Annotated in this window: 217 protein-coding genes, 3 tRNA genes, 3 pseudogenes and 1 riboswitch; of the genes and pseudogenes, 95 read left to right on the forward strand and 128 right to left on the reverse strand. The window is 68.9% G+C overall.

Going from position 1 to position 227,134, the window contains the following annotated elements:
* The 5 genes from ACFXKA_RS19495 to ACFXKA_RS19515 form a co-directional block, all read left to right on the forward strand.
* Positions 1-402, forward strand: a 402-nt coding sequence (locus ACFXKA_RS19495; RefSeq protein ID WP_379428285.1) for a phosphoenolpyruvate carboxykinase domain-containing protein, incomplete at its 5' end; no start/stop codon positions are given.
* Positions 399-2,060, forward strand: a complete 1,662-nt coding sequence (locus ACFXKA_RS19500) for a SulP family inorganic anion transporter (protein WP_379428438.1) — start codon at positions 399-401, stop codon at positions 2,058-2,060. The genes ACFXKA_RS19495 and ACFXKA_RS19500, both read left to right, overlap by 4 nt.
* Positions 2,057-2,437, forward strand: a complete 381-nt coding sequence (locus ACFXKA_RS19505; protein ID WP_379428286.1) for a DUF5313 family protein — start codon at positions 2,057-2,059, stop codon at positions 2,435-2,437. The genes ACFXKA_RS19500 and ACFXKA_RS19505 overlap by 4 nt, the downstream gene beginning before the upstream one ends.
* Before the next feature lie 169 nt (positions 2,438-2,606).
* Entirely contained in the window at positions 2,607-3,413 is an 807-nt protein-coding gene (locus ACFXKA_RS19510; protein ID WP_379428287.1) for a hypothetical protein, read from the forward strand.
* Positions 3,414-3,551: 138 nt separating this feature from the next.
* Positions 3,552-3,788 carry a hypothetical protein gene (locus ACFXKA_RS19515; RefSeq protein ID WP_379428288.1) on the forward strand — a complete coding sequence of 79 codons (237 nt, stop codon included), beginning with the start codon at positions 3,552-3,554 and terminating at the stop codon, positions 3,786-3,788.
* A gap of 183 nt (positions 3,789-3,971) precedes the next feature.
* Here the strand turns inward: ACFXKA_RS19515 and ACFXKA_RS19520 are convergent, their stop codons facing one another.
* From ACFXKA_RS19520 to ACFXKA_RS19545, 6 genes are all read right to left on the reverse strand, one after another.
* Positions 3,972-5,117, reverse strand: coding sequence for an acyl-CoA dehydrogenase family protein (locus tag ACFXKA_RS19520; protein ID WP_354839688.1), 1,146 nt, complete (start codon positions 5,115-5,117; stop codon positions 3,972-3,974).
* 179 nt (positions 5,118-5,296) lie between these two features.
* Positions 5,297-6,175 carry a lysophospholipid acyltransferase family protein gene (locus ACFXKA_RS19525; protein ID WP_379428289.1) on the reverse strand — a complete coding sequence of 293 codons (879 nt, stop codon included), beginning with the start codon at positions 6,173-6,175 and terminating at the stop codon, positions 5,297-5,299.
* Between the two features lie 72 nt (positions 6,176-6,247).
* Positions 6,248-7,870 carry an AMP-binding protein gene (locus tag ACFXKA_RS19530; protein WP_379428439.1) on the reverse strand — a complete coding sequence of 541 codons (1,623 nt, stop codon included), beginning with the start codon at positions 7,868-7,870 and terminating at the stop codon, positions 6,248-6,250.
* A gap of 130 nt (positions 7,871-8,000) precedes the next feature.
* A complete protein-coding gene (locus ACFXKA_RS19535; RefSeq protein ID WP_379428290.1) occupies positions 8,001-8,552 on the reverse strand; it encodes a nuclear transport factor 2 family protein in 552 nt (183 codons plus the stop codon).
* A 97-nt stretch (positions 8,553-8,649) separates the two neighbouring features.
* A complete protein-coding gene (locus tag ACFXKA_RS19540) occupies positions 8,650-10,053 on the reverse strand; it encodes a PucR family transcriptional regulator (protein ID WP_379428291.1) in 1,404 nt (467 codons plus the stop codon).
* 179 nt (positions 10,054-10,232) lie between these two features.
* Positions 10,233-10,859 (reverse strand): TetR/AcrR family transcriptional regulator, encoded by a 627-nt coding sequence (locus ACFXKA_RS19545; RefSeq protein ID WP_379428292.1) that lies wholly within the window; start codon positions 10,857-10,859, stop codon positions 10,233-10,235.
* A 95-nt stretch (positions 10,860-10,954) separates the two neighbouring features.
* Between ACFXKA_RS19545 and ACFXKA_RS19550 the strand changes: the two genes are divergently transcribed.
* Positions 10,955-11,749 (forward strand): thioesterase family protein, encoded by a 795-nt coding sequence (locus ACFXKA_RS19550; RefSeq protein WP_379428293.1) that lies wholly within the window; start codon positions 10,955-10,957, stop codon positions 11,747-11,749.
* Positions 11,750-11,775: 26 nt separating this feature from the next.
* On the forward strand, positions 11,776-12,633 hold the full coding sequence (locus ACFXKA_RS19555; protein WP_379428294.1) for an aldo/keto reductase: 858 nt from the start codon (positions 11,776-11,778) through the stop codon (positions 12,631-12,633).
* 9 nt (positions 12,634-12,642) lie between these two features.
* Here the strand turns inward: ACFXKA_RS19555 and ACFXKA_RS19560 are convergent, their stop codons facing one another.
* Positions 12,643-13,419 carry an AraC family transcriptional regulator gene (locus ACFXKA_RS19560; RefSeq protein WP_379428295.1) on the reverse strand — a complete coding sequence of 259 codons (777 nt, stop codon included), beginning with the start codon at positions 13,417-13,419 and terminating at the stop codon, positions 12,643-12,645.
* Positions 13,420-13,473: 54 nt separating this feature from the next.
* On the opposite strand from ACFXKA_RS19560, the gene ACFXKA_RS19565 reads away from it, so the two are divergent.
* On the forward strand, positions 13,474-14,481 hold the full coding sequence (locus tag ACFXKA_RS19565) for a zinc-binding dehydrogenase (protein ID WP_379428296.1): 1,008 nt from the start codon (positions 13,474-13,476) through the stop codon (positions 14,479-14,481).
* 18 nt (positions 14,482-14,499) lie between these two features.
* Here the strand turns inward: ACFXKA_RS19565 and ACFXKA_RS19570 are convergent, their stop codons facing one another.
* The gene (locus ACFXKA_RS19570; protein ID WP_379428297.1) at positions 14,500-14,853 is read right to left on the reverse strand and encodes a VOC family protein; all 354 of its coding nucleotides are present in this window, start codon (positions 14,851-14,853) and stop codon (positions 14,500-14,502) included.
* A 123-nt stretch (positions 14,854-14,976) separates the two neighbouring features.
* Between ACFXKA_RS19570 and ACFXKA_RS19575 the strand changes: the two genes are divergently transcribed.
* Entirely contained in the window at positions 14,977-15,642 is a 666-nt protein-coding gene (locus tag ACFXKA_RS19575) for an NAD-dependent epimerase/dehydratase family protein (protein WP_379428298.1), read from the forward strand.
* Positions 15,643-15,847: 205 nt separating this feature from the next.
* Here the strand turns inward: ACFXKA_RS19575 and ACFXKA_RS19580 are convergent, their stop codons facing one another.
* The 5 genes from ACFXKA_RS19580 to ACFXKA_RS19600 form a co-directional block, all read right to left on the reverse strand.
* On the reverse strand, positions 15,848-16,231 hold the full coding sequence (locus ACFXKA_RS19580) for a VOC family protein (RefSeq protein WP_379428299.1): 384 nt from the start codon (positions 16,229-16,231) through the stop codon (positions 15,848-15,850).
* Between the two features lie 172 nt (positions 16,232-16,403).
* Complete coding sequence (locus tag ACFXKA_RS19585; protein WP_354839653.1) at positions 16,404-16,592, reverse strand: DUF397 domain-containing protein; 189 nt, start codon at positions 16,590-16,592, stop codon at positions 16,404-16,406.
* Positions 16,589-17,488 (reverse strand): DUF5753 domain-containing protein, encoded by a 900-nt coding sequence (locus tag ACFXKA_RS19590; protein ID WP_379428300.1) that lies wholly within the window; start codon positions 17,486-17,488, stop codon positions 16,589-16,591. Before ACFXKA_RS19590 ends, ACFXKA_RS19585 begins: the two co-directional genes overlap by 4 nt.
* Before the next feature lie 401 nt (positions 17,489-17,889).
* Complete coding sequence (gene hflX / locus ACFXKA_RS19595; RefSeq protein ID WP_379428301.1) at positions 17,890-19,398, reverse strand: GTPase HflX; 1,509 nt, start codon at positions 19,396-19,398, stop codon at positions 17,890-17,892.
* A gap of 42 nt (positions 19,399-19,440) precedes the next feature.
* Complete coding sequence (locus ACFXKA_RS19600; protein WP_354839645.1) at positions 19,441-19,812, reverse strand: MerR family transcriptional regulator; 372 nt, start codon at positions 19,810-19,812, stop codon at positions 19,441-19,443.
* Between the two features lie 60 nt (positions 19,813-19,872).
* On the opposite strand from ACFXKA_RS19600, the gene ACFXKA_RS19605 reads away from it, so the two are divergent.
* Entirely contained in the window at positions 19,873-20,994 is a 1,122-nt protein-coding gene (locus ACFXKA_RS19605; protein ID WP_379428302.1) for an alkene reductase, read from the forward strand.
* Positions 20,995-21,002: 8 nt separating this feature from the next.
* Here the strand turns inward: ACFXKA_RS19605 and dapF are convergent, their stop codons facing one another.
* From dapF to ACFXKA_RS19625, 4 genes are read right to left on the reverse strand one after another with little or no spacing between them, the layout of a single operon-like run.
* Positions 21,003-21,923, reverse strand: coding sequence for a diaminopimelate epimerase (gene dapF, locus ACFXKA_RS19610; RefSeq protein ID WP_354839639.1), 921 nt, complete (start codon positions 21,921-21,923; stop codon positions 21,003-21,005).
* Between the two features lie 5 nt (positions 21,924-21,928).
* Entirely contained in the window at positions 21,929-22,741 is an 813-nt protein-coding gene (locus tag ACFXKA_RS19615) for a TrmH family RNA methyltransferase (protein WP_379428303.1), read from the reverse strand.
* Positions 22,738-23,670, reverse strand: a complete 933-nt coding sequence (gene miaA / locus ACFXKA_RS19620) for a tRNA (adenosine(37)-N6)-dimethylallyltransferase MiaA (protein ID WP_379428304.1) — start codon at positions 23,668-23,670, stop codon at positions 22,738-22,740. The genes ACFXKA_RS19615 and miaA overlap by 4 nt, the downstream gene beginning before the upstream one ends.
* Positions 23,667-24,455, reverse strand: coding sequence for a hypothetical protein (locus ACFXKA_RS19625; protein ID WP_379428305.1), 789 nt, complete (start codon positions 24,453-24,455; stop codon positions 23,667-23,669). Before ACFXKA_RS19625 ends, miaA begins: the two co-directional genes overlap by 4 nt.
* A gap of 174 nt (positions 24,456-24,629) precedes the next feature.
* Here ACFXKA_RS19625 and ACFXKA_RS19630 point away from each other — a divergent pair, with 174 nt between their 5' ends.
* Positions 24,630-26,075 carry a DUF349 domain-containing protein gene (locus ACFXKA_RS19630; RefSeq protein ID WP_379428306.1) on the forward strand — a complete coding sequence of 482 codons (1,446 nt, stop codon included), beginning with the start codon at positions 24,630-24,632 and terminating at the stop codon, positions 26,073-26,075.
* 74 nt (positions 26,076-26,149) lie between these two features.
* Positions 26,150-26,308 carry a hypothetical protein gene (locus ACFXKA_RS19635; RefSeq protein WP_379428307.1) on the forward strand — a complete coding sequence of 53 codons (159 nt, stop codon included), beginning with the start codon at positions 26,150-26,152 and terminating at the stop codon, positions 26,306-26,308.
* On the opposite strand, the gene ACFXKA_RS19640 is transcribed toward ACFXKA_RS19635, so the two are convergent.
* Complete coding sequence (locus ACFXKA_RS19640; protein WP_379428308.1) at positions 26,301-27,314, reverse strand: GlxA family transcriptional regulator; 1,014 nt, start codon at positions 27,312-27,314, stop codon at positions 26,301-26,303. The two genes, ACFXKA_RS19635 and ACFXKA_RS19640, sit on opposite strands and share 8 nt — an antisense overlap.
* A gap of 95 nt (positions 27,315-27,409) precedes the next feature.
* Here ACFXKA_RS19640 and ACFXKA_RS19645 point away from each other — a divergent pair, with 95 nt between their 5' ends.
* Positions 27,410-28,840, forward strand: a complete 1,431-nt coding sequence (locus tag ACFXKA_RS19645) for an MFS transporter (RefSeq protein WP_379428309.1) — start codon at positions 27,410-27,412, stop codon at positions 28,838-28,840.
* Between the two features lie 69 nt (positions 28,841-28,909).
* On the opposite strand, the gene ACFXKA_RS19650 is transcribed toward ACFXKA_RS19645, so the two are convergent.
* A complete protein-coding gene (locus tag ACFXKA_RS19650) occupies positions 28,910-29,491 on the reverse strand; it encodes a hypothetical protein (RefSeq protein WP_354839743.1) in 582 nt (193 codons plus the stop codon).
* Between the two features lie 314 nt (positions 29,492-29,805).
* A complete protein-coding gene (gene miaB, locus ACFXKA_RS19655) occupies positions 29,806-31,332 on the reverse strand; it encodes a tRNA (N6-isopentenyl adenosine(37)-C2)-methylthiotransferase MiaB (protein ID WP_379428310.1) in 1,527 nt (508 codons plus the stop codon).
* A gap of 289 nt (positions 31,333-31,621) precedes the next feature.
* Here miaB and ACFXKA_RS19660 point away from each other — a divergent pair, with 289 nt between their 5' ends.
* The 6 genes from ACFXKA_RS19660 to ACFXKA_RS19685 all read left to right on the forward strand — a co-directional run bounded on the left by ACFXKA_RS19660 (position 31,622) and on the right by ACFXKA_RS19685 (position 36,111).
* Positions 31,622-32,350 carry an amino acid ABC transporter ATP-binding protein gene (locus ACFXKA_RS19660; protein ID WP_354839740.1) on the forward strand — a complete coding sequence of 243 codons (729 nt, stop codon included), beginning with the start codon at positions 31,622-31,624 and terminating at the stop codon, positions 32,348-32,350.
* Between the two features lie 51 nt (positions 32,351-32,401).
* Positions 32,402-33,235 carry a glutamate ABC transporter substrate-binding protein gene (locus ACFXKA_RS19665; protein ID WP_354839620.1) on the forward strand — a complete coding sequence of 278 codons (834 nt, stop codon included), beginning with the start codon at positions 32,402-32,404 and terminating at the stop codon, positions 33,233-33,235.
* A gap of 81 nt (positions 33,236-33,316) precedes the next feature.
* Complete coding sequence (locus tag ACFXKA_RS19670; protein ID WP_379428311.1) at positions 33,317-33,997, forward strand: amino acid ABC transporter permease; 681 nt, start codon at positions 33,317-33,319, stop codon at positions 33,995-33,997.
* Complete coding sequence (locus ACFXKA_RS19675) at positions 33,994-34,920, forward strand: amino acid ABC transporter permease (RefSeq protein WP_379428312.1); 927 nt, start codon at positions 33,994-33,996, stop codon at positions 34,918-34,920. Before ACFXKA_RS19670 ends, ACFXKA_RS19675 begins: the two co-directional genes overlap by 4 nt.
* Before the next feature lie 109 nt (positions 34,921-35,029).
* Positions 35,030-35,305, forward strand: coding sequence for a hypothetical protein (locus tag ACFXKA_RS19680; RefSeq protein ID WP_354839613.1), 276 nt, complete (start codon positions 35,030-35,032; stop codon positions 35,303-35,305).
* 272 nt (positions 35,306-35,577) lie between these two features.
* The gene (locus ACFXKA_RS19685; protein ID WP_354839610.1) at positions 35,578-36,111 is read left to right on the forward strand and encodes a DoxX family protein; all 534 of its coding nucleotides are present in this window, start codon (positions 35,578-35,580) and stop codon (positions 36,109-36,111) included.
* A gap of 43 nt (positions 36,112-36,154) precedes the next feature.
* On the opposite strand, the gene ACFXKA_RS19690 is transcribed toward ACFXKA_RS19685, so the two are convergent.
* The 4 genes and pseudogenes from ACFXKA_RS19690 to ACFXKA_RS19705 form a co-directional block, all read right to left on the reverse strand.
* Entirely contained in the window at positions 36,155-36,823 is a 669-nt protein-coding gene (locus ACFXKA_RS19690) for a hypothetical protein (RefSeq protein WP_379428440.1), read from the reverse strand.
* Positions 36,815-37,279, reverse strand: a pseudogene (gene recX, locus ACFXKA_RS19695) (recombination regulator RecX); the annotation flags it as partial. The gene ACFXKA_RS19690 and the pseudogene recX, both read right to left, overlap by 9 nt.
* A 1,428-nt stretch (positions 37,280-38,707) precedes the next feature.
* Positions 38,708-39,742: a recombinase RecA gene (gene recA, locus ACFXKA_RS19700; RefSeq protein WP_354839607.1), complete on the reverse strand. Its 1,035-nt coding sequence runs from the start codon at positions 39,740-39,742 to the stop codon at positions 38,708-38,710.
* Between the two features lie 161 nt (positions 39,743-39,903).
* Entirely contained in the window at positions 39,904-40,926 is a 1,023-nt protein-coding gene (locus ACFXKA_RS19705) for an Lrp/AsnC family transcriptional regulator (protein WP_379428313.1), read from the reverse strand.
* A 94-nt stretch (positions 40,927-41,020) separates the two neighbouring features.
* Here ACFXKA_RS19705 and ACFXKA_RS19710 point away from each other — a divergent pair, with 94 nt between their 5' ends.
* Positions 41,021-42,433, forward strand: coding sequence for an MFS transporter (locus ACFXKA_RS19710; RefSeq protein WP_379428314.1), 1,413 nt, complete (start codon positions 41,021-41,023; stop codon positions 42,431-42,433).
* A gap of 78 nt (positions 42,434-42,511) precedes the next feature.
* Here the strand turns inward: ACFXKA_RS19710 and ACFXKA_RS19715 are convergent, their stop codons facing one another.
* The 3 genes from ACFXKA_RS19715 to ACFXKA_RS19725 form a co-directional block, all read right to left on the reverse strand.
* Positions 42,512-42,964, reverse strand: a complete 453-nt coding sequence (locus ACFXKA_RS19715) for a nuclear transport factor 2 family protein (RefSeq protein ID WP_354839598.1) — start codon at positions 42,962-42,964, stop codon at positions 42,512-42,514.
* 157 nt (positions 42,965-43,121) lie between these two features.
* Positions 43,122-44,003, reverse strand: a complete 882-nt coding sequence (locus ACFXKA_RS19720; RefSeq protein WP_379428441.1) for a pyridoxamine 5'-phosphate oxidase family protein — start codon at positions 44,001-44,003, stop codon at positions 43,122-43,124.
* Positions 44,004-44,232: 229 nt separating this feature from the next.
* Positions 44,233-44,685 (reverse strand): VOC family protein, encoded by a 453-nt coding sequence (locus ACFXKA_RS19725; protein ID WP_379428315.1) that lies wholly within the window; start codon positions 44,683-44,685, stop codon positions 44,233-44,235.
* A gap of 154 nt (positions 44,686-44,839) precedes the next feature.
* Between ACFXKA_RS19725 and ACFXKA_RS19730 the strand changes: the two genes are divergently transcribed.
* Positions 44,840-45,361 (forward strand): CGNR zinc finger domain-containing protein, encoded by a 522-nt coding sequence (locus ACFXKA_RS19730; RefSeq protein ID WP_379428316.1) that lies wholly within the window; start codon positions 44,840-44,842, stop codon positions 45,359-45,361.
* A 299-nt stretch (positions 45,362-45,660) separates the two neighbouring features.
* On the opposite strand, the gene ACFXKA_RS19735 is transcribed toward ACFXKA_RS19730, so the two are convergent.
* From ACFXKA_RS19735 to pgsA, 14 genes are all read right to left on the reverse strand, one after another.
* On the reverse strand, positions 45,661-45,852 hold the full coding sequence (locus tag ACFXKA_RS19735) for a DUF3046 domain-containing protein (RefSeq protein WP_040859434.1): 192 nt from the start codon (positions 45,850-45,852) through the stop codon (positions 45,661-45,663).
* A gap of 311 nt (positions 45,853-46,163) precedes the next feature.
* On the reverse strand, positions 46,164-47,324 hold the full coding sequence (locus ACFXKA_RS19740) for a glycosyltransferase (protein WP_379428317.1): 1,161 nt from the start codon (positions 47,322-47,324) through the stop codon (positions 46,164-46,166).
* A 242-nt stretch (positions 47,325-47,566) separates the two neighbouring features.
* Positions 47,567-48,280 carry a PIG-L deacetylase family protein gene (locus ACFXKA_RS19745; protein WP_354839584.1) on the reverse strand — a complete coding sequence of 238 codons (714 nt, stop codon included), beginning with the start codon at positions 48,278-48,280 and terminating at the stop codon, positions 47,567-47,569.
* 77 nt (positions 48,281-48,357) lie between these two features.
* Positions 48,358-49,509 (reverse strand): ROK family protein, encoded by a 1,152-nt coding sequence (locus ACFXKA_RS19750; RefSeq protein ID WP_379428318.1) that lies wholly within the window; start codon positions 49,507-49,509, stop codon positions 48,358-48,360.
* A gap of 25 nt (positions 49,510-49,534) precedes the next feature.
* Positions 49,535-50,962, reverse strand: coding sequence for a sugar ABC transporter permease (locus ACFXKA_RS19755; RefSeq protein WP_379428319.1), 1,428 nt, complete (start codon positions 50,960-50,962; stop codon positions 49,535-49,537).
* A 13-nt stretch (positions 50,963-50,975) separates the two neighbouring features.
* A complete protein-coding gene (locus tag ACFXKA_RS19760; protein ID WP_040859440.1) occupies positions 50,976-51,749 on the reverse strand; it encodes an ATP-binding cassette domain-containing protein in 774 nt (257 codons plus the stop codon).
* 12 nt (positions 51,750-51,761) lie between these two features.
* Positions 51,762-52,916 (reverse strand): sugar ABC transporter substrate-binding protein, encoded by a 1,155-nt coding sequence (locus tag ACFXKA_RS19765; protein WP_379428320.1) that lies wholly within the window; start codon positions 52,914-52,916, stop codon positions 51,762-51,764.
* 123 nt (positions 52,917-53,039) lie between these two features.
* Positions 53,040-53,984: a zinc-binding alcohol dehydrogenase family protein gene (locus tag ACFXKA_RS19770; protein WP_379428321.1), complete on the reverse strand. Its 945-nt coding sequence runs from the start codon at positions 53,982-53,984 to the stop codon at positions 53,040-53,042.
* Between the two features lie 72 nt (positions 53,985-54,056).
* The gene (locus tag ACFXKA_RS19775; RefSeq protein WP_354839568.1) at positions 54,057-54,233 is read right to left on the reverse strand and encodes a hypothetical protein; all 177 of its coding nucleotides are present in this window, start codon (positions 54,231-54,233) and stop codon (positions 54,057-54,059) included.
* A 226-nt stretch (positions 54,234-54,459) separates the two neighbouring features.
* The gene (locus ACFXKA_RS19780) at positions 54,460-55,404 is read right to left on the reverse strand and encodes a hypothetical protein (RefSeq protein WP_379428322.1); all 945 of its coding nucleotides are present in this window, start codon (positions 55,402-55,404) and stop codon (positions 54,460-54,462) included.
* A gap of 243 nt (positions 55,405-55,647) precedes the next feature.
* Positions 55,648-56,475, reverse strand: coding sequence for a phage shock protein PspA (gene pspA / locus ACFXKA_RS19785; protein ID WP_354839563.1), 828 nt, complete (start codon positions 56,473-56,475; stop codon positions 55,648-55,650).
* A gap of 186 nt (positions 56,476-56,661) precedes the next feature.
* Positions 56,662-57,105 (reverse strand): helix-turn-helix transcriptional regulator, encoded by a 444-nt coding sequence (locus tag ACFXKA_RS19790; RefSeq protein WP_354839560.1) that lies wholly within the window; start codon positions 57,103-57,105, stop codon positions 56,662-56,664.
* A gap of 81 nt (positions 57,106-57,186) precedes the next feature.
* Positions 57,187-57,681, reverse strand: coding sequence for a CinA family protein (locus ACFXKA_RS19795; RefSeq protein WP_354839737.1), 495 nt, complete (start codon positions 57,679-57,681; stop codon positions 57,187-57,189).
* Between the two features lie 52 nt (positions 57,682-57,733).
* The gene (gene pgsA, locus ACFXKA_RS19800) at positions 57,734-58,411 is read right to left on the reverse strand and encodes a CDP-diacylglycerol--glycerol-3-phosphate 3-phosphatidyltransferase (protein ID WP_379428323.1); all 678 of its coding nucleotides are present in this window, start codon (positions 58,409-58,411) and stop codon (positions 57,734-57,736) included.
* 120 nt (positions 58,412-58,531) lie between these two features.
* Between pgsA and ACFXKA_RS19805 the strand changes: the two genes are divergently transcribed.
* Both ACFXKA_RS19805 and ACFXKA_RS19810 read left to right on the forward strand, forming a co-directional pair.
* Positions 58,532-59,074, forward strand: coding sequence for an amino-acid N-acetyltransferase (locus ACFXKA_RS19805; RefSeq protein ID WP_354839557.1), 543 nt, complete (start codon positions 58,532-58,534; stop codon positions 59,072-59,074).
* Between the two features lie 43 nt (positions 59,075-59,117).
* Complete coding sequence (locus tag ACFXKA_RS19810) at positions 59,118-59,402, forward strand: YciI family protein (RefSeq protein ID WP_354839554.1); 285 nt, start codon at positions 59,118-59,120, stop codon at positions 59,400-59,402.
* Here the strand turns inward: ACFXKA_RS19810 and ACFXKA_RS19815 are convergent, their stop codons facing one another.
* Positions 59,403-60,518, reverse strand: a complete 1,116-nt coding sequence (locus ACFXKA_RS19815; protein WP_379428324.1) for a Gfo/Idh/MocA family protein — start codon at positions 60,516-60,518, stop codon at positions 59,403-59,405.
* A gap of 90 nt (positions 60,519-60,608) precedes the next feature.
* On the opposite strand from ACFXKA_RS19815, the gene ACFXKA_RS19820 reads away from it, so the two are divergent.
* Together ACFXKA_RS19820 and ACFXKA_RS19825 are read left to right on the forward strand one after the other, a co-directional pair.
* Complete coding sequence (locus ACFXKA_RS19820; RefSeq protein WP_379428325.1) at positions 60,609-61,202, forward strand: TetR/AcrR family transcriptional regulator; 594 nt, start codon at positions 60,609-60,611, stop codon at positions 61,200-61,202.
* A gap of 50 nt (positions 61,203-61,252) precedes the next feature.
* A complete protein-coding gene (locus ACFXKA_RS19825; RefSeq protein ID WP_379428326.1) occupies positions 61,253-61,684 on the forward strand; it encodes a TIGR03668 family PPOX class F420-dependent oxidoreductase in 432 nt (143 codons plus the stop codon).
* A gap of 9 nt (positions 61,685-61,693) precedes the next feature.
* Here the strand turns inward: ACFXKA_RS19825 and ACFXKA_RS19830 are convergent, their stop codons facing one another.
* Positions 61,694-62,083 (reverse strand): nuclear transport factor 2 family protein, encoded by a 390-nt coding sequence (locus tag ACFXKA_RS19830; RefSeq protein WP_379428327.1) that lies wholly within the window; start codon positions 62,081-62,083, stop codon positions 61,694-61,696.
* An 86-nt stretch (positions 62,084-62,169) separates the two neighbouring features.
* Here ACFXKA_RS19830 and ACFXKA_RS19835 point away from each other — a divergent pair, with 86 nt between their 5' ends.
* The 3 genes from ACFXKA_RS19835 (at position 62,170) to ACFXKA_RS19845 (ending at position 65,040) form a co-directional block, all read left to right on the forward strand.
* Entirely contained in the window at positions 62,170-62,979 is an 810-nt protein-coding gene (locus ACFXKA_RS19835; protein WP_379428328.1) for a helix-turn-helix domain-containing protein, read from the forward strand.
* 98 nt (positions 62,980-63,077) lie between these two features.
* Positions 63,078-63,488: a Gfo/Idh/MocA family oxidoreductase gene (locus ACFXKA_RS19840; RefSeq protein WP_379428329.1), complete on the forward strand. Its 411-nt coding sequence runs from the start codon at positions 63,078-63,080 to the stop codon at positions 63,486-63,488.
* 67 nt (positions 63,489-63,555) lie between these two features.
* A complete protein-coding gene (locus ACFXKA_RS19845) occupies positions 63,556-65,040 on the forward strand; it encodes a dihydrolipoyl dehydrogenase family protein (RefSeq protein ID WP_379428330.1) in 1,485 nt (494 codons plus the stop codon).
* 75 nt (positions 65,041-65,115) lie between these two features.
* Here ACFXKA_RS19845 and ACFXKA_RS19850 read toward each other — a convergent pair whose 3' ends face one another.
* The gene (locus ACFXKA_RS19850) at positions 65,116-66,711 is read right to left on the reverse strand and encodes an ABC-F family ATP-binding cassette domain-containing protein (protein ID WP_379428331.1); all 1,596 of its coding nucleotides are present in this window, start codon (positions 66,709-66,711) and stop codon (positions 65,116-65,118) included.
* Between the two features lie 198 nt (positions 66,712-66,909).
* Entirely contained in the window at positions 66,910-67,416 is a 507-nt protein-coding gene (locus tag ACFXKA_RS19855) for an NUDIX domain-containing protein (protein ID WP_379428332.1), read from the reverse strand.
* A gap of 274 nt (positions 67,417-67,690) precedes the next feature.
* On the opposite strand from ACFXKA_RS19855, the gene ACFXKA_RS19860 reads away from it, so the two are divergent.
* From ACFXKA_RS19860 to ACFXKA_RS19880, 5 genes are all read left to right on the forward strand, one after another.
* On the forward strand, positions 67,691-68,062 hold the full coding sequence (locus tag ACFXKA_RS19860; RefSeq protein ID WP_379428333.1) for an acyl transferase: 372 nt from the start codon (positions 67,691-67,693) through the stop codon (positions 68,060-68,062).
* Between the two features lie 194 nt (positions 68,063-68,256).
* Positions 68,257-68,607 (forward strand): hypothetical protein, encoded by a 351-nt coding sequence (locus ACFXKA_RS19865; protein WP_379428334.1) that lies wholly within the window; start codon positions 68,257-68,259, stop codon positions 68,605-68,607.
* A 180-nt stretch (positions 68,608-68,787) separates the two neighbouring features.
* Positions 68,788-69,633 carry a 3-hydroxybutyryl-CoA dehydrogenase gene (locus ACFXKA_RS19870; protein ID WP_354839518.1) on the forward strand — a complete coding sequence of 282 codons (846 nt, stop codon included), beginning with the start codon at positions 68,788-68,790 and terminating at the stop codon, positions 69,631-69,633.
* 55 nt (positions 69,634-69,688) lie between these two features.
* Positions 69,689-70,507, forward strand: coding sequence for a helix-turn-helix transcriptional regulator (locus ACFXKA_RS19875; RefSeq protein ID WP_379428335.1), 819 nt, complete (start codon positions 69,689-69,691; stop codon positions 70,505-70,507).
* A gap of 45 nt (positions 70,508-70,552) precedes the next feature.
* Positions 70,553-71,479 (forward strand): SMP-30/gluconolactonase/LRE family protein, encoded by a 927-nt coding sequence (locus tag ACFXKA_RS19880; protein WP_379428336.1) that lies wholly within the window; start codon positions 70,553-70,555, stop codon positions 71,477-71,479.
* A gap of 57 nt (positions 71,480-71,536) precedes the next feature.
* Here ACFXKA_RS19880 and ACFXKA_RS19885 read toward each other — a convergent pair whose 3' ends face one another.
* From ACFXKA_RS19885 to ACFXKA_RS19895, 3 genes are all read right to left on the reverse strand, one after another.
* Positions 71,537-72,085, reverse strand: a complete 549-nt coding sequence (locus ACFXKA_RS19885) for a hypothetical protein (protein WP_379428337.1) — start codon at positions 72,083-72,085, stop codon at positions 71,537-71,539.
* A 233-nt stretch (positions 72,086-72,318) separates the two neighbouring features.
* Entirely contained in the window at positions 72,319-73,065 is a 747-nt protein-coding gene (locus ACFXKA_RS19890) for a pirin family protein (RefSeq protein WP_379428338.1), read from the reverse strand.
* A 176-nt stretch (positions 73,066-73,241) separates the two neighbouring features.
* A complete protein-coding gene (locus ACFXKA_RS19895; RefSeq protein WP_379428339.1) occupies positions 73,242-73,454 on the reverse strand; it encodes a hypothetical protein in 213 nt (70 codons plus the stop codon).
* A 305-nt stretch (positions 73,455-73,759) separates the two neighbouring features.
* Here ACFXKA_RS19895 and ACFXKA_RS19900 point away from each other — a divergent pair.
* From ACFXKA_RS19900 to ACFXKA_RS19920, 5 genes are all read left to right on the forward strand, one after another.
* A tRNA-Leu gene (locus ACFXKA_RS19900) sits at positions 73,760-73,835 on the forward strand.
* Positions 73,836-73,900: 65 nt separating this feature from the next.
* A tRNA-Arg gene (locus ACFXKA_RS19905) sits at positions 73,901-73,973 on the forward strand.
* An 11-nt stretch (positions 73,974-73,984) separates the two neighbouring features.
* A tRNA-Gln gene (locus ACFXKA_RS19910) sits at positions 73,985-74,056 on the forward strand.
* A 74-nt stretch (positions 74,057-74,130) separates the two neighbouring features.
* The gene (locus ACFXKA_RS19915; RefSeq protein WP_379428340.1) at positions 74,131-74,499 is read left to right on the forward strand and encodes a type II toxin-antitoxin system RelE/ParE family toxin; all 369 of its coding nucleotides are present in this window, start codon (positions 74,131-74,133) and stop codon (positions 74,497-74,499) included.
* Positions 74,496-74,816, forward strand: a complete 321-nt coding sequence (locus ACFXKA_RS19920) for a helix-turn-helix transcriptional regulator (RefSeq protein ID WP_379428341.1) — start codon at positions 74,496-74,498, stop codon at positions 74,814-74,816. The genes ACFXKA_RS19915 and ACFXKA_RS19920 overlap by 4 nt, the downstream gene beginning before the upstream one ends.
* A gap of 24 nt (positions 74,817-74,840) precedes the next feature.
* Here ACFXKA_RS19920 and ACFXKA_RS19925 read toward each other — a convergent pair.
* A pseudogene (locus tag ACFXKA_RS19925) lies at positions 74,841-75,176 on the reverse strand (Scr1 family TA system antitoxin-like transcriptional regulator); the annotation flags it as partial.
* Positions 75,177-75,367: 191 nt separating this feature from the next.
* On the opposite strand from ACFXKA_RS19925, the gene ACFXKA_RS19930 reads away from it, so the two are divergent.
* The gene (locus ACFXKA_RS19930; RefSeq protein ID WP_379428342.1) at positions 75,368-76,174 is read left to right on the forward strand and encodes an LLM class flavin-dependent oxidoreductase; all 807 of its coding nucleotides are present in this window, start codon (positions 75,368-75,370) and stop codon (positions 76,172-76,174) included.
* A gap of 17 nt (positions 76,175-76,191) precedes the next feature.
* On the opposite strand, the gene ACFXKA_RS19935 is transcribed toward ACFXKA_RS19930, so the two are convergent.
* From ACFXKA_RS19935 to ACFXKA_RS19945, 3 genes are all read right to left on the reverse strand, one after another.
* Complete coding sequence (locus ACFXKA_RS19935) at positions 76,192-77,112, reverse strand: SGNH/GDSL hydrolase family protein (protein ID WP_379428343.1); 921 nt, start codon at positions 77,110-77,112, stop codon at positions 76,192-76,194.
* Positions 77,113-77,473: 361 nt separating this feature from the next.
* Positions 77,474-78,316 carry an SDR family NAD(P)-dependent oxidoreductase gene (locus tag ACFXKA_RS19940; RefSeq protein WP_379428344.1) on the reverse strand — a complete coding sequence of 281 codons (843 nt, stop codon included), beginning with the start codon at positions 78,314-78,316 and terminating at the stop codon, positions 77,474-77,476.
* Between the two features lie 45 nt (positions 78,317-78,361).
* A complete protein-coding gene (locus tag ACFXKA_RS19945) occupies positions 78,362-78,895 on the reverse strand; it encodes a YbhB/YbcL family Raf kinase inhibitor-like protein (protein WP_379428345.1) in 534 nt (177 codons plus the stop codon).
* An 88-nt stretch (positions 78,896-78,983) separates the two neighbouring features.
* On the opposite strand from ACFXKA_RS19945, the gene ACFXKA_RS19950 reads away from it, so the two are divergent.
* A complete protein-coding gene (locus ACFXKA_RS19950) occupies positions 78,984-79,667 on the forward strand; it encodes a GntR family transcriptional regulator (RefSeq protein ID WP_379428346.1) in 684 nt (227 codons plus the stop codon).
* A 339-nt stretch (positions 79,668-80,006) separates the two neighbouring features.
* On the opposite strand, the gene ACFXKA_RS19955 is transcribed toward ACFXKA_RS19950, so the two are convergent.
* Positions 80,007-80,189 carry a hypothetical protein gene (locus ACFXKA_RS19955; RefSeq protein WP_354839483.1) on the reverse strand — a complete coding sequence of 61 codons (183 nt, stop codon included), beginning with the start codon at positions 80,187-80,189 and terminating at the stop codon, positions 80,007-80,009.
* A gap of 18 nt (positions 80,190-80,207) precedes the next feature.
* Here ACFXKA_RS19955 and ACFXKA_RS19960 point away from each other — a divergent pair, with 18 nt between their 5' ends.
* Positions 80,208-80,861, forward strand: coding sequence for a hypothetical protein (locus ACFXKA_RS19960; RefSeq protein ID WP_379428347.1), 654 nt, complete (start codon positions 80,208-80,210; stop codon positions 80,859-80,861).
* 309 nt (positions 80,862-81,170) lie between these two features.
* Here the strand turns inward: ACFXKA_RS19960 and ACFXKA_RS19965 are convergent, their stop codons facing one another.
* On the reverse strand, positions 81,171-81,533 hold the full coding sequence (locus tag ACFXKA_RS19965) for a hypothetical protein (RefSeq protein WP_379428348.1): 363 nt from the start codon (positions 81,531-81,533) through the stop codon (positions 81,171-81,173).
* Between the two features lie 165 nt (positions 81,534-81,698).
* Here ACFXKA_RS19965 and ACFXKA_RS19970 point away from each other — a divergent pair, with 165 nt between their 5' ends.
* Positions 81,699-83,045 (forward strand): DUF2786 domain-containing protein, encoded by a 1,347-nt coding sequence (locus tag ACFXKA_RS19970; protein WP_379428349.1) that lies wholly within the window; start codon positions 81,699-81,701, stop codon positions 83,043-83,045.
* On the opposite strand, the gene ACFXKA_RS19975 is transcribed toward ACFXKA_RS19970, so the two are convergent.
* The 7 genes from ACFXKA_RS19975 to ACFXKA_RS20005 form a co-directional block, all read right to left on the reverse strand.
* The gene (locus tag ACFXKA_RS19975; protein WP_379428350.1) at positions 83,020-84,306 is read right to left on the reverse strand and encodes a nitrate/sulfonate/bicarbonate ABC transporter ATP-binding protein; all 1,287 of its coding nucleotides are present in this window, start codon (positions 84,304-84,306) and stop codon (positions 83,020-83,022) included. The two genes, ACFXKA_RS19970 and ACFXKA_RS19975, sit on opposite strands and share 26 nt — an antisense overlap.
* 26 nt (positions 84,307-84,332) lie before the next feature.
* The gene (locus ACFXKA_RS19980; RefSeq protein WP_379428351.1) at positions 84,333-86,090 is read right to left on the reverse strand and encodes an ABC transporter permease; all 1,758 of its coding nucleotides are present in this window, start codon (positions 86,088-86,090) and stop codon (positions 84,333-84,335) included.
* 36 nt (positions 86,091-86,126) lie between these two features.
* Positions 86,127-86,912, reverse strand: coding sequence for a hypothetical protein (locus ACFXKA_RS19985; protein ID WP_379428352.1), 786 nt, complete (start codon positions 86,910-86,912; stop codon positions 86,127-86,129).
* Between the two features lie 356 nt (positions 86,913-87,268).
* A riboswitch (M-box (ykoK) riboswitch) is annotated at positions 87,269-87,453 on the reverse strand.
* 161 nt (positions 87,454-87,614) lie between these two features.
* Positions 87,615-88,202, reverse strand: coding sequence for a DUF308 domain-containing protein (locus ACFXKA_RS19990; RefSeq protein WP_379428353.1), 588 nt, complete (start codon positions 88,200-88,202; stop codon positions 87,615-87,617).
* A gap of 49 nt (positions 88,203-88,251) precedes the next feature.
* Positions 88,252-88,392 carry a hypothetical protein gene (locus tag ACFXKA_RS19995; protein WP_379428354.1) on the reverse strand — a complete coding sequence of 47 codons (141 nt, stop codon included), beginning with the start codon at positions 88,390-88,392 and terminating at the stop codon, positions 88,252-88,254.
* A gap of 5 nt (positions 88,393-88,397) precedes the next feature.
* Positions 88,398-89,306: an alpha/beta fold hydrolase gene (locus ACFXKA_RS20000; RefSeq protein ID WP_379428355.1), complete on the reverse strand. Its 909-nt coding sequence runs from the start codon at positions 89,304-89,306 to the stop codon at positions 88,398-88,400.
* Entirely contained in the window at positions 89,306-89,734 is a 429-nt protein-coding gene (locus ACFXKA_RS20005; protein ID WP_354839456.1) for a hypothetical protein, read from the reverse strand. The genes ACFXKA_RS20000 and ACFXKA_RS20005 overlap by 1 nt, the downstream gene beginning before the upstream one ends.
* A 129-nt stretch (positions 89,735-89,863) precedes the next feature.
* Here ACFXKA_RS20005 and ACFXKA_RS20010 point away from each other — a divergent pair, with 129 nt between their 5' ends.
* A complete protein-coding gene (locus tag ACFXKA_RS20010; RefSeq protein WP_379428356.1) occupies positions 89,864-92,578 on the forward strand; it encodes an ATP-binding protein in 2,715 nt (904 codons plus the stop codon).
* 69 nt (positions 92,579-92,647) lie between these two features.
* The gene (locus ACFXKA_RS20015; protein WP_379428357.1) at positions 92,648-93,697 is read left to right on the forward strand and encodes an alpha/beta fold hydrolase; all 1,050 of its coding nucleotides are present in this window, start codon (positions 92,648-92,650) and stop codon (positions 93,695-93,697) included.
* 98 nt (positions 93,698-93,795) lie between these two features.
* On the opposite strand, the gene ACFXKA_RS20020 is transcribed toward ACFXKA_RS20015, so the two are convergent.
* The 5 genes from ACFXKA_RS20020 to ACFXKA_RS20040 form a co-directional block, all read right to left on the reverse strand.
* The gene (locus tag ACFXKA_RS20020) at positions 93,796-95,238 is read right to left on the reverse strand and encodes an aldehyde dehydrogenase (RefSeq protein WP_379428358.1); all 1,443 of its coding nucleotides are present in this window, start codon (positions 95,236-95,238) and stop codon (positions 93,796-93,798) included.
* Positions 95,235-96,710: an NAD(P)/FAD-dependent oxidoreductase gene (locus ACFXKA_RS20025; protein WP_354839446.1), complete on the reverse strand. Its 1,476-nt coding sequence runs from the start codon at positions 96,708-96,710 to the stop codon at positions 95,235-95,237. The genes ACFXKA_RS20020 and ACFXKA_RS20025 overlap by 4 nt, the downstream gene beginning before the upstream one ends.
* 21 nt (positions 96,711-96,731) lie before the next feature.
* Entirely contained in the window at positions 96,732-97,178 is a 447-nt protein-coding gene (locus ACFXKA_RS20030; protein ID WP_379428359.1) for a VOC family protein, read from the reverse strand.
* Between the two features lie 34 nt (positions 97,179-97,212).
* Positions 97,213-98,064 carry an alpha/beta fold hydrolase gene (locus ACFXKA_RS20035; RefSeq protein ID WP_379428360.1) on the reverse strand — a complete coding sequence of 284 codons (852 nt, stop codon included), beginning with the start codon at positions 98,062-98,064 and terminating at the stop codon, positions 97,213-97,215.
* Positions 98,065-98,436: 372 nt separating this feature from the next.
* Positions 98,437-99,276, reverse strand: a complete 840-nt coding sequence (locus ACFXKA_RS20040) for a helix-turn-helix transcriptional regulator (protein WP_379428361.1) — start codon at positions 99,274-99,276, stop codon at positions 98,437-98,439.
* A gap of 136 nt (positions 99,277-99,412) precedes the next feature.
* Here ACFXKA_RS20040 and ACFXKA_RS20045 point away from each other — a divergent pair, with 136 nt between their 5' ends.
* Entirely contained in the window at positions 99,413-100,114 is a 702-nt protein-coding gene (locus ACFXKA_RS20045; protein ID WP_379428362.1) for an SDR family NAD(P)-dependent oxidoreductase, read from the forward strand.
* A gap of 196 nt (positions 100,115-100,310) precedes the next feature.
* On the opposite strand, the gene ACFXKA_RS20050 is transcribed toward ACFXKA_RS20045, so the two are convergent.
* Positions 100,311-100,463 (reverse strand): C2H2-type zinc finger protein, encoded by a 153-nt coding sequence (locus ACFXKA_RS20050; protein WP_379428442.1) that lies wholly within the window; start codon positions 100,461-100,463, stop codon positions 100,311-100,313.
* Between the two features lie 37 nt (positions 100,464-100,500).
* A complete protein-coding gene (locus ACFXKA_RS20055; protein ID WP_379428363.1) occupies positions 100,501-102,099 on the reverse strand; it encodes a GMC family oxidoreductase in 1,599 nt (532 codons plus the stop codon).
* Between the two features lie 626 nt (positions 102,100-102,725).
* On the opposite strand from ACFXKA_RS20055, the gene ACFXKA_RS20060 reads away from it, so the two are divergent.
* From ACFXKA_RS20060 to ACFXKA_RS20070, 3 genes are all read left to right on the forward strand, one after another.
* Positions 102,726-103,025 carry a hypothetical protein gene (locus ACFXKA_RS20060; protein WP_354839427.1) on the forward strand — a complete coding sequence of 100 codons (300 nt, stop codon included), beginning with the start codon at positions 102,726-102,728 and terminating at the stop codon, positions 103,023-103,025.
* Positions 103,026-103,233: 208 nt separating this feature from the next.
* Positions 103,234-103,824, forward strand: a complete 591-nt coding sequence (locus tag ACFXKA_RS20065) for a DUF4291 domain-containing protein (RefSeq protein ID WP_379428364.1) — start codon at positions 103,234-103,236, stop codon at positions 103,822-103,824.
* Positions 103,825-104,011: 187 nt separating this feature from the next.
* Complete coding sequence (locus tag ACFXKA_RS20070; protein WP_379428365.1) at positions 104,012-105,361, forward strand: carboxylesterase/lipase family protein; 1,350 nt, start codon at positions 104,012-104,014, stop codon at positions 105,359-105,361.
* A 48-nt stretch (positions 105,362-105,409) separates the two neighbouring features.
* Here the strand turns inward: ACFXKA_RS20070 and ACFXKA_RS20075 are convergent, their stop codons facing one another.
* Positions 105,410-106,630, reverse strand: coding sequence for a helix-turn-helix domain-containing protein (locus ACFXKA_RS20075; RefSeq protein ID WP_379428366.1), 1,221 nt, complete (start codon positions 106,628-106,630; stop codon positions 105,410-105,412).
* Between the two features lie 160 nt (positions 106,631-106,790).
* Here ACFXKA_RS20075 and ACFXKA_RS20080 point away from each other — a divergent pair, with 160 nt between their 5' ends.
* From ACFXKA_RS20080 to ACFXKA_RS20095, 4 genes are all read left to right on the forward strand, one after another.
* Positions 106,791-108,230 carry a class I adenylate-forming enzyme family protein gene (locus tag ACFXKA_RS20080; RefSeq protein ID WP_379428367.1) on the forward strand — a complete coding sequence of 480 codons (1,440 nt, stop codon included), beginning with the start codon at positions 106,791-106,793 and terminating at the stop codon, positions 108,228-108,230.
* Between the two features lie 89 nt (positions 108,231-108,319).
* Positions 108,320-110,104: a DUF3556 domain-containing protein gene (locus tag ACFXKA_RS20085; RefSeq protein ID WP_379428368.1), complete on the forward strand. Its 1,785-nt coding sequence runs from the start codon at positions 108,320-108,322 to the stop codon at positions 110,102-110,104.
* Entirely contained in the window at positions 110,101-111,564 is a 1,464-nt protein-coding gene (locus ACFXKA_RS20090) for a phytoene desaturase family protein (protein ID WP_379428369.1), read from the forward strand. The genes ACFXKA_RS20085 and ACFXKA_RS20090 overlap by 4 nt, the downstream gene beginning before the upstream one ends.
* Positions 111,565-112,030: 466 nt before the next feature.
* Positions 112,031-113,098 (forward strand): fatty acid desaturase family protein, encoded by a 1,068-nt coding sequence (locus ACFXKA_RS20095; RefSeq protein ID WP_379428370.1) that lies wholly within the window; start codon positions 112,031-112,033, stop codon positions 113,096-113,098.
* Positions 113,099-113,206: 108 nt separating this feature from the next.
* On the opposite strand, the gene ACFXKA_RS20100 is transcribed toward ACFXKA_RS20095, so the two are convergent.
* Positions 113,207-113,692, reverse strand: coding sequence for a peptidylprolyl isomerase (locus ACFXKA_RS20100; RefSeq protein ID WP_354839406.1), 486 nt, complete (start codon positions 113,690-113,692; stop codon positions 113,207-113,209).
* 117 nt (positions 113,693-113,809) lie between these two features.
* On the opposite strand from ACFXKA_RS20100, the gene ACFXKA_RS20105 reads away from it, so the two are divergent.
* Positions 113,810-114,700, forward strand: coding sequence for a DUF5995 family protein (locus ACFXKA_RS20105; protein WP_379428371.1), 891 nt, complete (start codon positions 113,810-113,812; stop codon positions 114,698-114,700).
* Positions 114,701-114,763: 63 nt separating this feature from the next.
* Here ACFXKA_RS20105 and ACFXKA_RS20110 read toward each other — a convergent pair whose 3' ends face one another.
* Positions 114,764-115,186, reverse strand: a complete 423-nt coding sequence (locus tag ACFXKA_RS20110; protein WP_379428372.1) for a hypothetical protein — start codon at positions 115,184-115,186, stop codon at positions 114,764-114,766.
* Between the two features lie 141 nt (positions 115,187-115,327).
* On the opposite strand from ACFXKA_RS20110, the gene ACFXKA_RS20115 reads away from it, so the two are divergent.
* Both ACFXKA_RS20115 and ACFXKA_RS20120 read left to right on the forward strand, forming a co-directional pair.
* Positions 115,328-116,125: an IclR family transcriptional regulator gene (locus ACFXKA_RS20115; RefSeq protein WP_354839397.1), complete on the forward strand. Its 798-nt coding sequence runs from the start codon at positions 115,328-115,330 to the stop codon at positions 116,123-116,125.
* Positions 116,126-116,208: 83 nt separating this feature from the next.
* A pseudogene (locus ACFXKA_RS20120) lies at positions 116,209-119,553 on the forward strand (NAD-glutamate dehydrogenase); the annotation flags it as partial.
* Positions 119,554-119,557: 4 nt separating this feature from the next.
* On the opposite strand, the gene hutC reads toward ACFXKA_RS20120, so the two are convergent.
* Positions 119,558-120,313: a histidine utilization repressor gene (gene hutC, locus ACFXKA_RS20125; RefSeq protein WP_379428443.1), complete on the reverse strand. Its 756-nt coding sequence runs from the start codon at positions 120,311-120,313 to the stop codon at positions 119,558-119,560.
* Between the two features lie 197 nt (positions 120,314-120,510).
* Between hutC and hutU the strand changes: the two genes are divergently transcribed.
* From hutU to hutH, 5 genes are all read left to right on the forward strand, one after another.
* Positions 120,511-122,181 (forward strand): urocanate hydratase, encoded by a 1,671-nt coding sequence (hutU, locus tag ACFXKA_RS20130; protein ID WP_364614861.1) that lies wholly within the window; start codon positions 120,511-120,513, stop codon positions 122,179-122,181.
* Between the two features lie 6 nt (positions 122,182-122,187).
* Positions 122,188-123,375, forward strand: coding sequence for an imidazolonepropionase (hutI, locus tag ACFXKA_RS20135; protein WP_379428373.1), 1,188 nt, complete (start codon positions 122,188-122,190; stop codon positions 123,373-123,375).
* Positions 123,372-124,331, forward strand: coding sequence for a formimidoylglutamase (gene hutG / locus ACFXKA_RS20140; RefSeq protein ID WP_379428374.1), 960 nt, complete (start codon positions 123,372-123,374; stop codon positions 124,329-124,331). The genes hutI and hutG overlap by 4 nt, the downstream gene beginning before the upstream one ends.
* Positions 124,332-124,448: 117 nt before the next feature.
* Positions 124,449-125,858 carry an amino acid permease gene (locus ACFXKA_RS20145; RefSeq protein WP_354839383.1) on the forward strand — a complete coding sequence of 470 codons (1,410 nt, stop codon included), beginning with the start codon at positions 124,449-124,451 and terminating at the stop codon, positions 125,856-125,858.
* Between the two features lie 64 nt (positions 125,859-125,922).
* Complete coding sequence (gene hutH / locus ACFXKA_RS20150; RefSeq protein WP_354839381.1) at positions 125,923-127,512, forward strand: histidine ammonia-lyase; 1,590 nt, start codon at positions 125,923-125,925, stop codon at positions 127,510-127,512.
* An 8-nt stretch (positions 127,513-127,520) separates the two neighbouring features.
* On the opposite strand, the gene ACFXKA_RS20155 is transcribed toward hutH, so the two are convergent.
* The 5 genes from ACFXKA_RS20155 to ACFXKA_RS20175 form a co-directional block, all read right to left on the reverse strand.
* The gene (locus ACFXKA_RS20155; RefSeq protein WP_379383748.1) at positions 127,521-128,750 is read right to left on the reverse strand and encodes an acyl-CoA dehydrogenase family protein; all 1,230 of its coding nucleotides are present in this window, start codon (positions 128,748-128,750) and stop codon (positions 127,521-127,523) included.
* A 93-nt stretch (positions 128,751-128,843) separates the two neighbouring features.
* Entirely contained in the window at positions 128,844-129,650 is an 807-nt protein-coding gene (locus ACFXKA_RS20160) for a class I SAM-dependent methyltransferase (protein ID WP_379428375.1), read from the reverse strand.
* 226 nt (positions 129,651-129,876) lie between these two features.
* On the reverse strand, positions 129,877-132,477 hold the full coding sequence (locus ACFXKA_RS20165) for a DNA translocase FtsK (protein WP_379428376.1): 2,601 nt from the start codon (positions 132,475-132,477) through the stop codon (positions 129,877-129,879).
* 218 nt (positions 132,478-132,695) lie between these two features.
* Positions 132,696-135,548, reverse strand: a complete 2,853-nt coding sequence (locus ACFXKA_RS20170; RefSeq protein ID WP_379428377.1) for a BTAD domain-containing putative transcriptional regulator — start codon at positions 135,546-135,548, stop codon at positions 132,696-132,698.
* Positions 135,549-135,674: 126 nt separating this feature from the next.
* Positions 135,675-136,292, reverse strand: a complete 618-nt coding sequence (locus ACFXKA_RS20175; protein WP_354839366.1) for a TIGR03085 family metal-binding protein — start codon at positions 136,290-136,292, stop codon at positions 135,675-135,677.
* A 247-nt stretch (positions 136,293-136,539) separates the two neighbouring features.
* On the opposite strand from ACFXKA_RS20175, the gene ACFXKA_RS20180 reads away from it, so the two are divergent.
* Positions 136,540-136,932: a DUF4189 domain-containing protein gene (locus tag ACFXKA_RS20180; protein WP_379428378.1), complete on the forward strand. Its 393-nt coding sequence runs from the start codon at positions 136,540-136,542 to the stop codon at positions 136,930-136,932.
* A 38-nt stretch (positions 136,933-136,970) separates the two neighbouring features.
* Positions 136,971-137,531, forward strand: coding sequence for a hypothetical protein (locus ACFXKA_RS20185; RefSeq protein WP_354839361.1), 561 nt, complete (start codon positions 136,971-136,973; stop codon positions 137,529-137,531).
* A 189-nt stretch (positions 137,532-137,720) separates the two neighbouring features.
* Here the strand turns inward: ACFXKA_RS20185 and ACFXKA_RS20190 are convergent, their stop codons facing one another.
* Both ACFXKA_RS20190 and dapA read right to left on the reverse strand, forming a co-directional pair.
* Positions 137,721-139,706 (reverse strand): ribonuclease J, encoded by a 1,986-nt coding sequence (locus ACFXKA_RS20190; RefSeq protein WP_379428379.1) that lies wholly within the window; start codon positions 139,704-139,706, stop codon positions 137,721-137,723.
* A complete protein-coding gene (dapA, locus tag ACFXKA_RS20195; RefSeq protein ID WP_354839356.1) occupies positions 139,703-140,611 on the reverse strand; it encodes a 4-hydroxy-tetrahydrodipicolinate synthase in 909 nt (302 codons plus the stop codon). The genes ACFXKA_RS20190 and dapA overlap by 4 nt, the downstream gene beginning before the upstream one ends.
* Positions 140,612-140,757: 146 nt before the next feature.
* Here dapA and ACFXKA_RS20200 point away from each other — a divergent pair, with 146 nt between their 5' ends.
* Positions 140,758-141,207, forward strand: coding sequence for a hypothetical protein (locus ACFXKA_RS20200; RefSeq protein ID WP_354839353.1), 450 nt, complete (start codon positions 140,758-140,760; stop codon positions 141,205-141,207).
* 30 nt (positions 141,208-141,237) lie between these two features.
* Here the strand turns inward: ACFXKA_RS20200 and ACFXKA_RS20205 are convergent, their stop codons facing one another.
* The 4 genes from ACFXKA_RS20205 to ACFXKA_RS20220 all read right to left on the reverse strand — a co-directional run bounded on the left by ACFXKA_RS20205 (position 141,238) and on the right by ACFXKA_RS20220 (position 144,784).
* Positions 141,238-142,284 (reverse strand): hypothetical protein, encoded by a 1,047-nt coding sequence (locus ACFXKA_RS20205; protein ID WP_354839350.1) that lies wholly within the window; start codon positions 142,282-142,284, stop codon positions 141,238-141,240.
* A complete protein-coding gene (locus ACFXKA_RS20210) occupies positions 142,271-143,593 on the reverse strand; it encodes an ATP-binding protein (protein WP_354839348.1) in 1,323 nt (440 codons plus the stop codon). The genes ACFXKA_RS20205 and ACFXKA_RS20210 overlap by 14 nt, the downstream gene beginning before the upstream one ends.
* Entirely contained in the window at positions 143,557-144,255 is a 699-nt protein-coding gene (locus ACFXKA_RS20215) for a response regulator transcription factor (protein ID WP_354839345.1), read from the reverse strand. Before ACFXKA_RS20215 ends, ACFXKA_RS20210 begins: the two co-directional genes overlap by 37 nt.
* 76 nt (positions 144,256-144,331) lie before the next feature.
* Positions 144,332-144,784, reverse strand: coding sequence for a flavodoxin family protein (locus ACFXKA_RS20220; RefSeq protein ID WP_354839343.1), 453 nt, complete (start codon positions 144,782-144,784; stop codon positions 144,332-144,334).
* 568 nt (positions 144,785-145,352) lie between these two features.
* Between ACFXKA_RS20220 and ACFXKA_RS20225 the strand changes: the two genes are divergently transcribed.
* Positions 145,353-146,540 (forward strand): cytochrome P450, encoded by a 1,188-nt coding sequence (locus tag ACFXKA_RS20225; protein WP_379428380.1) that lies wholly within the window; start codon positions 145,353-145,355, stop codon positions 146,538-146,540.
* Between the two features lie 169 nt (positions 146,541-146,709).
* Here the strand turns inward: ACFXKA_RS20225 and ACFXKA_RS20230 are convergent, their stop codons facing one another.
* Positions 146,710-147,552, reverse strand: a complete 843-nt coding sequence (locus ACFXKA_RS20230; RefSeq protein ID WP_379428381.1) for an NAD(P)H-binding protein — start codon at positions 147,550-147,552, stop codon at positions 146,710-146,712.
* A 178-nt stretch (positions 147,553-147,730) separates the two neighbouring features.
* Here ACFXKA_RS20230 and ACFXKA_RS20235 point away from each other — a divergent pair, with 178 nt between their 5' ends.
* Complete coding sequence (locus ACFXKA_RS20235) at positions 147,731-148,207, forward strand: MarR family transcriptional regulator (protein WP_379428382.1); 477 nt, start codon at positions 147,731-147,733, stop codon at positions 148,205-148,207.
* 160 nt (positions 148,208-148,367) lie between these two features.
* Here ACFXKA_RS20235 and ACFXKA_RS20240 read toward each other — a convergent pair whose 3' ends face one another.
* The 3 genes from ACFXKA_RS20240 to ACFXKA_RS20250 all read right to left on the reverse strand — a co-directional run bounded on the left by ACFXKA_RS20240 (position 148,368) and on the right by ACFXKA_RS20250 (position 150,098).
* Positions 148,368-148,895 carry an AAA family ATPase gene (locus tag ACFXKA_RS20240; protein ID WP_379428383.1) on the reverse strand — a complete coding sequence of 176 codons (528 nt, stop codon included), beginning with the start codon at positions 148,893-148,895 and terminating at the stop codon, positions 148,368-148,370.
* Positions 148,896-148,901: 6 nt separating this feature from the next.
* Positions 148,902-149,381, reverse strand: a complete 480-nt coding sequence (locus ACFXKA_RS20245) for a DUF1992 domain-containing protein (protein WP_379428384.1) — start codon at positions 149,379-149,381, stop codon at positions 148,902-148,904.
* A gap of 69 nt (positions 149,382-149,450) precedes the next feature.
* A complete protein-coding gene (locus ACFXKA_RS20250; RefSeq protein WP_379428385.1) occupies positions 149,451-150,098 on the reverse strand; it encodes a TetR/AcrR family transcriptional regulator in 648 nt (215 codons plus the stop codon).
* Between the two features lie 99 nt (positions 150,099-150,197).
* Here ACFXKA_RS20250 and ACFXKA_RS20255 point away from each other — a divergent pair, with 99 nt between their 5' ends.
* The gene (locus ACFXKA_RS20255; RefSeq protein WP_379428386.1) at positions 150,198-151,610 is read left to right on the forward strand and encodes a flavin-containing monooxygenase; all 1,413 of its coding nucleotides are present in this window, start codon (positions 150,198-150,200) and stop codon (positions 151,608-151,610) included.
* Complete coding sequence (locus tag ACFXKA_RS20260) at positions 151,610-152,551, forward strand: alpha/beta hydrolase (RefSeq protein WP_379428387.1); 942 nt, start codon at positions 151,610-151,612, stop codon at positions 152,549-152,551. Before ACFXKA_RS20255 ends, ACFXKA_RS20260 begins: the two co-directional genes overlap by 1 nt.
* A gap of 10 nt (positions 152,552-152,561) precedes the next feature.
* Here ACFXKA_RS20260 and ACFXKA_RS20265 read toward each other — a convergent pair whose 3' ends face one another.
* Entirely contained in the window at positions 152,562-153,032 is a 471-nt protein-coding gene (locus ACFXKA_RS20265) for a VOC family protein (RefSeq protein WP_379428388.1), read from the reverse strand.
* Positions 153,033-153,102: 70 nt separating this feature from the next.
* On the opposite strand from ACFXKA_RS20265, the gene ACFXKA_RS20270 reads away from it, so the two are divergent.
* The 3 genes from ACFXKA_RS20270 to ACFXKA_RS20280 are packed head-to-tail and all read left to right on the forward strand — an operon-like array spanning position 153,103 to position 155,134.
* The gene (locus ACFXKA_RS20270) at positions 153,103-153,759 is read left to right on the forward strand and encodes a TetR/AcrR family transcriptional regulator (protein WP_379428389.1); all 657 of its coding nucleotides are present in this window, start codon (positions 153,103-153,105) and stop codon (positions 153,757-153,759) included.
* 42 nt (positions 153,760-153,801) lie between these two features.
* A complete protein-coding gene (locus ACFXKA_RS20275; protein ID WP_354839309.1) occupies positions 153,802-154,089 on the forward strand; it encodes a hypothetical protein in 288 nt (95 codons plus the stop codon).
* A 40-nt stretch (positions 154,090-154,129) separates the two neighbouring features.
* Positions 154,130-155,134 (forward strand): PHP domain-containing protein, encoded by a 1,005-nt coding sequence (locus tag ACFXKA_RS20280; RefSeq protein ID WP_379428390.1) that lies wholly within the window; start codon positions 154,130-154,132, stop codon positions 155,132-155,134.
* Positions 155,135-155,169: 35 nt separating this feature from the next.
* Here ACFXKA_RS20280 and ACFXKA_RS20285 read toward each other — a convergent pair whose 3' ends face one another.
* The 3 genes from ACFXKA_RS20285 to ACFXKA_RS20295 are packed head-to-tail and all read right to left on the reverse strand — an operon-like array spanning position 155,170 to position 158,452.
* On the reverse strand, positions 155,170-156,327 hold the full coding sequence (locus ACFXKA_RS20285) for a lipase family protein (protein WP_379428391.1): 1,158 nt from the start codon (positions 156,325-156,327) through the stop codon (positions 155,170-155,172).
* A gap of 51 nt (positions 156,328-156,378) precedes the next feature.
* A complete protein-coding gene (locus ACFXKA_RS20290) occupies positions 156,379-156,963 on the reverse strand; it encodes a DUF6817 domain-containing protein (RefSeq protein ID WP_379428392.1) in 585 nt (194 codons plus the stop codon).
* Positions 156,964-156,967: 4 nt separating this feature from the next.
* A complete protein-coding gene (locus tag ACFXKA_RS20295) occupies positions 156,968-158,452 on the reverse strand; it encodes a DHA2 family efflux MFS transporter permease subunit (protein ID WP_379428393.1) in 1,485 nt (494 codons plus the stop codon).
* A gap of 86 nt (positions 158,453-158,538) precedes the next feature.
* Here ACFXKA_RS20295 and ACFXKA_RS20300 point away from each other — a divergent pair, with 86 nt between their 5' ends.
* The 6 genes from ACFXKA_RS20300 to puuE all read left to right on the forward strand — a co-directional run bounded on the left by ACFXKA_RS20300 (position 158,539) and on the right by puuE (position 163,860).
* Positions 158,539-158,985, forward strand: a complete 447-nt coding sequence (locus ACFXKA_RS20300) for a MarR family winged helix-turn-helix transcriptional regulator (RefSeq protein ID WP_379428394.1) — start codon at positions 158,539-158,541, stop codon at positions 158,983-158,985.
* 88 nt (positions 158,986-159,073) lie between these two features.
* A complete protein-coding gene (locus ACFXKA_RS20305) occupies positions 159,074-159,808 on the forward strand; it encodes a GntR family transcriptional regulator (RefSeq protein WP_379428395.1) in 735 nt (244 codons plus the stop codon).
* 75 nt (positions 159,809-159,883) lie between these two features.
* The gene (locus ACFXKA_RS20310; RefSeq protein ID WP_379428396.1) at positions 159,884-160,630 is read left to right on the forward strand and encodes an aspartate/glutamate racemase family protein; all 747 of its coding nucleotides are present in this window, start codon (positions 159,884-159,886) and stop codon (positions 160,628-160,630) included.
* Entirely contained in the window at positions 160,627-161,841 is a 1,215-nt protein-coding gene (locus ACFXKA_RS20315; RefSeq protein ID WP_379428397.1) for a DUF6986 family protein, read from the forward strand. Before ACFXKA_RS20310 ends, ACFXKA_RS20315 begins: the two co-directional genes overlap by 4 nt.
* The gene (gene alc, locus ACFXKA_RS20320) at positions 161,838-162,869 is read left to right on the forward strand and encodes an allantoicase (RefSeq protein ID WP_379428398.1); all 1,032 of its coding nucleotides are present in this window, start codon (positions 161,838-161,840) and stop codon (positions 162,867-162,869) included. Before ACFXKA_RS20315 ends, alc begins: the two co-directional genes overlap by 4 nt.
* Positions 162,870-162,942: 73 nt before the next feature.
* Positions 162,943-163,860 (forward strand): allantoinase PuuE, encoded by a 918-nt coding sequence (gene puuE, locus ACFXKA_RS20325; RefSeq protein ID WP_354839286.1) that lies wholly within the window; start codon positions 162,943-162,945, stop codon positions 163,858-163,860.
* Positions 163,861-164,120: 260 nt separating this feature from the next.
* On the opposite strand, the gene ACFXKA_RS20330 is transcribed toward puuE, so the two are convergent.
* From ACFXKA_RS20330 to ACFXKA_RS20350, 5 genes are all read right to left on the reverse strand, one after another.
* The gene (locus ACFXKA_RS20330) at positions 164,121-164,768 is read right to left on the reverse strand and encodes a hypothetical protein (RefSeq protein WP_379428399.1); all 648 of its coding nucleotides are present in this window, start codon (positions 164,766-164,768) and stop codon (positions 164,121-164,123) included.
* Positions 164,769-164,823: 55 nt separating this feature from the next.
* Positions 164,824-165,330: a hypothetical protein gene (locus ACFXKA_RS20335; RefSeq protein ID WP_379428400.1), complete on the reverse strand. Its 507-nt coding sequence runs from the start codon at positions 165,328-165,330 to the stop codon at positions 164,824-164,826.
* Complete coding sequence (gene dapB, locus ACFXKA_RS20340) at positions 165,327-166,082, reverse strand: 4-hydroxy-tetrahydrodipicolinate reductase (protein ID WP_379428401.1); 756 nt, start codon at positions 166,080-166,082, stop codon at positions 165,327-165,329. The genes ACFXKA_RS20335 and dapB overlap by 4 nt, the downstream gene beginning before the upstream one ends.
* 309 nt (positions 166,083-166,391) lie before the next feature.
* Positions 166,392-166,784 (reverse strand): hypothetical protein, encoded by a 393-nt coding sequence (locus tag ACFXKA_RS20345; RefSeq protein WP_379428402.1) that lies wholly within the window; start codon positions 166,782-166,784, stop codon positions 166,392-166,394.
* Between the two features lie 288 nt (positions 166,785-167,072).
* Complete coding sequence (locus tag ACFXKA_RS20350; RefSeq protein ID WP_379428403.1) at positions 167,073-168,539, reverse strand: ArnT family glycosyltransferase; 1,467 nt, start codon at positions 168,537-168,539, stop codon at positions 167,073-167,075.
* A gap of 154 nt (positions 168,540-168,693) precedes the next feature.
* On the opposite strand from ACFXKA_RS20350, the gene ACFXKA_RS20355 reads away from it, so the two are divergent.
* Complete coding sequence (locus ACFXKA_RS20355) at positions 168,694-171,933, forward strand: protein kinase (RefSeq protein ID WP_379428404.1); 3,240 nt, start codon at positions 168,694-168,696, stop codon at positions 171,931-171,933.
* Between the two features lie 23 nt (positions 171,934-171,956).
* Here the strand turns inward: ACFXKA_RS20355 and ACFXKA_RS20360 are convergent, their stop codons facing one another.
* Positions 171,957-173,072 (reverse strand): alcohol dehydrogenase catalytic domain-containing protein, encoded by a 1,116-nt coding sequence (locus ACFXKA_RS20360; protein WP_379428405.1) that lies wholly within the window; start codon positions 173,070-173,072, stop codon positions 171,957-171,959.
* Between the two features lie 75 nt (positions 173,073-173,147).
* On the opposite strand from ACFXKA_RS20360, the gene ACFXKA_RS20365 reads away from it, so the two are divergent.
* Positions 173,148-173,804: a class I SAM-dependent methyltransferase gene (locus ACFXKA_RS20365; protein ID WP_379428406.1), complete on the forward strand. Its 657-nt coding sequence runs from the start codon at positions 173,148-173,150 to the stop codon at positions 173,802-173,804.
* A gap of 6 nt (positions 173,805-173,810) precedes the next feature.
* On the opposite strand, the gene ACFXKA_RS20370 is transcribed toward ACFXKA_RS20365, so the two are convergent.
* The 3 genes from ACFXKA_RS20370 to ACFXKA_RS20380 form a co-directional block, all read right to left on the reverse strand.
* A complete protein-coding gene (locus tag ACFXKA_RS20370) occupies positions 173,811-174,560 on the reverse strand; it encodes a hypothetical protein (RefSeq protein WP_379428407.1) in 750 nt (249 codons plus the stop codon).
* 88 nt (positions 174,561-174,648) lie between these two features.
* On the reverse strand, positions 174,649-176,085 hold the full coding sequence (locus ACFXKA_RS20375) for a pentapeptide repeat-containing protein (RefSeq protein WP_379428408.1): 1,437 nt from the start codon (positions 176,083-176,085) through the stop codon (positions 174,649-174,651).
* Positions 176,086-176,342: 257 nt separating this feature from the next.
* Positions 176,343-177,587, reverse strand: a complete 1,245-nt coding sequence (locus ACFXKA_RS20380; RefSeq protein ID WP_379428409.1) for an MFS transporter — start codon at positions 177,585-177,587, stop codon at positions 176,343-176,345.
* 93 nt (positions 177,588-177,680) lie between these two features.
* On the opposite strand from ACFXKA_RS20380, the gene ACFXKA_RS20385 reads away from it, so the two are divergent.
* Positions 177,681-178,043 carry an ArsR/SmtB family transcription factor gene (locus ACFXKA_RS20385; protein WP_379428410.1) on the forward strand — a complete coding sequence of 121 codons (363 nt, stop codon included), beginning with the start codon at positions 177,681-177,683 and terminating at the stop codon, positions 178,041-178,043.
* Between the two features lie 138 nt (positions 178,044-178,181).
* Here ACFXKA_RS20385 and ACFXKA_RS20390 read toward each other — a convergent pair whose 3' ends face one another.
* From ACFXKA_RS20390 to ACFXKA_RS20420, 7 genes are all read right to left on the reverse strand, one after another.
* On the reverse strand, positions 178,182-178,865 hold the full coding sequence (locus tag ACFXKA_RS20390; RefSeq protein WP_379428411.1) for a pyridoxamine 5'-phosphate oxidase family protein: 684 nt from the start codon (positions 178,863-178,865) through the stop codon (positions 178,182-178,184).
* 89 nt (positions 178,866-178,954) lie between these two features.
* The gene (locus tag ACFXKA_RS20395; protein ID WP_379428412.1) at positions 178,955-180,703 is read right to left on the reverse strand and encodes a protein kinase; all 1,749 of its coding nucleotides are present in this window, start codon (positions 180,701-180,703) and stop codon (positions 178,955-178,957) included.
* An 84-nt stretch (positions 180,704-180,787) separates the two neighbouring features.
* Positions 180,788-182,128, reverse strand: coding sequence for a M16 family metallopeptidase (locus ACFXKA_RS20400; protein WP_379428444.1), 1,341 nt, complete (start codon positions 182,126-182,128; stop codon positions 180,788-180,790).
* Between the two features lie 85 nt (positions 182,129-182,213).
* Positions 182,214-184,475 carry a polyribonucleotide nucleotidyltransferase gene (locus ACFXKA_RS20405; RefSeq protein WP_354839254.1) on the reverse strand — a complete coding sequence of 754 codons (2,262 nt, stop codon included), beginning with the start codon at positions 184,473-184,475 and terminating at the stop codon, positions 182,214-182,216.
* A 419-nt stretch (positions 184,476-184,894) separates the two neighbouring features.
* The gene (gene rpsO / locus ACFXKA_RS20410; protein ID WP_040859570.1) at positions 184,895-185,164 is read right to left on the reverse strand and encodes a 30S ribosomal protein S15; all 270 of its coding nucleotides are present in this window, start codon (positions 185,162-185,164) and stop codon (positions 184,895-184,897) included.
* Positions 185,165-185,294: 130 nt separating this feature from the next.
* Complete coding sequence (locus ACFXKA_RS20415; RefSeq protein ID WP_379428413.1) at positions 185,295-186,254, reverse strand: bifunctional riboflavin kinase/FAD synthetase; 960 nt, start codon at positions 186,252-186,254, stop codon at positions 185,295-185,297.
* 84 nt (positions 186,255-186,338) lie between these two features.
* Entirely contained in the window at positions 186,339-186,932 is a 594-nt protein-coding gene (locus tag ACFXKA_RS20420; RefSeq protein WP_379428414.1) for a hypothetical protein, read from the reverse strand.
* Between the two features lie 210 nt (positions 186,933-187,142).
* Between ACFXKA_RS20420 and ACFXKA_RS20425 the strand changes: the two genes are divergently transcribed.
* From ACFXKA_RS20425 to ACFXKA_RS20440, 4 genes are all read left to right on the forward strand, one after another.
* Positions 187,143-188,687, forward strand: coding sequence for an HD domain-containing phosphohydrolase (locus tag ACFXKA_RS20425; protein ID WP_379428415.1), 1,545 nt, complete (start codon positions 187,143-187,145; stop codon positions 188,685-188,687).
* A gap of 59 nt (positions 188,688-188,746) precedes the next feature.
* Positions 188,747-189,484 (forward strand): hypothetical protein, encoded by a 738-nt coding sequence (locus tag ACFXKA_RS20430; RefSeq protein ID WP_379428416.1) that lies wholly within the window; start codon positions 188,747-188,749, stop codon positions 189,482-189,484.
* 116 nt (positions 189,485-189,600) lie between these two features.
* Positions 189,601-190,707: a sulfite oxidase gene (locus tag ACFXKA_RS20435; RefSeq protein WP_379428417.1), complete on the forward strand. Its 1,107-nt coding sequence runs from the start codon at positions 189,601-189,603 to the stop codon at positions 190,705-190,707.
* Positions 190,708-190,790: 83 nt separating this feature from the next.
* Positions 190,791-191,543, forward strand: a complete 753-nt coding sequence (locus tag ACFXKA_RS20440) for a metal-dependent transcriptional regulator (protein WP_379428418.1) — start codon at positions 190,791-190,793, stop codon at positions 191,541-191,543.
* Between the two features lie 26 nt (positions 191,544-191,569).
* Here ACFXKA_RS20440 and ACFXKA_RS20445 read toward each other — a convergent pair whose 3' ends face one another.
* From ACFXKA_RS20445 to npt, 8 genes are all read right to left on the reverse strand, one after another.
* The gene (locus tag ACFXKA_RS20445; RefSeq protein WP_354839235.1) at positions 191,570-191,869 is read right to left on the reverse strand and encodes a protealysin inhibitor emfourin; all 300 of its coding nucleotides are present in this window, start codon (positions 191,867-191,869) and stop codon (positions 191,570-191,572) included.
* Between the two features lie 25 nt (positions 191,870-191,894).
* Positions 191,895-192,941, reverse strand: coding sequence for a M4 family metallopeptidase (locus ACFXKA_RS20450; protein WP_354839232.1), 1,047 nt, complete (start codon positions 192,939-192,941; stop codon positions 191,895-191,897).
* Between the two features lie 213 nt (positions 192,942-193,154).
* Entirely contained in the window at positions 193,155-193,889 is a 735-nt protein-coding gene (locus tag ACFXKA_RS20455; protein ID WP_354839226.1) for an SDR family oxidoreductase, read from the reverse strand.
* Positions 193,890-193,958: 69 nt separating this feature from the next.
* Positions 193,959-194,204, reverse strand: coding sequence for a hypothetical protein (locus ACFXKA_RS20460; protein WP_379428419.1), 246 nt, complete (start codon positions 194,202-194,204; stop codon positions 193,959-193,961).
* Positions 194,205-194,207: 3 nt separating this feature from the next.
* Entirely contained in the window at positions 194,208-195,101 is an 894-nt protein-coding gene (locus ACFXKA_RS20465) for a LysR substrate-binding domain-containing protein (protein WP_354839220.1), read from the reverse strand.
* A 75-nt stretch (positions 195,102-195,176) separates the two neighbouring features.
* The gene (locus ACFXKA_RS20470; protein WP_379428420.1) at positions 195,177-195,572 is read right to left on the reverse strand and encodes an ester cyclase; all 396 of its coding nucleotides are present in this window, start codon (positions 195,570-195,572) and stop codon (positions 195,177-195,179) included.
* A 148-nt stretch (positions 195,573-195,720) separates the two neighbouring features.
* Positions 195,721-196,674, reverse strand: a complete 954-nt coding sequence (truB, locus tag ACFXKA_RS20475; RefSeq protein ID WP_379428421.1) for a tRNA pseudouridine(55) synthase TruB — start codon at positions 196,672-196,674, stop codon at positions 195,721-195,723.
* A complete protein-coding gene (gene npt / locus ACFXKA_RS20480; RefSeq protein ID WP_354839713.1) occupies positions 196,674-197,348 on the reverse strand; it encodes a 4'-phosphopantetheinyl transferase Npt in 675 nt (224 codons plus the stop codon). Before npt ends, truB begins: the two co-directional genes overlap by 1 nt.
* A 237-nt stretch (positions 197,349-197,585) precedes the next feature.
* On the opposite strand from npt, the gene ACFXKA_RS20485 reads away from it, so the two are divergent.
* From ACFXKA_RS20485 to ACFXKA_RS20495, 3 genes are read left to right on the forward strand one after another with little or no spacing between them, the layout of a single operon-like run.
* Positions 197,586-198,131: a (2Fe-2S)-binding protein gene (locus ACFXKA_RS20485; RefSeq protein ID WP_379428422.1), complete on the forward strand. Its 546-nt coding sequence runs from the start codon at positions 197,586-197,588 to the stop codon at positions 198,129-198,131.
* Positions 198,128-199,135: a xanthine dehydrogenase family protein subunit M gene (locus ACFXKA_RS20490; RefSeq protein ID WP_354839211.1), complete on the forward strand. Its 1,008-nt coding sequence runs from the start codon at positions 198,128-198,130 to the stop codon at positions 199,133-199,135. Before ACFXKA_RS20485 ends, ACFXKA_RS20490 begins: the two co-directional genes overlap by 4 nt.
* A complete protein-coding gene (locus tag ACFXKA_RS20495) occupies positions 199,132-201,378 on the forward strand; it encodes a xanthine dehydrogenase family protein molybdopterin-binding subunit (RefSeq protein ID WP_379428423.1) in 2,247 nt (748 codons plus the stop codon). The genes ACFXKA_RS20490 and ACFXKA_RS20495 overlap by 4 nt, the downstream gene beginning before the upstream one ends.
* Before the next feature lie 67 nt (positions 201,379-201,445).
* Here the strand turns inward: ACFXKA_RS20495 and ACFXKA_RS20500 are convergent, their stop codons facing one another.
* The 3 genes from ACFXKA_RS20500 to ACFXKA_RS20510 form a co-directional block, all read right to left on the reverse strand.
* A complete protein-coding gene (locus tag ACFXKA_RS20500) occupies positions 201,446-202,402 on the reverse strand; it encodes a metallophosphoesterase (RefSeq protein WP_354839205.1) in 957 nt (318 codons plus the stop codon).
* A gap of 85 nt (positions 202,403-202,487) precedes the next feature.
* Positions 202,488-204,929 carry an Ig-like domain repeat protein gene (locus ACFXKA_RS20505; RefSeq protein WP_379428424.1) on the reverse strand — a complete coding sequence of 814 codons (2,442 nt, stop codon included), beginning with the start codon at positions 204,927-204,929 and terminating at the stop codon, positions 202,488-202,490.
* A 26-nt stretch (positions 204,930-204,955) separates the two neighbouring features.
* Positions 204,956-206,638, reverse strand: coding sequence for an Hsp70 family protein (locus tag ACFXKA_RS20510; RefSeq protein ID WP_379428425.1), 1,683 nt, complete (start codon positions 206,636-206,638; stop codon positions 204,956-204,958).
* A gap of 49 nt (positions 206,639-206,687) precedes the next feature.
* On the opposite strand from ACFXKA_RS20510, the gene ACFXKA_RS20515 reads away from it, so the two are divergent.
* The 3 genes from ACFXKA_RS20515 (at position 206,688) to ACFXKA_RS20525 (ending at position 209,206) form a co-directional block, all read left to right on the forward strand.
* The gene (locus tag ACFXKA_RS20515) at positions 206,688-207,212 is read left to right on the forward strand and encodes a nucleotide exchange factor GrpE (RefSeq protein ID WP_354839196.1); all 525 of its coding nucleotides are present in this window, start codon (positions 206,688-206,690) and stop codon (positions 207,210-207,212) included.
* A gap of 63 nt (positions 207,213-207,275) precedes the next feature.
* On the forward strand, positions 207,276-208,064 hold the full coding sequence (locus ACFXKA_RS20520; protein ID WP_379428426.1) for an SDR family NAD(P)-dependent oxidoreductase: 789 nt from the start codon (positions 207,276-207,278) through the stop codon (positions 208,062-208,064).
* On the forward strand, positions 208,061-209,206 hold the full coding sequence (locus ACFXKA_RS20525; protein WP_354839190.1) for a Rieske 2Fe-2S domain-containing protein: 1,146 nt from the start codon (positions 208,061-208,063) through the stop codon (positions 209,204-209,206). The genes ACFXKA_RS20520 and ACFXKA_RS20525 overlap by 4 nt, the downstream gene beginning before the upstream one ends.
* A 67-nt stretch (positions 209,207-209,273) precedes the next feature.
* Here ACFXKA_RS20525 and ACFXKA_RS20530 read toward each other — a convergent pair whose 3' ends face one another.
* Positions 209,274-210,692: an MATE family efflux transporter gene (locus ACFXKA_RS20530; protein ID WP_379428427.1), complete on the reverse strand. Its 1,419-nt coding sequence runs from the start codon at positions 210,690-210,692 to the stop codon at positions 209,274-209,276.
* Between the two features lie 404 nt (positions 210,693-211,096).
* Between ACFXKA_RS20530 and ACFXKA_RS20535 the strand changes: the two genes are divergently transcribed.
* Positions 211,097-212,665 (forward strand): DUF4139 domain-containing protein, encoded by a 1,569-nt coding sequence (locus ACFXKA_RS20535; protein WP_379428428.1) that lies wholly within the window; start codon positions 211,097-211,099, stop codon positions 212,663-212,665.
* 9 nt (positions 212,666-212,674) lie between these two features.
* On the opposite strand, the gene ACFXKA_RS20540 is transcribed toward ACFXKA_RS20535, so the two are convergent.
* The 8 genes from ACFXKA_RS20540 to rimP all read right to left on the reverse strand — a co-directional run bounded on the left by ACFXKA_RS20540 (position 212,675) and on the right by rimP (position 220,363).
* Positions 212,675-212,914 carry a cupin domain-containing protein gene (locus tag ACFXKA_RS20540; protein WP_379428429.1) on the reverse strand — a complete coding sequence of 80 codons (240 nt, stop codon included), beginning with the start codon at positions 212,912-212,914 and terminating at the stop codon, positions 212,675-212,677.
* 252 nt (positions 212,915-213,166) lie between these two features.
* On the reverse strand, positions 213,167-214,153 hold the full coding sequence (locus tag ACFXKA_RS20545; RefSeq protein ID WP_379428430.1) for a bifunctional oligoribonuclease/PAP phosphatase NrnA: 987 nt from the start codon (positions 214,151-214,153) through the stop codon (positions 213,167-213,169).
* Positions 214,154-214,160: 7 nt separating this feature from the next.
* Positions 214,161-214,613, reverse strand: a complete 453-nt coding sequence (gene rbfA, locus ACFXKA_RS20550; RefSeq protein ID WP_354839175.1) for a 30S ribosome-binding factor RbfA — start codon at positions 214,611-214,613, stop codon at positions 214,161-214,163.
* A gap of 20 nt (positions 214,614-214,633) precedes the next feature.
* Positions 214,634-214,924: a DUF503 domain-containing protein gene (locus ACFXKA_RS20555; protein ID WP_040859602.1), complete on the reverse strand. Its 291-nt coding sequence runs from the start codon at positions 214,922-214,924 to the stop codon at positions 214,634-214,636.
* 110 nt (positions 214,925-215,034) lie between these two features.
* Positions 215,035-218,130 carry a translation initiation factor IF-2 gene (gene infB / locus ACFXKA_RS20560; protein ID WP_379428431.1) on the reverse strand — a complete coding sequence of 1,032 codons (3,096 nt, stop codon included), beginning with the start codon at positions 218,128-218,130 and terminating at the stop codon, positions 215,035-215,037.
* 108 nt (positions 218,131-218,238) lie between these two features.
* A complete protein-coding gene (locus ACFXKA_RS20565; RefSeq protein WP_354839708.1) occupies positions 218,239-218,544 on the reverse strand; it encodes a YlxR family protein in 306 nt (101 codons plus the stop codon).
* Positions 218,545-218,696: 152 nt separating this feature from the next.
* Positions 218,697-219,746: a transcription termination factor NusA gene (gene nusA / locus ACFXKA_RS20570; protein ID WP_364614646.1), complete on the reverse strand. Its 1,050-nt coding sequence runs from the start codon at positions 219,744-219,746 to the stop codon at positions 218,697-218,699.
* A complete protein-coding gene (gene rimP / locus ACFXKA_RS20575; protein ID WP_379428432.1) occupies positions 219,743-220,363 on the reverse strand; it encodes a ribosome maturation factor RimP in 621 nt (206 codons plus the stop codon). The genes nusA and rimP overlap by 4 nt, the downstream gene beginning before the upstream one ends.
* A gap of 312 nt (positions 220,364-220,675) precedes the next feature.
* Between rimP and ACFXKA_RS20580 the strand changes: the two genes are divergently transcribed.
* From ACFXKA_RS20580 to ACFXKA_RS20590, 3 genes are all read left to right on the forward strand, one after another.
* Complete coding sequence (locus tag ACFXKA_RS20580) at positions 220,676-221,260, forward strand: hypothetical protein (RefSeq protein ID WP_379428433.1); 585 nt, start codon at positions 220,676-220,678, stop codon at positions 221,258-221,260.
* The gene (locus ACFXKA_RS20585) at positions 221,257-221,691 is read left to right on the forward strand and encodes a ferritin-like domain-containing protein (protein WP_379428434.1); all 435 of its coding nucleotides are present in this window, start codon (positions 221,257-221,259) and stop codon (positions 221,689-221,691) included. The genes ACFXKA_RS20580 and ACFXKA_RS20585 overlap by 4 nt, the downstream gene beginning before the upstream one ends.
* Positions 221,692-222,202: 511 nt before the next feature.
* Positions 222,203-223,633, forward strand: coding sequence for a three-helix bundle dimerization domain-containing protein (locus tag ACFXKA_RS20590; protein WP_379428435.1), 1,431 nt, complete (start codon positions 222,203-222,205; stop codon positions 223,631-223,633).
* Positions 223,634-223,760: 127 nt separating this feature from the next.
* Here the strand turns inward: ACFXKA_RS20590 and ACFXKA_RS20595 are convergent, their stop codons facing one another.
* Positions 223,761-224,417 carry a TetR/AcrR family transcriptional regulator gene (locus tag ACFXKA_RS20595; RefSeq protein ID WP_354839151.1) on the reverse strand — a complete coding sequence of 219 codons (657 nt, stop codon included), beginning with the start codon at positions 224,415-224,417 and terminating at the stop codon, positions 223,761-223,763.
* 90 nt (positions 224,418-224,507) lie between these two features.
* Here ACFXKA_RS20595 and ACFXKA_RS20600 point away from each other — a divergent pair, with 90 nt between their 5' ends.
* Both ACFXKA_RS20600 and ACFXKA_RS20605 read left to right on the forward strand, forming a co-directional pair.
* Positions 224,508-226,010 (forward strand): MFS transporter, encoded by a 1,503-nt coding sequence (locus ACFXKA_RS20600; RefSeq protein ID WP_379428436.1) that lies wholly within the window; start codon positions 224,508-224,510, stop codon positions 226,008-226,010.
* 197 nt (positions 226,011-226,207) lie between these two features.
* A complete protein-coding gene (locus tag ACFXKA_RS20605; RefSeq protein WP_379428445.1) occupies positions 226,208-226,861 on the forward strand; it encodes a class I SAM-dependent DNA methyltransferase in 654 nt (217 codons plus the stop codon).
* The last annotated feature ends 273 nt before the right edge of the window (positions 226,862-227,134 follow it).

A 227,134-nucleotide genomic window follows, 5' to 3' on the forward strand; every position in this document is an offset into this window, starting at 1 on the left:
GAGCGCGCGGGCGCGCAGCTGCCGAAGATCTTCCAGGTCAACTGGTTCCGGCGCAGCGCCGACGGGAAGTTCCTGTGGCCCGGCTTCGGCGACAATGTGCGCGTGCTGAAGTGGGCCCTGGAGCGCCTGGACGGTGCGGCCGAGGCCGTCGAAACCCCGATCGGGTATGTGCCGGCCCCGGACGCGCTGGATCTGAACGGTCTGACCGACGCGCAGCGTGACCTCACCGCCGCCGCGCTCGCGGTGAACGTCGACGAGTGGGTGAACGAAATCGGTTCGATTGACGAGTGGTACGCCACCATCGGCGGCAACCGACTGCCTGAACAGCTACGCGAACAACTCGCCGCGCTGAAAACCCGCCTCGCCGAAGAACGTTCGACGGACGCCGCCGGGGCGCGCTGATCGTGAGGGCTCTGCTGCCGACCTGGTCGGATTGGAGACCGGCGGTCCGCTCCCCCGGTGCCGACCTGTTGTCCGGATTGATCGTCGCGCTGGTGGCATTGCCGCTGGCGCTGGGCTTCGGCATCAGCTCCGGCCTCGGCGCGGCGGCCGGTATCGCGACGGCGATCGTTGCGGGCGTGGTGGCCGCGGTGTTCGGTGGCTCCCGCTTCCAGGTGTCCGGGCCGACCGGGGCCATGACGGTGGTTCTGGTACCGATCTTCCACCAGCACGGCGCGAGTGGGGTGCTGGCCGTGGGGCTGCTGGCCGGCATCGTGCTGGTGGTGCTCGCGGTCGCCGGGGTCGGGCGCGCGGTGCGCTACATGCCCGCCCCGGTGATCGAGGGCTTCACCGCCGGAATCGCGGTCGTCATCGCCCTGCAGCAGTTCCCCTCCGCCCTCGGCATCGCCCACGCGCACGGCGAGAAGGTGTGGCAGTCCGCGTTCGACGCGGTACGCCACTATGCCGCACAGCCGCACCACGCGACGCTCGCGACCGCGCTGATCGTGGCGGCGATCGTACTGATCGGCGGCCGGTACCTGCCCAAACTGCCGTTCGCGCTGATCGCGGTGGTGATCGCCACCGTCGCCGCCAAAATGTTCGATCTCGATCTCACCCCCATCGGATCGGTCCCGGCCGGATTGCAGGCTCCCACACTCGGATTCGTGCATCTGGACCAACTGGGCACGCTGATCGCGCCCGCGCTGGCGGTGGCCGCCCTCGCGGCGCTGGAGTCGTTGCTCTCGGCGACCGCCGCCGACGGCATGGCCGTCGGCACCCGCCATGACCCGAACCGCGAACTGTTCGGACAAGGGCTGGCAAATATCGCCGCACCCCTGTTCGGCGGCGTCCCGGCCACCGGCGCCATCGCCCGCACCGCGGTCAACGTGCGCTCCGGCGCACGCACCCGGCTCGCGGCGCTCACCCACGCGGTCGTGCTGGCCGCGATCATCTACCTCGCCGCTCCACTGGTCGCCGATATCCCCTTGGCCGCGCTCGCGGGCGTCCTGCTCGCGACCACCGTGCGCATGGTGGAGACCGCGTCGCTGGCGGCCATCGCCCGCGCCTCGAAAGGCGATGCCGCCATCATGGCGGTAACCTTCCTGGTCACGGTCGCGCTGGACCTGGTGACCGCGGTCGCCGTCGGCGTCGGCATCGCGGTGCTGCTGGCACTGCGCTCGGTCGCGAAAGAGGCCCGGCTGCAACGGCTTCCGCTGGACATCCCGGCCGACGACACCGATCATCTGGCCGCGGAACACGACCTGCTCCACGACCACATCGTGGCCTATCGCATCGACGGTCCGCTGTTCTTCGCAGCCGCCCACCGGTTCCTGCTCGAACTCGCCGAGGTATCCGACGTGCACGTGGTCATCCTGCGCATGTCCCACGTCACCGCCCTCGACACCACCGGCGCACTGGTACTCAAGGACGCCATCGGAAAACTCGAGCACCACGGCATCGCGGTCCTCATGTCCGGCCTGCGCGACGACCACCGCCGCTGCCTCGGCGCGATCGGCGCCCTGCCGGTCGGCGGTGACAGCAGCATCTTCGCGCACACGCCGGACGCCATCGCCCGTGCTCGCTGCTACCTGCCCGACCCCGTGAAAGCACCCTGCCCATGACCGAACGTACGACACCGACACTCGCACAGCGCATCCGGTACATCAGCGGCGGCACTCTACCACCGTCCATGTCCGACTGGGTGATCAACGACCTCACCGGCCCTGGCGCGGCCCGCCGCTACCTGCTGCGCATCCTGATCCCGATCATTCCTCCCTTGTGCCTGTTCCTGCTCATCCCCGGACCACTCTGGATGGGCCTGGCCATGATGGCACTGCTCTACCTGCCACTGATCTACTTCACCGCCGCCCTCATGTACGTCTACCGCCGCGCCCGCCTCGCCAAACACGGCCTCGATCCGACACTGGCCGATCAACGTGAACGCCAGCGTGCCGCTTCCGACCGCGAGGCCTACGAGCGACGTCACGGCCGGGCCTGAGCCCTGTCGTGAGCCGATCACGTCGGTATTGCCACTGATTGCGAATTTTCCAAGATCAAACATTACGTCCGCTCGAGCCCGTGAGAGTGAGGCACTGCGAGTGACCAGCCATATCGATTCCGGCCAAGGGAACACCGCGGCCAATCGTGGGAGACCCGACTCGAGAGACATGGGTGCCGCGGTGGTCGCGGTCTGGGGCAGCCGCGCCAATCGAACCAACAACTCATGTTGGACGGCCATGGAGGACTACGCCGCGCTGCTCACCGATCGCACGGTGCTGCGCGGCTCGGCCGTCCCGTGCACGACGGGCCGGCCGCATTCGGTCGCCGCGCGGATCGCGAAACTCCCTCGACACATCACAGCGGTCTTCCTGATCGGACTAGACGCGCAGAAATCCGCTGCCGTGCAGTCGATCACCACTGCCGCCCGTGGGCGCTTGGTGATCTCCGAAACCGACGCGCTCACCGCGACAGCGGCCGCCGCGGCCGTAACAGCGCTGCGCGCGAAGCGAATCCCGCCGCGGCACGGCAGGCTGGCGGTGGTCGGCGCGGACCGGACACTGCACCTGGCAGCGGCACTGCTCGAATGCGGGGCGGCCGACGTCACCGCGTTGCGCGGCAACGACTTCCATGGGCCCGCAATCCGGAAGCTGATGGTCGACCATGACATCACAGTCGACCTGACCGGACAAGACTCGATATGGGCGGTACCCGCCCGCACGGTCCAGGTTCCCACCGACCCCTTCCGCTTCGCCGCACTGGCTCTACCCGGGCTCCTCGGCGCACTGTCCGGACACGGCACAAACCACGTCACTGTCGACGCGCTGGCCGCCGCCGCACGGGCACTCACACTCATCACCCCCGTCGACCGCGCCCTGCCCGATATTCGCGATCACCGGCTGGTCCCTACGGTCGCGCGGCATGTGAGCAGAATTCTCGGCACACCCACCGACGGCAGCCCCCATACGCACCCGTAAGGCATCGAGCCGCCGTACCCGCTCGTCAGCAGGGAGGATTTCGTGATCACCCCCAACCGATTCCGGTCATGCCACCCCCGGTCCGGTGTTCCGAAAGCCACGTCCACCCCACTCGGCAAATCGGACAGAGACAGGCGCATGAAGGTGATCTCCGACCTCGAGCGGAATATCAACGTACTCGAAATCCCCGAACTGGGGTACTCGACGATCTCTGATCATGCCGCGGTGCACGTGCTGAACTCGACCAGCTTGGCCGTCGTCATCCTGTGCGGACACAATGCCCACATCATCGAGCGCACCATCCGCGCCCAGGACTACGGAGCCATCGACATCCACATCCACATCCACCAGGACATCATCACTGTCACCATCTGACCGACCTCCGGCCGTTGCACTGTGACCGACCAGGACGTCACGCGGGCCGCTATCGAGTCCGTTTTCACCCGAACCGAAGGGGATACCCCGGAGGAGTACCCCTTGGAAACGAACGAGTTTCAGAGCTGGGACGGGACGCAGACGGGACAGCGGCCATCCCGCGATCCAAGAAATCGCCTCTGATCAGGCGAGCTTCAGGCTGCGGCCGATGATCTCCTTCATGATCTCGGTGGTGCCGCCGTAGATGGTCTGGACGCGGGCGTCCATGTACGCCTTGGCAATCGGGTATTCGCGCATGTACCCGTAGCCGCCGTGCAGCTGCAGGCACTTGGTGATGAGGTCGACCTGCTCCTCGCTGGACCACCACTTGGCCATGGCGGCCTCCTCGACGGTCAGCTTCCGGTCGTTGAGCAGCTCGATGCAGCGGTCCACGAACACGCGCACGGCGGTGGTCTTGGTGGCCAGCTCGGCGAGCACGAAGCGGGTGTTCTGCTGAGCGCCGATCGGCTTGCCGAACGCTTTGCGGTCGCGCACGTACTGGCAGGTCAGGTCCAGGCAGGCCTCCATGGCGGCGGCGGCCATGACGGCGATGGACAGGCGCTCCTGCGGCAGGTTCTGCATCAGGTGGACGAAGCCCTGCCCCTCGGTGCCCAGCAGGTTCTTGCCGGGGACCCGAACGTCGGTGAAGGACAGCTCGGCGGTGTCCTGCGCCTTGAGGCCGATCTTGTCCAGATTGCGGCCGCGCTCGAAGCCGGGCATGCCGCGCTCGACCACGAGCAGCGAGAAACCCATCGCGCCCTTCGACGGGTCGGTCTGGGCGACCACGATCACGATGTCGGCATTGATGCCGTTGGTGATGAAGGTCTTGGCGCCGTTGAGAATCCAGTCGTCGCCGTCCTTGACCGCGCGGGTCTTGATGCCCTGCAGGTCCGAGCCGGTGCCGGGCTCGGTCATGGCGATGGCGGTGATGATCTCACCGGAGCAGAAGCCCGGCAGCCAGCGCCGCTTCTGCTCCTCGTTGGCCAGCTCCAGCAGGTAGGGCGCGATCACATCGTTGTGCAGACCGAAACCCAGGCCGGAGTAGAAGCCCTTGGTGACCTCCTCGGTCACGATGGCGTTGTAGCGGAAGTCCAGCACGCCCCCGCCGCCGTACTCCTCCGGCACGGCCATGCCGAGGAACCCCTGCTTGCCGGCCTCCAGCCAGACCGAGCGATCGACGATGCCGTCGTGCTCCCACTGCTCATGCTGGGAAGCCACATGCTGATCGAGAAACTTACGGAACGACTCCCGGAACAGCTCGTGTTCGGGTTCGAAAAGAGTGCGCTCCACGCCAACCTCCTACAGTGACCACATCGGCACCATCGCCTGTGCTCTTTACCGTACTCGAAAGTCGAACGGAGGTTAACTTCACGGGAGAAGAAAGTGGTCCGAACTGCGACAGTCGCCCTTGACGTCGCGGAACGGAGCTGCTGAACCCCGGTAAACCTACCGGGAAATCAGGGTGGTGCTCAGAGGCCGAAGCGGCCCAGGGTGCGGCCCAGCAGGCTGCGACCGCGGTCGCGGTCGCGCTCGGCCAGCAGGAAGTCCAGTTCACCTTCCAGGGCCTTCTTCACCACGGTCTGCAACTCGGTGGCGGCGGCCTCGTGATCCTCGGCGTCACGCCACGGACTGGTGTCGATCGGGGTGCCGAGGGCGTAGTAGAAGCGCTCGGGCTTGGGCACCAGTGTCGGACCGAGACCGCGGATCAGCGGCGGCGTCAGATTCGAGCGCAGGCCCAGGCCCTCGACGGCCTTGCGCAGCGGCAGCATGACCGGGTGATCGCCGTCGAAGACGATGTCGTAGATGTCGTCACCGCCGACCATGGCGATCGGGACGATGGGCGCGCCGGTCGCGATGGCCATCTTGGCGAAGCCGGTGCGGCCCTCCCACAGCAGCTGATACTTCTGCCCCTTGCCGCGCATGGCCTCGCGGCCGCCGCCCGGGAACACCGCCACGGCCTCGCCCTGCTCCAGCAGCGTGGTGCAGTTGTGGCGGTTGCCGCGCACGATTCCCCAGCGGTGCAACACATCTCGCAACCCCGGCACATCGATGAGCACATTCTCGGCGAGCCCCCGCACCAGCCGATCGTGCTGCACCAGAATCTCGTGCGCGAGCAGCGGGGCGTCCGTGCCGCCCGCCAGGCTGTGATTGCCGACGAGCAGCACCGGGCCCTGCTCCGGGAAGTTCTCCATCCCGTAGAAGCGCGGGCTGAACCAGGCCCGCGAGGGGGCGACGAGCAGATCGATGATGCGGCGATCGGCATCGGTGAGATCGACGTGCAGTGGCGCGCCGTCGGTCAGCCCCCTGGGCGATTCGGTGTCGAACCATTGATCGTCATGACGAGACAAGACAAACCCTCCCTGCAAGAACCTTCGATAACGGCATCGTAACGAAAGTCCGCGCAGGTCACCGAATCAGGGTTAGAACAGGTTCGAGCGCCCGAATGAGACAAACTCGGCTTCGAGTGCCGATTTGCCGGAATCGGTGAAGAGGTCATACTCCGGTTTGCCGCGACCCGCCCAGCGATAGATCGGCTCGGCGGTGTGCCAACGCTGTTCCTGGAGTTCGCGTTTGAGCACCTTGTTGGAACCGGTGACGGGCAGATTTCCCGACACCCGCAGCAGCCGGGGCGCACCCTTGCTGCCGAGATCGTCCTGGGCGCTGAGGAATTCGGCGAACTCGGCGGCATTGAACGAGGCCGGGTCGGCCACCTCGATGGCGGCCATCACCTGGTCGCCCGAGCGGGCGTCGGGGACGCCGTAGACCGCGGCGGCAATGACCGCCGGATGCCGTCGGATCACCTGTTCGATCAGCAGCGTCGAGGTGTTTTCGCCGTCGACGCGAAGCCAGTCGCCTTTGCGTCCGGCGAAATAGAGGAATCCGTCCGCGTCGATATATCCGAGATCGCCGGTCCAATACCAGCCGTTCCGCAAACGTTCGGCATCCGCGACATCATTTTTGTAATAGCCCTCGAAGACGAGCGCACCCGCTTTGTCGATCATCTCGCCGACCGATTCGTCCGGATTCAATACACGACCGTATTCATCCAATTCCGCTCGCGCGCAATCGGCGAGGGTCTCCGGATTCACCACCGCCACCCCCGGATGGGCCGGACGGCCCAGCGCCGCGGCTGGCGCCGCCGGGTCGATGGCGGCCAGGGCCGGGCCCTCGCTGGAGCCGTAGCCCTCGAAGAGCTCGGCCCCGAAGCGGCGGCGGAACTCGGCCTGGTCGGCCACCGACGCCTCCGTGCCGAAACCACGGTCCAGGGTGTTGTCGGCGTCCTGCGGACTCGCCGGCGTGGCCAGCAGGTAGCCGAGCGCCTTGCCCACATAGGTGAAGAACGTCGCGCCGAAATATCGCACGTCCGAGAGGAATCCGGAGGCCGAGAACTTCGGGGTGAGGCAGACGGTAGCGCCGTTGGCCAGGGCGGGAGCCCACAGCGCCATGATGGCATTGCCGTGGAACAGCGGCATGCAGCAGTAGTCGACATCCTCGCGCACGTGACCGAACTTGTCGGTGGCCGCGTACGCGATCACCGCCAGGCGGCGCTGCGTGCACTTGACCGCCTTGGAGGTGCCGGTGGTGCCGGAGGTGAACAGCAACAGCAGCAAGGCTTCCGGGCCCGCGTGGGCGGCGGGCTCGACCCGGTGCGCGTCGATCCGCTCGGCGTAGGCCGGATCGTCGACCAGCAGGAACCGCTCGGGTTCCAGGCCGAGATCCAGCCCGCGCAGGCGGGCCATCCCGGCCGCGTCGGTCACGATCAGCTGGCAGTCGACGTAGCGAATGTCGGCCTCCAGCTGGCCGTTTCCGCGCGTCGGGTTGATGCCCACCAGGGTCGCGCCCGCCAGCGCGGCGGCACCCAGCCAGAAGACGAAGTCGGGCACATTGTCCAGCAGCACCCCGATGTGGAAGGGCCCGTCGCGCCGCAGTTCCCGGGCCAGTTCGGCGCGCGCCGCCGACTCCCGCACCACCGCGTCCCAGGTCCAATCCCGGTCGCGGGTCCGCACTCCGAGCCGCTCGTCGCCGAGGCGGTCGAGCAGCATGGTCGCGATGTCCGCGCGACGCCGGGCTTGCTCCGGCGACGCCGCCGGGATCTCCGCCGACACGGCCGAGGGTGCTACTGATAGGTCCGTCATGTCCGATTCGCCTTCCATATGCCGAGTCTCGCCGCTGTCAGGCCGCCGGGTGCACGAGTTCGACGTATTCCCTGGGCAGCTCGTCGAAGGACAGCTTGCGGATCTCCACCGGGCCCGAGTGGTAGGAGTCCTCGCCGACGATCAGGCCGTTCGCGTCGACCGGCCACAGCAGCAGCTGGCGGAAGGTGATCAGGTAGTCGGCGGCGGGATCGTCGACGGGGATGCCGATCTGGGCGGCGTAGGCGCCCGGGTAGATCTGCTTGAGGAAGCCCTCGGTGACCACACATTCGTCGTCCACCAGCAGGCGGTCCAGCTCGAACTCCAGGATGTTGGACTTGCTCTCGACGAAGGCCGAGTAGTAGGCGTGCACGGTGTCCCACCCCTTCGGGCCGACATCCTGGCCCGCGTTCCAGAAGTGGTAGTCCGGTTCCGCGACCAGGGTGCGCATCAGACCGTCCAGGTCGGGGGCGGCCTCGGCCTTCATGTGCTCGATGACGATGCCGAGCACCTGGCGGTGGCGCTCGTTGGTGGTGACGGCCAGCCGCTGCTCGAGCAGCTCCCAGGTCTTGGCCGAATCGACAATCGCCATGGTGTGAATCTCCTTCTCCCGCACCGGTTGTGCCCACCGATCGTCACCGACCGGCGTGACCCGGATCACCCGCCGCCCGTCGCGGGTATCACCGCCTTCACCCGACACCCGTCGGTTCGGCCGGCATGCGGCCCGCCAACTGCGCGGACGAGAGCGTCATGCGCCGGACCGTCAGCACCAGGGTGGCGGTGAACCGGTCCAGCGCCTCGTCCACATCCCAGCCCATCACCGCCTCGACCTGCGCTATCCGCGCGGCCACCGTGCTGTGATGCAGGTGCAGTTCGGTCGCGGTGCGTCGCAGGGTGCCGAAGACGCAGAACGCCTCGAGGGTGTCGACCGCCAGCGCGCCCGCCTCGGTGGCGGCGAACTCGTTGATCCGCATGACATCCGCCGTCCCCAGCAGCCGCTGCACCGGCAGATCCGCGAGCAGCTCCAGCGCCCCCAGCCGCTCGAACGCGATCACCCGCCGCCCGTGCCAGGTCGACGACGCGAATCGCATCGCGCGGCGCGCCTGCTCCCACGAGGTGGCCGCCGCGAACGCCGGCAACCGCTCCCCCACCCCGATCCACGGCCCGCCGGTGCCCGCCTGCGATGCCGGGAACGACTGCGCGACAGCAGCATTCAAGACATCCGACAATCCACGGTCGACCATCGACGGACGCCCCGGCCCGGTCGTGATCGGCACCGCCGAACTCCCGGCCGCGGGCACGAACCGGTCCGAAGCGGCAGCCGGGCGGCGCGTGGTCTCCCCGGCACCACCGGGCGGCGCGAAATCCTGGACCAGCACCGCGGTCGTCGCCCCGATCACGGCCTGCCGCAGGATCGGCACGTGCTCGCCGATGATCCGCACCGCGTCCGCCGCGCCCGGCCCGGCCACCGCCAGCACCCGCGTCGCCCGCGCCGGATCCAGCCCGAGCAACCGCATGGCCCGCACGCGATCCTCACGCCGTTCCTTCTCCGAGAGCACCACTTCCAGCAATGCCGGATCATCCATCCGCAGCGGATTGGCCGCCTGCCGCACCGACACCACGCGCAGGCAGTGCCGTAGCCGATCCAGCACCACGCCGTCCAGCGGATGCGCCGCGGCCGACGGTTGCCCGTGCGGACCCGATGGCACGGCGATCATGCTGTCCCGCTGTCGATTTCGTGGTCCGGCCGACGTCGCACCATTGCGCCGCGGCCGGTCGGATTCCCGCGCGGCGGCCGCGTCCGGCATCACCCGCCGCTCCAGCCAGACGGCGGGATCGGTCCCGACCGCGTCGGCGGGCGTGCCCGCGGCGGGCAGCAGGCGGCCCGCGGCGTCGTAGCGGATCACGGTCCCGGACGGCCAGCTCGCCCCGACCGGGCACTCGGCCAGCAGTGCGGCGGCTCGCACGACCGTGTCGGCATTGGCGGCGGACTCGTCGAAATCGTCGAAGTGCGCGATGACCCGCAATACCGCCGTCGAATCAGCACCGAGCTCGGAGAGCCGCAGCGGGTTCGGGGTCGGCGCAGGCTCCATCCCGCTGCTCCCTCCACTCTGATGGGATATCCCCTCAGACTCGCAACCGCTCGGCCGAATTCGAAGAGAATCGGGCAAAACGTCCAACTGAGTGGGACTCGGGCTCCCCCGCATGGAACCCTTGTCGAACCCTCCCCGCGCACCGGCACCGTCGGCCGGGCACAGCGACCGCCGGCGGCTCAGGCCCGGACGAACAGTCTGAGCGATTCGCCGACCACCGCATCGCGGGTGCGGTGGTCCGGATCGGCCTCGGGGCGCAGCCAGATGGAGGCGTGGTTGAGGATGCCGTGCAGGCAGTGCAGGGCCACCGCGGGGTCGGGGCAGTCGAAGGCGCCGGAATCGATTCCGCGGTCGATGACCTCGCGGAAGAGGCGGTCGTGGCGGCGGCGCATGGCCTTGATGGCGTCGGAGTGTTCGCTCGGCCAGGGGGCGGGGAACGAGAAGAGCTTGCCGACCTCGGGATACAGCACGGTCAGCACATGCAGCTGGGCCGCGATCAGGACCCGCAGCTGCTCGGCGGGCGGCGCGTCGGCGGCGGTGTCCAGGGCCGCGCGGAGGCTGGTCAGGACATCGGCGGTGAGTTTCTCCAGGGCCGCGGACACCAGCGCGTCCTTGCTCGGAAAGTAGTGGTAGAGCGTGGCTTTGGCGATGTCGGTGCGCTCGGCGACATCCTCGAACCGCATGCCCTGATAGCCGCTGCTGGACAGGATCTGCAGCGCGGTCGCGATCATCTCCGCCTTGCGGCGGTCACGCCGGCGTGCCGCGCGCCCGGCGGGGGCGGCATCCTCGTCCACGGTCGAAGTCATCGCTCGATCATAGGCGGCGCTCGGGTCGGTTGTTCCGACCACAAAGACGGTTTCTCGACTAGCCAGATCAAAATTCGACCCGTAGGTTGAGAAATGTGACGGAGACGAGCGCACCCGAGTCCAGCTACTTCCGGCGAGTCGGCGAACACCGATTCGTCCCCACCCGCCATGCGGGCGGCGCATGGGCCGACGACGAACAGCACTTCAGCCCGGTCGGCGGCCTGATCGTGCATGAGATCCTGCGCGCTCGCGCCGATCGCCCGGGTCTGATGCTGAGCCGCATCAGCTTCGACATCCTCGGCCGGATCGGGTTCGAGGAGTTCGAGATCCGCGTCGAGACCGTCCGGCCCGGCCGCACCATCGAGCTGGTGCAGGCCACGGTCACCATCGGCGGTCGCAGCGTGGTGAGCGCCCGGGCCTGGTTCCTGGGCGTCCAGGACACCGACAGCGTCGCGGGCGGCGAACCGGAGCGGCTGCCCGCACCCGATGAGCTGGACTCCTGGGAGCTCGGTTCGCTCTGGTCGGGCGGCTACATCGCCTCCATCGACACCCGGCCGGTCGGTATCCCGCAACCCGGCCGCACCACGGCCTGGATCACCACCTCCCTCGACCTGGTCGCGGGCGAGCAGTCCGAGGCTCTCGCCTCCTACATCGCACTGGTCGACACCGCCAACGGCATCGCGGTCCGGCAGGAGCCCACCAAGTGGATGTTCCCGAACGTGGACCTGACCATCCACCTCTACCGGCAGCCGGAGGGCGAGTGGACCGGCCTCGATACGACGGTCACCTTCGGCCACACCGGGCAAGGGCTGACCAGCACCGTTCTCCACGACGTCCGCGGCGCGGTCGGTTACGCCCAGCAGATCCTGACCGTGCGCCCGCAGCCCTGACCGATCGGGCCCTATAGTCGATGGGCATGACCTTCCACAGCGACAGCGGCACAGTGCCGCCGATCGTCCTGAGCGACGGAAACGCGATTCCGGCACTCGGTTTCGGAGTGTTCCAGGTCGCCGACGCGGAGGCGTTCGACGCCGTCACCGCGGCTCTCCAAACCGGTTACCGCAGTATCGACACCGCCGCGATCTACGGCAACGAGGTCGAGGTGGGGCGCGCCATTCGCGAGTACGAGCTGCCGCGCGAGCAGGTCTACCTCACCACCAAACTGTGGAACTCCGAACAGGGCTACGACTCCACCCTGCGCGCCTTCGACGCCAGCATGGCGCGGCTCGGAATGGACTATCTGGACCTGTATCTCATTCACTGGCCGGTGGCGCAGGCCGGTCGGTTCGTCGATACGTTCCGGGCCTTCCAGACCCTGAAATCCGAGGGCCGGATCCGGTCGATCGGCGTCTCGAACTTCAACCGCGATCACCTCGAGCGCGTCATCGACGAGACCGGCGAAACCCCGGCGGTGAATCAGATCGAACTGCACCCGCACCTGGCGCAGCCCGAGTTGCGGGCCTTCCACGCCGAGCACCACATCGTGACCGAGGCCTGGAGTCCGCTCGGTCGGGGCGCGGATCTGAGCGATCCGGCCATCGTCGAGATCGCCGAGGAAACCGGCCGGACCCCGGCGCAGGTGATCATCCGCTGGCATCTGCAGCTCGGCAATGTGGTGATCCCGAAATCGGTGACCCCGTCCCGCATCCGGGAGAACTTCGATGTCTTCTCCTTCGAGCTGACGCCCGGTCAGCTGGCCCGCATCGACGGGGTCGACAGGGGCAATCGGATCGGTCCCGACCCGGCCACCCTCACCGCCGGCCTGGACGTCTGAGCCCGCCGGCTATCGAGCGTCCTTCTGCTGGTGGGCGATTCGATAGCGGCCGGGGGTGGCGCCGACGAGGGCCGTGAAAGCGGTGATGAAGCCGCTGGGATTCGACCACCCGCACGCGTGCGCGACCCGCGTCGTGTCATGGCCGTCGGCGAGGAGGACGAGGGCGTGATAGACCCGCACCTGGGTGCGCCACTCGTAGAAGGTCATGCCGAGTTCGTCGCGGAACAGCCGGCTCAGGGTGCGGGAGCCGGCTCCGACCGCGCGGCCGAGATCCGCCAATGAGCTGTTGTCCCCGGGGTTTTCGTACAGCGTCCGCGCAAGGGCCTGCAGCCGATCATCGCGGGGCTCCGGCAGTTGCAGTGGCTGCTCGCGCGCTTCGCGCAGTTCGTCGACGAGGACACGATGCAGGCGGGCACGCGCCGCGCGGTCGTACTCGCGGGTGCCGGTGAGCGCGAGCACGACTTCGCGGGCCAGATCGGAGGCCAGGAACACGGCGGGACGGTCCGGTATCAGCCCGGCGAGCGCGGCCGGCAGGAAGACGATCCGCATGTCGGTGTGGCCGTGCGCGCGGTGGTAGTGCGTGAATCCCGCTGGTGTCCAGGCGATTCGATTGGCCGGGACGATCGAAGTGCCGCGTTCGGTGTGCACCGACAGCACGCCGCGCGCCGCGTACACCAGGTGCCCACGCGAATGGGAATCGGCCGAACTCGACGCGCCCGGCGACCAGAGGTGGGCTCCGCCGGACGGCCACAGCCGCGACTCGAGAGGTTGGCGGCTATCGGGCATAGCTTGGCATTCTATCGGTAGCCCGCCAGCCTGCCGGTCGTCGACAGTGGATGCATGAAAACGATGACCCGAGTGAATACGACTATGCGAGCGGCGATCTGCGGCCGGGCCGGTGACCCCGAGGTTCTGGAAATCCGCGAGCTGCCGATCCCCGAGGTCCGGGAGGGCTGGAGCCTGGTGCAGGTGAAGGGCGCAGGCCTGAACCGGTCGGAACTGCGGACCCGCCAGGGACACTCCCCCAGCGTGCGCTTCCCGCGGGTACTCGGCATCGAATGCGTCGGAATCATCGCCGCCTCCACCGATCCCGCGCTCCCGGAGGGCACGACCGTCGCCGCGGTCATGGGCGAGATGGGCCGCGATTTCGACGGCGGCTACGCCGAGTACGCCCTCCTGCCGAACTCCCTCCTGATGCCGATCACCACCACCCTGCCGTGGGAGATCCTGGCCGCCCTCCCCGAGTCCTACCTGACCGCCCAGGGTTCGCTCGACACGCTGGGAATCGAGCCGGATACCAAGGGCCGGTTGCTGATTCGCGGTGGCACCTCCTCGGTGGGCATGGCCGCCGCGTCGATCGCCGTCGGTCACGGCATCGAGACCGCGACAACCACGCGGCAGCCCGGCAGGATCGACGCCCTGCGTGCGACCGGCGTCGACCATGTCCTCGTCGACGACGGTGAATCACTGGCCGCGAGCGTGCACGCGATCTGGCCCGACGGCCCGGACTACATCCTGGACCTGGTCGGCGCCCGCACCGCGGTGGACTCGCTCCACCTGGTCCGGCGCGGCGGCACGGTTTGTGTGTCGGGCTCGCTCAGCGGCTGGCTCATCTCCGATTTCGAACCGATCGCGATGATCCCCTCCGGCACCAGACTCACGGCCTTCCACAGCAAGAACCGCGAGGGCGGCGCGGGAACGCCTGTGCTGCAACGAATCATCCACGATATCGAATCAGGCGCTTACCGCCCCACCATCGACCGTATCTTCCGGCTCGACGAGATCGCCGCCGCCCATCGATACATGGAAAACAACCAGGCCACCGGCAAAGTCGTGATGCTGCCCTGAGCCACCGCGCACCGATGTTCAGGCAGGCTGCCAGAGCTCGATCCGGTTCCCCTCCGGATCGGTCACCCAGCCGAATCGCCCGACCCCCGCCATATCCTGCGTTTCCTCGGCCACCTCCGCCCCCTTCTCCCGCAATTGCGCGAGCATCGCATCCAGATCACGAACCCGGAAATTCAGCATCGTCCGCTGCCCGCGATCCCCGAAATACTCTGTCCCCGACTCGAAGGTCGCGAACACGGTCACCCCGGCCTCCTGCCTCCACACCCCATTCTCATCGGTGTCCAGCCCGAGGCAATCCCGATACCAAGCACCCAGACCCGCCGGGTCGGCAGCCCGCAAAAAGTATCCGCCAATCCCAACCACCCGTTCCATGCCGCCATCCTGCCAGGCCAGACCACCGGCCACCCCCTGCAACGCGCCCTACACGTCCCCGCCTCATCAACCGTTGGTGGCAGGTCCACACGATCGAGTCGCCGCTGGGGCAAGATGCCTGGCATGAAGGTGATCCTCTTCGGCGCGACCGGCATGATCGGGCACGGGGTTCTCAACGAGTGCCTGCGGGACGATCGAGTCGAGCAGGTCCTCGCCGTCGGGCGCAGCTCGGTCGGTATCGAGAACCCCAAGCTGCGCGAGCTGGTCCAGCCCGACCCGACCGATCTCTCCGCGATCGCCGGCGAGCTGCCGGAGTTCGACGCCTGCTTCTTCTGCCTCGGTGTTTCCTCCGTCGGCATGAAAGAGGAGGACTATCGCCGGATCACCTACGACCTGACCCTGAAGGTCGGTCGCACGCTGGCGGCCGCGAATCCGAAGCTGACGTTCGTCTACGTCTCCGGCCAGGGCACCGACAGCAGCGAGCAGGGCCGCTCGATGTGGGCGCGAGTGAAGGGAAAGACCGAGAACGACCTCCTCGCACTTCCCTTCCAGGCGTACATGTTCCGCCCCGGATTCGTCCAGCCCATGGACGGCGTGGTCTCCCAGACCCCGCTGTACCGCGCTGCGTACGCACTCACAGGCCCACTGATCCCGCTGCTGAAGCGGCTGGCCCCGAACGCATTCAACGACAATCGCGAAATCGGTCGCGCCATGATCACCATCGCAGCCTCCGGAGCGGACAGCCACATCCTCACGCCCCGGCAGATCTCCGCGCACGCCAGGCCGTAGCGGAGAGCGTCAGCCCTGACCAGTTGCCCCGCGAGGCCACGACTTCGGCGGGCAACGACGCCCTCGATCTGACCACCGCCATGTCACCGGCGGCGGTCTGCCAGCTCCTCCGTGGTCACGATGCGCCATTCGTCGTCCGTACCGGCCGCACCGACGGGCGGTAGGCCTGAGGGCCCGGTCGGGCAGCGACACACATGACCGGTCGTCAGCGGAAGCCGCCGTAGGGCACCGTGATGATCTCCAATCCGTGGCCGTCGGGGTCGTTCCAATAGAGGCCGCGCCCACCGTCATTGGTGTTGATCTCGCCCTCGAGGGTGTGGTGGGGGTCTGCCCACCAGGTGAGGCCGCGGTCCTTGATGCGGGCGTGGATGGCGTCGAACTCGGGCTCGGAGACCAGGAAGGCGTAGTGCTGGGGGTGCGGAGTGCCACCGCCGTCGGCGAAGTCGAGGGAGACGTCGTTGTCGAGGACGACCATGAGGAACGGTCCGGCGACGACGGGGGCGGGGAGGCCGAGGATCTCGGCGTAGAAGTGGGACGACACCTGCTTGTCCGAGCAGTGGACGATGGTGTGGTTGAGGTGAACACTCACAGTGCTTCTCCTGATCGTGTTGTGCCGGGCGCCGCTACCGCCGCCTCCGCCGGGCGGGAGCCTTGCGCAGCTTCGGCATGGTCAACCCGATGGCGGCCGCACATCAATTCTGGCAGGACACCCGAACCAAGAAGCGGCCGAGTACGGACCGCGGACCGTTCAGCACGGGTAATCAGCGATCCCACACCCGGCTGTCGATGAAGGACCGCCAAGCCTCCTCCGGGAACCAGAGTTCCGGGCCTACCGCCTTCGAGTCGCGGACGCCCACCTTTCCATCGCCGAGAAAGACCTCGACGCACTGCTTGGCGGCATCCGACCTACTCGACTTGTACCACGTGCCGGTCGGCGGGAGCTTCGTCACAGCGCGTACTCCTTCGCGAGTCCGAGCACCAGCTCTCTGGTGTCCGTCTCCGTCAACGCTACCGCCCGCATGGACGCCACCGCGCGCCGATATCGGTCGATCTCCGTGGCACGTTCGTGGTAGAGACTGCCGATCGCGCCCTCGACGAAAACGACTGTGGGCAAGGCTGTTCCGCTCGAACCGTGCGGGAATTCGAGCAGGGTGAAGGGCTGGATCGTGAGGCCGCGGTGAGGACCGGCCGACCAGGGGATGACGCGAATGCTGATGTTCTCCCGTTCGCCGATCTCGGCGAGCCAGCGCAGCTGTGCCGCCATTGCCGCCGGAATGGCCGGGCAGTGACGCAGAACGGCCTCGGAGATCAGTGCGTCGAGACGAAAGCCGGGCTCGCTCAGGCGAACTTGCCGGCGCGCGGTGAGTTCCAGCAGGCGTTCGATATTCACTGCCGACAGATCCGGTTCGTCGATCCGGATGATCGCGCGCCGGTAGTCGGGAGTTTGCAGCAGTCCGGGCACGATCACCGGCTGATGGACGAGGACTCGATTCGCCGCGCCCTCCAGGCGGAGAAATCGTGGAAAAGCCGGGGCGACCTGATCGGTGTAGGCCTTCCAGAAGCCCTTCGAATTCCCTTGCGCTTTGGCCATTTTGTCCTGTTCGGTGAGCTCGGACCACAGCCGGAGCGCCTCGTCACGAATCTCTGCCGATGCCCCGTAGTTGGCGAGCAGGAGTTTGATCAGCGGCCCGGTGAGCTTGGTGGGACTCCCCTCCTCCATTCGCATGATGACCTGGCGGGACACCTCGAGGCCCGCCGCGGCGGCGAGCAGCGTCTGATGTGCGTCTTCACGTACTCCGCGCATGAAGTTCCCGAAATCCATGCGAGAGACCGTCAATTCAGTCATTTCTCAGCCTCGCTATCAGGGAAATGTCCGCCGCGGACACCGCCGAGACGGACTTTCATCGTATTTCGTGAAATGTCCGCGAGGGACTCACTCCGGCAACGCGTTTGGATGTCTACTTATCACAGAGCGTCAGCAAATCAGATTCGACCGCAGGTTCATTCGCAATCCGAAGAAACAGTGGGAGTCGTAATGCCTTGGGATGCTTGGGTTTTGTCGCTGATGACCGTTTTGGGCGGAATATTGCTCGCCGCTTGCCTCGTCGAAGACATCAGGAGTTCCACCGCTCGCCGCGCACGGGCGGGGCGGCACCGTGCGGAGCGGCGACAGGCGAGGAACTGAGCCCGGCGATGACGCCGGACACGCCGCAGCCGGAGGTGGTCAGATACCTCCGGCCGGGCGCGTCAGGAGGGTTGCGAGCCGTTGGGTGAGCCGCCCGCGTGGGCGAACTCGGTCAACTGGCCGGCGAGAGCATCCGGGACGCGGGCGTGGACCCGGGTGCCGGACTCCTCGTGCTCGGAGCTGAGGATCTTGCCGTCGGCGTGGATACGGGCGAGCAGGTCGCCGCGGGTGTACGGCAGCAGGACGCTGACCTCGACATCCAGGCCGCCGAGGATCTGGCCCAGGAGGTCACGGAGCTGGTCGAGACCCTCGCCGGTGCGGGCCGAGACGAAGGCCGCGTCCGGCAGCCAGCCGCGCAGCTGGGTCAGCTCCAGCGGATCGAGCGCGTCGATCTTGTTGACCACCAGGAACTCCGGCGGCGCGGGCAGCTTGGACTCGCGCAGCACGTCGGTGATGACCTCGCGGACCGCCTTGATCTGCTGATCGGGCAGCGGGTCGGAGCCGTCGACCACATGCAGCAGCAGGTCGGCGCCCGTTACCTCCTCCAGGGTGGACCGGAACGCCTCGACCAGCTGGGTGGGCAGGTGGCGGACGAAACCGACGGTGTCGGTGAACACCACTTCACGGCCGTCCTCCAGGGCGGCGCGGCGGGTGGTCGGATCCAGGGTGGCGAACAGCGCGTCCTGCACCAGGATTCCGGCATCGGTCAGCGCGTTCATCAGCGACGACTTGCCCGCGTTGGTGTAGCCGACAATGGCCACCTGCGGGATACCGCTCTCCGAACGCTTGGCGCGCTTGGTGTCGCGGGCGGTCTTCATCTCGCGAATCTCGCGGCGCAGCTTGGCCATTCGCTCACGAATGCGGCGACGGTCGGTCTCGATCTTGGTCTCACCGGGACCACGCAGACCCACACCGCCATTGCTGCCGGCGCGACCACCGGCCTGCCGGGACATGGACTCACCCCAGCCGCGCAGCCGCGGCAGCATGTACTCCATCTGCGCGAGCGAGACCTGCGCCTTGCCTTCGCGCGAGGTGGCGTGCTGGGCGAAGATGTCCAGGATCAGCGCGGTGCGGTCGATGACCTTCACCTTCACGACCTTCTCCAGCGCGGTCAGCTGCGCGGGGGTCAGTTCACCGTCGCAGATGACGGTGTCGGCGCCGGACTCGAGAACGATGGCGCGCAGCTCCTCGGCCTTGCCGGAGCCGATGTAGGTGGACTTGTCGGGGCGGTCACGACGCTGGATCATCGCGTCGAGCACCTCCGAACCCGCGGTCTCGGCCAGCGCGGCCAGCTCGGCCATGCTCGCCTCGGCCTGCGTGGCCGTACCCTCGGTCCAGACGCCGACCAGCACCACGCGCTCCAGGCGCAGCTGCCGGTACTCGACCTCGGTGACGTCGGTGAGTTCGGTGGACAGACCCGCGACACGGCGCAGGGCGCTGCGGTCCTCGAGCTGCAGTTCACCTACCGTCGGCGCGGTCGACCAGCCGTTGCGGCCGGTCTCGGGGGCGTCGTTGATCTCCTCGTCGAGGTCTTCGGCGGGAGTGAACTCATACGTTTCTGGCTTACTCATACACCTCCATGTTCCCACGTCCCAACGAACGACCGCATTCGGTTATTTCGCGGCGAAGCGTTCCCCGGCTCGCGAGATGACATCGTCGAGGACTTCGCGGGAGCGCAGAAGGTCGGCGATCGTGCGGTCGATGCGGTCACGTTCGGCACGCAACTCGTCAACGAGCTCGGGCGTGGCGCGCTCGTTGGCGCCGCCGTCGGTGTCGCGCATGCAGGGCAGGATCTCGAAGATCTTCTTGCTGTTGAGGCCGGCGGCGAAGAGCTCCTGAATGTGGATCACACGGTCGACGGCCAGCTCCGGATAGTCGCGCTGGCCGCCGGGGGTGCGGGCGGCGACGAGCAGGCCCTGCTCCTCGTAGTAGCGGAGCGACCGTTCGCTCACGCCGGTGCGTCTGGCCAGCTCACCGATTCGCATGCGGCACTCCGGATTCCGAGGCTTGCACCTCACATCAATGTCAGGTTCTACCTTACGGGAATGACGAACACGGACCTCTTCAGCACCGGCCGGATCGGCCACCTGGAACTCCCGAACCGGCTGGTCATGGCCCCGATGACCCGCAATCGCGCCGCCGACGACGGGACCCCCACCGAGCTGATGGCGACCTACTACACACAGCGCGCGGGAGCGGGACTGATCATCGCCGAGGCGGCCACCCCCAACCCGGCCGGGCTGACCTACCCGAACATCCCGGCCCTCTACACCGATTCGCACCTCGCCGGCTGGCGGCGCGTCACCGACTCGGTGCGGGCCGCGGGCGGGCGGATGTTCCTGCAACTCCAGCACGGCGGGCGGGTCGGGCACCCGGACAACAGCGGACTGACCCCGGTCGCACCCTCGCCGATCCCACTGCCGGAGACCATCCACACACCGTCCGGCCAGCAGGAGGCGGTGACTCCGCACGAGCTGACCGATGACGAAATCCAGGACACCATCGCCGATTTCGCGAAGGCCGCCCGCACGGCGGTGGCCGCCGGATTCGAGGGCGTCGAGATCCACAGCGCCAACGGCTATCTGCTGCACCAGTTCCTGTCGGGCAATACCAATCACCGCACCGACGCGTACGGCGGCTCGATCGAGAACCGGATCCGGTTCACCCTCGAGGTGGTGGACGCGGTGATCGCGGCCATCGGCGCGGAGCGGGTCGGGGTGCGGATCGCACCCGGCGTCACCGTCAACGGCATCGCCGAAACCGATACCGGCGAGCTGTACCCGGCACTGGTCGCGGCACTGGCGCAGCGCCATCCGGCCTACCTGCACGTGGTGTTCGCGGACCCGGAAAGCGCGCTCTTCCAGCAGATCCGGAGCCTGTGGCCGACCACGCTGATCGCCAATCCGGACCTCGGCTGGGGCGTCCCGCTGCCCGCCGACGGCGGCGCCGCCGCGGCCCGCGCGCTGCTCGCCGCGGGCGCGGACCTGGTGTCACTGGGCCGGTCGTTCCTGGCCAACCCTGATCTGGTGGACCGCCTGCGGATCGGTGCGCCGCTGAACCCGGTGCGCGACGCACACCTGATGTATGTCGGCGGCGCGGAGGGGTATACCGACTATCCGGCACTCGAATCCGCCGCCGACGCGGCGCTCAGCACCACTGCGGCGTGATCAGCGGGTCAGGCGTCCTGCCACCACTTGGCCGCAAGGCGGCCCGTCGCCACCAGCTCCGACGGGCCGCGCAGCCAGGCCGCCCCGTTCTCGATGCCGACGGTCACCACGCCGCCGGGAATGCGGACCTTCACATGCCCGACATCGGAGGCCAGGTCGAAGCCGTCGCGGGCCAGGGCGGCGGCCGCCGCGGCCACGGTTCCCGTTCCACAGGATCGGGTTTCGCCGACGCCGCGCTCGTAGACGCGCATGTCGACGCCCCGCTCACCGTCCGAGCCGACGGCCAGCGCGGTGAGGATCTCGACGTTCACGCCGTTCGGGAACAGGGTGTGGTCGAAGCCCGGCAGCTGGTCGAGGTTCAGTTCGGCGAGCGAAGCCGTGGTCAGCTCCGGGTCCACGCAGGCCAGGTGCGGATTGCCGACATCGATGCCGAGGCCGGTGAATTCGCGTCCGCTCACGGTCGCGGTCGAGACGCCGAGCGTCTTCACCCGGCCCATGGCCACGGTCACCTCGCCGTGCACGGGATCGGCGTGGTGCACCACCACCGGCCGTGCGCCCGCGCGCGAACCGACCACGAACTCCTCGCTCTTCTCCATCCCGGTCGCGACCAGGTAATGCGCGAACACGCGCACCCCGTTGCCGCACATCTCGGCGATGGATCCGTCCGCATTGCGGTAGTCCATGAACCAGTCCCCGGCGCTGACGCCCTCCGGCAGCGCGGCCAGCACACCGGTTTCGATCAGCGCGCCCGCCCGCGCGACCCGCAGCACCCCGTCCGCGCCGAGCCCGCGCTGCCGGTCGCACAGCGCGGCGACCCGGGACGGCGTGAGCTCCAGCCACGCGTCCGGGTCGGGCAGCACCACGAAATCGTTCTGGGTGCCGTGGCCCTTGCTGAATTCGATGTCAGCGGCGCTGTTCTCGCTCGTCATAGTCCTCACCGTAGCGCCCGGCGCTGCCGGGATATTTCGTAGAGGGCCACCGCGGCCGCCGAGGGCGCGCCGAGGGTGCCGTCGGTCGGGATGCAGATCAGCTCGTCGCACACCTGCTGCCAGGCGGGGGCGAGCGATTCGCTCTCGTCACCGAGGACCAGGACGGTGCCGCCGTCGAACTCGGCGTCGTCGAGGGCCAGGCCGCCGCCGTCGCTGCCGACGATACGGGTGGCGACGCCGCGGGCCCGCTGCCGGTCCCGGAACGCGCCCACCTGCGCCGGACCCGAGGCGCGCAGCACCGGGACGGCGAACAGCGCACCGTCGGAGGCGCGCACGCTCTGCGGGTCGTAGTGGTCGACGCCGGAACCGGTCACGATCACCCCGCCCACCCCGAACGCCGCCGCCGAACGGATGAGCGCCCCCAGCCGGATCGCCGACGCGGGCCGGTCGATGACCACCACGGTGGCCGGATCCTCCGGCGTGCCCGGCGCGAAATCCTCCAGCTCGGGCCGCTGGGTCACCGCCACCGCCACTAGTTCCGGCACCGGCTCACCGGGTTCGGCCAGCCCGGCCATCACCTCCGGCACCAGCCCGACACTGGGCACGCCACTGGAATCGAGCACCTGCCGCGCCCACGGCGACGGCTCGGGTAGCCGGTACACGAGAGTCTCCAGCGGCCAACGGCATTCGAGGGCGCGGCTGATGGGCCGCATGCCCTGCACCAGGAATCGATTGTCCCGGATCCGGGCGGCACGGGTGGTCAGGTAGGCCTGCCACACCTGAACCGCCGCGGTGCGAGTGTTCGCGCGACGCGTCACTGGGGTTCCTGTTCATCCCTCATCGGTGAGGAGTTGACGAGGGCCAGCGCGGTGTCCGCCAAGGCGGGATCCGCGCCGTCCACCCATCGCACCCGCTGATCTCGACGGAACCACGAACGTTGTCGCCGGACATAGCGCCGGGTGCCGATGAAGGTGCGCTCCTGAGCTTCAGTCAGCTCGTATTCGTTGTCCAGGAAATCGAGGACTTGCGCGTAACCGATGGCGCGCCGGGCGGTTTGGCCGTGGCGCAGGCCCAGCGCGACGAGGCCCTCGACCTCCTCGACGAGACCGGACTCGAACATGGTCGCGGTGCGCACCTCGATGCGGGCATCCAATTCGGCCGTGTCGCGATCGACGCCGATAATGACCGTCCCCCACCGTGGTTCACCGATCTGGGGCGCCGAGGCGGCGAACGGCTCACCGGTCAGCTCCACCACCTCCAGCGCGCGCACCATGCGGCGGCCGTCGGTGGGCAGGATGGTCTGCGCGGCCACGGGATCGGCCCGCTTCAATGCCTCGTGCACGGCGACGGTGCCGCGATCGGCCAGTACCGCCTCCCATTTGGCGCGGATCTCCGGGTCGGTGGCCGGGAAATCCCAATCATCCAGCAGCGCTTGGACATACATCATGGAGCCGCCGACGATGACCGGGGTGCGCCCGCGCGCCATGATGGCCTCCACATCGGCGCGGGCCGCCGTCTGATACGCGGCGACGGTGGCGGTTTCGGTGATGTCGAGGACGTCGAGCTGGTGGTGCGGGATGCCGCGGCGTTCGGACACCGGCAGTTTGGCGGTGCCGATGTCCATGCCGCGGTAGAGCTGCATGGCGTCGATATTGACGATCTCGCCGTCGAGCCGCTGCGCCAGATCCAGGGCCAGATCGGATTTCCCGGTGGCGGTGGGGCCGACCACGGCGATGGGCCGGGTCATGTGACGGCTCCGCCGCGCGCACGCGGACGCCACACGCTGACGTGGTAGGCGACGCCGAATGGGTGTGCGGCGTAGAGGGTTTCGACGTCGGGGTCGGCGGGATCGGTGGCGAACAGCCCGGCCAGCACCTGGTAGGCGGGACGGCCCGCCACCTCGATCTCGGCGCACAGGCGCGTGTCCAGGGCGGCCAGGGCCTGCCGGTCCCCCGCGTTCAGCGCCCGGTCGATGGCCTCCTGCACGCCCGCGGCGCGCTCGTCCAGATACCGGGGGGCCTTGAGCGACAGGGTTGCCGCGCCGTCGCCGACGACCAGCACGGCGATCGATTCCGGCTCGGCGTCGAGGTCGGCCCGCAGCTGCCGGCCGAAGGTCAGGCTCTCGTCCACGGAGGCATCGGCCGAGATCAGACGGCATTCGGCGGTGACCTCCGGCGCGACCTGCTCGCGCAGCCAGCCCGCGATCAGAGCCGGCAGCGGCAGCATCGGGTCCGCGACACGCTCGGCAACCACCCCAGACAAACCGACACGCAGGTCCACCCCGTATCCCCGGAATGTGCCCACCGCATCGGAACCGATCACGCGGCCGGAATCGCCGCCGCCGGAACCCTCCTCCGGCTCCGCCACGCCGACCACGATCCACCGCGACGCGCGGGCCGCCAACTCCCCCGCGGCCCGCAACACCGCAGCTCGCAGCTCCGCGACCGTTCCTTCGGCCGACGCACCGGCCGCGCCCCCGAGTTCGGGCACCAGCACGGGCGGCGAAGGGACCAGTGACGCAACACAGAACACGCCGACAACCGTAGCGCTAACGCACCTCACCAGCCCCACCCCCACCGATCGCCGCGCCGCCGAAGCGGGCTCAAAGACAGCATTTCCCATCTCAGCCTGGTTGAATGGGATGAGCTAGACCGATGAGCTAGGGCGTAACCAGGCAGCCGTGACGCGCGGCAGGGACGAGGAGCAATGACCGACAACAACGGAAACGAGAAGGCTACCCACCCGGAGTCGACCCCGACGCCCAAGCCCGGCGCGCCGATGCCCACCCCGAGCGAGGGCGCCAAGCCATCACCGGCGGCCGCCACCGCACCCCGCCCTGGGGGCCCGCGCCGCAAACCCGAATCCCCCAAACCCCATGCCGTCAAGCCCACGCCCGGCGCGGCGGCACACCATCCGCATCCGGTCGTCGTACCGAGCGTGAGCGACCCCAGCCAGTGGGGACGGGTCGACGACGACGGCACCGCCTGGGTCAAGACCGCCGACGGCGAACGTGTCATCGGCTCCTGGCAGGCCGGTGACGCCGCCGAGGGTCTGGCCCACTTCGGCCGCCGCTACGACGATCTGGCCACCGAGGTCGCCTTGCTCGAGGCTCGGCTCGCCGCCGGTACCGATGCCCGCAAGACCAAGGCCGCCGCCACCGCGATTGCCGAAACGTTGCCGACGGCCGCGGTCATCGGCGATATCGATGGGTTGACGGCCCGGCTGCAGGCCATCATCGAACACTCCGACGAGGCGGCCGCGCACGCCAAGGAGGAGAAGGAACGCACCCGGCACGAGCAAACCGAGCGCAAAGAAGCCCTGGCCGCCGAGGCCGAGCAGATCGCCAACGACTCCACCCAGTGGAAGGTCGCCGGCGACCGCCTGCGGGAGATCCTGGACGAGTGGAAGACCATTCGCGGCGTGGACCGCAAGGTCGACGACGCGCTGTGGCGGCGCTTCTCCAAAGCCCGCGAGGCCTTCAACCGCCGCCGCGGCGCTCACTTCGCCGAACTCGACCGGGAGCGTGCCGCCGCCAAGGGCCGCAAGGAAGAGCTCTGTGTCCGCGCCGAGGAGCTGTCGGGTTCGACCGACTGGTCCGGCACCGCGGCCGTCTTCCGCGACCTGCTGACCGAGTGGAAGGCCGCCGGCCGCGCCCCGCGCGAGGCCGACGAGCAGCTGTGGCGCCGGTTCAAGGCCGCGCAGGACGTCTTCTTCGCCGCCCGCAATGCCGCCGCCAGCGAACGCGACCACGAGTTCGAGGAGAACGCGTCCGCCAAGGAAGCACTGCTGCACGCCTACGAGCACATCAACCCCGATGCCGACCTGGACGCCGCCCGCAGCGCCCTGCGCGAGCTGCAGGAGAAGTGGGACGCCATCGGCAAGGTCCCGCGCGAGCGCATGCACGATCTGGAATCGCGCCTGCGCGCCATCGAGAAGAAAGTCCGCGAGGCCGTCGACGCCCAGTGGCGCCGCACCGACCCCGAGGCCATGGCCCGCGCCGCCCAATTCCGCGAGCGCGTCGCCCAGTTCGAGGAACAGGCTGCCAAGGCCCAGGCCGCGGGCAAGACCCGCGACGCCGAGAAAGCCCTGGAGCAGGCCAAGCAGTGGCGTGAATGGGCCGAGGCCGCCGAGGGCGCGGTCAGCCAGCGCTGAGCTGATCGCCCGGGTTCCCTTGTGGCCCAGGCGATCAGCTACCCCGGGTCCGCGGTCGTGATCAGGCTCGGTGCATGGCACCGAGTCGCGAAGAGCTGCACCCGGTGACCACCGGCCTGGCCGGTCGCGTCGACCGGCCCTCAACACCCTCCGGCGAGCCGATGCCGGATCTGGTTGTGGCCGACCATGATTGGTGCGCCGGCACGGCCGTCCTCGACCGGGGCTTCAGTTGAGCTGGGCCGGCGCGGGTTCGGTGATGATCTCGTGGCGGGTGGGGCGGTGGGAGCGGCGGTATTCGCTCGGAGGGAGGCCTACTTCGCGGTTGAAGTGGGTGCGGAGGTTGGCGGCGGTGCCGAGGCCGCAGCGGGCGGCTACCACGTCGACGGGGAGGTCGGTGAGTTCGAGGAGTTCGCGGGCTCGGATCAGGCGTTGGGTGAGCAGCCACTGGAGCGGGGTGCCGCCGAGTTCGGCGTGGAAACGGCGGGCCAGGGTGCGCTCGCTGAGGTTGGCATGGCCGGCGAGGTCCGCGACGGTCAAGGGGTGTTCGAGGTTGGTGAGGGCCCATTCGAGGGTGCTGGCGAGACCGGTGTCGGCGGGCTGGGCGGGGACCGGGGACTGCAGGTATTGGGCCTGGCCGCCGGCGCGGTGCGGGGACACGACCAGGTAGCGGGCGGCGGCATTGGCGGCCCGGGAGCCGAGGTCCTTGCGGATCAGGTGGATGCACAGGTCCATGCCGGCCATGGTGCCGGCGCTGGTGAGGATGCGGCCGTCGTCGATGTAGAGCACGCCGGGGTCGATGTCGAGGTGGGGGTGGCGCTCGCGCAGGGCGGCGATGTGCCGCCAGTGGGTGGTCATGCGGCGGCCGTCGAGCAGGCCCGCGGCGGCCAGCACGAAGGCGCCGGTGCACAGGGAGGCGATGCGGGCGCCGCGCTGGTAGGCGGCCCGGACCGCCTCGACCAGGTCGGCGGGCGGGTCCTCGCGGACGTTCGGGGTGGACGGGACGATCACGGTGTCGGCGCGGATCAGGTCGTCGTAGTCGTGATCGGTCAAGGCCACGAAGGGATCTCGCAGCGTGGCGTGCTGGGTGTCGCGCGGGCCGCAGAGCTGGAAGTCGTACCAGGCGGCGGGGTCGACGCCGAGGGGCGGCTCGTAGAAGACCTGGTAAGGAATGGCCACCTCGAAGATCGGCATGCCGGGTGCGACGGCGACTGCCAGGATTCCGGGACCGGTCGATTCCATGGCTCGAATCTAACGCCGCAGCGTGTCAGAAATCTAGCGCAGTGTGGCATTCCTGCCACTCGTGGATGGTGCCGCCGCTTCGCATAGTCGAAGGCATGACCACGACGACCGACGCCACAACCGCACTCCCCCAACCGGATACGGCTCCCGACCCGCGCCCGGATACGGCTCCCGACCCGCGCCGATGGCGGGTGCTGGCGATTGCCGCGATCGCCCAGTACCTGGCCATCCTGGATCTGTTCGCGGTCATCGTCGCCTTCCCGGCGCTGCAGCAGTCCTTCGGCCACGCGTCGACCGGCGCGGTGTCCTGGACGTTGAACGCGTACACCATCGTCATGGCCGCCCTGCTGGTTCCGGCCGGGCGATTCGCCGACGACACCGGCCGCAAACGCGGATTCCTGCTCGGCATAGCGCTTTTCGGGCTGGCGTCCATCGCCTGCGGACTCGCCCCGAACCTGGCCGTCCTGATCGCGGCCCGCGTGCTGCAGGCCGCTGCCGCCGCCCTGCTCATCCCGACCGGGCTCGGCCTGGTGCTGCCGGTGTTCCCGAAACGCGAGCACGCCACGGTCATGGGCATCTGGACCGCGATCGCCGCGGCGGGCGGCGCGAGCGGCCCGGTCATCGGCGGATTGCTGCTGCAGGCCGGCTGGCGCTGGATCTTCCTGCTGAACGTGCCGTTCACGGTGGTGGCCTTCGCCTTCGGGCTGCGCGTGCTGCCCGATATCCAGCAGCGCGCCAACCGGCGGCTGGACCTGCTGGGCGCGGCGCTGATCCTCGGGGCCACCGCCGCCTTCACCACGGTGTTCGTACAGGCCACCGACTGGGGCTACACCGCCCCGGGCACCCTGGGCTGCCTGGTCGCCGCCCTCGCCCTGACAGCCCTGTTCGTCCGCCACGTCCGCCGCCACCCGGACCCGGTGGTGAGCCCGATCGTGTTGCGGCACCGCCTGTTCCGCACCGCCACCCTCGGCGTCTTCTGCTACTACCTGGCCTTCGCCGCCATGGTCCTGGAGGCCATGCTGTTCATGACCGAGGAGTGGCGGTATTCGACCCTGCGCGCCAGCCTGGGCGTGGCGGCCATGCCGATCAGCTGCCTGCTGCTGTCGCCGCTGTCCGGTCGCTTCGTCGCGCTGGTCGGGGCGCGCGCCTCGGCGGCGCTGGGCGGGGCGGCCATCGCACTGGGCTGCGCCTGGTGGGTGCTGGCCAGCGGCTTCTCGAATTCCTATGCGGTGGTGATGGTTCCGGGCGCGATCCTGGCCGGGGCCAGCACCGCGCTGCTGCAACCGCCGTTGTTCGGCGCCTCGACCCTGCTGCCCGCCGACCAGATCTCGCTCGGCTCCGGCACCCTGATGATGGCCCGCCAGACCAGTTCCGCCCTCGGCGTCGCCATCCTGACCGCCATCCTCGGCGACGCCGCCCACCGCACCATGACCGAGTTCCGCGCGGGCTGGCTCTACATGGTGGCGGCGGGCCTGGCCGCCATGGTCGCCGGCCTCGCCTACCGCCCCGACCGCGCCGCCGTCTGACCTCGCCCGCGGTACGAAAAAGGCCCGGTGGCAACCGCATTCGGTTGCCACCGGGCCTGGATCGGTTGCTCAGTCCTCGCCGAAGAGCCGGCGGCGCTGCTGTTCCTCGGCCTTGGCCTCGGCCAGGCGGCGCTGTTCCTCGGCGGCCAGCTGCACGGAGGTGCGCGCCCACACCACCCGGACCCAGTGGAAGGTCAGCACGACGATGGCGATGGTGGCCACGATCAGGCCGATGCCCGGGCCCGCACCGTGGTAGTTGCCGAGGCCCGGGGTCTGGCGGTGCCAGATGGACAGCACGCCGAACACGCTGCCGATGGCCGACCCCGCGACCGCGATCCAGGCCAGCAGCCAGCGGCGGGTGATGAGCGCCAGCACCGAGAACCCGATGCCGAACACGACGACGAACCAGACGAAGACCCGCGAGGGCAGGCCGATGTGGTCGGCCTGGGCGACCGTGTCGTACAGCAGCACGTCGAAGCCGCGGGTCTTGCCCGCGTGCGGCAGCACCAGCGAGGCGAGCAGCACGAACACCGAACCGGCCACGACCATGGCGCGCACGCCCGGGTCGATCTCGCCGGCGATCTTGCGTTCGACGGCCTCGAGGTCCGCGCGGAACTGCTCGAAGTCCTGACTGTTCTCGGCGGCCTGCATGCTCTCCTCGTTCGCCTCGGGCGTCGGTTCCGACGCCGGTTCCGATTGTGCTGCTTCGTCTTCCGGATGCTCCGGCCGGTCACGAGGCTCGTCCGGGCCGGTGGGCTGCTGCTCGGTCATACCACTCGAGATCCTTGCTGACGGCTAGCGCTCCCGCGCCGGGGATGTGGTCAGGCGGTGTGCCAGGAGTACCCGTGACGGGTCGATCCCTCGCACGTACCCCAGCGATCCTGCCCTATGACGCTGTGTAGTTGACAGCGACCCCACCATTCGCCGCGCGAGGTGGCGCCGACCGGCCCGTGCCGCGGGCCGGACTACTCGCCGCAGGCCGGGCCGCAGCCCGCGGCCGCGGTCTCCACCACGACCGGCGCGCCGATGCGCGGCAGGCCCAGGCCGACGCCGATCGGCGCGGTCTTGGGGGTGACGCCACGCTCGTGCGCGTCCCCGGCACGGGTGCGGCGGTGGGTGAGCACCTCGCCGTCGGCGATCAGGTAGTGCGGCGCCGCACCGGTGACATCGACGGTGATCACATCGCCGGGCCGAATCTCGTTGCCGGGAGCCGGATCCACCGGCGGGCGGAAGTGCACGAGCCGGCCGTCGCGGGCGCGACCGGACATGCGCGCGGTCTTGTCGTTCTTCTTGCCCGCGCCCTCGGCGACCAGCAGCTCGACGGTCGAGCCGATCAGCGCCTGATTGCCCTCCAGCGAAATCTGCTCCTGCAGCGCGATGAGCCGGTCGTAGCGTTCCTGCACGACCTCCTTCGGCAGCTGATCGGGCATGGTCGCCGCGGGCGTGCCGGGCCGGATGGAGTACTGGAAGGTGAAGGCGCTGGTGAAACGCGCCTGCCGCACCACATCCAGGGTGGCCTGGAAGTCCTCCTCGGTCTCGCCCGGGAAGCCGACGATGATGTCGGTGGTGATGGCGGCGTGCGGCATGGCCGCGCGCACCTTCTCGATGATGCCGAGGAACTTGGCGCTGCGGTACGAGCGGCGCATGGCCTTGAGCACGCGGTCCGAACCGGACTGCAGCGGCATGTGCAGCTGCGGGCAGACATTCGGCGTCTCGGCCATCGCCTCGATGACGTCGTCGGTGAACTCGGCCGGGTGCGGGGAGGTGAAGCGCACCCGCTCGAGGCCCTCGATGTTTCCGGCGGCGCGCAGCAGTTTCGCGAAGGCGCCACGGTCGCGGGGCTCCTCCGGATCGGCGAAGGAGACGCCGTAGGAGTTGACGTTCTGACCCAGCAGCGTCACCTCGAGCACGCCCTGCTCGACCAGTGCCTGCACCTCGGCGAGCACGTCGCCCGGACGCCGGTCGACCTCCTTGCCGCGCAACGCCGGGACGATGCAGAACGTGCAGGTGTTGTTGCAGCCCACCGAGATCGACACCCAGCCCGCGTACGCGGACTCGCGCTTGGCGGGCAGCGTCGACGGGAACGCCTCCAGCGATTCGATGATCTCGACCTGGGCCTGCTCGTTGTGGCGGGCCCGCTCCAGCAGCACCGGCAGCGAGCCGATGTTGTGGGTGCCGAACACCACATCCACCCAGGGCGCCTTCTTGACCACGGTGTCGCGGTCCTTCTGCGCCAGGCAGCCGCCGACGGCGATCTGCATGCCCGGGCGGCCGGCCTTGATGGGCGCGAGGTGTCCGAGGGTGCCGTACAGCTTGTTGTCGGCGTTCTCGCGCACCGCGCAGGTATTGAAGACGACCAGGTCAGCGGTATCACCGGCCACGGCCTTGACGTAACCGGCGTCCTCGAGCAGACCCGAGAGCCGCTCGGAGTCGTGCACGTTCATCTGGCAGCCGTAAGTGCGTACCTCGTAGGTCCGGGCCGGGGAATTCACCCAACCAGGGTAATAGGTGCCCGGCGCAGGCCGTAAACCCCGTCCGCGCCGGGTGACCCGGGTCTCGCGGCGGACGGGTGAGGGACCGGCGGATGGTCGTGGAATTGTCGGCGAATCATCGTCCGACCGGGCGATGGTGGTCTCAGCAGCATCAATCGCTGGTTACGCGGGGGTGTCGAGTCCTGCCACAGTTCGAGCCGCCCCGGCAAAGACGAGCATTTCGGGCAGGACATGATTAGGGTCACTGGTCATGACCGACGTGGCCGATTCCATCAGCACTCCCGCGCCGATGATCTCGATGCGGAATGTGGACAAGCACTTCGGCTCGCTGCACGTGTTGCGTGACATCAATCTCGAAGTGCCCAAAGGGCAGGTCGTGATCGTGGTGGGGCCCTCCGGCTCCGGCAAGTCGACCCTGTGCCGAACCATCAACCGGCTCGAGACCATCGACTCCGGTGAGATCGCCGTCGACGGCGTGAAACTGCCCGACGAGGGCAAGGCCCTCGCGAAGCTGCGCGCCGATGTGGGGATGGTGTTCCAGCAGTTCAACCTGTTCGCGCACAAGACAATTCTCGAGAACGTGATGCTGGCGCCGGTGAAGGTGCGGCGCGTCGACAAGACTCAGGCGCGCGCCCGGGCACTGGAACTACTCGACCGGGTGGGCATCGCCAATCAGGCCGACAAGTATCCGGCGCAGCTGTCGGGCGGTCAGCAGCAGCGTGTGGCCATCGCGCGGGCGCTGGCCATGAACCCCAAGGTGATGCTGTTCGACGAGCCGACCTCCGCGCTCGACCCGGAGATGGTGTCCGAGGTGCTCGAGGTCATGGTCGGGCTGGCCAAGGAGGGCATGACCATGCTCGTCGTCACCCACGAGATGGGCTTCGCGCGGCGCGCGGGCAATCGGGTGCTGTTCATGGCCGACGGCCAGATCGTCGAGGACACCGAGCCCGAATCCTTCTTCACCGCACCGAAATCGGATCGCGCCAGGGACTTCCTGGGCAAGATCCTCTCCCACTGACTCCACCCCCTAGGGAACACTCCCGCACTCCACGAGAGAACAGGACGTTCGATGAGGATCAACCACGCAATCCGGATCGCCGCCGGAGTGGCTGCCCTGGCGCTCGCCGTCACCGCCTGCGGCGGCGGCAGCAACAAGACCGCCAGCCAGCACGCGGCCGACGGCAAACTCACCATCGGCATCAAGTTCGACCAGCCGGGCCTGGGACTGCTCAACAAGGACGGCAGCTACAGCGGTTTCGACGTCGACGTCGCCAAGTACGTGGCCGACAAGATGGGCGTGAAGCCGGAGAACATCACCTTCAAGGAATCGCCGTCGGCGCAGCGCGAGACGCTGATCCAGAACGGGCAGGTCGACTTCATCGTCGCCACCTACTCCATCACCGACGCCCGCAAGCAGAAGGTCGACTTCGCGGGCCCGTACTTCGTGACCGGGCAGTCGCTGCTGGTGCGGTCGGACAACACCGACGTCACCGGGCCGGAATCGCTGACCGGCAACAAGAAACTGTGCTCGGTCAAGGGCTCCACCCCGGCACAGAACGTGAAGGACAAGTACGCCAAGGAAGTTCAGCTGCAGGAGTACGACACCTACTCGCTGTGCGTGGAGGCGCTGAAGTCGGGCGCGGTGGACGCGGTCACCACCGATGACATCATCCTGCGCGGTTACGCGGCGCAGTCGCCGGGCGCGCTGAAGGTGGTCGGCAAGACCTTCTCCGTCGAGAACTACGGCATCGGCGTGAAGAAGGGCGATACCGAATCGCGCGGCAAGATCAACGACGCCATCGACGCCATGATCACCTCCGGCGCGTGGAAGGCGGCGCTGGAGAAGGAATTCGGCAGCACCGGCTTCCAGATCCCGGAACCGCCCAAGGTCGACCGGTACTGATTCGCGGGCACGCCAGGTGATTTCACGTCTCGCGAAATCACCCGGCGTGCTTCGTCTTCCGATCGGAGGAATGGGGCAGTCGTGTTCGACTTGATCTCCAACTATCACACCAAACTGCTCGACGCGTTCTGGGTGACGATCAAACTGACGCTGTATTCGGCGTTCTTCGCGCTGATTCTCGGCACCATCGTGGCGGCCATGCGGGTGTCGCCGATTCCGATCGCACGCTGGATCGGCGCGTTGTACGTCAACATCATTCGCAATACGCCGCTCACGCTGATCATCGTGTTCTGCTCGCTGGGCCTGTACCAGACCCTCGGGTGGCGACTGGCGGCCGAGGGGCCGAACAGCATCGCGGAGAACAGTTTTCGCTTCGCCATTGTCGGATTGAGCGTCTACACAGCGGCTTTCGTGTGCGAGTCGCTGCGGGCGGGCATCAATACGGTGCCGTTCGGGCAGTCGGAGGCGGGGCGTTCGCTGGGGCTCACCTTCGTGCAGAATTTGCGGCTCGTGGTGCTGCCGCAGGCGTTCCGGGCGGTCATCGCACCGCTGGGCAGTGTGTTCATCGCCCTGACCAAGAACTCGACCATCGCCTCGGCCATCGGCGTCGGTGAGGCCGCGCTGCTCATGTCGGAGATGAACGAGAACGAGGCGGCGCCGCTGAGTGTCGGCGCCATCTTCGCGCTCGGGTTCGTGATCCTGACATTGCCGACCGGTCTGTTCTTCGGTTGGCTGGCCAAGCGATTCGAGGTAGCGCGATGACCGCGTCCGTGCTCTACGACGCGCCGGGACCCCGCGCGCGCCTGCGCTACCGCGTCTACTCGGTCGTCGTCATCGCGGCCGCGGTGGCGGCGGTCTGGTTCGTCTATCACGGGCTGGCCGACAAGGGTCAGTTCACCGCCGACAAGTGGAAGCCCTTCACCGAGGGTGATACCTGGCGCACCTACCTCCTGCCGGGTCTGCGCGGCACCCTCGAGGCGGCGGCGCTGTCGATCGTGCTGGCGCTGGTCCTCGGAATGGTGTTCGGCATTCTGCGACTGTCGGACCATCGCGCGGTGCGCTGGTTCGCCGGTGTGGTGGTGGAGATCTCGCGGGCCATACCCGTGCTGATCCTGATGCTGTTCCTGTTCACCCTGTTCGCCCAGCAGAACGTCTTCCCCTCCGACCAGCTGGCGCTCGCGGCCGCGGTGGCGGCGCTGACCATCTACAACGGATCGGTCATCGCCGAGATCGTGCGCTCGGGCATCCGGGCGCTGCCCCGGGGACAGACCGAGGCCGCCGTCGCCCTGGGCATGCGCAAAACCCAGGTGATGGTGACGATTCTGCTGCCGCAGGCCGTCACCGCCATGCTGCCGGCGCTCATCTCGCAGATGGTGGTGGCGCTGAAGGACTCCGCGCTGGCCTACCAGATCACCTATCTGGAAATCGTGCGCAGAGGCACGCAGCTCGGTGCGGCGGAAAAGAATCCGATCCCGTCGCTGATCGTGGTGGCCATCATCATGATCGTCATCAACTACGCGCTGACCGTGGTCGCCACCCGGGTCGAGAAGTGGCTGCGCACCCGCAAGCGCGGCTCCCGGGCCGTGCTCGCGGCCGGCACCGTCACCGCTCCCCCGGGCATGGATGTCCTCATCGCGGACCAGTCCGCGCCCGGCGTGATCGGCGACGCCAGGTCGGGGAACTGACCTCGGACCCCGGTTCGGGAGCCGTGCCTCCCGAACCGGGACCGGGCATTCCGGGAATGCTCAGCCGACCCGGGGACAATTGCTCCGTCCAGCTCGCATACTGGTCTTCATGAACGAAGACGACAGCGCTCGAAGAGAATTCGTCTTCGGGCTGTTCCTGACCACCATCGTCACCCCCCTCCTCGCCGGCCTCACCGCCTTCGCCGCCGTCATCGGCGCGCTCGCCGTCCACGAGGCCGCGGGCCGCCTCCTGGCCTCCCGCCGCGACAAACCACCCCACCCCTCCGCACCCCACATGGCCACCCCCCGCACCCTCCGCCACACCAACCACCGCCACACCCGCCGCGCCCTCTCCACCCGCCGCCCAGGCGGCGTCCTGCACTGAAGGCTGTCCGTACGGCATCCTCGAGCGCGACGCGATCCCGAATCCAGTTGTTCTCGCCCTCGTATGACTCTCATGTCCGTAGCCGTGCTTCGTGGTGGTTTCAGGTCACAGTGACCACATGTGTGAGGACGTGAGTACGGGGCTGTCGATTCGGCTCGGATACTCGGTCGTGGGGGGCCGATTGAACCGGTTCTGGGGCCGGCGCGTATTCCTCGGTGGGACGGGAAGACAGTTGTTTCATCAACCGGCTTCATCACACGAAGTGGGACGTCATGACCACCAACGTCACCGATAGCAACGTCAAGGATCCGGGCAAGAATATCGATTCCATTGGGGTCGATGTGGGGCTGCTGGTGTTACGGGTGTTCTTCGGGGGGTTGTTGTTCGTGCACGGCAGCCAGAAACTGTTCGGGTGGTTCAATGGCGCGGGCTGGCACCAGACCACCGCTGGGTTCGAGAAGATGGGGTATCACCCTGGCAAGGTGTTCGGCACGCTGGCGGGACTGTGTGAATTCACCGGCGGCGCGCTGCTGTTCCTCGGGCTGTTCACGCCGCTCGCCGCGGCGATCGCTATCGGCACCATGATCAACGCGATGAATGTGACCTGGCCTCACGGGCTGATGGGCTACGAGAGTGCCCTGCTGTTCGCCGTGGCCGCGCTGACGCTGGCGATCGCCGGACCGGGCCGATTCTCCCTCGACCACAACCGGCCATGGGCGCGCCACGGCGTCCTATGGGGCGCCGCCGCCCTCGCCCTCGCCGTGGTGGCCGCGGTGATCACCTTGGTCATCAAGTGGTCGGGATAGGCGCCGAGTTCTCAGATCGAGTCGAGACCGGCCGAGAGCACAGTCAGGCATCGAATTCATTGGCGGCCAGTTCGGATTTCACCACCGAGTAGGCGGTGGATTGGCTGAAACCGCGGCGGGCCAGGAGACCGACCAGACGGCGGATGGCCTTGTCGCGGTCCAGGTCCCGTGGCAGGGTGCGGAGTTTGGCGCGCACCAGTTCGGCGGCACGATTCTGCTCGTCTGCTGGCGAGTCGGCCTCTGAGGTCGTCTCTCCGGAGTCGCTTTCGCTGAGGGTGCGACCGCCCAGCACGGCGCTGCCACGCGGCCCGGCCTTGGCGCGACGCAGCGGCGATGAGGCCACGCCTTCGGAGTTCTCGTCCTGGCCGTCGGAATTCTGCTCGCGATGAGCGTCGGTCCGCGCGTTCACGTGGAGTGCACCCACCGCTGCGAACTCCGCCGTCACCACCTGATATGCGGTGCCGGGACTGTAGCCGCGCCGCGCCAGCATGCCGACCAACCGGCGGGTGGCCGTGTCGCGGTCGAGTCCGGGCGACAGGGTTCGGAGCTTGGCGCGGACCAGTTCGGCCGCGGAATCGGTGTCGTCGGAGGCGAATTCGCGGCGGGATGAGGTCGGCTTCGCACGCGCTGCAGGGGCGGACGGAGCGGGGGCGGACGAGGACCGGGTATCGGGTGGCTGTTCCTGGGCACGTCGCGTCACGAGCGCGGCCATTTCGCCCGTCACCACCGCATAGGCGGTGCCCGGGGTGTAGCCGCGGCGTGCCAGCATGGCGACCAGACGACTGATCGCCTTGTCGCGGTCCAGGTCGGGGGACAGCGTGGTCAGCTTCCGGCGCACCAGCTCCCCGGCGCGGGCATTCTCGTCCTCGGTGGTCACCGACTCGAGCGCCGGTTCGGCGTCCTCCGGCGCAATGCCCTTGCGTCGCAATTCCTCGGCGAGAACCTTCTTGCCCTTACCCGAGTAGGTGTGCCGCGACCGCACCCACTGCTGCGCGAAGGCCGCATCGTCGATCAGCCCGACCTCGGTCAGCCGATCCAGCACCCGCTTCGCCACGGCAGCAGTGAAACCCCGATCCGCCAACCGATCCGCCAACTCGGCCCGGCTCCGAGCCCGATCGGTCAGCAACCGCAGGCACACGTCCTTCGCCTGCGCCTCGGTCCCGCCGCCCCCGGCACCGACCGATCCCCCCGGCTCCCCTCCGGATTCCGGACGCCCACGACCACGTCCACGCCGCCGCCCACCCCGACCGAACTCATCCCCCCGATCAACCGAGACTTCCGAGCCGGCATCGGCCGAATTACCATGACCGCCGTCGTCGTCACCCCTCGACTCGCTTCCACGCCTCGACTCATCCCCACGTCTCGGCTCGTCCCCGCCGGTCGACTCATCCCCGCCACGTCGCCGTCTGTCCCGACGACCTCGCCGATCCGATTGCGCGCCACTTCGTTCCGAGAAATCCGCTCCACGCCCCCCGCCGCCTCCCAGATTCCCCCGCGCCGAGAACTCACCCGGCTCACCCGACATGTCATAGGAGTCCGCAGACACCCGATCGACCGAGGTCGAGCCGGTTCCGCGAGTGTTTCGACGACCGCGCTTCTCTGCACTCGACCCACTCCGCGCCGCTTTCGCGGCCACGACCGCATTCGCCTCGGCCAACGCTGCCCGCGCCGCCGCCAGCCTGTCCCCCGGAGCACCGCCGACCGAGTTCTGGGCCGTACCACCGGCAACCCCATCCACAGTCGCCGGCGCGCAGTCACCGAGCCGGCGCTGGCCGGAGTCCGGCCCGGCGTCGAGCTCGTTCGGTCGAGCCTCACCATGCGCCGCCCGACCGAGACGTGCGGCATCAGCGGCATTCGCCTCGGCCCTGCGGCCACGGACCGGCCAGGCCGATTCGCCCCGCAGCGTGTCCTCCCGGCTATCGGTGGCCGAGATCGGTTCCGCGGCTGGGTGGGTCGAAGCGGGTGGGACCGAGTCTTCGTGGATATATGCGGCAGAGCGGATTCCGCCATCACCGGGGGCAGTGGGCGCTTCCTCTGGCCACTGCCCCGGCGCGCGGCGGCGTCCGGTGGGCGAAAGGTAGTGAGGGCGGGAAGAATTCGAGGCGGCAGACTCGGGGCCGATGACCGAGGCAGCAGGCGTGGGACCGATGGCGGACGCGGCGGGGCCAGAGGGGTTGCCGGGCGGATGGTCCGGCGGCTCATGGTCTCGGCTCGGGTCGGAGGGTTGTGGCCGCGATGGCTCGGAGAGCTCCGGTCGGTGCGACGGGTGCGGCTCGGGTGTGGTGGTCGCGTCGTCTGTGGTACGCCAGGTGGAGTGATCGGTGTCCGGCGAATTGTCTTCGGGGACAGGGTGATAGGACGCGGCGGGAGTGGATGGGCCGTAGTTCCAGGTGCCGACGCCGGTGGTGTAGGGGTCGGTGGAGCCGAAGAGGTCGTGGCCGGGCTCGGGGGTTCGGGGCCTGGGAGCGATGGGGCGGCGGCCGGCCTTGCGGGCGGCGGAGGACTCCAGTTGGCGGCGGAGGCGTTCCACCGCGTCCAGGCGAGCGGGCCCCGGCGAATCAGGCCGGGGCCCTTCGGGTTCCCGAGAGGTCATGGGTCAGAAGTCGGCGGGGGCCTCTTCGGCGGTGACGTCCGCGCCGATGCCGAGCTTCTCCTTGATCTTCTTCTCGATCTCGTCCCGGACATCGGTGTTCTCGAGGAGGAACTTGCGGGCGTTCTCCTTGCCCTGGCCGAGCTGGTCGCCCTCGTAGGTGTACCAGGAGCCGGACTTGCGGATGAAGCCCTGATCGACACCCATATCGATGATCGAGCCCTCCTTGGAGATGCCGATGCCGTAGAGGATGTCGAACTCGGCCTGCTTGAACGGCGGGCTCACCTTGTTCTTGACGACCTTCACGCGGGTGCGGTTACCGACCGCGTCCGAACCGTCCTTGAGGGTCTCGATGCGGCGGACGTCCAGGCGGACCGAGGCGTAGAACTTCAGCGCCTTACCACCGGTGGTGGTCTCGGGGGAGCCGAACATGACGCCGATCTTCTCGCGCAGCTGGTTGATGAAGATGGCGGTGGTGCCGGAGTTGTTGAGCGCGCTGGTCATCTTGCGCAGCGCCTGGCTCATCAGGCGGGCCTGCAGACCGACGTGGCTGTCACCCATCTCGCCCTCGATCTCGGCGCGCGGCACCAGGGCGGCGACAGAGTCGATGACGATGATGTCGATGGCGCCGGAACGCACCAGCATGTCGGCGATTTCGAGGGCCTGCTCACCGGTGTCCGGCTGGGAGACCAGCAGCGCGTCGGTGTCGACACCCAGCTTGCGCGCGTAGTCGGGATCCAGCGCGTGCTCGGCGTCGATGAAGGCGGCGACACCGCCGGCGGCCTGCGCGTTGGCGACCGCGTGCAGGGCGACGGTGGTCTTACCCGAGGATTCCGGACCGTAGATCTCGACGATGCGGCCGCGCGGCAGGCCACCCAGGCCCAGCGCCACATCCAGCGCGATGGAGCCGGTCGGAATCACCGAGATGGGCTGACGCGCCTCTTCGCCCAGACGCATGACCGCGCCCTTGCCGAAGCTCTTCTCCACCTGCGCGAGCGCGAGCTCGAGCGCCTTGTCACGATCGAAAGCCTGTGGTGCCATCGTCTGATCCCCTTCTCAACGGGTGTGTCTCATGCTGTGGTTGGCGCCCACGTTAGAGGGCGGCACCGACAAGTTCCGACGACGAGCTTAGACGAACAGGTGTTCGATGCAAGCGACGCGCTGGACGACACGCGAAACACCTGGTGGCAAGCATTCGGCAATCAGGGCAGCACCGCGAGCTTCTGCGCGTCGACCAGCGTCTGCGACTGCTTGAACACCCGCAACGCCGTCGTCACCTCGATATCCCGGATACCGGGCAACGCACCGAGCCGCTCGGTCACGTAGCGGTACAGATGGGCATTGTCCCGGCAGACCAGCGACGCGGTCAGATTGGCCGGCCCGGTGATCGCCGCCAGATAGGCGACCTCCGAATGCTCCGAGATGGCCTTGCCCACCTCCTCCAGCCGCGCCGGATCCACCCGCATCCACAGCACCGCGCGACACGTGTAACCCATGAGCTGCAAAGCGAAGTCGAGGTCGAAGTAGAGCACGCCGGACTCGATGAGCTCGCTCATCCGCCGGGCCACCCGGGTCGCGCTCCAGCCGGTGGCGGCCGCCAGCCGCGCGTAGGGCGCGCGCCCGTCCCGAGCCAGGATGGCCATCATCGCCTCGTCCTCACGCGACAGCGTGACCTGGGTTTCCGGACCCACGGGCTCCCACATCGGCGGCCGCGGGCCGAGTTCGCGCAGCTGCTCCGCGGTGAAGAACCGGTCATAGCGCGGCCACTCCTCGGGGAACGGAAACTGCCGCATCACCTCGTGCACCGTCAGCCCGACCACCGAACTGGCGCGCGGAATCACGCGCAGCAGCAACTCGTCCCGCCGCTCGATCGATCGCGTGCGGCCCGCGCACATGATCTCGAAACCACTGGTCAGCAGCGACACCCAGCTCAATTCCGGTACTCGCGCGAGAGATTCGGCCAGGGCGACGGCCTTGGCGGGCGTCGAGGTGATGCGCATGACCCAGCGCGGCTGCCCCAGCGGCACCGTATTCACCTGGCCCGCCACATGAATCATGCCGCGCGTGCGCAGTGACCGATACCTCCGCGCCACCGTCTGCTCGGAGACGCCGAGGATCGCCCCCAGCCGCGCGAACGGGATGCGCGCATCGGTGACCAGACCGTGCACGATCTGTTTGTCGAGCACGTCCAGAACGGAGGAATCATCCAGCTCTTCCTCGAACATAGGAGGAATCTACCGCATCGAACTGGATAGCTAGGTGGATCCAAGCGCCTATCCCATGCTTGGAGACGAAATCGTTCGTTCTCTGGAGGTTCTCATGCGGAAGTGGTTGCCCCTCTTCGCCGCGTGCCTGGGCTCACTGATGCTGCTCATCGACGTCACCATCGTGAATGTGGCACTGCCGGACATCGCCGCCGACCTGGGCACCGGCCTGTCCGGGCTGCAATGGGTCATCGACGGTTACGCGCTGGCGCTGGCCGCACTGCTGCTCATGCTCGGCTCGCTCGCCGACCGATTCGGCGCGAAACCCACCTATCTGATCGGCCTGGCCCTGTTCGCGGCCGCCAGCCTGGCCTGCGGTGTCGCCGGGTCGGCGGGCGTGCTGGTGGCGGCACGCGCGGCGCAGGGCATCGGCGGCGCGGCCATGCTGGCCACTACGTTGTCGCTGCTGCACGCCACGTATACCGGTCGTGATCGCGGCGTCGCCTTCAGCGCGTGGGGCGCGGTCTCGGGTGCGGCGGCCGGTATCGGCGTGGTGCTGGGCGGCGTGCTGACCGATCTGCTGTCGTGGCGGTGGATCTTCTTCGTCAACCTGCCGATCGCCGCGATCGCGATCGTGTTGTCCGCCTTGGCGTTCGGACCGTCGCCGCGGCACGCGGACCGGCGCATCGACGTCGGCGGGATGCTGAGTTTCACCGTCGCGGCGACGGCCGTCACCTACGGCATCATCCGGGGCGGCGAGCACGGCTGGGGTGATCGCGGGGCGGCGGTGGCACTGATCGCCGGCGCGTTCTCGCTGATCGCGTTCATCGTGCTCGAATCCCGCAGTGCGGCAACGATGTTGCCGCTGCCCCTGCTGCGCAGCGCGGGCTTCACCGCGACGCTGATCGCCGCGGTCGGCATGAGCTTCGCCGCCTTCGCGTCCAGCCCGCTGGTGTCGCTGTGGCTGCAGCAGTACCTGCACCTGACCCCGCTGCGGGCCGGGCTGTCGATGCTGCCGATGTCGGTGTGCGCCTTCCTGACCTCGGGCATCTTCGGCCGGTTCCTGCACGAGGTGGCGCCGAGGTGGACGATCGGCGGCGGCCTGCTGACGATCGGCGCGGGCAGCTCCCTGCTGACCCTCATCGACTCCGGATCCTCCTGGACCGCCGCGATTCCCGGCTTCCTGGTGATCGGTGTCGGCGTGGGCGTGATGGCTCCGCCGCTGATGGCGGTGGGCATGGCCGCCGTCCCGCCGCGCCAGAGCGGCACCGCCGCCGGTGCGATCAACACCGCGCGGCAGCTGGGCCTGGCGCTGGGAGTCGCGGTGCTGGGCACCGTCTTCCGCAACACGAGCGATGCGCATCCGACGACTCACGGCTTCGTGGACGGCCTGAACTCTGCGACGCTCACTGCGGGCGTCTTCGGAATCGTCTCAGCCGCAGTGGTTTTCGCCCTCTACACCCGCGCCTCCCGCCCCACCTCCGAGACCCCCGTCCTCGGCCCGCCCGAGCCCGCGGCGGTCGCCTGACGGGGAAATCGAGATCAGGGAGCTCTCACGGTGGAATTCGCCCGAATTCCCCGCAGTGAGAGCTCCCTGATCCTGTCGTCACCGGAGGGGGAAGCCCAGGGCGTCCTCGTCGGGGGTGCGGGGGCCGAAGATGCGGCGGTCGGACTCGGCGATGGGGACATCGTTGATGCTGGCCTCGCGGCGGGACATGCGGCCGTCGGGGGCGAATTCCCAGAGCTCGTTGCCGTAGCTGCGGTGCCACTGGCCCTCGTCGTCGTGCCATTCGTATTGAAAGCGGACGGCGATACGGTTCTCGGTGAAGGACCACAGGTCCTTGCGCAGGGCGTAGCCGTTCTCCTTGGCCCATTTGCGCTTCAGGAAATCGACGATTTCGGCGCGGCCGGTGAGGAATTCGTCGCGGTTACGCCAGACGGAGTCCTCGGTGTAGGCCTGGGCGACCGTCTCGGGATCGCGCGTGTTCCAGGCGTTTTCGGCAGCGCGGACTTTGAGCTCGGCGGATTCCAGGTCGAAGGGAGGCAGCGGAGGACGCATGAGGGAGACCTTTCGAATGGATGCGGGTGGGTGGGCGCCTTGCCGGTGCGCGACACGGCGTGTGGGTGGTGGACGGGTGCAGGACCGCTGGATGCGGGCGGAGTCGATGACCGGGGACGGAGTTGCGAGGCAGCACGGCGGACGCGCACGGTATCGGCTAGGGGTTGGCCGGGGACAGCTCGGGTTCGCTCCAGCGCAAGGGTGTGGCGTTCGTGATTTCGACGACTTCGGTGAGGGTGAAGTCGATGGCGCATTGCGCACCGGCCGTGAAAGCGGCTGCCGCCCAGGTGATCTCGGCAGTACCGGTGAGTTGCAGGGTGGTGCCGGTACGCCAGTCGGGAATCAGGAGGCCGCAGCGCGGGTCGGCGGCGATATTGCCGAGGGTCATGAACATGGAGTTGCCACGGTAGTCGGGCCAGCGCAGGCGAGTCGGGGAAAGCACCTGCAGGAAGCCGGGATTGCCGCCACGATGGGACGCGTCGGCATTGCCGTCGACATCGGCGGACGCGATGAAGAACGCGTCGGCGCGGGCGATGAGCTGCCGCTGAGACTCGTCCAGCGCGCTGGTCCGGCGCACCGTGGGAGCCCCGCCCGTCGCCCACTCCTCGATGCCGCGGCGGGAGATGTACTTCGGGCAGTTCGAATACACCTGCTCGGTATCGATGTGCAGCCCGGTCGCGGTGGGTGCGATCACGCCATTGACGCGCATCCGCCGCCGCAATTGCGGCTGTAACGCGATCATGCCGACATGCCGTGCGCCGCAGAGCGATTCGGCGAGCGGGTCACCGGCCACCGGCCGCGCGTCGACCTCGATCGCCCGCTCCCCGGAGGCGTACACGAACCCGGGCGGCCCAGCCAACTGCCCCGCCCACATCCGACCACGGTCATCGGCAGCGGCCACCACGATCATCGGCTGCTCCGCCAGGAATGCCGCAGCCGCGGCCGGAATATCAGCGCGAATCATCCGCCCGACCCGCTGAGCAATATCCTCCTGCCCCATGCGCCGCTGCACGGCCAATTCCCCAGGGTGATAGCCGATCCCGCTCGCCGGCACGGCACCGCCCTTCGGCATGGCGCGACCGGCGGTCACCGTGTCGGTGGTCGATCCGGGCTCGGAGGCCTGCGCACCGGGCTCAACCGTGGTCGATGCCTTGCCGCCGTGGTGCGCATCGCGTGTCGAGACGGCGTTCATGTGAGCTCCCATCGGGCCGCCTGCGGAGGTGACCGTCTTCTCGGGTGAATTCTGGTGCTGGTGGCGGTATTTCGGATCAGAAGAAGCCGCAGGTGGGGGCGGCGCCGGAGGGGGCCGGGGCGTGGTCGGCGCCGGCGGGGGCGTAGATCTCGAGGCGGATGCCGTCGGGGTCGATGAAGAAGATGCCGCCGGAGGAGGCGCCCTCACCATGGGCGACCACGCCGTCGTGGGCGAAGACGACATTCAGGGCCTTCAGGGCGGATTCCACCTCCCGGACCTGGTCGATGGTGTCGACCTGGAACGAGAGATGGTGCAGGCCGGGGGTTTCGGCGGAGAACTCGCCGTCACTCTGCTGCCAGAGGGTGACCTGGAGTTTGCCGTCGCGGCCGAGGAAGGCGAAGCGCTGGGCGCCCTCGCCGCCGGCGCCGAGCTGTTCGAAACCGAGGGCGCGGCGGTAGAAGTCCACCGAGCGGTCGAGGTCGGTGACATTGAGGCCGATGTGCCCGGTCGCGAGAACGGGTGCGGTCATGGGAACCCCTTAGGAAATTTTTAACCATCATAGTTAGTTTGACAGGTTAGAAACTAGCGACGGCGGACGCCTGTCGTCAACCCCTATAGTTGGTTTTGCCGGTTAGAAAGGAGTCGTCAGGCCGATGCGCGCACGACGGCGGTTACCCTCAGGCGTGCCAGAACCACGCCCCCACCTCGGTGAACCGCTCGCCCTGGACCTGCTCAACACCCGCTGGATCGCGGCGACGGGACCCCAGGACCTGCTCACCGACGTGTCCGGGCTGCGCGAGTGGCTGGCCGACAACGACCTCGGCCTGCCCGCGGACGAGGCGACGCTGCACGCGCTCGTGACGACCCGGGAAGCGATCCTGCGCGCGGTCCGAGGTGAGACCGCCGACGACCTCAATACCGTCCTGGCGCACGGCCGCATCCGCCGCGCCCTCACTCCGGACGGCCCGGCCGCGCTCCCCGAGGTCGCCCAGCCGGCCTGGCTACCCGGCTGGCTCGCCGCCGACAATCTGCTCCACCTGCTGGCGAGCACCCCGGACCGCATCAAGCAGTGCGCGCACCCGCAGTGCATCCTGTACTTCCTGGACACCTCGAAGAACGGCACCCGCCGCTGGCACTCCATGGCGGCCTGCGGCAACCGCGCCAAGGCCACCCGGCACTATGCGAAGAAGACGCAGGCGGAGTAGGCGAACCCGCTGCGGCTCAGAACAATTCGTCGAGCAGGCGGTAGTAGGCCAGCCGCGGCATCGACGAGCACCAGCATGTCGTCCTCGAAGACCGCGATCTCCGGCACCGCCATCGACCGCCCCCCAGCCACCGATGCCGCGGAAACTCCGCCACCGCGACCACGCCACGCTTGACCCAAAACGTTCCATTGGCCCGCACGACCCCGCCACTGCGCCCCTCGTGATCGTCCGACCACGCTGGATTCGGCCCGAGCAGCTCCGCCACGCGCGGCGGCAGCCGCAGCCTCACGCGGATCTGCTCACCATCGCGACTTCGGCACGTCGAATTCCGCGCACAGCGCCCGCCATACGTCGCGGGGATCCACCCCCGCCTCGATGGCCTGAGCCCCCGTCCGCCCCATGGACGGCAGTACATGATCGGTCAGCAGCACGTCTCCCCGCGCCGTTCCGAACTCGGTATGCAACAGCTCCTGGAACTCCGTCAACCGCACGGCCGCGAGCCTACGCCACCGTCCCGCACCCGGGCCAAACCCAGCCGTGCCCGGTCACCGCCTCCGACCACTGCCGTGCGGTGCCTGCGGGGCAAGGACGAACCCCTGTAACAACTGTTGCGGCGACGAGCCAAATCTCGACGTTGTCAGGCACCACCGCTGCACCGTGGCGATCGAGTGAGCCACGGCAGTCGTCACCGCCGAAAGCCAGACGACGGGTAGAGAGTTCGACTACCGCGCGTCCAAAGCAGGTCTGACGGAGTGGGCCGACAGGGGACGCCGGTACTACCAACCGGCGTCGCGAGCGAAGGTCAGGCGGGTGGGGATTCGACGGCGGCGTGGCAGATTTCGACGGGGTCGGTGACCACGGTGATGCCGGTGGCGGCGGAGTGGGCGGCGGTGGTGTAGGCGGGGTCGTCGAGGATGCGTTTGACGGCGTCCCGGACAGCTTCGGGGGTGACCGGGCGGACCAGGATCGAACTGCCCTGGCGGGCGGCGCGATTGGCGAGTTCCCACTGGTCGCCGCCGCCGGGGACGGTGACGATGGGGACGCCGGCCAGCAGGGATTTGGCGAGCAGGCCGTGACCGCCGCCGCCGATCACGACCGAGGTGTGGCGCAGGATCTCGTCCTGGCGGCCCAAACCGGCTGTGGCCCAGGGCGGGAGGTCGGCGGGCGGGGTGTCGAGCATGGAGACGGCGACCCGGACGCCTGCGCCCTCGAGCGCCTCGAGGGCGATCTCGGCCAGGCCCGCGGTGCCGGTCTGGGCGGTCGAGGGGGCGACCATGACCAGGGGGGCGTCACCGGGCGGCAGGTCCAGGATGTGGTCTGTGGGCTCCCAGAGCAGCGGGCCGACGAGGTGCGCATTGTCCGGCCAGTCGGGGCGCGGCACCTCGAGAGCGGGCAGGGTGGCGACCAGGCGGGCGGTCGGGCCCGGGTCCTCCGGTGGCAGGCCGATACTGGCGCGGGCCTGCTCGCGTTGCAGTTCCCCGCGCCGGATGGCCCGCGACGTCAGCCCGCGCAGGACCGAGTCCCGGGCGCGCCCGCGCATACCCTCCCCCGCGGCGAGCCCACTCCCGATGGGCGGCAAGCCCTTCGACGGCAGGTACAGCGGGTGCGGCGACAGCTCCACCCAGGGCAGCCGCAGCCGCTCCGCCGCCATCCCGCCCCCGACGGTGAGCACGTCCGCCACCACCAGTTCCGGCAGCATGGCGCTCAGATCGGGCAGGATCTCGGTCGAAATGTGCGCGGCCCTTTGATGAATCCTGGCGCCCGCGTCACTGTCGTCGTCCTCGGCCCGGGGTGCGAGGCCCTTCAGCCGCCGCACCCCGATCCCGGCCTCCCGGGCCGCGTCGAACCATCGCGGGCTGGTGAACAGCACCGGCTCATCGCCCGCGGCCAGCAACCGCTGACACAACGCCATCGCCGGAAACGCATGCCCCGGATCAGGCCCGGCCACCACCGCTACTCGCACGGCCCCAGGGTGCCACACCCGACCGACGCCCCCGGCACCTTCACCCTCTGTGGTGGTCCGTGTCACTCGACCGCACCAGGTCACCCGGTATCACCGCATGACTCGACGACACCGAGGCGACTCACCACCCGCCGCACCCAGCGACGCCGGGCCACGCCACCAACCCCGCCACGCCCAGGCGGCACCGGGCGCTCCGCTACATCGCCACGCCCGGCGATGGACCGGCCGTGGCGCCCGGTCGCTCAGCCTGCGAAGTGGTAGAGCTCGAAAGTCAGGGCGTGGGCACCGGGGACGCCTTCCTTGGGGCCGGCGGTCATTTCCAGGACGGCGCGGGCCTGGGTTTCGGCCGGGTCGGGGCTGAGGGCCTCGAGGTAGCGGCGGTGGGCGGTGAGTGATTCGACGGCGGTCTCGAAGGTGTCGGTGACGTCGAGCCCGTGGCTGCCGTCCGGGACGCCGTAGACGGCGGCCCAGCGTGGCGACCAGGCGGGCAGCTCGGCGAGCTCGGGGTGGATCCATTCGTTGCCCGCGTCGGACACGGCGTCCAGGGCGGCGCGGCCGACGGCGCGGTGGTCGGCGGAGTTGGCGTAGCCGCGGACCCAGGTGTCGCCGAAGTTGAACAGCACCACCATGTCCGGGCGATGGCGGCGGATGGCAGCGGCCAGATCCCGGCGCAGGGCCAGGGATTCCTCGATCCGCCCGTCCGGGTGCCCGAGGAATTCCACCTCGCTGACGCCGACGATCTTGGCCGAGGCCCGCTCCTCGTCCTCCCGCAGCGGCCCGCACTCGGCCGGCGGCAGCCCCGCGATCCCCGCCTCGCCGCTACTCACCAGCACGTAGCGAATGTCCTTGCCCTGCCTGGTCCAGCGCGCGACCGCGGCGGCCGCACCGTATTCGATGTCATCGGGATGCGCGGCAATGACGATCCCGCGCTGCCAGTCCTCGGGAAGCTGCTCCATATCCTGCATTCAACACCAGCCGCCACCGCCCATACCTGGCCGACGCGAACTTCGCACCCACCCGCCACGCCGGGGCGTCACAGCATGGCGAGTACGCCCTCGAAGGCCGCTTCCGCCGCCCCGAGCAGCTTCAGATCCGGGCCCAGACGCGACTTTTCGATGCGAACCCCGCCGAAGGCACGGCTCACCATGCTGCGGCGGTGGACCTGATCGCGGACCCGGTTGATGGCCGGTTCGGGGAGCGCGGTGAAGAGGTCGCCGAGCACCACCAGTTCGGGCCCGAGGATATTGACGACATTGACCAGGCCCAGGGTCATCCAGTCGAGGTAATCGGCGAGCCTGGTTTCCCACTCACTGTGCAGCTCACGGAGTTCGGCGACGATCGCCCCGCGCGGGCCGTGCTCGGGCATGCCGAGGGCGCGGCACAGCGCGGCCTCGCCCACCTCGGTCTCCCAGCAGCCTTCGTTGCCGCAGTAGCACTTTCGCCCGCCCGGCCGCACCGTCATGTGGCCGATCTCGCCGAGGTACCCCGCTGATCCGCGCAGCAGCTCGCGCTGGGCGATGAGCCCGCCGCCGACCCCGACATCGGCGGAGACGAAGACAGCATCGGCGGCCGCGCGTCCGACACCCCTGACATGCTCTGCGAGCGCACCGAATTCGGCGTCGTTGCCGACGATGACGGGCAGGTCCAGCACCGCGTGCAGCCGCTGGCCCAGCGCCACCTCACCCCAGCGCAGGTTGGCGGCATTGTGCACCAGGCCGTCCGCGCGCCGCACCACACCGGGAACGCACACGCCCGCCGCCACCGGCCGCAGGCCCAGATCCTCGGCGAGCATGGCCGCCGATTCCGCGACGTGGGTGATCACCTCGTCCGGTTCCCGTTGCCGCCCACGCAGATTCCAGCTGTTGCGTCCCATGACCTGCCCGCCGAAGCCGACCAGCGCGATCCCCACGTGCTCGACCTGCACATCCACCGCCAGCACCACCGCCGCCTGCGGTTGCGGCAGCACCAGCAGCGAGGGCCGCCCGGCGCCGCGCGCCAGCCGCGGCACCTTCTCCTCCACCACCCCGTCCTCGGCGAGCCCGTCGACGAGCATCTTGATGGTGGACCGATTGAGCCCGAGCTCGACCGCCAGCGCCGCCCGGGTGGCGGGGCCTCCGATGTGTAGCAGCCGCAGGAGACTCGACCGGTTGAACCGGCGCACCTCGTCCGGTCGGGCGACGGTCATGGACTCGGTAATACCATTGCGCGGCTCAACGGCCCGTTATCGCCACGCGGCGTCTCGAGAGCGCGTCGACGGTGGCGGCGAGCAGCAGCACCAGCCCGGTCACGATGGACACCACGGCCGCGGGCTGCCGCAGCAGGCCCAGCCCGTTCGACACCACGGCCAGCACCGCGCCGCCGATCACCGCGTCGGCCACCCGGCCCCGGCCGCCGAACAGGGAGGTGCCGCCGATCACGGCCGCGCCGACCGCGAACAGCAGGGTGTTGAGCCCGCCCGCCTGCGGATCGACCGAGCCGACCTTCGAGGAGTAGACGATGGCGCCGACCGCCGCGCAGGCCGAGCAGATGACGAAAACGCTTGCCCGCAACTGGGTTACGTTGATGCCCGCGCGCCGGGCCGCCTCCAGGTTCCCGCCGACGGCATAGATGTGACGGCCGTAGGTGGTGCGGGTCAGCACGTAGGTCCCCGCGACCAGCAGCACCAGCACGATCGGAACCACATACGGCACACCGGAGATCACGATCAGCTTGCTGGGTGAACGATTCACGGTGAGCAGCGCCGTCACCACGATCGCGAATCCGCTGAGCACCACCACTTTCGCGACCACCAGCGGCGTCGGCGACGTGACCAGCCCGCGACGCCGGCGCCGCAGATGCCCGCCCAGCGTGACCGCCGCATAGCCACCGGCCGCCACCACGCACAGCATCCAGCTCCCGGCCGTGGACAGATTCCCGTTCGCGACCGCATTGAGCACGTGCGAGGAACTGATCCCCAGCACCCCGCCCTCGCCGATGAGCTGCAGGATCACCCCCTGCCACGCCAGGAACAGCGCCAGCGTCACCACGAACGACGGCATCCCGATCTTCGCGATCAGGAACCCGGTGATGCACCCGATGGCCGCGCCCACACACACCGCGAGCAGCATCTCGATCCACGGATTCGCCTGAAACCCGATGACCGTCAGCACGATCCCCAGCACCGAGAACGCCACCCCCGGCCAGATCCGCAGCAGCCCCGCCAGGATCGCGGCCAGCACCAGCATGGCGTTGAACACGAAGAACACCGTGGATCCCATGCCGGTCAACAGGTTCCCGTTGTCGACGTAGTGCATGGCCAGCACCGCCCCCGCCACCCCGGACGCCGTGCCCGCCGACAGATCGATCTCCCCGATCAGCAGCACGAACACGATCCCGATGGCGATGATGGTCTGCCCCGCCCCCTGCGCCAGCAGGTTCGCAATATTGTTGAGCGAGAAGAACACATCCGACATCAGCGAGAACAGCACCACCAGCGCGATCAGGCCCAGGATCGCGGGCAGGGACCCGATATCCCCGGCGCGCAGCCGGGCGGCGTAGTCGCGCACGGCTTCTCGCGTCGACCGCGTCGTGGTGTCGATCCCGAAGTCGGTGATGGCGGTACCCGGTTCGGCCGCTGCCGATTCCGAAACATTGGTCATAGCAGTGGCTTCCTCACAGCACCGCGGCTTCGGGCCGCGCCAAGCCCAGATCGCCGGAACGCCCGGCGGTGATCAACTCCACCACCTGGCCGGTGGTGACATCGGCGGTCCGCACCTGCGCGGCCATCCGGCCCAGGTACAGCACCGCGATCCGATCGGCGACCTCGAACACGTCGGCCAGGTTGTGGCTGATCAGCACCACCCCAAGCCCCTGCTCGGCCAGCCGCCGCACCAGATCCAGCACCTGCCGGGTCTGCGCCACCCCGAGCGCCGCGGTGGGTTCGTCCAGCAGCACCAGATTGCTGTTCCACAGCACGGCTTTCGCGATGGCCACGGTCTGGCGTTGCCCGCCGGACAGGGCTGCGACCGGGGTGCGCACCGATTTCACGGTGCGCACCCCCAACGAGGCCAGGGTGCGCCGCGCCGCCTCCTCCATGCTCGCCTCGTCCAGCAGCCACGGCTTGCCGCGCTCCCGGCCGAGGAACATATTGGCCACGATGTCGAGGTTGTCGGCCAGGGCCAGGTCCTGGTAGACGACCTCGATGCCGAGCGCCGCCGCATCCTTGGCGCCACGCAGGTGTACGGGTTCGCCGCGAAATCGCACTTCGCCGGAGTCGGCGGCGTGGATTCCGGCAACACATTTCACCAGCGTGGATTTGCCCGCGCCATTGTCGCCGACGAGTGCGGTGACCTCGCCCGCCGGCACGGTGAGGTCCACGTCGTGCAGCACGTGCACCGGTCCGAAACTCTTGTTCAGGCCGGTGATCTGGAGCAGCGGCTCACTCATGTCTCTCGATCCTCAGGCGATGCCGAGTTCGGTGCAGGCGGACTTCACGTCGCCCGAGCAGACGTCGGAGGCCTTCACGAAGCCCGAGTCCACCACCTGCTTGACCTCTGCCCTGGTGATCAACTGCGGTTGCAGCAGCACCGATTTCACGTCCCGCTTGCCCTTGGGATCCTGACTCACGCCCTGCGCCAGGGCATCCGCGGCGGCCTTGTCGCCCTTGGCCAGGGCCACGGCGAGTTTCGCGGCGTTCTCGGCCTCCTCCTTGATGGGCTTGAACACGGTCATGTACTGGTCCCCGCGCAGCACCGCCTTGAGACCGTCCACGGTGGCGTCCTGACCGGTCACCGGCACCTTGCCGTTGAGACCGTTCTTCTTCAGCACGGTGATCACCGCACCGGCCAGGCCGTCATTGGCGGCGACCACGCCATCGACCTTGCCGTTGGCGCCGGTGAGGATCTGCTCGAAGGTGGTGCCGCCCTTCTGGTTGTTCCAGTCGTCGATGGCCTGGCTGCGCACCAGCTTCAGCGCGCCCGAGTCGTAGAGGGGCTGGAGCACCTGCTCCTGGCCCTGGTGGAACAGGGTGGCGTTGTTGTCGGTCGGCGCGCCCTCGATCTCGACGACCTGCGCACCCGGCTTGTCCTTCAGCGCGGTGGCCAGCCCCTGGCCCTGCAGAGCGCCGACCTTCACATTGTCGAAAGACACGTAGTAGTCGGAGGATCCGCCGAGGTTGAGGCGGTCGTAGTCGATGGTCGGAATGCCGGCCTGCTTGGCCTTGGCCGCGACCGCGCTGCCCACCTCGCTGTTGATGGAGGCGATCAGCAGCACCTTCACACCCTTGGCGATCATGCCGTCGGCGAGGGTGGAGAACTTCTGGACATCGCCCTGCGCGTTCTGCACGTCGGCGTCGAATCCGGCCTCGTTCAAGGCTTTCTGCAGTAGCGGCTTGTCGAAGGATTCCCAGCGGGCCGAGGTGGCGGTCTCGGGGAGGATGACCCCGACCGTCCCATTGGCGCCGCCGCCCGATGGCGCACTCGACGAGGAGGTCGTGCTGCTGGAGTTGGATCCGCAGGCGGTGAGGGTGAGCAGGCCGGACAGTGCGAGCGCGGCGGCGGCGTAACCCCGTCGGCGTCCGGACTTCGTCGGCGGGAGCGCGCTTTTCGTCCTCATCAGGGTGACCTTTCACGCGGCGGTCACTGGTTTGCGACCGCGCACACGGCATATGTTGTGGGCAACAACATATGCCGTGTGAGTCACTCATATGGGACGTTTGGCCAAATCGATGCGGCCGGTTCAGGGCAGCAGGATGACCTTTCCACCCGCGTGCCCCTCGATGACGAGCTCGTGCGCCGCGGCCGCCTCCGACAGCGGGAACGTCTTGGCGATCGCAAGATCCAGCTTGCCCGCGGACAATAGCGGCAACAACTCACGCCAGGCATTGCCGCGGATCTCGGTGCCCGGATCGGCCCCGGGCCCCATACCGAGGGCTTTGAACCCCTCCGCGGCCGCCCGATCGAACGCCACGATGGTCGCGATCCGGCTCCGGTCGGCCACCAGTTCCACAGAGACGTCGATCGCCTCCTCGGTGCCCACGGTGTCGAGGGCAACATCGATTCCGTTGGGAGCCAACGCCTTGACGCGATCCGCCAGTCCCGGGCCGTACGCGACCGGCTCGACACCGTAGGCGCGCAAGCGTTCATGCCGGCTCGGCGAGGCCGTGCCGATCACCCGCGCGCCCCGCGCCACCGCCAATTGCGCGGCCAGCGCGCCGACACTGCCCGCGGCACCGTGGATCAGCACGGTGTCCCCCGGCCCGACGCCGGTCGCGGCGAGCAGATGCACCGCGGTGCCGCCGACACTGAGCACACCGGCCGCATGCTTCCAGTCCACATCGGCGGGTTTGGGCACGACCCGGGCGGCCGGCACGGTGACGGCGGTGGCGTAGCCGCCACCCACCGTCGCGATCACCTCGTCGCCGACCGAGATCGGACCGGCCGGCCCCTCGGCGTCGGGACCCACCGCGGTGACCACTCCGGCCACCTCCAGGCCCAGCCGGATGGGCAATTTGCTGGGATCGGTGCCGAACGCACCGCTGTAGAGCTTGTAGTCGAAGGGATTCACGCCGGCGGCCCGCACCGCGATGCTGACCTCACCCGGCCCCGGCTCGGGCACCTCGACCTCGACCAGCGACAAGACTTCCGGTCCACCGTAAGCGGTGGCAACGACAGCAGTAGCCATCCCGCGATCATACGAAAAAAGGACCGCCCGTCCCCGCTACCCGGGGCTGGACGGTCCGAAAGTTTCGACCGATCAGAACTTGCTCAGCGGCGACTTGTCCTTCGAGCCCGACACCGCCTTGTACAGCATGTACAGACCGAAGACGATGGCGCTCACCAGCAGAATCGGGAACAGTGCCTTGATCAGCCACCCGAGCACCGCGAAGGCGATCCACACGAGGACGACGACGCCGAGAATCTTCCAGAACATTACTGACCTCCCTAGTCTCCGAACCGCCGTCCGCGCGATCCGACACCATCCATACTGCGTCGCCCGCCTGAGAAAATCACCAGGTCAGCAGCGAAATCCGGGACAGATCAGGGTTCTCCCCGAGTCCCCCGGCCGAGGCAGCAGGCCGCGTTCGCCGGGGCCGCAGCCCGCCGACCTGCAACAGCCCTGGCCACGCCCCGGGCAAGCCCGGTTCACAGCGCACAGGTCAGGGATTGGCGCGGAAGCGCTGGTCGGCGAGATCGGTGAGGGCCTGGGCCCAGCCGTCGAGGCGGTCGGCGGCGTCGCGCAGGCCGACCATGGCCCAGCCGAGATCGTCGGCGATGGCCGCGCTCTCGGGGACCGCCAGCACCCGGGCCGCGGCCGCGACCATGCCCTCGTATTCGACGACTCCGCCGTCGAGGCGGATGGAAACGGCCCGAACGTGCTCGCCCAGTGGCGAATTCGCGCCGAGCGCACCGGCGGCCCGCTCCATGGCGACCACATCCTGTGCCAGCGCGTGCAGTGCGGCAGCCCCGGACGCGGCTGTTTCCAGGGTGTCGTTGAGATCGTCCTCGGGAAGCCGGCCTGTCCGTGCGATCTGCGAGTGCAGCCCGTGCAGCGCCCGCTCGGCCCGGACCAATCGGGCGATCGACGCTCGCGCCGCGGACCGGATCGGCGGCAGCTTCCGAGGCACGAAAGCGGCCTGCGGCAGCGGCTCCCGGCGCATCTCCAGATACCGCCGGGCCGTCACCGCGGTCCCGGTGACCAGCGCGACCGCACCACCACCGACCACGACCACCGCCCAGGCCGGCGCCGAAATCAGCACCAGTCCAACGGTTCCGGCCGTCGTCAACCCCGAAGCCGTTCCCAGCCGGAAACTCCGGCGCCGTGCCCGGCGCCGCTTCCGCAGCTCACGCTCCCGCGGATCCGCCCACTTCCGCACGGCCACCAGCGCCTGCTCCCCCACACCCCGCAACGTATCCGGCAGCCGCTGCGCCAACTCCTCGGGCTCGAACCCGCTGGGCGCCAACACTTCCCGCACCGCCTCGGTGGCCCGCTCGCGCCGCGCCGGCTTCCGCCGGCCGCTTCCGGCCGGACCAGGCCCGGCCCCCATCATGCCCGCCGCGAAGGCAGGCTGCGCGCGGGCGGGGTGGCCATGGAAACCGGTCAAGTGGGGTGGATTGTGCTCCGGCGCTGGGACAGTGCCCGCGGGCGGCACGGAAGCCGTTCCGGGCCCGGCGGTTTCGGAGTGCGCGGGAGGCTGAGGGTTTGCGGGCGGCGGGAACGGGGAGGGGAAACCCGGGATGGGATCGGCGGTTTTCGTGCGGGCGCGGCGCAGAAAACGGGCAGGGGAGGTCGCGGGACTGTTGTCGGCCCGCGATCTCCCCATCGTGCACTACCTTTCGCGCAGCAGTTACTGCTGGGCGGCCTGGCCCTTGTTGAAGTTGGGCTGGGCGGCCGGCTGCGCGGGCTGGCCCTGCGGGATCTGCTGCTGGGTGCCACCGGCGGGCAGCGAGTCGCCGCGCATGGAGGCGCGGATCTGCTCGAGGCGGTTGTGGCCCGCCATCTGGACGCTGGCCTGCTGGACCTCGAGCATGCGGCCCTGGACCGAGTTGCCCGCCAGCTCGGCGGCACCGAGCGCGTTGGCGTAGCGGCGTTCGATCTTCTCGCGCACCGCATCCAGGCTCGGGACGGCGCCGGGGGCCGACAGGGTGGAGTCCATCTGCTGCAGCGAGGCCGAGACCTGCTCCTGCATCTTGGCCTGCTCCAGCTGCGAGAGCAGCTTGGTGCGCTCGGCGACCTTCTGCTGCAGCAGCATGGCGTTCTGCTCGACCGCCTTCTTGGCCTGCGCGGCGGCCTGCAGCGACTGGTCGTGCAGCACCTTCAGGTCCTCGACGGACTGTTCGGCGGTCACCAGCTGGGCGGCGAAAGCCTCAGCGGCATTGGTGTATTGGATGGCCTTCTCGGTGTCACCGGCACCGCTGGCCTGGTCGGCCAGCATAACCGCCTGGCGCGCATTGGCATTGAGCTTCTCGACCTCGTCCAGCTGGCGGTTGAGCTTCATCTCCAGCTGGCGCTGGTTGCCGATCACCGACGCGGCCTGCTGCGACAGGGCCTGATGCTGGCGCTGGGCCTCCTCGATGGCCTGCTGGATCTGAACCTTCGGATCCGCATGCTCCTCGATCTTCGAATCGAAGAGGGCCATCATGTACTTCCAGGCCTTCACGAACGGATTAGCCATCGATTGATCCCGCCTCCATATGACGTGCCGCGCCCCGTAGCGCGACAGTAGTGCGCGACCGTCGCGCACCCCTGTTGTCCCTATCTCCACTGTGCAACGGCCGTTCCGGAGATTTCGGCAACAGCGCGACGCCTCCGGCACGAAGCCTACAGAGAATTTATCCCTTTCGGCTCCACAGCACAGTGATCACTTGGCAGCCACCAGCACCAGCCGATCCGACTTCGGGGCCGGAATCACAATGCGGGGGCCGAAAGTTCCATCCGCGGCCAGGGCAACGTCGCCGTCGCCACCCCGCGGGGTAACCTTCGCGGCCACCTTGGCGAGCCCGGCTTTGGCGGGCACTTTGCCGGCTCCCACACCCGCGGTGGCCTTGTCGGCGGCCAGCGCGGTGGCCTTGTCGGCGTCTGCCATGGTGGAACTCACGTCGAAGAGCACCTGCGCCAGTGGCACGTCCAGCGCCTGGCAGATGGCGGCCAGCAGTTCACTGGACGCCTCCTTGCGGCCGCGCTCGACCTCCGACAGGTACCCCAGACTCACGCGCGCGGAGGTGGAGACCTCACGCAGCGTCCGGCTCTGGGCAACCCGAGCGCGCCGCAGGCTTTCCCCGATGGCTTCTCGCAGCAGCGTCATCTCGTTCTCCTCACACTCGTCTCGCCGGACCCAGCGTTTGACTGGACAACGTCCGGCGTCGGCCGCGCGTTCCCGGCCTCGTCACTCGTCCCTGACGATGCGGACGAGCTCGGTGACCGCGGCGCGAACCGCGCCCACCCTGATCGTCCACCGGTCCCCCGACAACTTCAACCGAAGTACCTCGGTGGACTCCGGACCCGCTATACCAAGGAATACCGTGCCGACCGGTCGCCCGTCCTGTGGTTCGGGTCCGGCGACTCCGGTGAGCCCGATTCCCCAGTCCGCTTCGCAGCGGTGACGGGCCCCGACGGCGAGCTGTTCGGCGGTGGTCGCGGCTACCGGTCCGTCGGCGGCCAGGGTGTCGGCACTCACACCGGCGAGCGACTGCTTGAGGTCGGTGGCGTAGACGATCAGTCCACCCCGCAACACCGTGCTGGCGCCCGGAATTCCCGCGATGGTGGCGCTGAGCAGTCCCGCGGTCAGCGATTCCGCGGTGGCCACCGTCTGGCCGGCGGCGGCGAGCGCGGCCACCAACTCGGCGGCGGGCGCCGAGGTGACGAGCGGGTCGGGCGGAATGGGCGGAGTGGTGGCTACGCGGGACAGCGCGGTCTCGACGTCGGGCCGCACGTCACGCCGCACGGCTGCCGCCCGGCGACCCGAACCAGAGGCGGGCCGCTTGCACGACGTAGTCGAGACCGGTGACCATCGTCAGCACGACGGCCGCATACATCAAGTCCATTCCGGCCGAAGCGAATCCGCCGGAGAGCGGCAGCAACAGCACGGCAATCGCGACGGACTGCACCAGCGTCTTGAGCTTGCCGCCCCGGCCCGCGGGAATCACCCCGCGCCGGACCACAGCCAGCCGCAGCAGGGTCACGCCCAGCTCACGGGCCACGATGACGATCGTGATCCACCAGGGCAGATCGTGCAGCATCGACAATCCGACGAGCGCGGCCCCGATGAGCGCCTTGTCGGCGATCGGGTCGGCCAGCTTGCCGAAGTCGGTGACCAGGCCGTATTTGCGAGCGAGTTGCCCGTCGATGCGGTCGGTGATGGCGGCGACGCCGAACAACCCGGCCGCGATCCAGCGCCACTCGGTGTCATGCCCGCCGTGGGCGAACAGCGCCAGCAGGAACAGCGGCACGATCAGGATGCGCAGCACCGTCAGCACATTGGCGATGTTCAGCAGTGGCACGGCCGGCGGTTCCGCCGCCGCCTCCGGACGGGGCACGGGGGCGAAGCCCGGACGCGCCGCGGGACCGGCATCGGTCCAGCGACCCTCCAACTCGTCACGTTGCACAGTCACCAGCGCCCCCACCGGCCGAGACACCGGCCATGGTTTCCGGACCATGCCGGTATGTGGGAGGGCTGGATGTGCGACACACCGATAAGCCTATCGGTACGCGGGCCGACTACTGTGCACCCCATGACAACACGGGCACCTGACAGTGGTTCGATCGGCGGGCACGCGGCGATGGCGCCGGTCGTCCGCCGAGCGCGAACCTCTGACGTGCCCGAGATCAAGAGCCTCATCGACATCTACGCCGGCCGGATCCTGCTCGAGAAGAACCTGGTGACGCTGTACGAGGCGGTCCAGGAATTCTGGGTGGCCGAGCGCGACGGCCAGATCCTCGGCTGCGGCGCGCTGCACGTGCTGTGGGCCGACCTCGGCGAGGTGCGCACGGTCGCGGTGCATCCGGACATCAAGGGCACGGGCGCGGGGCGGCTGATCGTGGAGCAGCTCATCGCGGTCGCACGCGAACTGGAGCTGAAGCGAGTGTTCGTGCTGACCTTCGAGGTGGATTTCTTCGCCCGGCACGGGTTCGCGGAGATCGAGGGCACGCCGGTGACCGCCGAGGTGTACGCCGAGATGTGCCGGTCCTACGACACCGGTGTCGCCGAATTCCTGGATCTGTCCTACGTCAAGCCGAACACGCTCGGGAATACCCGAATGCTGTTGACGCTCTGACCTTCTCCGTATCCGTACCGACTTCGATCAGGAGCGAGAACCCATGGCCGTCTTCGCCGTCCACTACGTCTACTCCGAGGCCACCGTCCCCGGCCGCGACATCCACCGGCCCGACCACCGGGCCTGGCTGAACAGCCTGGTCGATGCGGGCACCGTGCTCACCAGCGGTCCGTACCCGGACGGGTCGGGCGCGCTGATCCTGGTCCAGGCAGACGACCTGGAGGCGGTGACCACGCTGTTCGAGAACGACCCGTTCAACCGCGAGGGTCTGCTGACCGACAAGCGCATCGTCGAATGGCAGCCGACCATGGGCGCGTTCGTGTCCTGATCAGGCTTCGACCGTCTCGCGCCTGCCGGAGTCGGCGCTGCGGCGGATCGCGTCCAGGACGCGATGCACGTGCAGGCCGGTCCCGAAGGACGGGACCAGCTGGAGGTTGCAGCGGAGGTCGCCCGCCAGACGGTCGTAAAGCCTTGCCACATTGCGGGATTCGATCGGCAGCGTCGCGCAGGGTCCGGCCTCCTCGGGGGTCAGGTCCTGCCACGCGCCACCCGGGCCGTTGGATCCCAGCAGGCGCAGATCGCTCATCTGGATGCCGCCCGCCCCCGAGGGGCCGTCGCTGACAATCACCAGATCACCGTCGGTGCCGGAGATTTCGATGCGGGTGCGGCCGTCGGTGACCTTGCCGTCGTGGACGTGGGCCGATACCGGTAAGCCGGTGTCGGTGCGGCCGGTCAGCAGCAGGTGGTCCGGGCTGGTGACCGATACCCGCTCGCCGGTCTCGTCGATGACGGCGAGCGGGTGGCAGATCGCGAGCTCGGCCGAGACCTCGGCGAGCGGGCCGACCAGAGATTCGACTGTCGCGAGGGTGTGGCCGCCCGCGACCTCCAGCATTCCCGCGCCGTTGTCGCGGTCCAGGGTGTAGGCCGCCCACTGCGGGATGCGGCCGCCGGCGCCCTTGCCGCGGGCCGCGTAGACCGTGACCGACACCACCTTGCCCACATAGCGGCTGTCGACCATCAAGGTTCGCGCACGCTGGACGGCGGGGGCGAGCCCGGCCTGCAGTCCGACGACGTGTAGTCCCGGAACGTCCGCGGCCGCGGCCACGATGCCCTCGGCTTCGGCGGTGGTCCGGGTGAGCGGCCATTCGGAGTAGACGTGCTTGCCCGCGGCCAGCGCGGCGCGGATCAGTTCGGCGTGCGCGGGGACCTTCACGGTAATGACGACCAGGTCGACATCGGGATGCTCGGCGAGCTCGCGCGCGTCGGTGAAGACGTGGTCCGCGCCGAACAGGTGGGCGGCGCGTTCGGCGCTCTCGCGGCGGCTGGTACCGACCGCGGTCAGCTCATAGTCCGGCAGGGCGCGCAGGGCCGGGACGTGGGCGCGGGTGGCCCAGCCCCGGTCCGGGTTCGCGCCGATGATTCCCACTCGGATGCGGTCCGACATCACTCACTCCTTCATCAAACGGACTCGATGCGTCCGTTTTGGACGCTAGCCAAACGGACTCGGAAAGTCCACTTTTGCTAGAGTGCGGCCATGACCGCCGTCGATCGCCTGCTGGCCCGGGATGCCGCGCCGACTCCCCGCGCCGATGCCCGCCGCAATCTCGAACGGCTGGTCACCGCGGCGCGGGCGGCGGTGGCGGAGGTCGGCGTGGCGGTCACCGCGCAGGAGATCGCGCAGCGGGCCGGGGTGGGTAAGGGGACCTTCTATCGGCGGGTGCCCTCGCTCGACGCACTGCTGACGGCGGTGCTGGAGGAGGTCCTCGACGAAGGCATCGCGGCCGCCGACCGCGCCCTTGCCCAGCCGGACCCGTGGCAGGGATTCACCGAATTCGCCGCCGCGTACGTGGGTTTGCGGGCGGAGAGCTGCGGGGTCAACGATGCACTGGGCGGCGCGGCCAGCGGCGAGGTGGACCGCTGCATCGGCGACCTGCGCGACCGGCTGCGCGAATTGGTCGGCAGGGCACAGCAGAACGGCTCGATGCGGGCCGATATCGCCTGGGAGGACGTGGCTTTCGCGCTGGCCGGGGTCGGCACCACCGATCACACCGTCGGCCTGCGGGCGGCCCCGGATCAATGGCGGCGCACGCTGCGCATCGTGCTGGACGGGCTGTCCGCACGCCGGTGACCACCGGTCCGGTGGTGGCACAACACGACCGGCGGACTACCGTCGATCTCGTGCGATCGGATGATGCCACGGCTCTGTCCAGGTTCCGCGCCGCCCGGGTGGCTCGGCTGGCCACCGCCGATGCCACCGGGCAACCGCACCTGGTCCCCATCACCTTCGCCGTCTCCCCCGTCGATTCGCCGCTTCTCGTGGTCACAGCCATCGACCACAAACCCAAGTCGACGACGAATCTGCGACGGCTCCGCAATATCGCGTCGAATCCCCGGGTGTGTCTGCTCGCCGATCACTACGAGGAGGACTGGACTCGGCTGTGGTGGACCCGGCTGGACGGCAACGCTGAAATACTCACCGCCCCTGCCGATCTCACCACTCCCCTGACCTGGCTGGCCGCCAAGTATCCCCAGTACCGGTCCGTTCCGCCCACCGGGCCGGTGATCCGGGTCGACGTCGAGTCGGTGCGAGGCTGGTCCTACTCGGTGTGAGCGCCGTGCTCAGAACATCCCATTCGGCGTGCGTTCCGGATCGGGGACGGGTTGCACCACGTCCCAGTGCTCGGTGATGCGGCCGTCGTCGAGACGCCAGATGTCGGCGACCGCGTCGCCGCCGGTTCGGTCGCCCGTGTCCATGCGGTAGTGCACGACCACGTATCGGTGATCGGCGATCACCCGGGCGATCTCCAGGTGCGCCCGTGCGACCGGTGCATTCGTGATGTGGGCGATGAACGCCTCGCGGCCGGAGGGATTATCGGGACTGTGCTCGATGAAGTCCTCGGCCAGCACGTCGGCCAGGACGGCGTGATCGCCGGCCGCGAATCTGGCCATGGCCTCGGTGACGAGCCGCCGGTTGGCGGCGGCGGTATCGGTGATGTGCGTATCGGTCATGCTTCGACCACACCGTGCCGAAGCAGCGAAGTCGATTACATCGCAGGTAATGGCACCCGCTCCGGAGACGCGGTTATCGTGACGGCATGAACGCGGGCGAACCGAACACCGTCGGGTACCTGCTCCGCCAGTGGCGGCACCGGCGCGGGCTGAGCCAGCTGGAATTCGCCTGTCTGGCAGATGTTTCCGCCAGACATATCAGCTTCGTCGAAACAGGTCGCACGATTCCCAGCCAAGCCATGCTGCTGAGGTTGGCCGACCACCTCGAAGTCCCGCTGGCCCAGCGTAATCGCCTGCTCGTCGCGGCCGGGTACGCCCCGATCTTCCAGCACCGCGATTGGCACACCGCGCCGGAGCTGGCCGTCGCACGCGCGGCGGTGGAGCAGATTCTGGCCGGGCACGAACCGTTCCCGGCGCTGGTACTGGACAGCCGGTGGAATCTGTTGTCCGCCAACGCCGGCGCCGCCGTGTTCTTCGACGGCGTCGATCCGGACCTACTGAGCCCTCCGGCCAATATGATGCGGCTCGGTCTGCATCCGCGGGGATTCGCCTCGCGGGTGGGCAATGTGGCGCAGGTGCGCGGCCGGCTGCTCACGCGATTGGCGCGACAGGTCGCCCACACCGGCGACCCGGTGCTCGCGGCATTGCACGACGAGGTCCGGGGCTACGGCGGGGACGACGACCCGGCTTTCTCCGCCGAGGGCATCGACGACATCGCCCTCCCGATCCGGCTGCGTCACCGCGACCATGACCTGACGTTCATCAATACCGTCACCACCTTCGGCACCGCGACCGACCTCACCCTGGCCGACGTGGTGGTCGAGTCCTATTACCCGGCCGACGCGATCACCCGCGACGCCCTCCGAAACCTGGCCGCAGGACGCCTATCCGCGTAGGTGGGTACGGTCACGCACACGAACCAGACCGAAATGTCGGCGCGCGGCATCATGAACAGGCCGATTCCAGTCGGGTCGACCTTCCAGCCGCCGTCCATGTGCACCGCCGCGCCATGACGGTTGAGCAGCAACGGAATTCGCGGATCGACCGCGCCATGACCGCGGAGCTGCGCTTCCCCTCGGGGCACACCGGCCGGATCCGCTGCTCCATGTGGTCGTCGGATCTGGTCCGGATCAGCGCCACGGTGATCGGCGATCGCGGCCGGATGCGGCTGCTCAATCCGGTAGCACCGCAGCTGGGGCACGCGCTGTGGCTGAGCACCGAGAATGGCCGCAGCCTGCGGCAATTCGGGCGGCGCGCGTCGTACGACTATCAGCTCGACGCCTTCGCCGGGGCAGTGCTGCGGGGCGAGCCGATCCTCACCACACCCGCCGAGGCCGTCGCGAACATGCGCGTCATCGATGCCGCCTACCAGGCGGCCGGTCTGCCGCTGCGCCGGCCGAGCTGACATCACGACCGCCTCTCCGGGACCGGGCGGGACCCCGGCTGCCGAGCGCGGAGCGCGAGGGCCCACCATGTCCGGTGTGAACACCCAGACTTGCGACGTCATTGTCATCGGGGCCGGACCGACCGGCGAGAATGTCGCCGACCGCACCGCCGCGGCCGGGCTCGACACGATCATCGTCGAGTCGGAGCTGGTCGGCGGCGAATGCTCCTACTGGGCTTGCCAGCCCAGTAAGGCGCTGCTGCGCCCGGCGCTGCTGTACGGCGAGGCAGTGCGCTTCCCGGGGGTCGGCGCCGCGGTCACCGGGCCGCTCGACACCCGCGCGGTGCTGGAACACCGCGACCGCATGGCCTCCGACTGGAACGACCACGGCCAGGTCGAATGGGTCGACAAGGCCGGTATCTCACTCCTGCGCGGCCACGGCCGGCTCGACGGGGTGCGGCAGGTGACGGTGCAGACCCCCGAGGGCGACACGGTGCGATTGCGGGCCCGGCACGCCGTCGCGATCTGCACCGGCAGCCGCGCGGCACTGCCGCCGCTGCCGGGACTGGATGCGCTGCGGCCGTGGACGAGCCGGGAGGCCACCAGCGCGTCCGAGGTTCCGGGGCGGCTGGCCATCGTGGGCGCCGGGGTGGTGGCGACCGAAATGGCCACGGCCTGGCGGGCACTCGGCTCGCAGGTCACGCTGATCGCGCGGGGTGCCCGCCTGCTGGACCGGATGGAACCCTTCGCCGCCGACCTGGTCGCCGACCGGCTCCGGGCGGCGGGCGTGGACCTGCGGTTCGGGCGGACCATCGCGACGGCCGAGCGGGCGGGTGGGCCCGAGGACAGCATCCATCTCACTCTCGACGACGGCGCGCGGATCGTCGCGGATGAACTGCTGTTCGCGACCGGTCGCGCGCCGCGCACCGCGGACATCGGCCTCGACACCGTCGGACTGGACGCGGGCACGTGGCTGGCCACCGACGACACCTACACGGTGACCGCCGTCGACGGCGAATGGCTGTACGCCGCAGGCGATGTCAATCATCGGGCGCTGCTCACCCATCAGGGCAAGTATCAGGCGCGCATCGCGGGCGCGGTGATCGCCGACCGGGCCCGTGGCCACACGCTCGAGACGGGTCCGTTCGGACGGCATTCGGGCACCGCCGATCTGGTGGCCGTTCCGCAGGTGGTGTTCACCGAGCCGGAGGTAGCGGCGGTCGGGCTCACCGCCGCGGAGGCCGCGCGCCAGGGCCGAGCCGTCGATATCGTCGACTACGACCTCGGCCGCGTTGCCGGTGCGGTGCAATACGATCCGGACTATCGCGGCCGGGCGCGGGTTCTCGTCGATCCCGAGCGCGGTGTGCTCGTCGGGGCGACGTTCGCCGGGGGCGGGGTGGCCGAGCTCCTGCATTCGGCGACCATCGCCATTACCGGCGAGGTCCCCCTCGACCGGCTCTGGCACGCGGTCCCCGCGTACCCCACGATCAGTGAGATCTGGCTGCGGCTGCTGGAAACCTATCGCGATCAACAACATTCGCAGGTGCAGGCCGCCGGGGACTCGGCGTCCTGAGCGAGGGTCGCGGAATCCAGAGTTGCACAGCCGGTTCCAGCGCCGGGCCGCGGTGAGACCCGGCGCCGGAGGCGGTTACAGGGAGCCGCGTTGCCGCAGGCTCCCCGCACGGTCGAGCTCGACGACGGTGTCGACGCCGATCCGGTGCAGGAACGGATAGTCGTGGCTGACCACCAGGATCGCGCCGCGATAGTCGGCCAGCGCCTCGACCAGTTGATCGACGCTGGCGATATCGAGGTTGTTGGTCGGCTCGTCGAGGATCAGCAGCTGGGCCGGTGGATCGGCCAGGAGCAGGCGCGCCAGCGACACCCGGAAGCGTTCACCGCCCGACAGTGTCGAGACCGGGCGTTCGACACTGTTGCCGCGAAGCAGCAAGCGGGCCAGCTGATTACGGATCGTGGCCGGTGCGGTGGTGGTGGCCACCGCATGCACGTTGTCGAGCGCACCGGCCTGCTCGTCGAGATTGTCCAGGCGTTGCGGCAGGTAGCCCACCCGGTCGGTGAGCAGGGTGCCGCGTTCCGGGTGGCGGCCACTGAGCAGGTGCTCGATCAGCGTCGACTTGCCCGCGCCATTGGGTCCGATCAGGGCCACCCGTTCCGGACCCTGGATGACGATGGTGCGGTCGCCGTCACCGAGTTCCGCGATGCGCCGGCTGCGTGGCACGTCGGGGTCCGGCAGGTCGAGATGAATGTGCTCGTCGCGGCGGACCCGCGCGGCCGCGGCGTCCAGGACATCCTGGGCGGCACGGACTTTCGCGTCGAGCGTGGTGCGCATGGCCCCGGCCGAGCCCTGCGCCCGGCTGGCCCGGTTGCCCGCGAGGATGCGTGGAATGCCACCGTCCCGCTGCGTCGCGCGCGCGGTGCGCTCGCGCCGGGCCAGTTTGGTCTCGGCCTCGATACGCTGCCGCTTCTCGACCTTCAATGCCTGCTCGGCGGTTCGCGCCGCCTGCTGGGCCGCGGCCTGTTCCTGCTCGACGTGCTCCTGCCACGCGCTGTAGGGACCGCCGTACACCTCGAGGGTCGCGCCGTGCAGTTCCGCGGTGGCGTCCATGCGCTCCAGCAGTTCCAGATCGTGACTCACCACGACGAGCGTGCCCGGCCACGAATCCACGAATTCCGCCAGCTTGGCTCGGGTTTCGCGATCGAGGTTGTTGGTGGGCTCGTCGAGCAGCGTGATCGGGGTGCGCCTGATCCGCAGCCCGGTGACGGCGATGAGAACGGCCTCACCGCCGGAGATCTCGCCGACCCTGCGGTCGAGATCGGCTGCGCTGAAGCCGATTTCGTGCAGCATTTCGTCGGCACGGGCTTCGATGTCCCAGTCGTCGCCGATCGTCTCGAAGTGCTTCTCCTCGGTGTCGCCGGCTTCGATCGCCCGCAGGGCGGCGAGTGTGCCTGCGATACCGAGCAATTGCGCGATGGTGTCGTTCTGGGCGAGCGTGAGGTGCTGCGGGAGATACCCCACGTCGCCGCTGGTTTCCACCCGCCCCGAGGTCGGGGTCAGGATGCCGGCGATCAGGCGCAGCAGCGTGGACTTCCCCGCACCGTTACGCCCCACCAAACCGGTACGCCCGCTGGTGAACACACCATCGACCCCCGCGAGAGCGACGGTCCCGTCGGGCCATTCGAATGACAGATTCTGCAGCGTGATCGCCGCTTGCATGGATGAAGACATGTGTCGACAGACTCTTCCTGCTCATGGGTTTACCGACGCCGCCGACACACACCAGAAATCAACGGCCCATTCCCGATTCGGAACGCCGTGCAGCAGGTGTGATCGCAACGCCGCCTTCGAGTAGGCGGCTAGAGTCTGTCGACCTCGATGAGCATCCGGCCACCCTACCAGGCCCCGCACAACCCGGGTCGGCGGCAATCAAGCCGTCGTGACCGCAGCACCCCGCTGACAGTCGTCGAGCTTCAGAATGAATCGGGGCAGGTGGGGATCGGTGGCGGGCAGGTTGTCCGGGTCGAGGTCCCACCATTGGCCGCCGTCGAACTCGGCCGGGTCGAGCGGATAGTCGCGGGTGCGGTCACCGCGAATCACGTACCAGAGCGACACATCGACATGGCCCGCCGCCTGCCCCACCGTCGTTGTCCGCGTGAGGAACAGCGGATGCTCCCCGACCAGGTCGAAGACCGGGTCGATGCCGAGTTCCTCCCCCGCCTCGCGCCGGGCGGTATCCCGTGGATGCTCGCCGGCCTCGACGTGGCCGCCCATCGGCAGGTGCAGACCCGCCATCCGATGCCGGCCGAGGAAGATCCCGCGCTCGCGGGGATCGACCAGCACCACATAGGCGACAAGATGCGGTGACGGCGTGGCGGGTTTGACGCGCCGGAAGATGGTTTTGGCGGTTAACGATCGGGTTCGGTGGGACGACATCAGGGCAGCGGATCCATTGTGGATCGTGGTCGGGGTGATTCGGGTTCAAGGTCAGGGGAGACCTATGCGCAGCACACATGTCAGCCGTCGGTCGATCGCGTTCGCGCTGGTGGGGCAGCGAGCGGGGGTGACCGTTCTCGGCGTCCTCGCTTGCGCGGCGGCGATTGCGGGCTGCACGACAACGTCGACGGATTCGCCCACCAGCCAGCCATCGGCGACAGCTACCGCCGCGGCGACGGCTACTGTCCCGGGCTCGCCACCTGGAACAACCGCCGTGCCGACAACGTCCTTGGTGGCCGAGCCCCCGGTCGTGCCGACTCGGGCACCGTCGAAGGTGCCGGAGTCGAGCACCGAACCGCGAGCCGGAAAGACGTTTCCCGGTGAGGGCCTCACCGCTCAGCAAGCCCGTGACCTGCAGCAGGGCGTGGACAGCGGGCACCAGCCGTGGCGCCTGGATCGCGTCCAGGTCGCAAAGGCCTTCGTGCAGCAGCGATTCGGATGGGCCACTGTTCAGGCCGCCGCGGACGGTCCGACCAGCGTCGTGGTCACCAATCAGGACGGCAGCAAACTCACGTTGCAGGTCGGTCAGCCGGTGACACAGGGCAGCGGCGGCATCTGGGTCGTCGACAGCGGCGCCTGGGACTGACTCCGGCGGGAAGGCACTCGGCACCGGCGCGTTCACAAATCGTCGGGCGCACACGGATTCGCTGATTCCTGTTCGTACACAACATATTTCGGGCCGTGCACGGTGGGGCACGGCCGACAGCAACCTGTTTCGGGAGCGCGTAATCGGGAACCCGATGGACAGGGCAGTGTACGAACCGGAAGGAGCGCGCTCCTATGCCACCACGCAATCTCCACCCCGAAATGGTCCGTGAGCCACCCGCGGGCCCCACGGTGCCGACTCTCCTGGACGGTGTGTCGTGGCCCGGCTTCGCCCTGCTGCTGGCCGGTGTCATCGCGCTGGCCATGACGCCCGGTAGCGGCTGGACCGATCTATGGGCCGCCGCGGCCGCGATCGCACTGATCGCGGGGATCGGCTGGATCACCGTCGAACATCGGCGGTACCTGGCTCGGCACGAGCGGCCGACGGCTGGAATGGGCACGAGGGGCCGGACGCCCAATGTGACCGATCGAGCCCCGGACCGGTCTGCGTCGGCTCGGGGCTCGCTCGGGGGTAATCGCCCATGATGATCGCTCAGCATGTTTGACGGCTCTGGACAGTACCGGGCCGGAGCGCCGCCGATCCGGAGCTGTGGCCTGAGACACGCACACTGTCCAGTGGCTGTTGCCGCTGCCGCCCGGCGCAAGGCGGTCACGGGTGGTCGAGCAAGATAGGTGGCGATTTCCCCGAGGTACAAGGAGAAGTAAGTGCAACGCATCGGCGTGATCGGCGGCGGCACCATGGGTGCCGGCATCGCCGAGGTGGCCGCCCGCGCAGGCGGGTCGGTCCTGGTTCTCGAGCGCGACACCGCGGCGGCCGACGCCGCCGTCTCACGCATCGAGAAGTCCCTGGCCCGCGCGGTCAAGTCCGGCCGCCTCGAGCAGGCCGCGGCCGACGAGGCCCGCGCCCGCATCACCCTCACCACCTCGATCGACGACTTCGCCGACCGCGAGCTGGTCATCGAGGCGGCGCCCGAGATCGAGACGCTGAAGACCGAGTTCTTCGCCAAGCTGGACGCCATCGTCTCCCCCGAGACCATCCTGGCCACCAACACCTCGTCCATCCCGGTCATCCGGCTGGCCAATGCCACCGCCAACCCGGGCCGCGTCGTCGGTGTGCACTTCTTCAACCCGGTCCCGGTGCTGCCGCTGGTCGAGATCGTGGTGACCCTCAAGACCGACCGCGAGGTCGTCGACAAGGTCACCGCCTACGCCCGCGACATCCTCGGCAAGCGCACCATCGAGTCCAAGGATCAGGCCGGCTTCATCGTCAACGCCCTGCTGATCCCGTACCTCTGCAGCGCGATCCGCATGTTCGAGACCGGGTTCGCCAGCGCCGAGGACATCGACGAGGGCATGGTCAGCGGCTGCGCCCACCCGATGGGCCCGCTCCGCCTCACCGACACCGTGGGCCTCGACGTCACCCTCGCGGTCGCCGAATCCCTCTACGCCGAATTCGGCGAACCGCAGTACGCGCCCCCGGTGCTGCTGCGCCGCATGGTCGACGCGGGCTACCTCGGCCGCAAGACCGGCCGCGGCTTCTACACCTACTGACGCCGGAGGGCCGCCGCCGGGCAACCGGCGGCGGCGAGCACCTAGCGTGGTCGGCATGACCGGCAACGAACTCGGCGACTTTCTGCGCGCCCGCCGCGCGGCACTGCGTCCCGAGGACATCGGGCTGATCTCGCACGGCCGCCGCCGAGTGGCGGGGCTGCGCCGCGAGGAGGTCGCCGAGCTCGCCGGAATGAACAGCGACTACTACACCCGCCTGGAACAGGGGCGGGAGCGCCACCCGTCGGCGCAGATGCTGGAGGCGCTGAGCGGTGCGCTGCGACTGAACGAGGCTGTGCGCGAACACCTCTACCGCCTCGCGGGGGTGGCCCCGCCGGTGCGACAACCGAGCCCGGACGAGACGGTCAGCCCCACGCTGCGCCGCATCGTCGACGGCTATCCGGCCGCACCGGCCCTGGTGCTGAACCCGGCCATGGACATCCTCGCCGCCAATGTCATCGCCGGCGCGTTCTTCTCCGGATTCCCCCGCGTCGACAATCTGGCCCGCATGACCTTCCTCGAACCGGCCGCTCGCCGGTTCTGCGTCGACTGGACGTGGACCTGCCAGGCCATGGTCGCGGGCTTCCGGCAGGCGGGGGCGTTGTATCCGGACGATCCACGCCTGCGTCACGTGGTCGCCGAACTCACCACGGCCAGTACCGAATTCGCCGAACTGTGGCATTCCTACACGCTGTGCACCGCGACGACCGAGCCCCGGGAGTTCTGCCATCCCGAGGCCGGTCAGCTGTTCCTGACCTACGAGTCCTTCGATGTGCGCGGCGCCGCGGGCCAACGGCTGATGGTCTATCAGGCCGAGCCCGGCAGCCCGACCGCCGCCCGCCTGGCGCGCCTGGCTGCTGCGCGAGCCTGGGTATAACGCACCCAGGCAACCGATCGGTTCTGGTACCTACCATCACCGACCGTGAAGCCATTCCCCCACACGCACACTCGGCCGCATCGGATCGCCGCGGCGGGCGCGACCTTGCTCGCGGTGGCGGCCGCCGGTCTGGCCGCGCCGGGAACCGCGCGGTCCCAACCGGTTTCATGCCCTGCTGTCACCGTATCGACCGTTGCCACCGCGGTGATCCCGTTCGTCGACTGGGCCGAGAACCTCGGATTCGACGCGCAAGGCAACCTGTGGGTCGCGCGGCTGTACCGGAATGAAGTGCAGCGCTACGACAGTGCGGGCCGGGTCACCGCGACCGTCCCGGTCAGCTCGCCCGGCGCGATCCGCCTCGGCCCCGATCAGCTGCTGTATGTCGTCTACGGCGACAACTCGGTGAACCTGCTGCCCGGTCGTCACGACAGCGGTGTCGTCCGTTTCGACCCGACCGCCGCCGCACCGGTTCCCGAGACCTTCGTCGGCGGCCTGAGCATGGCCAATGGTGCGGCCTTCGACACCGAGGGCAGCCTGTACGTCGCCGATACCGGGTCCGGGGTGGTCCGGGTCCGCCGCGATGGCACCGTCGACACCGAGTGGTCGGCACAGGCGAAGATATTCGGCGTCAACGGCATTGCCGTCCATGATGATTCGATCTACACGACGGTTTACCTCACCCCGCAGGGCAGGCTCGTCCAGATCCCGATCGCCGACCCGACCCGCCAGAGCACCACTACGGATACCCCACTCGCCGACGACCTGGCGGTCGGCCCCGGCGGAGTCCTCTACACCGCCACGACCTCCGGCACCCTGCTCCGCGTCGACCCCGGCACCCACACCAGCTGCTCGCTCTTGACCAGGGACCCGTTGGCCGCGGTGGCGACGGTCCCCGGCTCGGACCGGGATCTCATGGTTGCCACCGGCCGCGGTGACGTGCTGCGCGTACGCCTCGACGACCGAGTCGGGTGACTCCTGCCCGCGGGAGCTGGCTCCGCAGGCGGTCTGTGCGGGCGCGTCGTGGAAGGTTCAGGGCCGCCGAGCGGGTCCGTCCGGCGGTGGAAGATCGGGGTCGCTGCCGCTGTCCGGTGCGGATCCCTCACCCGCGGCGGGTCCGATTCTGCGCGGTCGAGCCACAGGCCGGATACCGGTGGCCGGGGCATCGTCACCGGCTCGCTTGCGCCGCATGGCGCCGAGGTCGATGACACTCCCCTCCTGCTCGGCACTGCCCGAATCGCTGACCGGAGCGGGGTACGGCCCCGGGCCCGGGTCGACCGGCCACCACCCGGTCTCGCGCTGCAGCTCGGATCGCAGCACCGGCCTGGTCGGCGCCGGATCGTAGACCGTGCCGCCTTCCGGACGCCACGGCTGGTGCGGACGCTCGACGGCTTCTTCGTTCTTGCGCCGCGGGCGACGCGGCAGCCTGGTGATCTTCGACGAGGCATCCCCCGCGTCGGTGTTGCCGCGCTCGGCAGCCTTCAATGCCTCGAGCTGCCTGCGTAGCCGCTCGACCGCATCGAACCTGTTCCCGCCGGGTCCCGGCAGGGATCCACGTCCTGGTACTTCCCGATCCGACATCGACCTAGCCGCCGACGGGCGCCGCGGCACCCGCTCCCGCCACGACCGCCCGGACGCCGAGCCGATCTCCGAACTTCTTCTTCATTGCGTCGCCCACGCCCCCATTCTCCCTCAGTCCCGCCGCGGCCGGTTCGCCCGCTCGGTTCCGGGCAATCAAGAGCACACTTCCCGATACACAATCCGCGGCCCGAGGTCAAGATCCGAGGGGCCGACTCCGTCGGATATGGGCGCGATCAGGCGAAGGTCGTGTACATCTCCCAGATCAGCAGTTCGCTCGGCTCGACAGCGGTGACCCGATGGCCGCCGGTGGCGGTCAATCGCACGGCGTCACCCTGGGCCAGCACGCCGGAGCCCTCGAATTCGACACTCCCCCGCGCCACGAAGACGTGGCCGTAGGGCGCGTCCGGAATCTGCACCGTATGGCCCGGCTCCAGGCGCGCCGCGTGCAAGGCCGCATACCGGTTTCCGATGACGATCGCTGTACGGTCGCGGTCGCGCGGGATGCCCGATGCGACGGTGATCAGCGAGTTCCCCGCCAACTCCGCGGTGATGTCCCGCTCCTGGTATCCGGGAGCGGCTCCGGGCTCGTGCGGCGGCACCCACATCTGGACGACGTGCAGGCGCTGCCGCTCCAGCAGGCCGGCGCCGTTGCGCTCCGAATGCAGAATCCCGGTGCCCGCGCTCATCCGCTGCGCCATACCGGGATGAATCAGACCCGAATGCCCCGCCGAATCCTGGTGGACCACCGTCCCTTCCAGCACCCAGGTCACGATCTCCATGTCACGATGCTGATGGGTGTCGAACCCCTCACCGGGATCGACGATGTCCTCGTTGTGGATCATCAGCAGCCCGTGGGCATTCGCCGCCAGATCGAAATTGCCGGTGGCCGGAAACGACTGCCGGGAATCGAGCCACTCGTTCCGCCAGCGCCCGCGATCCGCGCCCGGCACAACCCGAACACCCGCTTCACTCACCGCCACCGCTCACCTCCGCAACCGATCCCTCCCGCCTCTGTAACCCAACGGGCGAGCCGACATTCCCGACCGTGACGCCGAGGCGGGCCTGCCGCGCCGGTTGCGATCCCGCCGACCGCCGTCCGGAGCCGACCGATCTCCAGCGGCAGCCGGTCCGGAGGGACAGCCTCGCGACGACCGGTTCACCGTGGCAGCGGCAGCAATTCGACCAGGGTGCCGTGGCCGGTTCCCGGCGGGAGGAGTGCCAGGGCGTGGGCGTTCAGGAGGTTGGCCAGGTGTGGGGTGCCGACGGCGCCGATGGCCCGCCACACTCCGCCTTCGACCCGCCGGACGGGGACGATGCGGGTGCGGTCATGGTCCGGGGTCGCCGCATCGGCGATACGGCCCCAGGACACCCGCCTCGGCCAACTCCCCCGCACCGGAAGCTAACCACCGAACCTCCACCCCAACCCCGAAAATCGTTTTACCGCTTCGGATCCCGTTGCTACCGTGGTTCCAGCACCTCCACCCGACGACACCGGAAAGGCGGCCCCCATGACCGAGCTGATTCAGCCCGCAACCACGTTCCTCGCCCGCCTGCTCCGCATCCGACTCGGCATCCGGAGCGTCTCCTAGCGGCCTCGGCATCACCGCCCCGCCAGGGCCGCTTCCGGGCAAAACGCCACGGAGAGCGGCCCTTTCCACATCCCCTCACCCCCATTCCCTCGTAGCCCAAGGGTAGAGGCAACGGTCTCAGGTGCCGTCGAGTGCGAGTTCGAATCTCACCGAGGGAACCAACCCACCCAACGCCGCGCACTTCAGCGCCGAGTAGATGTCAACGCCGACATCCGCGCGGGGTCAAGTGCCCGTAGCTCAGCGGAAAGAGCACCTGTCTACGAAGCAGGGGGCCGGAGGTTCGAATCCTCCCGGGCACACTCACTTTCGATGAAGCGTGGTGTAATCGGCAGCACGGCAGACTCTGATTCTGCCAGTCCAGGTTCGAGTCCTGGCGCTTCAGCAGCGGTCGAACGCTCCGGAAAGAAGACCGATGGAATCAAGGCGTTCAACTATAGCAATTGCTATAGTTCACTGGTGGAGTGGGACATCTACCAGACCGACGAGGTCGCTGCGTGGATGGTTGAGCTGCGACATAGCGATCCCGAGGCAGCAGACCACGTCGAGGCAGCGGTGGACGTACTGTCCGAGAGGGGGCCGACCCTGGGGAGGCCGCTTGTCGACACACTGAACGGGTCGAAGCTAGCCAACCTCAAAGAGCTACGACCACGGCAGACAATGATCCGGATCCTGTTCGTCTTCGATCCGTGGCGCTCGGCAATCCTCTTGATCGGCGGCGACAAGACGGGCCAGTGGAATGCTTGGTATCAGCACGCGATTCCACGATCCGAAGAACTTTACGAGATTTATTTGAAGGAAAGAGCCGAGGAGGAGAGCGGAGCATGAGCAGCTTCAGCAAGTGGGACAAGGACGCCTACCGCAAGCGCGTCGGCGAAGACGAGGCAGCCCGGCGCCGCGGCGCCATCATGGCCGAGCAGTGGGGGCATCAGCTAGCCGAGGAGCGCAAGCGGCTCGAGTTCACACAGGCAGGACTCGCGGAAATTATGGGTGTCAGCCCCGGACGAGTCTCGCAGATCGAACGCGGCGAGGTCGCCACCGTGGAAGCCATCGCCGCATACGTTTCCGCACTTGGCGGCACCCTCGAGCTGATCGCCGACATCGGCGGCCACCTCGTGCGGATGCCCGCGAATCCGGCCGCCTGAGCCGGTGGTCGTGGACCGCGGCAACACCACGTCGAGTCGTACCGGCTCGGACTTTCGAGTGACGATCTTCTGCCGCCGCAGCCTCAGCGCCACTCGGCGCTCGAATTCACGGTCGGACACATCGGCCTGGTAGTTACGGGTCATGGTGCGCGCACAGTCCGGCTTCTGCAACAACCCCGGCACCCGCCTCCTGATACGAGACCAACTGCCGCGCAGCAGCTTCCAGCCCAACACAGTGGCCGAAGCCCCCGGCAGCAGATCTCCATATTTCCTGGTCCCACGTCTTGACCGCAGCCTGCTCGGTAAGCCTCTTCTGTCTACGAAGCGGGAGATCGAAGGTTCGAATGCTTCCGGGCACATCAACTTTCGATGAAGCGCGGTAAGCCGACTTCCACCGCTCACGGTCTTTGGGGGCCCGTCGAATCCCTTCGCATCATGTGAGGTTGTCCGGCGGAGTTGGATGGGTGGTAGGCGATCTCGGCTGCACCGATGAATTTCGGGTGGATTCGTCGTCGACTCCTCTGGATAGGCCGAGAGACAGGAGTCCAGCTATGACGAGACCGTTTCGATTCGGGGTCGTTGCCCCGCTCAGATCCGACCTGCCGACGTGGCGAGATCGTGTGCGCCGCATCGCCGACAGCGGCTACTCGACGCTGCTGGTGCCCGACTTCCCGCTGATGCAGCCGGCGCCCGCCCCCATGCTGGCCACCGCCGCGGCCCTGACCGACCTGCGCGTGGGCACCTGGGTGTACGCCTCTCCGCTCCGCCCGGCCTGGCTGACGGCATGGGATGCGCACTCGCTGTCGCTGTTGACCGAGGGGCGCTTCGAGATGGGCATCGGCACCGGCAGACCGGGAATCGAGGACGAGCTCCGCGACAAGGGAATGCCCTCCGTACCGCCGCCCTACGAGCGGCTGGCCCAGGTCCGTGAGACCGTCCAGCGGCTGCGAGATCTCGACGGCCCCGACCGTCACACGCCCGTGGCGATGGCCGTACTCGGTCCGAAGGCCCGGGCGTTGGCGGCCGAGGTCGCGGACACGGTCACCTTCGTGCTCGGGGATCAGCCCCGGGGCGAGGTCGAGCGGCTGGCACGCGACTTCCGCGCCACCAGCGACGCCGAACTCGCGCTCGCCGTACCGGTTATCGGCGGTACTGTCGCACCGCACATGGCGCCCCCCGACACCGACACTGCCGCGCTTCACGCGGCGGACGCGATGACCGTCCTTCCGGATGACCCGGCCGCCGCCGTCGAGGAAATCCAACGGCGACGGGAGGAGATCGGCTTCTCCTATTTCGTCTTCGGCGCCGACGTCGCCGACAGGTTCGCTCCGGTCGTCGCCGAGCTCGCCGGACGTTAGTTGCCCGAACAGCTATTTCAGCTTCGAGCGATCCACTGTTGCATGGCGGCTGCGACCATCGAGTCGCCGTGCGCGCTGGGGTGCCAGGGGAACCCGAGCGGTTCGGTGTGTGGGTCGAACGCTCCGTCCACCCAGGGATCCGCAGTGCAGGCGCCGTGCCCGGCGGTGACCGCTCGGGTGTCGAGGAAGTTCACGTTCAGAATGCCGGCGGCCTCGCGCTGGGCCGTGTCGATCCGGTCCAGGAACCCGGTGACCGCGCCGGCTCGGGGCTGGACCACATCGATGCCGAGAATGTTCGCGCAGGCGGAATCCTGGCCGGGAGTGTGTATTTCCGGGTATCCCACGAAAACGATCCGCGCGTTCGGAGCGTAGTAGCGGATGTACTCCACCGCTTGGCGGACTCGATCGGCATAGGCCTGACCGGTGACGGTGTCGAGGTCGGGGGCGCGGCCCTGCGCTGCGGCTTCCGGACCGCAACCATCGATCAGGTCGGTCAGGCACGTGAAGGCACGAGACAGGGCGACCGGGTTGTCGGTTCCCCAGGCATCGTTCATGCCGAGCTGAATCGTCACGGTCCGGGTGCGTGGCCCGAACGCGCTATCGGACACGGCCCGTTTCACCTGGTGCACCAGGGTCCAGCCCGAGGTGTCGATCGTGCCGCCCTGACACGAGGTGTCCTCGACGTCGTCCGGCGACAAGCCGATGCGCTGCGTCAGCTGCGTCGGCCATGATGTAGGCACGTGCTTGCAGCCGGGGTCCCCGCCCGCGTTCAGCAGGTCGAGGATTTCCCCGTTGGCGGAGAAGGAATCGCCGATCACCACAAGGGTTTTGCCGTCGGCGGTCTCCGCCGTGGTCGGCGGCGCCATCGCGGTGAGCACCGCTGCGGTGCCGCAGACCGTGGACGTTGCAAGCAACCGCAACCGAGCCGAACTCTTCAAGCTGTGTACCTCTTATCGATCCGTTGCGAAACATGCGAAGCGCGACCGCTTCAGATTCGAACGCCTACTGTAGCGGCGCGCCGGTAGCGCCGCCGATCGATCGCGAATTCGGCAGAGATCCGAAGTTCATCGCGCTCCGGATTTTGTTGTGAATGCTGAACGTGCCATCCCAAGGGACCAGACGGCACCGGCATGCAGGCCGCTCGGACGGCACGTTCGACGCGGATTCGGGGGTGGTGGGCCGGTTGGTCCCGCATCGCGCGTGCAGTGAACTGCTGCCTGGCACCTTCGCCCGCGACGACTGGGGATTCCTGCTGACCCGCAATCATCGCGACCCAGCGCGACCTACCGGCCCACCACCTCAGCCCAGCGCCGAAACGACTGCGGCGTCGCTGATTTCGAGCAGCCGGCGGCGCGCCTTCGGGTCGAGGGCTTGTGGGTGCGGATGGGCCTGCCTGGTGCGGTTGAAATAGCAGCCTGTCGTCTGTGACAGGTCCGGATCGCAGATCAGGCGGAGGGTCGCGGCCGCGCCTTCGGCGACGGTGCTGATCGGCGTGGTGCCGGATTCCAGCACCATGGTGGTCGCCATGAGGGTGGCCGGGTGCAGGGCGTTCACGGTGACACCGGTTCCGTCGAGTTCCTCGGCGTACTCGATGGTCGCCATGATCATCGCCAGCTTGGCGCGGCAGTAGGCGGTGTACACGTCGTAGTCGTTCTCGGGGGTCGGATCGTCGAGGTTGATCTCCTGCTGCCCGGCGGAGGCTACGTTCACCACCCGCGCCGGTGCCGAGGCCCGCAGTAGCGGAAGCAACCGCCGCGTGAGCCGATACGGGGCCAGATGGTTGACCGCCCACAGTAATTCGTTGCCGTCGGCGCTGAGTGCGCGTCTCCCGTCCGGCCGGCCTCCGGTGCCGGCATTGTTCACCAGTACATCCAATCGTGAAGTGCGGGCGATGATCTCGTCGGCCAGCCGGTCCACCTCCGCGAGTCGCGACACGTCGGCCAGGATGACCCGCGGAGCGTGTCCACTCGCGGCCGTTATCTCGGCCGCGACCGCGGCGGCCCGATCGGGGTCGCGGCCGTGCAGGATCAGCCGGGCGCCCGCCGCGCCGAGACGCACCGCGAGTTCGCGGCCGAGTCCGTCCGTCGCACCCGTGATCAGCACCGTGCGATCAGCCATGCGGTCGATACCTTTGTCGCTCATAACCTTTCCTTGCCGTACCGACCTCGCCAGGATGCTCGAGCGGAATCACGGCAGTGTCTCCGCCGTGGCGACGAGCGTCGCTCGGCCCAGGATGTGGCCTGCGATGGTGAATCCGAGCAGAGCAGGAGTGGAGTCGGAGGCGATGCCGATGTCGTCGACATCCAGAGCGTGCACGGTGACGAAATAGCGGTGCTCACCGTGCCCCGCCGGTGGCGCCGCACCGATGTATCGCGGCAGGCGCGCGTCGTTCGGCAATTGGAAGCAGCCGGTCGGCAACCCGCTGCCCGCGTCGTCTCCGGCGCCCTCGGGAAGGCTCGTGGTCGTGGCCGGGATGTTGGCGACAGCCCAGTGCCAGAAGCCGGAGCCGGTGGGAGCGTCGGGGTCGTACACGGTCACGGCGTAACTCTTGGTGCCCGCCGGGGCGCCACTCCAACTCAGTTGCGGGGAAACGTCTTTGCCGCCGGGGGCGCCGGAGGACCACTGTGCGGGTCGCCAGGCGGCGCCGTCGCTCACCGTGGTGCTGGTGACCGTGAACGAGGCTGCCTCGGGGAGCCGGGCGAAGGGGTTGTTTGCACTCATGTGTCGTGCCTTTCGAGTCATGTCGGACAGGCAAGATCGACGATATCAGAAATAATCGATTATTTTGAGGATCGTCTATCATCGGACCATGACCAGGGCAGCCCACACCCCGACCTCACCGGAGAAGCAGATGCTGTCCGAGCAGATCTACGCACACCTGCGGCACGCGATCATGCGCGGCGAGTACGCGCCCGGTGACGCGCTCAAGCCGCAGGATCTGGCCAAGCAACACGGTGTGAGCCTGGCCGTGGTGCGTGAGGCGCTGGTGCGGCTGGTCGGTGAGGGCCTGGCCGAACGCCTGACCAATCGCGGCTTCGCGGTCCCGGCCTTCTCCGATCGCCGCTGGCAGCAGATCGGCGAGGCCCGCCGGACCATCGAGCCGGTCCTGCTACGCATGTCGATCGAACGTGGTGACGTCGGCTGGGAGGGCGATGTCCGAGCCGCCCACCACCGCTTGGCGCGCACACCGGCATTCCCCCCGGAGGACGGCGAGTACTACAGCGATGCCTGGGCCGAGGCCCATCGGGTGTTCCATCGCACCCTCTTGGCGGGGTGCGGCAACCCGGTGTTGCTGGAGACCTTCGACCGGATGTGGGTCGCGAGCGAGCTGGCTCGCCGCTGGTCGGCACACCGCGCCCCCGACCGCGACGCCATCGACGAGCATCGCCGATTGGAGGAGGCGGCCCTGGCCCGTGACCCCGACACCGCCGCCGGCCTACTGACCCGGCACCTCACCCTGACGACGGCCGCACTGGCGGAACAAGAAGGCTGACACTGCGGCAGAATGTTCCAGTCCCAGAACGCTGTCCGAGTTCTACCGGCCGATATCCAGGCCGGACAAGCACCCGGCATTCGGCAGCGAACGGCGTACCGAGGACATGAGCATGCCGAGATCCGTTGTAGCGAAATGGATCCCGCGTGTCGCGCGGAACTGGCGGCCCCGCCGGTGCCATGCCCGAACTCTGCGAACCCTCGGCCAGACAACGACTGCGGGACAACGACCTCGATACGCCGTTGCGCATCGCGTGAATTCCGCTCGTGCCGGGGGCTGTCGCATCGAGCCCACCACGACGGTCGAAGCCAGTGTGGGTGAACGCTTTCGCGGTCCGGCTCAGCGTTTGCCGTCGCCGACGGGCTCGATGGGTCCGGGTTGATCGCCGAGGCGGGCGTGTAGCCGATCTCGGATCTGATCCGGGGTGTAGGCGCGGCGTTTGCGTTCGGACCGCACGATGACCACACCGGTCGCCGCGACACCCGCGGCCCCTGCCAAGCCGAGCACCTTCCACCAGCGCATGCGCCTAGGCTAGTCGCTGTGCAACGTGAAGCGCTCTCGAGTATCGGTTTGGATGGCGCGGTCGAGCTCACGCGGACCGGCGATCTGTGGCTGTTCCGCGGGCATACCGGTGCCGATCGCGCGATCCGGGGGCTGACCAACAGCCCGGTCAATCATGTCGGCATGGCGGTTGTCATCGATGACCTCCCGGCCCTGATCTGGCACGCCGAGCTCGGCCGGGCGCTGCCGGACGTCTGGTCGGGCAACCACCATCGCGGTGCGCAGCTGCACGACCTGCGGGCCGCGATCATGCGCTGGGCCAACGATTATGGGCAGCAAGCGTGGATTCGCCAGCTGAATCGGCCGGTTACCCGCGAGATGGAAGATGCCGCGCTGCGGATGGTCGCGCGGCTGGACGGCATGCCCTTTCCCTCTACCAGCGCGCTCGCGGGGCGGTGGCTACGGGGCCGGGTGCCGCTGCCGAAACGATCGGGAACGCTCGAAACCGACGCCGGTCTGGAGAACGCGTACTGCGCGGAGATCGTCGCCATGACGTATCAGGCCATGGGCTTGCTGCCGGAGAAGCGTCCGAACTGGTATGACCCGGGCAGGTTTTGGAGTGGCGACAATCTGCGTCTGGCCGACGGCTATCACCTCGGCGGGGAAATCACGGTGCGCGTTCCCGCACGCTGACGCCCCGGCATCGCATACCGCATCCCCAGACGGCGGACTCTGACCCCGCCAGTTCAAGGTTCGAATCCTGGCGAGAAGACGCTCCGACGAACCACCATCCCCTGGCCACACGATCCATTTCAGCGAACGAACCAACCAATGGACGTCTCAACCAAACGCGCGAATCCACTGGCATGGAACCTGATTCGCGCCCAACTCGCCGAACACCGAAGGCAAGTCCCCGATACCGCGGCGCCGATCCCACGGGGGTAGTGCGGCGATCGGCATCGGGGACGAGTGACGCGTCGGCTGTCACTCCACGACGGTCGCCTAGGGGTTGTAGATTTCCACGAAAGCGTTGGTGGCGACCGCGAAGACGCCGGGTCCGGTGCCGGTGCAGGCCGCCGTAATACGGTCACCCGACGGGGTGAAGGGGTAGCTGAGCACCTTGTAGGGGCCGACGGCGTACAGCGGGAACGGCCCGCTGGCGTAGAGGCCGACGCAGTCGAGGTGAAGGACGTAGTTGGATCCACCGTCGGGCTGGCAGACTGCCGACGCGTCGAACAGACCCTTCGTCACGGTGCAGTCCTGTGGCGCGGCCTGCGCGGTACCCGACCCGACGACGGCCGCGAAGCCCAAACCCGAAATGCCCGCGATCGCAACCCGTCCGGCGACACTCAACGACCTGTTCATGAAGACCCTTCCGATTGGCGTTGTGTTGTTCGTCGTCACCGAGCCCAATTTTGTTTCCATTCTGAAGTTTCGGTCCTCCCCGGCCCGCATCGCGGAACGCTACAGCCGTGCAATACGGTCGGGTCGTGACAGGTCATGGCGATTCGAGGGTCGGTGGAGTCGATCATGGGTAAGCCGAATCGGAAGCATCGGGCGGCCAAGCAGCGGGCGCGATACGGCGGAGCCGACTTTCCGGGCATGCCCGGTGGGACCGAGGGGCGGCCGCCGACCGCTGAGGAGATCGGCAATGCGATCCTGGCGGCCGCCATGGAATCGGCCCAGCGTGGGGGGCGGGGCGGATCGGTACAGCGTGATCCGGTTGTCGTGTTCGCCGGCCGGCTCGCCGCTGACGACCCGCTCGTTCACGAGGTGGAGCGGAGTGTGCGCCTGGCGCGGCAGCACCTCATGACGCGCGCCTTCCGGAATGGCTGGTTGCCGGCGGACATTCAGCAGGCGGCGCGACGGCGGGTCGACGACTTCGCGGTCAGCTTTCTGATCGACACCATGGCGGACTCCGTGCGGCCCTTCGCGCCTGCGACCGTCGACGACACCTGGGTTGCTCAGCTCGGTGAATTGGCGGCGGAGGCCTGGTGGTCGGATTCCTCGCCGCATTTCGGCCAGTGGGCGGCGAAGCACATGCTGACCACCGCCGAAGCGCTCACCACCGTGATCGAGGCCCTCGCACTGCTGCTCCTGCTGCCGAAACTGGAACTCATCAGGCCCCTGCCCGGCAGCGCACGTCCGACGGCCGCGGTCCCCCATCATGTCGACGAGAAGGTGCTCGGGCGCGTTCGCGGACTGCTCGCCAAAGCCGAGTCCACGTCCTTCCCCGAAGAGGCCGAGGCCCTGTCTGCCAAGGCACAGGAACTGATGACCAAGTACGCGCTCGATCGGGTGCTCGTCGACGCCGACACCGCCGTCCCGGATCTGCCGGGGGCACGGCGAATGTGGCTCGATACCCCGTACACCGACGCGAAGGCCCTGCTGATCGACGTCGTCGCCAAAGCCAATCGATGCCGCGCCGTCTTTTCCTCGGCATGGGATTTCATGACCATCGTCGGCGACGACGCGGATCTCGACGCGGTGGAGTTGTTGTCCACCTCACTGCTCGTGCAGGCCGCCAGGGCGATGATCGCGAACGGCGACAAAGCCTCCCGAAGCGACAAAGCCTCCCGAACCGAGGAGGCACGCAGACGGACGTTCCGGAAGTCGTTCCTCGTCGCCTATGCCACCCGCATCGGGGAGCGCTTGGATGCGGCCACCGCGGCCACCATCGCGGAATCGGCTGAGCCGGAACGACTGCTGCCGGTCCTGGCCTCACACCAGATCGCAGTCGACGCGGCTTTCGACACCCTGTTTCCACAAGCCCGGAATCGCGGGATCACCATCCGCAGCGCCGCAGGCTGGGACGCCGGCCGAGTGGCCGCCGACCGCGCCCACCTCGACCTCAGGCCGCGTCCGGATGCCGGCTGAGCAATCGCTCGGCGGCGTCGTACTCGTAGAGTTCGGCATAGCGTCCCCAGTCGATGGCGATCCGCAGTTGTCGCCGCGCGGCGTCCTCGGTGAAGCCCCGCCGCAGCAGGTCGAGGAAGAAGCCGTCGCGCAGCCGCTGATTGCGCGCACTGGTCAGCGCGTGGTCGATCGCCGCGACCAGGGGCGCCTTGGCTCGCGCCAGCCGCGCGAAAATGGCCTTGGCACTGTCGATATCGGCCTCGGCGAACAGGGTGCCGTCGACGGTGAGCTCGATATCCCCGTCGGCGGTGGTGGCCAGCCCCAGCATGGTGGCGGCGTCGACCAGCGGCATCAGATCGTCGATCTCGAAGCGCAACCCGCCCGCCAGATCCGGCAGGTCCGCCCGCCCGCCTCGAGCGGCCACGAAATCCAGCATGCCGCCGATTCCGTCCACCCCGGCATCGGGCAGCGGCCGGGTGGTAGGGGTGGGGGTGATGCTCGGCCAGTCGCCATCGAAGGTGGCGTCGGTGAGCATCCGATAGGCCTGGTCCACCAGCGCCTGGAACCCCGCGCCGCGCGGGTCGCGCGGTTGCGGGAGCTTCACCTGGATCTCGCCCTTGATTCGCCCGGGATTGTTGTCCAGCACCAGGATTCGGTCGGCCAGCTGCACGGCCTCCTCGATATTGTGGGTGACCATCAGCATGGTCTTGGTCGGGAAGGCGGTCTCCGCCCACAGTCGCATGAGCTCGCCGCGCAGGTTCTCGGCGGTCAAGACGTCCAGCGCCGAGAACGGTTCGTCCATGAGCAGCACCTCCGGCTGCACCACCAGGGCGCGGGCGAATCCCACTCGCTGGCGCATACCGCCGGAAAGCTCCTTGGGATAGGCGTTCTCGAAGCCGTCCAGGCCGATCATGTCGATGGCGTCGGTAACCCTCTCGGCGCGCTCCCAGACCGAAATCCCTTGGGCGCGAAGGCCGAGTTCGACGTTCTGCCGCACGGTCAGCCACGGCAGCAACGCGAAGGTCTGGAACACCATGGCGGTATCGGCATTCGGCTCGGTGATCTCGGTCTGCCGGATGCGCGCGGACCCCGCGGAGGGGAGCACCAGGCCCGCGATGATCCGCAGCAGCGTGGACTTGCCGGAGCCGGATTTGCCCAGCAGCGCGACGATTTCACCCTCCTGCAACTCGAGGCAGACATCCGAGAGAACCGGCAGCTGCTCGCCGGAGGGGTTGGTGAAGTTCTTGGTGACACGATCGACGGTGATGATGGGGGCCGACACGGTGTGTCCTCCTTTCGAAAAATGTTTCAGCTCAGTGAGAATCGCCGTTCGGCGGTGCGCTGCAGGCGTCGCCACAGCAGGCGGTTGATCGTCACCGTGACCACGCTCATCACCACGGTGCCGAGCAGCACCTTGGCGAAGACGTCGTCGGTGGTGGCATTGGTGATGTACGCGCCCAGGCCGTAGGCCTCCATATGCGTGTTCCCGGCCTCCACGACCTCGCCGACCAGCGTGGCGTTCCACGCGCCGCCGAACGCGGTGATCGCGCCGACCGCGTAGCCGGGTGCGATCGCGGGCAGTATCAACGACTTCCAGCGCTGCCACCCGTGCACGCCGAGATCGTCCATGGCCTCGCGCAGGTCCGTCGGGATCTGCCCGGCCGCCGCGATCACATTGAACAGCACGTACCACTGCGCACCCAGCGCCATCAGCGCGATGCCGCCGATATTCAGTGAGATACCGGTGTAGGTGAGCGCCGCGATGACGAAGATGAACAGGAACTGGGCCGGGAAACTGGCCAGCACCTGCACCACCGGCTGCGCGAACCGGCAGATGCGCGGATTCATCCCGATCCACACGCCGACCGGCACCCACACGATGGTGGAGACCACCAGCAGCACTGTTACGCGGCCGAGGCTGGCCAGCCCCATCAACGAGGTCGGCCCGAATTCGGCCAGGCCCACGGTTCTGTCGAAGTAGGAGGCGAGCGCCCAGGTGCCCCAGGCGAGCGCGGCGAAGAGCAGTCCGAAGAAGAGCACATCGCCGATGCGGCTGCCCGCACGCTCGTCGTAGGCGGAACGGGTGCTGCGCCCGAAGACCCGCATGAGGCGATCGACCCGCTCGCCGACCGGCCGTAGCACCCGGGCCAGCCGGCCCGGCACCGTGCTCTGCCGCAGCAGGTCGAGCACCAGACTCCTTGGGGCCTGCGCACTTTCGGTGTGCTCCACCCGGAATCGCTCCGACCACGCCGTGAGCGGCCGCCAGAACACCACGTTCACCAAGACGATGGTGAGCACCATGACCAGCGCACCCACTATGAGATTGCCGACCTCGGCCTCGGAGGTGGCCGCGGCGATGAAGCTACCCATGCCGGGCAGCGCCTCGTCCCGGCCGGATACCGTGATGACCTCCGAGGCCGCGAGCATGAACCACGCGCCGCCGAAGCTCATCATGCCGTTCCAGATCATCGGCACCATGGCTGTCGGCACCTCCAGCTGCCACAGCCGCTGCCAGCGGGTGAGCCGCATCATGCGGGCCGCGTCATCCAGCTCCCGGGGCATATTGCGCAACGCCTGGTAGTAGGCGAAGGTCATGTTCCAGGCCTGCGCGGTGAAGATGGCGAAGATGCACGCCGCCTCCGCGCCCAGATACGAGCCGTGGAACAGGCCCACGAACGCGGTGACCGTGATCGAGACCAGGGCCAGCACCGGCACGGACTGCAGCACGTCGAGCGCCGGGATGAGCACCTTCTCGGCCCGCCGCGAGCGCGCCGCCCACTGGCCGACGATCAATGTGAAGAGGATGGACGCCGCCAGGCCGATGAACATGCGCAGCGTGGTGCGGGCCGCGTAATAGGGCAGGTTCGCGGGATCGGTTGATACGGCCTCGGTTCCGGTATCCGGCGTCCAGGGCACCGACATGTCCCGAAACAGCCGCAGCACCAGCAGGATCAGCAGCACGCCCGCGCCGATGATCAGGTAGTCCACCGCTCGGAGCCGGTCGCGTGCCCGCGGCACCTCGGGAGTCGTCTTGGGGCGGTCCGGAATTGCCAATTCGAGAGTCATTGCTGTTCACCTCGCTCCGAGCGGCTTCGTCGCAACTCAGTTGGTCGATTCGGCGGAGACCGCGGGCGGTGCGGTCATGACGTTGTAGGCGTGCACGGCCGCGGCCAGCACCGCCGGTGCGCCGATCAGCAGGTTGAAAGCCACGACGCCCATCGCGGCTCCGGCCACCGCGCCCTCGAGGCAGCCGGTGACGGCACCGGGAATCGCCAACGTGCCCAACGTCAATGCGCCGACCGCGAGACCCTGACCCGCGCCCAGCAGGACGCAGCCCAGCGGCGCTCCGATGACGGCACCCAGCAGCGTGCCCACCGCCAGGGCCACGGTGAGCTCGTTGTTGACATTCTGGAAGACGGTATTCATCCGATCCTCGAAGCTGTCGGGATCGGCAATCTGCTGTGCCGCAGGGCCTTCGGCATGCGCCTCCGCGGCGGCGTGCAGCTCCGCGGCGATGCGTCGTTCCTCGGTGCTGACCGGTCGTGCCCGATCCGGGCGCGGGGTGAGGGTGGCGCTGTCGCCGTCGATGCGGGCGTCGATCGGGTACGTCGTGTCCTGCTTCGTGATGGTCAGCGGGATCGCCCCCACGACCACGCCCTGCGGGTCGAGGATCTGCAGCTGGTCGGTGGTGGTTCGGAGCGTGCCGAGGTCGGTGCGCAGCACCACCGATCGGTCCACGATCCGGGCGTCGCCGGACACGGCCGGAGCTGTCACAGCGTCGGCGAGCCGGACGTCCGGTCCGGGTGCCGCGGCCGAAGCGGCGGCAGGGGCGACCAGTCCGGCGGTGGTCAGCGCCGCGGTGGCGAACGCGAGCAAGCGAATTCTCATCGGGATGTTTCCCCTCGGGATACCGCTGCCCGCATCGGTTTCCGGGCAGCATCGAATACCGTCGGGCACGGTGGTGCCGACGGGTCGGATATATATGCGAATCTCCGAATTCATTCGTGAAATGTGCATGCGAATAGTCCGGTGCCGCGCGGGCGGCATCGTGATATCGGAGAATTACGTGCGTCGAGATATCGACGCGGTGTTGGTGTGGTGGCTAGCGGCCCGGACCGAGGCGGAGGGGCCGACCCGGAGATCCCGGGTCATCATCGGGTGCCATCTTGCTACCCGACCTCCTCACTGGTAGAACGCGATTCGTCAACGCACGCGGGGAGGTCGCCCGGAACTCTCGGGGCGGACGCACACCCCTCTCGTCAGAGTTTTGGCACTGCACGACGTGTTCCGGATCGGAGTGTTCCGAATCGGAAAGCCACTTTGGATTACCCCTTGAGCCGGAGAAATCTGTCCTAACCTTGGGCGTCTCTCGACGTCGTCAGATCAGTGGCCTGTGTTCGTACAGGAGCCTCGCCTATCGAGGTGCAACAGGGAACCTAGTTAAAGACTCGTTAAAAGTCAAAACCCGCTATTCGCATATCGGCGAGCGCTATGCCACAGCGGCGCGTGGGACCGCGGCCCGATTGCCGCGGTGCCCGGACCGGAGATGTCCTGCGGCATGGGCGCCGGACGAAGATGAATGCCGCCCGCCTACACCTGTCCGGTCGTTCGCTGGGAGCGCGACTTCCAGACCAGTAGCGCGGCTTGGGCTATGAAGAAAATACCGCCGCCGGTGGCGTAGACGGACAGAACATCCAGGGATGGGGAGGGGGCGGTGGCCTGGGCGACGTAGACGGCGCCGACCAGGAAGGACAAGCCGCCGGAGATGAGGGTGGGCCATTGTTTGCCCAGCGTGGGGCCGCGGCGGTAGAGGCCGACCGCGAGTTGAGCCGCGCCGGATATCGTTGCCCAGGTACCGAATACGGCCAGGACGGCGGCCACGCCGCCGGCGGTTCCGGCGATGCCCAGGGCGATGGCGGCCAGGGTGCTCAGGGTGCCGTTGAGGGCGGTCACGCGGCGTTCGGAGCCCTCCGGTACCGCGAGCCAGTCGATGGCGGAGGACACCGCGTCGATGAGGGGGTAGGCGATCAGCAGGGTGAGCGCGACGGCGTTCAGGGTGTCGTGGGCCGCGGCGAAGGCCAGGGCCCACGCTATGGCCAGGAGGCCACGGACCAGGGACAGGCGGATCAGCGACGAGCGCGCGGATATCGAAACAGGCTGTACCGCAGTGGTGTTCATGGAACCTCTTCCATTCGATCGGGGTGAGGCAAGAAAGGCAGTGGGATCGCTAGCCGATGAGATCCCGTACGGTGGGTCCCCGCCCGTGCAGTACCGCGAACTCGGCCCAGCTCCAGAGCGCCGCCGGACCAGCGAAAACCATCGCCGCACTGACCTGCTCGCTCCACCGGAACGCACGAAACGGGGACATGCCGATCACTCCTTGGGTGAGAAGACGAATTCCCGGACCGCGTGGTCGAAGCGCTGGGGTTCTTCCAGATGTCCCAGGTGCCCACTGCGTTCCAGGACGGTCAGTCGCGAATTGGGGATCCGTTCGTGCAGTTCCAGTCCCCAGCGCGGTCCGCAGATGACATCGTGGCGGCCCACGATGACCAGGGCGGGGACGGTCAGGTTCGGCAGATCGGCGCGGTCGTCGACGAGATCGGGAGTCAGGTCCGCGTCCAGTCCCGAGATGTAGGTGGCCCGTAGCCCTTTCCGGAAAGCGGCCCACCGTTGTTCGTCGCCCCAGTAGTCGGCGAAATAGGACGGCAGTATGCCGCGCGCAACCGAGAGGGTCTGTTCGTCGCTCGAAATGGCCTGCATCGCTTCGAAGGCCGCGAGCACCTCGTGTAGTTCGGGCCGGTCCGCGTGCGCGGCGGCGAACTCCTGGAGGCGGCGTCCGGCCTCGGCCCCGTGTTCGGGCCCGGTGACCGGTGCGCCCTCGTACAGGACGACACCCGCGACCCCGGCGGGCCGGTGCAGCGCGTGATACGCGGCGACGAACGCCCCGTGCGAGTGCCCGAGCAGATACACCTCGGGCACGTCCAGGTGGTCGATCAGCCGTTGCAGCGCAAGGCTGTACCGCTCGCGGGTGTAGCCGTGCGGATGGGTGGGCAGGCGGCCGGATGCGCCGGTGCCGAGCGCCTCGACGTACACCATGGTCAGGTGTTCCTCGAGCGCGGGCATGCGCAGGTACTCCCAGAAGATCCCGGGGCCGCCGGGGTGGGCGATGCAGACAGGCCCACTCCCGTAGACGTGATACCGCTGGAGAATGCCGTCGGAATCGACGGTGTGGACGCCCGGCGCGAGCCGTCCGGTGCCCCGGATCGACTGCGGCGCGGACATCACTTCGCCCGCAGCGGGCCGGCGAACGACTTGCGCAGCGAGGACGGTCCGACCAGCGGCAGCAGTGCCGCCAGCAGCTTGCCCTTGAAGGCCTGCGGAGTCCGGGTCAGTTCGACATCGACCCGGGTGCCGCCCGCTTCCGGCGTGGCTCGGAAGACCCAGCCGCCGCCCGCGCCGAAGAGCTTGGAATCCAGGGTGGTGACGGTGACGGTGTCGCCGTCCGGATCCCACTGGTAGCGGGCGCGTTCCCAGGCGGCGGCCGTGCCTTCGGTGACCTCGGCCCAGGTCTCGCCGCGGTCGTGGACGACGAAATGCTCGGCGTCGATGCTGGGCCACGCCTCGGTGCGGGCGGGGCCGAAGTCGGTGAGCACCCGCACGACCTCGGCGGGAGTCAGTGTGGACAGGAGATGAAAACGTACCGTAGCCATGGAAATACCTTCGCCGCCGCGGGCAGGCGGCCGAATCTGTCAGTTGACGTTGAGGTGACGTAATCCTGTTTGGGTAAGGTCGCGACCGGTCCCGTACGTCGTCACGGGTCCAGGAGGAGAGCACCACCCATGCCGATGGTCGGACGAGACACCGAGCTGAAAGTCCTGGCCGCACTCGTGGACGGCCCCGGCGACCGGAGCGGCATCCTGATCGAGGGGGAACCCGGAATCGGCAAGTCGTCGCTCGTCGAGGAGACGGTCGCCATTGCGGCCGGCGCGGGGCTGCGGGTGCTGCGGACCGCGGGGGTCGAAGCCGAACACGGCCTCGACTACGCCGGGCTGCAGCGGCTGCTGTACCCGCTGCGCCGCGCGTTCGATGCCCTGCCGGCGCGCCAGTTCGAATCGCTGACAACCGCCCTGGGCATGTCGGATGCCGTCGGCGAGCCGAGCCCGCATCTGGTGGGGCTCGCCGCTCTGACACTGCTGGCCGATCTGGCGGCCGAACGGCCGCTGCTGGTCGTCGCCGAGGACGTGCACTGGCTCGATCCCGCCAGCGCCGAGGTCCTCGCTTTCGTCGCGCGCCGCATCGACTCCGAACCCGTCGCCATGGTCGCCACCGTGCGCGACGGCACGAACTCGCCGCTGCGCGAGGCCGAGCTGACCGCCATGCGGCTCGGCCCGCTGTCCGATGAGGACGCGAACGTTGTGCTCGACAGCACCGCACCGGAGCTGTCCGCCCAGGTCCGACGGCGGGTGCTCGCCGAGGCGCACGGCAACCCGCTCGCCCTGACCGAATTGCCCACGGCCGTGGGGGTTCTCGCCGAACCGGCGCCGACCCTCCCGTTGACCGAACGCCTCGAACGAGCGTTCTCGGCGCGCAGTGCGGCGCTGCCCGAGCGCACCCGGTCGGCATTGCTGGTCGCGGCGCTCGACGACGGCGATTCGGTCGCCGAAACACTCGCCGCCGCAGGGATTCTCCTGGGATCCGAGGTCGGGGCCGACATTCTCGCCCCCGCGGTGGCGGCCCGACTGATCGATATCGGTTCCGGCACAGTGATTTTCCGCCACCCGCTGGTCCGTTCCGCCCTTGTGGCGGCGGCGACGGCCGAGGAGCGCCGCCGTGCGCATCTGGCGCTCGCCGACCTGCTCACCGGGTCTCCGGATCGCCAGGTGTGGCATCGGGCGGCGGGTACCGCCGGAGCCGATGAGGAGGTGGCGGCGGCGCTCGAGGACGTCGCCGAACGGTCCCGGCACCGCGGCGGTGCGGTCGCGGCGCTGGAGCGGGCCGCTGCGCTCAGCGCCACCCCCGGCCGGCGCGCGGATCGCCTGCTGCGTGCGGCCGAACTGGCCGTCGACTCCGGTCACCGCGACACGGCCGACCGACTGGTCGATACCGCGCGCACCCTCCCTCTCACCCCCGCGCAGGAGGCCACCGCGAAGTGGCTGCTCAGCGGATTCGAGGACGGCATGCGCGAAAGTCCGTCGCGCATCGGCGAACTGGCTGCGCTCGCGGCCTCCGTCGCCGCCGACGGGTATCCGGATCCCGCGCTGCGGATCATGTGGGGTGCGGCCATGCGGTGCTTCTGGTCCGAACCCGGGCCCGAGACCCGGCGCGCGGTCCTCGCGGTCGCCGACACCTTCGGCATTCCCGACGGTGACCCGCGCAAGCTGGCGATCGACTCGATCGTGGCCCCGTTCGAGCGCGGCGAACAGGTGCTGCGCCACCTGCGGTTGCTGGCCGCGACCACGGGCCGCGATCCGGAGGTCGATCACTTTCTCAGCAGCGCGGCATACCAGGTCGGCGCCTTCGACCTCGCGGCGCAGTTCGCCGGCGCCGCCGCACCCGGATTCCGTGCCGCCGGACGGCTGGGGCTGCTGACCCGGGCCCTCGCGATCCAGGCCTGGAGCCTGGCCCGGCTCGGCGATCTCGCCGCCGCCGCGCCCATCGCGGCCGAGGCCGCGGCCTTCGCCCGCGAGACCGCGGCGCCGTTCATGCATGCGGTGGTCATCGCGGTACAGGCCGAGATCGCTGCTCTGCGTGGGGATTACGTGCAGGCCGCCGAGCTCACGGCGGACGCCGAACGGACCGGACTGGCCGCCGGTGCGCGGCCCGTGCTGGCCACCGTGCAGCTCACTCGGGGGCTGATCGCGCTCGGTGAGGGCCGATTCGACGACGCCTTCACCGATCTGGCCCGCATCCACGATCCGCGCGACCCGTCGTATTCGCCGGCGCTGCGCGCGTGTTTCCTCACCGAACTCGCCGAGGCCGCGGTCCGCGCGGGACAGACCGACGCGGCGGCGGAACTGCTGCGCGGCCTGGAACCGGTGGCGGAGTCCACGTCGTCGCCCGCCCTGCACATCGGAATGCGGTACGCCCGAGCGGTGCTCGCCGGTGACTCGGCCGGCAAGCTGTTCACCGCCGCGCTGGAGGCTGATCTCACCGGGTGGCCCGCCGAACGCGGCCGCCTGCATCTCGCCTATGGCGAGTGGCTGCGGCGGCAGCGCCGGGTGGTGGAGTCCCGCACCCATTTGCGCACGGCCCGAGAGACTTTCGACGCCCTGGGCTTCACGGCGTGGAGCGAGCGGGCCCGCCTGGAACTGCGCAGTGCGGGCGAATCGAGCCCGAACCGCGACCCGGATGCCCGCGAGCGGCTCACCCCGCACGAGCTGAGCATCGCGCAGCTGGCGGCGCAGGGGCTGACCAATCGGGAGATCGGGCAGCGGCTCTACCTGTCGCATCGGACCGTCAGCACCCACCTGCACCGCATCTTCCCCAAGCTCGGTATCAGTTCGCGCGGTGACCTCGCGGCGCTGCTGCCGACCGAGGACGAGCCGGCACGGTAGCCCAACCGACACCGAGTACGTCATCCGACGCTCGCGACACCGGTCGCCCGGTTCCTAGCGTCTGAGGACATGAACATCAGCAGACGATTTTTCGGTGGTGCGCTCGCAGCGGGCGCGGCGAGCCTGGCCGCGGCCTCGCTCAGCGCTTGCGGCACGGATTCCGCGACCGCGCCGGCCACCACGACTCCGGTCGGCGCGGACCTGCGGAAGGGCTCGGGCGCGAATACGACACTGGGACCGATCAAGCAGATCGACGCCGGTGTCCTCAGCGTCGGCTACGCGGAATTCGGGCCCAGCATCGGACAACCCGTGATCCTGCTGCACGGCTGGCCCTACGACGCCTACAGCTACGCCGATGTCGGACCGCTGCTGGCGGCGGCCGGGTACCGGGTCCTCGTCCCGTTCCTGCGCGGCTACGGCCCGACCACCTTCCTGTCCACGCAGACCGTCCGCAACGGCCAGCAGTCGGCGATCGCGCGCGACATCGTCGACTTCATGGACGCGCTGCACATCGACAAGGCCGTGCTCGGCGGATTCGATTGGGGCGCACGCACGGTCGACATCATCGCCGCGCTGTGGCCGCAGCGTGTCAAGGCGATGGTGGCGGTGAGCGGGTACATCGTCACGCAGCAGGCGGCACAGCAGCAGCCGCTGCCGCCGGAGGCCGAACTCGGCTGGTGGTACCAGTACTACTTCGCCACCGAACGCGGTCGCCTCGGCTACACCCGCAATCGGCACGACTTCAACAAGCTGATCTGGAAGCGCGCGTCCCCGGCATGGAATTTCGACGACGCGACCTACGACCGCACCGCGGCCGCCTTCGACAATCCCGACCACGTCGACATCGTCATCACCAACTATCGGTGGCGCTTGAGCCTGGCCCCGGGCGAGCCGCAATACGATGCCTACGAACAGCAACTTGCCGCCGGACCGGCTATCACCGTGCCCGCGATCACCATCGGCAGCGACTTCGACGGCACGGCAAAGGACGGAAAACCGTACGCCGCCAAGTACACCGGCAAGCATGAGCACCGCGTCCTCGACGGCATCGGGCACAACGTCCCGCAGGAGGCGCCGGGCCCGTTCGCGCAGGCGATCATCGACGCCGACCACCTCTGACATTCCGTGAACCGCCGGGCCCGGCAGCTGCCGCTGGGCCCGGCGGTTCGCTGTCCGGACTCGCCGGACTCGATCGCACACACCGCCTTACAAGGGCGTCAGATTGTGATCGTCTGATACTCGGTGTACTGGCCCAAACCGACCGCGCCGTACTCGCGGCCGATGCCGCTGGTCTTGAATCCGCCGAAGGGGCCGTCGAATCCGATCGGCGCACCATTGATGGTGACCGTGCCGGTCCGGATGCGGCGGGCAACGACCAGCGCGGCGGCCTCGTCCGCCGACCAGACGCCACCGGAGAGTCCGTAATCGGAGTCGTTGGCGATGCGCACCGCGTCGTCGATGTCGTCGTAGGCGAGCACGACCAGGACCGGGCCGAAGATTTCCTCACGGGCGATGCGCATGTCCGGTGTGACGTCGGCGAAAACAGTTGGGGTGACATAGAAGCCGTCCCGCAGTCCGGGCGGGACCTGTGGACCGCCGCAGACCAGGCGCGCGCCTTCGGCAATACCGGCCTCGATGTAGTCGCGGACCCGCTGCTGCTGATCGCCGCGCACCATGGGACCGATGAAGGTGTCCGGGTCGCGCGGATCACCGACCGGCAGGGACTCGACCAGCGCCGCGAGCGCCGCGACCACCTCCTCGTAGCGGGAGCGCGGGGCGAGGATCCGCGTCTGGGCGATACAGGACTCTCCATTGTTCAAGAGCGAGCCGAATTTCAGGCCGTTCATCACCGCCGTCAGATCCGCATCGGGCAGGATCACCGCCGGCGATTTGCCGCCCAGTTCGAGACTCACCCGTTTGAGCTGGGTGCCCGCGATGGACGCGATCCGGCGACCGGCCCCGGTCGAGCCGGTGAACGCGATCTTGTCCACGCGGGGGTGGGAGATCAGGTACTCGCTCGTTTCCCGATCCGCGGGCAGCACGCTGATCACGCCTTCCGGCAGGCCGATTCGATCCACCAGCTCGGCCAGCAGACCCATGCTCAGCGAATTCTCCGGAGACACCTTCAGCACCACCGAGTTTCCGGCGAGGAGGGCGGGCAGGATCTTCGACGTCGCCGAGGAGAAGGGCGAATTCCACGGAATCACCGCCGCCACCACGCCGACCGGTTCGCGCCGGACCACGCTGCGCACACCGGTATCCGGGTCCGACGGGGTGAGCGTGTACTCCCAGTCGCAATTCTCGGCGGCGGTGAGGTAGGCATTCGCCTGCCGGGTCAGACCGGCCTGACCGGCCTTGGTGAACCATGCGGCGGAACCGTTTTCGTCGGTGATGAGCGCGGCGATCCGGTCGGCCTGCTCCTCGCGCAGCTTGTTGAACCGTCGCAACGCCGCGATTCGCTCGGCGGGCGGGGTATCACGCCAGACGCGGCCCTCGAAGGCCGCGTGCGCCGCCGTCACCGCGCGGTCCACATCGGCGGGTTGCGCCTGCGCCGCCCAGCCGATGACCGATCGATCGTGCGGCGAGAGGATCTCCAGCAGTGCCGGTTCGCTGGGTTCGGTCCACGAACCGCCGACGTAGAGCCGATCGTAGGTGATCATCTGGTTTCTCCCGCGGTCGGCGAATTCTGTTGGTCGCGATAGGTTTCCAGCAGCCGGAGCCAGACTTCGCTGATGGTGGGGAAGGACGGCACCGCATGCCAGAGGCGGTCGAGGGGGACCTCGCCGGCGATGGCGATGGTGGCCGAGTGCAGCAGTTCGGCGACGCCCGGCCCGGCGAAGGTCGCGCCGACAATGACCCGGCGGTCCGGGTCGATCAGGACTCTGGCGCGGCCCCGATAGCCGGGATCGTGCTGGATCGCACCGGCGACCCGGCCGATGTCGTAGTCGACGACGTCCACGTCGCGCCCGGCGCGCGCGGCGTCGTCGGTGGTGAGACCCACCGCCGCGATCTCCGGGTCGGTGAACACCACCTGCGGCACCGCTTCGAGGTCGGCGGTCCCCGCGTGGCGGCCCCAGCGTCCGGTGTCCAGTGCCAGCCCGCGAGCCCGGGCGGCGATGACCGTCCCGGCGATGCGGGCCTGGTACTTGCCCTGATGGGTCAGCAGCGCACGGTGATTCACGTCCCCGACCGCGTACAACCACTCCCCGTCGACCGCGGTCACGGTGAAGGTGTCGTCGGTGGTGAGCCACTGGCCGGGTGTCAGGCCGATCGTGTCGAGGCCGAGGTCGTCGGTCCGGGGTGCGCGTCCGGTCGCGAGCAGGAGTTCATCGGCGACCAGCCGGGTGCCGTCGGCGAGGGTGAGGCGGATGCTGTCATCGGGTCCGCCCGCGCGCTCGGCGGCGGTGATGGTGGTACCGAACCGCAGGTCCACGCCGGCGTCCCGGAGCTGCTCGGCGACCAGGTCCGCGGCGAAGGCTTCGACACGGCCCAGCAGCCGGGATTCGCGGGCGATGAGGGTGACCCGCGCGCCCAATGCCTGCCAGGCAGCCGCCATTTCGGTGGCGACGACTCCGGCTCCCAGAATCGCGAGCCGGTCCGGTACCTCCCGGGCGCTGGTGGCTTCGCGACTCGTCCACGGCCGCACGGCATCCAGGCCCGGCAGCGGCGGCAGGGCGGCCGACGTGCCGGTGCACACGGCCACCGCATACCGGGCGGCGAGCCGCACGGTCTCGCCCTCGGGCGTCTCGACCGTCACCCGCCGGGGTCCCGCGAGCCGGCCGTGGCCGCGGATGAGTTCGACATCGACCGAGGCGAGCCAGTCGAGCTGGTCCCGGTCGTCCCAGTCGGCCACCATCCGGTCGCGATGCTTCAGCACCGCGGCCGCGTCGAGGGGTCCGGTGACCGCCTCCCCGACACCGGGGAAGCGGGCGGCCTCGCGGTAGAGCAGCGCGGGGCGCAGCAGCGCCTTGCTGGGTTCGCATGCCCAGTACGAGCATTCGCCGCCCACCAGCTCGGATTCGACGATCACGGTGCTCAACCCGGCGGCGCGGGTGCGGTCGGCGACATTCTCACCAACCGGGCCGGCCCCGACGACCACGACGTCGTAGGTACGAACTTCCTTGTCGGACATGGGTTCCCTTCGATGACCGAGTCAGCGGCCGGGTGCGCGCTGCGTGATTTCCTGCAGGAACCAGTCGTTGCCGTCCGGATCGGTGAACGCGGCGAACGATCCGTAGCTGCGTCGCTGCGGATCCGCTCCGGGGACGCGGCTTTCGGTTCCGGCGTGGTGGAACACACCGGTGGCATCGCGGAACGGTCCGTCCACCGCGATTCCGCGTTCGGTCAACTCCGCGACGGCCTTCTCGATATCGGTGACGATCAGATGCAGTCCGCGCAGGGATCCGGGCTCGGCCGCGGTGACGCCGGTGCCGAAGATGATCGAGCACTCCGAGCCGGGCGGGGTGACCTGCACGACGCGATAACCGTCGTCCACGGGGAAATCGGCGTCGAGACGGAAGCCGAGGCGCTCGGTATAGAAGGCCTTGGCGCGGTCGACGTCGGCGACGGGCAGGACGACGACTTCCAGTTTCATATCCATGATTCGTTTTCTCCTCGAACGTCTTTCGTGACTGTCAGTGGGCGGAATTCTTGGCGGCCTGCTCGATCACCTCGGCCACCCGATCGGGGTGCGAGACGGCCACCGAGTGCGAGGCCGCGATCTCGGTGACCTGCGCGTGCGCCCGCTCGGCCATGAACCGTTGTGCCGCAACGGGGATGTTGAGGTCCTGGGTGGTGATCACGTCCCAGCTGGGTTTGTCGGTCCAGGCGGCGACGGTGGCCTTCTCCTCCAGCGCGGCCTGCAGGATCGGGCGCTGGGCGGCGGCGGCCAGGGCAGCGCGGTCGGCGGGGACGTCGGCGGCGAACTGGTCGTGGAACTTGGCCTGCTGGATGTACAGGTCGGTGCCGGTGCTGCCGTCGGGATTGGTGAACGGGACCGGGTCGAGCGTGCCGGGGAGGGTCGACCCGGGGAACTTGTTGGTCAGCTCCAGCGCGGTCTCGCCCGGTGCGGGCAGGAACGCCGCCACGTACACCAGGGCCTTGACCTGATCGCTGCCGGCCGCGGCGGCGCTGATGACCGATCCGCCGTAGGAGTGCCCGACCAGCACGACGGGTCCGTTGATGTGGCTGATCAGCCCCCGCAGGGTGGTGGCATCGGCGGCGGGCCCGCGCAGCGGATCGGCTGCCGCGACAACCGGATAGTGGTCCTTGCGGAGTTGGTCGACGACATCGTTCCAGCTCGATCCGTCCGCGAACGCGCCGTGCACCAGCACGACGGTCGGCTTCGGCGCGTCCTCGGTCGGCCCGGCATGGGTGGTGGTACTGGCGGTGCAGGCGACGGCGAGGCTACCGGCCGCGACCGCCGCCGTGACCGCCGCGATCGCCCGGCCCGCGCGCCGGATCCGGGGGTGTCGAATGTCGACCATGTCATTGTCCTTTCGAGGTGAAGCACGTTGTGCGGCTTCCACTCTGGTTTCCGCTCCCCCACCGCCACATCTGTCGGCTGACGCCGACCATGACGTAGTCGTCACCCGGCGGTCGATGCAGCAGCCAGGCCGGCGAGACCTGTACGGGTGTGGCGCCGACCTCGGCCACAGGGCCGTCGTCGACGGTGTACCGGGATGTGGCTGTCATCACTGGGACCCCTTCCTCTTCACGAGCCGTGAATCGCGGGCGCGAGCGTCCGCGTCGAGGAAGATAGGTTTCGCGGGAATGCCGCGGCGAGCGTCGGATGACGTAATTACTGTCGGTCAGGCCGGGTTCGGGTGACGTAGTCCGACATGGTCCGGCCCGGATGATCAGCCGACGGCGGTTCGGGTTCCGAGGGCGGTGAGCAGGGAAAGGCGTTCGGCGTCTGCGCTGCCGGGCTCGGCGGTGTCGATCATGATTCGCAGGTCGCAGCCCGCCACCGTGAGGACGGCGCAGTCCAGGGTCAAGGCGCCCGCTGTCGGGTGGTCGATGGTCTTGACCGTGATGTCGTAGCCGGCGACGGCGCCGGACTCCCAGAGTGCGGCGAAGCGGGGGCTGTGGGTGCGCAGGTCGGCGATGAGATGGCGCAGGCGCTGGTCGGCGGGGTAGCGGGCCTCGGCGGCGCGCAGGTCGGATACCAGCGCGGTTTCGAGGGATTCGAGGGTGTCCGGTGCGTAGCGGCCGACGGAGCCGGGGCCGATGAAATGCCGCCACACCCGGTTGCGTTCGTTGCCCTGCCAGGTCGTGGAATCGCCCAGCAGTGCCGCGCATGCCGGATTCGCCTGCAGCAGTGTCCAGGACGCGTCGAAGACGGCGACCGGGATGCCGACCAGGCGATCCAGCATGCGCTGCACGGCGGGCGGGATGGCGGTCGGGACGGTTCCGGGCTCGGGCAGTACCAGTCCGGCCAGCCGATACAGGTGCGCACGCTCGTCGGCCGACAAGCGCAAGGCCCGCGCCAGCGCCTCGACCACCTGGGGCGAGGGGTTGGATGCCCGGCCCTGTTCGAGCCGGGTGACGTAGTCGGCGGAAATACCGGCCAGCAGCGCCAGTTCCTCACGGCGCAGGCCGGGCGCACGGCGCGCGCCATTCGCCGACAGCCCTACGGCGTCGGGCGATACCTGATCGCGCCAGCGCCGCACCGCTACTCCGAATTCCGCTGTGGCCATGGGATTCATTCTGCCCGTTCGCCGATCCGCTCACCGTCGGTGTTCCGCGCGATATCGACCGGCCCAGCCTGGTATCGACAGTCCCAGGAAGATCAGGCGACTGGCTGATGCCGCCGGGTGGCGCGAATCTGAGGGCATGACAACAACGCTCATTACCGGTGCCAACAAGGGGCTGGGTTTCGAAACCGCCCGTCAGCTCGTCGCGGCCGGGCACACGGTGTATGTCGGCAGCCGCGACGCCGAACGCGGGCGGCTCGCCGCGGCGGAAATCGGGGCACGCTCCGTCCAGCTGGATGTCACCGACGACGCGTCCGTCGCCGCGGCCGCGAAGATCATCGAGGCGGACGGCGGACTGGACGTCCTGGTCAACAACGCGGGCATCGATATCGAGGGCAATGGCGCGGTCGACCTGGCTGAGGTCACAGCCGACATGATGCGAACCGTATTCGACACCAATGTTTTCGGCGTCGTGCGCGTCGTGCACGCGTTCCTGCCGCTGCTACGGCAATCCACCGCACCGGTCATCGTCAATGTCAGCAGCTCCTTGGCCTCGATGGCAGGCGGCACCACGCCGGGCACCCATACCTACGCCTATCCCGGATTGTCCTATCCCGCATCGAAAACCGCGCTGAACAGAATCACCGTGCAATACGCGAAAGCGTTCCCGGATATTCGGATCAACGCGGTGGAGCCCGGATACACCGCGACCGACCTCAACGCCCACGCGGGCAGGCAGACCGTCGAGGAGGGCGCCGAGATCATCGTACGAATGGCCCAGGTCCCCCAAAACGGGCCCACCGGAGGCTATTTCGATGCCTCCGGAACGTTGCCCTGGTAGCGACCGAAGATCCGTCTAACCGTCAGCGGTGTGGTCACTAGCCACACAGATCCGCTGAATTCCACTGGCGTGCACCGATTCTCGGATCGAAAAGGCACTGGCATGCGAAGGGCGCGGGAGGCGCGTCACCGTCTTCCCTTCCGGCGTATCTGGACCGCTGCATACGAGCCCGGCCAGCAGAGGGCGTCGCCGGTGACTACAGGTCGTCGAAGAAGTCTGTGACCTGTTGCCACAGAGTGGGATGCGACCAGCGTTTGTGACTGGTGAGCGCACCGAGGGTCGGAAACTTCGCGCGGCACACGTCGCAGGGGTACTGCCGCTTGGCGGAGGTGAGGAAGTAACAGCGGATGGTGGAGGGCGGCGGGCGGCGGCGAACTCGGTAGCGGTCAGGGCAGGATGAGCGAGGCGGCGTGTTCGCCGATCATCATGGTGGCTGCGTTGGTGTTGCCGCCGACGATGCTGGGCATGATCGAGGCGTCGGCGACGCGTAGTCCGGCCACTCCGCGCACCCGGAGTGCGGGGTCTACGACCGCGCGGTCGTCTATACCCATGCGGCAGGTGCCGACGGGGTGATAGACGGTGGTTGCGCGGTTGGGGACTTCGGCGGCCAGCTCCGTGCGGGTGGGGTATTGCAGGCCGGGAGAGATCTCGGTGTCCACCGCGCTAACGATCGACTTCGCGGCCATGACCTCTCGGGTCAGCTCCATGCCGTACACGAGCGTGTCCACGTCGCGCTGCTCGGCGAGATAGTGGGGGTCGATGGCGGGCGGTGCGGTGGGGTCGGCCGACGTCAGGCGCAGCGTGCCCCGGCTCTGCGGGTAGATCATCGTCACAAGGACGGTCAGTGAACGGCGCGGATCGGGGATGTGGCGGATCGGGGCATCCTGATTGGGGCCGGGATAGCTCCACGGCAGCACGTGCAGTTGCAGATCGGGTGCCCCGGCCGCATGGGCGGTACGCAGGAACGCGACGACTTCGAAAACGCTGCGCGCCAGCCAGGTGCTGTTGTTGCGCAACGACTCCCGCAGAAACGCCCGGGCGAAATAGCCTGCCGACGAACGGCGCAGGGCGGTCGGCATGGCGAAGGTCATCGGCACGAACAGGTGGTCGTGCAGGTTGTCGCCCACCGGGAGGTCGGCGACGACGTCGATGCCGAAGGCGCGGAGATGGTCGGCCGGTCCGATACCCGAGAGCATGAGCAGCTGCGCGGAGCCGAATGTGCCTGCGCTGACGATGATCTCGCGCTCGGCCCGCAGTACTTCGATGCCCTGCTCGGTCCGGAATTCCACACCGGTGGCCCGGCCGTTCTCGATCACAATGCGTGTCACGTGCGTATTCGGTAGCACGGTAAGGTTTTTCGGGCGATCGTCGAGATAACCGATCGAGGTGCTGTAGCGCAACCCGTTGCTGTTGCTCTGCTGGAAGATCGAGACGCCTTCCTGCTCGGCGCCGTTGTAGTCGGGGTTGCGCGGCAGGTCGGCGGTTTCGGCCAGCGCCTCCATGAACGACTCCGACGCGGGCGTCAGATCGCGCGCCCGGATCACCTTGATCGGACCTGCGCCACCGCGGAACTCGCTGGCGCCGTCCTCGAACGACTCGAATTTCTTGAAGCTCGGCAGCACGTCCTCATACGACCAGCCGTTGTTGCCCTCGCCGGCCCAGTCGTCGAAGTTCCGCCGGTTGCCGCGCACGAACACCATGCCGTTGACCGAGCTCGAACCGCCGACCACCTTGCCGTGCGTCTGCGGGATGGTCCGGCCCAGAGCATGCTTCTGCTCGACGGTGTAGTGGCCCCAGTCGATCCGCTTCTTCAGCTGCGGCACGCTGTGCATCGGGCCGATCATGCCGGGCTTGCGCACCAGCCGGCTGTTGTCACGACCGCCCGCCTCTAGCAGCGTGACAGCGGCGCCGGTATCGGCCAGCCTGCGGGCAATAATGGCCCCGGCGCTCCCGGAACCGATGATGATGTAGTCCGTCGCCGCCATGATCAGCCCTTCTGTCCGCACAGGTCTCGCCGCGAGTCACCGACGAAACTGGAACATGTTGCGAAAGTACTCGAAAGCGGCCGCCCAGGAACCCGTTTCAGAGCACGGATAGGCGGAGTTGGCTCGGTTGGCGTCCGGGCATCACCGCGAGCGCACGGCGCTGAGCACTAATTCGTTCACGCACCTGACGAACGCCTGGCAGGCGGCCGAGACGGGAGCTCGGGGCGTCACACGGCCGGCGGCCTAACCGGCGTCCTCGCACCCGAACCGACCGCCGCCGAGGTCGGCCGGACCCTGCGCGCCCGGCACCCCTGGGCCACCACCGGCGCCCGCGCTGTAGCGGTGATGGCATAGCACGTTTGCTGAAAACCAGACAAGCCATCTTGCAACCTTCACGAGATCTCGAAATCCAAGATCGTTACCAGCAACCCGACAGCCATTCCACCCCTTTTCCAAGCCGAATCCGAACCGGGCATCCATGCAAATCAGCAATCCGCCGAGCACGTCGGACCGCCCGAGAAATGGTTACCTATCAGCACATACACAAAAGGATGCGCACATTATGATGTGAAAATGGCAGCGGAGGGGGAGCGCACGAAGAGAGGCACGAGAAAGGAACGAGGATCATGACCACACCCGAGCATGCGGCCCACGCCGAGCACGACCACCACCACGGTGAAGGTTGCGGACATGTAGCTGTTCCACACAACGGCCACACCGACTACGTCCACGACGGTCACCTGCATCGCGCACACGGCGATCACTACGACGAGTGCGAACCGACCGCGCACACCGCGCACGAAAGCCACGATCACGTCCACGGCGAGGGCTGCGGCCACACCGCTGTACCCCATGGCGACCACGTCGACTACATCCACGATGGGCACCGGCACGCACCCCACAACGGGCACTACGACGAACACTGATGATCGCGCTCGGCGGATGTGGTTCGAATGTCCGGATATCGACAGCCGTAGGTGATCGGCGGCATTTCATCCCTGAAAGCTGTTGTGGCGCAGGGGTGGCGGCGAGAGGTCGGATGCGGCGCGGCTTCAACACGCCGCCTCACGCACGCCGGCCCTGCGGGTAAAGCAGTGGCAACCACGGCGTGCACGGTCATACTCTGCGTTCGCTATGAATCAGTACGAGATCCGCGCAGACTTCGACCGCGACACGATCGTCGTCTACCAGGCCTTCAACGAGGCCATCGCCTCCGCCGCTGTCGCAGCGCAACGCTTGGTCGCGCCCTTCTCACTCAATCGCATGACGTGGATCAAACCGTCTTTCCGATGGCTCATGCAACGCAGCAACTGGGCCCGCAAGCCCGGTCAGGAACGCATTCTCGCCATCCGGATCACCCGGGCGGGATGGGAAGAGGCCCTCACGCACGCAGTCCTCACCAGTCCCGAGCGGCGTGTCTACGCTGATGCCACAGCGTGGCGGGCGATGTTCAAGCACGCGCTCGTCCATGTCCAATGGGACCCGGAATACTCGATCCAGGGGGCGAAGCTCGACCACCGCAGCATTCAGGTCGGCTTGTCTCGAAACATCGTCGAACGCTACGTCAGCGACTGGACCGTCGAGATACGCGATTGCACTCACTTCGTGCACCGGATCTCCGCACATCTACGCGAGGGGCGGGCCGACCGCGCCAAGCGCCTCATCCCTCCGGAGAAGCTCTATCCACTCGGCGAAGATCTGGCGAGAAGCATTGGGGCCCTGTGACTTACATTCGAGCACGGGTGGGCGAACCCGGCGGCACCGCGACCGGGCTGACGCAGCGACGATGTGAGACCAGCGTCCGCACCTGCCTGCCTCGAATGTTCCGGTGGCGCGGCCACTTTACCGGCCAGCACCGGGTTGGGTCTGCGATTGCTTCCTTCAGCGGCACCCGGCAGATTGGAGTTCACCGATGATCACAACGACGGACACGAAGAACGGTGTGCTGCGCGGGGCGGTCGAAGAGGGTGTCGTCGTGTTCCGGGGTGTGCCGTACGCGGAAGCCGATCGGTTCTGTGCGCCTGGCCCGGTTCAGCCGTGGCGCGGGGAACGGGACGCCACCCGGGACGGGCCGATCTGTCCGCAGTTGCCGTCGCGGCTGGAGGCGGTGATGGGCGTGCAGGAGGATCACGAACAGTCCGAGGACTGTCTGAACCTGACGATCACCACTCCGGCGGTGGACGACTCGCTGCGACCGGTTCTGGTGTGGTTCCACGGCGGCGGGTTCGTCACCGGGGCAGGCAATTTGAGCTGGTACGGCGGGCATCGGCTCGCTCGCGAGGGCGATGTCGTGGTCGTTGGGGTCACCTATCGCATCGGAACGCTCGGGTACCTGCGCACGGCCGGAGTATCGGACGGGAATTTCGCTCCCGCCGACCAGCTCGCCGCACTGCAATGGGTTCACGAGAACATCGCGGCCTTCGGAGGCGATCCGGGTGCGGTGACGATCGCGGGTCAGTCCGCCGGGGCCCACAGTGTGCGTTGCCTGCTCGGAATGCCCCAGACCCGTGGGCTTTTCCACCGAGCCATCATCCAGAGCGACCCGACCGGCGCGGTCGGGATCGGCAACGCCCGGATGGCGAGCCGCGGCGGCCGGCGCTTCGTGAACCATCTCGGTAGCGACCCGCGTCAGGCATCGATCGCCTCGATTCTCGGCGCGCAGGGCACGCTCATTGCCGAGTCCGGGGGCAGGCTGAAACTGATCCCCGCCTCGGGCCACATGACCGTTCCCGGCGTCGGCGTCATGCCCACCCGGGCGCAGTGGAACGCCGAGATCGACTCCCGCGCACAGGATCTGGACGTGATCATCGGTACCACCGCGCAGGAGATGACCGCCTTCCATCGGCAGGTCCCATGGATGCGGCGACTGCGTACGATTCCCGGCATCGGCCCGGCACTGGCCAACGCGATCGAACAGACTATCAGCGCCCTGATGTTCGGAATCCCGAGCCGCCGCTTGGCGCGCCGGCTGAGCAAAGCCGGTGCCCACGTGTGGATGTACCGATTCGACTACCGCGCACCGGATTCCGGCTTCGGTGCCACCCATTGCGTCGAACTGCCGTTCATCCTCGGCAGCGACGCCGCCTGGGCGGACGCACCGATGCTCGCCGGAGCCGATCAGCGCGAGCTCGACCCCATCGGACGGCAGACGCGTGCCGCCTGGCTGAGCTTCGTGCGCACCGGAGCCCCCAGCGCCGACCCCGAATGGTCGCCGTTCACCGCGCCGAAGCCCTTCGTCCGGCACCTGGGCGTAGCCGGCTGAGCTTCAGCTCTCACGACAGACGACGGCAATTGTCGAACTCCCGACCGGTCATGATTTCGGCAGACCCAGCTGCGCGCAGGCCAGCAACGCGACCTCGATGTCGAGCCTGCGCTCGGTGAGCGGATGTCCCAGCAGCTCTTCGACTTTGCGTACCCGGTAATGGACGGTGTTCTTGTGAACGTGCAGCCGGGCGGCGGCGTCGGTGTAGCTGCCGCGGGTGTCGAGAAAGGCGCGGACCGTCTCGCGTAGCCGCGCGGCGGTCTCGTCTTCGCCCATGAGCCCGCCCAATACACGCCGGGCCCACGCCTCCACCGCGGGCAGGTGGTCGGCCAGCAGAGCGGCCAGCGCCACCTCCGAGTACACCGTCAGACCGGGTCCACGTGTAACCAGCGCGACCGCCCGGGCGGCCTGGGCGTCACGGAAGGTCTGCCGGAAGCCGTCCAGACCGGTGGCCGGATCACCCACGGCCATGGACAGATTCGGGTGCGCGCTCAGGTCGCGCTCCAATCGCGCGGCATCGAGCGCGGGTCGGCCCACCGAGGCGATCCAGACCCACCGGGTGTGGTCGTCGACCTCGACGGTCATCGGCGTCTTCCCGGTGGCGGCGGCCACCAGCGCGGTGCCCGCCCGCAGTACCGCGCCCGGGTCGCGGGTCGCGGGCGGAGTCCACAACAGGACGAACTGGTGCCACCCGCGCAGCGACGCCGACAGCATCTGCTCGGCCGAGGCCAGATCGAGGTCCTCCGCGTCGAGTACCGCGCGCACCTGGGCGGCGCGGGCGGCGTCGGTGCGCGCGTCCCAGCGGCGGCGTTCGCTCGCGTAGATGTCGATCAGGCCCTCGATCACCCGATCGATGTAACCGTTGACCAGTGCCGCGATGCGCGCGGCGGTGGCCAGGGCGACGTCGGTCGACGGGCTCAGCTCGGCCAGCACGGTCAGGATCCACTGCCCGAACATGTGCTCGCCGAGCCGGTAGGCACGCAACAGCGCCTCCAACGACAGATCGTGCTGGGCGAAGCGGCGGGCGTATTCGGCGGCGGCCGGCGGCACGGCGAAGTCGTCGAGACCGATGGCCAGGGTGAGCATGTCCAGCATGGCCGCGAGGTTGGACTCGGTGCTGGCCACCATCAGCCTGCGTACCTCGTCGTCGTGCCGGAACTCGGGGATGACCTCGACGAACATCGAGGTCATCATGGGTGTCAGGCGGTCGAGGTCGGTCTTGATCCGGCCCGCCACCTCACGTACGAGGGGATCGTTGTCGGGGGCCATGGCCGCTGACAGTACCCCCGCACACCGCCGGAATCGCGCGGTTTGTGCTCACGGCACAACATGGCAGCGCAACGCTGGGCCGCTGGCCCGTGGTCCCCGCCGGATACGCGCCCTACCTTGATGGATGTAACCCATGTCACATCTGCCACGGTGAGGAATCATGCGACACATCGCCGAATTGCCCGACGCCAGAGCGGATTCCGCCCCCGCCGCACCGAGTCTGGCCGACGACGCCACCGCGCTGTCCAACACGGAATTCCGCGCACGGGTGCGGGTTGCAGCCTCGGCATTGCACCGGGCCGGCGTGCGCGGCGGTGACGTGATCGCCGTCGTGCTGCCCAATCGGGTGGAGCTGGTGGTGGCGCTGTTCGCCGCCTGGCGGCTCGGCGCGGCCGTCACCCCGGTGAACCCGGGCCTCGCCGGCGACGAAATCCGTTACCAGATCGAGGATTCGGGTGCGACGGTGGTGGTCGGCGAGCCCGGCGGAGTCGGCGTGACACTGGACGTCACACGGCTCGCGCACCCGGCGGGACCGGTCGCCGCCGCCCCGGGTGACGGCCCGGCGCTGATCATCTACACCAGCGGCACCACGGGCCGCCCGAAAGGCGTTGTGCTGGACCACGCCAACCTCGCCGCCATGTGCACGATGATCATCGAGGCGCTCGGCCTGGACGAAACCGATCACAGCCTGCTGGTGCTGCCGCTGTTCCACGTCAACGGCATTGTGGTGAGCGTGCTTTCGCCGCTGCTGGCGGGCGGGCGCACCACCCTCGCGGGGAAGTTCTCCGCGACCAGGTTTCTCGGCACCGTCGAACGGATCCGCCCGACCTATTTCTCCGCGGTGCCCGCCATCTACGCCATGCTCGTGGCACAGCCCGAGACGCACCGCCCCGATCTGTCCTCGCTGCGCCGGGCGATCTGTGGTGCGGCGCCCATGCCGGCCGAGCTGATCGCCCGGTTCGAGGAGCGTTTCGGCGTGCCGATCGTGGAGGGGTACGGGCTCTCGGAAGGCACCTGCGCCTCCACTCTCAACCCGGTGGCAGGCCCACGCAAGCCGGGCACCGTCGGCCTGCCGTTGCCCGGTCAGACGGTCGCGATCATGGATCCGGAGGGAAACCTGCTGGACGCGGGCGAATCCGGTGAAGTCGTGGTCCGCGGCCCGAACGTGATGCGCGGATACCTCGGAAACCCCGAGGCGACCGCGCGGACCGTGGTGAACGGCTGGCTGCACACCGGCGATGTGGGCCGTTTCGACGAGGACGGCTACCTGATCCTGGTGGACCGGATCAAGGACATGATCATTCGCGGTGGAGAGAACCTCTACCCCAAGGAGATCGAGAACGCGCTCTACCGGCACCCGGCGGTCCACGAGGCCGCGGTGGTCGGGGTGCCAGACCCGGTCCTGGGCGAAGTGCCCGTCGCCCACGTGGTGGCCGTGCCGGAGGCCGTGGTCAGCGCCGAGGAGCTGACCCAACACTGCCGTGGCGTGCTCGCACCGTTCAAGGTGCCCGCCGCGATCGTTCTCACCGCGGAGCTGCCACGCAATCCGGTCGGCAAAATCGACAAGAAGCAGCTGCGGGCGTCCGCCTCGCAATCCTGAACGATACTGCCCCGCAATTCAATTCGAACGAAAGAAGAATTTCGGTCGCGGTCGCGCGCGCCCGGAGCACGGAAGAAAGGGATCGAGCCATGGGATTCAAGACGGGAGATTTCCCGCCGGTGGACACGGAGACATTTCTGGATCTGCCACTGCGCGAACGCATTCGGCTACTGGCACTGCACTGGGCGGAATACGGTTTCGGCACGCCGAAGATGATCCACACGATCTATCTGGTGAAAGTGCTGGTGCTCTACATGATCGGTGGCGTGGCGGTCGCCACCGCAACCTCGGGCGCAGGACCGTTCTGGGACGTGACGCAGTGGTGGAACCAGCCGATCGTCTACCAGAAGCTGGTGCTGTGGACGGTGCTGCTCGAGGCGATCGGCGTCGCCGGCTCGTGGGGCCCGCTGGCGGGCAAATTCAAGCCGATGACCGGCGGCGCACGCTATTTCGCCCAGCCCGGCACCATCCGGCTACGTCCCTGGCGCCGAGTGCCGATGACCGACGGCGATACCCGCACCCTGCTCGACGTGATCCTCTACGTCGGCTTCCTGGCCTCGCTGGCCCTGGCCCTGCTAGCGCCCGGCCGCACCACCGCGTCGCTGCTGGAAGCGTTGCCGGACAACACCTCCGGACTCGTGCGGCCCGCCCTGCTGATCGCGCCGATCGTGCTGTACGTGCTGTGCGGCCTGCGCGACAAGACGATCTTCCTGGCCGCCCGCGGCGAGCAGTATCTGCCCGCACTGGTGTTCTTCGCGGTGCTGCCGTTCACCGACATGATCGTCGCCGCCAAGCTGCTCATCGTGATCGTGTGGATCGGCGCGGGCGTCTCCAAGTTCGGCAAGCACTTCACCAACGTGGTGCCGCCGATGATCTCCAACAGCCCGTCCATGCCGTTCACGTCGATCAAACGCGCCCACTACCGGGACTTTCCGCGCGATATCCGCCCCTCGGGCCTGGCCTCGTTCATGGCTCACGTCGGCGGCACCACCGTCGAGGTGATCACCCCCATCGTGTTGCTGTTCTCGACCGACCGCTGGCTGACCCTGGCCGCGGTGGCCGTCATGGTGATCTTCCACCTGTTCATCACCTCCACCTTCCCGCTGGCCGTGCCGCTGGAATGGAACATCCTGTTCGCCTACCTGACGGTGTTCCTGTTCCTCGGCTTCCCCAACTCCGGCGGCTACGGGGTGTTCGACATGTCCTCACCGTGGCTGACCGTGGCCATCGTGGCCGCTCTGGCCTTCTTCCCGGTGCTGGGCAATCTGCGCCCGGACCTGGTGTCCTTCCTGCCCTCGATGCGCCAGTACGCCGGGAACTGGGCCTCGGCGCTGTGGGCCTTCGCTCCCAGCGCAGAGGCGAAGTTGAACACGATCGCGCATCGGCCCGCGCTCAACCAGGTCGATCAGCTGCTGGCCATGGGCTACGCCCCGGCGGTCGCCGAGATCACCATGCAGCAGACCATCGCCTGGCGTTCCATGCACAGCCAGGGCCGTGGCCTGTTCTCCCTGCTGTACAAGCACATTCCGGAACTCGACAACTGGACCGTGCGGGAAGCCGAGTTCGCCTGCAACTCGCTGATCGGCTTCAACTTCGGTGACGGCCACCTGCACAATCGCGATCTCATCGACGCGGTCCAGGCCCGGGCCGGATTCGCACCTGGGGAATGGATCGTGGTGTGGGTGGAATCCCAGCCGATTCACAAGAACACCCAGTCCTACATGGTCATCGACGCCGCGCTCGGCGTGATCGAACGCGGAACCTGGGAGGTCGCCGACGCGGTCGAGGCGCTGCCCTGGCTGCCCGACGGGCCCATCCCGCACACGGTGACCTGGCGGCACGACGATGAACCCGTGGTCAGGGCGAGCCGATGACGACGGCGACGGTGGTCGGCAGCGGACCCAATGGACTGGCCGCAGCCCTCATCCTGGCCCTCGCCGGGATCGAGGTGACGGTGCTCGAGGCCGCCGGCACGATCGGTGGCGGGACCCGCTCACACGAGGCCATCGTGCCCGGACTGCTGCACGACCACTGCTCGGCCATCCACCCGATGGCCGTGGGGTCGCCACTGTTCCGCCGTATCGACCTGGAACGCTACGGATTGCGGTGGGCGCGGCCCGAACTCGACTGCGTCCACCCGCTCGACGACGGCAGCGCCGGTGTCCTGCATCGTTCGGTCGGCGACACCGCCGTCGGTCTCGGCGACGACGAACGGTTGTGGCGACTACTGTTCGAGGGACCGGTCGCCGGCTACGACGACCTCGGCACTGACATCATGCGGCCGCTGCTGCGGATCCCGCGTCATCCGTTCCGGTTGGCGCGCTTCGGAATTCCCGCGGCCGCGCCCGCCGCATTGCTGGCGCGGGCCTTCCGCACCGACCAGGGGCGAGCCTTGTTCGGCGGGGTCGCCGCGCACGCCTTCCACCCCTTGGACCGGCCGCTGAGCGCGAGTATCGGGCTGGGCATCCTGACCGCCGGGCACCGGTACGGCTGGGCGGTGGCGGTCGGCGGCTCCCAGCGGATCGCCGACACCATGGCGACGGCCCTGGCCGATCACGGCGGCACCATCGAGACCGGGGTCCGGGTGCGCTCCGCGGCGGAGCTGCCGCCGTCGGACATCATCGTCTGGGATGTGGCGCCGACCGCGCTCGCGGAGATCCTCGGCGACCGGCTACCACCGCGAATCGCCGCCGCCTACCGGCGATTTCGGTACGGGCCAGGTGCGTTCAAGGTCGACTTCGCCGTGGAGGGCGGCGTCCCCTGGACGGCCGCCGCGGCCCGCCGCGCGGGCACCGTGCACCTGGGCGGTCCGTTCGCAGAGATCGCCGCCGGTGAACGCGACATCCACGCGGGCCGGATGCCGGCCCGCCCGTTCGTGCTGGTGGGCCAGCAGTACCTGGCCGATCCGCAGCGTTCCGTCGGCTCGGTGCACCCGGTGTGGACCTATGCCCATGTCCCCCATGGCTATACCGGCGACGCCACCGAGGCCGTCATCGCTCAGATCGAGCGCTTCGCCCCGGGATTCCGGGAGCAGGTGGTCGGCCTGTCGCACCGCTCCCCCGTGGGATTCGCCGACGACAACCCCAACTTCGTCGGCGGCAACATCATGACCGGCGCCAAGGACATCCCCCAGCTGCTTTTCGGTCCCCGGAAAACCCTGCGGCCCTACGACATCGGCATCCCCGGCCACTACCTGTGCTCGGCGGCCACCCCGCCCGGCCCCGGCGCACACGGCATGTGCGGCGTCAACGCCGCCGAACGGGCCCTGCGCCGGCTGCGCGGGCCGCTCACGCACCGGGACGCCACCACCTCGACGACCAGGAGTACTCCGTGACCGAGACCAGGCCGCTGTCCGGCCGAACCATGATCATGTCCGGACGGTATCGCCGTCCGCGCTGCGCTGCCCGCTGGACGGCCAAGCGACTGCGCACTCATTACCATTGGACGGCATAGGAATTCATCGATCCGACCAATCGTCTGCACGAGTCGTGAAGATCGTCGACAAACGCATCTTCAACACTCTGGTCACCTTCCTGTGCGAGAAGAACGTCGATCCCGAGGTAGCGGACGGTCGGCGTTCGGCCGCCGGATCGGGAACGGTCGCGAAAACGTCATGCAGATGTGTTGGTGCTTCGTATGTTCGTTCACCTGATGGTGGCCGCGGCGCGACACGCTGGTGCCGGGTGCGCGGGCCCGCTGGCGGTGCCGTGCGCGGCCCGGGGCCGAATTCGGAATCCCGTGCGGCGGCGGGGCTCGCGGAGCGATCGCTGGACACCACGACAGCAGGATGTGCAGAACCCTTGGTAATCGAGACGGTACGACACCGGCCGGCGGTGCAGGAGATCCCGCGACCGGTGATGGCCGAATCCGCGCCGACGCGTGGTAGTGAGTACGCGGCCTTGTTGCGGCAGGTACGGCAGGCGGGTCTGCTCGACCGCCGAATGCGGTATTACGGGTGGAAAACCGCGTTCACCGCAACGGCTTTCGCGGCCGGATGGGCGGCACTGTGGGTGATCGGCGACTCGTGGTGGCAGCTGGGCACCGCGGTCTTCCTGGCCGCTGTCTTCGCGCAGCTCGCGTTCCTCGGACATGATGCCGGGCACAAACAGATCTTCCGAACCCGCCGGGCCAACCATCTGTACGGGCTCATCGTCGGCAATCTCGCCACCGGGGTCAGCATCGGCTGGTGGACCAGCAATCACAACCGCCATCACGCACACCCCAACACCGAGGGCGCGGACCCCGACGTCGCGGGAATCCTGGCCCACTCCGGCGAACGAGCGGTCACCGGAAAAGGCTGGCGGCGCTTCGTCTTTCGCTACCAGGCCTGGCTCTTCTTCCCGATGCTGTTCCTCGAGGCGGGCAGCCTGCACAACTCGAGCGTCCGCGCCGTGTTGAAATGGCCCATCCCACACCGTATCCGGGAGGGCGCATTGCTCTCCGCACACGCGATCGCCTACCCGGCCGCGGTCTTCCTGGCGCTGTCACCGGTCAAGGCGCTGGCCTTCATCGCTGTCCAGCAGGGCCTGTTCGGCTTCTACATGGGCTGCACCTTCGCGCCCAATCACAAAGGCATGACCGTTCTCCCCGCCGGCGACAACACCGACTTCCTCCGCCGGCAAGTCCTGACCTCCCGGAACGTACGCGGCGGGCCCCTGATCGACCTCGCGCTGGGCGGACTGAACTACCAGATCGAACACCACCTCTTCCCCTCCATGCCCCGACCAGCCCTCCGCAGCGCCCAACCCCTGGTCCGAGCCTGCTGCGCCGAACTCGCCATCCCCTACGCCGAGACCTCCCTCGTCGCGTCCTACAGCCAAGCCCTGCGCCACCTGAACGCCGTCGCCCGCCACACCCGCTCCGAATAGCGCGGACCGAGCTATCCAGCCGCTTTTCGGACGAGGCCGTGGCACGGCGGCAGGTTCGCGACTGCCGGCGGACACCGCGGGGTGACCATGGCGGACAGCGCGCCTACCTCAGTGGTCGTGGTCGTCCTCGCCGTGCGGGTGGCCGTGGGCGAGTTCGTCCTCGCTCGCATCGCGGATGTCGACGACCTTGACGGTGAAGTGCAAGCGCTGACCGGCCAGCGGATGGTTGGCGTCGATGGTCACCTCGTCGCCGTCGACCTGGCGGACGATGACGATCTGCGAATCGCCGTCCGGCGCCTCGGCGTGGAACTCCATTCCGGGCTCGAGCTCGTCCACGCCCTCGAACATGTCGCGGGGCACGGCGCTGACCAGCTCGGCCAGGTACTCACCGTAGGCGTCCTCGGGCTCCACCACGACGACCAGCTCGTCGCCGGTGCTCTTGCCCTCGAGGGCCTGCTCCAGGCCCGGGACGATGTTGTCCGCGCCGTGCAGGTACACCAGCGGCGCCTCGCCGACGGAAGTGTCCAGCACCTCGCCGTCATCGGCCTTCAGCGTGTATTCGATGGAGACAACCTTGTCAGCGGCGATCGACATGGCGGTAACCCTTTCACAGAGGAATCCGGACCGCGCAAATGTATCCCGTCAACTTTCCGGCGCCTGCTCGGCGTGTCCGCCGGGCGCTCGCGGGCCGCCACTGCTATGAACCCCATCGTGCCCGATGCATTTTGGCATTTCGTTGCCGCACTGTCCGTTTCCGCCACCGCAGTGGTCGCGCCCGCGACCGCACTCGCCGCACCACCGTCCACACCGGAATGCGCGACCACCCTGTCCGCCGCGGAGAACGACGAGATCGCCCGGCTCGCCGATACCGGCACGCTCGCCGGCGACGACGAACTCGCACGGCTCGAGGACGCCGTGTCCCGCGACCACCTGATCACGCAGATCCTCGAGCAGCACGCGGACCGCCGGGGCAGCTTCGCCACCGGTCTGGACGTCGTCGAGCAGCAAGCGGTGCTGCCCCTGCAGCGCGATCCGCGAGCATTCGCCGACCCGGAGTACGCGCACCGGGTCAGCTTCGATCTGCTGCGCCGGTTCCTCGACAATGTCCATGCCGAGTTCAGCGGCGGCACGCCGGAACCGCACTGGGCCAACTACTTCGCGCTCGCCACGGACTGCGCGGCCTCACCCGGCCGGGTCGCGCTCGCCGGCTACAACGCGCATCTGATCGTCGATCTGCCACGGGCGGTCGCCGAGGCCGGATCGACACCTGCCGACGCCGGGGACTACTTCAAGATCGTGGCCGGCATCGCCCAGACCGGCGATGTCATCACCGAGCGGACCGACCGGATCTACCGGGCGAACATGGGCCCGCTGTGGCGGTTCTACTTCTTCGGCGAAGGACTCGATCAGGTGCTGGGCCAGGGAGTCGCCACCAAGCCGCTACTGGTCGCCGCCGACCTCGGGGCCAATGTGACGATCTTCGCCAACGGACTCGCCCTCGCGAACCCCGCGCTGACGACGGCGACGGCCGCGGAGATCGAGCTGGAGCGGCAGACCGCGGAACGCGCGTTCGACATCCTGGCCGGGTTCAACGGAATCTGAGATCGCATCGCGAGGCGAAAGCTACTGCCCGGCAGCGGCTTTCGCCTGGATCGCGCTACCGGCTCACTGGGCCGAGAGGCTGCTGAGGAGTCCCGCGAGGGGGTTGGACGCCGAGGAGCCGGAGCCGCCACCCGACGGGGTGCAGTCGACGACGTTGACGGTGGTGGTCTTGGTGCTGACCACCTCCTGCGTCGCCTTGAGCGTGTGGGAACCGGTGGTGCTGGGCGTCCAGCTGAAGGTGGCCTGGCTGTTGGACACCTTGGAGTTGCCGACCTGGGTGTCATTGTCGGTCAGCGACACGTCGAACAGGAACGAGGTCGCGGTGACGGCGACGGTGACGGTGGTGGCCTGGTTGACGCAGACCTGGCTGCCGCTGACCGTGATTCCGGTGACCAGCGCGCTCGCATCGGGGGCGGTCAGGGCGGCGACGGCAGCCGCGGCGCCGAACGCCGTCGCGCCGATTCCGGCTCGGCGGGAATTCTTCATGGTTGTGCTCCTCACGTATCGCTCACGACAGCGTGAGCAATGAGAAACGATAACGCTTCACTGTTGCGATCGGAACGGATTGCCCGAGACCCACTTCGCCGTCGCCACTGCCGATTCCGCGTCGCTGGCAGAATCCGGGGCATGGCCCCATCTTCGGTTTCGACCACGTCGCCGGCGGTCGGTCGGGCGCTCGACATCCTCGTCCGACTGGCCCAGGGTCCGGGCCCGGTCCGGGCCGCGGCACTCGCCCGCGATCTGGGGCTGCCACGCTCGTCGGTCTACCACATCCTGTCGGTGCTGGTGGACCGCGGATTCGTGGTGTACGTGCCGGGCGAACAGGCCTACGGACTGGGCGTGACGTCCTTCGAGATCGGCTCGGCCTACCTGCGCCACGAACCGCTGGAACGGCTGGCTCAGCCGATTCTGCACCAGCTGGCCAGGCAACTCGGGCAGGCCGTGCATCTGGGCATCCTGCACGGCAACGAGACCGTCTACCTGCTCAAGGAACGCCCCGGCTCCGGTCCGGCCGCGGAGGTCTCGCTGATCACCGATATCGGGGTTCGGCTGCCGTCGCATCTGACCGCGAACGGGCGGGCGATTCTCGCCTCGCTGCCCGATGCCCAGGTAAAAGCCTTGTACGCCAAGCGTTCCGACTTCATCACCCGCACCGGGCGCGGGCCCCGGACCTTGACCGAGCTGCGCCGGGACCTGGAACAGATCCGCGCCCGCGGCTGGGCCGAGGAGGTGGAACTGGTGACGGCGGGCCTGCGGTCGGTCGGCACGGCGGTGTTCGACCACAACAGCCGTCCGGTCGCAGCCCTCAGCACCACGTGGCGCACGTTGTCCTATCCCGAGCCGGAGGTGGTGGGCCAGGCCCTGCGGTGGGGTGCGGAGCGCCTGACCTCGCGAATCGCGGGACAGGCACCGGTAGCGCGGTGACTCGGCCCCCCTGCTTGTGAGGCCCCTCACAGCAGTTGTATGTTGTTGTATATACAACCGCCGCAACGGGGAGATTTCCGACAATGACGCAGGACTGGGACGACGACCTCTACGCACAGATGGCAGACCACACCCTGGCAAAGGCGTACTCCCGGTCCCTGCCCGAGTGGTACAAACACGATTTCGACCCCGCCCGCGCCGCCGCCGACATCGCCCGCATCGAAACGCTGCACCCCGGCTCGTACGACGTGGCCCTGCACCCACCCACCGGACGGGCGCGCGGACGGTTACGGCTCACGCTCTACATCGCCGGCGCGGCCGTCTCGCTCAGCCGCATCCTGCCGGTCATCCAGTCCCTCGGCGTGGAAGTCCTGGACGAACGCACCTACCCGGTCGACGATTCGGCCGGAAACCAATGCTGGATATACGACTTCGGCCTGGCATTCGACAGCGAACCGGCACCCGACGACGGCACGCACGCCCGCTTCACCGAAGCCTTCGCCGCCGCCTGGCGGGGCGACGCCGAGAGCGACACCTTCAACCGCCTGGTGCTGGGCGCGGGATTGGCCTGGCGTCCGGTGTCGGTACTGCGGGCGTACGCGAAGTACCTGCGGCAGAGCGGATTCCCGTACAGCCCGGAACGGATCGCGGAAGTCCTTGCCGCACATCCCGAATCCGCGCGGCTGCTGACCGACCTGTTCCACGCGCGGTTCGCGCCGGACGGGAGCACCGCAGCCGCCGAGGCCGGCGTGACCGACCGGCTGAACGACGCCATCGGCCGGGTCGTCGGGCTCGAAGCGGACCGCATTCTGCGCGCCCTCACCACGCTGGTGCGAAACACGCTGCGCACCAATTACTTCGTGCGCGACGGCAAGGCGACGGCACTGTCGATCAAGCTGGACCCGCAGCGAATCGACGAACTCCCCCATCCCAGGCCACGATTCGAGATCTTCGTCTACTCGCCCCGGGTCGAGGGCGTGCATCTGCGGTTCGGCGCCGTGGCGCGCGGCGGCCTGCGCTGGTCGGACCGCAAGGAGGACCTGCGCACCGAGGTCCTCGGACTGGTCAAGGCGCAGGCGGTGAAGAACGCCGTCATCGTGCCGGTCGGCGCCAAGGGCGGATTCGTCGTCAGGCAACCCCCGCGGCCCACCGGCGACGACGCGGCCGACCGCGCCGCCCACCTGGCCGAGGGCATCGCCTGCTACCGGCAGTTCATCGCCGGACTGCTCGACGTCACCGACAATATCGACGCGGCCACGGGAGCCGTGCTCCCGGCCCGAGACGTCGTCCGCCACGACGGCGACGACACCTACCTGGTGGTGGCCGCGGACAAGGGCACCGCGACCTTCTCCGACATCGCCAACGAGGTCGCGGCGGGCTACGGCTTCTGGCTCGGCGACGCGTTCGCCTCGGGCGGATCGGTCGGCTACGACCACAAGGCAATGGGCATCACCGCCCGCGGCGCGTGGGAGAGCGTCGAACGCCACTTCCACGAAATGGGCCGCGACACCAGCACCGCCAACTTCACGGTGGCCGGGATCGGCGATATGAGCGGCGATGTCTTCGGCAACGGCATGCTGCTCAGCGAGCGCATCAGGCTGGTCGCCGCGTTCGACCACCGGCACATCTTCCTCGACCCGCGGCCGCAGGCAGCGGTCTCCTACGCCGAACGCCGGCGACTGTTCGAACTGCCCCGCTCGTCCTGGGCGGACTACGATCCCACCCTCATCAGTGCCGGCGGCGGGGTGTGGCCGAGATCGGCGAAAACGGTGCCCCTGAGTCCCGAAGTCCGTGCCGCACTGGGGCTTCCGGAGTCGGTCACGGCGGCGCCACCGAACGAGGTCATCCGCGCGATCCTGCGCGCACCCGTCGACCTGCTGTGGAACGGCGGCGTGGGTACCTACGTCAAGGCCGCCACCGAATCACACGCCGACGTCGGCGACAAGGCCAATGACGGCGTGCGGGTGAACGCCGCCGACGTGCGGGCCACCGTGGTCGGCGAGGGCGGCAACCTCGGATTCACCGCGCGCGGCCGCATCGAATACGCCTGCGGCGGAGGCAGAATCAACACCGACGCCCTGGACAACTCGGCCGGGGTCGACTGCTCCGACCACGAAGTGAACATCAAGATTCTGCTGGACGGCATGATGTCCGCGGGCCGGGTCGACCGGGCCGAACGTGACCGCCTGCTGGCCGACATGACCGCCGAGGTCGGCCGGATCGTCCTGCGGGACAATCGTTCCCAGAACCGGGTCCTGGGCGTGAGCCGGGCCGACGCGGCTGCCCGCATCGGCGTGCACGCCCGCATGATCGCGCAGCTGGAGGCCCGGCGCGGACTGGTCCGGGCCCTGGAGGCGCTGCCCGACGAGAACGAGCTCACCCGGCGCGCCGACAGCGGGCGCGGTCTGACCTCCCCGGAACTGGCGACCCTGCTGGCGCACGCCAAACTCGCGGTCAAGGACGAACTGCTCGCCGGCGACCTGCCCGACGACGCCGCGATGCACGATCATCTGCTCGCCTACTTCCCCGCCTCACTGCGAGAACGCTTCGGCGACAGCGTGTCCGAGCACCCGCTGCACCGCGAAATCGTGGCGACGCAGCTCGCCAACGATGTGATCGACCACGGCGGAATCAGTGTCGTCTTCCGGCTGGCCGAGGACTCCGCGGCCGGCGGGCCGGACGTGGTGCGCGCCTATCTCGTCGCCACCCGCATCTTCGGGCTGCACCGCCTCTGGGACGACATCGCCGCCGGCGGACTGCCGGCGGCGGTCACCAATGGGCTCGTCCGCGCCACGCAGCGGGTGCTCGACCGGGCGGTGCGCTGGCTGCTGGCCAACCGCCCGCAGCCACTCGACATCGCCACCGAGACCGGCAGATTCGCCCCGCGACTGGCGGCACACGCCCACCTGGTCCCGGAATGGCTGCGCGACCGTGAACTGGCAGACCTGCACGGCCGCATCGCCGACTCGATCGACGCCGGGGTGCCGCACGAGCTGGCCGCCCGGGTGCACCTGCTGCTCGACCAGTTCGGGTTGCTCGACATCATCGAGGTCGCCGACGCGGGCGGTCACGAGGTGGCCGACGTGGCCGGGCTGTACTACGCGCTGAGCCAGCAGCTGGGCACAGTGCGCCTGCTGCAATCGGTTTCGCGACTGTCCACCGAGGACCGCTGGGGTTCGATGGCCCGCCTGGCCCTGCGCGACGACCTCTACGGATCCCTGCGCCTGCTGTGCCTGGCGCTGCTGGCGGACCGGCCCGATCCGGCCGAGCCGCCCGCCGACACCATCGCCCGGTGGGCGACCCGCAACGCCACCCGCATCCACCGGACCAGCTCCACCCTCACCGAAATCCTCGAGAGCCCGGCCGCCGACGTGGCCGCCATGTCCGTGGCGGTGCGTCAGATCCGCGGCCTGGTCCGCACGGGGTAACCCCTCAGGAAGTCTGCGCGTCGAAGGTTCCCGCGAGCCGGTAGCGGGAACCGGGATGCAGCAGCCGCGCCGAACTGACCAGCCGATCCTCCGACCACGTACGACGGCGGATCAGCAGACACGGCTCCGACTCGGTGAGCCCGAGCAGGGCGCACTCGTCGGGAGTCGGCAGCACCGCCTCCACCACATGCTCGCCACGACCGAGCGGAGCCACCGACACCAGGTAGGTGTTGGGTGTCGTGGTCGTGAAGTCCTGTTCCAGGTAGCGCGGCGCGAACTCGGGATTCACGAAGCGATCCTCGAGCTGGATGGGCAGCCCGTCCTCGAAATGCACCAGCTTCGAATGGAATACGGGGCTGCCCTCGGCGATGCCGAGATCCTGCGCGATCACCGAATCCGCCGGGCGCTGCTCCAGCGACACCACCTCGGCCCGATGCCGGTGTCCCCGGTCCCCGATCTCGTCGGCGATATTGCGCACCTCGACCAGCGCCGAACTGACCTTCCGCTCGGCCACGAACGTGCCGACACCGGTCAGCCGGACCACCAGACCGTCGGCGCTCAGCTCCCGCAGCGCGCGATTGATCGTCATGCGCGACAGTCCCAGTGCACCGACCAGCTGATTCTCCGACGGCAGCAGCTCGCCCTCCCGCCAGCGCCCCGAGACGATCTGCTCGGTGATCAGATCCTTGACGCGCTGATACGCCGGGGCTGCTCCACGGCCGCGAGCCCGATACAGCGACGCGATATCCACCTCGTCCATCGCCACATTCGTCACCTGTTCCACATCCTGCCCATCGGTGGACACCCGCCCGTTCGGGCCCAAGTGTATCGGCGCTCCGGCGGCGCCCCGCAGCGGTCAGGTGTCTCGGATCCGAGAATCTCTCGCGCCGACGCTGTTCCAGGCGTCGAATCCGGGGTGTTATGGGCGTCACGATCAGCCCATACACAGGAGTCCCGATGACCACCAACCCCACGTCCGGCCCCCGCCCGGTCCGTGCGCCGCGCGGCACCGAACTGAACTGCCTCGGCTGGCAGCAGGAGGGCGCCCTGCGCATGCTGATGAACAACCTCGACCCCGAGGTCGCCGAGCGTCCCGACGATCTGGTCGTCTACGGCGGAACCGGCCGCGCCGCCCGCAGCTGGGATGCCTACGACGCCATCGTGCGCACGCTGACCACCCTGAAAGACGATGAGACGCTGCTGGTTCAGTCCGGCAAGCCGGTCGGCGTGATGCGGACCAGCGAATGGGCGCCGCGCGTCCTGCTGGCCAACTCCAACCTCGTCGGCGACTGGGCCAACTGGGAGCAGTTCCGCAAGCTCGAGGCCGAGGGCCTCATGATGTACGGCCAGATGACCGCAGGTTCGTGGATCTACATCGGCAGCCAGGGCATCCTCCAGGGCACCTACGAGACCTTCGGCGCGGTGGCGCGCAAGCGTTTCGGCGGCACCCTCGCCGGAACCATCACCCTGACCGCCGGCGTCGGCGGCATGGGCGGCGCGCAGCCGCTCGCGGTGACCATGAACGACGGCGTGGCGCTGTGCGTCGACGTCGACGTCACCCGCATCGATCGCCGCATCGCACACGGCTACCTCGACACCAAGGCCGAAAGCCTCGAAGCCGCACTGGAACTGGCCGTCCAGCAGCGCGACGCGCGGGAACCGCTGTCCATCGGCGTGGTCGGCAATGCCGCGGAGATCTTCCCGCGCCTGCTCGCCATGGGCGCGCCGATCGACATCGTGACCGACCAGACCTCGGCCCACGACCCGCTGTCCTACCTGCCGATCGGCGTCGACGTGGCCGACTGGCACCGCCGCGCCGCCGAGGATCCCGCCTGGTTCACCACCGAGGCCCGCAAGTCCATGGCCGCTCACGTCGAGGCCATGGTCGGCTTCCAGGACGCCGGCGCCGAGGTGTTCGACTACGGCAACTCCATCCGCGACGAGGCGCGCAAGGGCGGCTACGAGCGGGCCTTCGAATTCCCGGGATTCGTGCCCGCCTACATCCGGCCGCTGTTCGAAGAGGGCCTGGGCCCGTTCCGCTGGGCCGCCCTGTCCGGCGACCCGAAGGACATCGCCGCCACCGACCAGGCCATCCTCGAGCTGTTCCCGGAGAACGAGCACCTCGAGCGCTGGATCACCATGGCCGGGGAGAAGGTTCACTTCGAGGGCCTGCCCGCGCGCATCTGCTGGCTCGGCTACGGCGAACGCCACCGGGCGGGACTGAAGTTCAACGAGATGGTCGCCTCCGGTGAACTGTCCGCGCCGGTCGCCATCGGCCGTGACCACCTGGACTCCGGTTCGGTGGCCTCCCCCTACCGCGAGACCGAGGCCATGGCCGACGGCTCCGACGCCATCGCCGACTGGCCGCTGCTCAATGCCCTGGTCAACACCGCGTCCGGGGCATCATGGGTGTCGATCCACCACGGCGGTGGAGTGGGCATGGGCCGTTCCATCCACGCCGGCCAGGTGTGCATCGCCGACGGCACCGAACTGGCCGCCCGCAAGCTCGAGCGGGTGCTGTCCAACGATCCCGCCATGGGCGTGATCCGCCACGTCGATGCCGGCTACCAGCACGCGGCCGATGTCGCCGCCACGCGCGGCGTCCGAATCCCGATGCAGGAGAACTGAACTCACATGCACAACGAATCCGGGCAGTGGACGGTCATCGACAATATCGGCGCCCTGGTGACCAATGATCCCGAGATCGGCGCGGGCCCGCTCGGCGTGATCCGGGATGCGGCGGTGGTGCTCGGCGACGGCCTGATCCAGTGGGTCGGCCCGCGGACGCGCCTGCCCGAGGGCAGCGCCGGCACCCGGGTGGACCTGGAAGGCCGCGCCGCCCTGCCCGGATTCGTCGACAGCCATGCGCATCTGGTTTTCGGCGGCGAGCGGTCGGAGGAATTCGCGGCCCGCATGACGGGGGCGCCCTACAGCGCGGGCGGCATCCGGACGACCATCGCCGCGACCCGGGCGGCCACCGACTCGACGCTGAGCGCCAATGTCGCGCGGCTGGTCGCCGAGGCCCTGCGGACCGGAACCACCACGATCGAAACGAAGTCGGGCTACGGGCAGACCGTTGCCGACGAGTTGCGGAGCCTCGAGATCGCCGCCCGGCACACGTCGGAGACGACTCTGCTGGCGGCGCATGTCACGCCGCCGGAATTCGCCGGTCGCACCGACGATTACGTGCGGCTGGTCATCGACGAGATGATTCCCGCGTGCGCTTCGCACGCCGGCTGGATCGACGTCTTCTGCGAGGAGGGCGCCTTCGACGCCGACCAGTCGCGTGCCGTGCTCGAGGCCGGTATCGCGGCCGGGCTCACGCCGCGAGTGCACGGCAACCAGCTCAGCTACGGCGCCGGCGTCCAGCTGGCGGCGGAGCTGGGCGCGGCCTCGGTCGATCACGTCACCTACACCACCGGCGAGGACATCGAGGCGCTGGCGGCGAGCAGCACGGTCGCCACCCTGCTGCCGGGAGCCGACTTCTCCACGCGCAACAAATATCCCGACGCACGAGCCCTGCTCGACGCGGGCGTGACCGTCGCGCTGGCCGCCGACTGCAATCCGGGCACCTGCTACACCACGAGCATCCCGTTCTGCATCGCACTCGCCGTGCGCGAAATGCACATGAGCCCCGACGAAGCCGTGTGGGCGGCGACCGCCGGCGGCGCAGCGGCATTGCGGCGCAACGATATCGGACACATCCGGGTCGGCGCACGGGCCGATCTGATCGCGCTGGACGCACCCTCGCACCTGTATCTGGCATACCGGCCGGGAGTCGCGCTGGTGCGCGAGATCTGGAAGGACGGGCACCGGCTGTGACCGCTGTCGATCATCCGCCCGCCCCCTGGTCCGGTCGCGACGACGGCCCGGGCCCGGCACATCTGCGCTGGCACAGCGCGATATCCCCGTTCACCCCCGAAACCCCGCCCGGGGCAAGCGTTCTGGTCGGATTCCGCAGCGATGAGGGGGTCCGCCGCAACAAGGGGCGGACCGGAGCTGCCGCCGGCCCGGCCGCCCTGCGGCAGGCACTGTCGTCCATGGCGCTACCCGGCCCGGCACGCGTCATGGACGCCGGTGACGTCGCGGTCGAGGACGGGGATCTCGAATCCGGTCAGCGGCGATTGGGCGCGGTGGTGACCGAATTGCTCGACGGCGGGCATTTCGTGACGGTGCTCGGCGGTGGGCACGAGGTGGCCTACGCCAGCTATCTCGGCATCGCCGCCGGGGCCGCGGTCGCGGCCGGGGCGCGACTGGGCGTGCTCAACCTCGATGCCCATTTCGATCTGCGTGCCGACCCGACGCCCAGTTCCGGGACCCCGTTCCGGCAGATGGCCGAGGATGAGGCGGCAGCCGGGCGGGTGCTCAACTACGCGGTGCTCGGCATCTCGCAGCCGAGCAACACCGTGGCACTGTTCGACACCGCCGCGACGCTGGGAGTGCGCTATCGGCTCGACGAGGACTGCACCGTGGCGGATATGCCCGGGGTGCGGGGTTTCGTCGAAGAGTTCCTGGCCACCGTCGATGTCGTGTATCTGACCATTGACCTGGATGTCCTCCCCGCACCGGTCGCGCCCGGGGTCAGCGCTCCGGCCGCGTACGGCGTGCCGCTCGAGGTGATCGAGCGGGTGTGTGACCTGGTCGCGGGCAGCGGCAAGCTGGCGCTGCTGGATGTGGCGGAGCTGAATCCGGAGCTCGATATCGACCACCGGACCGCGCGCACCGCCGCTCGGCTGATCCACCGGACCGTGACCCGGCGCGACGGCCGACTACATTAGTTGCCGTTGTGTAACTACCCACTCTTGACACAGTTGTATAGACAGCCCTATACATATGTGAACGCACTCACAATCCCTGTCGGGCTGCGTTATGAACAACACCAGGGAGTCCGATCCGTGAAAGACATCTCCTCGACCCTGACCCGGGGTCTCACCGCTCGCCACATCCGATTCATCGCACTGGGTTCGGCGATCGGCACCGGCCTGTTCTACGGGTCGGCCGAGGCGATCAAACAGGCCGGCCCTTCGGTGCTGCTGGCCTACCTGATCGGCGGCGCCGTGATCTTCATCGTGCTGCGGGCGCTGGGCGAAATGGCGGTCCGCAACCCGGTGTCCGGATCGTTCGGTGAGTACGCCAGCCAGCACATCGGGCCATTGGCCGGGTTCATGACCGGCTGGACCTACATCTTCGAGATGGTCATCGTGCTGCTGGCCGACACCACCGCCTTCGGTGTCTACATGGGGTTCTGGTTCCCGGATGTCCCCCGGTGGATCTGGGTGCTGGCGATCGTCTTCTTCATCGGCGCGATCAACCTGCTCAACGTCAAGGTGTTCGGCGAGCTCGAGTTCTGGTTCAGCCTGATCAAGGTGGTCGCGATCATCGCCATGATCGCGGGCGGAACCGCCGTGCTGATCTGGGGATTCGGCATCCATGACACCAGCACCGGCCTGTCCAACCTGCACGCCGAAGGCGGATTCTTCGCCAATGGCGTGGGCGGCTTCCTCGGGTGCTTCGCGATCGTCATGTTCGCGTTCGGCGGGTCGGAGATCATCGGCGTCACCGCGGGCGAGGCGGAGAATCCCGAGCGGACGATTCCGCGGGCTATCAACACTGTCCCCGCACGGATCATGTTGTTCTACGTCCTGACCCTGACCGTGATCATGGCCGTCACGCCGTGGAACCAGATCGGCGACGAGGGCAGCCCGTTCGTGCAGATCTTCAAGAGCCTGGGGCTGGGGTCGGCGGCGACCGTGCTGAACGTCGTGGTGATCACGGCCGCGCTGTCGGCCATCAACAGCAATATCTTCGGCGCGGGCCGGATGATGTACGGCATGGCCCTGCGCGGGCAGGCCCCGGCCGTGATGCGGCGGGTCTCCCGCAACGGTGTGCCGTGGATGACCGTCGTGATCATGGTGTCGGCCCTGCTGGTCGGCGTGGTGCTCAACTACCTGATCCCGGACCGGGTCTTCGTGGTCATCGCCTCCATCGCCACCTTCGCCACGGTCTTCGTCTGGCTGATGATCCTGGTGTCCCACTTCCGCTCGCGCCGGCAGATGAGCGCGGAAGAGGCTGCCGCGGTGAAGTTCCCGGTGCCGCTGTGGCCCTACCTGCCGATCTTCGCCATCGCGGGCCTGGCGTTCGTGATCGTCCTGCTCGCCTTCGACGCCGACACCCGGGTGGCGCTCATCGTCGGAGCCGTGTGGCTGGTTCTGCTCGCCGCGGCCTACCGGCTGTGGGTCCGGCCCGCAACGCAACCCGCACCGGTGGCCCTCACGGACCCGGCGCCCGAAATCGCTCTTCCCTGACCGCACAGCTCTTCCTGAGCGCAGAACTCTTCCCTGACCGCAGATTGGATTGGACGACAACACGATGAACGCGAACACCCTCCGGCTTTCCGAGCAGCACGCCGCGGCGGCATCCGACACCGAAGTCGTCGTCGGCGTCGGCGCCCTCACCCCCGAGGACGTGGTCCGGGTCGCCCGTGGCAATGCCACCGTGCGGCTGTCGGAGGACGCGCTCACCGTGATCACGGCGAGCCGCGCCCGGATCGAGGCGCTCGCGGCCGACCCGAAGCCGGTCTATGGCGTATCGACCGGTTTCGGCGCCCTGGCCACCCGGCACATTCCGCTGGAACTGCGAACTCAGTTGCAGCGCAGCCTGGTTCGCTCGCACGCGGCCGGTTCGGGACCCGAGGTCGAGCGTGAGGTGATCCGTGCCCTCATGCTGCTGCGGCTGTCCACGCTGGCGACCGGCCGGACCGGCGTGCGCGTGGAGGTCGCCCAGGCGTACGCCGCGCTGCTGTCGGCGGGGATCACGCCGGTCGTGCACGAGTACGGCAGCCTCGGCTGTTCCGGCGACCTGGCTCCCCTGTCGCACGTCGCCCTGGCGGTGATGGGTGAGGGCATGGTCCGCGACGCTGAGGGCACGCTCATGCCCGCCGCGCAGGCGCTGGCCGCGGCCGGCCTCGAGCCGGTGGTGTTCGCGGAGAAGGAGGGCCTGGCGCTGATCAACGGCACCGACGGCATGCTCGGCATGCTCGTGCTGGCCTGCCACGACCTGCACCGGCTCTTCCGCCTGGCCGACGTGACCGCGTCGATGAGCGTCGAGGGCCTGATGGGCACCGACAAGGTGTTCGCCGCCGACCTGCAGGCCCTGCGCCCGCAGCCGGGTCAGGCGCTCGCCGCCTCGAATATGGTTCGGCTGCTGCAGGGTTCGGGCATCGTGGCCAGCCACGCGACCCCCGACTGCACGGTGGTGCAGGACGCCTACTCGCTGCGCTGTGCCCCGCAGGTCGCCGGCGGCGCGCGCGACACCCTCGCGCACGCCGAACGGATCGCGTCCTACGAATTGTCCAGTGCCGTGGACAATCCGGTGGTCACCCTCGACGGCCGGGTGGAGTCCAACGGCAACTTCCACGGCGCGCCCGTGGCCTACGTGCTGGACTTCCTGGCCATCGTCGTCGCCGATGTGGCCAGCATCAGCGAGCGCCGCACCGACCGCTTCCTGGACCGGGCCCGCAACCACGGCCTGCCGCCGTTCCTGGCCGACGATCCCGGCGTCGACAGCGGCCACATGATCGCCCAGTACACCCAGGCCGCGATCGTCTCCGAGCTCAAGCGCCTGGCCGCGCCCGCGAGCGTGGACTCGATCCCCTCCTCGGCGATGCAGGAGGACCACGTGTCGATGGGCTGGTCCGCGGCTCGCAAGCTGCGCCGCGCCATCGACGGCCTGACCCGGGTGCTGGCCATCGAGGCCCTCACCGCGGCCCGCGCCCTGGATCTGCGGGCTCCGCTGGAACCGTCCCCCGCGACCGCCGCGGTCCGCGATCGGATTCGCGAGGTGGTCGAGGGACCGGGCGCCGACCGCTACCTGGCACCGGAGATCGAAGCGGTCGTGCAGCTGGCGGCCTCGGGCGAGTTGCTGGCCGGCGCCGAATCCGTGGTGGGCCCGCTGTCCTGAGTGCGGGGTTACCCGCCGAGCAGGCCCTTGGCGATGTGGGTGACCTGAATTTCGTTGCTGCCCGCGTAGATCATGAGCGACTTGGCGTCGCGGGCGAGCTGCTCCACCTTGTACTCGGCCATGTAGCCGTTGCCGCCGAAGAGCTGCACGGCCTCCATGGCGACCTCGGTGGCCGCGCGCGAGGAGTACAGCTTCATGGCCGAGGCCTCGGCGAGGGAGACCTTCTCGCCCGCGGCGGTGCGCTCGATGGCGTTGAACACCATGTTCTGCACATTGATTCGCGCGATCTCCATCTCGGCCAGCTTGAGCTGGATGAGCTGGAACTGGGCGATCTCCTTGCCCCACAGCTTGCGCGATTTCGCGTAATCGACGCTGAGCCGGTGGCATTCGTTGATGATGCCCAACGCCAGCGAGGCGATGCCGATGCGCTCGGCGGCGAAAGACTCCTTGGCACTGTCCTTTCCGTCGCCCTTGGCCGGATTCTCGGTTTCGCCGAGCAGCCGGTCGGGGGTGATGCGGACATTGTCGAAGAACAGTTCGCCGGTGGGCGAGGAGTTCATGCCCATCTTCTTGAAGGCGGCGCTCTGGGTGAAGCCGGGCATGCCTTTGTCGAGCACGAAGGTGAGCACCTTGCGGTCGCGGCGGTCGGTGCCGTCCTCCTCGTCCAGCTTGGCGTAGACGACGGTGACGTCCGCGTACGGGCCGTTGGTGATGAAGGTCTTCCGGCCGTTGAGGATGTAGTCCTCGCCGTCGCGGCGGACGTAGGACTTCATGCCGCCGAAAGCGTCCGAGCCCGAATCGGGTTCGGTGATGGCCCAGGCGCCGACCTTCTCGAAGGTGACCAGCTCGGGCAGCCAGCGCTTCTTCTGTGCCAGGGTGCCGCGGCTGCGAATGGTGCCGACGGTGAGGCCGAGGCTCACGCCCATCGAGGCCACCAGGCCCAGGCTGATGCCGGCCAGCTCACTGTTCAGGATCACGCCCATGCTGCCCGATCCGCTGAACCCGCCGCCGGACTTGCCCGGCTTGTTCTCGGCGCCACCCTCTTCCCGCGCGAAGGCCTTCTCCAGCCCTTCCCGGGCGAGCTCGTCCAGGCCGAAGGTCGCGTAGAGCTTGCGGATGGTGTCGAAGGGCGGCAGCGCACCACTTTCCAGCTGCTCGACGTTGGGCTTGATCTCCTTGTCGATGAATCCGCGCAGCGCGTCGCGGAACATCAGGTCTTCGTCGGACCACTGGTACATGAAGGGAACTCCCGAGGGCTCGCGGAACAGTTCCTCCGAATATAGAACACGTTCTAGATCCGCCCGACCGTCGCCCGCGAGCCCCCCGCCAGCTCACTCCGAAAATCGGAGCAGGGTGAGGGAGGGGCGCAGGGCGCGCACGACCGGGGCAGTCGCGACCCGGCGCAGCAGTGGGGAGGCCCATCGGCCCCGCCCGGGCGGCGGGATGAGGTCCTCGGACGCAACGACTCCCGGAATTCGAGTGGGCAGCCGGCGCGCCTGACGGAGGGACTGGCTGGACGGCATCGGTGGGGCGATGTAGCGGTCGCTGAGGCGCACCCTGCCCTTCATCGTCAGCGCACTGAATACGCGCGGGATGGAGTCGTAGAGGAGGATGCCGCCGGGAAAATGTCCGGCCAGGTCCGCGATCAACAGGTGGACCTCGGCGGGCGGGAGGTACATGAACAGGCCTTCGGCGGTGACCACCGCGGGGCCGGATGGCACTTCGTCGAGCCAGGACCGGTCGAGCACCGAGCGGGCCAGGCGGGTGATCGCCGGGGCCGGAGGTAGCAGTCGCTGCTGGGCGGCAACCATTTCCGGCAGGTCGAGGGAGAACCAGGCGGCCGCGGGTTCGCCCAGACGCCAGTACGTTGTTTGCAGGCCCTCGCCGAGTGCGACCACCGGCCCACCGGGGCGGGTGGCGAGGAAGCCGGCGATGATCTCGTCGATCACCATCGCGCGCAACGGGTGGACCTGGCTGGGTGGCCCGAATCGCTCGAAGTCCTCCCCGGCCAGTGCACGGTAGAGCCGGACCGCCTCGTCGTCGGCGTAGCCGGAATCCGGGCGCAGCGCCTCCTCGGCCCGGTTGCGCAGCGTCCACAACGCCGTCTCGGGCACACCCGTCAGTTCGGCTTGGGTCATTTGCCTTCCCTTCCCACAGTGCGTGTTTCGCAATGAAGGCCGACAGGGGGTGCCGTGATTCGCGACAACGCCCGAATCAGCTCGGCGGTGGCGCGTAAGTTGTTGCCGGAAACAGTCATACGCGCACTATCCCGGCCGAGGTGTGTCGGTGGATTGGACAAATGTTCCCGCAGGACGCAGGGCCGCCTCACCATCCGCCAGTTCCTCGTGCTCGGGGAGTGAGCGGCTAAAGGCCCTCGGGCTCAGCGTCCTCCGAGGCGGGCGGCGCGCCGTCGCCGCCTCGGATGGTCCAGAGGAGGCCGTCGAGTTCGTCGGGTTTGATGAGGACGTCTCGGGCCTTGGAGCCTTCCGACGGGCCTACGACGCCACGGGTTTCCATCAGGTCCATGAGGCGGCCGGCCTTGGCGAAGCCGACGCGGAGTTTGCGTTGCAGCATGGAGGTGGAACCGAATTGGGAGGTGACGACCAGTTCGATGGCCTGCAGGAGGAGGTCGAGGTCGTCGCCGATGTCGGGATCGACGTCCTTCTTCTCGCCGGCCTTGGCGGCGGTGACGCCCTCCTGGTAGTCGGGTTCGGCCTGGGTTTTGGCGAAGTCGACGACGGCCGCGATCTCCTCGTCGGAGATGAACGCGCCCTGCAGACGGGTCGGTTTGCTTGCCCCCATGGGCAGGAACAGGCCGTCACCCATGCCGATGAGCTTCTCCGCGCCCGGCTGGTCCAGGATGACGCGCGAGTCGGTCAGCGACGAGGTCGCGAAGGCCAGGCGGGACGGGACATTCGTCTTGATCAGACCGGTGACCACGTCCACCGAGGGCCGCTGGGTGGCCAGCACCAGGTGAATGCCTGCGGCACGGGCCTTCTGGGTGATGCGGACGATGGCGTCCTCGACATCACGCGGCGCGGTCATCATGAGGTCGGCCAGCTCGTCCACGATGGCCAGGATGTACGGGTAAGGGCGGTAGACCCTTTCGCTGCCCAGCGGCGCGGTGATCTGGCCGGACTTCACCTTCCGGTTGAAGTCGTCGATATGGCGGACCTTGTTGGCCTGCATGTCCTGATACCGCTGCTCCATCTCCTCCACCAGCCAGGCCAGCGCCGCCGCGGCCTTCTTGGGCTGGGTGATGATGGGGGTGATCAGATGCGGAATGCCCTCGTAGGGCGTCAGTTCCACCATCTTGGGGTCGATGAGGATCATGCGGACCTCATCGGGGGTGGCCCGGCACAGCAGCGAGACCAGCATGGAGTTGACGAAGCTGGACTTACCCGAACCGGTCGAGCCGGCCACCAGCAGATGCGGCATCTTGGCCAGGTTGGCCGCCACGAACTCGCCCTCGATGTTCTTGCCCAGACCGATCACCAGCGGATGATGGTCGTTGCGGGTGGTCGAGGCCTTCAGCACGTCGGCCAGGCGCACCAGTTCGCGGTCGGCGTTCGGCACCTCGATGCCGACGGCCGACTTGCCCGGAATCGGCGCCAGCAGACGGACATTCTCGGTCGCCACCGCGTAGGCGATATTGCGGGCCAGGGCCGTGATCTTCTCGACCTTCACGCCGGGTCCCAGCTCCACCTCGTAGCGGGTGACCGTCGGGCCGCGCACGAAACCGGTGACCGCGGCGTCGATCTTGAACTGCACCAGCACCTCGGTGATGGCCTCGATCATGGATTCGTTTGCCGCACTGCGCTTCTTCGGCGGATCGCCGTCGGTGAGCAGCGACAGCGACGGCAGCGTGTAATCGCCGTCCACCTCGCGGTCGGTGACGAACTCCAGCTGCTGCGGCTCCGGCGGCGGCGGGGTCTGGTCGACGACCTTCGCGACGGCCTTGCGCGGCTTGGGCTTCGGCTTCTCCTCCGGCGCGGCGATGTCCTTGGCGTCCTGCAGCGGCGGCTCACCGATGATCTCGGTGACCGCGTCGGAACCCGCGAACTCGTCGGTCGGATAGTTCTCCGACGGGGTGCGGCCGCGGCGCTTGCGCACCTCGGGACGGTGCATCGGGAAGCCGTCGGCGTCATAACTGTCGGAGTCGTAGAGGCCGCGTTCCTCGGAGTAGCTCTCGTATTCATCGCCGCCCGCGCCGGTGCCGAAGATCTCCCGCAGCCGGGCGGGCACATCCCGCACCTGGGTGCCGGTGATCAGCAGCAGCCCGAAACCGATGGCCAGCATGAGCAACGGCACCGCCAGGAAGGCGCTCAGCCCCTCACCCAGCGGACCACCCACCACATAGCCGACGAATCCGGCGGCATGCGCGCGACCGTGCGCATCGGACGGCGAACCCGCCGCCAGATGCCACAGACCCAGCACCGGCAGCCCGGCCAGCAGACCGCCCAGCACCAGCCGGGGCCGGATCTCCGGCTGCGGCTCGGTCCGCATCAGAATCACCGCGATGGCCACCGCCACGAACGGCAGTGCCGCCGAGGCGGATCCGGCCACCGCGCGCACCACGGCATCCACCCAGTGCCCGACCGGACCGCCCGCCGACATCCACACCGCCGCCGCGATCACGAAGGCGAAAGCCACCAGCCCCAGCGCGATCCCATCGCGCCGATGCCCGTGCTCGATCTCCCCGGCCCGGCTGACCGCCCGCGTCGTCGCGCCCAGCCCCCGCGCCATCATGGTCCAGCCGCTGGTGACGCCCCGCCGAACCACCGCCAACGGTGCGGTATTCGACCCGCGCCGCGGAGCGGGCCGCCGCGCCGGCGCCTTCTGTCCCGCTCCCCCGCGCCCCTTCGCGGGGGTGCGTGGGCTGCGCGCGCGGGCCTGTGCAGGAGCCTGCCCCCGCGTAGCCGCCGCTCGCGAACGTGACGTTCCGGTGCGGGCCTTACCTGCCATGCGTCCCAGGCTAGCCGCAACAGCACCACCCGGACCATCCGCAACACCCGGCCCACCCGAATCAGAAACTGTGGCGCTCACAACCAAAAACCCGCGCCGACGGCGGGATCACCCGACTGGAAGCGGCCCGAAACCACCGGTCACACTACGGCGCGCCCGGGCTGTACCGCGGCCCATTCGCGCGCCGGAAAACGGCCACGGCCTGCAGCGTGGCCGGATCAGCGAGTCGCGGGGAGGGCGGTCCAGGTGGTGAGAGCGGTGTCGAAGTCAGGGATCTGGCTGCTCGCGGTGCGGTAGCACTCGGCGGCGTCGAGGGTGCGGCCCAGGCGGCGCAGGGCCGTGTAGCGGACCAGCAGGTTGTGGGTGTGGGCGGCGCCGCCGGCCGAGATCCGGGTGGCCTCGGCGCGTTGGGCGTGGTCGGCGGCCTGGGCGTAGCGGCCGGCGGCCAGATCGGCGCGCGCGGCGCGGGCGTGGATCACCGATTCGAAGCGGGTGTTGCCGAAGCGGCGAGCGGTGACCAGGGCGGCATCGAAAAGGCGGGCGCCGCGGTCGGCGTCGCCCTCGCTGCTGAGGATCCAGGCGGCCTCGGTCAGGCCCCACACCACATTGCGGCGCACCCCGGACTCGTTGTCGCCGACCACCGCCCGCGCCGCGGCGGCCAGGGAGTCGCGGTTGCGGCCGGCCGCCGAATAGGCCCGGGCGAGCAGCGAATACGCGACGCGGACGCACTCGGAGCTGTCGGCGCGTCGGTAGTAGGTGAGGGCGGTCGCGAAATGCGTTGTGGCGCGGGCCGGGTCGCCGTCGTGCAGGGCGAGCACGCCCGCGAAGCCCTGAATCGCGCCGGAGGTCCAGGGATCGATATCCGGATCGTCGTCGGCGAGCAGTCCGCGCACGTGCACGGCCGCACCGTGCGGCTCTTCCAGTTCCGCGGCCAGCGCGAAGACCAGCGCCAGCCGGGCCCGGCGGGCGGCCACGATGTCACCGTCGGAGGTGATGGCCTGCACCAGCTCTTCGAGGACCTTGACCAGGTCGACGGTGGCGTCACAGGCCAGTCCCGTCTCCGCGACGGTCAGCGCCAGGTCCGCCGCCAGCACCCGATGCCGGGGCGTCCCCGCGACCGCCAGCCGGTAGACGGCGGCCAGATTGCGGCGCTCGATGGTGAGGAAGTCGCGGGTCGAGTCCAGATCGCCGAGGCGGGTGCCGGGGTGCCCGGTGGGCGCGAGACGCAGCCGCAGACCCGGATGCCGCACGCGCAGAACCGTTTTCATGGTGGCCAGGTAGTAGTCGAGCAGGCGGGCGGTGACATCGAGTTCGCGCTCGCGGTCGGGACGGCCGAGCGCGAACAGGCGCATCAGATCGTGATAGTGATAGCGGCCCCGGCCGACCGATTCCAGCATGCCGCGGTCCACCAGCTCCTCGCACAGATCCTCGGCCACCGATTCGACGGTGTCGAGGACGGCGGCGGTGGCGGCCAGCGAGAGCTCGGGCAGATCGGCGACGGCGAGCAGCCGGAAGGCGCGCGCCGTGTCCGGCGGCAGTTGCTCGTAGCCCGCGCGGAAGGCGGCCGTCAGCGCCAGGTCCCCGGCCCGGAAGCGGTCCAGGTCATGGCGTTCGGCCGCGAGCCGGTCCGCCTCCGAGACCACTGTCCACTGCGGCCGGGCCGCCACCCGCGCGGCCACGATGCGCACCGCCATGGGCAGCAGGCCGCACAGTTCCACGATGCGGCGCACCGCCTCGGGTTCGGCCGCCACTCGCGCCGCGCCGACGATGCGGGTGAACAGGGTGACGGCCTCCTCGGGTTCGAGCACCGTCAGAGCCGCGGACCGCACACCGGGGAGGGCAGTGAGCGGGCGGCGCGCCGTCACCAGCACCGCGCAGCCGGAGTCCCCCGGCAGCAGCGGCGCGACTTGCGCTGCGTCGCAGGCATTGTCGAGCACGACCAGCAGGCGGCGGCCGCTACTGGCGGACCGGAACAGCGCGGCCCGCTCGGCAACGCCGACCGGAATCTCCTTCTGCGCCACGCCCAGTGCGCGCAGGAACGCGCCGAGCACGTGCTCCGGTTCGGCCGGCGTCGCGCCCGCGCCGAACAGATCCACGTACAGCTGGCCGTCCGGGTACAGGTCCCGGATCCGGTGTGCCACATGCAGAGCCAGCGCCGTCTTGCCGACCCCGCCCATCCCGGAGACGGCCACGATCGGCCGGGTCGCGCCGAGCACGGCGCACAACTCCCGCACCAGATCATGACGGCCCGTGAAATCGGCTGTGTCGGGTGGCAATTGGGCCGGCCTGGGCGCGACGACGGCGATCGGCGCGGTCTCCGCTGCCACGGTGGGCAGCTCGTCGGCCAGGATCTGGCGATGCAGCTCCGCCAACGCCGGACCCGGCTCGATGCCCTGCTCGGCCACCAGCAGCCTGCGAATGCGCTGGTATTCCTCGAGCGCCTCGGTGCGTCGGCCCGCCCGGTAGAGGGCCGTCATCATGAGCCCGCGCAGCCGCTCGCTGTGCGGATCACCGGTGATGAGCGCGGCCAATTCGGCCATGGCGTGCGAGAAGTCGCCGCGCTGCACGGTGAGCTCGAGGAGATCCTCGGTGAGGACGCGGTGCAGCCGCCGCAGCCGCGCGCGTTCGGCCGCGGCCCACGGCCCGGGCACGCCGGTCAGCGGATCACCGCGCCACGCGCCCAGCGCGTCACGCAGCGCGACGTCGGCGGTCTCCAGGCAGCCGGCGGCGCGCGCCTCGGCCGCCTCGCCACGCAACCGGTCGATGCGGTCGACATCCAGAAGCAGCGGTCCGTCCAGGCGATAGCCGCGCGCTTCCGACGACAGCAACACGGACTGCTGCACGGCCAGATGCTTGCGCAGCGCCCACGCGTAATTCCGGAGCGCGCCCACCGCCGAGCTCGGCCGTTCAGCACCCCAGATGCCGTCCACCAGTTCCTCGACCGACACCGTGCGCCCGCGCGCGCACGCCAGCATGGCAAGCGCCGCCTGCTGTTTGGGCGGCATGGGCGGAATCGGCACGCCATCGGCCCTCAACTCGACCGGTCCGAGAACCGCCAGTTGCCAAGACATTGCCTACCACCTCATCACACACGGGCCGCTGCCGAGGACGCAAGCTACCGCTCGACGCGTGATCGTTTCATGACCGGTGGGCGCGCTGCCACTCCCGCCGGGCGGGCGGTCGCGACGGCGGACGGGTCAGACGCTGCGGTCGAGGGCGTGCACCAGTGCCACGTCGTCCGGGGCGCCGGTGGCCTCGAGCCGAACGGCATTGCGGCCGAAGGCATGCAGCAGCAGCTCCGAGGGCGGCCCGGCCAGCACCACCGTGCGGTCACCGGCCTGGCGGGCGACGGTGCGGCGGCCGTCGGGCGTGGAGAGCGCGACAGTAACCGGCGATTTGCGATATGCCATGCGCGCCAAGCCCGTCAGCACCTTCCAGAGCTGGTTCTCATCGGCGGCGGACAGCGTGCGCGGCACCCAGCCGGGCGCGGCACGGCGAACGTCCTCGTGGTGGACGAACATCTCGGTGGTGTTCATCAGCGAGTCGACCGGGCGCAGGAGCAACGGCGGGCCGCTGCGCACCTCGTCGAGCAGGTCGGCGAACGGGCGCTGGGTGACCTTGCGCTGCACGCTGTCCAGATAGGAGGCGAAGGGCTTCAGCAGGATGCCGGGGGCGGCGTCGGGACGGCGTTCCCGGACGACCAAGTGCGCGGCCAGGTCTCGGGCCGTCCAGTCGCCGCACAGGGTGGGCGCGTCCGGGCCGGCTTCGGCCATCGCTTGAACCAGGGCCTGGCGCTCCCGTTGAGCCAAAGTCATAAGGGGAACCTTAGTCGGGAAGGTCCGAATGCGCACGGCCGCGTCAAGGGAACCACCCGGTCCTTCATAAGGACGGGAGTCGATCGTGATCGCGGCTTCCGGTTGTGCCAGTGCGGCCGGCCGCGACGCCCCGCTCGAGGACACCGCACAAAACACAGATCCGGGTTGGCGTCAACCTTTCCGTATCGGTAGCTTGATCCCTCGGTCCATAGGGTCGTGGATCCGAAAGCACAAGAAGGGCAACACTTTGAAGAAGATTGTCAGCGGCGCAGCCGTGATGGTCGCGGCCGCCGGCTCCCTGCTGGCCGCGACCGCGGCTCCCGCCAATGCCTACCAGGACTACTACTACTACGGCGCCATCGCGCTGTCTCCGTCCACGGGTCATATCGGCTACTCCTACGACTATTCCGACAGCCCCTCGGCGCAGAATGCCGCCATGAGCTCGTGCCCCCAGGCCGACTGCCACATCGTGGCGCGCTTCGCGAACGGCTGCGGCGCGATCGCCTACTCGTCGCGCGACGGCTACTACACCTTCGGCGCGGCCTCCTCGCGCAGCGCGGCCAAGAGCCAGGCGCTGGGCCGGAACTCCGGCGACGCCACCATCATTCACTGGAACTGCACCACCGGCTACGAGCTCTGATCCGACGGCGTCATTCCACAACAACGGGGAGAATTTCGTTGAAGCACACCATCTTTCGCGCGACGGCTGCGCTGATGCTGGCCACCTCGGCCTTCGGCCTTGTCGCCTGCAGCAAGTCCGATGACAGCACCAAGGCCGCGTCCACCACCTCCGCGGCCGCCCCGGCCGGCAAGTTCGACGGCAGCACCGAGGGCGACGGCAAGATCACCGGCGCGGCCCCCGCCCCCACCACGGTCGCGGATCTGCCCAAGCCGAGCGTGCAGGAACTGAACGACAAGGTCACCAAGGCGTTCGACCCGTCCATCGACTCCAAGACCAAGACCGACTGGATCGAGGACGCCGCCCTCGACCCGCAGCTGGCCCAGAAGCTGGTCGACGCCGCCAAGGCCAACAAGGTCACCATCAAGATCACCAACGTCGGCGACCCGGCGAACGGCAAGCTCAAGGCCGACGCCGACGTCACCATCGACGGCAAGCCGGTCCAGAACGCCACGGTCTCCTTCGTCGCCGACGGCAGCGACTGGAAGATCGACCACAACTACGCCTGCAGCATCGTCAAGGCCGCGAAGCTCGATTCGGCCGCCTGCCAGGACAAGTAGAAACTCTTGTAGTTCCCCGCCCCAGGTGGAGGAACCCCCGGCGGGAGACCCGCCCAGTTTTGCCGCCCCCGACAGCAGCACCGTCGGGGGGCGGAGCTGCATTCGCAGCGGATTCGGCCGTGCGACAAGCGAAACCGCCCGAGCAGCGGAATGCTGCTCGGGCGGTTGAGTTTTCGGTTGCTCGCCGGGTCAGACGCCGATGACCGTGGGGACGATCATGGGGCGGCGGCGGTAGGTCTCGGCCACCCAGCGGCCCACCACGCGGCGGACGGACTGGGCGATGCGGTGGGTGTCGGTGACACCTTCGACCGCCAGGCGATGCAGTTCGTTCTCGACGAGTTCCTGAGCGCCGGAGAGCGCCTCCGGGTCGTCGGAGAAGCCGCGGCCACTGACCTCCGGTGTGCTGACGGCCTTTCCGGTGGCCGAGTCGACGGCGACATTGATGGAGATGAAGCCGCCCTCGCCCAGGACCAGGCGATCGGAGAGGGTGGACTCGCCGACGTCGCCGACCGAGAGGCCGTCCACGTAGACCTGGCCGACCGGGACGCGGCCGGAGATGGAGGCGATGCCGTCCACCAGGTCCACCACCACGCCGTTCTCGGCCAGGATGACCCGCTCCTCGGGCACGCCGGTGGCCACCGCGAGCGCGCCGTTGGCGCGCAGGTGCCGCCACTCGCCGTGCACGGGCATGGCGTTGGTCGGGCGGACCGCGTTGTAGAGGTAGAGCAGCTCGCCCGCCGAAGCATGGCCGGAGACATGGACTTTCGCGTTCTGCTGGGTGACGACCGTGGCGCCCAGGCGGGCCAGGCCGTTCACGACCGCGAAGACCGCGTTCTCATTGCCGGGGATCAGCGAGGAGGCCAGCACCACCAGATCGTCCGGGCGGATATTGATCTGGCGGTGGTCGCCGCGCGCCATGCGCGACAGCGCCGACAGCGGTTCACCCTGCGAGCCGGTGGAGATCAGCACCAGCTTGTGCACCGGCAGGTTGGCGGCCTGATCCAGGTCGACCACCAGGCCGTCCGGAATGTCCAGGTAGCCGAGGTCCTGCGCGATCTGCATATTGCGGACCATGGACCGGCCCACGAAGCACACGCGGCGGTCGTAGCGCTGCGCGACATCCACCACCTGCTGGATGCGGTGCACGTGAGAAGCGAAGGAGGCCACGATGACCCGGCCCTTGGCCTTGCCGATCACATTGTCGAGCACCGGGCCGATCTCACGCTCGGGCGTCACGAAGCCCGGCACCTCGGCATTGGTGGAGTCGACCAGGAACAGGTCCACGCCCTCGTCGCCGAGGCGGGAGAAACCGGCCAGGTCGGTGAGGCGGCCGTCGAGCGGCAGCTGATCCAGCTTGATGTCGCCGGTGTGCAGCGCGATGCCCGCGGGCGTGCGGATGGCCACCGCGATGGCGTCCGGGATCGAGTGGTTGACCGCGAAGTACTCGCAATCGAACGCGCCGTGCTGGGTGCGCTCGCCCTCGGTGACCTCGATCAGGTTGGGCTGCAACCGATGTTCGCGGCACTTGGCCGCCACCAGCGCGAGGGTGAACTTCGCGCCGATCACCGGAATATCGCGCCGCAGGCGCAGCAGGAACGGCACCGCGCCGATGTGATCCTCGTGACCGTGGGTGAGGATGACCGCGGCGATATCGTCCATGCGGTTCTCGATCGGACCGAAGTCGGGCAGGATCAGGTCGACGCCGGGCTGCTGATCCTCCGGGAACAGCACACCGCAGTCGACGATCAGCAGCTTGCCGTCGTACTCGAAAACGGTCATGTTGCGGCCGATTTCACCGATGCCGCCGAGCGCGAACACCCGCAGGCCGCCCTTGGGCGCCTTGGGCGGGGTGCCCATCGCGTGCGGGTCGCGCGGGGCCGGGGCCGGCTCGCGATCGCGGCCACCCTGCCGGGACCGGCTGCCGCCGCGCCGGGTGCGGTCGCCGCCGCGGCCGCCACGGCTGCCACGCTCCCGAACCGGTTCGGCCGCAGCCGATTCCGTGCGCGGGGCGGCGGCTTTCACCGATTCCTGCGGCGCGGCAGCGGTGCTCACCTGCGCGGCGGGTTCCGCCTGGGCCGGAGCCGGCGCGGGCTGCACGGGAGTCTCCGGAGCCGGGGCGGGCGCACCGGCGGCGCGGCTGGCGGTACGGCGGGGGCGACGAGCGGGGCCGGTCATGCAATCACCCCGGCCGCGCGCAGATCCATCGCGAGTTCGTCGAGTTGATCCTGGGTCGGCATGAGTTGCGGCAACCGTGGTTCCCCGGTCTCGACGCCGAGCAGGCGCAACGACCCCTTGGTCATGGCGACGCCGCCGAGGCGGGCCATCGCCCGGTTCAGCGGGGCCATGCTCACATTGATCTCCCGGGCCCGCGCCACGTCGCCGGCGCGGTAGGCGTCGATCAACGCGCGCAGGCGGTCCGGCACGAGATGGCCGATGACGCTGATGAATCCGGTCGCGCCGACCGACAGCCACGGCAGGTTGAGCACGTCGTCGCCGGAGTAGAAGGAGAGCCCGGTCTCCGCGATCAGCTCGGCGCCGGCGCCCAGGTCGCCCTTGGCGTCCTTGACCGCGACGATGCGCGGGTGCTCGGCGAGCCGGCGAATGGTGTCGGTGGCGATGGGAACCACCGAGCGCGGCGGAATGTCGTACAGGGTGACCGGCAGGTCGGTCGCGTCCGCGACGGCGGTGAAGTGGGCGAACAGGCCGTCCTGGCTGGGACGCGAGTAGTACGGAGTGACGACCAGCAGGCCGTGCGCGCCCGCGCGCTGCGCGTTGCGGGCCAGTTCGATGCTGTGCGCGGTGTCGTAGGTGCCGGCGCCCGCGATGACGGTGGCACGGTCGCCCACAGCGTCCACGACGGCGTGCAGCAGATCGAACTTCTCGGACTCGGTAGTGGTCGGCGATTCCCCGGTGGTGCCGGAGATGGCGAGCAGATCGACGCCACCGTCGATCAGGCGGGCGGCCAGCGCGACACCGGCATCGACGTCGAGCTTGCCTTCGGCGGTAAAGGGGGTCACCATCGCGACACCTACTGTGCCGGACGCGTGCAGCTCGGTTCGCGTCGATTCACCGTTCGTCATAGTCAGAAGGCTACAGCCTCGCCGGAACGGGATTTGCATCGTTATACCCGAACCGTGCCCGGCGCGATGGTGATTCGCGTCAAGCGACCACTTCTGGCGTCAGAAGTTTCCTTGAATGACGTCAATGACGACGTCACACTGGTGTCATGGATCTCAATAAATACACCGCCCAGCTGCGCGAGAACCTGATTGCCGCCGCGGCACTCGGCGATGAGAAAACCCAGACTACGGCCGCCGCCCTGGCCGCCGCCACCGAGAACTCCGCCCGGCTGGTCCTGCTGGCCGCGCTCTCGGAACTGGCCGCCGAGGTGAGCACGACCCTCCCCGACCGCACGGTGCACGTGTCGGTCGACGGGACCGACGCCCACGTCGACGTGCGCAAGACCGCGGGCGAGGAGGAGCACCCCACCTTCGACGAGGTCACCGGTGACATCAGCCGGGTGACGTTGCGGCTGGTCGAGCAGATCAAAGCCCGTGCCGAGGAGGCGGCCGCGCAGAGCGGGCAGTCGCTGAACTCATGGCTGTCGACCACCGTTCAGTCCGCGCTGCGTGACCAGATGAAGCGGGGTGGCCCCGGCCGCTGCGATGCCCCCTGACCGATCGATCGGTGATACCCCCCGAACCGATCAATCGGTGATGGTCGTGACCTTGCCGTCGGTGTCGATCTCGGTGCGGCGATCCTCGTCGGGGGCCGTCGCCAGCACGGTGGCCAGTACGTGACGGCCCAGCGGCAGCACCCGGACCGTGATGCGGCCGGCGTTGATGGCGTCGAGTTCCCTTGTGGCGGCATCGATCACGCGCTTGCGCACCCATTCGGGGACGCCCGCGAAACCGCCGTCGTCGAGGAGCACCACCTCCACGCCACGCGCCCGCGCACCCCGGGCCGCGCCGCTGAGCTCGTCGGTGACCAGCTGCGGTGCGCGCAGGCCGTCGCGGAGTTCGGCCTCCAGCAGCCGGCATTCCTCACGTTCGGCAGCGGTCAGCTCCGCGCCGTCCGCGATGCGTTCCAGGATCGGCCGGGCCACCCGGTCCAGGCGGGCGAGCTGACGCGTGCGCTCACTGTCCGCGGCGGCCATGGTGGCCTCGGCCGCGGCCCGCATCATGGCGTCCTCGCGCAGGATCCGCAGTGACCGCTGCATGGGGCGCATGACCGCCGTGAACACCGAGATGGCGGTGACGGTGCCGACCGGGACCAGCGAGCCGACCAGGGTGCCGGGTTGCAGATGCGAGCCCAGGCCGAGGGCCACCAGCACCGTCGCGACGGCGATGACGCCGAGCCACGCGGTGCGAATCCGCCCGCGCAGCACCAGGACCGCGAGGACATAGGACGAGGCGAAGGCCGACCACACCGACTCGTTCGGCAGATCGTGGGTGGGGGTCATGACCGTCAGGGCGGTGGCGACCGGCGGTGCGGCGGCCGCGTACAACGCCACCGGAATCGGCAGCGGGTCCACCGGAATCGCGGTGACCAGCGCGCCCGCGCTGAGCATGAGCACCAGACTCGCGAAGGCCGCCCACGGCGGTGACTGGCCGAAATTGCGCATCATGTACAGCGCGATGACGGCCTCGAGGATGAGCAGGAACAGCCAGGCGGTGCTGCCGCGCAACCCGAGCAGATCGCGCAGCCCGAACCGAGGTTCCAGATCGATGCCGGAGCTGTCAGCGTGAGCCATCGCCACCCCATACCAGTGTCACGGTGGTGCCTTCGCCCGGCTGGGATTCCACGAACGCCGAGCCGCCGGCCAGCTGGCGCATGCGGCCCAGGATGCTCATGGAGATGCCGAGGCGGTCGGCGGAGACGGCGGCCAGGTCGAAACCCGCGCCGTCATCGCTGAAGACGATGCGAATGCTGCCCGCGCTGACCGTGGCGGTGACGGTGCGGCGCACCTCCCGGCCCGGAACGGCGGCGTGGCGCAGGCTGTTTCGCACCGCCTCGGTGAGCGCGGCGGCAATGGTGCTGGCCGAGTGCACGGGCATGCGCAGGTCGTCGTAGCCGGGCCAGGTGCGGGTGGCGAAGCGGATGCTCGGATTGATCTCCTGCACCGCGGCCCGCAGGAACAGCACCGCCGAGCGGGCGTCGAGCAGGTCGGGATCGCGCTGGGCGCCGCGGCATTCGTCGAGCTGCTCCAGGGTGCGTTCGGCCTGGCGTTGCAGCACATCGGATTTGGTGCCGGCCCGGGACGCCTCGAGCAGGGTGGAGAGCACGGCGTCGTGGATGAGGGCGGCGAAGCGGGCGCGCTCACGGTCGCGGGATTGGGCGGCGGCCTGGGCGGCGGCGCGGCGGCTGGTGATGGCGGATTCGCGGTCGACCCGGGCCGCGGCGCCGGTGGCGGCGGTGCCGCACCAGACGAACAGGGCCGCCAAACCCGCTGAGCGCAGGAAGTTCTCGGTCACATGCTGCGGGGTGACCGAGCTGAGCGTGTACACGGTGGCCAGCGCCGCCGAGGTCGCGGCGGCGAGCAGATAGATCACGGTCACCCGGCTGGACCAGGCCAGCACCGCCGCGGTGACCGCCAGCGCGGTCACCCGGTACGGCCACACCGTGGTGGCGTCCACAGTGTGAATCTCCAGCCCGAACGGGATGGAGGCCAGGGCGCCCAGGAAACTCAGTGCCGCACAGCCGCAGACGAAGCGGATGGCCCGCGGACCCGACACCGCCGACACCACGGCGATGATCGGATACCAGCCGAAGGCCAGCACCACCGCGGTCACCGTCCACCAGCCCGGTGCGTAGCGGCCCTGTTCGGCCACCTCCGGCAGTTCGACGCCGCCGACGATGATGCCGGCGATGCCGATGGAGATGCCCAGCCGCCGCATGATGCGGTCGTAGGCCGCGGTGGCCGGGTCCTCCCGCATGCTGAGGCGGGCGCGCAGGCGCTGGGTGAATGCCGCGAGGGACGGCATCGGCCGGGGTGCGGCCCGGGATTCGAGGGTGCCCGAGGCCGTCATGTCCGCGGATTCCGCTCGGGAACGGGCAGCCACCCGTCCTCGACGGCCCGCTTGTACAGATCGGTCTTGGTGGGGGCCGGGCGGCCGGCGTCGGCGTACTTCTGCCGGATGCGGCCCAGATAGTCGTTGACGGTCTGCTCGGACAGGCCGGTCATGCGGGCGACCCGCGAGGCCTTCTCCCCCGACGCGTACAGCTGCAGCACCTGCTGCTGACGCGGGCTCAGCCCGACATCGGACAGCTGCGGGTCGCCGTCGATGGCGGCGGCCCAGTCGGTGGTCACCACCTGTTCGCCGTGCGCGGCCCGGCGTACCGCCGCGACCACCGTCGGCATGTCCTCGGACTTGCGCACCACACCCAGCACGCCCGCCCGGGCGGCCGATCGCACCAGGAACGGATTGTCCGCCCCGGTGAACACCAGCACCTCGATCCCCCGCGCGCGCAGCGCCCGCACATTGTCATCGGGCGAGGACCCGTCCGCGAGCCGCAGATCCAGCACCACCAGATCCAATCGCGGCCCCGCCGACAGCAATTCCGCCACGGTCCCCGCCGTGATCACCAACTCCAGATCGGCTTCCGGGGCCAGCATGGCCGACAACCCGATTGCCACCGACTCATGGTCCTCGACCAGCCCGATGCGGCGTATCCCCGACTCTTGCGCCTCCACGGCGGCCGTCACCTCTTCCCACACTCCCAAGTGACGTTCCCCGAGAACGCCCCCTCGAGTATGACGGGCGAGCCGCCGAATATGTCAGCCACCAGAAATCGGGGGCTCAACCCATCAACTGTGCGGCGATGGTGGCCCCCAATTCCCAGCAGCGCTCGATCTCCGCCTTCTCCGGCTTCCCCAACACGATCACCGGCGCGGCCGCTTTCTCCCAGCCGAGTCCGGTCGTCGCGCTCTCGACACTCCGCTCGGCCCCCTCGGTCCCTTGATTCCCGTGGATATACAGCCCATAGGGCCGGCCCCGGGTCGAATCCAGGCACGGGTAATAGAAGGTGTCGAATGCGTGCTTGAGCGCTCCACTCATGTAGCCGAGATTCGCGGGCGTCCCCAGCAGGTACCCGTCCGCCGCGAGCACATCACTCGCCGTCACGCCCAGGGCGGCCCGCCGTACGACGTCGACCCCTTCGATCTCGGGATCCGTGGCGCCCGCCACCACCGCCTCGAACATCTCCTGCATGAACGGCGACGGCGTGTGATGAATGATCAACAGAGTCGGCACATCCCGAGCCTAACCCTCCTTTGCCGCCCAGCCCGGCCCCTCGGCCGTCTGGCGGCGGCCCCGATCCGCGCACCGGTCGAGGCCGCGAGAGTTTGTAGTTCACACAGTGGTGAACGCGCTGCAACATCGGTCTGAACGCCTGAGCCGTTGTGGCCGAGCCGGTATCGGACTCCATGTTCCCGCGCCTCGGCAATTGGCCGCGGCAGCGGCCGTGACCGGGGGCGATGACGGACGCAACCCTCCACCTCAGAGTTCGCTGCGACTTCATCGAGGATTGCGGTAGGATTCCCGCATCACCGAAACACGTTCCAGCGAAACATATCTCGCGGATGGACGTGTCCGGGAAGTGAACGCTGATCATTGACTCGAAACTGGAGTGCTGCTGGCGAACTGAAGACGGCATCGATGTATCCGATTGCCCGGCAAGTGGATACGCGCCACCAGCATTCCAGCAGCAATACCGACCGTTCTCGATCCTGTGTGATCGTTGCACCGAGGGTCGTGGAACTGGTCGCATTTCATCCGTCCATGGGAGCTACACCTTGGTAACTGACATGTTCGAGGCCGCATGAGGCTGTATTCGCCCGAGTTCACCGCCGACCCCCGCACCGTGTACGACCGGATGCGGCGCGAGCACGGCCACCTCGTCCCGGTCGAAGTGGCAACCGGAGTTTCGGCGACGCTGGTGATCGGATACCGTGCGGCACTGCGTATTTTGAGTGACCCCGATCGCTTTCCCTCCGATCCGAGAGCCTGGGAGTCGAGCCTCCCCGAGAACTGTCCCGTCCTGCCGATCATGGAGTGGGGGACGATCGGTTCCGGCGCGGAGGAGGAGCACCGCACACGCTATCGGCCCGCCTACCTCGAGACACTGCGCGCCGTCGATCTCTTCACCTTGCGGCGCGAGGTCGAGGCCGCCGCGGTGCCGTTGATCAACGAATTCTGCAGTGCGGGAAAGGCCGACCTGCTCGACCAGTTCGCGGTGCCGCTGACCGTCCGGGTGGTCAACAATCTGCTCGGCCTGTCCCCGGAGGTCGGCGAGCGGGTGTTCGACGCGATGGCCGTCCTGCGCGACGCCCCCGACGAGGAAACCTCGGACCGCTACAACCAGCGCCTGACCGGAGACCTGCTGGAGGCGGTGTCGGCCAAGCGGCGCGAACCCGGTACGGACGTGATCTCGCGGCTCATCTCGCACCCGGCCGGGCTCGACGACGCCGAGATCGTGGCACAGCTCGCGGTCCTGTATGCCCGCGGCAGCGAACCCACCTGGAATCTGATCGTCAACACGGTGCTGTTGATGTTGACGGACAAGCAGTTCCACGATGATCTGCTCGCCGGTGCCCTGACCGTACGGGACGCGATCGACGAGGTGCTGTTCGTCAATCCGCCGCTGGCCAACTCCTGCGCCCGCTATCCCCGGCAACCGCAGCTGGTCGAGAATGTGTGGCTGCCGGCCGACCACCCGGTCATCATCAGCTCGACCGGATGCAATTCCGATCCGGCGGTGGCGGGCGACCGCATCGGCAACCGCTCGCATCTGGCGTGGGGCGCTGGATCACGGTCGTGCCCAGCCCAATCCGCGACCCTGGTCATCGTGCAGGAGGCACTGGACCAACTGCTGGACGCGCTACCCGAGATCGAATTGGCCATGCCCGCAGACCAACTCGAATGGCGGCCGAGCGCATTCCACCGCGCACCCGCCGCTGTCCCGGTGACGTTCCCGCCCGCCCTGCCGCTGGCCGTCCCGACCCCGTGAGCACCCCTACCGCCACAGGCGGCTGCGACGGTAAAGGGGTTGGAACGCCATGCGATTCAGGATGCCGACCGGGGGAGAGGACCTCGGCCAGTTCCCGCACACGCGCAATCGGCGTGAAGTCGATGAGTTCGGAATTCGACGGGGAGTCGACGGACATCGGTGGATCCCTTCAGTTCTGGAATGCGGAGGTGTTCTCGTCGGCCCACTGGGCGAAGGTGAGCGCGGGCCGACCCAGCAATTCCGCGACGGTGCCGGTGGTGGGGCCGGGGGTGCGGGCATAGTCGGCGAGCGAGCCCAGCAGCCGCGCCGGCACCTCCTCCGGCAGGCCCTGGGCCAGCAGCGCCGCCCGCACCTGGTCCGGCGCGACTTCGGCGAACGACAGGTCGGTGCCGAGGGCCTTGCCCAGGATGCGCACCTTGTCGCGTTGGTCGAGTGACTCCGGGCCCGTGAGGACGTAAGCGCGTCCGCCATGGCCGGATTCGGTGAGCGCGCGAACCGCCACGGCGGCGATATCGCGCTGGTGGATCGGCGAGGTGGCCGCGGCGGCGTACGCACCGCGGACGGTTGCGGTGGCACGAATCTGCGGGGCCCAGGCCAGCGCATTGGCGTCGAAGTCCGCGCAGCGCAAGGCCGTCCACTCCAGGCCGGAGTCCCGCGCGGCCTGTTCCGCGGCCCGGAATCCGTCGGCGAAGCGCGGTTCTCCCGCCGGGTACTGCACCGTCAGCGCGGAGATGACCACCGCGCGGCGCACGCCCGCGTCGGCGGCCGCGGCCAGCAGGTCACCGGCCGCCGCTCCGGCCGCACGCGGGCTGATCAGCACCGCTTCCGCGCCGTCCCACACCGGCCCCAGCGAGCGCGGGTCCGAGGGATCCCCGCCGACCACGCGCACATCCGCGGGCAACGCCGCCCGCTGCGGGTCCCGGCTGACAGCGGTCACCTGCTGCCCGGAATCCAGCAGGAGCTGGATGGTTTCGCGGCCGACGACTCCCGTCGCACCGGTGATGACGATCATCGTGAACTCCAACCTTTTGTACGAAATTCATATAATTCATAGAGTAGATGCTACGAATTCCGTACTACAAGGTGATCTGGATCACCCACTTGTCGGCACAATCGCAGGTCGAGGCCCATCCAGCGCCAACTACGGGTGACGTAAAGTACGAAGCTCATACGAACCGATGGGAGGCGTGGTGAGTGCGGCAGATCGCGAAGAAGCCCGCCTGCGGCGGCGCGCCGCAGGCGATATCAAGGGCGCGATGCGCGGGCTGCGCAGCAATCTGGCCATGCTCAACCGTCAGGTCGGGGTGCGCCTGGAACTGCGTGACGTCGACGTCGACTGCCTCGACGTGATCAACAGCCAGGGCCCCATCAGCCCCACCGCCCTGGCCCGGGTCGCAGGATTGCACCCCGCCACCCTCACCGGCATCCTCGACCGGCTGGAGCGCGGCGGCTGGATCGTCCGCGAACGCGCCGCCACCGACCGGCGCTCGGTCGTGGTCCGCACCCTCCCCGACCGCCTCGGCGAGCTCTACCACCTACTGTCGGGCATGAACAGCTCACTGGACGACATCTGCGCCGACTACACGACCGAACAACTCCAGCTCATCGCGGAATTCCTCCGCCGCAGCGCCATCGCAGGCCACGACTCCGGCCGCGAACTCCAATAGCCACCACCCCTATCGGAATCCCAACGGCGGCAACGACACCCGGCATCGCCGGCAGTGGCCGCCGGCCCGAGTCCGGTCGGCAGCGATGTTGCACCCGTCGGCCGACAGGTCCCAAGCACATCGCGGACGGCGTTCCCGGCGCCTCGAGTCGAGTTCGGCTTCAGCCGGCACCGGCGACGGTCCTGATCTGCCGGGCGAGGTCGGCGAGGTCGACCGGCTGGGTGGTGTCGACCCTGAGGATGGGAGTCAGGCCGAGTGGGGTGGCTCGGGCGGCCCAGTCGTCCCAATCCCGGGTCAGGTGGTGGTGGTCCTGGTAGATCGGTGAGCGTTGGCGGGATGTGTAGCGCGCCTTGGCCATAGAGGCGGGGACGTCGCACCAGATCTCGACGGTGTGGCGGGCGCCGGTGTGCTCGATGCCGGAACGGGCAAAGTTCAGGTCGCGAGGTTTGAACCACCAGGAGTCGATGACGACGGCGGTCGGGGATGCCTTGGCCAGGGACCAGATGGTGTCCATGGCAATGCCGCCGAGTTCCGATGGGGCGGAATGGTTTCCGAGGGATGAGGCCAAGGCTTCCTTGATGGCGTCCTTGGACAGGAACCAGGCGTCGAGGGATCGGGCGAGGGCTGCGCCCAGGGTGGTTTTGCCTGCGCCCGGGAGGCCGTTTACCAGGACCAGCAGTTCGTCCACGAATGCTCAGGTTCTGAAAAGTCTTCGCCACCATGGCCGTTCGGTCGCGGCGGGTGGAGGCGGGGCCGGGGCGCGGGGTGGGCGGGCGGATTTGCGTTCGGCGCGCCAGGTTTCGACGACATCGTCGACCTTCAGGGGGCCGATCGGGACGTGGGGGCCGGTTGGCATGCGGAGGTAGTGGACTATGCGGTCGTTGAGGGAGGCTACTGTTTCGCGAACATCCTTCTCGGAGAACATGTCCCGGACGGTTTCCTGGATTCGTTCACGTTCCCGGCGGAGGATGATCGATTCGGGGAGGAAGGCGTCTCCGCCCAGGCCTTCGCGCTTCAGATAGTTGCGGAGCCACCAGTCTTCGTCGGCGGCGCCGGGCGGGATGGGCCGGCCCGCGCCCTTCAGGTTGTCGAATTCGCCCCGCTCCGTTGCCTCGCGGACCTGTTTGTCGATCCACGATTCGAAGGAGAGCCCGGGCGATTTGCGCTCGGTCATGACCCGATCCTACCGATCACCGTGGAACAGCCGGGTGCGCGCGATGGCGAGATCGCTTCCGGCGCCGGGTCAGTTGCCGGCGCGGTAGGGGTCGAACACGGTGGTGACCAGGCGGTGGGCGGTGGCGACGGCGTGGTCGGCGTCGCCCTCCGCGAGGCCGAGCAGCGGGTCCAGGCCGGGGACGTGGGGGGCGAGGGCCAGGTGGGGCAGCATGAGGAGCAGCAGGGAGAGCAGGGCCTGGGTGTCGGCGCCGGGGCGGAGGGCGCTCTGCGCGGTCGCCACGTCGAAGAGGGGTTGCAGCACTTCCACGTAATGGCGGTTGACGGCTTCCCGGACGGCGGTGCGGGCCACGGGGTCGGGTTCGAGGTTGGCGGCGGCGGTCATCGCGCGCTCGAGCGGATGGTCGTAGAAGTACCGGATCCAGGCTTCGAGGAGGACGTCGAGGGAGCCGAAGAAGTCACTCTCCCAGTCGAGTTTGCCCGCGGTCGCCTCCATGGCCGAGCGGATCCGCTCGCTGGACAGTTCCGCCAGGTAGACGTACATGTCGGCCTTGTCGGCGAAGTACTGGAACAGGCTGCCCTTGGAGACGCCGGCCTCGCGGCAGATGGTGTTGAGGCTGCCGCCGCTGAACCCGCGGGCGGCGAATTCGGCCTCGGCGGCGGCCACCACGGCGGCCCGGCGCGGCGGGGCAAGCCGGTCCCAAGTTCCTGTCGGCATCACCGATCTCCTCTGCCCGCGGGCTATTGACTGTGCGACGGTTTCGATCCTACAGTGACCGGCGGTCATATGACCGCTGGTCATAAAGGAGTCCGAATCATGTCCACCAAGTCCAACGAGCCGGGAACCCGCGCCGACGAGCCGAGGGTCTGCGTCATCGGCGCGGGCTCCGCGGGTATCGCGGCGGTGAAGGTGCTGGCCGAACGCGGCGTCGACGTGCACTGCTACGAGCTGTCCGACCGGGTCGGCGGCAACTGGGTGTGGGGCAACAGCAACGGGGTGTCGGCGGCGTACCGGTCGCTGCACATCAACACCTCGCGTCAGCGCATGGAGTTCAGCGACTTCCCCATGCCCGCGCACCTACCCGACTTCGCCCGCCATGATCAGATCGCCGACTACTTCGATGGTTACGTGCGGCATTTCGGGTTCGGCGACCGCATCCGGTTCCGCACCGGGGTCGACCACGTGCAGCCGCTGCCCGACGGCACCTTCCGCGTGACGCTGTCGAACGGCGAGACCGTCGGCTACGACGCGGTGCTGGTCGCCAACGGCCACCACTGGGATCCCCGCCTGCCCGAGCCGATGTTCCCCGGCGCGAGCGAATTCCGCGGCACGATCATGCATTCGCACGCCTACACCGAGGAAGCGCAGCTGACCGGCAAGCGGGTCGTGGTGCTGGGCATGGGCAACTCCGCGATGGACATCGCCGTCGACGCCTCGTATCACGCTGCGGAGACCTACCTTTCGGCGCGCAGCGGGGTGCACGTGATCCCGAAGTACGTGTGGGGCCGCCCCTATGACCGGATCGGAGCGGCCGAATGGTTCCCGTCGTTCCTGCGCTGGCCGCTGGCCCGCAAGCTGATGGCCGCGGCGACCGGGCCGATGACCCGCTACGGGCTGCCCGCGCCGAATCACAAGTTCGCCCAGGCGCATCCGACCATGTCCAGCCGGATCCTGGATCGGCTCGCGCACGGGGCGATCACGCCGATGCCGACCATCGATCGCTTCGACGGCGACGAGGTGGTGTTCGCCGACGGCCGCCGGGTGACCGCTGATCTGGTGGTGTTCTGCACCGGGTACAAGATCAGCTTCCCGTTCTTCGACCCCGGCTTCCTGGACCCGTCCGGCGACAATCGGATCCGCCTGTACCGCCGGGTCTTCCATCCGGAGGTGCCGGGCCTGTACTTCGTGGGACTGGTGCAGCCGCTGGGTGCGATCATGCCGATCGCCGAACGCCAGGCCCACCTCATCGCCGATCACCTGCAGGGCCGCTATCACCTGCCCGGCCCGGCCGAGATGGAGCGGGAGATCACCGCACACCGGCGCGACATCCAGCGTCGCTACGTGACCTCCAAGCGCCACACCATCCAGGTCGACTTCGACGACTACATGCGCGATCTGCGGCTGGAACGCCGCCGTGGCGCACAACGCCGGGGCGGCCTCTCCCGGGTCGATCGACCGACCGCGAGCATCGCCGCCCGTCGCGCCCGCGACGGCGAGGCGGTGGCGTGATGCGCGAGAACACCACGGGCGCAAGCGAACACGAGGTGTGGTTCCCATCCGGGGACGGGAACCACTGCGCGGCGACCCTCTATCTGCCCGAGCAGCGACCCGGGAGCCGTCCGCCGGTGATCGTCATGGCACACGGGCTCGGCGCGATCCGTGCCATGGGCCTGGCCGCCTACGCCGAACGTTTCACCGCCGCCGGATACGCCTGCCTGGTCTTCGACTACCGCCACTTCGGCGACAGCGAGGGCATGCCGCGGTATCTGCTGTCGACCCGCCGGCAGCGCGCCGACTGGGCGGCCGCGATCGCCTTCGCCCGGCAGCTGCCGCAGGTCGACGGCACGCGAATCGTGGCCTGGGGCACCTCTTTCGGCGGCGGGCACGCCATCCACACCGCGGCCCGGCGCCCGGCCGGACTGGTCGCGGCCATCGCCCAGTGCCCGTTCACCGACGGGATCGCCTCCACCTTGGCCATTCCGCCGGTCAACTCGGTCAAGGCCACCTTCGCCGGTGTCCGTGACGTCGCCGGTGCGCTGTTCGGCCGCGCACCGCACATGATCACGACCGCCGGGCCCGTGGACGGCACCGCCCTGATGACCGCGCCCGACGCCGAATCCGGTTATCTCGCACTGGTTCCGCCGGGCACGGACTTCCGCAATGAGGCCGCGGCCCGCGTCGTCTTCGACATCCTGACCGATCGGCCCGGCCGGTTCACCGATCGCATCGAGGTGCCGATCCTGTTCGCGGTGTGCGAAACCGATTCCGTCGCACCGGCCAAGACCACGCTGCGCTTCGCGGCGCGGGCGCCACGCGGTGAGGTCCGCACCTACGCCGACGGGCATTTCGACATCTACCACGGCGCGGCCTTCGATCGCGTGGTCGCCGATCAGCTCGGCTTCCTGCACCGTCACGTCCCTGTCTCCATCGACGGAGAACCGCGGGCATGATCGATCGTGGTCAGCGAGTCTCGTTGCGCTCCAGGGCTTCCGCGGTTTCGCGGGCATTGTCGATGGTGAGCGGGTCGTCGCCGAGCTCGGTGTGGGATTCGACGGTGTAGAAGCGCACTTCGTGGCCGTCGGGATCGCGCAGCTCGGGGAGAATCCAGCCGATGGTGGCGAAATGAACGCCGGCATGGGATTCGCCGAGGGCGGTGAGATGCGCGGCCAGCGCCTGCATGGCGGCCCGGTCGGGTACGCCGATCGAGAAGTAGTCGAACCCGGCTGCGGCGGCGGCCTTTTCGGGATCGAGCCGCAGACCGAGCATGGGACCACCGGCCGGGTGATGCAGGGCGACACCCCTCAGGTCGCCCTGCTCACGGAATTCGACGCCGACCTTGTAACCGAGGCGGGTGCGGTACCAGCCGATGGACCGCGCCAGATCGGACACGGGGAGTTTGAGGTGATGCACCCCGGCGAGCGTGGGGATCATCGCTGCTATCCTTTGCAGTACCAGTGTAGTGATGCAGCATCACTGTAGTGATGCAGTAAGGATGCAGCGAATGAGCCCTGGTGTCAAGAAGACATCTCCGCTGTGGGACGCCCGCAAGGCCGAGACGGAACGGAAGATCCTCGACGCCGCGCGGCGACTGTTCATTGCCGACGGGTACGCGGTGACCTCCCTGGCCGCGGTCGCCGAGGCCGCCGAGGTGGGCTCCCGGACCGTCTACCTGCGCTTCGGGTCCAAGGCGGAACTGCTCAAACGGACGATCGACGTGGCGATCGTCGGCGACATGCAGGACATCGATGTGGCACACCGCGACTGGCACGTCCGGGCCGCCACCGCGCCCACCCTGGACGAACGAATCACCGCCTACGCGCGCGGCGCTCGCGAACTCATGGAACGCGCCGCCCCGGTCATCGCCGCCGCGGTCGCCGCCGAGGCCAGCGAACCGCTGATCGCCGAGGCGGCCCAGGCCGGGCGGGCCGCCACGCAGCAGCACATCGCCGACATCTGGCGTCATATGCACGCCGACGGGCTGCTGCATCCCGACGCCGATCTGGACTGGATCATCGCCACCGCCGGCCCGCTCGGCCAGGCCGACACCTACAACCTCATGGTCCGCACCCTCGGTATGGATCCGGACGGTTACGAGCGGTGGCTGTCCGGCACCTGGCTGCGCCTGGCGACCACGCCCTCTACGCTTCCGGAAGCCTGATCCACGCGCTGCGGAACGCAGTGCCCATGCTCGAGGAATGCCATGCGGCCGACCCGGCGCTCACTCAGAATCGCCCACACCATCGGAATCGCGGTCGGCCTGGTGCTGCTGATCGCCGGAATCGTCCGGCTGTTCCTGCCCCTGGAATGCTCCGGCCACACCCTCGAACCCGGGCAGGAGTGCCACGACACCGCCAAAGGCCGGCCGGTGGTCCGGACCTTCGACGAGCAACGGTCCCTGCGCGATTCGACGGACGGCTTCCTCATCGTCGGCGGTCTGGTGGTCGCGGCGGGTTCATACGTACTGCTGCGCCGCACCACACGCGCGTAACCGCGACCACTTCGCCGGGTTCCGCGGGCACACTGAAGGCATGGATCCTGTCGTCGCGTTGCGCATGATCGCGTTCTTCAAGGACCGGGCCCGGGAGGATTCCCGGCGGGTGATGGCCTATCGCAATGCCGCCGACATCGTGGAGGGGCTCGACGATACCGAGCGCCAACGGCTGGGGCGGGCCGGCGACTGGCAGTCGCTGCCGGGGATCGGGCCGAAGACGGCGGCGGTGATCGCGCAGGCGTGGGCCGGACGGGAGCCGGACACGCTGATCCAATTGCGGACCGCCGCAAAGGATCTCGGGGGTGGCGAGTTGCGAGCCGCGCTGAAGGGCGACCTGCACGTGCATTCGAACTGGTCGGACGGATCGGCGTCCATCACGGAGATGATGGCCACCGCGCAGGCGCTGGGGCACGAATACTGCGCACTCACCGACCATTCACCGCGACTGACCGTCGCCAACGGGCTCTCACCGGATCGGCTGCGGCAGCAACTGGATGCGATCGACGAGCTCCGCGACCGGTTCGCGCCCATGCGCATTCTCACCGGCATAGAGGTCGACATCCTCGACGACGGCGCACTCGACCAGGAACCCGAACTGCTCGACCGTCTCGACATCGTGGTCGCCAGCGTCCATTCCAAGCTGAAGATGGACGCCGCCGCCATGACCCGCCGCATGGTGCGGGCCGTATCCGGGGGCCGGGCCACGGTCCTCGGCCACTGCACCGGCCGCCTCGTCGAAGGCAACCGCGGCACCCGCCCGGAATCGAAATTCGATGCCGAACAGGTCTTTTCCGCCTGCCGCGACCACGGCGTGGCCGTCGAGATCAACTCCCGCCCCGAACGCCGCGACCCACCCACCCGCCTCCTGAACCTGGCCCTCGACCTGGGCTGCCACTTCTCCATCGACACCGACGCCCACGCCCCCGGCCAACTCGACTTCCTCGGCTACGGCGCCCAGCGCGCCCTCGACAACGGCGTCCCCGCCGACCGCATCATCAACACCTGGCCCCTCGACAAACTGCTGAGCTGGGCCGGTTCCTGAGGCGAGGACCATCGTTCCGGCGCGAACTCGCCGGGTCAGTGGGGGCAAGTGGGCTGAAAAGGCTTGTTGGCGAACAGGTCGTCGATCCAGGACGACCACTGGGGTATGACGGTGGCGGGGGCGTCGTGGCCGCCGGGGACGATGAGGTCGTGGACCGGGGTGCCCAGGGTGCACATTGTGGAGATCGCGGCGGTGGACCAGGTGGTGTCGACCAGTTTGTCGGCGTCGCCGCGGGCTATGTAGGTGGGGAGTGGGGTGGCTGCGTGGGGGAGGTTCGTCCGGGATTGGAAGTCGGTGAACGGGCGGGCTGCGGCGTCGTCGGTGAAGGATGCCTCGGCGGGGGTGGCTGCCTGGCCGAGGGCGATGTCGGCGGGGGTGAGGGTGCCGCTGCAGGCGGATTCGAGATGCGGTGCGGCGGTGAGCAGATCGCCGTGGAGAATCTGGTCGTAGCGATAGCCGGGGGCGGTGTCGCGTACTGCGGCAACGAGATACGGGATGATCAGGTATTGGTCGGGTGCGTTGAGGGTGCCGGTGCGGACGGTGTCGACGAGCTGGAGTTCCAGAGCGGGTGACAGGAGGACGACACCGTGGAGGTTCAGGTCCGGCGCATAGGATTTCGCGGTTTCGGCGGCCGATTCGGCGGCGCGGCCGCCCTGGGAGACGCCGAGGAGCACGGTCTCGGAGGACAGCGGGAGGCCGGTGGAGTGGGCGGCGCGGATCGAGTCGAGGACGTCGTAGCCGGAGGATCGGGAGTCCAGGTACGGGGCGTTGCCGGGGCCGTCGAGGCCCTGATAGTTGGTCATCACCACGGCGCGGTGCCCGGCCAGCAGTCCGGCCACCGTGGCGGCGGAGCCGAAGAGGGTGGGCGAATTGGTGGGTGCGCAGGCGCTGACGACTCCGGAGGTGCCGTGGGCGAAGGCGATGACGGGCCAAGCGCCGGCGGGGGCGTCGCCGGTAGGGAGGAAGACCGCGCCCGATACCTCGATCGGTTTCCCTGTCGGAGAGGTGGATCGATAGCGGATGTAGGTGGCCGAGGACATCGCGGCCGTCAGGGCGGAATCGAGATTGCCCAGAGGTCGCTGCGAGACCAGCTTTCCAGGAGTGTCCGCCTTCGGCGCGGTCGTGTCGGAGGTGGCGCCGCAGGCGGTCAGAAGCAGGGCAGCCAGTACCGGGAAGACAATCGCTGCTCGCATGCCGCTCCTTCGGATCGGGATTCGATGACGGCCGCCTCGATCAACTCGAATCTAGCTGGTGCGACCGCCCGGGCCGGAGAAGGGCGCCAGCTGACCTTCGCAGGCGGACCAGGCGGACGGCGAGAGGTGGGAGCGGACGCGCGCGAAGAGCTCGTAGAGCCCCGCGCTGTATTTCGCTGCCAGTTCGGCATTTTGCGCCAGCACGTCCAGCTCGTTGGCGACCGTCAGCTCCAGAAAGGCCCGGAAATCGGGCTCGGAGGGCTCGAATTCGCCGCCGGTGAAGCGGTCCCGGAACCGCACCGGATCCGCGTCGATACGGGGATAGACCGTTCCGCGATCACAGGCGGCGTACTGATAGATCCACCCCTCGGCGCGGGCGCCGACCAACTCGACAACCGTTGCACGATCGGATAATTCGACGAGCGAGACACCGAATCCGTCGGTGCCGTACACGGCGTGGGCCCGGCCGGCGAGCTGGAGGTCGCCGTCATGTCCCCACGCCGCGAGCGTGTCGGCGACCCGGCCCAGGTGGGCGAGCAGCGTCCCGCCGGGATGGTCGATGGTCTCCGTGCCGCGATCCCGCAGGAACCGCTCGACGCGGTTCCTGCGGGATGCGAGGGATTCCGGCTCGTTCACCTGTTCATTGTCGCGCGGGAACCGGTTCGGCGGCAGCCGCTTTCACCCGTCGCTGCAGCCGGTACAGGACGAGGGACGCCACGGAGGCCGCCACCGAGAGGGCGGCGAGGACCCCGAAGGCAAGGTGGTAGCCGGACACCGGCGCCCAGCCGGATGACGTTGCCCGGGAGAGGATTACGGCCACCAGCGCCACCGCGACCGCGCCGCCCACCCGCTGCAGGATGTTCACCAAGGCCGTGGCGTCGGGCAGCTGCTCGTGCCGGACGGCCGCATACGCCGCCGAGACCAGCGGCATGGCGCCGACACCGGTGGCCATGCCCGCCGCGAACAGCAGGAATTGGATGAGGATTCCATTCGCGCCGACCGGCAGGAACGCGAGCGGCAGTACGACGCAGGCGATGGCGAGGTTGCCGAGCACCGCGACCCGGCCGCCGCCGAACCGGTCGGTCAGCCGTCCGCCCAGCGGCAGCATGATGATGCCGCCCAGGCCGTAGCCGAGCAGATCGACGCCGGTGCGAATGAGCCCGGTGCCGTGCAGCACCTGGAAGTACAAGGGCAGCAACACCATCACGCCGAACATGGCGCCGCCCGCGAAGAAGCTGGCGCTGGTGGCGGCCCGGAAGGCGTGGTTGCCGAACATCCGGATGTCCAGTAGCGGCCGTTCACCGCGCAGCGCACGGCTGATGAATCCGGCCAACCCCGCGAGCCCGAGCACGACGGGCAGCCACACCGACGGCGAGGTCACCGACCCCGTGGTCCCGACCTCGGACAACCCGTACACCACAGCGGATACGCCGCCGCCCGCGAGCACCAGCCCGATCACGTCGAGCGGCTGTGCCGCCACCCCGCTGGTCCGTGGCAGATGCCGCAGCCCCAGCGCCAATCCGGCCAGTCCGAACGGAATGTTGATGAGGAACAACCACTCCCAGCTCCAGTGGGCCAGCATGAGCCCGCCGATGGTCGGCCCGATGGCGGGCGCGCCCACCACCGCGATGCCGACCACACCCATGACCCGGCCCATGCGCTGCGGCCCGGCCGCCTGACCCAGGATGGTCTGCCCGGCCGGGATCATGAGTCCCGCCGCAAGTCCTTGCAGGACGCGCATTCCGATCAGCCACCCCGCGGTCGGCGCGAAGGCGCACGCCGCCGAGGTCAGGGTGAAGGCGACCAGCGCCCCCATCCACAGCCGGGTCACGCCGACCCGCCGCGCCAGCCAGCCGCACACGGTGAGCGAAACACCGAGGGCCAGCAGGTATCCGCTCGCCACCCACTGGATCGTGGTCAGCGACGCGCCGAGATCCGCGCCGATGGTGTGCAGCCCGATATTGACCAGCGAGGTGTCCAGCATGCCCATGACCGCGCCGAACACCACCACGCCGGCGGTGCGCCAGACATGCGCGGGGATCTTGCCGGAATCGGCGGGTGCGGGAGCCCGGGCGGGCGCTCCCTCGGCACCGGATGTCCTGGTGTCCGAACGCATTTGCGTCATCGGACCTCTCCTTCAATAGTTGATGAGCTACTCAATTGCAGAGAGTATCAATGATTGAGTAGCTCAACAATAGATATAATCAGCGGGTGCCCGAAGAACCTTCCGTCCCGGCCGAGGCCCACCCCCCGAGCCTGCTGCGCCACCCGACCTACGCACTGGGCAAGCTGCACAAGGCGATGCACTCCCGCCTCGGGACACCCCTGCGCGAGCACTGGGTGCTCACCTACCTCGCCGAGAGCAGCGAGATCTCCCAGCAGGAGATGGCCAACGTCCTGGAGATCGACCGCAGCGAAGTGGTGCGGCTGATCGACAGCCTCGAGAAGGCCGGTCTGGTCACCCGTACCCGCGATCCGCACGACCGCCGGAAATACCGGCTGGCTATCACCGCCGCCGGCAATCGGGTCCGCGCGGAGACCGATGCGAAGATCGCCGCCGCCACCGATGCGCTGCTCGCCCGCCTGACCCCGGCGGAAAGGGATACCCTGCACCGGCTTTCGCTCAAGGCCCTGGGCTACGACACCGACGAGAGCTGACCCACACGCGGCCGGGCAACGGCCGCGAAATGGCTCACAACCGGCGACGGCTGTGAACCCGGTTACGCGTAGGGCTAGGGTTGGGCCCGTGCCTTCTCGCCCCCGCCTACCCCGTTTGCCCCAGCTCAACCCGCCGCTGGACGCCCGCCGCGGCTACTCCCAGCAGGAGATCCTCGGCGAATTGCGCCGGCTGATCCTGGAGGGAAACCTGCCGCCCGGCACCGGTTTGCCCCTGGGCGAGATCGCACGCGAATTCACCGTGAGCGCCATCCCGGTGCGCGAGTCGCTGCAGACCCTGATCGGTGAGGGCCTGGTCGAGCACCGGCCCAACTTCGGCTACCAGGTCACCATGCTGACCGCCGCCGAGCTGCGCGAGCTGTACATCGTGCGCGAGCGCCTGGAGTCCGCCGCGCTGGCCGCGGCCGTGCACAATGCCACCGAGGCCGATCATCAGCTGGCCCGCGAGATCCACGCCCGCCTCGAGCAGGCGGTGCTCACCGAGAACGCGGTCGCCTATCACCGCGAGACCCGCAACTTCCACCTGGCCCTGGTGCGCCCGTCGGGCATGCCGCGCGTGGTGCACATGCTCGAATACGCCTGGAACATCACCGAACCCGTGCAGCCCATGGTGCATGTGTCGACCATGGATCGCGTGGTGCTGCACGCCGACCACAGCAAGCAGCTGCAGGCCTTCCTCGCGAGGGATGCTGAAGCATTGCTGACGGCCACCGAGGGGCATCACGCACGCTTGAACGGCGTCCTCTCGCACCTGCCCACCGACACCGGTTTGTTCGCCGAACCCGCAGGTGAAGAAGATATATAACCCCTGAGCCTGGGGCTTTCGAACATATACGGTTCAAGCAACGCCGGAGCCATTTCTGTTCGATAGCGTGGATCCATGCGGATCCGGGTCATCAATCCCAACACCACCGCCGCGATGACGGCGCTCATCGGGGACAGCGCGCGCCTGGTCGCCGCGCCCGGCACGGTGGTCGACGCCGTCAACCCCGACATGGGCCCGGCCTCCATCGAGAGCCACTACGACGAGGCGCTGGCCGTGCCCGGCCTGCTGGCCGAGATCGCGCGCGGCGAGGCCGAGGGCGTGGACGGCTACGTCATCGCCTGCTTCGGCGATCCCGGCCTGGACGCCGCACGCGAGCTGGCGCGCGGCCCGGTGATCGGCATCGCCGAGGCGGCCATGCAGGCGGCCAGCCATCTGGGCCGGAAATTCAGCGTCGTCACCACCCTCGGCCGCACCGCCGGCCGGGCCTGGGAGCTGGCGGAACGCTATGGGATGGAACGGTTCTGCGCGAACGTGCACGCCTGCGAGATCCCGGTGCTCGAACTCGAGGATCCCGAGGCGCGCAAGATCATCGCCGACGCCTGCCGGGAGGCCGCGCTGGCCGACAACTCGGACGCCATCGTGCTCGGCTGCGCTGGGATGGCGGATCTGTGCGAGTACCTGACCGAGGAGGTCGGGGTGCCCGTGGTGGACGGCGTCGCCGCCGCCACGCTGACCGTGCAGTCGCTGGTCACCATGAAGTTGCGTAAGTCCGGCCGCGGGGAATTCGCGGCCCCGCTACCGAAGACGTATGTGGGTTTGCTCGCCGATTTCGGCATCGAAGAACAGGAGGCTCAGGCGTGACGCTGCCACCGGAGACATGGAACGGGATCGAATCCCGTTTGCAGGCTGTGGATTCGGAGCTGCTGCGGCTCTATCCGGGCGACCGCCCGGGCCAGCCGGTGCACACCGCGTACGCCTCCGGCGCGGACGCCTCGATCGACCTGCCCGCCCAATGGGGCACGGCCGCACTGGAACTCGCCGAGAGCCAGCGGGAGCTGCTGGTCGGGCTGGCCGGTGAGGATGTCGTCGAACGGGTCTTCCGGACCCTGAGCGAGCGCCCCATCCAGGACCTGCGGCTGGACTTCGAGGACGGCTACGGCACCCGCGGCGACGAGGTCGAGGACCGCGACGCCCTGCACGCCGGCGCGGTGCTGAAAGCCCTTCCGGCCGAAGTGTCCTCGCGCGGCATCCGTATGAAAGGCCTCACCACGCTGGAGTGGGCGCGCGCCGTGCGCACCCTGGAGAAGGTCCTCGAGGGCGCGGGCGGCGTGCCCGAGGGCTTCGTGTTCACCGTGCCGAAGATCCGCCATGTCGACCAGGCCGATCTCACCGTGCAGCTGTGCGACGCCATCGAATCGGCCCACGGGCTGGCCGCCGGATCGCTGCGGTTCGAGCTGCAGATCGAGAGCCCGCAGGCCATCATCGCCGCCGACGGCACCGCCCCGGTCGCCCGGCTGATCCAGCGCTCGGCCGGACGCTGCACCGGATTGCACTACGGCACTTACGATTACAGCGCCGCCTGCGGTATCGCCCCGAAGTTCCAGTCGCTGGAGCACCCGGTCGCCGACCACGCCAAGGCGGTCATGCAGGCCGCGGCCGCCACCACCGGGGTATGGGTGTGCGACGGCTCCACCCAGGTGCTGCCGATCGGCACCGACACGGAGGTGCGCGCGGCGGTGTCGCGGCACTTCGGTCTGGTCACCCGCTCGCTCGAGCGCGGCTACTACCAGGGCTGGGACATGGGCGCGGGCCACCTGGTCACCCGCTGGCTGGCCACCTTCGCGTTCTTCCGCGAGGGCCTGGGCGTCGCCGCCCCGCGCATCGGCCGCTACCTGGATCGCCAGGGCGGCGCGGTGATGGACGAACCGGCCACCGCGCAGGCGCTGGCGACCGTGGTGCTGCGCGGACTGGAGTGCGGCGCCTTCGAACCCGCCGAGGTCACCGCGATCGCCCCCAAAGCCACTGTCGAGGTATTGCATCAATTGCGAGAGAGGAAGATTCCGGCGCTATGAGCGACGTTGATTTCACGCTGCTTCCCGATCTGGCCGTGCGCACCCTGGGTGGCGCCGTGCTGTGGGCGAACGACGAGTCCTTCGCCGAGAAGGAGAACCTGATCCGGCCCGAGCAGGCCACCTACTCCCCCGCTACCTTCGGCCACAAGGGCCAGGTGTACGACGGCTGGGAGACCCGCCGCCGTCGCAGCGCCGAGGGCGACCACCCGGCCGGCGACGACTGCGACACCGCGATCGTCCGGCTGGGCGTGCCCGGCGTGATCAAGGGCGTCGTGGTGGACACCGCCTGGTTCAAGGGCAACTATCCGCCCGAGGTGTCGGTGGAAGCCATTGCGGTGGAAGGCAATCCGTCGGTCGACGAGCTGGTCGCCGCCGAGGGTTGGACCACGATCGTCGAGCGCGCCAAGGTGTCCGGTGATTCGCAGAACCCGTTCGCGGTGGACTCCCCCAAGCGCTGGACCCACGTGCGGCTGCGCATGTTCCCCGACGGCGGCATCGCCCGCCTGCGCGTGCACGGCGTCGCCAAGCCCGACCTGGCCTGGCTGGAGTCCGGCCCGTTCGACCTGGCCGCGGTGGAGAACGGCGGCCTGGTCGCCGACTGCTCCAACCGCTTCTTCTCGCACCCGCAGAACGTGCTCATGCCCGGCCGCGCCCGCAGCATGGGCGACGGCTGGGAGACCGCGCGCCGCCGCGACAAGAACACCAACGACTGGGTGCTCGTGCAGCTGGCCGCCGAGGGGGTGATCACCGCGGCCGAGATCGACACCTCGTACTTCCTGTTCAACAGCCCGGGCGCGGGCGCCCTCACCGGCATTCGTGCCGACGGCACCGAGGTCGAACTGCTGGGCCGCACCCGGCTGCAGCCCGACACCCGCCACCGCTTCCTGATCGACGCGGACGCGGCGGTCGTGCAGGTGCGCCTGGACGCCTTCCCCGACGGCGGCCTGGCCCGGCTGCGGCTCTTCGGCACCCTGACCGACGAAGCACGGGCGCGACTGCGTGCCGAGCTGGAAAATGACCTGGCGTGATCGGTCAGGGCCCGGAGGCGGCAGCTCGCGTAACCACGGAGGGCCCCCGAGCGCGCCGAAAGGATATGCAGCCATGAGCGATTTCGATCTGAACTACCCGCGGGACATGGTGGGCTACGGCCCCAATCCGCCGCACCCGCAGTGGCCGGGGGAGGCGAACGTCGCGGTCAACTTCGTCCTCAACTACGAGGAGGGCGGCGAGAACAATGTCCTCGACGGCGACGCGGCCTCGGAGACGTTCCTCTCGGATATCGTTCCGGCAGCGGCGTTCCCGAACCGGCACATGTCGATGGAGACCATCTACGAGTACGGCTCCCGCGCCGGACTCTGGCGGGTGCTGCGGCTGTTCGAATCCCGCGATATTCCGCTGACCATCTTCGGGGTGGCGCGGGCGCTGGAACGCAATCCGGAGGCCGTCGCGGCGTTCAAGCGCAATGGCTACGACATCTGCTCGCACGGGCTGCGCTGGATCTCCTACCAGCTGGTGGATGCCGAGACCGAGCGCGCGCACATGGAAGAGGCGGTGCGCATCATCACCAAGCTCTTCGGTGAGGCGCCCAAGGGCTGGTACACCGGCCGCGATTCGCCGCAGACCCGCGAGCTGGTGGTGGAGCACGGCGGCTTCGTCTACGACTCCGATTCCTACGCCGACGATCTCCCCTACTGGGTGAAGGTCTCCGGCCAGGATCACCTCGTGCTGCCGTACACGCTCGAATCCAATGACATGCGCTTCTCCTCCCCCGCCGGATTCGCCAACGGCGAGGAGTTCTTCACCTATCTGAAGGACGCCTTCGACGTGCTCTACGCCGAGGGCGCGGCGGGTGCGCCGAAGATGCTGTCGGTCGGCCTGCACTGCCGCATCATCGGCAAGCCGGCGCGGGCCAAGGCGCTGGAACGATTCCTGGATTACGTGCAGTCACACGAGAAGGTGTGGCTGGCACGGCGCATCGACATCGCAGAGCACTGGCGCACGGTGCATCCCGCGTCCTGACGCCCGGGAGAACCCGGAAACCACTGTGGCCCGGGGTGATTGCGCGATCACCCCGGTACCGGGAACGCCGGTGCGGCCGGAGCCGCACACCGACTCTCCACCGGGAGCCTGCCCGTCACGGGTGCCCGGATCTCCCTTCGGTGTGGGGCACCTCCGGACGCATCGGCGGCACCACGAATACGGCCCGGAACCAACAGGTTCCGGGCCGTATTCGCGGGCCGGGGTGATATCACCGCTCGCTGCTGTCGGGCGAAACCGCCTCAGAGCGCGCCGCTTTCGATATCGCGCTTGATGCCCTCCTGCGTCGCCTGGTGCGCGGCCACCCCGTTGCCGGCCGTGAAGTCGATCAGGGCCGCATCCGCGACGAAGGTCAGATGCTCGTTGACGGTGGTCGTGCCGTCGCCGTTGTCGGTGAAGGTGATCAGCTGGTGTGTGGTCACGTTCGGGACGTCCCAGCTGTCGGCGGTGTAGTAGTGCTCGTCCGGGTGCAGGCGCTGCTCGGCCTGCGTGTGCCCGGGGAAGGTGACAGGGCCCATCGGAATGTCCTCGAGCGCGGTGAAATCCGCGATCTGCGTGTCACCGTCATCGCAGGTGCGATGGACGATGATGTCCTCGAGGAACGAGTGGCGGCCGATTCCGTTGCGGACATCGGTGTACACGTCCCACACCTTGTCCAGCGGCGCGGCGATGGTGACCGGCAGATCCACCTCGGTCACCGATCGGCCATCGGCCGGATTCTGCTGCTCGGCCTCGTAGATCGACCAGCTGACCTGCCATTCCAGTTTGTAGTCGTTCTCCGACTCGATGCAGGACGGCGCGTCTTCCGCGCGTGCCATCGCCGACCCCACCGCAGGCGACCCCATCGTCGCGATGGCTATCGCCAGCGCATAACCCACCTTGAACCTCACCGGGCGGACTTTACCCCGGTCGCAACCTACCGGCAGGTTTCCTGCGAAATCGCGGCTACCGTGCCCCGGGCCGGTCCCCGCGCTCCAATTCCACTGCGCGCTTCATCATTTCGCGTGCGCGGGTGCGGTCGCCGGCATAGTCGTAGGCGCGGGCGGCGCGGTAGTTGGTACGCCAATTCTGCGGGTCCGCCTCGAATTCCTGCTTCACCTGCTCGAAAAGCGCGTCGGCAGCAGCCTTCTCGATGCGCCCGGACGGGCGGCGCGGCAGATCGGAGACATCCAGCTCGCCGCCCTCCTCGTGCATGCGGCGGGCCAGGCGCTGGTGCGCGAAGGCCGCGCGGACACTGGTCGCCACGATCCACACGCCCAGCACCGGCAGGATGAACACGCCGATGCCCAGGCCCACCGCGGCCGGCTTACCGGTGGCGATCAGGTCGATCCCGATCCGGCCCAGCAGCACGAAGTAGAACCCGAGCACCACCACCAGGGCCGCGATGAAACCGACCCGCTTGAAGACCTCACGGCCGTTGCCGTCGGCGGGATTCGCGGCGGGCGTGCTCACAGGTCGAGCAGCGGGTCGATGCCCACGGTGAGACCGGGGCGCAGCGGCGTCTTGCGCACACCCAGCAGCACACCGGGCACGAAGGAGGTGCGGTCGAGCGAGTCGTGGCGGATGGTCAGCGTCTCCCCCTGCGTGCCGAACAGCACCTCCTGGTGCGCGACCAGTCCGGCCAGCCGCACCGAGTGCACCCGCACGCCGTCCACATCCGCGCCGCGCGCACCCTCCAGTTCCTGACTGGTGGCATCGGGACTGCGGCCCACACCCGCCTTGTCCCGGGCCGCGGCAATGAGCGCGGCGGTCCGGAAGGCGGTGCCCGACGGCGCGTCCGCCTTGTTCGGGTGGTGCAGCTCGATGACCTCGACCGAGTCGAAGAAGCGCGCGGCCTGCTCGGCGAACCGCATACTCAGCACGGCGCCGATGGCGAAGTTCGGCGCGATCAGCACCCCGACCTCCGGCTTGGCCGCCAGCCAGCCCTTCACCTGCTCCAGCCGCTCGGCATCGAAGCCGGTGGTGCCGACCACGGCGTGAATCCCGTTCTCCACCAGCCACTTCAGATTGGGCATCACCACATCCGGGTGCGTGAAGTCGACCACGACCTCGGTTCCGGCGGCCGTGAACGCCTCCAGCGAATCGCCCTTGTCGACCTGCGCCACCAGCTCCAGATCCGCGGCCGCCTCGACCCCGGCACAAATGGCCTGCCCGACCTTGCCGCGCGCCCCGAGCACACCCACCCGGATCCGGTTCGTGGTCACCTGGTCTCCTTCACTCCGCCCAATCAGCAACGGGTCGAGCCTATCGGGTCGGCGACGCGCCGGAACGCAGGGCTGGCGGTCGTCACGAGTCGGCCGGAGCGCGACAGGCTCCGGCGCGCAGGGCGAGCAAGGCAGTGGCCGCGGGACGGCCGGCGACGGCGTGACTCATGAGTGACCAGGAACTTCATCGAGACCGTGCTCGGGCAAGTTCAGTGACCGGCGCACCCCGACGGCGAGCGGTGCCGGATTCACCAGAAAGGCCGGGTGCGCAATGGATTCCATTGCGCACCGGCCTTTCGGGTCGGTGGACTAGCCGGTGTGGCCGGTCAGCTTGTAGATCGTGGTGTTGCCGATCTGCTGGGGCGTGAAGGTCGCGGTCACCCAGTCCGTGATGTCGGTGTGCTGGTTGCGACCGAAGCCACCCTGGTTGCCCGGGCCGCCCTGCGCGCCTTGCTCTGGCTGGGCGCCTTGGCGGGCCGGCTGATCGGCGGGGTTCTGGCCGCCGCCCTGCTGCCGGTCGCGCTCGCCACCGGCGGCGGCGCCGGGCTCACGGTTGCCGTTCCCGTTGTCGCCGTTGCCGTTTCCGCCACGGTCGTTGTTGTTCTGCACGACGTAGTAGCCGATCTTGCCGGCCTTCACATCGGCCTGGAACTGCGCCAGGGTCGGGGTCGGATCGCTGCCGGAGAAGCCGCCGACGGCCATGACCGCCTTGCCGGTCTGCAACTCCAGGGCCGCCGCGGCGGAGGAGCCGTTGATCGCGGCTGCCCACGTGGAGTCGGACGTCTTCAGCAGGGCCGCCAGCTGCTGATTGGGCTGGGACTGACCGAAGCCGCCGCCACGGCCGCCCGCGGCACTCGCCGGGCCGACCGTCGGACCGCCGCCACTGTGCGGGGTGGCGATGGTGGCGATCGAGTAGGCGGTCGCGCCGGACAGACTCGCGAACAGGCCGAGCGCCAGTGCCGCGGCGGCGAGACGGCGGTTGTTCCGGGCCTACGGCAGCACGAGCAGCACGGTCGCCACGACGGTCAGCGCCAGGACCGCCCAGCGCAGTTCGGGATACCAGCCGCTGTTGCGGTGCAGCAGTACGACACTCCAGACGCCGGTGGTCGCCACCAGCGCGGCCAGGCCGAAGCGGCCGAGGATGGTGTCCCGCCTGGTCCACATCTCGTGGATGCCGACCGCGAACATGCCGGCCACGGCCGGTGCGATCGACAGGCAGTAGTACGGGTGCACGGTGCCGCTCATGTAGCTGAGCACGCCGCCGTCGATGAGGATCCACAGCCCGAACAGGATCGCGGCCGCCCGCACCAGGTCGGTGCGCGGCGCCCGGCCCCGCGAGACCAGCACCAGCACCATGGCCAGCAGTGCGGCCGGCAGCAGCCAGCCGATCTCGAAGCCGAATTCACCGGTGAACAGGCGTCCCACACCGCGGACCTGCCCGCCGAAGCCGCCGAATCCACCGCCGCCGTGCCCGCCCGGACCGGCCTGCGCGGCCGTCTCCGCCGCGGCGGCCGGATCGGGTGCCGCAGTGGTCAGGCCGGGTGCGGCGGTGGTCGGGTCGTGCGGCGCGCCGCCGCCCGGAGCACCACGGTGGTTGCGGCCGAGCACGCGGGCGAAGCCGTTGTAGCCCAGCACCAGATTCATGAAGTTGTTGTCGGTCGAGCCGGCCAGATACGGGTGGCTCGACGCCGGCCACAGCAGCGTGACCAGCACGTACCATCCGCTCGACACCACCAGCGCGACGAGCGCCCCGATCAGCTGCACGAGGCGGGCGCGGATCGGATTCGGCGCGGCGATGAGATAGACCAGCCCCAGTGCGGGCAGCACCAACAGGCCCTCGAGCATCTTCGCCAGGAACGCGAACCCCAGCGCCACACCGGCCAGCAGAATCCACTTGGTCGAGGCGCGTTCGAGAGCGCGAACCGTGGCGTACGCACCGGCCATCATGAGCAGCACCATGACCGCGTCCGGGTTGTTGAACCGGAACATCAACGCCGCGACCGGCGTCAACGCCAGCGCGGCACCGGCGAGCAGGCCGGTGTAATGGCTACCCGTCAGCCGCCGCACCGCGCCGTGCAGCAGCCCCACCGCGGCCACCGCCATCAGGGCTTGCGGAATCAGCATGACGGCACTGGAGAATCCGAAGATCTGCCCCGACAGCCCCATCACCCACTGCGACACCGGCGGCTTGTCGACGGTGATGAAGTTCGCGGGATCCAGTGAACCGAACAGGAGCGCTTCCCAGTTCTTCGACCCGGCCCACGCGGCCCCGGCGTAGAACTGATTGCCCATCCCATTGATGGTGATGTTCCACAGATACATCACCGCCGTCGCGACGAGGAGCGCGGCCAGACCGGCACGTTCGGCGGTCTTACCGCGGAACCGTCCGGCCTCCTGTGCAGCCGCCGCGGGCGGCGGCGGAACCACTGGCGGGTTGTCCTGGAGTGATGTGGTCACGCTGACCATTCAGCGCCCCGGACTCCAACGAACCCTGTGAGCCCGCCGGGAGCTTCCGGTGAGCATCGGCCGCAGACCAGCGCGAACGGCGTGCGGCGAACGGACCAGTCGGGATATTGTGGCTGGTGCCCGGTGGGGAGATCACGAGTGGCCGATGGTCGAGAGAGATCTGTTCATGACGCAGCGTGATGTCGATGTCGTCACGGAGTTGCGTGCTGCGGGTTTCGAGGAGGCCGAGGAGATCGGGCGGGGCGGTTTCGGGGAGGTGTTCCGCTGTAGCCAGCCGGCTGCGGGTCGCACGGTCGCGGTGAAGGTGCTGACCGGGGAGCTGGACGAGAATCGGGAGCGTTTCTTTCGCGAGCAACGTGCGATGGGACGGCTGACCGGGCACCCGAACATCGTCGACATGCTCGAGGTCGGGGAGACCGCCGGTGGTCATCCGTACCTGGTCATGCCCTATCACGCTCGTGGGTCGCTGGATGCGCGCCTGCGCCGCGATGGTCCGTTGTCGCTGGAGCAGGTGCTGCACCTGGGGGTGAAGCTCGCCGGGGCGCTGGAAACCGCGCATCGGGCCGGAGTGTTGCACCGCGATATCAAGCCGGGAAACATCCTGCTCACCGACTACGGTGAGCCCGCCTTGACCGATTTCGGGATCGCCCACATCACCGGTGGATTCGAAACCGCGACCGGCACGATCACCGGGTCGCCGGCGTTCACCGCGCCGGAGGTCCTCGGTGGTGACGCCCCGAGCCGGGCCTCGGATGTGTACGGGCTGGGCGCCACGCTGTTCTGTGCGCTGACCGGGCATGCGGCCTTCGAACGCCGCAGCGGCGAGGAGGTCGTGGCGCAGTTTCTGCGGATCACCCAGCAACCGGTACCGGATCTGCGTGAGCAGGGAATTCCCGACGACGTCTCCGCGGTGATCGCGGCGGCCATGTCCCGCGAACCACGCAGCCGCCCCACCGCCGCGGAGTTGGGCGAGCAACTGCGCCAGGTGGAGCGCGATCACGGTTTCCGGGTCGATGCGATGACGCTGCCGCCCGAGCCAGCAGCCGAGCCCGCCTCGGTTGTCACGCCGGTGCCCGCGGCCGGGAGTCGTACCGGGAATCTGCCGATCGAGCTGAGCAGCTTTGTCGACCGGCGGATCCAGCTGACCGAAATCAAGAACCTGCTGGCGGGGTCACGTCTGGTGACGCTGACCGGTATGGGCGGGATCGGTAAGTCACGGCTCGCGCTGCACGTCGCCGACAAGGTGCAGCGAAATTTCACCGCCGGTGCGCAATTGGTCGAGTTGGGTGATCTGCACGATGAAACACTGTTGGTCGATGTCGTGGCCACCGCCCTCGGTCTGCGAAACCAGAGTGCCCGGCCGACGATCGAGGTGCTTCTGGAGTTCTTGTCCGAGCGCAATCTGCTGCTGGTACTGGACAACTGCGAGCACGTGATCGAAGCGGCCGCGGCGCTGACCGAGTCGCTGCTCCGGAGCTGCCCGGACGTGCGGGTTCTCGCGACCAGCCGCGAGGCACTCGGCGTCGGCGGGGAATCGGTGTTCGTGGTGCCGCCCTTGGGGATTCCCGATATGGGGAGCAAACCCGGGCTGCGCACGGTGACCCGCCACGACGCGGTGACATTGTTCGCCGAGCGGGCCGCCGCGGCCGTGCCGGGCTTCGAGGTCACCGATGACTCCGTGCTCAGCGTGGCCGGGATCTGCACTCGACTGGACGGGCTGCCGTTGGCGATCGAGCTGGCCGCGGCCCGGCTGCGCACGATGTCGCCCGAGCAGATCCTGTCCCGGCTCGACGATCGCTATGCGCTGTTGACTCGCGGGAGTCGTGGTGCCCCGATGCGGCAGCAGACCCTGCGGTGGTGCATCGGCTGGAGCTATGACCTGTGCACACCGGCCGAGCAGCGGTTGTGGGACCAGCTGTCGGTGTTCGCAGGCACTTTCGAGCTCGATGCGGTCGAGCAGGTGTGCGGCACCGACCTGACCGAGACGCAGTTGCTCGACACCTTGTCCGCGCTGGTGGACAAGTCGATCCTGATCCGCGAGGAAACCGAGGGCACGGTCCGCTTCCGGATGCTCGAGACCGTTCAGGAATACGGCCGGGAGCAGGCCGAGGACAGCGGGAAGTACCCGGAATACGTTCGGCGGCATCGGGATTGGTGCGAACGACTGGCACTCCAGGTGGAAGCGGAATGGATCGGTCCGCACCAGCTGCAGTGGATTGCCCGGTTGGAGCGGGAGCTGCCGAATCTGCGAAAAGCACTGGAATTCAGCCTGTCCGAGCCGGGCGACACCGCGTTGCGGATCGTCACCGCCCTGTACACGTTCTGGACCTTGCGTGGGCGGCTCGGTGAGGGACGTCGCTGGTACGAGCGCGCGCTGGCCCAATCGACCGACGCACAGCCGCTGGGTCGGGCCAAGGCTCGCTGCGGTGCCGCCACGATGGCCGTCCTGCAGGGTGACCTACCGGCCGCCGCCGAGCACGTGGCGCGGCTCGAGGCCCTGGCCGAGCAGACGGCGGACCCACTGGTCGCGGCCCTGCTCGCCCACGCCAAGGGAAACTATTTCCTGACGGGCGGAGCTGACAATCCGGCTGATGCGGGTACCGCCCTGCTGGCCGACGCCATCGACATCTACGAGGCATCCGGTGACCTCAAATCGCAGCTGGACGCCCAGATTTCGCTCGGCTGGGTTTACGCGCAACAGGGCGACATCCCGCGGGCTCTCGCGGGCCTCGAGAAGGCGCTCGCGATCACCGAATCCGCCGGTGAGACGGTGTATCGGTCGTGGGTGCTGTGGGCAATGGGATTCGCCGTGTGGCGAACGGGTGAGCCCGATCGCGCCACCTCGCTGTTGCAGGAGGGAATTCGAGCGGCCCGGCTGGTGTCCGATCCGGTCGTCGCCACCATCTGTCTCGAGGCGCTGGCTTGGATCGCGACCGAGCAGCGCGATGCCCGCCGCGCCGCTACCCTGCTGGGCGCCGCCGATACGCTGAGCCGCATCGGTGGCAGCTCCATCTCGATGTTGCCCAATATGCTCGTCTACCACGAGGAATTCGCCAGCCGCAGTCGCGAGATGCTCGGCGCGCGCGCCTTCGAGGCGGCCCATCAGGAAGGCGCCGCAATGGGTTTCGACGCCGCAGCGGGTTTCGCGCTCGGCGAGCAAGCCGAAGCGGCCGCACCGCCCCTCCGTTCCGGAGGAACGCTGACCAAGCGTGAGCGCCAGGTCGCCGATCTCGTTGCGGAAGGGCTGACCAACCGGGCGATCGCGGCCCGGCTGGTGATTTCACCACGCACCGCCAACGCACACGTGGAACATATCCTGACCAAACTGGGGTTCACCTCGCGCGCGCAGATTGCGGCATGGGCCGCCGAGCAGGCCGAACTCTGAACTGCGCCGCGGGATCGGGCGGGTCAGTCGAAGAGGATCAGCTGGCGGAGGGCGTGGCCGGCGGCCAGTTCGTCCATGGCTTGGTTGATGTCTTCGAGGCGGATGTGGGAGGAGACGAGGCGTTCGACGGGGAGGTTGCCCGCGCGCCACATGCGGACGAACTCGGGGATGTCGCGGGCGGGGACAGCGGAGCCGAGGTAGCTGCCGATGATGGCGCGGCCCTGGGCTACCAGGGCGAGGGGGGAGATGGAGGCGCGGGCGTCGGGGGCGGGAAGGCCTACGGTGACGGTGACGCCGCCGGGTGCTGTTGCGGCTACGGCGGTTTCGAAGGCTCGGATATTGCCTGCGGCTTCGATGACCGCCTCGGCCTGGATGTTGTCGGCAGCGATTTCCTGGGGGGTGTAGGCGGCGGTGGCACCGAGTTCCAGGGCGGTCTTCAGTTTGTCGGCGACGGTGTCGACGGCGATGACCTCGCGGTCGGTGCCGGCCCGTAGCGCCGCGGCCACGAGCACCGCGGCCATGCCGACGCCGCCGAGGCCGACGACCATGATGCGGTCCGCTGGACCGGGTTTGGCCGAATTCAGCAGGGCGCCACCGCCGGTGAGGACGGCGCAGCCGAGGACGGCGGCCACCTCGGGTGGGACATCGTCGTCGACCGGGACCACCGAGCGACGGTCCACGATGGCATGCGTGGCGAAGGCCGAAACACCCAGGTGGTGATGGACTTCCGCGCCGTCACGCAGCAATCGCCTTCCACCGGAGAGCAATTCGCCCGCGTTGTTGGCGAGGCTGCCGGGTTCGCAGGGGGTGCGGCCGTCGGTGGCGCAGCCGGCGCACTCGCCGCAGCGGGGCAGGAAGGTCATGACGACCCGCTGGCCGACGCGCAGGTCGCTCTCGCCGGGGCCGACCGCCTCGATGCGGCCGGATGCCTCGTGGCCCAGCAGCATCGGCACCGGCCGCACCCGGTTGCCGTCGACCACGGACAGATCCGAGTGGCACAGCCCGGCCGCCTCGATCTTGACGAGCAGTTCGCCGGGTCCGGGTTCGCCCAGTTCCAGCTCGCTGATGGTGATCGGCTTCGAGTCGGCGAAGGGCGTCTGGGCCCCGATGCGTTCCAGGACGGCACCACGAATCCTCATGCGCCCGACGCTACTCCATCGCACCTTCCCAGACAGTGCGAAATCTGCTTCCATGGAGGCCGGACAGGAGCATCCATGAGCACATCGCTGACCACCGGCAATCGAGCCTGCAATCATGTGGTGACGCAGTTCTTCGGCAACCTCGCCCGCGTCTACGACACCGCCGCCCTGCAGCAGGTCGTCTACCGACCGCCGCAGGATCAGGTCCTCGCCGAACTCCGCACCGCCGGATCGCGCCGCATCGCCGACATCGGCTGCGGCACCGGCATTCTCACCGCCCGCATCCAGCGCGAACTGCGCCCCGAGGCCGTCCACGGCGTGGATGCCTCGCCGGGCATGCTGGCCCAGGCCCGCGCCCGCTCCGCCGCCGTGCAGTGGCGGCAGGCCGCCGCCGAGCATCTGCCCTTCGCCGCGGGCGAACTGGACGCGGTCGTGAGCACCAGCGCCTTCCACTTCTTCGATCACCCGGTCGCGCTGCGCGAATTCCATCGGGTGCTGGCCCCCGGCGGGCTCGTCGCCATCGCGACCATGCATCCCTCCGGCCCGACCTCCCGGCCCATTCAGCGGCTCACCCGCAGCCCACGCTTCCCGGCCCACGCGCCCTCACCGCGCGAAACCCGGAAACTGCTGCAGGACGCCGGATTCGAGGTCGTCGATCAGCGCAAGATCGCCCGGCCGCTGCCGTCGTGGCTGATCCCCGACATCATCACCGTCGGACGGCGCGGACGGTAATCGCGGTCACTTGCCCGGGTCGTCGCCGCCGCGGAAGCACACGGTGAGCTCGAGTTTGTTCCAGACCACCCAGACCGCGCCACGGCCGTCGCGCGGACAGCCCGCACCCGAGGTGGCGCCCTCGAGCACCGCGGTCGCCTGCACGATGTGGTCACCCGGAGTCCCGCAGGCGACCTTGGACGGGACATCCATATCGGCGGTGTCGTAGCAGACCCCGGTCCGCCAGTCGAAGGTCAGGCACAGGTGGTAGCGGGCCTTGCCGGTCTTGTCCTTGGGTGCGGATTCCAGCGTGTACAGCGGGCCCGAGCAGGGGTCCGGGCCGTTCTGCAGCACCCGGTAGTTCGCGTCCACCGAGTTGCAGTCCGACGGCTCCGGCGAGCCGGCCTTCCAACTCGGTGCGCCGGTGGCGTCTTTGGCCTGCTGGATGGGCACCTCGACGCAGTCCCCCGCCTTCAGCGCGGCCATCGGATCGGGGGCGTGGGGTTTGGCGGAGGTGGTCGGCAGCCCGGCCTGCACGAGCTCCGGTGGCGCGGCAATCGCTTTGCCCGCGACGGTGTCCCGGGGCAGCGGTGAGATCATGGCGGTCATCGCGCCGAACACCAGCACCCAGCCGACCAGGGCCGAGCCCGCTGCCACCGCGCGCGTCCCGCGGCTCGCCCGATGCGGTGTCCGCCGCGCCCGGCTCGCGACCATCGCCGCGAGGCAGAGCAGCAGCACCGCCACCCCGGCAACCCAACCGACGCCGTGGCTCCCCACCACACAATCCCCTGTCTCAACTCAACTCGTCTGCAAGCTATCCCACCGGTGAGCTTCGGGCAAAACCGGCGAACAGCCCGTGACGGGCTCAGGAGGCGAGTTCGGGGGTGGACTCGGCGAGCGCGGGCGGCCAGGGCGTCGGGGTGATATTGGCCGGTTTGGTGGCAGGGCTGGCGTCCCAGTCGAAGTGGACGCCGACCCACGCCCGGGGCTGTTCGAAGGTGATGACGCGGGCGTCGAAGGAGACGCGGCGGAAGGAGATGTCGCCGAAGAAGTCGCCCCCCGCGAAGATCACCGACCGCCCCGCGAACACGGCGTCGGTGAAGGAGACCTTCCCGTGGTACTCGGCCCGGGCGAAGGACACCTCCTGGGTGCGGCCGGTGCGCCACCGCACCTGCGCGCCCAGCCGCGTGCCGTCGAAGGAACAGGACTCGGAGCAGAAGCGGGAACCGGCGAAAGTAACCCGCGCGCCGGTGAATTCGGCACCGGTGAAGCTGACCCGGTCGCCGTCGAACACGGCGCGTTCGAAGGTGGTCAGGGCCGCGCCGAAACCGGCCCGGGCGAAGACGGCGGGCTCGCCCGCGAAGGTGACGTGGTCGAATGCCGTTCGCGCGCCGCGGAATTGCGCGCCCTCGAAACTCACGCCGCCACCGAAAGTGGCCTCGGTGAAGGTGGCTCCGGCCTTCTCGCGGTCGGTCCGGTCGACCTCGGTGGGCGCGAAGACCGCTCGGTCGAAGACGGCCATACTGCGGAAGACGGCCCCGCGGAAGGTGACCCGCTCACCCAGGAACCGCGTCTGCTCGAAGGACACGGTGCGGCCGCTGAGGAACATGGCGTTGGCGAAGCGGGTGTTGCGGCCCGCGAAGATGGCGTGCCGGAAGTCGGCGTCCTCGAACACGGCGTCGGAGAAGTCGAAATCACAACCACACCATGGTGTTTCGGCAGCGGGCCGCAGATGCTCGGCGATCACCCGCACGATGGTGTCGCGGACCTGCCGATCGTTCTGGCGATAGGTGTATACCCGTTCCACGGCCGTGCCGTGATCCTGGATGCGCTGCGACTTGGAGACCAGGTGGCTGGCCCCCTCCTCCGGTTGATACGGCAGCCGCAGGTACCCGCACAGCACATCCACGCACTGCTGCCGCCGCCAGCGGGCGGAGAATTCGTCGGCCACCCCGGCCATGGCGTAGACCCCGGCGATGCGCACCGCCACATCGGGATCCCCCAGCTGACGGGCCGCGGCGCCGAAGACTTCGGCGAAGCGCCCGCGCTCGGCATCACGCTGCCGCCGGTAGGCGACCACCAGGGCGACCGCTCCGAAGACACCCGCCGTCACGGCGAGCGAAATCTTGCTCAGATCCAGCTGATTCGGCGTCTCGGCCCGCGCGCCCAGGAAATGCCACAACACCCACCAGGTGACGCCCGCGACGGCGAGCCCGCCGAGCACGGCCACCACCGCCGACACCATCAGACCCGACCGGTGTACCGTCCGGCTCACCACCCCACCGAACCTCCACCGCCGCATAGCCGAAGAATAGCGACCCCGGCCCGCTCACGCATCGGATGCGACAATTCAACCGCGACTTCGCGCACCCGAAAATCGCGACGCGCCAAACCGTTTCACCGAGAATGCGGTGTGCCTGCGCGGCAGCGGCACCGAGTCGGCGCGGCGGCGGCACCGCCTCCGACCGGCAGCAGCGCCGTATCCGCCTGGTGCCGAATACGGCGTCCGCCCGGCGATACAGGGTCACCGGGCGGACGCAGACAAGGCCATTCGGGCAATCAGGCGGCTGTCGCCGCCTCCACGGGCTCCTCCACCTCCGCGGCCTCCGCATTGCGGCGCAGCCCGATACCGGCGGCACCCAGGCACGCCAGCGCCACCACGACCACGAACCACGGGAACACCGTGCTCAGCCCCCAGGTGGTGGCCGCCCAGCCCGCCACCACGGTCGGCACCGCCATGGCCGAGTAGGCCAGCAGGTAGTAGGCGGACATGGTCTCGCCCCGCTTGTGCTGCGGGACAACGTTGGACAGGTGCCGCAGCGATCCGCCGAAGCCGAGCCCGAAGGTGCCGCCGAGGGCGAAACCGGCCAGCAGCACCAGCGCCCAGTTGTGGGTGTTCAGCGCCGGAATCGTGATCACCAGCGCGATCGCCATGCCGATATCGCCGGCGATGGCCGCGCGCCGGGCCGGAATCCCGCCCGCGATGGCCTGCGCGATCGCACCCGCGGTCGCCGTCGAAGCCACCACCGCGCCGCCGAAGACCAGATTGTGGATGCCCGTCTTGGCCGAGGCCAGCGACGGATACAGCGACAGCAGCACGCCCAGCACCGACCAGGCCGCCATCACGCCCAGCGCCGAGAACCAGAAGTCACCGCGGATCTCCTGCGGCACAGCCGGTTTGGCAATGGTGATGCGCTGCTTCTGCCGCGCTCCGTGCGGCTCCCGCAGCGCCAGCACACCCGCCGCGATGAGCACGCACACCAGCGTGATCACCACATACGGCGTGCGCAGCGGATGCGGCGCGTACTGGGCCAGCACCGCCGAACCCAGAATCGCCACGGCCATACCGACATTGAAGGCCACCCCGGACAGCTGCCCGGACCGCGCGCCCTGCTGCGGCCGCAGATCCAGCAGCGCCGCCGCGCCCGCCACCACGGTCGCGCCGACCGCGGCCCCGTGCACCGCCCGGGCCAGCAGCAGCATGGCCACATTGTCGGCGAGCAGGAACACGACCAGACCCACGATCATGAGCGCGAACGCACCCAGCAGGACCGGCTTGCGGCCCACCACGTCCGAGATCCGCCCCGACACCAGCACCGCGCCCAGCGCCGCCACCGCGTAGGCGGCGAAGACGAAGGTCGTGGTGAGCGGGGAGAAATGCCAGCTCTGCTGATAGATCCCGTACAGCGGGGCCGGTGCGCCCGAAACGCCCAGCGCCACACCGCTGGCCGCGAGGACCAACGCGTAGGCCCAGGTCTGGCTGCCCTGTTCGGCTCGAGCCGCAACCACCGTTGCCGATGCCATCGAACCCTCCATCAGGTAAGTTTGATTGTGATCGAACCAAACCCTACGCGGGGTTCGACGATTATCAAACTAGATATCCGAGTGAGGTAGCTCATGCCCGACACCGAAGCGCTGCCCGCGGTGGCCCCGCTGCCCGCGGTGCTCGGCGCACTACAGGACCCGATCCGCCTGGAGATCGTCCGGCGCCTGGCCAATGCCGGCACCCCGCTGCGCTGCAGCCTGACCTACGACGGCATCAGCAAATCGACGGCCGCCCACCACTTCAAGATCCTGCGCGAGGCCGGCGTCACCGCCCGCGTCACCATCGACGGCAACACCCACCTGCGCCTGCGCTCCGCCGACCTGGACACCGCCCTCCCCGGCCTGCTCGCCGCGGTACTGACGGCCGTGAATCGTGAACGCGATGACACTCCGGCCGACGCGGACACCCCGGCCGCGCGGGAGAGCGATTCGTGACCCGAGAACAGTTCGTCGCCGCGTCAGGCGACGCGCCGACAGTTGATCTCGCGGCATTCCGGGCCGATCAGCACGCCGCCTCGGACCACGCCGGGCCGGGTCACCGCTGACCGGCACAACGATATCGCCCGCGCCCCATCATCCCGCGGCGACCCGGGCGGCGGCCAATTGCGCTCGCAGCGACTCGTTTTCGCGGCGCAGGTCCTCGAGCTCCGTGGTCAGCCGCTGTTGCTCGGCGGCGGCGTAGCGGCGTTCCAGGGCGATGGCCTCGTCGAGGCGTTCCTTGGTGAAGCGGGGGCGGATGTATTTGACGCAGTTCCAGTTGCAGGCCTCGACGGTGATGACGATCGCCCGCTCGGCGATCTTCTGGATCGCGCCGGTGTATGCCCCCGACACCCGGTCGACCAGCTCGGGATTCTCGGTGCGCTCGACCATGCGGGCGCGGCCGTAGACCTTCAGCCGCTCGCGCACCGGGTAGTCGATGAAGAACAGGGCGACGCGGTCGTTCTCGGTGAGGTTGCCCACGGTGACGTACTGGCGGTTGCCCGACAGGTCGGCGAAGGCGAGGGTGCGCTCGTCGAGGACCTGGACGAAACCCTTGGGGCCGCCGCGATGCTGGATGTACGGCCAGCCGTCCGGGGTGGCGGTGCCGAGGAAGAAGGAGTCGGCCGCGCGGATGAATCCCATCTCACGCAGCTCGAGCGGTTGCGGCTCGTCGCGCCCGCTCTCGAGCTGGGCGCCGTAGTCCCGGTAGCTCCCCGCGATCTTCTGACGTTCCCGCGCCGCTGCCGAGAAGGCGATCCGCGCGTACCGATTCGACATGACGCGTCCTTCCGCTGTCCCGTTATCGAACCTATCAGTACGTTCCAGCTGGTCCGAGCCTCGCGCGGTGTGGCGCTCGTCGCCATCGATCAGGATCGGGTGAGCGGCAGGGACTTCCACCAGTCGACCACACCGCTCGGCGTGGCCGGATTGCCCCGGGTGTACAGCAGGAACTTCTCCCGCGCGGGATCGTCGAAGAAGGTGGTGGCGAAGGCGGTGGAGGGCACGTCCGGAACGGAATCGAAGCGCAGATTGGTGTATTGCTTTGCGCCGCAGTACTCCTTGAAGGAGAGGTTCTCGAAAGTACTGCCCGCCGGGCGGATTCGATTCGCCACCGCGCGGGCCGCGGCGCCCGAACCGTAGGCGAACAGGACGTACTCACGGACATCGTGGTCGGCCGAATACTGGCAGTCCCAGGCCGCCGACCACCCTTCGAAGGCCCACGGCGGCAGGAAATCCTTGGTGTCGTGATCCACCACCCGGCAACTCGCGGCGCGATAACCCGCACCGAGCTCGGGCGTCCGGGGAACCAGTCCCGGGAATTGCGCACTGATCTCGCCGATCTCGGCGACGGGCTCCTTCGGCTTCTCCGACTTGCCCAACGGCGTGAACAGGAAGACCGCCAGTCCCAGCGCGGCCGTCAGGCAGGTGCCGAGCAGCACCACCGTCCGCACCCCGACCGGCCATCGGCGCCCCGATCGCCGCGAAGTCGCCTCCGCCGGTGGCGCTTTCAGATGCCGGCCGGTGGGCGGCTCGAACAGATCCGGGATATCGGTCAGCCGTCCCGAACGCAGGGCCACCGGGGTCTGTGACGCCCGCCGCTGTGCCCCGGTATCCGACTGCGGCATCCGCCGCGCTCCGGTATCCGACTGCGCCAGACGTCGCCGGGCCGACGTGGCCACCGGTGCCGAGCGCGGACCCGTGCCTCTGGTGCCCCGGCGGGCGGCAGGTGAATTCGCCGGCCGTACAGGCGTTTCCGGGGCGTGTTCCGGCCGCGCGCCCGACGCGGCCCCGCCAGCCAGTGCCCGCTGCGCCGCCGCCGCGAACTCCGAACACGACGGGTATCGCTCTTCCGGATTCTTCGCCAGCGCCCGGGCCAGCACCGGATCCAGTGTCGCGGGCAGCCCGGGCCGCAGGCTCGCGACCGACGGCGGCCTGTCGTACAGGTGCGATTTGACGATGGCCCCGAGATCGGCGGCCGGGAACAACGGCACCCCGGTCAGCAGCCGAAACAGCGTGCAGGCCAACGAGTATTGGTCCGACCGGTGGTCGACCGGGTGATTCTGCAGCTGCTCCGGTGCGGCGTAGGCCAGCGTCGCCATCACCGAGCCGGAACCGGTGAGACGCCCGGTGTCCTCCTGCAGCCGCGCGATCCCGAAGTCGGTGAGCAGCACCCCCGCTTGCTGTTCCCGGGTCTCGCGGGCCAGCAGGATATTGGCGGGCTTCACGTCTCGGTGCAGCACCCCCACCCGGTGCGCGTAGTCCAGGGCGTCGCCGGTGGCGGTGACGATCTCCACCGCCCGCTCGGGCGACATATCGGTCACCGCCTCGGCCTCGGTGCCGTCGACGTACTGCATGGCGATCCACAGCCGCCCGTGCTCGACACCCCGGTCGTACACCGTGACCACGCCGGGGTGATTGAGCCGCGCGGCGAGGTCGGCCTCGCGTTCGAAGCGGGTGTGAGTCGCGGTGTCGCCGTGGTACTCCGAGTTCAGTACCTTCAGTGCGATCCACCGGGGCAGCCGCGGATGCCGGGCCAGGTACACGGCCCCCATGCCGCCGCGCCCCAGCTCTCGCTCGATCACGTACCCGGCGAAGTTCTCACCTGGAGAAAGCACAACCCCTCCCATTCCGGCGAGGTGATCATAGCCACAAACGGACATACCTCACCGGCCAGGCGGGACTACTGCCGAGTAGCGATCTCAGTCCACGAGATGACGTACGGCGGCGGGCAGGTCGCGGGTGCGGCGGTAGGGTCCGGCCACCGCGACGCCGAAGGGGCGGGCGAGCAGGGCGGCCGCGATTCGGGAGACCTCGTCGGTGGTGACTTCGTCTATGCGAGCGAGGGTTTCGGACACGCTGCGGTGGTTGCCGTAGCTGAGTTCCGAGCGGCCGATGCGGTTCATGCGCGAACCGGAATCCTCCAGCCCCAGCACCAGACCGCCCCGCAGCGAACCCTTGGCGCGGGCGCATTCGGCGTCGGTGATGCCGTCGGCGGCCACCTCCTCGAGCACCCCGCGCGCCAAACTCGCTACGCGGCCCAGGTTTTCGGGCTGGCAGCCGAGGTAGACCGAGAACGCGCCGGTGTCGGCGAAGGTGTCGACGCTGGAGTACACCGAGTACGCCAGGCCGCGCTCCTCCCGAATGCGCTGGAACAGACGCGAACTCAGCCCGCCGCCCAGCACCGTGTTGAGCACCGACAGCGGCCAGCGCTTCTCGCCCTCGTGCCGGCCGAAAGCGCGGGTGCCGAACACCAGATGCGCCTGCTCGCTGTCGCGCTGGACGCGCAGCAGCTCCGGATTGCCGCGCGGCCGGAATCGGCCCTCGCGCCGTGGAGCCGGTTCGAGCCCGGATTCGAGCCGATTCCCGAAGGCGCGGTACACCAGTTCGACGGTGTGCTCGTGCTCGATATTGCCGGCCACCGCCACCACCATGCGGTCGGGCCGGTAGCGGCGCTGGTGGAACGAGCGCAACTGCTGGGCCTGCATGGCCTCGATGGTCTCGACACTGCCGATCACCGGGCGGCCGATCGGATGATCACCGAACAGCGCGCTGAGGAAGGTGTCGCCGACGATGTCCTCGGGATCGTCGTCGCGCATGGAGATCTCCTCCAGCACGACCTGCCGTTCCACCGACACGTCCTCGGCGCGGCACAGCCCGTTCATCACCACGTCGGTGACCAGGTCCACCGCCAGCGGCAGATCCTCGTCCAGCACGTGCGCGTAGTAGCAGGTCTGCTCCTTGGCGGTGAAGGCGTTCAGCTCACCGCCGACCGCGTCCATGGCCTGCGCGATATCCAGCGCCGAGCGCGAGGGTGTGGCCTTGAACAGCAGATGCTCGAGGAAGTGCGCGGCGCCGGCCACGGTCGGGCCCTCGTCGCGCGAGCCGACCCCGACCCACACGCCGATCGAGGCCGAGCGCACGCCGGGCACATGCTCGGTGACCACCCGTAGACCGCCGGGCAGCACGGTGCGGCGCACGCCGACATCCGTTGCGGGCGCTTGATTCTGGGCAACCACCAGTGAAGAGCCCCCCTGCTCCAGATTCCGGAGCAAGGGGGCCGTGTCTGTCGCGGCGCGCGCGGAACCCGCGCGCACCGCGGACTGCTTCTTCGTCACAGAGAAATAATTACTCTGCGTTCGCGTCGGCCGCAGCAGAGGCTTCGGAGTTGTCCGAATCCTCGTCGATCGGCACCAGCGAGATCTTGCCGCGGTTGTCGATGTCGGCGATCTCCACGCGGATCTTGTCGCCCACATTGACCACGTCCTCGACCTTGGCGACGCGCTTGCCGTTGCCCAGCTTCGAGATGTGGACCAGACCGTCGCGGCCCGGCAGCAGCGAGACGAACGCGCCGAAGGCAGTGGTCTTGACGACCGTGCCCAGGAAGCGCTCGCCGACCTTCGGCAGCTGCGGGTTGGCGATGGCGTTGATCGCGTCGATCGCGGCCTGCGCCGACGGGCCGTCGGTCGCGCCGACGAACACGGTGCCGTCGTCCTCGATGGAGATGTTGGCGCCGGTGTCCTCGGTGATCTGGTTGATGACCTTGCCCTTGGGTCCGATCACCTCGCCGATCTTGTCCACCGGGATCTTGATGGCGGTGACGCGCGGAGCGTAGGGGCTCATCTCGTCCGGGGTGGCGATGGCCTCGGCCATCACGTCCAGGATGGTGTGGCGCGCGTCCTTGGCCTGGTTCAGCGCACCGGCCAGCACCTTCGACGGGATGCCGTCGAGCTTGGTGTCCAGCTGCAGGGCGGTGACGAACTCGCGGGTACCGGCCACCTTGAAGTCCATGTCGCCGAAGGCATCCTCGGCGCCCAGGATGTCGGTGAGGGCCACGTAGCGGACCTCGTCCTCACCCTTGTCGTTCTTCACGGTGTCCGACACCAGGCCCATGGCGATACCGGCGACCGGGGCCTTCAGCGGCACACCGGCGTTCAGCAGCGACAGGGTCGAGGCGCAGACCGAACCCATCGAGGTGGAACCGTTGGAGCCCAGCGCCTCCGACACCTGACGGATGGCGTAGGGGAACTCCTCCTGCGACGGCAGCACCGGCACCAGCGCGCGCTCGGCGAGCGCGCCGTGGCCGATCTCGCGGCGCTTGGGCGAGCCCACGCGACCGGTCTCACCGGTGGAGAACGGCGGGAAGTTGTAGTGGTGCATGTAGCGCTTGGAGGTCTCCGGGCCGAGCGAGTCGACCTGCTGCGCCATCTTCACCATGTCCAGGGTGGTGACACCCAGGATCTGGGTCTCGCCACGCTCGAACAGCGCCGAACCGTGGGCGCGCGGCACCACGGCGACCTCGGCGGACAGCGCGCGGATGTCGGCCAGGCCGCGGCCGTCGATGCGGAAGCTGTCGGTCAGGATGCGCTGGCGCACAAGCTTCTTGGTGACCGAGCGGAAAGCGGCGCCCAGTTCCTTCTCACGGCCCTCGAAGGACTCGGCCAGCTCGGAGAGCACGGAGAGCTTGATCTCGTCGATCTTCTCCTCGCGCTCCTGCTTGCCCGCGATGGACAGCGCCTCGTTCAGCTCGCGCTTGGCGGTGCCCTCGACGGCCTCGTAGGCGTCGGGCTGGTACGGCAGGAAGATCGGGAACTCTTCGGTCGGCTTGGCCGCCAGGGCGGCCAGGTCCGACTGCGCCTTGCACAGGCGGGCGATGAACGGCTTCGCGGCCTCGAGGCCCTCGGCCACAACGGTTTCCGTCGGCGCGGAAGCGCCGTCGGCGATCAGGGCGAGCACATTGTCGGTGGCCTCGGCCTCGACCATCATGATGGCGACGTCACCGTCGACCACGCGGCCCGCGACGACCATGTCGAACACGGCGCCCTCGAGCTGCTCCACGGTCGGGAAGGCGACCCACTGGCCCTCGATCAGCGCGACGCGCACGCCGCCGACCGGGCCGGAGAACGGCAGGCCCGCGATCTGGGTGGACGCCGAGGCGGCGTTGATCGCGACCACGTCGTACAGATCCTTCGGATCCAGCGACATGACGGTGACGACGACCTGGATCTCGTTGCGCAGGCCGTCGACGAAGGACGGACGCAGCGGCCGGTCGATCAGGCGGCAGGTCAGGATGGCGTCGGTCGAGGGGCGTCCCTCACGACGGAAGAACGAGCCGGGGATACGGCCCGCGGCGTACATGCGCTCCTCGACGTCCACCGTCAGCGGGAAGAAGTCGAACTGATCCTTGGGCTGCTTGGAGGCCGTGGTGGCCGACAGCAGCATGGTCTCGTCGTCGAGGTAGGCGACGACGGAACCGGCGGCCTGCTTGGCCAGGCGGCCGGTCTCGAAACGAATGGTGCGAGTGCCGTAGCTGCCGTTGTCGATCAGGGCGACGGACTCGAAAACGCCGGGCTCGACCTCGGCGGCGGAACTGGTCTGGGTGTCGGACATCTTTGTTATCTCAACCTCTCGTCTTCGCCGGGTCCAGCACGCATCGATCACGTGCGACCCGGCTCATGAGCCGTACCCGGCATGGGCGCGCGGCAGCCCTCCTGGCCACAGCGCGCACACCCGGCCCTATCCCCTTGGATACGGCGACGCGGAGGCGGTCATCGATCGAAGCCCTCCGGGCGCGCATGGTTCATCTCACTTCGCGCCCCGAAAAGCCACTACCGAAGACCGACGCCACGCGACGGGTGCATACGGCTCGTGTTGGCGTATACCCGGCCGATCCTCCCCCTCGTGGGGATACACGGCCGCATATACGAAAAGCCAACGAGGAGATTCTATGCCTCCTCGTTGGCCGGTTCGTCAACTGCCTCTGCCGGCGAGGTGTGTCACCTCGCCGCGCCGAGGGTCCGCGGCGTGGGTCAGCGACGCAGGCCGAGACGCTCGATCAGCGAACGGTAACGCTCGATGTCCTTGTCCTGCAGGTACTTCGAGAGCCGCTTGCGACGACCGATCAGCGCCATCAGGCCGTGGCGGGTGTGGTGGTCGTGCTTGTGCTTCTTGAGGTGCTCGGTGATGTCGGCGATCCGCTTGGACAGCAGCGCGATCTGCGCCTCCGGGGAACCGGTGTCCTTCTCGTGCACGCCGTACTCGGCGAGGATCGCCGACTTCTGCTCAGTGGTGAGAGCCACAGATACTCCTTGTTTCAGTCCGCGCTCGAAGGACCGGACGAATCCGGTTGGGCGCCGCCGCGGACCACAGCAAACCCGACGGGACAGCTTACCGGAGCGCCCGTGGTAGCGGAAATCGGCCCCGGGGGCCCTACTCGCCGGTCTCGTCGTCGAGAACCTTGCGGGCCTGGTCGACGTCCTTGTCGATGGCCTCGACCAGCTCCTCGATGGACCCGAACTTCCGCATGCCGCGCAGCTGCTCGACGAAGTCCACGGCCACGTGCTTGCCGTAGAGGTCGGCGTCGAAGTCGAGGACATGGGGCTCGACGGTGCGGTTGCGGCCGTCGAAGGTCGGATTGGTGCCGACCGAGATGGCGGCCATGTGGCGCTCGCCGGCCAGCGGGTCGCCGGGTTCGAGGACGGTGAACCAGCCCGCGTACACCCCGTCGGCGGGGATGGCGGCGTGCATGGTCGGGGCCACATTGGCGGTCGGGAAACCCAGGCCCTTGCCGCGGCCGTCGCCGTGCACGACCACGCCCTCGACGCGATGCGGGCGGCCCAGCGCCTCGGCGGCCGCGCCCACATTGCCCTCGGCCAGGCAGCCGCGAATGTAGGTGGAGGAGAAGGTGACGGCGTGCTCACCGAGCAGCTGCACGCCGTCGACGTCGAAGCCGTAGCGGCTGCCGAGCTCGCGCATGGTGTCGACGGTGCCGGCGGCCTGCTTGCCGAAGGTGAAGTTGTCGCCCACCACGACCTCGACCACGTGCAGCCGGTCGACGAGCAGCTCCTCGACGTACTCCTCGGGGGTGAGCTTCATGAAGTCACGGGTGAAGGGCATCACCACGAACACGTCGATGCCGAGTTCCTCGACCAGTTCCGCGCGCCGGTCCAGGGTGGACAGCTGCGCCGGATGCGCACCGGGCCGCACCACGTCGACCGGGTGCGGGTCGAACGTCATGAGCACCGACGGAACGCCCCGCACCGCAGCGGATTTCACCGCACGGCTGATGAGCTGGGCGTGACCGCGATGCACGCCGTCGAACACCCCGATGGTGAGGACACACCGGCCCCAGTCCGCGGGCATCTCCTCGAGACTTCGCCATCTCTGCACACGGGAAGCCTACGCAAAGCGCGTCACAGACAATATTCGGCGGTGCGGATCTTCACGGCCGGAAGCATGTCCGTCACCCCGCGTTCACCGCTCCGGCCCACCCGCCGGCGTGGCCCACCCGGAGATGAACCAGTGCTGGCGGCCGGTATCGGGTTCGTACCATCGGCGTGGAAGTCTCCCGACGTCAGCTCCATAGACATGGATACCGACGCAAGGGGTCTCGCTCCCGCAGTTGACCCTGTGGACGTCGTCGTCGGTGGTGCAGCAGATCGTCACCTGACCGCGATGCCAGTCGTGTTCCACGGTCGCCACGAGCGGGATGTCCGGGGCCGCGGGTTTGACGTAGCGGGTCTCGTGTTCGACACCGGAGTAGATCCCGACCACTCCCCAGGTCTCGTGTCCGTGGACAGGCGTGGTCTGACCGACATCCCACACCGCCGACACGATGCTGAACGATCCATCGGTCGCGATATGGAGCGGGTACACCACGTAGTGGTCCGCATCCGGCTGCGTGAATTCGGGCGGAAGAGTGACATCCGAAGCCAGCAGCGCCCGGAGCCGGTCGGCTACCAGAGCCGTGAGCCGGTGTTCGTCGCTGCTGTCGTGGACCAGGGCGTCCACGTCCCCGGCGAACCGGGTCAGATCGGCGGCACCGCGGCCGGTATGGATGCAGGTCATCGAGACTCCTCTCCGTCTCCTCGGTGGAGGCCGCTCCGATAAGCCCTTCAGCACCAAGTGATAAGCCCTTCAGCACCAAGTAGAGTCGCGCCGCAACGGTCGAACATGAGGAATTTGTCCCATTTTCGGGAGTGGTACCGGCGGGGGCGGAGCGTCGTACCCGAAACAGCCTCGGCGTAGCGTGAGTAAGCGCGACGACAGGAGACGATCGTGGCGCCGTTTGTTTCCAGAAGAGAGGTCCTGGCGGCACTTTCGATTGCGATCGATCTGGGCTTGGGCCAGCCGATGGAGCACATGCTGCGGTCCGCGGTCATCGGGACCCGGCTTGCCGATCTCCTGCGCCTGACCGAGGAGGAGCGGTCGGCCGTCTTCCATACGTCGCTGCTGATGTGGATCGGATGCCATGCCGATTCGCACGAGTACGCGCACTGGTTCGGCGACGACATCACCGTTCGCCACGACAGCTTCGCGGTCGACTGGTCGGGCTTACCGTATCTCCGCTTCTTGCTTCGCAATGTCGGACGCGGGTTGCCGGTGGGCAAGCGTGCGCAGATCGGCGCGACGCTGATCAAGGACGCCAGGGGCAACCTCGGCAAACTGGTGCGCTCGCACTGCGCTTCCGCATCGCTGCTGGCCGAGCAGTTCGGCCTGGGCGAGGAGGTCGCCTCCGCGCTGCGTTTCGCCTTCGAACGGTGGGACGGGCGTGGACTGCCGAACGGAGTCGCCGGCACCGGCATCCCGATCGTGATGCGGGTCGTCCAGCTCGCCGATGTCGTCGAGGTGCCCCATCGCGCCGAGGGCGTCGAAGCGGCGATCACGGTGGCCCGCGGCCGAAGCGGTGGACAGCTCGACCCGCAACTGGTGTCCGTCCTCGCCGGCTCGGCACGGGACCTGCTCGGCCTGCCGGACGACGCGTGGTCGGCGGCCGCGGCGGCACTGCCCGATCCGGATCGGATCGTCACCGGCGCCGAACTCGATACGCTGCTGCAGGCGCTCGGCGACTTCGTCGACCTGAAATGTCCTTTCACCCTTGGTCATTCGCGTGGGGTGGCAGAGCTGGCGCATGCCGCGGCGAGCTGCGCCGGACTGGGCCCGGCGGACGCGGACCTGATGCGCCGGGCAGGGTATGTCCACGACCTCGGCCGCATCGGCGTGTCCAACCACATCTGGGAGAAACCGGGACCGCTCACCGCCTCCGAATGGGAACGCGCGCAGATGCACCCCTACCTGACCGGCCGGATCCTCAGCCGCGTGGGCGGTCTTGAGGCGGTCCGAGCCGTCGCGGAACGGCATCATGAACACCTGGACGGCTCGGGGTACCCGAACGGTCTCACCGGCGGCGCTCTCTCCGTGAACGATCGGCTGCTCGCAGCCGCGGTGAAGTACCACAGCTCGCGGGAACCGCGACCGTATCGGGTGGCCCTCGACCCCGACCAGGCTGCTCGCCGGCTGCGCCGCGACGCAGCGGCCGGGCAACTCGAGCCGACCGCTGTCGAGACGGTGCTGGAAGCCGCGGGACATCGGCGGTCCCGGCGACCCGCACGCCCGTCTGGTCTGACCCCCAGGGAGACCGAGGTACTGATCAACGTGGCCTGGGGTCGATCGAATCGGGAGATCGCGAATGCCCTCGGCGTTTCGGAGAAGACGGTCCGCAATCACGTCGAACACATCTACAGCAAGATCGGGGTCACGAACCGGGTCGGGGCGAGCCTGTTCGCGACACAGCACGGCATGGTCAGCCCGGTGTCACCGTGAACCGGAAAAGGGGGCGAATGCCTCATGACCACCCGGGTCGTCCCGACGACGATCGTTCCATGACGACCATCGATAACCCCAGAACCGCGGCGCAGACGACGCTCGACCGCCCGGCGCTCTGGCCGGGTACGGACGAACGGCTCGCCGGTTACGGCGTGATGGGTATGCCGTTCGAAACCGGGGACTATCTCGCACTGCGGCATTTCGCCGCCACGTCGATCGGTTCGGGCTATCGCGCTGTGTGGCACCGGAACCCGGCAGGCGAATGGACCTTCTACTCCGATGTGGCACCGGAACTCAGCTGTGCCCGGTACTTCTCCGACGGCGGCACGGCCACCACGGTCCGCACCCCGATCGATATCGAGTGGGTCGGCCCGTACTCCTTGGAGGCTCGGATTCCCGGCATTCTCGAGTGGCGGATCGACCTGGAGGCCACCGGCCGTACCCGCCTGCTGAGTGCCGTGGGACGCCACACCCCGGCCGCAGTGTGGCGCAGCGACCGTTGTCACCGGATCATGGCCAAGGGCGTGGGCCCGATGCTGCAGGTCGGGCATATCCGCATGAGCGGAACTGCCCCGAACGGGCAGCACTTCGCGGCCGGACCGATGCTGATGTGGCTCGTCTCCGCCAGCCGGGCACGGTTGCGCGGAGCCGATCTCGGCGCACCCGCTCCGCTGCCACAGCAGCAGCGGCTCGGCGATTTCTGGCTGCCGCAACGCGGCGTGTTCGTCGTCGCGAGAGCCGCGTTCGACTCGTTCGACCCGGCCAGACACCTGGCCCCTGCCGCCGCGGCGTGATGGCGGGCCGTCGGTCATCGATGTTCGAAGGCCGCAATTTCGCCATCCGGATCGTTCCCGCGCCGGTAGGTTAGGGATCTGCGGGAAGTGAAACCAAAGGTCAGGAGTGCGCCTCGATGACCTGGACTACCGGCCCGGTCATACCCTGGATCAACCCTCGGTCGGCCCATCGGCAAGCTGTCGCGGCGGGCCTGGTCGTGATGCGCCGCGACCCGCTCAATGCCGAGACGCCGGTCTCCGAGCTGGGCGGCGGCGTCACTCCGAACGCCCGGTTCTACAAGCGGAATCATTTCCGGATTCCGGATCTCGACCCGGCCGACTGGCGGCTTCGGGTCACCGGCCAGGTCACACATCCGTCGACGTGGACTCTGCCGGACCTGCGCCGAATGCCGTCGCGGACATGGACTGTCACCCTCGAGTGCGCCGGCAACGGCCGAGCGGCCCTGGACCCACCGACGCCGGGAGAGCAGTGGGGACTCGGCGCGGTCGGCACGGCGGAATGGACCGGAGTGCCCCTGCTCGAGGTGCTCGCGCAGGCGGGTCCCGCGCCCGGAGCGTGCGAAGTGGTGTTCCGCGGTGCGGACAGCGGGCCTGTCGACGGGCATTCGGGGACGATCCGTTTCGAGCGCAGCCTCGACCTGACCGATGCCCGGCACAGCGGGGCGTTGCTCGCCTACGCCATGAACGGTGAGCCGCTGTCCGCCCTCCACGGCCGTCCGCTCCGGCTGGTCGTTCCGGGCTGGTACGGGGTGGCGTCGGTGAAGTGGCTCACCGACATCGAGGTCCTCGACCATCGGTTCGCCGGGTTCTTCCAGACCGAAAAGTACTGCTACGAGTGGGAGCGCGGCGGGCAGGTCGTCACCGAGCCGGTGCGCCTGCAAGAAGTACGGTCCGTGATCACGGCTCCCGCGTCGAACGCCGTTGTGCGCCCCGGACCGCTCACCATCCAGGGTGTCGCCTGGTCCGGCCTCGCCCCGATCACCGGCGTCGAGGTCTCGATCGGCGGAGGGAGCTGGCAGCAGGCTCGATTGCCGGGGAAGCAACTGCCGGACAGCTGGCGCGAATGGGATCTGGTCACCTCTGTCGATGCCCCCGGACCGACCACCGTGCGGGTGCGGGCGACGGATGCGGCGGGCCACACCCAGCCCGACGAGCCCGCATGGAATCGGTTGGGGTACGGGGCAAACGCGGTCCACTGTGTGCCGATCCACGTCACGCGATAGCGGACCCGCCCGCCGAACCGTGCTCCCTACCAGCGAGCGCGCCGATGTGTGAAACCGCGCGAGGTGTGCCTAAGCTCGGGTACGTGCCCGGAAAACGAGACATCGCCACCCGCCGCGAGCTGGCCGATCCGTCCGCACCTTCCGAACCCCACAGCAAGACCGCGACCGTCGCCCCGGTGCTGTCCTCGGTCGCCCAGGACTACCTGAAAGTGATCTGGACGGCGCAGGAGTGGTCGCAGGAGAAGGTGTCGACCAAGCTGCTCGCCGAGAAGATCGGCGTCTCCGCCTCCACGGTGTCCGAGGCCGTCCGCAAGCTCGCCGACCAGGGGCTGGTCGAACACGCCCGCTACGGGGCCATCACGCTCACCGAGGACGGCCGCCGCGCCGCGATCGCCATGGTGCGCCGGCACCGGCTCATCGAGACCTTCCTGGTCAATGAACTCGGCTACGGCTGGGACGAGGTGCACGACGAGGCCGAGGTGCTCGAGCACGCCGTCTCGGAGACGCTCATGGATCGCATCGACGCCAAACTCGGCCACCCCGACCGGGATCCGCACGGTGATCCGATTCCCTCGGTGGACGGCGCGGTGCCCACTCCCCCGGCCCGCCAGCTCAGTGATTTCGGCGCCGGCGAATCCGGCCGGGTGGCACGGATTTCCGACTCCGATCCGGCCATGCTGCGCTACTTCGATTCGCTCGGCATCGCGCTGGACACACCCATCGCCGTGGTGGAGCGGCGCGATTTCGCGGGCACCATCGCCGTGCAGGTCGACGAACGCACGATCGACCTCGGAAGCATTGCGGCCGAAGCGATCTGGCTCAGCGAAGCGCACTGAACGGGCGGCCGGGAACTCCGTCGCGGTCAGGCGGGCGCGGCCGGAGTCGCCCGCGAGGTGAGGGCCGCGAGCAGCGAGGAGACCTCGGCGGGCACGTACGGCTGACTCCATCGATACGTCCGAGTCCGGGTTGCGTCGCTGACGGTGACCTCGTAGCTGAACCCATCGGGAACAGCGGTCCCGGCCGATCCGGCGGGGTCGCCGGTGAGCAACCCCGCCGCGATCGTGGCATCGCCGGGCGGCAGGTCGGCGGCATCGACCTCGGCGGTCAAGTCCAGACCGGCCAGCCCACCCGACCGTCGATATGCGATGCGTATCGGCGACATACGAACGAGCGTAGTCCCGATGCGATCACTGCACCGGAACCTTCACCGCGTCCCAGCCGGCCCGCACCGCGTCCGCTTCGGTACTCGTGGCACCGAAGCGGGTGCGCGCGTTCTTCAGCGTGAGAGTCGCGAAGCCGGTGAAGCTGCTGTTGGGCTTGAGCCTCGGGTCGTTGAGGGTTTCGTACCAGATCGTGCCCGGCGCCCGCCATGCCGGTCCGCCGATCGTGAGGGCGGTGACGGCGAACGCGCGGTTGGGGATTCCGGAGTTGATGTGGACACCCCCGTTGTCCGATGTGGTCTGCACGAAATGGGCCATGTCCGCCGGCTGATTGTCATGCTTGTTGGCGGTGCCCGGCGCCTTCATCGACCGCAGCGCCGGTGCCAGCAACGGCCCCACGATGTCGGCGCCGATGAGCCAGTCCGCCTGCGCGGCGTTCTGGCCCAGGTGGTACTGCTTGACCAGCGACCCGAACACGTCGGAGATCGATTCGTTCAGCGCACCCGACTCGCCCGAGTAGATCAGGTTCGCTTCGTGCTGGGTGACGCCGTGGGTCAGCTCGTGACCGATCACGTCGATTCCCCGGGTGGTGTCGGTCAGGATCTGGCCGTCACCGTCGCCGAAGAACATGCGCCCCTGACCGTCCCAGAACGCGTTGTCGAAGGCGGTGCCGTAGTGCACCAGCCCGGCGATCGGCATACCCTGGCCGTCGATCGAATCTCGTTGAAACACATCCCAATACAGCGAGTAGGTGGCGCCGAAGCCGTCATACGCCGCGTCGACGGAGGCGTCCCCGGACGGCGGGTCGCCCTCGTGCCGGACCAGTGTGCCCGGACCCGGGCTCTCCGAGTGCCGCTGGTCGTAGATCCAGCGGTGCGGGGTGCCGCCGGCGGCGGCCAGCGCGAGCCGGACGGGCGCGACGAGCCGGGCGGCGACCTCGGCACGAGCTTGCCGGAACGAACTGTCCCGGTCCAAGGCCGTCAAGACCGCCAACCGCTGCTCGTGCGTCGCCTCCCGCGCCAGCGAGACCAGCAGGTCGGGCGGCAGAATGCAGGCGAGCGAATGCCTTCTCATGATGTTCTCCCCATCATCGAATGACCCAGCCGGAGAATGAGTTCGGAGACCGCGAGTAGCCACAGCCTCCTCACCCCCCGAGGCCGGTAATGGATGGGCCCGTTTCGCCCCTCTCCAGAGTGAGCCGGCCCGACCCGAAGGGCATGAGTACTCGGCTACTCGAATCGGCGCGTCGGCAATCAGGCAGCATCCGGAGAACCACCGGCGCCGAGATCAGACGAGGCGGTGCCCGCCGTCCACGTGCAGGACGGTGCCGGTGACGAAACCGTTGCCGATGACCGAAAGGACGGCGGCCGCAATGTCGTCCGGTCGCCCCAACCGCCTCGCCGGCAGCTTCTCGGCCATGGCCGCCAGCCGCTCCTGCTTGTCCTCCCAGGGCATGGACTCCCAGATATCGGTCAGCACCCAGCCGGGCGACACCGCGTTCACCCGAATCGGGCTCAGCTCCACCGCCAGCGCCCGCGTCAACCCCTCCAGCGCGGCATTCACCGCCGCCACCATGGCCCCGCCGACCGCCGGGCGGTAGGCGGCGATCCCGGAAATGAAGGTGAGCGAGCCGTTCTCCGTCAACCGCGCGTGCTTGGCCAGCAGCATCGACCCGATCAGCTTGGTCTCGAGAAAGCCGCGCCCGTGCTCGAAGTCGAAGGTGGCGACGGGTCCGTACGCCCCGGCCAGATCGGCGGCGGTGGTGATCACGTGATCGACGGTCCCGACGGTCTCGAACAACCGCGAAACCTGTTCCTCGTCAGCGACATCCGCGACCACGGCACTCACCTTCCCATCCCCGAGCTCCCGCACCGCGTCGGCCAGCCGCTGCTCCGACCGGCCGACGATGATCACCTCGTTGCCCGCCGCCAGCAGGGCGTCGGCGATCGCCTGGCCCATACCGGAGCCGCCGCCCACCACGACCGCCCGTCCGACCTGTGTTCCGAATCCGTTGTCTGTCATGCCATTCAGCAAACCGGCGGCGCGCACCCCGCGTCCACGACGCGCGGCCGAACAGCCGTGAGGCCGGGGCTAACACCGCAGGCCGGCCGCGTGTGTCAGGGCTCGAACGCCGCGAGCATGGCTGCCGGCGCCCGCTGGTCCGGCGAACGCGGGCACCTCCGGCGCGGTGGCCGCCAGATCGAACAGCCGCTCGTTCAGACCCCGCGCCGGGGGCGGGCCCACGCCGTCGGCCCACATGGTCACCGCGCGATCGAGCAGGCGGCTGCGGCTGTCGCCGCCCGGGTCGTTTCCCGAAGTCGAGGCCCGGGCGGGCACCGGTCAGCTGGAACCGAGGCGGAGGCCGCCGGCGAGGGCGTCGGCCATGGTGTGCAGCAGGGGGTTTCGGGTGGTGGTGCGCCAGGCGGCGGCGTAGGTGATGACCAGGGGGCGCGGTTGCAGCGGCCGCCAGACCAGGCCGGGGACCGTCGCGGTGCGGGCGGAGCCGACACCGATGGCCCCGGGGCGGAGCGGCAGCAGCTGCAGCATCTGGGCGTGGCTCATGGCGCTGTCGCTGAGGACGACGGTCGCACCCCGCTCACGCAATTGCGACAGCACCGAGTCGTGGACCTCGGGGGCGGCGTCGCGGGCGAACATGATGAGTTCGTGGTCGCCGAGGTGCGCCGGTTCCACCGAAACCGCTGCCGCGAGCGGGTGTTCGCGGGACATGACGATGCCGAGCTCCTCGTCGGCGATGGGGGTGCAGGTGAGGTGATCGGCCAGCCGGACCGGCATGCGCAGCACGGCCAGGTCGACCTCCTCCCGATCCAGCAACCGCGCCTGGTCGCCGCTGGTACCGGTGGAGAGCGCGATGCGCACCCCCGGCTGGCGGGCCTTGAGCAGCGCCTCGAGCCGCCCCGGCAGCCAGGCGGGGGCGCCGTTCACGATGCCGAGGCGGAACACCGCATTGCCCGGCTGGGCGATCGCGCGGGTCTCGCGCAGCGCGGTCTCGGCCGCCTCCAGCACATTCCGGGCCGTCTTCAACAGCACCTCACCCGCGGCAGTCAGCTCCACGCCATGACTGCCGCGAATCAGCAACGGTCCGCCGACCTCGCGTTCGATGGCCCGGATCTGCTGGCTCAACGTCGGAGTGGAGATGAACAACCGCTCTGCCGCGCGCCGGAAATGCAACTCCTCCGCCACCGCCACGAAGTACCGCAACTGCCGCAATTCCACCCTTGAAGAGTAGGCGGCCACGCGGGCGCGCGAACAACCCGACGGGCACCGGAATCGCCTCGGAATTCGAGGGCTCTACGCCCAGCCCGGGCTCGGGGCGGGTGAGGTGACGGTGGCCCAGCGTTCGGCGATGCGGCGGCCCTGGAAGCGCCACAGTACGAAGCCCTGGAAGCTGAGCGGCTGCCCGGTGGCGCGGTCGGTCCAGCGCCAGATGTTGCGGCACATCACCCGGTCGCCCTCGGCGAGCATCTCCACCACCGTGACGTGCAGGCCGGGCATGGCCTCGTACATGCCGAGCATCATCTTCTCGTCGCCGATCAGATCGGTGGGGCGCCCGCCCGGACCGTCGTGGTCGACGAAGTCGGGGGTCATATTGCGGTGGATCACAGCGGCATTGCGCCGGTTCACGAACTCCTCGAAATGGTCGGCGACGAACTGCTTCATGGATTCGAGGGAGAGGTCGGTGGGCATCTTCGCCTCCTCTGCGCGGCCGAGCGACCCTGTCCATGGTGCGCCCGGTCGCCCACGCGGCGTGAGGGATTGGGCAGCGCGGTGTCGGCGATTGGGCAGTGCCACGTCAGAAGAGACCGCTCGGTGCCATGCCAGAAGACCTGCCACCTCATAGATTCGCGGGGCGGACCACCATGACCGAGGAGGCGCGTTTGCCCGATTCCTGGAGCAGCGCGATGGCGTGCCCCTCGGGATCGACGGCGGCGTAGACGCCGGGCAGGCCGATCGGGTCCAGCCAGCGGCCGTTGCGCAGATCTTCGGCCTGGGCGGCGGTGATGTCGCGGACCGGGAAGGCGGTGCGCACGGCCGTGTCGATGTCCAGGCTCAGCAGCGGTTCGCCCGCCTCGGCGGCCGCGGCCAGCTGGTCCAGGGTGCGGGCGTGTTCGAGGGTGAAGGGGCCGACTCGGGTGCGGCGCAGCGCGGTGAGATGGCCTCCGACACCGAGCTTTTCACCGAGGTCGCGGGCCAGCGCACGGATGTAGGTGCCGGAGGAGCACTCCACCTCGACGTCGAGATCCACGAATCGGGTTGTGCCGGTGTCGATATCGCGGCGGGCGAGGACGTCGAAGCGGCTGACGGTGACGGGGCGCGCGGCCAGCTCGACGTCCTCACCGGCGCGGGCGCGCGCGTAGGCGCGTTCGCCGTTGACCTTGATGGCGCTGACGGTGGCGGGCACCTGCTGAATGTCGCCGGTCAATGTGGCGATGTGCGAGGCGATCTCGGCGTCGGTGAGATGCCCGGCCGCGGTGGTCGCGGTGACCTCGCCCTCGGCGTCGTCGGTCACGGTGGACTGCCCGAGCCGGATGGTGGCGGTGTACGCCTTGGTGGTCAGGATCAGCTGCCCCAGCAGTTTGGTGGCCCGTTCCACGCCCAGCACCAGCACGCCGGTGGCCATCGGGTCGAGGGTGCCGGCGTGCCCGACCTTCTTGGTGCGCAACAGCCTTCGGCTCTTGGCGACCACGTCGTGGCTGGTCCAGCCGCCGTCCTTGTCGACGATCAGCAGGCCGCCGAAGGCGTCGACCAGCGGCGGCAGCTTCTCACGCTTGGCCTGCACCGCGCCCATCAGGCCTCCACGATCGCGGTCAGGATGAGGCCGTCGCTGATCAGCCAGCGGCCGTCGAACGAGGTCAGCGGACTGCCGCCGTCGGTGACCGAGCCGGGGACGAGCAGCTCGGTGTGGAAGGTGCCCGCGCCGCCGCCCGCGGACTCCTCGTCCACGGTGAAGGTGATGTGCGCGTCCTCGAAGCCCAGCCACCGGCCGGTGAGCGGGAACCACGCCTTGTAGGTGGCCTCCTTGGCGCAGAACAGCAGCCGGTCCAGGTGCAGATCGGTGCCGGGCAGCACGGTCCGCAGCCATTGTCGCTCGGGCGCCAGGCTCACCGAGTCCAGCACACCGTCCGGCAGCTGACCGTGCGGTTCGGCATCGATGCCGATGGACCGGAAGCGCAGTTTGTGGCCGAGCGCGGCGGCCCGGTAGCCGTCGCAGTGGGTGAGGCTGCCGACGATGCCGCGCGGGAACACCGGTTCACCGGTGCCGCCCTTGCCGATGGCGACGGCGGGCTCCCCCAGCTGGGCCAGCGCCTGCCGGGCGCAGTAGCGCGCGCCGATGAAGTCCCGGCGCCGCTTCTCGACCGCGCGGGCAATCAGGTGCTCCTCGCCGGGGTGCGGTTTCAGGTCCTCCGGGTACGCCGTCAGTTCGGCCGCGGCGACCCCGTTGGGCAGAATCCTGCCGAGTATGCGCGCCGACTCCGTCGCCGCGACTGCCCGCTCCTCGATGACCCGCCTCCTGCTCGCTTCCGGCACTGCCGAATCGAGCCTACCGGGCGGGCGCGGGCCGCTCCGCCGGTCGTCCGGGAGCAGTCTTCGCCGGACACCGCCGCGGGTCCGTTGCTAGGCTTTTGCCAGCTCATATCCAATCCGCAGTCCGCAACCATCGCGGCGCTCCCGGCGAGTCCGCGAGGCAGGAGGCGCGATATGACCGTCGAACCATCGAAGCGGACCGGCCCCGCGCCGGCCGGATTCATCGGACCCGCCCGCACGATGACCACCCTGCGCGTCAACGGCCACGACCACTACATGGTGCTCGAACCCCGCACCAGCCTGCTGGACGCACTGCGCGAGCACCTGCACCTGACCGGCACCAAGAAGGGCTGCGACCAGGGCGCCTGCGGCGCCTGCACGGTGTGGATCGACAATCGGCGGGTGCTGGCCTGCCTGACCCTGGCGCTGACCGCCGAGGGTCGCGAGATCACCACCATCGAGGGCGTGGCCGACGGGGACCGGCTGCATCCGGTGCAGCGGGCGTTCCTGGCGGCCGACGGATTCCAGTGCGGCTACTGCACTCCCGGCCAGATCATGTCGGCCATCAAATGCATCGAGGAGGGCCACGCCGAATCCGAGGCCGAGATCGCGGAGTGGATGAGCGGCAATATCTGCCGGTGCGCGGCCTACCAGAACATCCGGGAGGCCGTCGGCCGGGGCCGGGATGCCCTGCGGCGCGAGGACGGTGAGCTGCCGTGAAATCCATCTCCTACGCCCGCCCGACCACCGTCGAACAGGCGGTGAGCACCGTGACCTCCAGGCCCGCAACGGTTTTCCTGGCGGGCGGCACCACACTGGTGGACCTGCTGCGCACCGGCGCGCTGGAACCGGACAATGTCGTGGACATCACCTGGCTGCCGCTGGGCGGAATCCAGCACACCGCCGACGGCGGGCTGCGCATCGGCGCGCTCGCCACCATGGGCGAGGTGGCGGCGGAATCCGGTGTGGCCGAACGCTATCCGTTCCTGTCGCAGGCGCTGCGCCAGGGGGCGTCGGCGCAGTTGCGGAACATGGCGACCATGGGCGGCAACCTCATGCAGAAGGTGCGGTGCTCGTACTTCCGGGATCCCGCCGGCGCCTGTGACAAGCGCGATCCCGGGTCGGGCTGCGATGCGATCGACGGGTTGCACCGGGGGCACGCGGTGCTCGGGACCGGGCAGCGGTGCTTCGCCACCCATCCCTCGGATGTGGCGGTCCCGTTGACGGCCCTGGAGGCGACGGTCACCGTGTGGGGCCCGCGCGGGGAACGCGCGATCGCCTTCGACGACTTCTTCCTGCTGCCCGGCCGCACCCCGCAGCTCGAGCATCCGATCGCCCCCGACGAACTGATCACCCGCATCGATGTGCCCGCCCTGCCCTTCGCCCGCAACTCGCATTATCTGAAGGTGCGCGACCGGGAGTCCTACGAGTTCGCGCTCGCCTCGGCGGCGGTCGCGCTGAGTGTCGCCGACGGCACGGTGCTGGATGTGCGGATCGGGCTGGGCGGTATCGCGACCAAACCGTGGCGGGCCCGGATCGCCGAGCAGTTGCTGATCGGGGTGTCCGCGACCCGGGAGAACTTCGACAAGGCCGCGTCGACCGAACTGCAGGGCGCGGACACCTCGCATCCCATGAACGCCTTCAAGGCGGAGCTGGCGCGGCGGACGCTGGTGCGGGCGCTGGAAACGGTGTCACCGCAACCACTTTCGGGAGCGACACGATGACCGCCACCACGGCCCGGCCGCTGATCGGGCAGGGATTCGATCGGGTCGACGGGCGCGCCAAGGTCACCGGGGCGGCGCAGTACACCGCCGAGGTGCCGCTGCCCGGGCTGGCGCACGCGGTGATCGTGGGCGCGCGGATCGGCAGCGGCACAGTGCTTTCCATCGACAGCGGGCCCGCGCTCGCGGCGGGTGCGGTCGCGGTGTACACGCACGAGAATCTGCCGAAGGTGGCGGCCATCCCGTCGCAGTGGCCGTCCGGCTTCGGCGGTCCCGCGCCCGGGCAGACCTTCTTCCCCTTGCAGGACACCACGATTCACTACTACGGCCAGCCGATCGCCGTGGTGGTCGCGGATACCTTCGAGTGCGCCCAGCACGCGGCCGAGCTCGTGACGGCCGACTACGACGCGCAGCAGCCGCTCATCCGGCTCGAGGACGGACGCGACGCGCAGTATCAGCCGAAGACGGTGTTCTGCGGTCTCGTCCCGGCCGTGCAGTCGCGCGGGGACTTCGAGGCGGCGGCCCGCACCGCGGTCCACACCGTCGACGCCACCTACCATTTCGCCGCCAACCACCACAATCCCATCGAGTGCTCGGCCACCGCGGCGAGCTGGGACGGCGACACCGTCACCGTGTACGACGCCACCCAGGGCGTGAGTGCCACCCAGGCCACGGTGGCCGCGTACCTGGGCATCTCGCCCGCCAATGTGCGAGTGGTCGCGCACTACGTGGGCGGCGGCTTCGGCGCCAAGGCCCTGATCTGGCCGCATGTCACGCTCGCGCCCATGCTCGCCCGGGAACTGGGCCGCCCGGTCAAGGTGGTGCTCACCCGCGAGCAGATGTTCTACGGCACCGGATTGCGGGAGGAACAGGAGCAGCGGGTCACGCTGACCTGCGACGGCGAGGGGACCTTCACCGGGTTGCGGCACCACAAGCTGTCCGTCACCTCACCGTTCGACGACTGGGCCGAGGTGTCACTGGGCGTGGCCGGGCAGGCGTACGCGATTCCGAGCTGGGACGGACAGTATCGCCTCATTCGCGGCAACCTCATGTCGCCGACGTTCACGCGCGGGCCCGGCGAGGCCTCCGGCATGCTCGCCATGGAGTGCGCCGTCGACGAGCTGGCCGCCGACATCGGCATGGACCCGATGGCATTGCGGTTGCACAATCACGCCACCATCGACCCGGCGAGCGGGCATCCGTGGAGTTCCGACGGGTACGCCGAATGCGTGCGCACCGCCGCCGAACGCTTCGGCTGGTCCAGCGAGACCGGGCGCGGCGCCCCGCGCGCCGACGGCCACTGGTTGCTCGGCTGGGGCATGGCCACCGCCGGATACCCGGTGTACGAGCCGGGACAGCCGCAGCGCGCCCATGCGCGGCTGCTCGCCGACGGGGCGCTGATCGTGCAGGCGGGCACCCAGGACTTCGGCACCGGCGTGGCCACCGCCATGGCGCAGGTCGCAGGGGACGCCCTGGGCGTCGAATTCGACCGCATCCGAATCGATATCGGCGATACCGACTACCCGAACATCGCGGCGGCCGTCGGATCGATGGGTGCGGGCATGATCAGCGCGGCCGTGCACACCGCGTGCACCGACCTGCGCGGGCAGTTGATCGCGCTCGCGGTCGGCGATCCCCAGTCGCCGCTGCACGGGCGGATTCCCCCGGAGATCGAGGCGCGCGGCGGGCGGCTGCGGGTGCGCTTCAATCCCGCTGTCGGCGAGACGTATTCGGCGCTGCTGGCCCGGCACCATCTCACCGACCTGGAGACCATCGGCACCTGGCACCCGCCCACCGGCGATCTGCCGTTCGGGCGCATCAGTTTCGGCGCGCAGTTCGCCGAGGTGGCGGTTGATCCGGAACTCGGGCTGGTCCGGGTGCGGCGCATGGTGGGGGCCTTCGCGCCCGGGCGGGTGCTCAATGCCAAGCTGGCGCGCAGCCAGGTGCTGGGCGGCATGAACTGGGGGCTGTCGCAGGCGCTGCTGGAGGCGACGCTGCCGGATGCGCGCACCGGCGCGTGGGCCAATCCGTCACTGCTGGAATATCTGCTGGCCGTCAATGCCGACGCACCGGAGGTCGACATTTCCTTCGTGGAGGTCAACGACGCGATCGTCAACCCGCTGGGTGTGAAGGGGCTCGGCGAGCTCGGCATGATCGGCGCGGCCGCCGCCATCGTGAATGCGATCGCGCACGCCACCGGTAAACGCATCCGCGAGTTCCCGGTGCGCATCGAACACCTGCTCTGAGAACCGGTGTCTCACGGGTGAATCGGGCCGGCCGCCACGGCAAGCGGCCGGCCCGAGTCACCGGGTGTCAGGCCAGGCCGCGGCGGCGTTCGGCGGCTTCCTTCATCTTCAGGGCGGCGGCCTGCATTTCGGGGGTGATCTTGAAGTGGCCGCCCCACTCGTTGAGGGTGTCGCCGTAGTCGGGGACGGGGAGGATCTGGCGCAGCAGTTTGTCCGGGAGGCCGCGGCGCTGCCATTCGCGGGGATAGCCGAGGGAGACCTCTTCGAAGCGGACGCCGTCGTACCAGGTGGTGCGGGGGATGTGGAGGTGGCCGTAGACGGCGCAGACCACGTTGTAGCTGGTGTGCCAGTCGGAGGTGAGGTCGGTGCCGCACCACAGGGAGAACTCCGGGTACCACATCATGTCGACCGGCTTGCGCAGCAGCGGGAAGTGGTTGATCAGCACCAGCGGGGTGTCGGCGGGCAGGGCGTCGAGGCGGCGCTGGGTGTACTGGACGCGGGCGTGGCACCAGGCGTCGCGGGTCAGGTACGGCTCGGCCGAGAGCAGGAACTCGTCGGTGGCCACCACATTGCGGTCCTTGGCGATGGCCAGACCCTCGGCCTTGGTCTTCGCGCCCTCCGGCAGCCAGGAGTAGTCGTAGAGCATGAACAGCGGGGCCAGGGTGACCGCGCCGCCGAACTCCTCCGCGCCCGCGCCCTCCCACACCGGGAACGGGTCCTCCGGTGTGACGACGTCCACATCGCGGCACAGCGAGACCAGGTAGTCGTAGCGGGCCGCGCCGTGCATCTGCACGGGATCCTTTGCGGTGGTCCACAATTCGTGATTTCCGGGCACCCAGATGACCTTGGCGAACCGGCCTCGCAGAGTCTCCAGGGCCCAGCGGATGTCATCGGTCTTCTCGCCGACGTCACCGGCCAGAATGAGCCAGTCCTCGGGGGAATCCGCGCGGATCGCCTCGACCACCGGTTTGTTGCCCTGATGACCGACATGGATGTCGCTCACCGCCATCAACTTCGGAATCACCCAGCTCCGCCTCTCTGTTCGCGACCGGTCCTCGCAGCAACAGACCCGGCCCCCACCAGATTCCCATGCGGGGCCACAGCGGCTCTCAGCGCACCCAGCGAATCCGGGCGTCCGGGCCGAATCCGGCGGCGACAGTGAGAGTTCCGGCGGCATCGCGCCGGCAGGAAGCCACGGCCACGTGACAGGGCCGCGGGATCTCGGACGGGATCCTGACCCCGCCGTCGATCTCGTAGCGCATATTGGTGACCTTCCACCGGCGCGCCCGGGGATCCCCGGGATCCACCGGCGGGCCGTCGGGGCGGGCCACCACCATCACCTCGGTGACGCCGATCGGCCATTCGAAGACCAGCAGCCCGCGCTGTTCGGTCAGGCTGCGCACGGTGGGCATACCGCTGGGCCGATCGCCATCGGGCCCGCCACCCGCGGCATCCGGCTCGCCGCCCTGGGCCGGATCGCGGTCCGAATCCCCATCGGACCGGGCCATTTCGGAGGCCCGGCCGGAGACGGACGCCACCACCCCGTACACCGGCACCAGCCCGGTCGGCGCCCCGCCGTCCTCCAGCGCGGTGCCGCGGGTGCGGCCCACCACCCGCCACGACCCGTCGGCCAGCAGCCGCGTGACCCGGTACTCCACCTGCGTGGTCCGCGACGGGAGCCAGGTGATCACCACCGTCCCGTCCGGCTTGCGGCGCACCGTCACCGTTCCCGGCGCGCCCACCTGCAATTCGGCCAGCGCCGCCAGCGCCTCGGCATGGTCGGCGCACACCTCGAGCACGGCCCGCACGGCCTGCATGCGCAGTCCCGGATCCGACGGCAGCGCCTCGAACAGCCGCCCGGCCTCCATCACCGCCGCCCGCGCCCGCCCGATCAGCAACTCCCGGCCGGCTCCCCGCGGATCAGGATTGGGCACATCCTCCGCCCGCCGATCCAGGAAATCCAGATGCTCGCCCAGCGCCTCCACGAACCGCCGCCCCGCACAACAGGACACGGCCGCCCGCCAGTGCACGGCCGCCTCCGCCAGCACCCGCTCGACCTCTTCCCCCACCGCCCGCACCGACCGCGCCCCCGGGCCGTCGTCCCCGACCGCGCGCCGCGCATCCGTGACGAATGCGGCCGCCTCCCTGGGTCGTCCCGCCCGCAACGCGGCCCGCGCCGCCCGCAACGCCGCCTCCCCCGGCCGCCCCGCACCCGCCCCGCCCGTATAGGGCGTCCGCTGCCACTGCGCCGCCTCCGGCGCCTCTCCACGACCTCGAGCAGGTGCGCCATCGCCAGAATTCCATTGCCCGCCAACGGTTCCCGACGAGCAGCCCGCGCTTCCGGCAGCGGTCGCCGCATCCCGGTCCGGGCCGAAGCCACCCGCCGAGTCGCCGGAGGCGGCCGGACCCTCACCATGAGGGTTGCTCGCGAGGTCGGGGCCGAATTCGCTTCCGGCGGCCGCGCCGGTCCCCGATGGAGCACCATTCCCCGTCGAGCGGGTCGAAGTCGTTGTGGCGGAGCTGGTCTGCGCGGGCCCACCGGGGCGGAGTGGGGCGGCGAGGTGTTCGCGGCCTTCGACGGTGGTGCCGAGTTCGTCGGTGAGGGTGATGAGGATGCGTTCGGCGGCGGCGCGGTCGAGACCGGCGGCGATGGCGACGCCGAGGAGGTAGTCGAAATCCGCTGCCACCAGGAGGTCTTCGACCAGTACGGCGGCGCGGACCTGGGGGCGGAGCTGGTCGGTGACCGTCTCGGTGATGGCGAGGAGGTAGGCGTCGACCATGGCGCCGCCGGGCTCGAGCAGGTCACCGATATGGATGAGCAGTTCGTCGAGGACCACGCGGATCCGGCCGGGCGGCAGTTCGCGGGTGCGGGCGCGCAGGGCGCCGGCGCGCAGCCGGATCTCGTTGGTGTGGTGGGCGGCGGCGAATTCCATGCCGAGCAGGGCCAGCAGGGTGGGAACCGGATCACCGGGAAGCAGGCGCTCGTATTCGGCGAGGAGCGCGCGAATCTGCCGGCGGCGTTCGGAGCTGAGGGCGGGCGCGGCGGACGGCGACGCCGGCGGGGGCGCCTCGTCGATGATGCGGTGGCGGCGTACCCGGGCGGCGATCTCGGCCACGGTCAGCCCGCCCATCCGGCCGATGTCCTCGAGGCCGGGGATCTTGGCGGCGGGAATGCCGCCGTGCCGCGCCACCAGCCGCTCGATGGCGGCGTCGAGCATCTCGTAGCGCTCGGCCTCCCGCCGGGCCCGCAACTGCGTCACGCGATCGGCCTCGACCAGCCGGGAACCGGTGTGCAGCAAGGGTTCCGAGAGTTCGGCGTGCGCGTCCACCAGCAGCCCGGCCAGCACCCGGTACTTGGGATGGTCGCGCAGCTTCTGCCAGAACGCCCAGACCGCCTCGATCCGCGCCGCCACCTCGGCGTCGCTCAGCCGCGCGGCCTCCGCGAGCGGAATGTCGTACAGCTCGAAGGCATCCGACTCACCGAGCCCGCCCCGGCGTTCGACGGCAGCGAGGACCCGCTTGCGGTAGTCATTGGAATCGAAGGCATGCATGGCTTGTCGTGGACAGCGTATACCGGTCAGGAGTTGCGACGCCGGGTGCGCTGCAACTGATCCAGTTCGCGCTCCACATCCGCCTGCGACAGGGTGGCCCCGGTCTGCACCGAAAGCGTCAGCGGCAGATCGGCATCCACATGGTAGGCGGTCACGTGCAGCACGCCGTCGAATCCCATCTCGAAGGTCACCCGGACTTCACTACCCTCCGGATACCCGGGTGGAATGTCCCGAATCCTGCCCTCCACCAACACCTTCGTGTCCTCGGGCCGCGTCGACGCCGCCTGCCCCTGCTGCTCCACGATGGTCAGCTCGATCTGATCCTGGTCCGCCCGCACCGTCCCGTAGGACCGCCGCACGCGAATGGGCAGGGTTTGATTGCGATGCACCAGCCAGCTGGCCGCCAGCCCATTGAACGGATCCAGCGCCAGCACTCCGAAGCCACGCGACACCACCGTGTCCACCTGGATCTCGATCATGCGGCGCACCAGGCTCACCGGCTGCCCGAACGAATCGGCCACCCGCGCCAGCGAGGCCTCCAGATCAACGGGATCCGCCTCGCGCAGCCCGGCGCCGTCGCGTAGTCGCCCACGGGTCACCAGATCCGCGGCCACCAGCCGCTCCATCTCCAGCTTCTCGCCGTAGAGCGCGGCCCCGCGCGCCACCGACAGATCCGGATCGCGCAGCTCACCGACCAGCCCGAATTCCTTGTGCAGCTGCTCGGCGACCATCGGCATCCGCGACGAGCCGCCGACCAGCAGCAGCCGATCCACCTGCCGGACCCCGCGCTGCCCGGCCGCGGCCAGCACCGCCTTGGTGAGATCCACCGTGCGCCGCATGAGCGAGGCGGTCATGGCCTCGAGTTCGCCGCGGGTCAGCGGGATCACCGCCCGCGCGCCGTCGTGCGCGATCACCACCTCGGTGCTGTCGGCGGTGGTGAGCTCACGTTTGGCCTGCTCGGCCGCCAGCACCAGCAGTTGCGAGCCGACCGAATCGTCCAGGGGGTCTTCGGCATCCGGATTAGCGGCGCAGAACTGCTGGGACAGGTGCAGCGCCAGCCGCTCGTCCCAGTCCGCGCCGCCGAGCTGATGATCGCCCTCCACGGCCAGCACCGAGATGCGCCGGTCGGCCAGTTCGATGACGGTGGCGTCGAAGGTGCCGCCCCCGAGGTCGTAGACCAGCACCGTCTCGCGCGCCGGCGACGCGCCGATCTCGATGCCGCCGTCCAGCCGCCCGAAACCGTAGGACAGCGCCGCCGCGATGGGTTCGGACAGCACGCCCGCCACCTCGAATCCGGCGTAGGTGCCGGCCTGGATGGTGGCCCGGCGCTCCTCGTCGCCGAAGTAGGCGGGCACCGTGATCACCACCCGCCGCACCGGCTCGCCGCCCGCGAATTCGGCATCGGCGGCAAGGCTTTTCAGAATGAGAGAGGAGACCGCGGGCGCCGACCACAGCTGCCCGTGCGCGCCGAACCGCCACTCCGCATCTCCCATACGGCGTTTCACCAGCGTGCACACGTGATCGGGATCGAGGCGGGCCTGCCGGCGCGCGCCCTCCCCCACCACATGGTCGGTGGCGGAGGCGAACAAGACGACAGACGGGACGGTCGGTTCCCCATTGAGCCCGATCAGCACCTCCGGCCGGCCGTCCGCGTCAATTGTCGCGATTGCCGAATTCGTTGTGCCCAGATCGATTCCATAGACCCCCACGACGGCGATGGTAGCAGCCGGGACCGACTACCGGGTCTATCGTTCGAGCATGACCGATCCAGCCCCGGCGGCCACCCTCCCGGCCCTGCCCGCAGTGCCCGCCCCGACCGACCTACCGGCCACGACGCTCGACCGCATCACCGAACGCATCGACGACCTGGCCCGCGTCATCGCCCGGCAGGCCGCCACCATCGAGCGACTGGCCGACGAGGCGAAACTGAAGATCCGCGACGAGCGCGCCGAAGCCGACGCTCCCCTGATCCGCGACCTGTTCGCCCTGCACGGCCTGGCCCAGACCTTCGCCTCCACCACCGATTCGGAGCCGGACCGCCAGGGCTTCGAGACCATGAGCCGCCGGGTCGAGCGCATGCTGGCCGAGCGGGGCGGTGAGCTGGTGACGCCGTTCCGGGGCACGGACTTCGATCCGGACACCATGGAGGCCGCCGAGCTCACCGACACCGACGATCCGGCCGCCGACCGGACCGTGGAGTCGGTCATCCAGCCGGGGCTGACGATAGGAGATCGGTCCATCCGGCCCGCGAAAGTCGTTGTGCGCCGGTATCGCAGGGCCTGACCGGCCCCCGCCGCCCGAAACTGACACTTGTTCCAATAAGCACAAGTGCTTAACCTCGGGCTCATGACCTATTCCGCCGCCACCGCGATCGTCACGGGTGCCGCCTCCGGCATGGGGAGAGCGCTCGTGACCCGGTTGCTGCAGCGCGGCGCGTGCGTCTATGCCGTCGACCGCGCGGTGGCGGGCCTGGACTCCCTGGCCGCGAGCAGCGCCGGCGACCTCACCACCATGGTCGCCGACGTCACCGACCGCAGGGCCCTCGCCGACGTGGTCGAGCGCGCCGTCGCCGAGCACGGGCGGCTCGACTTCATGTTCAACAATGCCGGCATCGTGGTCGGCGGCGATTTCGCCAAGATGACCGATATTGCCTGGAACCAGATCGTCGACGTCAACTTCTGGGGCGTCGTGCACGGCACCCAGCTCGCCTACGCGCGCATGCTCGACCAGGGCGGCGGGCACATCGTCAATACCGCCAGCAGCGCGGGCGTCCTGCCGGTGGCGCGATCGGTCGCCTACACCGCCACCAAGCACGCCGTGGTCGGCCTGAGCACCGCGCTGCGCGCCGAGGCAGCCGAACACGGCATCAAGGTCAGCGTGGTGCTGCCGGGAGTGGTCGACACCGGAATCTTCGACAGTGCCGTGAATCTGCCCGGCTACGACTATCGCGCCTCCATCGACAAGCTGCCCTTCGCCAAGGTGAAGCCGCTCGCCGCCGCCGACGCGATTCTCGACGGCGTCGCGAAGAACAAGCAGTACATCAGTTTTCCGGCCTACAACCGCCTCATCATCGGGCTCAACCGGCTCCTGCCCGACGTGATGGCGCCGATCATCAATCGCGGAGGACGCCCATGAAACAGCACTATCGCAGCATCGATGTCGGCGAGCCGATGACCCGATTCGCCCGGGGCTGGCACTGTCTCGGGCTGGCCGAGAGCTTCCGGGACGGAAAACCCCACTCGGTCAACGCCTTCGGCACCAAACTGGTGATCTGGTCCGACAGCAAGGGCGAGCTGCACGCCCTCGACGGGTACTGCCGGCACATGGGCGCGGACCTCGCCTACGGCAGCGTCAAGGACGACAATATCGCCTGCCCTTTCCACGATTGGCGCTGGCGCGGCGACGGTAAATGCGCCGCCATCCCCTATGCCCGCCGCGTTCCACCATTGGCGCGCACCAGATCCTGGATCACCTGCGAGGAGAACGGGCAGTTCTTCGTGTGGAACGATCCCGAGGGCAATCCGCCGCCGCCCGAGGTCGCGATCCCGCACATCGAGGGCATCGACACCGACGAGTGGAGCGACTGGGACTGGAACACGCTGCTCATCGAGGGCGCGCACTGCCGCGAAATCATCGACAACAACGTCGATATGGCGCACTTCTTCTACATCCACTACGCGTACCCGGTGTATTTCAAGAATGTGTTCGAAGGGCACGTCGCGACGCAGTTCCTGCACTCCAAGGGGCGACCGGACGTGCACGCGAAGTCGAACTACTCGCAGGAGATGTCGCTGTTGCGTTCGGAGGCTTCGTATTACGGGCCGTCCTACATGATCAACACCCTGCACAACGACTTCGGCGACAATACGGTCGAGGTGGTGCTCATCAACTGCCACTACCCGGTGACGCACAATTCCTTCGTCCTGCAGTGGGGTGTGAGCGTGCAGCGCATCAAGGGCCTGCCGCCGGAGAAGTCGGAGAAGCTGGCCAAGGCGTTCGGCAAGAGCTTCGGCGTCGGATTCCTGCAGGACGTGGAGATCTGGAAACACAAGACCCGCATCGACAATCCGCTGCTGACGCAGGAGGACGGGCCGGTCTACCAGCATCGGCGGTGGTACGAGCAGTTCTATGTCGATGTCGCCGACGTGAAGCCGGAGATGACCGACCGGTTCGAATACGAGGTCGACACCACCCACGCCAACGAGAACTGGCAGGCCGAGGTCGCCGAGAATCTCGCAAGGCAGGCCGCCGCCCAGGCGAACGGCGCGCCCGACTAGCTCCGGGGGGTGGCCGGGGCATACTCCGCCTCGGCCGCCGATCCCGCTGCCGCCGAACGCATTTCTCCTAGGCGGCGCGGCGCGGCACCTCGGCCCCGACCCGCGCCCACCGCCCGGACAGCGCCCGCCGGCTGACGGCGACCAGGCGCAGCAGCATGAAAGCGACCAGCCCGGTCCAGATTCCACCGATCCCCCAGTCGTAGACCAGCGACAGCCAGATCATCGGCAGGAACCCCAGCAGCGCCGACCCCAGCGTGGTATTGCGCAGGAACGCGGCATCGCCCGCGCCGAGCAGCACGCCGTCGAGCGCGAACACCACACCCGCCACCGGGATCATGGCGACGAAGAACCACCACACCACGTGGGTGCGATCCAGCACCGACGGATCAGCGGTGAACAACCGTGGGATCACCGAGTATCCGGCCGCGAACACCGCTGCCAGCAGCACCGAGAAGACCGTGGACCAGCCGGTGATCCGCCGCGCCAGACCCTGTGCGCCGCGCGCGTTTCCGGCACCGAGCGCCGCACCGACCAGGGTCTGCGCCGCGATCGCCAGCGAATCCAGCGTCAGCGCGAGGAAATTCCAGATCTGCAGCACCAGCTGATGCGCCGCCACCGATGCCGCCCCGAACCGCGAAGCCACCGCCGCCGCCGACACGAACGACGCCTGGAACGCCAGGCTCCGCACGATCAGATCCCGCCCCAGCACCAGCTGCGCCTTCATGATCTCGAGATGCGGTGCGAGCGGCACCTTAGCCCGCCACAGCGCACTCACGAACAACGCACCGGAAATCGACTGCCCCACCAGATTCGCGACCGCCGACCCCGCCAGCTCCATTCGCGGCGCCCCCAGCAGCCCGTGCACCAGCGTCGGGCACAGCACCCCCGAAACCACCAGCCCCGCAATCACATACATCAGCGGCCGCCGAGTCTGCTGCACCCCGCGCATCCACCCGTTCCCCGCCATCGACAACAGGATCAACGGCACCCCGAACAACGCGATCCGCACCCACGACTCCGCCGCCCGCGCGATGTCGTCCCCACCCGCGATGGCCCGCGTGATCGGCCCCGCGAAGATCTGCACCACCAGCACGATCGCGAACCCCACCCCGACCGCGATCCAACTGGCCTGCACCCCCTCGACAACAGCCGCCCGCTCGTCCCCCGCCCCATGCCGCCGCGCAGCCCGAGCCGTCGTCCCATAGCTCAAGAACGTCAACTGCGAACCGACCTGCGCCAGTAGCAATCCCCCGACGGCCAACCCGGCCAACGCCAAGGCCCCCAGCCGCCCCACCACAGCCATATCGAACAGCAGATAAATCGGCTCAGCGACCAGCACCCCCAGCGTCGGCACCGCGATCCCGAGAATCCGCCGCGGCCCGGCCGCCGCAGCCTCAGCGCCCCGCACGGCCGCCACGTCCTCCGCCGACGCGGCCACGAATGCCGGGTCCTCCCCGCCACCATCCACCACGCCGGCACTGCTCATCCGCCCACCATCCCACACCACCCCGGCCCAGCCGCACCGCGCCACCACCCACCCTCGAACCCGCCGATCGGCCTGTCACCACCGCTCTTCCTGATCCCGCACGCAGCGAGACCCTGCCGCGGGTCACCGATCGAGATGCATAGCCAAGCAAATATATGTCCGTGTCCGCATCTGAATTGCCAGCAGCGGCGTTCTCGCCGACCACCTTCGGCTGGGTCATCGGACCAGGTTCGCCACCAATTCCTCGGCCACCCCAGGCAGCTCGCTCGGCCACCCCGGACAACTCGCACCTGCGAATTCGGCTCCGGCAGACAGCTATTCGCGGTACCCCTACCCCCGGCACGTCCGTACCGCCGCGCGAATTCCCGTCGACTCACGACGACTCCTCGGGCAGGCTGGGCGGCATGGTGGATCTCGAGACAACAATCGCGGCGGTGACGGTCTATCCGGATCGGGCCCGAGTCACCCGGTCCGGCAAGGCGACACTGGACCCGGGCGAACATCGCATCCGCGTGTCACCGCTGCCGCTGGAACTACTGCGCGACTCGATCCGCGTCGCGGGCCGGGGCGACGTGACGGTCCTCGGGGTGGACATCATCACCGAACGGCAGCCCGAGCCGGACGACGAACAGATCGCCGAGCTCACCTCCCGCAGAAACGAACTGGATGCCGCGCTGGCCGAACTCGCCGACGCCGACCGCGCCGCCGACGCCCGCATCGAATTCCTGCAGCGCCTGGTCCGCAAGTCCGCCGAGCACCTGGCCAAGACGACCGACGAGCGGGTCATCGCCTTCGGCGACAGTCTCGAGGCGCAATACGAGGCCGTGCATGCCGGACGCCGCGACCGAGAACGCCTGCGGCAGGAACACATTCTGGACAAGCGGGCGATCGAGCGGCGGCTGGCGGACCTGGGCCGCAAGAACCGCCCCGACATCCGGGCCGCGGTCATCACCGTCGACGCCGCCCAACCGGCCACCGCCGAACTGGAACTGTCCTATGTGGTGCCCGGCGCACGCTGGACCAGCACCTACGATCTGCGCCTCGATGACAGGGGCCTGAGCCTGCGCTGGTTCGGACTGGTGCGTCAGCAGACCGGCGAGGATTGGCCCGAATGCCGCCTCGAATTGTCGACCGCCCGCCCGGCAATCGCCCTCGACGTGCCCGAACTGGACCCGTGGTACCTCAGCACCACGCCACCCGAGCCGAAACTCATGGCCAGGCGGCGCGCTTCCCGGTCCGGGGACCCCGACGGCGTGAACCCCATGCTCGCCCCGGCCGCTCCCGCGCCCGCCGGTGCGCTCCCGCCACCGCCACCGCCCCCGGTCCGGGAAGCGGTCACGACCGTCGAGCACGGGGCCACCGCCGCCACCTACTCCCCGCAGCGCCCGGTCGCCATCGCCGCCGACGGCACCGAACACCGCACGCTGATCATCGCCCTGGACCTCGAGGCCGATCTGGATCACGTGACCGCGCCGATCCGCGCACCCGAGGCGATCCTGCGCGCCACCGCGCGCAACACCTCCGAGCACACCTTCCCCAGGGGCCGCGCGTCCCTGTTCAACGACACCGAGTACGTCGGCGCCACCGATCTCGACCTCTGGGCCCCCGGCGAGGAACGCGAACTCGCCCTCGGTGTGGACGATCGCGTCCGCGTCGAACGAGAACTGGTGCGCCGCAATGCCTCCAGGGCGACCCTCGGCTCGGCCCGCCGCGTCGAAATGGAGTACACGATCACCGTCACCAACCACGGCGCCCGCCCCACCACCGTGACTGTCCTCGACCGCCTGCCGGTAGCCCGCGACGCCGCCGTCACCGTCCGCGACACGGTCCTGAAGCCGCCCCCGGCCGAGCGCGACGACCTCGGCATCCTCACCTGGAAACGCGACCTCGAGCCGCAGGACCGCACGGTCATCACCCTCGGCTACCGAGTCGAAGCCCCCAAGGGCGTCACCATTTTCGGCCTGCCGGACTGACCCGGCCGATCACCCGGGCGGTGCCCACAGTGGGCGGCACGGTCGAAGATCCCGAGGATCTCGTTTGCCCTCGGCGCCGATGGCATGCGGCATCATCGTGGGGAATTCGGCCGCCTGGTCGGTCTCGACGCGAAAGCGGCGGTTGCCGAGCATGAGGATCGCGGTGCCGGACAGGACGACGAGCCATTCCCGGCCCGGGTGGACGCGCATGCGGGCGGGATTGTCCGGCGGCGGATCGGTGACTGGCACATTCGGCCGAGATGATGCTGATCGCCCGGGCGGCCGCCGGCGTCGGCGCCGCGATGATCATGCCATCACCCTCGCCGTCATCACCGCAACCTTCCCGGAAGCCCAGCGCGGCAAGGCGATCGGCGTGTGGACCGGCGTCGCCGGGGGCGGGGGCATCCTCGGTATGTTCCTGCCCGCATCACCCTGCGCGGTATCGGCGTGTCGACCACGGACCACGGTGACGAATTGAACTGAGGGACACCGGGACCCGGGTCAGCCGAGTTCGCGGAGGAGGTTCGCCAGCAGGTCCGGGGCCTGGCCGGTGGTGGAATACCCTGCGGCATAACGATGTCCGCCGCCGCCGAGGGCGGTGGCGACGCGGGCGACGTCCAGGCCGGGTGAGCCGTCGGCGGCGTCGTGTGAGCGCAGGGAGACCGTCCAGCGGTCCGGGTCGGTGCGGGATTCCTTGAAGACCGCGGCGACCTGGGCCTCGGCGGTGGTGCGGACGAGATCGATGATGCTCTCGACCTCTTCGGAGCGGACGGCTTCGGTGTCCTCGCGGCGGACGACCGCGTAGACCAGGCCCGCGCCGGCGGCGGCATCCGGAATCAGCTGGGCGGAGGCCAGGACCCGGGACAGCATGGGGAGCCAGGCGAAAGGATGGGTGTCCATCAGGGTGCGGGTGATGGCCGCGCCGTCGATGCCGGTGGCCAGGAGCCGTTCGGCCAGGGTGTGTGAGCCGGGGCGCACCCATTTGAAAGAGCCGGTGTCGGTGACCAATCCGGCGTAGAGGCAGTGCGCGATATCGCGATCGATGGGTTCGCCCCACGCCTCCAGGATGCGGGCGATGACGCCCGCGGTGGATTCGGCGGCCTCGTCCACGACATTGACCTGACCGAAGCGGGTGTTGGACCGATGGTGATCGATGACCAAAGTCGTTGCGGCGCTGTCCAATCGGTCACGCAGCGAGCCGAGCCGTCCGGCACTGCCGCAGTCCACGGATACCAGGACATCGACCTCGCGCGGCACCTGGTCGGCGCGGACCAGCAATTCCGTACCGGGCAGCGACCGCATGGAGACCGGCAGTTCGGCCGGTTCGGCGAAGGAGACGACGACCGGGACCCCGCGCCGGCGCAGCACCTGCGCCAGGGCCAGCCCGCTGCCGACGGTATCGGCATCGGGCTGGATGTGGCAGAGAATCGTCACCGATTTCGCGGCCTCGAGAACCTCGACGGCAGGGGTGACATCGACGGGGGTCACGGCGTGGTCAGGCTTCGTCGTCTTCCTCGTCCTCGTCCGACTTGTACGGATCCGCCTCACCGGCGTAGTTCGCGCCGACCGCCACCTGCGCCACGCGCGCGTCGGAGGCGCGGGCCTTGGCCAGCAGCTCCTCCATCTCGCGGGCCGCGTCGGGCACGGTGTCGAGCTTGAACGCCAGCGTCGGGGTGAACTTCACCCCGGTGCCCGCGCCGACCTTGGACCGCAGAATCCCCGCGGCCTTCGACAGGCCGGCGGCGGCTTCCGCGTAATCGGGTTCGGCGTCGATGGTTTCGCCCATGACGGTGTAGTAAATGGTCGCCTCGCGCAGGTCACCGGTCACCTTGGCGTCGGTAACGGTGACGAACCGCAGTCGCGGATCCTTGATCTCGTATTCGATCGCCGTGGCGACGATGGACGAGATGCGCTTCGCGAGTCGGCGTGCTCGAGCCTGATCAGCCATGCCGAGCCCTCCTCACTTCTTCAGTCTTCGGGTCCGAAGACGCGACGGCGTACCGCCAGCAACTGTAACTCCGGACGATTGGCGACGTGCCGTTCACATTTGTCCAGCACCTCGGTCAGGTGATTCATGCCGTAGCTGACCATTGCCACACCGAGCAATGCCCGGCGATACCGGTCATGATCTCCGCCCTCGGTGACACTCACCTCGAACCGTTTCAGGTCGGCGAGGATGGGGCGGATGACAGAGCGCTTCTCTTTCAGTGAATGCACATCACCGAGCAAGATATCGAACTCGAGCGCTCCGAAGAACATCTTTTCAGTCATATGAACGCGCCCCGGGGAATGCGCGCACGGTTACCCGGAAAGGGAAGGGGGCACAACCCCGCCGGACCCGGAGGCCCGGCGGGATCGTGTACTGCTTCCTAGTCGCGCGGCTTCTCCCGCAGCTCGTAGGCCTCGATGATGTCGCCGTCCTTGATGTCGTTGAAGCCCACGGTCATACCGCACTCGTAGCCTTCGCGGACCTCGGTGACGTCGTCCTTCTCGCGACGCAGCGACTGGATGGTGGTCTCGGCGACCACCACGTTGTCGCGGATCAGGCGCGCCTTGGCGTTGCGCTTGACCGAGCCCGAGAGCACCCAGCAACCCGCGATATTGCCGAACTTGGAGGACCGGAAGATCTGGCGGATCTCCGCCCGACCCAGCTCGTGCTCCTCGTAGATCGGCTTGAGCAGACCCTTGAGGGCCTTCTCGATCTCGTCGATCGCCTGGTAGATGACCGAGTAGTAGCGAATGTCCACGCCTTCGCGGTTCGCCAGCTCGGTCGCCTTGCCCTCGGCCCGGACGTTGAACCCGATGATGATCGCGTTCGACGCAGATGCCAGGTTGACGTTGGTCTCGGTGACGCCACCGACACCGCGGTCGATGACGCGCAGCCGGACCTCGTCGCCCACATCGATACCGAGCAGCGCCTCTTCGAGGGCCTCGACGGTACCGGAGTTGTCGCCCTTGAGGATCAGGTTCAGCTCCGAGGTCTCCTTCAGAGCGGCATCCAGATCTTCCAGGGAGATCCGCTTGCGGCTGCGCGCGGCCAGGGCGTTGCGCTTGCGAGCGTTGCGGCGGTCGGCGATCTGACGCGCGATGCGGTCTTCCTCGACGACGAGCAGGTTGTCACCCGCGCCCGGCACCGAGGTGAAACCGATGACCTGGACGGGCCGCGACGGCAGCGCCGCCTCGACGTCGTCGCCGTGCTCGTCGACCATGCGGCGCACGCGACCGTAGGCGTCGCCCGCCACGATCGAGTCGCCGACGCGCAGCGTGCCGCGCTGGACGAGGACGGTGGCCACCGGGCCACGGCCGCGGTCGAGGTGGGCCTCGATGGCCACACCCTGCGCGTCCATGTCCGGGTTCGCCCGCAGGTCGAGGGCCGCGTCCGCGGTCAGGACGACCGCCTCGAGCAGCGACTCGATGTTGGTGCCCTGCTTCGCCGAGATGTCCACGAACATGGTCTCGCCACCGTATTCCTCGGCGACCAGACCGTATTCGGTCAGCTGCTGGCGAATCTTCTGCGGGTTCGCGCCTTCCTTGTCGATCTTGTTGACCGCCACCACGATCGGCACGTCCGCGGCCTGCGCGTGGTTGATGGCCTCCACCGTCTGCGGCATGACGCCGTCGTCGGCCGCGACCACGAGGATCGCGATGTCGGTGGCCTTCGCACCACGGGCACGCATGGCGGTGAACGCCTCGTGACCGGGGGTGTCGATGAAGGTGATGAGACGGTCGTCGCCGTTGACGTCGGCCAGCACCTGGTAGGCGCCGATGTGCTGGGTGATGCCGCCGGCCTCGCCCTCACGGACGTTGGCCTTACGGATGGTGTCCAGCAGTCGGGTCTTACCGTGGTCGACGTGACCCATGACGGTCACGACCGGCGGGCGGACCTGCAGGTCTGCCTCGTCGCCGTCGTCCTCGCCGTAGGTGAGGTCGAAGTTGGCGAGCAGCTCGCGGTCCTCGTCCTCCGGAGAGACCACGTGCACGACGTAGTTCATCTCCGAACCCAGCAGCTCGAGGGTCTCCTCGTTCACCGACTGGGTGGCGGTGACCATCTCACCGAGGTTGAACAACGCCTGCACCAGCGAGGCCGGGTTGGCGCCGATCTTCTCGGCGAAGTCGGACAGCGACGCGCCACGGGCGAGGCGAACGATCTCGCCGTTGCCGCGCGGCAGCCGCACGCCACCGGCGATGGGCGCCTGCTGGTTCTCGTACTCGGCGCGCTTCGCCCGCTTCGACTTGCGGCCCTTGCGGGGAGCGCCACCCGGACGTCCGAAGGCACCCGCGGCACCGCCGCGACCACCACCGGAACCGGGACGGCCACCGCCGCCGCCACCACCGGGACGACCACGGAAACCACCGGGAGCACCACCGGTACCGGCACCGGCGCCGGCACCCTGACCGCCACCGGGAGCGCCGCCGCGGTAGCCACCGCCGCCGCCACCGGGACGACCGCCACCGGCGCCGCCCGGACCACCCGGACGCGCCGGACGGCCTGCGCCACCCGGACCGGCCGGGCGCTGAGCGCGCGCGGGCATGGCACCCGGGTTCGGCCGAGGCGGCATCGAGCCGGGGCTGGGACGCGGGCCACCCGGACGGGGACCGCCCTGACCGGCCGCGGCCGGACGCTGACCACCCTGACCCGGGCCGGGGCGCGGACCGCCCTGACCGGGACCCGGACGCGGGCCACCCTGGCCCGGACCCGGACGGGCGCCGCCCTGCGGGCCGGGACGCGGACCGCCCTGAGCCGGACCCGGACGGGGACCGCCCTGGGCCGGACCCGGACGCGGGCCGCCCTGCTGCTGGCCCGGACGGGGAGCCGGACGCGGCGCCGGGCGTTCCGGAGCCGAGGAGAACGGGTTGTTACCGACCCGCGGCGGCTTCGGACCCGGCTTGGGTCCGGCCGGACGCGGGGTGCCCGGCTGGGCCGGGGCGCTGCCCTGCTGCGCGGGCCGCGGGGCCGGGGCACCCGGACGCGGCGCGTTCGGACGCGGGGCCTGCGGGGCCGGAGCGGACGGGGTTGCCGACGCGGAAGCCGCTGCGGGAGCAATGCTTTCGCGAGCGGCGGGCTTGGGTCCCGGGGCTGCCGGACGGGCAGCCGGAGCCTCGACCGACTCGGCGCGGGCAGCCGGAGCCACCTGCGGAGCCGGGGCCGGAGCCTGCGGCGCGGGGGCCGGAGCCTGCGGCGTCGGGCGGGGGCCCGGACGGGGACCGGCACCGGGGGCGGCCGGCTTGGCGGCCGGACGCGGGGCGCCGTCACCACTGGGCTTGGGGGTCGCCGATTTGGCGGTCCCATTGGACGGGGTGCTCTTGGGTGCGAGCGACTCCCGCAGTCGGCGCGCGACGGGTGCTTCCACCGTCGAGCTCGCCGACTTCACGAACTCGCCCTGCTCCTTGAGCCGCGCGAGTAGTTCTTTGCTCGTGACACCGAGTTCCTTAGCCAACTCGTGCACGCGGGCCTTGCCTGCCACTGCTCTCCTCACTCAGAGGTCGAGCGCAGCAGCCCGTTTCACGACGGGACGCGCGCACGACCTCGACTAATTTCGAAGGCCGATCATTTCTGGGACTTCACGGTTTGCTCATGAGTGCTCGTGCCTGTTCTCTACGTAATGCTCCAGGGCTGAGATATCCAGATGTCCGGACACTCGTAGTGCTCTGCCGAATGCTCGGCGCCGAACTGCTTGGCTCAGACAAGCCGAAGAGGGGTGCAACCAGGCACCCCTTCCGGGAAGTCTGTGCCGCGGATCCGGAATGACCACAACGTCCTGCCCGGAGGCAGACCCTTGCGCCACGACCCGCATCAGATCGGCGGCCAGCTCGCGTCTGCGACATCCGATGCAGGTCCGGACGGGTGCCGATCTTGCTGACACCCGCTCGGCGCGCAGAGAAGCCGAAGACTCGCGCTGAGCCTGCGTCCACTCTACCGCTGTCACGTCCCGATCTCCGCATCCGTACCCCTTGGAAGTTACCAACCTGTCATCCCAGGGGTCTGTTTCACAAATCTCGGGACGGACCGGGCCTGATGGATCCGGCAAGATCAACCCCGGTGGGCCTCGCCACCGCCGGCCGCCGCCGCGGGACGCACACCACCCTGGACCTCGGGCGCCGCATCGGAACGAATGTCGATGCGCCAGCCCGTGAGCCGGGCCGCCAGGCGGGCGTTCTGGCCCTCCTTGCCGATGGCGAGGGAAAGCTGGAAGTCCGGAACCACCACCCGCGCGGCGCGGGCCTCGGGGTCCACGATGGTGACGGATACAACTTTCGACGGCGACAGCGCATTCCCGACAAAGGTGGCCGGGTCCTCGGCGTAGTCGATGATGTCGATCTTCTCGCCGGCCAGCTCGCTCATCACGTTGCGCACGCGCTGGCCCATCGGGCCGATGCAGGCGCCCTTGGCGTTGACGCCGGGGACCGTCGAACGCACGGCGATCTTGGAGCGGTGCCCGGCCTCGCGGGCCACGGCCACGATCTCCACCGAGCCGTCGGCGATCTCGGGGACCTCCAGGGCAAACAGGCGGCGCACCAGGTTGGGGTGGGTGCGCGAGAGGGTGATCTGCGGGCCGCGCGGGCCCCGGGAGACGCCGACCACGTAGCACTTGATGCGGTCACCGTGCTCGTAGGTCTCGCCCGGCACCTGCTCCGCGGGCGGGATGACGCCTTCCGCGCCATGGGCTTCCGAGCCGATGCGGACCACGACGGTGCCGCGGGCGTTCATGCGGGCGTCGCGCTGCACCACACCGCCGACGATGTCGCCCTCGTGGGTGGAGAACTCGCCGAAGGACTTCTCGTTCTCGGCGTCGCGCAGCCGCTGCAGCACGACCTGGCGGGCGGTGGTGGCGGCGATGCGGCCGAAACCTTCGGGGGTGTCGTCCCATTCGGAGATGACGTTGCCGTCGGTGTCGAGCTCGCGGGCCATCACGCGCACGACACCGGTCTTCTGGTTGATGTCGATGCGGGCGTTGGGCTGGTGACCCTCGGTGTGCCGGTAGGCGGTGAGCAAGGCGGACTCGATCGCGGAGATCACCGTCTCCATCGAGATCCCCTTGTCGGCGACAATCGCGCGCAGGGCTTCGATTTCGATGTTCATTCCACGATCCCTTCGGTCAGTGAATCGGACTCTGCTGCTTCGTTTTCGGATCCCTCCTGCGCACCGGGCTGGGGACGGCCCGGCGCTACTCCCCCTGCGAGTTCCAGTTCGGCCGCGCCGGGTGGAGCGAATTCCACCTGCACGACGGCGGATTGGATATCGGCGAGCGGCACCGTCACCCGGTGTGGCTTCCGCTTGCCGCCGAGGACCAGGGCGACGTCGGTCTCGGTGAGGACGCCGACGCGGGCCTCGAACGTGGTCTTGCCCTTCTCCTCCGGTGATTCGGCGCCGGGGCGCAGCACGATCTTCACCTTGCGACCCTGGGCGCGCCGCCAGTGGCGCGGGGAGGTGAGGGGCCGGTCGATGCCGGGGGTGGTGATCTCGAGCAGGTAGGCGGTCTCGCCGAAGTCACCGGCGTCGTCGAGGGCCTGCGAGATCTCCGAGCTGAGTTCCGCGACAGCGTCCAGGTCGGGGGAATCGTCGCTGTCGACGGTGACCTTGAGCTTGGCCTGCGCTGTACCGGCAGCCGAAATCGCGACGCCTTCGAGGTCGAATCCTCGGCGTTCGACGAGCTCAGCAACTAGCTGGCTCACCCTTTCCTCGGTCGGCATCGGCATGTGGGGCGGCTCCTGGTTCAGTTGTCACGGGTTGAGTTGTCGGTATCGATACTGGTCGGGCACGGTCGGCAGACCCGTCTCCGCCCTCAGGAGGGAGGATTCGGCGAAATGCCGTGCCGAAGGTCTAGCGTAACGCGCGGAAAGAGTGTAAAGGACCAGCCAACTCGCTCGATTTCGGCATGGTCGGCGCTGTGGTGCTGACGGCGTGTCCAGCACGACGCGCCCATGACGGTTCCCCGTCGTTCCAGATCACAGCCTATCCGACGGCCCTCACGCAGCAAGCCGTCCGCGACGGCTGGCACCATGTATGCCGTGCCCAGCAGTCAGAGCGGCCTTCCGGCCGATGTCGTCGGTCTCACGGTCCCGCCGGACCGAACCGGGTCCTCCCCCACCCCCGAACCTCCCCTCCGCGCCGTGAACCGCCGCAGCGCGCTGCGGCTGGCCGGTGGCGGCGCGCTGGCGGTGGCGGCGGTGAGCGCGCTGGCCGCCTGCACCGGGAACGACACTCCCGCGGCTCCGGATCCGCTGATCGCGCAGGAGACCTCGGCCCGTACCGACGCGGCCGCCGCGACCGCCGCCATCGCGACCTCTCCCGACAAGGCCGGTGCGCTGCAGACCATCGCCACCCAGCGCACCGCGCACGCCGACGCCCTGCGCACCGAAATCGACCGCGCCATAGGCGTTTACGGCGACGGCAGCACCCCCGGCCGCCGCACCCCGCCGGTCACCCCGACCGCGCCCGTCCCGCCCCCGGGCGTCGCCGTCCTGCGCACCCAGCTCCAGCAGTCCCAGCGCTCGGCCGCCGACCTGTCGGCCCAGCTCTCCGGCTACCGCGCCGGTCTCCTCTCTTCGATCAGCGCGTCGTGCGCTACCCACGCGGGGGTTCTCCTGGCATGACCACAACCGACCAGCAGGCACTCATCGATGCGTTGAGCGCCGAATACGCCGCTGTCTACGCCTACGGCGTGATCGCGGCCTACGCCAACCACGACCGCGACAAACTCGTCGCCGAGTACACCGCATCCCACCGCGCCCGCCGCGACGCCACCATCGACACGCTGAAGGCTTCCGGCGCAACGGTTCCCGAGCCCGCCGCCGCCTACACCTCCCCCATCCCGGTGAACGACCCTATCCCGGCCGCCAAGCTGGCGGTGACCGTCGAATCCGACGCGGCGGCGGCCTGGCGCTCGGTGGTCGAACGAGCCGACAACCCGGATGTCCGCCGCACCGGCATCGAGGCTCTCACCGAATGCGCTGTCCGCCTTGCCACTTGGCAGTCGATCTTGGGCACTAATCCCACAACGGTCGCGTTTCCCGGTCAGGCCTGAACCACCATCCGCAGCAATCCGCCGCGGTAACGGCATCGAATCCCCCTCGGGACAAGACCGTCAGGGGGATCAATGAGAGGTGGCGAGCGGCGGATCGATCCTGCGGTCGGTCTCGGTAGCATTGCGGGTATGCCGACCTCGGATGTCGATCGTCCGAACCTCCCGGATTTCATGATCTGGGAGGACCTCGAGCAGTTACCGGATGAGATCGCCGGAGAAATCGAGCTGTGGGAAGGCCGGGTCGCTCCATCCCTCGAACTACATCCTGGCGGGCGAGTGGGAACCGGACATGTCGACCGAGATCCGCTCCGATCATCCTTTCCCCATCCGCATCCCTTGGGCTGAACTCGAGTTCTGACCGAGCGGTCACCAGGAATTCGCCGAAGGCGCACTTGGCGTTTGCATTGGCGATCACATGTGGGCACTCTGGCGGCATAGGGTCCGGTCGGCGCGGCTCCTTCGCATTTTTCTTGCCGTGCAACGGAATTCGGTGTGAGGTCGAGGAGATGCTGTGGCGGTCGATGCTGCGCGGGAAGAGAAGGCACTGCGGGAGGTGACGAATCGCCTGGTCGAGGACTATGGCGAGGCGCATCCGGCAGAGCGGGTCGAGGCCGTGGTGGGGGCGGTGCGCAAGCGGTTCGAGGGGCATTCGGTGCGTGAGTTCGTACCGATTCTCGTCGAGCGGATTGCGCGGCGGGAATTGGATCCGAAGCGGTCCATGAACGCTGCCACGGAGGTGGATCTGACCAAGGCGGCGGTCGGCGAGCAGGGTTCGCCGGATGGGCATCCGGCGGAGACCACGAGCGTATTCGCCGCTGTCGCAGGGCGATTCGTTCCGGCTCGGCTGGTCGAGAACAAGCGGGCACTGAGCGTGGTCGCGGCGGGTGTCGTGGTGGTGCTGGCGTTCGCGGTGATCATGGCTGTGCGGCAACCGGATTCGCCGTCGGGAACCACCGCCGCGACGGCCCTGACCAGCGTGCACGGTGTGGCCGGCTCGGAGAAGTCGGCGTTCTTCGACGATCCCAAGGTGGCCGGCGCATTGGCCAAGCACGGGTTCAAGGTGGACGTGGAGCCCGCGGGGTCCCGGCAGATCGCCACCTCGGTGGATCTGGGCAAGTACGACTTCGCCTTCCCGTCCAGCTCGGCCGCCGCGGAGCTGGTTCAGCGCAAGAGCGGAGTGACCGGCAAGTACGTGCCGTTCTCCTCCCCCATGGTGATCGCCACCTTCAAGCCGATCGCCGACCTGCTGACCCAGGCCGGGATCGTGCAGCCGGGCGCGACAACGACTTTCGACGTCGAGAAGTATCTGGCGCTGGCCGAGAAGGGCATCCAGTGGAACCAGCTGGAGGGCAATTCGACCTATTCGGTGCCCAAGAACGTGCTGGTCTCCACGACCGATCCGCGCACCTCCAACTCGGCGGCCATGTACCTGGCGGTGACCGCCTACGTCGCCAATGACAACACCATCGTGCGCGGTGCCAAGGCGGAAGACTTTGCGGTGTCCCGCGTTTCGCGCCTGTTCACCCGGCAGGGCTTCACCGAGTCCAGCAGCGACGGCCCCTTCAAGGACTACCTGTCCAACGGCATGGGCACCGTCCCCATGGCCTGGATCTACGAGGCCCAGTACGTCGACGCGGCCGTGCACAACCAGCTCAAGCCCGACATGGTCCTGATGTACCCCAAGCCGACGGTCATGTCCCAGCACACCGTGGTTCCCCTCGACGACAAGGGCGACCAGATCGGCAAGCTCCTCACCACCGACCCCGACCTGCAGCGCCTGGCCGCCGAACACGGCTTCCGCCCCACCGACGTGACCCTGTTCACGAATACCACCGCCGCCCACCAGGTCCCGGTCGACGTGAACCTGGTCAACCAGGTCAGCCCACCCGACTACGACACCCTCGAACACCTCCTCGACGGCGTCGCCAAGTCCTACAACTGAGCCCAGCACGACACAACCGATCCGGGCCGGACACCTTGTGGCGTCGGGCCCGGATTGCGTTCATAGCCTGACAGATTCGCGAATCAGCCGCCGATCCTGGCCGCGCCCCGGGCACCGCACGGCGATGTCAATCGAGTCGGCCGTAGATCAGGCGCAGAATCGCCTCGGCGAGGTCGTCGATGCTGCTGGGCATGTCATCCGGGGGTGCCGCGGCCAGCTGGGAGAGCCGCCCGTCGCGCATGAGCGCGACCAGGCCCGCGAGCGTTGCCGAGTCGATCCCCTCGGGAGCGAGCCCGGCCGCGCGGTCGCGGTCGATCTTGGCCGCGAGCCCAGTGGTGAATCGTGCCTGGATGCCGGCGATGAACTCGGTCAGCGGGGGGTAGCTGCTGTCGTAGCCCTCGAGCGAGCAGACGAGGATCGCGCTGTTGTCGTGCCAGATCTCGGCCGCTCCGCTGAGCTGGGTGCGCAGGAGCTCTCGCTGCGGGCCGGTGGACGGCAGCCAGACGTGGGTCTGCGCGTAGCGGTCGCTCACGTCCTCCATGAGGCGGGCGAAGACCGCCTGCTTGGAGGGGAAGTAGAAGTAGAAGCTGGTGCGTGAGATGCCGGTCGCGTTGGTGATGTCGTCGACGGTCAGGTTGGCCATCGGCTTCTTCGTCAGCAGGTGGCGGGTCGCGTGCAGGATCTGGGCCTCGCGCTGATCACCTTTGGACATGGTGCCGCGGCGGCGGAGACCTTCGGTCGTGCCTGGGGTCCGGTTCACTCCGTGTCCGCCCTTTTGCGCCATGACCCCACCCTAGAGCGATTTACATTCCGGTAATCGACGTGGCGTCTATCATAATCGACACTGTGTCGATTCCAGCGTAGCGTGCCAGCAATGACCTCAACGCTCGAGCTCCGGCGCGCTTCGTCGCCGACCGCGATCGTGCTGACCATGGCCAGCACCGTGTTTCTGCTGGCCATGGCTCAGACGCTGCCCGTGCCCGCGCTGCCGCAGATCGGTCTGCAGCTCGGCGTCTCGGCGACGACCGTCGGATGGGTGACGACGGCGACGATGCTGGCCGCCTCGGCGCTGACGCCGCTGCTCGGGCGACTGGGCGATGTCTACGGGCACAAACCGGTCGTGCTGTCGACGCTCGTGGTCACGCTGGCCGGCAGCCTGCTCGCCGCGTCGGCGCACAGCATCGATCTGCTCATCGTCGGACGGGCCCTGCAGGGAGCCAGTTTCGGCCTGTTCCCGCTGGCAATCAGCGTGCTGCGTCACGAACTTCCCGCCGAGCGCCTGACCGGGGCGTTGGCCATCACCGCATCGACCCTGGGCGTGGGTAGCGGTGTTGCGCTGGTGGCGACGGGTCTGCTGACACAGGGCGGTGCGGACTACCGCCGCATCTTCTGGCTGTGCGTCGTGCTGACGGCGGTGGTGCTGGTGCTGGCGTTCGTGACGCTGCCGCGCCGCCCGGGGCAGGGTGGCCGCGTCGACTATGTGGGTGCCGCGGTCCTGGGCACCGGTCTGGTCTGCCTGCTGCTGCCGATCTCGCAAGGACACGAATGGGGCTGGGGCAGCGCGCGAGTGATCGGGCTGTTCGTGGCCGCGGCGATCGTGCTGGCCGGATTCCTGCTGCTGCAGTCCAAGCTGCGTGAGCCGCTGGTGGCGACCTCGCTGCTGGCGCATCGGCCGGTCGCGGTGACCAACCTGGCCAGTTTCTGCGTCGGTTTCGCGATGTTCAGCGTGTTCCTGGGGGCGACCTATTTCGTGGCGACGCCGCGGGCGCTGGCGGGATTCGGTTTCGACGCCTCGGTGCTGCGCACGAGTATGGCCTTCATGCTGCCGGGCGCCGTGGTGTCGGTGGTGATGGGTCCGCTCGCCGGGCGTCTGGTCGGGCGGATCGGCCCGCGCTTTGTTCTGCTGCTCGCCAGCGTCATAGGCCTGTGCGCTCTCACCGCCCTGGCGTTGCTCCATACGACGAGCGCGGAAGTCGTTGTCGCACTGGTCGTCGCGAATGCCGCGATCGCGATCGCCTACGCCGCCATGCCCGCCCTGCTGGTCGCCAATGTCGCACCGCACGAGACCGGAATCGCCAACTCGATCAACTCGATCATGCGCACCGTCGGCGGCGCCATCGGCAGCGCGCTGGTCGTCACGATCCTCACCAGCGACACCCTGCGCCACGCCCTGCCCAACGGTGCCGTCGTGGCCCTGCCCGCCGAAGACGCCTACCGCATCGCCTTCCTCACCGGCGCGGCCTTCTTCGCGGTGGCAGCACTACTGGCCGGATTCGGCCTCGGCCCCAGCGGCCGGCGCCTGACCCAGCACGAGGTCGACGAGGACATCGCCCTGGCGAGCGCCGGTGAGTTCGCCACGGCGTCGACCAGCCTCTGACGAGAGGACCTGAGGTCCAATCCGGGCGCAACTCGGCACCGCAGGACGTTCGGTGGAGTCAGCAGCCCGAGAAGACCTCAGTCCGTTCTCTTCCGACGCCCGAGTTGGACAGGATCGACTGTGGTGCAGTCGATCTCGACTTCGCTGCACTAAAGCGCCGTCCTGCTCGGGCTGGTGGGTAACCTGCGGTCGTGGGAATGGGACCGAACACTGATGGCTGGCTGGAGGACACGCGGGCGTCGTACGACACCGTCGCTGCCAGTTATGCAGACCTGACACGTCACCTTCTCGATGAAACACCCGAAGAGCGCGCTGTCCTGGCGTTGTTCGCCGACCTGGTGCGGGCCCAGGGCGGGGGGCCGGTCGCGGATGTGGGATGCGGGACAGGGAGGATCACGGCTCACCTGCGTCAACTGGGCACGGACGTGTTCGGAATCGACTTGTCGCCCGGAATGATCGGGATGGCTCGGCGTGATCACCCCGGCCTCCGGTTCGATCTTGGCTCAATGACGAACCTCGCTCTGGCAGACGGCTCGATGGCCGGCCTGGTCGCGTGGTACTCGCTGATCCACATCCCCGACGATGAGATCGGTTTGGTCTTAGAGCATTTCCAGCGGGTGCTTCGGCCCGGCGGGCCGCTGCTACTCGGTTTCCACGTCGGAGACGAGTCGCAGTTGATGACCCATGGCTATGGCGGACACCAAATGAACCTCCGTGTCCATCGTCGCCAGCACAGCCAAATGCGTACGTGGCTAGAGGATGCCGGTTTCATCGTCGAGGCATCCAGAACTCTCACCTCAGCCGAGAGCAAGCTCGGGGGCATCATTCTCGCGCGCCGCCAGGTTTGCTGATCCTGAAGGTGATCACGCCGTTCTGAGCTACGGATGCAATGAGCGTCGAGGCCGCTCTCACATCCTGCCTCGACCAATCCACTCGACAGACGCGGTAGAAGAGGGTCCGGCGATCGAAGAAACGCGCTCCACTCGGCAGTAACCGGCGTTACGTCGACGTCGAAGACCCAGTGCCCGACGATTTTCGACTGCATGCACTGGCGGGCTCGGCCAGCGCGGGATGCGCCAGAAGAGCGCGCTGCCATACGGGCATGAACAGCCAACCCAACCGTT

Origin of the sequence: Nocardia sp. NPDC059228 (assembly GCF_042754245.1) — a bacterium.
Classification (GTDB): Bacteria; Actinomycetota; Actinomycetes; order Mycobacteriales; family Mycobacteriaceae; genus Nocardia.

Excerpts from the sequence above, each read along its gene's own strand:
- ACFXKA_RS19505 (WP_379428286.1), top strand. The coding sequence starts at position 2,057 with ATGACCGAACGTACGACACCGACACTCGCACAGCGCATCCGGTACATC.
- ACFXKA_RS19510 (WP_379428287.1), top strand. The coding sequence starts at position 2,607 with ATGGGTGCCGCGGTGGTCGCGGTCTGGGGCAGCCGCGCCAATCGAACC.
- ACFXKA_RS19515 (WP_379428288.1), top strand. The coding sequence starts at position 3,552 with ATGAAGGTGATCTCCGACCTCGAGCGGAATATCAACGTACTCGAAATC.
- ACFXKA_RS19530 (WP_379428439.1), bottom strand. The coding sequence starts at position 7,870 with ATGCTGCTCGACCGCCTCGGCGACGAGCGGCTCGGAGTGCGGACCCGC.
- ACFXKA_RS19535 (WP_379428290.1), bottom strand. The coding sequence starts at position 8,552 with ATGGCGATTGTCGATTCGGCCAAGACCTGGGAGCTGCTCGAGCAGCGG.
- ACFXKA_RS19540 (WP_379428291.1), bottom strand. The coding sequence starts at position 10,053 with ATGGAGCCTGCGCCGACCCCGAACCCGCTGCGGCTCTCCGAGCTCGGT.
- ACFXKA_RS19545 (WP_379428292.1), bottom strand. The coding sequence starts at position 10,859 with ATGACTTCGACCGTGGACGAGGATGCCGCCCCCGCCGGGCGCGCGGCA.
- ACFXKA_RS19555 (WP_379428294.1), top strand. The coding sequence starts at position 11,776 with ATGACCTTCCACAGCGACAGCGGCACAGTGCCGCCGATCGTCCTGAGC.
- ACFXKA_RS19560 (WP_379428295.1), bottom strand. The coding sequence starts at position 13,419 with ATGCCCGATAGCCGCCAACCTCTCGAGTCGCGGCTGTGGCCGTCCGGC.
- ACFXKA_RS19565 (WP_379428296.1), top strand. The coding sequence starts at position 13,474 with ATGAAAACGATGACCCGAGTGAATACGACTATGCGAGCGGCGATCTGC.
- ACFXKA_RS19570 (WP_379428297.1), bottom strand. The coding sequence starts at position 14,853 with ATGGAACGGGTGGTTGGGATTGGCGGATACTTTTTGCGGGCTGCCGAC.
- ACFXKA_RS19575 (WP_379428298.1), top strand. The coding sequence starts at position 14,977 with ATGAAGGTGATCCTCTTCGGCGCGACCGGCATGATCGGGCACGGGGTT.
- ACFXKA_RS19590 (WP_379428300.1), bottom strand. The coding sequence starts at position 17,488 with ATGACTGAATTGACGGTCTCTCGCATGGATTTCGGGAACTTCATGCGC.
- hflX (WP_379428301.1), bottom strand. The coding sequence starts at position 19,398 with ATGAGTAAGCCAGAAACGTATGAGTTCACTCCCGCCGAAGACCTCGAC.
- ACFXKA_RS19600 (WP_354839645.1), bottom strand. The coding sequence starts at position 19,812 with ATGCGAATCGGTGAGCTGGCCAGACGCACCGGCGTGAGCGAACGGTCG.
- ACFXKA_RS19605 (WP_379428302.1), top strand. The coding sequence starts at position 19,873 with ATGACGAACACGGACCTCTTCAGCACCGGCCGGATCGGCCACCTGGAA.
- dapF (WP_354839639.1), bottom strand. The coding sequence starts at position 21,923 with ATGACGAGCGAGAACAGCGCCGCTGACATCGAATTCAGCAAGGGCCAC.
- miaA (WP_379428304.1), bottom strand. The coding sequence starts at position 23,670 with ATGACCCGGCCCATCGCCGTGGTCGGCCCCACCGCCACCGGGAAATCC.
- ACFXKA_RS19630 (WP_379428306.1), top strand. The coding sequence starts at position 24,630 with ATGACCGACAACAACGGAAACGAGAAGGCTACCCACCCGGAGTCGACC.
- ACFXKA_RS19635 (WP_379428307.1), top strand. The coding sequence starts at position 26,150 with ATGGCACCGAGTCGCGAAGAGCTGCACCCGGTGACCACCGGCCTGGCC.
- ACFXKA_RS19640 (WP_379428308.1), bottom strand. The coding sequence starts at position 27,314 with ATGGAATCGACCGGTCCCGGAATCCTGGCAGTCGCCGTCGCACCCGGC.
- ACFXKA_RS19645 (WP_379428309.1), top strand. The coding sequence starts at position 27,410 with ATGACCACGACGACCGACGCCACAACCGCACTCCCCCAACCGGATACG.
- ACFXKA_RS19650 (WP_354839743.1), bottom strand. The coding sequence starts at position 29,491 with ATGCAGGCCGCCGAGAACAGTCAGGACTTCGAGCAGTTCCGCGCGGAC.
- ACFXKA_RS19660 (WP_354839740.1), top strand. The coding sequence starts at position 31,622 with ATGATCTCGATGCGGAATGTGGACAAGCACTTCGGCTCGCTGCACGTG.
- ACFXKA_RS19665 (WP_354839620.1), top strand. The coding sequence starts at position 32,402 with ATGAGGATCAACCACGCAATCCGGATCGCCGCCGGAGTGGCTGCCCTG.
- ACFXKA_RS19675 (WP_379428312.1), top strand. The coding sequence starts at position 33,994 with ATGACCGCGTCCGTGCTCTACGACGCGCCGGGACCCCGCGCGCGCCTG.
- ACFXKA_RS19680 (WP_354839613.1), top strand. The coding sequence starts at position 35,030 with ATGAACGAAGACGACAGCGCTCGAAGAGAATTCGTCTTCGGGCTGTTC.
- ACFXKA_RS19685 (WP_354839610.1), top strand. The coding sequence starts at position 35,578 with ATGACCACCAACGTCACCGATAGCAACGTCAAGGATCCGGGCAAGAAT.
- ACFXKA_RS19690 (WP_379428440.1), bottom strand. The coding sequence starts at position 36,823 with ATGGCCGCGCTCGTGACGCGACGTGCCCAGGAACAGCCACCCGATACC.
- recA (WP_354839607.1), bottom strand. The coding sequence starts at position 39,742 with ATGGCACCACAGGCTTTCGATCGTGACAAGGCGCTCGAGCTCGCGCTC.
- ACFXKA_RS19705 (WP_379428313.1), bottom strand. The coding sequence starts at position 40,926 with ATGTTCGAGGAAGAGCTGGATGATTCCTCCGTTCTGGACGTGCTCGAC.
- ACFXKA_RS19710 (WP_379428314.1), top strand. The coding sequence starts at position 41,021 with ATGCGGAAGTGGTTGCCCCTCTTCGCCGCGTGCCTGGGCTCACTGATG.
- ACFXKA_RS19715 (WP_354839598.1), bottom strand. The coding sequence starts at position 42,964 with ATGCGTCCTCCGCTGCCTCCCTTCGACCTGGAATCCGCCGAGCTCAAA.
- ACFXKA_RS19725 (WP_379428315.1), bottom strand. The coding sequence starts at position 44,685 with ATGACCGCACCCGTTCTCGCGACCGGGCACATCGGCCTCAATGTCACC.
- ACFXKA_RS19745 (WP_354839584.1), bottom strand. The coding sequence starts at position 48,280 with ATGGAGCAGCTTCCCGAGGACTGGCAGCGCGGGATCGTCATTGCCGCG.
- ACFXKA_RS19750 (WP_379428318.1), bottom strand. The coding sequence starts at position 49,509 with ATGACCGTCGCCCGACCGGACGAGGTGCGCCGGTTCAACCGGTCGAGT.
- ACFXKA_RS19755 (WP_379428319.1), bottom strand. The coding sequence starts at position 50,962 with ATGACCAATGTTTCGGAATCGGCAGCGGCCGAACCGGGTACCGCCATC.
- ACFXKA_RS19760 (WP_040859440.1), bottom strand. The coding sequence starts at position 51,749 with ATGAGTGAGCCGCTGCTCCAGATCACCGGCCTGAACAAGAGTTTCGGA.
- ACFXKA_RS19765 (WP_379428320.1), bottom strand. The coding sequence starts at position 52,916 with ATGAGGACGAAAAGCGCGCTCCCGCCGACGAAGTCCGGACGCCGACGG.
- ACFXKA_RS19770 (WP_379428321.1), bottom strand. The coding sequence starts at position 53,984 with ATGGCTACTGCTGTCGTTGCCACCGCTTACGGTGGACCGGAAGTCTTG.
- ACFXKA_RS19775 (WP_354839568.1), bottom strand. The coding sequence starts at position 54,233 with ATGTTCTGGAAGATTCTCGGCGTCGTCGTCCTCGTGTGGATCGCCTTC.
- pspA (WP_354839563.1), bottom strand. The coding sequence starts at position 56,475 with ATGGCTAATCCGTTCGTGAAGGCCTGGAAGTACATGATGGCCCTCTTC.
- ACFXKA_RS19790 (WP_354839560.1), bottom strand. The coding sequence starts at position 57,105 with ATGACGCTGCTGCGAGAAGCCATCGGGGAAAGCCTGCGGCGCGCTCGG.
- ACFXKA_RS19805 (WP_354839557.1), top strand. The coding sequence starts at position 58,532 with ATGACAACACGGGCACCTGACAGTGGTTCGATCGGCGGGCACGCGGCG.
- ACFXKA_RS19810 (WP_354839554.1), top strand. The coding sequence starts at position 59,118 with ATGGCCGTCTTCGCCGTCCACTACGTCTACTCCGAGGCCACCGTCCCC.
- ACFXKA_RS19815 (WP_379428324.1), bottom strand. The coding sequence starts at position 60,518 with ATGTCGGACCGCATCCGAGTGGGAATCATCGGCGCGAACCCGGACCGG.
- ACFXKA_RS19820 (WP_379428325.1), top strand. The coding sequence starts at position 60,609 with ATGACCGCCGTCGATCGCCTGCTGGCCCGGGATGCCGCGCCGACTCCC.
- ACFXKA_RS19830 (WP_379428327.1), bottom strand. The coding sequence starts at position 62,083 with ATGACCGATACGCACATCACCGATACCGCCGCCGCCAACCGGCGGCTC.
- ACFXKA_RS19835 (WP_379428328.1), top strand. The coding sequence starts at position 62,170 with ATGAACGCGGGCGAACCGAACACCGTCGGGTACCTGCTCCGCCAGTGG.
- ACFXKA_RS19845 (WP_379428330.1), top strand. The coding sequence starts at position 63,556 with ATGTCCGGTGTGAACACCCAGACTTGCGACGTCATTGTCATCGGGGCC.
- ACFXKA_RS19850 (WP_379428331.1), bottom strand. The coding sequence starts at position 66,711 with ATGTCTTCATCCATGCAAGCGGCGATCACGCTGCAGAATCTGTCATTC.
- ACFXKA_RS19855 (WP_379428332.1), bottom strand. The coding sequence starts at position 67,416 with ATGTCGTCCCACCGAACCCGATCGTTAACCGCCAAAACCATCTTCCGG.
- ACFXKA_RS19865 (WP_379428334.1), top strand. The coding sequence starts at position 68,257 with ATGCCACCACGCAATCTCCACCCCGAAATGGTCCGTGAGCCACCCGCG.
- ACFXKA_RS19875 (WP_379428335.1), top strand. The coding sequence starts at position 69,689 with ATGACCGGCAACGAACTCGGCGACTTTCTGCGCGCCCGCCGCGCGGCA.
- ACFXKA_RS19885 (WP_379428337.1), bottom strand. The coding sequence starts at position 72,085 with ATGTCGGATCGGGAAGTACCAGGACGTGGATCCCTGCCGGGACCCGGC.
- ACFXKA_RS19920 (WP_379428341.1), top strand. The coding sequence starts at position 74,496 with ATGAGCAGCTTCAGCAAGTGGGACAAGGACGCCTACCGCAAGCGCGTC.
- ACFXKA_RS19930 (WP_379428342.1), top strand. The coding sequence starts at position 75,368 with ATGACGAGACCGTTTCGATTCGGGGTCGTTGCCCCGCTCAGATCCGAC.
- ACFXKA_RS19940 (WP_379428344.1), bottom strand. The coding sequence starts at position 78,316 with ATGAGCGACAAAGGTATCGACCGCATGGCTGATCGCACGGTGCTGATC.
- ACFXKA_RS19945 (WP_379428345.1), bottom strand. The coding sequence starts at position 78,895 with ATGAGTGCAAACAACCCCTTCGCCCGGCTCCCCGAGGCAGCCTCGTTC.
- ACFXKA_RS19950 (WP_379428346.1), top strand. The coding sequence starts at position 78,984 with ATGACCAGGGCAGCCCACACCCCGACCTCACCGGAGAAGCAGATGCTG.
- ACFXKA_RS19955 (WP_354839483.1), bottom strand. The coding sequence starts at position 80,189 with ATGCGCTGGTGGAAGGTGCTCGGCTTGGCAGGGGCCGCGGGTGTCGCG.
- ACFXKA_RS19965 (WP_379428348.1), bottom strand. The coding sequence starts at position 81,533 with ATGAACAGGTCGTTGAGTGTCGCCGGACGGGTTGCGATCGCGGGCATT.
- ACFXKA_RS19970 (WP_379428349.1), top strand. The coding sequence starts at position 81,699 with ATGGGTAAGCCGAATCGGAAGCATCGGGCGGCCAAGCAGCGGGCGCGA.
- ACFXKA_RS19980 (WP_379428351.1), bottom strand. The coding sequence starts at position 86,090 with ATGACTCTCGAATTGGCAATTCCGGACCGCCCCAAGACGACTCCCGAG.
- ACFXKA_RS19985 (WP_379428352.1), bottom strand. The coding sequence starts at position 86,912 with ATGAGAATTCGCTTGCTCGCGTTCGCCACCGCGGCGCTGACCACCGCC.
- ACFXKA_RS19990 (WP_379428353.1), bottom strand. The coding sequence starts at position 88,202 with ATGAACACCACTGCGGTACAGCCTGTTTCGATATCCGCGCGCTCGTCG.
- ACFXKA_RS19995 (WP_379428354.1), bottom strand. The coding sequence starts at position 88,392 with ATGTCCCCGTTTCGTGCGTTCCGGTGGAGCGAGCAGGTCAGTGCGGCG.
- ACFXKA_RS20000 (WP_379428355.1), bottom strand. The coding sequence starts at position 89,306 with ATGTCCGCGCCGCAGTCGATCCGGGGCACCGGACGGCTCGCGCCGGGC.
- ACFXKA_RS20005 (WP_354839456.1), bottom strand. The coding sequence starts at position 89,734 with ATGGCTACGGTACGTTTTCATCTCCTGTCCACACTGACTCCCGCCGAG.
- ACFXKA_RS20010 (WP_379428356.1), top strand. The coding sequence starts at position 89,864 with ATGCCGATGGTCGGACGAGACACCGAGCTGAAAGTCCTGGCCGCACTC.
- ACFXKA_RS20015 (WP_379428357.1), top strand. The coding sequence starts at position 92,648 with ATGAACATCAGCAGACGATTTTTCGGTGGTGCGCTCGCAGCGGGCGCG.
- ACFXKA_RS20020 (WP_379428358.1), bottom strand. The coding sequence starts at position 95,238 with ATGATCACCTACGATCGGCTCTACGTCGGCGGTTCGTGGACCGAACCC.
- ACFXKA_RS20025 (WP_354839446.1), bottom strand. The coding sequence starts at position 96,710 with ATGTCCGACAAGGAAGTTCGTACCTACGACGTCGTGGTCGTCGGGGCC.
- ACFXKA_RS20030 (WP_379428359.1), bottom strand. The coding sequence starts at position 97,178 with ATGGATATGAAACTGGAAGTCGTCGTCCTGCCCGTCGCCGACGTCGAC.
- ACFXKA_RS20035 (WP_379428360.1), bottom strand. The coding sequence starts at position 98,064 with ATGGTCGACATTCGACACCCCCGGATCCGGCGCGCGGGCCGGGCGATC.
- ACFXKA_RS20040 (WP_379428361.1), bottom strand. The coding sequence starts at position 99,276 with ATGGCCACAGCGGAATTCGGAGTAGCGGTGCGGCGCTGGCGCGATCAG.
- ACFXKA_RS20045 (WP_379428362.1), top strand. The coding sequence starts at position 99,413 with ATGACAACAACGCTCATTACCGGTGCCAACAAGGGGCTGGGTTTCGAA.
- ACFXKA_RS20055 (WP_379428363.1), bottom strand. The coding sequence starts at position 102,099 with ATGGCGGCGACGGACTACATCATCATCGGTTCCGGGAGCGCCGGGGCC.
- ACFXKA_RS20060 (WP_354839427.1), top strand. The coding sequence starts at position 102,726 with ATGACCACACCCGAGCATGCGGCCCACGCCGAGCACGACCACCACCAC.
- ACFXKA_RS20065 (WP_379428364.1), top strand. The coding sequence starts at position 103,234 with ATGAATCAGTACGAGATCCGCGCAGACTTCGACCGCGACACGATCGTC.
- ACFXKA_RS20070 (WP_379428365.1), top strand. The coding sequence starts at position 104,012 with ATGATCACAACGACGGACACGAAGAACGGTGTGCTGCGCGGGGCGGTC.
- ACFXKA_RS20075 (WP_379428366.1), bottom strand. The coding sequence starts at position 106,630 with ATGGCCCCCGACAACGATCCCCTCGTACGTGAGGTGGCGGGCCGGATC.
- ACFXKA_RS20080 (WP_379428367.1), top strand. The coding sequence starts at position 106,791 with ATGCGACACATCGCCGAATTGCCCGACGCCAGAGCGGATTCCGCCCCC.
- ACFXKA_RS20085 (WP_379428368.1), top strand. The coding sequence starts at position 108,320 with ATGGGATTCAAGACGGGAGATTTCCCGCCGGTGGACACGGAGACATTT.
- ACFXKA_RS20090 (WP_379428369.1), top strand. The coding sequence starts at position 110,101 with ATGACGACGGCGACGGTGGTCGGCAGCGGACCCAATGGACTGGCCGCA.
- ACFXKA_RS20100 (WP_354839406.1), bottom strand. The coding sequence starts at position 113,692 with ATGTCGATCGCCGCTGACAAGGTTGTCTCCATCGAATACACGCTGAAG.
- ACFXKA_RS20110 (WP_379428372.1), bottom strand. The coding sequence starts at position 115,186 with ATGAAGAATTCCCGCCGAGCCGGAATCGGCGCGACGGCGTTCGGCGCC.
- ACFXKA_RS20115 (WP_354839397.1), top strand. The coding sequence starts at position 115,328 with ATGGCCCCATCTTCGGTTTCGACCACGTCGCCGGCGGTCGGTCGGGCG.
- hutC (WP_379428443.1), bottom strand. The coding sequence starts at position 120,313 with ATGGACGAGGTGGATATCGCGTCGCTGTATCGGGCTCGCGGCCGTGGA.
- hutU (WP_364614861.1), top strand. The coding sequence starts at position 120,511 with ATGACCACCAACCCCACGTCCGGCCCCCGCCCGGTCCGTGCGCCGCGC.
- hutI (WP_379428373.1), top strand. The coding sequence starts at position 122,188 with ATGCACAACGAATCCGGGCAGTGGACGGTCATCGACAATATCGGCGCC.
- hutH (WP_354839381.1), top strand. The coding sequence starts at position 125,923 with ATGAACGCGAACACCCTCCGGCTTTCCGAGCAGCACGCCGCGGCGGCA.
- ACFXKA_RS20155 (WP_379383748.1), bottom strand. The coding sequence starts at position 128,750 with ATGTACCAGTGGTCCGACGAAGACCTGATGTTCCGCGACGCGCTGCGC.
- ACFXKA_RS20160 (WP_379428375.1), bottom strand. The coding sequence starts at position 129,650 with ATGACCCAAGCCGAACTGACGGGTGTGCCCGAGACGGCGTTGTGGACG.
- ACFXKA_RS20165 (WP_379428376.1), bottom strand. The coding sequence starts at position 132,477 with ATGGCAGGTAAGGCCCGCACCGGAACGTCACGTTCGCGAGCGGCGGCT.
- ACFXKA_RS20170 (WP_379428377.1), bottom strand. The coding sequence starts at position 135,548 with ATGTCTTGGCAACTGGCGGTTCTCGGACCGGTCGAGTTGAGGGCCGAT.
- ACFXKA_RS20175 (WP_354839366.1), bottom strand. The coding sequence starts at position 136,292 with ATGACTTTGGCTCAACGGGAGCGCCAGGCCCTGGTTCAAGCGATGGCC.
- ACFXKA_RS20190 (WP_379428379.1), bottom strand. The coding sequence starts at position 139,706 with ATGACCGGCCCCGCTCGTCGCCCCCGCCGTACCGCCAGCCGCGCCGCC.
- dapA (WP_354839356.1), bottom strand. The coding sequence starts at position 140,611 with ATGACGAACGGTGAATCGACGCGAACCGAGCTGCACGCGTCCGGCACA.
- ACFXKA_RS20200 (WP_354839353.1), top strand. The coding sequence starts at position 140,758 with ATGGATCTCAATAAATACACCGCCCAGCTGCGCGAGAACCTGATTGCC.
- ACFXKA_RS20205 (WP_354839350.1), bottom strand. The coding sequence starts at position 142,284 with ATGGCTCACGCTGACAGCTCCGGCATCGATCTGGAACCTCGGTTCGGG.
- ACFXKA_RS20225 (WP_379428380.1), top strand. The coding sequence starts at position 145,353 with ATGAGGCTGTATTCGCCCGAGTTCACCGCCGACCCCCGCACCGTGTAC.
- ACFXKA_RS20230 (WP_379428381.1), bottom strand. The coding sequence starts at position 147,552 with ATGATCGTCATCACCGGTGCGACGGGAGTCGTCGGCCGCGAAACCATC.
- ACFXKA_RS20245 (WP_379428384.1), bottom strand. The coding sequence starts at position 149,381 with ATGACCGAGCGCAAATCGCCCGGGCTCTCCTTCGAATCGTGGATCGAC.
- ACFXKA_RS20250 (WP_379428385.1), bottom strand. The coding sequence starts at position 150,098 with ATGCCGACAGGAACTTGGGACCGGCTTGCCCCGCCGCGCCGGGCCGCC.
- ACFXKA_RS20255 (WP_379428386.1), top strand. The coding sequence starts at position 150,198 with ATGTCCACCAAGTCCAACGAGCCGGGAACCCGCGCCGACGAGCCGAGG.
- ACFXKA_RS20260 (WP_379428387.1), top strand. The coding sequence starts at position 151,610 with ATGCGCGAGAACACCACGGGCGCAAGCGAACACGAGGTGTGGTTCCCA.
- ACFXKA_RS20265 (WP_379428388.1), bottom strand. The coding sequence starts at position 153,032 with ATGATCCCCACGCTCGCCGGGGTGCATCACCTCAAACTCCCCGTGTCC.
- ACFXKA_RS20270 (WP_379428389.1), top strand. The coding sequence starts at position 153,103 with ATGAGCCCTGGTGTCAAGAAGACATCTCCGCTGTGGGACGCCCGCAAG.
- ACFXKA_RS20275 (WP_354839309.1), top strand. The coding sequence starts at position 153,802 with ATGCGGCCGACCCGGCGCTCACTCAGAATCGCCCACACCATCGGAATC.
- ACFXKA_RS20280 (WP_379428390.1), top strand. The coding sequence starts at position 154,130 with ATGGATCCTGTCGTCGCGTTGCGCATGATCGCGTTCTTCAAGGACCGG.
- ACFXKA_RS20285 (WP_379428391.1), bottom strand. The coding sequence starts at position 156,327 with ATGCGAGCAGCGATTGTCTTCCCGGTACTGGCTGCCCTGCTTCTGACC.
- ACFXKA_RS20295 (WP_379428393.1), bottom strand. The coding sequence starts at position 158,452 with ATGACGCAAATGCGTTCGGACACCAGGACATCCGGTGCCGAGGGAGCG.
- ACFXKA_RS20310 (WP_379428396.1), top strand. The coding sequence starts at position 159,884 with ATGCGGATCCGGGTCATCAATCCCAACACCACCGCCGCGATGACGGCG.
- alc (WP_379428398.1), top strand. The coding sequence starts at position 161,838 with ATGAGCGACGTTGATTTCACGCTGCTTCCCGATCTGGCCGTGCGCACC.
- puuE (WP_354839286.1), top strand. The coding sequence starts at position 162,943 with ATGAGCGATTTCGATCTGAACTACCCGCGGGACATGGTGGGCTACGGC.
- ACFXKA_RS20345 (WP_379428402.1), bottom strand. The coding sequence starts at position 166,784 with ATGGCCGTCGGCGGCTTCTCCGGCAGCGATCCGACCCCGACCCTGGCG.
- ACFXKA_RS20355 (WP_379428404.1), top strand. The coding sequence starts at position 168,694 with ATGGTCGAGAGAGATCTGTTCATGACGCAGCGTGATGTCGATGTCGTC.
- ACFXKA_RS20360 (WP_379428405.1), bottom strand. The coding sequence starts at position 173,072 with ATGAGGATTCGTGGTGCCGTCCTGGAACGCATCGGGGCCCAGACGCCC.
- ACFXKA_RS20365 (WP_379428406.1), top strand. The coding sequence starts at position 173,148 with ATGAGCACATCGCTGACCACCGGCAATCGAGCCTGCAATCATGTGGTG.
- ACFXKA_RS20375 (WP_379428408.1), bottom strand. The coding sequence starts at position 176,085 with ATGCGGCGGTGGAGGTTCGGTGGGGTGGTGAGCCGGACGGTACACCGG.
- ACFXKA_RS20380 (WP_379428409.1), bottom strand. The coding sequence starts at position 177,587 with ATGGCATCGGCAACGGTGGTTGCGGCTCGAGCCGAACAGGGCAGCCAG.
- ACFXKA_RS20385 (WP_379428410.1), top strand. The coding sequence starts at position 177,681 with ATGCCCGACACCGAAGCGCTGCCCGCGGTGGCCCCGCTGCCCGCGGTG.
- ACFXKA_RS20390 (WP_379428411.1), bottom strand. The coding sequence starts at position 178,865 with ATGTCGAATCGGTACGCGCGGATCGCCTTCTCGGCAGCGGCGCGGGAA.
- ACFXKA_RS20405 (WP_354839254.1), bottom strand. The coding sequence starts at position 184,475 with ATGTCCGACACCCAGACCAGTTCCGCCGCCGAGGTCGAGCCCGGCGTT.
- ACFXKA_RS20420 (WP_379428414.1), bottom strand. The coding sequence starts at position 186,932 with ATGACCTGCATCCATACCGGCCGCGGTGCCGCCGATCTGACCCGGTTC.
- ACFXKA_RS20430 (WP_379428416.1), top strand. The coding sequence starts at position 188,747 with ATGACGACCATCGATAACCCCAGAACCGCGGCGCAGACGACGCTCGAC.
- ACFXKA_RS20435 (WP_379428417.1), top strand. The coding sequence starts at position 189,601 with ATGACCTGGACTACCGGCCCGGTCATACCCTGGATCAACCCTCGGTCG.
- ACFXKA_RS20445 (WP_354839235.1), bottom strand. The coding sequence starts at position 191,869 with ATGTCGCCGATACGCATCGCATATCGACGGTCGGGTGGGCTGGCCGGT.
- ACFXKA_RS20450 (WP_354839232.1), bottom strand. The coding sequence starts at position 192,941 with ATGAGAAGGCATTCGCTCGCCTGCATTCTGCCGCCCGACCTGCTGGTC.
- ACFXKA_RS20455 (WP_354839226.1), bottom strand. The coding sequence starts at position 193,889 with ATGACAGACAACGGATTCGGAACACAGGTCGGACGGGCGGTCGTGGTG.
- ACFXKA_RS20470 (WP_379428420.1), bottom strand. The coding sequence starts at position 195,572 with ATGCCCACCGACCTCTCCCTCGAATCCATGAAGCAGTTCGTCGCCGAC.
- truB (WP_379428421.1), bottom strand. The coding sequence starts at position 196,674 with ATGGGCGCGGTGCAGGCCAAGCGTGAGAAGCTGCCGCCGCTGGTCGAC.
- ACFXKA_RS20485 (WP_379428422.1), top strand. The coding sequence starts at position 197,586 with ATGACCGTCGAACCATCGAAGCGGACCGGCCCCGCGCCGGCCGGATTC.
- ACFXKA_RS20495 (WP_379428423.1), top strand. The coding sequence starts at position 199,132 with ATGACCGCCACCACGGCCCGGCCGCTGATCGGGCAGGGATTCGATCGG.
- ACFXKA_RS20505 (WP_379428424.1), bottom strand. The coding sequence starts at position 204,929 with ATGCATGCCTTCGATTCCAATGACTACCGCAAGCGGGTCCTCGCTGCC.
- ACFXKA_RS20515 (WP_354839196.1), top strand. The coding sequence starts at position 206,688 with ATGACCGATCCAGCCCCGGCGGCCACCCTCCCGGCCCTGCCCGCAGTG.
- ACFXKA_RS20520 (WP_379428426.1), top strand. The coding sequence starts at position 207,276 with ATGACCTATTCCGCCGCCACCGCGATCGTCACGGGTGCCGCCTCCGGC.
- ACFXKA_RS20525 (WP_354839190.1), top strand. The coding sequence starts at position 208,061 with ATGAAACAGCACTATCGCAGCATCGATGTCGGCGAGCCGATGACCCGA.
- ACFXKA_RS20530 (WP_379428427.1), bottom strand. The coding sequence starts at position 210,692 with ATGAGCAGTGCCGGCGTGGTGGATGGTGGCGGGGAGGACCCGGCATTC.
- ACFXKA_RS20535 (WP_379428428.1), top strand. The coding sequence starts at position 211,097 with ATGGTGGATCTCGAGACAACAATCGCGGCGGTGACGGTCTATCCGGAT.
- rbfA (WP_354839175.1), bottom strand. The coding sequence starts at position 214,613 with ATGGCTGATCAGGCTCGAGCACGCCGACTCGCGAAGCGCATCTCGTCC.
- ACFXKA_RS20555 (WP_040859602.1), bottom strand. The coding sequence starts at position 214,924 with ATGTTCTTCGGAGCGCTCGAGTTCGATATCTTGCTCGGTGATGTGCAT.
- nusA (WP_364614646.1), bottom strand. The coding sequence starts at position 219,746 with ATGAACATCGAAATCGAAGCCCTGCGCGCGATTGTCGCCGACAAGGGG.
- rimP (WP_379428432.1), bottom strand. The coding sequence starts at position 220,363 with ATGCCGATGCCGACCGAGGAAAGGGTGAGCCAGCTAGTTGCTGAGCTC.
- ACFXKA_RS20585 (WP_379428434.1), top strand. The coding sequence starts at position 221,257 with ATGACCACAACCGACCAGCAGGCACTCATCGATGCGTTGAGCGCCGAA.
- ACFXKA_RS20595 (WP_354839151.1), bottom strand. The coding sequence starts at position 224,417 with ATGGCGCAAAAGGGCGGACACGGAGTGAACCGGACCCCAGGCACGACC.
- ACFXKA_RS20600 (WP_379428436.1), top strand. The coding sequence starts at position 224,508 with ATGACCTCAACGCTCGAGCTCCGGCGCGCTTCGTCGCCGACCGCGATC.
- ACFXKA_RS20605 (WP_379428445.1), top strand. The coding sequence starts at position 226,208 with ATGGGACCGAACACTGATGGCTGGCTGGAGGACACGCGGGCGTCGTAC.